This is a genomic window from Sphingomonas hankookensis, from assembly GCF_028551275.1.
Classification (GTDB): domain Bacteria; phylum Pseudomonadota; class Alphaproteobacteria; order Sphingomonadales; family Sphingomonadaceae; genus Sphingomonas; species Sphingomonas hankookensis_A.
Genome location: NZ_CP117025.1, coordinates 2,969,089 through 3,193,786 on the forward strand (window position 1 = coordinate 2,969,089; position 224,698 = coordinate 3,193,786).

Genomic DNA, 224,698 nt, shown 5'->3' on the forward strand with positions numbered 1-224,698 from the left:
TCTGCGGGGTCAACGCCAAGGGAACAGCTCCAGGGGATAGATCAAGCGCGCTCCTTTAGCCGACGCCCAAGGGAAACGAAAGCGATTGGTCGTAGGGGTGGTTACCGGCACGGGACCATGGGGAAGCGCGGCTGTGCGGGGGATGAACAACGTTCCCGTTCCGTCACCCCGGACTTGATCCGGGGTCCCGCTTTCTTGCTACGGTAGAAGAAGAAGCGGGACCCCGGATCAAGTCCGGGGTGACGTGGCGGTTGGGGGTTCGTCTCAATCCTTCGGCGCGTAGAGTTGCGCTGGGCCGGGGAAGGTCCGCGTGCGCACCTCGTCGGCATAAGTCGTGACCGCCTTCGCGATATGGCCGGCCATGTCGTCGAACGTCTTCACGAAGCGCGGGGTGCGTTCGAACAGGCCGAGCATGTCCTCGGCCACCAGCACCTGTCCGTCGCACGCGGCCGACGCGCCGATGCCGATCGTGGGACAGGCGATGCGCCGGGTGATCTCCACCGCGATCGGTTCGACCACGCCCTCGATCACCACGGCGAAGGCGCCGGCTTCGGCGACCGCGACCGCATCGGCGACGATCTTTTCCGCCTCCGCTGCGCTGCGCCCGCGCGCGCCATAGCCGCCAAGCTGGTTCACCGCCTGCGGCGTCAGGCCGACATGGCCCATCACGGGAATGCCCCGCTGCGACAGGAAGGCGACGGTTTCCGCCATCGCCGTGCCGCCCTCCAGCTTCACCGCCGCGGCACCGGTCGCCTTGAGCAGCATCGCCGCGCTTTCGAACGCTTGTTGCGGGCTGGCCTCATAGCTGCCGAACGGCAGGTCGATGACGACCAGCGAATGATAGGAACCGCGCACCACCGCGCTCCCGTGCGCCGCCATCATGTCGAGCGTAACGGGCACAGTCGATGGCAGGCCGTAGATCACCTGCCCCAGGCTGTCGCCGACCAGCAGCATGTCGCACTGCGCGTCCATTAGCTGCGCCATGCGCACGGTATAGGCGGTCAGCATCACCAGCGGGGTCTTGCCCTTGGCGGCGCGGATGGCGGGGATGGTCAGCCGCTTCATCGGCGCCGGGGTGGGCGTCGCGCGGCTGGTGGCGGTGTCGATGGTGAAGGTCGTGGACATCCGCGCGGTCTAGCCCGAAGCGATCAGCGAAGCCACCCGCGCGCCGTGCCGTGCCGGGCCACGGCCAATTGCCATAGCGCGATGGCGAAGATCACCAGCGGGAACGGCACCGTCGCCGCCGCGCCCTCCGCCGCGATCAGGTCGGTCGCCGTAAAGACCCAGCCGAACTGGATCGCGACCGCGAGCAGCGATGCAGCATAAAGCCCCGCGGCCCAGCGCCGGCCGATCAACAACGCGACGCTGCCGAGCAGCCCGCCCCAGGTGGCGATGCCGTAGATCCAGTTGAACCAGCGCGGCAGCGCGGCATAGAAGCGGCGGTCAACCTCGCCCATCGCGGCAAGGGCGGCAGGTCCCATCGTGACCTGGCTGTAGAAGGCGAAGACGCCGGCTGCGCCCCACAGCAGGAACAGGATGGCGACGATGCGGAACCATGGCGGCGGAGTCCGGACGAACGTCGGTGCCATGCTGATCCTCTCCACCCGCGATTCGATACGGCATCGCAATGATGCCTGTGCGTGATGGTTAACGCACTTACCCGGCGATGGCGAATCGCTCCGCATAGCGTTCGGGCTTGAACCCGGTTTCGATCCAGCCGTCGCCGACCAGCACCGGGCGGCGGATCATCGACGGCTGGGCCAGCATTAGATCGATCGCGCGGGGTGCGTCGAGATCGACCTTGTCGGCATCGGGCAGCTTGCGGAACGTCGTGCCGCTGCGATTGAGCAGCGCCTCCCAGCCGAGTGCTTCGACCCATTGTTCCAGCGTCGCGCGGTCGATCCCGGCCTTCTTATAGTCGTGGAAGGTGTAGCCGATTCCGTTCGTGTCGAGCCAGGTGCGCGCCTTCTTCATCGTGTCGCAGGCCGGAATCCCATATATGGTTATCGTCATACGCTCGGTTCCTTTGGTGCAGCATCCGCGCTTGGCAAGTCTCGAAGCCAAAGCGTATCCTTCGCCGATACCTCAAGAATAGCTTCGTTCGAGACAGTCCTCCACGGCTCGGCAGTAGTGTCGAATTCGATCAACCGATAGCGTCGTTCGCAGGTGAGCCAACTCGTGCAAGGGCAGCGATTGGGAAGTTTATTCCAAGGAAGCGAAGCGAGGCGGCGCAGTTGCCCATACGCATCTGCCATATCGACAAATTCGCCGATCCACTCGGCGTGCCACTCATCTTCAATTACAAACATGGCTGCCGCTCACGACTTCTACGTACAACCTGACAGATCCCTCGCAATGGGGATGCCGTAGAGGGTAAGGGTCATCGGGTTGCCATCGGTTGCGCAGGAGGACGGATGGCGCATAGCGGTTCTGTGACGGAAAGACAGGGTGGCGCCGGGTTCGGCAGAAGCGGGACCCGGGTCAAGCCCGGGGTGACGACCCGATCATGCTACGGACCCTCACGCCGCCGCGCGGAAGGGGAGCGTGCGGCGGGCCTCGGCCGATAGCTGGAAGCGGTCGACATGCTGGGCGAGGGCTGCCGCCTGATCGGCGAGGCCACGGGCGGCGGCGGTGCTTTCCTCGACCATCGCCGCGTTCTGCTGCGTCACCGAATCCATCTCGCTGACCGCGATATTGACCTGTTGCAGGCCCGACGACTGTTCGTCCGCGCCCTTGGCGATCGTCGCGACCAGCCCGGCGATCTCGGCGATGCGGCCGACGATCCGCTCCAGCGCCTCGCCGGTTTCGCCGACCAGGTCGACGCCGATCTCGACCTGGTTGCCGCTGGCGAGGATGCGGCTCTTCACGTCGCTGGCGGCATTGGCCGACCGCTGTGCCAGCGCGCGGACTTCGGAGGCGACCACCGCGAAGCCCTTGCCCGCGTCGCCCGCCCGCGCCGCCTCGACCCCGGCGTTGAGCGCGAGGAGGTTGGTCTGGAACGCGATGCCGTCGATGACCGAGATGATGTCGGCGATTTCGTCCGACGCGCGCTTGATCCCGCCCATCGCCTCGACCGCCTGGCGCACGATGCGGACGCCTTCCTCGGCATCGCCGCGGGTGGCCGCCATCGTCACATTGGCCTGCGCCGCGCCGGTCGCGGTGCTGCGCACGGTCGCGGTGATCTCGTCGAGCGCCGCCGCCGTTTCCTCAAGGCTCGCCGCCTGCTGTTCGGTGCGGCGCGACAGGTCGTCCGATGCGCTGCTGATGTCCGACGCGCCGTCGCGGATGCCGCCGGTCGAGGCGACCACCGCGCGCATCGCATCGTTGAGCGCGCCCATCGCCGAATCGAAATCGCTGCCCAGCTTGCGGAACGATCCGGTCAGCGAATCGCCGATCCGTGCGTCCAGATGCCCCTTCGCCAGCGCGGCCAGCCCGCCGCCGACCACTTCGACCACGCGCTGCTGTTCCGCCTCGCGTTCGGCAGCGACGATCGCGGTGTCGCGGAAGGTTTCGAGCGCCTGGGCCATCTCGCCCACCTCGTCATGCCGGTCGCGGCCGGGAATGGCCGAAGCGGTGTCCCCCGCCGCCAGCGACCGCATCCGCCCCGCCACCGCCTCGACCGGCAGCGAGATCGACCGGCCGATGCGATAGGCGCAGAACGCCACCAGCAGCATCACTGCCAGCGCCAGCGCGCTTAGGTAAAGAGCGGCATCGAAGATCGCGCCGTTGATCCGGTCGATGAACACCCCCGACCCGATCACCCAGCCCCATGGCGCGAAGCCCGCGACATAGGAGAGTTTCGGCTGCGCTTCCTTCTGCCCCGGCTTGCTCCAGTGATAGCTGAGGAAGCCCGCGCCCTTGGTCTTCACGATCTGCGCCATCTCGACGAAATGGGTCCGGCCGGTCGCGTCGCGATAATTGTTGAGGTCGGTGCCGTTCATTTCCGGCTTGGTCGGATGCATCAGCATCGTGGGATGCAGGTCGTTGACCCAGAAATATTCGGTGCCGTCATAGCGCATGGTCTTGAGCGTGCCGAGCGCCGCGCGCTGCGCTTCGGCCCGGGTCATGCGCCCGGCGACTTCCTCGTCATGATAATGGACGACGACCGATCGTGCCGCCTCCACCGCCTGTCGCGTGCTGCGTTCGATGTCGCGGTGCATGACCGAGGACAGGTGGAACAGGCTGATGCACAGCAGCGTGATGAGTCCCAGCGCGGCGACCACCCCGATCAGATTGATCCGCCCCCGGACCTTCAACTGCAACATGCATCCCCCTCGACCGACCCATTCCGCCCGGTTTTGCCGCGAAATACTGAACATCGCGTTTAAGATTCACGCATTTTTCGCGAAATCGACCGGCCGCATCGCGCCGGCGTCCGAACCGCAGCGACCCCATTGACGACCCGTCCGATCCGCGATAGCCATTGCGAATGCGTATCAATAGCGAGGCTCTATGTACGATCTGATCGACCGGCCGGTATCGGTCCTGTCCCCCGGCGACCGCTTCCTGATCGATGCGATCCGGTTGTGGGTGGCGGCACGCAGCGCCTGCCAATGTCCCGCCGCGCTGCTGGCGGCGCGCTTCGCCCAATCGGGTGCGCTCGACGCGCTCGGCGATTTCGACGGGTGGATGACCCAGCTGTCGACCCATGCCCGCGTACCGATCCAGATCAATTGTAAATGCGGGCTTGTGACCGACGATGAATCGGTTCTCTTGACCTTGGCGCGCGATCTCGTAACGGGACGCGATGCGAAGGCGCGGACCACGCTTTCGCTGCTGGTCGCCGAAGAGGCGATCGCCCCCACTTTTTGCGCGCTGGCCCGGACGGCGGCAATGCTCGGACAGGTCGGGCTGCCGCCGGGGACCAACGTCAGGACGTAAGGATTATCGATGACCGACCGCACCGCCGTCGTCCACGGCCTCGAACCCACCAACGCGCTGAGCGTCGAGCGCGTGCGTTCGGTGCGCCACTGGAACGAGCATCTCTTCAGCTTCACCATCACCCGCCCGCCCAGCTTCCGCTTCCGGTCGGGCGAGTTCGTGATGATCGGCCTGCCCGGCGACAACGGCAAGCCGTTGCTGCGCGCCTATTCGATCGCCAGCCCGGCCTATGCCGAGGAACTGGAGTTCCTGTCGATCAAGGTGCCGGACGGCCCGCTGACGTCGAAGCTGCAGCAGATCGTGCCGGGCGACGAGATCTTCCTCGGCAAGAAGCCCACGGGCACGTTGGTCACCGACGCGCTGAAGCCGGGTGAGCGGCTGTTCATGCTGTCGACCGGCACCGGCCTTGCCCCGTTCCTGTCGCTGATCCGCGACCCGGACGTGTATGAGATGTATTCGTCGATCGTCGTCGTCCATTCGGTGCGCCGCGTGTCCGACCTCGCGTTCCGCACGACGCTGGAATCGTACCTGTCGGGCGATCCGCTGGTCGAGGATCAGGCGGCGGCGCAGTTCACCTATGTGCCCACGGTCACGCGCGAGGAATTCCACACTACTGGCCGTATCGACGCGCTGGTCGAGAACGGCACGCTGTTCAGCGCACGGATCGGCGGCGCGCAGGCGTTCGACCCGGCGACCGACCGCATCATGCTGTGCGGATCGACCGAAATGATCCGGGATTTCTCGGAATATCTGGAAGGACTGGGGTTCGAGGAAGGGTCGAATGCGAAGCCGGGCGATTATGTGATCGAGCGGGCGTTCGTGGGGTGATCCCTACCTACCCTACCCACCCCGTTCGGTTCGAGTAGCGATCGAGCCTGTCGAGAGCGCGTATCGAGAACGGGGTTCCGCTGGACAGGCGTTCTCGACGGACGCTTCTCGACAAGCTCGAAGCTGCTCGAACCGAACGGGCGTACATAGGGGGGGGCGGCACCACCGCCCCCTTTTCACGTCAATAGCTGACCCGCACCGTGCCCAGCACCGTGCGCGGGGCGATGAAATATCCCTGGTCGAAATTGATCGCGCTCAGCGCCTTGGCATCGTTGACGTTGCGGACATTGACGCCCAGCGACAGGCGCGGCGTCAGTTCGTAGCGCGCCATCAGATCGACCGTGGCATAGCCGTCCTGCGTGATCCGCACCGGCTGTCCCGTGGTCGCGGTGACGCCGGGTTCGAGGTACATGCGGCTCTGGTACTGGCTTGACGCGCCGACCTTGAGCGCAGGCAACACCTGCGGCTGCCACACGATGTTCAGCCGCCCGGTGTTGCGCGGCACGAAGGTGCGCACCGGCTGGTCGTCGTTGCCACGGATGCGCATCGCGGTGAAGCCGCCGGTCGCCTGCAGCCCCGGTGCGATCTGTCCGCTGACCTCCAGCTCGATCCCGCGTGAGGTGGCGTCGACGCCGCGATAAAGGGTCTGACCGATCGTCGGATCGAAACCGGCGGCTTCGGCGGTATTCTTCTGCCGCGCCTGGAACAGCGCGACGCTGGCGTTCAGCCGGCCGCCCAGCCATTCGCCCTTCACCCCGGCCTCGATATTGTCGCCCTCGATCGGATCGATCAGGCGGCGATTGACGTCGGTCTGGGTCTGCGGGTTGAAGATCGTTGCGAAGCTCGCATAGGCGCTGATCGTGCCGGTCAGGTCATAGGTCGCCCCGACGAACGGCAGGAAGCGCGCGCGGTCGTAATTGGTCGGCGCGGTATAGGACACGCCCTCGCTGAACGCGCGGGTGGCGTTGGCCCCGACCATGATCTTGAGCGGATCGGCGGGGTTCAGCCGGATCAGGCCATAGACCGTCTCACGCCGCAGATGCGTGTCGAGGCTGCGGTCGAACGCCGGGAAATTCGGTTCGGGGAACGAGCCGTCGAACCCGCTGAACAACGGCAACGACACGCCGATCGCCGCGAAATCATAGGCCGAATCCTGCGTGTAGCGCTGCGCCGACCGGTTCGCGCCGAACATCACGTCATGCGACCGACCGAATAGCGACACGGTGCCGCTGACATTGCCGTCGATCGTCAGGTTGCGGGCGAACGACCGGAACTTGCCGGGATAGCTGACGATGCCGAGGCCGGTCGCGCGATCCGGCGCACCGTTGATCTCGTTGGGCAGTTGCTCCCCATAGACGTAGAACAGCTTGTCGTCCTCGTCGATCGCGCGGCGCTGGACCGACAGCCTGGCGGTCCAGTTGCCGAAGCGGTGGGTCACGTCACCGAAGATTTGACGGTCGGTCACGTTGAAGCTCGACCAGTCGGGCGAGCTGTTGGTCGAGCGGGCATAATCGATCCGGCTGCCGTCGCTGTAATAGAGCGGCAGGGCGCCCCACATCGCCGCGCGGCTCTTGTGATTCTGATGGCCATAGCCGGCGCTGACGACGGTATCGGGGCCGAGGTCCGCCTCGGCGATGCCATAGCCGGTCCAGCGGGTCAGGCCGTAGCGGTCGAGATAGCTGTCGGTGTCGAGATACGATCCGACCGCGCGGGCGCGGACCGATCCACTGCGGGTCAGCGGCACGCTGAGATCGCCGTCGAGCCGCAGATTGTCGAACGAGCCATATTGCACGCTGGCCGAGGCGGCGAGGTCGCGGGTCGGGCGCTTGCGGATGAAGTTGATCACCGCCGACGGATTGCCGGTCGACGACAACAGCCCCGGCGCGCCGCGCACCACCTCGATCCGGTCGTACATCGCGGTGTCGATCGACCCGTTCTGGATGCCGAACGGGAATGGCAGGCCGACGCCGTCGACCTGGAACGTCTGGATGTCGAAGCCGCGCGCCGAATAATAGAAGCGGTCGGTTTCCTGTGCCTGCACGTTCACGCCCGGAACGGTCGCCAGCAGCGCGTTGATGTCGTTGAGCTGGAAATCCTCGATGTGCGCGCGGGTCACCACGCTGACCGATTGCGGCGTTTCGCGCAGCGACAGCGGCAGGCGGGTCGCGGTGCTCTGCGCCTTGACCGCATAGTCGTCGCTCCCTTCGGTCCGGGTGCCGGTGACGACGATTTCCTCGGCACGCTGCTGCGGATCGTCGGAGGCAGCGGGAGTCGGGGTCAGCGCGGTTGCGGCAAGAAGGACGGCGAAAGGCGACATTGCGAAACATTCCCTGTGATGTTTCGCGTGCCGCTACGCCGGGCTTATCGCTTTTGCAAGTGACTATCAGTAACTTTGCTATTGCAACTATGTCGCATCGCCTAGAAATCGACCGAGCACGACCACCGCCTGCCGCTCGAGCCCCAGCCGCCGGTAAAATGCCAGCGCCCCCGCATTGTCCTCACGCACCATCAACTGGACCTTGGGGACCGATCGGGCGCACAGCCAATGTTCGGCCGCGTGGAACAGCGCGGTGCCGATCCCCTGCCCCTGCAACGCCGGTCGGACCGCCAGATAATAGACCCAGCCGCGATGCCCGTCCTGCCCGACCATCACGCTGCCGACCGGTATCCCGTCGTGCCGGGCGACGAGGATGGTCGAGCTTTCCCCCGCAAGCGCCCGCGCGAAATCGGCGGCAGGATCGTTCCACGGCCGGGTCAGGGCGCAGGCGTGCCACAGCGCGACGACCGCTGCGGCATCGTCCGGCGTCGCGTCGTCGATCACCGGGCGATGCAGGTGCTGCCCGCCCATAGCGCGCTGACATTGTCCTTGGCGTCGTACAGCCCCGACAGGCCGCCGCTGCTGAATTCGCGACCCAGGCTCGTTTCCTCGACCGGCGCGTCGATCACCGATTCGACATCGGCGCGCTTCGAGCCGATGCCGACGCCGCCCATCGTCGTCAGCCCGCGTCCGCGCGCCGACCACCCGACGAAGCGGCCCTCCTGGAAATACACCGCGATGCGCGGATAGGTGGCGATGTCCAGCGGACCTTCGCCGCAATCGGCGTTGCGCGATCCCTCGGGCAGCGTCTGAGTTGCCGCCTCGACCACGCGCAGCACGATGTCGGCGGGCGCGCCGAACGACAGCGCGCGGCTGCTGGCCCCGGCCACCGTCTGCAACCCGTCAGGGGCGAGGCTCAGCGCGATCGCGTTGCGCGCCGCCGCCTCTGCCCCCGCCGGCGCATCGCAGCGGACGAGGCGCGCCGGGCCATCGACCCCGGTCAGTCCCAGATTGCCACCGCTGCCCAGCGCCAGGCGATAGCGCCGCTGTTCGGTGATGCCGCTCCGGTCGCCGATCACGTCGACATCGACCGCGCCGGCCTCGGCCGCCGTGATCGCGCGGGTCGGCAGATCACGGTCGCCGATGCGCAGCGCATTGGCGGCGATGACGGTGCGGTTGGCGCCGGGGGTCGTCGCGGCACAGGCGGTGCCGTCGCTATCCCATGTACCGACGAAGCGGGTCGGGATGGTCACCAGCGCCTCGGGCGTCGGCGTGGGGCTTGGCAGGACCGGTTCGTCCGACTGGGTCAGGTTGACCGACGTCGCCGCGTCGTCACCCTGGCTGCATCCGGCCAGCATCGCCAGCATGACCGTCGTCCAACGCCGCATCCCGTGTCTCCCGCTGCAAACTCGTCGCAAGACTGCCGCAAATGCGCCGCTTCGAAAAGAGGTGACGCGTCGGTCAGTGCGGGACGGTCGCCGCGTCGACCGCCGGCACATTGTCATTGGCGGCGGCCGGTGGCGGCAGGGTAGCGAAATAGGCCTTGGCCGGCATCTCGATCACCGTGACCCGGCCGGCATTGGCCTGTTCGACCGACTGGATGAAGGAGCGCGGCTTCTTCATCAGCTTCTTGTCCTCGACCACGCTCAGCCCCGAGCGCCGCGCGGCTTCGGCGACGAAATGCACGCAGTTGCGGCGGTTGAGATTATAGTGCGAATCGCCCTTCTCGCCCCATTCGTCGATCAGCGAACGGATCGATGCATATTGCGCGTCGGTCAGCACGACCGAGAAATGCGCGTTGCTCTTGGCGATATAGGACGGCTTGGGCCGATCGATCATGCCGCCGACCGACCCCATCAGCAACGCCGGCGTGATCGCCTTTGCGGTAAAGCCATAGCTTTCGTTCACCGCCGACCCACCGGCATCGGGCGCACCCGAAAAGGTGAAGAAGGCATGGGGAAAATTCTGCCCGAATTCCTGCGACCAGAAGGTGATCGTCACCGCCGCCTGTGCCGGGACGACGCTGCCCATCGCCAGCAGCAACAGCGCGAGACCGCGCAGCAGGGTACGGAACAGGCGTTGGGTCGTCATGGCCCCCCTCATACCAATGGCGGCGCATCGGGACCACCCGACACGCCGCCCGAACCGTACCGTTAGCGTGGGCGTCAGTCGTTACCGGCGAGCTTGGCTTCCTGTTCCTCGTCATAGCCCGACGACGGCGCCGGACCGTCGCTGCCCGGCACCGTCGCGGAGATCGGGTCCGATGCATCCATCGATTCGTCCAGCCCGCGATCGAGCCGGGCATCGGCGTCGTCGAGGTCGCCGGTCACGTCGCCGGCATCGCCCTGTGCCGGGGTCTTCGCTTCGCTCTCCCGCCCGTCGGGGGCGACCGACAGCGAATCCAGCGCCTTGTCGTCGATACCGTTGATGTCGTTGGTCATGTCCCTCACTCCTTCCCCGCTCCAACGAAACGACCGCGCCCGGCGTTCCGCGCAAACGAAAAGGCCCGGCAGTCGCCTGCCGGGCCTTCGCGATTGTTGCCGAGAACCTTGGGATCAGTCGCGGTTGCCGAGGAACGACAACAGGAACTGGAACATGTTCACGAAGTCGAGATACAGCGACAGGGCACCCATGATGACAGCCTTGCCCGCGAAATCGGTGCCGGCGACCTGGAAATACATCGCCTTGATCCGCTGCGTGTCAAAGGCGGTCAGACCGGCGAACAGCAGCACGCCGACCGCGCTGATGACCAAGCTGAACATGCCCGACTGGAAGAACAGGTTCAGCAGCGACGCCACGATCAGGCCGACGACGCCCATGATCAGGAACGTGCCGAACCCGGTCAAGTCACGCTTGGTCGTGTAGCCATAGAGGCTGAGCGACAGGAACGCGGTGGCGGTCGCGAAGAAGGTCAGCGCGATCGACGGCCCGGTATAGCGCAGGAAGATCGTCGACATCGACAGACCCATGATCGCCGCGAACGCCCAGAACAGCCCCTGCGCCGCGCCGGTCGACAGGCGGTTGATGCCGAAGCCCAGCACCATCACGAAGATCAGGGGCGAGAAGATGATGAGGTATTTGAGCAGCCCCGGCTGGTAGAACACGGCCGCCGCCGGCGAGGTGTCACCACCCCACGAGAACAACAGCGCGACGATGCCGGTCAACAGCACGCCCGAAGCCATGTAGTTGTACACCGAGAGCATGTAGGACCGCAGCCCCGCATCCCGCGCCATGTCGGTGGTACGGTTACGGGTAATCGGTGCGGCCGTCGTCCGGGGATCGGACCAGTTCGCCATTGTAAACTCCTCTTCCCGGCACACATGCCGGATGGTCGAAATATCGTCTGCATAACGCACGAATTCAAGGCAAACGCCGCCAGCAACACTTTGTTACGGCCCCGAGGAGAATCCGCTTGCACCGGCTGTTCGTAGCACTTCGCCCACCCCCGCCCATGCGCCGGAAATTGCTCGACATCATGGACGGCGTCGACGGCGCGCGGTGGCAGGACGAGGATCAGCTCCACGTCACGCTCCGCTATATCGGCGAGGTCGAGCGGCCGATGGCGGAGGATATCGCCACCGCGTTGCAGGCGGTCCACGCCCCCGCGCTCGACCTGGCGCTGTCCGGAGTCGGGCGGTTCGATACCGGCTCGCGGGGTCGGGCGCTCTGGGCCGGCGTCACCCCGCAGGACGCGGTCGCGGCGCTGCATTGCAAGGTCGACCATGCCCTCGTCCGCCTGGGGCTACCGCTCGAGGGGCGAGCGTTCCTGCCGCACATCACGCTCGCCCGACTCAATCGCGGGTCGGGACCGGTCGATGCGTTCCTTGCCGAACAGGGCGGGCTGCGGTCGCCACCGATGCGCTTCGACCATCTGGTCCTGTACGAAAGCCACCTGGCCCCGGACGGCGCATGGTATGAACCCGTCGTCCGCTATCCGCTGTCGTCACCCCTGCCCCGAACCTGAACGCAAGCCTGTCGTTTCGTTCATGAAACCGTCATGCCGGGGATGCGTGAAAGGGCCAAGTCAGGAATACGGACGAAAGGAAGAATCCCATGCGCAACATCATGATGGCGCTCGCCGCTGCCTCGCTGCTGGCTCCGGTCGGCCCGACCTTCTCGAAGCACGGCATTTCGGTCGGCAAGACCGAAGCGGAGGCACAGCGTCGCTACAAGTATCGCGAATGGCGCGGTCGTGACGGTCGTCGCTATTGCCGCCGTGAGAACGGCACCACCGGTCTGGTCGTCGGCGGCGTCGCCGGCGCGCTGGTCGGTCGCACGATCGACACCCGCGGCGACCGTACGCTCGGCACGCTGCTCGGCGCCGGCGCGGGCGCGCTGGCCGGTCGCGAGATCGAGCGCAGCGGCAGCCGTGGCCGTTGCCGTTGAACCATATACGGTTTGACGAATTCTGAAGGGGCGGGTCCGGCGACGGGCCTGCCCCTTTTTCATTGGCAAAGGTTTCCGCATGATCCGCAGTGCATCCGCCCGCTACGAAGGTCTCGGCAAGGACGGCAAGGGCCACGTATCGACCCAGTCGGGCGTGCTGTCCGACCAGCAATATGGCTTCAACACCCGTTTCGAGGACGGCAAGGGCACCAACCCCGAGGAGCTTATCGCCGCCGCCCATGCCAGCTGCTTCACCATGGCGCTGAGCTTCGCGCTGGCCGGCGCGGGCTTCACCGACGGCACGCTGGAGACGACCGCCAAGGTCACGCTCGACAAGGATGGCGACGGGTTCAAGGTCAGCAAGTCGGCGCTGACGCTGACCGCCAACGTGCCGGGCATCGATCAGGCGAAGTTCGAGGAGATCGCGGCGGGTGCCAAGGCCGGCTGCCCGATTTCGAAGCTGCTCAATGCCGAGATCACGCTGGAGCATACTCTGACGGCATGAAGATCGGGAGGGGGAGATCCGCCCCCTCCCCGTCACTCCGGACTTGATCCGGGGTCCCGCTTCTTCTGCAATGTCGGAAGGCAGGCGGAACCCCGGCGACGACCTCTTGGGGGCCTTATCCGTTCGGGGTCAGCGCGGATCGTCGTTTTCGCGAAGCCTTCACCCTTTTCGCGCTACAGGATGCGGCGATGTTACGCGTCCTGACCCTCGCCACCCTGTTCCCCGATGCGGTACGGCCCAATTTCGGCGTGTTCGTCGAACGGCAGACGCTGGGGCTGGCAGCGCTCGACGATGTGGCGGTCCATGTCGTCGCCCCGCTGGGCCTGCCACCCTTCCCGCTCGCGCTCCACCCGACCTATCGCGCGCTCTCGCGGTTGCCGGAACGGGAGGGTTGGAAAGGATTGCCCGTCGACCGGCCACGCTTCCTCAACCTGCCCGCGACACAGGGGCGGTTTCATGTCGCGGCGCTGGTCCGGCGACTTGGTCCCCATCTGACGCGACTGCGCGATACCTTTCCGTTCGACGTCATCGACGCGGAATTCTTCTTCCCCGACGGCCCCGCCGCCGTCGAACTGGGCCGGCACTTCGGCGTGCCGGTATCGATCAAGGCACGCGGGGCGGATATCCATCACTGGGGCCATGCACCGGCCACCGCCGCGCAGGTCCGCGCCGCGGGACGAGCCGCCGATGGGCTGCTGGCGGTGTCGCAATCGATGGCCGACGACATCGCCGCCGCCGGGATCGACCGGCCGGTGCGCGTCCATCGCACCGGGATCGACCGCAGCCGCTTCGGCACGATCGACCGCGCCACCGCCCGTGAGCGGCTGGGCATCACCGGACCGCTGGTCGTGTCGCTGGGCGCGCTGATCCCGCGCAAGGGGCATCGCATCGTGCTGGAGGCGGTGGCGGCGCTGCCGGGCGTCGGGCTGTGGATCGTCGGCGGCGGGCCGGATCAGGCGGCGCTGGCGGCGCGGATTGCGGAACTGGGCATCGCCGATCGGGTCCGGCTGTGCGGGGCGATGCCGCATGGCGACCTGCCCGACCTGCTGGCGGCGGCCGATGTGATGGCGCTGGCGTCGTCGTCGGAAGGGCTGGCGAATGCCTGGGTCGAGGCGCTGGCCAGCGGCACGCCGATCGTCATTCCCGATGCCGGCGCCGCGCGGGAGGTCGTGACGGCGCCCGCCGCCGGACGAATCGTGGCGCGCGACGCGAGCGCCTTTGCGCAGGGGATCGCGGCGATCCTGTCGCAGCCGGTCGACCGCCAGGCGACGCAGACGGTGGTCGAGGCGTTTAGCTGGGAGCGCAACGCGCTGGAACTGTGCGAGCATTTGCTGGGGTTGGTGGCAGCTCGGCGGTGAATTTAACGGACGCCGTTCGTTCGCCAATCAACAGCACCTGCCCCTTCGTCACCCCGGGCTTGACCCGGGGTCCCGCTTCTTTTGCCGCACGAAGAAGAAGCGGGACCCCGGATCAAGTCCGGGGTGACGGTTGTGGTTGACGGTCGCGCCGATCCATCAGCGTGCGCGCGATCAGGGTGCCGGACTACCGCGTCCCCCTATCGCCCACCCTCAAAGCGGGTAGAACGCCGCCGCGATCTGCCGCCCCTCGTCGCGCAGCACGCCCCAGGCGCGGGCGGCGGCGCGGCTGTCCATCGCCTCGATCCCCAGCCCCATCGCGTCGAGTTGCCGGACCAGCGCGCGCGGCGGCTGGCGCAGCGTCGCGCCGGTGCCGAGCAGCAGGAACTCCGGCTGCATCGCCAGCACCGCAGCCAATGCATCGGCGTCGAGCGCGTCGAACGCCGGCGGCTCCCACAGATCGGCACGCTGCGGCGTCATCAGCAGCGCCGGGTAGATGCCGTCATCCACCCGAAACCCGGCGGCGGTCAGGCCCGATACGACCGGGCCGGCGCCCGTGCGGACCCGGTCGAGCTTCACCGCGTCGTCTTCTGCGGCACGGGTTCCTTGACCGTCCCCTCACCCACCGGCGCGCCGGGCTTGAGACCCAGCGTGATCAGCAGCGACGACGACACGTAGATCGACGAATAGGTGCCGACGATCACGCCCAGGATCATCGCGGCGGTGAAGCCGCGCAGCACATGACCGCCGAACACGATCAGCGCGGTGAGCGCCAGTAGGATGGTCAACGAGGTCATGACGGTGCGCGGCAGCGTTTCGTTGACCGACAGGTCGATCAGCTCGCGCATCTCCATCTTGCGATACTTCCGCATGTTTTCGCGGATACGGTCGTCGATCACCATCTTGTCGTTGATCGAATAGCCGATGATGGTCAGCACCGCGGCGACGATGGTCAGGTCGAACGCAAACTGTTCGCGGAACAGCGCGAAGAAGCCCAGCGTCATCAGCACGTCGTGGACGATGGCGACCGCGGTCGACACGCCGAACTGCCATTCGTAGCGGAACCACGAAAAGATCGCGATGCCGACGATCGCCAGCACGACCGCGAGGATGCCGTTGGTGACCAGCTCGTCCGACACCTTGCCCGACACGGTCGAATAGTTGCTGAAGGTCGCACCGGGGAATTCGGCGGCCAGCGTCGCCTTCACCCGCTCGACCAGGCGGTCGGTCGCGCCCGAATCGCCTTCGGGCACCGGCAGGCGGATCGACACGATCGTCGGATCGCCGAATTGCTGGATCGCGGGTTCGCCGACGCCCAGCCGCTCGATGCTCGCCCGGACCTTGTCGATCGCGGGCGGCGTGGCGAACTTTTCCTCGATGGCGACGCCGCCCATGAAGTCGACGCCGAAGTTGAGGCCGCGAACGAACACCAGCCCGACCGCCAGGATGCTGAGGATCAGTGTCACGGTGAACGCGATCTTGCGCACCGCGACGAAGCGGATGTTGGTATTGTCGGGTACCAGCTTGATGAGACGCATGACGGCTGGGCCTTAAATGGTGATGTCGGTCGGACGGTTGCGGCGCATCCATCCGGCAACCAGCATCCGCGTGAAGGTGACGGCGGTGAACACCGAGCTGGCGATGCCCAGCAGCAGCACGACTGCGAAGCCGCGGATCGGGCCGGAGCCGAGGATCAGCATGATCCCGCCCGCGATCGCGTGGGTCACGTTCGCCTCGAAGATCGTGCGGCTCGCTTCCTTATAGCCCAGCTCGAGCGACTGCAGCACGCTGCGGCCACGGCGCCGTTCCTCGCGGATGCGTTCGTTGATCAGCACGTTGGCGTCGACCGCCGTGCCGATGGTCAGCACGAAACCGGCGATACCGGGCAGCGTCAGCGTGGCGTTCAGGAACGCCATCACCGCGATGATCATCAGGATGTTCAGCACGACGGCGATGGTCGAATAGATGCCGAACCGGCCATAGGTCATCACCATGAACACGATGACGGCGATGGTCGCGATGATCGCGGCGGTGACGCCCGCCTTGATCGAATCGGCACCCAGTTCGGGGCTGACGGTGCTTTCCTGCACGACGGTCAGGTCGACCGGCAGCTTGCCCGAACGCAGCGCGATGGCCAGCTGGTTGGCCGAATCGACGGTGAAGCCGCCGCTGATCGTGGCGCTGCCGCCGAGGATCGGTTCGTTGATGTTCGGCGCGGAAATGACCGAATTGTCGACGATGATCGCGAACGGCTTGCCGGTATTCTCCTGCGTCACCTTCGCGAAGCGGCGACCGCCGTCCGCGTTGAAGTTGATCGTGACGTTGGGCTGGCCGTTCTGGTCATAGGTCTGGCGCGCATCGGCCAGTTGGTCGCCCGAGATGATCGTGGTGCGCTTGACCGCGATCGGTGCGCCCTGCGCCGGATAGGGCAGGATCTGGCTGCCCGCCGGCACCTGCCCGCGCGCCACGGCGGCGGGATCGGCGGTCAGGTCGACCAGCTTGAATTCCAGCCGCGCGGTCTTGCCGAGCAGGTCCTTCAGCGCCTTCGGATCCGAAAGCCCCGGCACCTGCACGACGATGCGGTTGCTGCCCTGCTGGATGATCGTCGGTTCGCGGGTGCCCAGTTCGTCGATGCGGCGACGCACGACCTCGGTCGCGTCCTTCATCGCATTCTCGACCGCCAGGCGCAGACCCGCCTGGGTAGGCGTCAGCACGAAGCGCGTGGTGTCGCGCACCTCGATGTCCCATTCGCGCTGGCCGGTCATCCCCGCCCCGCCGCCGGTGAGGCCCAGCAGCTTTTCGCGCGCGGCGTCGACCTGGGTCGCGTCGCGGACCATGAAGCTGATCTGCCCGCCCCGGGTCGAAATGTCGCCGACCGCGACGCGCGGGTTGCGGCGCATCTCGGTCGCGATCATCTCGCGCATCGCCTCGACCCGCGTCGCCGCGACGTCCTGCGTCTGCGCTTCGAGCAGGATGTAGCTGCCGCCGGCCAGGTCGAGGCCGAAATTGATCGTCGGCGTCGGCACCCAGCCGGGCAGCTTCGCGCGCGTCGCTTCGGGCAGCAGGCTCGGCACCGCGAACAGCGCCAACAGGATCACGGACGCCCAGATGGCGATCCGTTTCCAGCGGGGAAAGTCGAGCATCAGTCGTTCGCGGGCTTGGCGCCGGCGGGCGGCGTGACTTCGGCGATGGTCGCCTTCACCACGCGGACGCGGGTGTTGGCGGCGATCTCGACCTCGACGAACGCGTCCTCGACCTTGGTCACCTTGCCGATGACGCCGCCGGCGGTGACGACCTGATCGCCCCGCTTCACCGCGGCGATGGCGTTCTGCAGCGTCTTCATCCGCTTCGACTGCGGACGGATCAGCAGGAAGTAGAAGGCGACGAAGATCAGCAGCAGCGGCGCGATGCCGATGAGCGTGCCGAGGAAACCACCCGATGCCGCAGGGGCGGCAGCGGTCTGGGCGAAAGCGGAGGGTACGAGCATTGCTGGCCTGAATGTCCGAGATAGCGGACGCCGCGGACACGGCATCCTGATTAACTGCGGGCAGCTATCATCTGCTTGGCCCCCACGCAACATTTGCCCACCCGCACGCTTCGGGCTTGCATGGCGACGAAAGCCGCCCTAAAGGCACGCCCTCTCTGATCGGGGCGTAGCGCAGCCTGGTAGCGCATCACACTGGGGGTGTGGGGGTCGCAGGTTCGAATCCTGTCGCCCCGACCAGAGACATCGACGAGACGTGGCTCGTCTGGCGGGCCCGGTAATGGCCGGGCATCGCCCTCCTCGCACGGGCACTATCCGGTTGCTGGCAGACCCGGCCGCGCAGCGCAGAAGCCTGTACAGGCTTGGCGGATGACGGGAACAGATCCGCCCGGCCGATCCGTGAGGATCGTCGCGTCCATTATGCCGGATCGCAATAGAATTTGCCGCTAAAATGGTATTCCGTATGCGATGCGTAGAACGGTGTGCATGGCATACGTTCAAGCCGTGGCACGGCTACATCGCCACCCCAAATCAGTGATGATGTTCAAGCAAACTTACTAAGCGAACGAGTACTCGAAACCTCCACGGCCCCTACACAATATATCCATATTGTTTCTTATTGTTTCCGACTTCTCGATAGTGATTACGGATGTAACTAAAAAGACACATCCATTACATAACCGACACTGCCCCCCTTCTGCCCGGTTGCGATCTCGATCTTCGATTGATCTAGTGACCCGCAGGACCACGCAAACCAGATCGAACTGGCGGCTCCACGAAGCGCACGCCGCGCATCGTAACGAATTGGGGGATCATCCTACATGGTAGCATTTCGCTCGCGATTGCTGACGACCACCGTCTTTGCCGGGGCTGCGATCGCGCTGACCTCGCCCGCGCTGGCGCAGGTCGCCGAACCGACGACCGGGACCGGGCTTCAGGAAACGACCGAAGCCAGCGGCGCCGGTGACGATACGATCGTGGTCACCGGATCGCGCATCCAGCGGCGCGACCTGACCTCGCCCAGCCCGATCGCGGTCGTGGCGGCGGAAGAATTCCAGCTGACTGGCGCGGTCAACGTCGAACAGGTCATCAACACGCTGCCGCAGGCCGTGCCGGGCACGACCGGGTTCTCGAACAACCCGGGCACCGGCGCGGCGACGCTGAACCTGCGCAACCTGGGCGCGACCCGCACACTGGTGCTGGTCAACGGTCGCCGCTGGATGTCGTACGACACCAACCAGATCGTCGACCTGAACACCATTCCGCAGTTCATGCTGCAGAATGTCGAAGTGCTGACCGGCGGTCAGTCGGCGACCTATGGTTCGGATGCGATTGCAGGCGTCGTCAACTTCAACCTGCGTCAGGACCTGAACGGCGCCATCATCGGCGGGCAGTATGCGCTGACCGAACAGGGCGACGGCGCACGCTATGACGTGAACTTCGCGTTCGGATCGAAGTTCGCCGACGGTCGCGGCTCGGTCACCGTCTATGCCAACTATACCCGTCGCGAACCGATCTTCCAGGACGCGCGCGCCTTCTCGCGCAATGCGGCAGGCGATGGCTGCATCGTGCGCGGTTCGACCAATTCGCAGACCGGCATCGGCACCAACCTCGGCGGCGCGCTGTCGACCTGCGCCACGCGCGGCGGCGAAGTCGGCCTGGTGCCGCAGGGTTCGGCATCGACCCCGATAGCGACGCTGCCCGCCATCACCACCGGCGGCGCGGCGCTTGGCTATGTGTTCAACCCGACCGGCGGCGGCACGCGTGCGTTCAACGATCCGGCCGATCTCTACAACTTCGCGCCCGACAACTATCTGCAGCTGCCGCAGGAACGCTACCTGATGGGTGGCTATGGCAGCTATGAAATCGCCGAGAACATCACCGGCTATACCGAACTGAGCTTCGTCAAGACGTCGGTCCCGCAGGAACTGGCCCCGACACCGATCGGCCAGGCGCTGAACCTGCAGATCGCCAGCCCGTGGTTCAACGACCAGACGCGCGGCCTGCTGCGTCCGCTCGACACCGATGGCGACGGCTATGTCACCACCAACGTAAACTTCCGCTTCAACCAGTCGGGTCCGCGCAACGTCGACGCCAGCCGTTCCGCGTTCCGCCTGCTGGGCGGTATCCGCGGCGACATCACCGAGGACCTGCGCTTCGACGTGTACTATATGTATGCCCGGACCGAGAACCAGCAGTTCCAGCAGGGCAACATCTCGCGCAGCCGCTTCGCCGCGGCGACCGAGACGGAGATCGTCAACGGCACCCTCCAGTGCCGCAACGCCGCTGCGCGTCTTGCCGGCTGCCGTCCGCTCAACGTCTTCGGGCTCGGCCTCGCCGATCCGGCGGCGATCCGCTACGTCACGATCAATTCGACCAACCTCGAACGCTCGGACATCCGCAACTTCGTCGGCTCGGTGAACGGCGACCTGTTCACCATCGGCAACAATGCCGATGCGGTCGCCTTCGCCGCCGGTGTCGAATATCGCGGCATGTCGGCCAGCTATCGTCCCGACACCTTCCTGGCATCGGGCGACGTCGCCGGCTTCAACGCGGGTCAGCCGACCAGCGGCGAATATAGTGCGCGCGAAGTGTTCGGCGAACTGAACGTGCCGCTGCTGAGCGAGAACATCGTCCACAAGCTCGAACTGACCGGCAACGCCCGCTATTCGGACTATTCGCTGAACGCAGTGGGCGGGGTGTGGACCTATGCCGCCGGTGCGCAGCTCTCGCCAGTCCGCGACATCACGCTGCGTGGCCAATATGCCCGTGCGGTGCGTGCGCCGAACGTGCAGGACCTGTTCGGCGGCAACTCGACCGGATTCCCGCAGGCGCAGGACCCGTGTTCGGATCGCGGCGCCCCGGCCAACCGGACGGAGGCCATCCGCCAGCTCTGCATCGCCAACGGCGTGCCGGCGGCTGCGGTGTTCACCCGCGCGGTGCAGCCGAACGCCCAGATCCAGGCCAATTTCGGCGGCGATCCCAACCTGCAGGAAGAAACCTCGGACACCTACACCGCCGGTGTCGTGTTCCGTCCGAGCTTCATTCCACGCCTGAACGTCACGGTCGATTACTTCAACATCAAGGTGCAGGACACGATCGCGACCTTCGGTGGCGGCCTGAACGATGCGCTCTCGCTGTGCTTCACCGTGGCGCAGAACCTCAGCAACCCGATCTGTTCGATCTTCCAGGGCGTTCGCAACACGGCGACCGGGGCGATCGGCGAAACGTCGGGCGGGCGTAACCCGAACGTGCTGTCGGCCAACATCGCGACGCTCCGGACCTCGGGCATCGACGTCGCCGCCGATTATTCGCTGCCGGTCGATTTCTCGATCACCGGCGGGGATCGTTCGAACATCAGCTTCTCGTTCCTCGGCACGTGGCTCGACAAGTTCCGCAGCACGTCGGTCGCCGCGATTCCGGAGCGTGAGACGATCGGCGAGGGTTCGGTTCCGATCGTGCCGACGCTCAACCCGATGCCGAAGTGGAAGCACAATGCCCGCCTCAGCGTATCCGACGGCCCGATGGTCCTGTCGGCGCGCTGGCGCTATTTCGGGGGCGTCGAGGATCGTCGTCTCAACAACACGTTCGTCGGCCTGGTGCGCACGCCGCAGGATCCGGCGCTGTTCCCGAACGCACGGATCGGCGCGGTGAACTATGTCGATCTGGCCGCGGCGTTCGATGCGACCGACAAGCTGCAGATCAACATCGGCGTCAACAACCTGACCAACCAGAAGCCGGAAGTGCTCGGCTCGCTGCAGGAACAGGCGAACACCTTCCCCGGCACCTATGACGTGCTGGGTCGCGATTTCTTCGTGGGTGCACGGCTTCAGTTCTGACGCCGTCGTCCGTCGATGGAAACAAGGGGGGCATCCGCGGCGACGCGGGTGCCCCTTTCGCTTTCAGCGTGAAGCGACGTCGAAGGCGATCGTCATCCGCTTGCCCGACGCGATCGGCCGAGTGCCGTGGAACAGGGTGCTGGGGAACAGGACGCATCGTCCGACGCGCGGCACGACCGTCCGCAGCGGCGGCAGGTCGAGGCGCAGGTTCGCAGGCGGCCGGCCAAGCTCCAGCATGCCCGCCCCGCCACCGGGTACCGCGAAATAGGCCGCCGACGACAACAGCCCTTCGGGATGGACATGCGGCGCGTGGCGCCCCTCCCCGCTCAAGCGGATCGACCAGCTTCCTGCGATCCGCCACGGCCGCTCGCGGGCCCGCAGCAACGGATGTGTCGGATCGGCCGCCGGCAGCGACTCGCGATAGGCGCCGAGCGCCCGCTCCACCGCCTGCGCGACGACCCGGATCGCGGGTTCGTCACGCTGGAACAGCCCGCCGCGCGTCTGGCTGCCCAGCTTGACCGACTGACCGATCGGCATCGCCGCGCGGTCGTGGAGCAGGTCGAGCGTCGCGATCGCGTCCGTCAGCGCCGCGTCGGACAGGTCGAGCGACGCTTCGCGGATCAGCGCAGGGTTGCCATGCAGCCAGTCGTGGCGCGGATCGCCCAGCACCCGCCATGCCAGATCGCGCAGGCTCCACGCCATCACGTCATCATCCCGCACCGCGATCGCCTGTCCCAGCAGCGTATCGGCCTGTTCGGGGCGTCCGGCCCGCAGCGCCTGCCGTGCGGCGGCAATCCACCAGTCGGGGGTTGCGGGCGTCCCGGCGGCAAAGATCGCCTCGGCACCCGCATCGTCCCCGGCCTCGCCACGATAGACCGCTTCGTCGAGCAGCAACGGGTCGCGCGGACCGATCCGCGCACGGCATTGCGCCAGGATGTCGGCGGCGGCGGCATGCGCATCGATCCCGGCCAGCATCGCCGCCCAGGATCGCTCCGCCGCGCCATCGGCATGATGCGGCACGGCCGCGGCATAATGATCGCAGAAATCGTCCCGATCGCCTGCTGCCCAGCGCAGCGTCGCATGGAGTTCGAGCGCGTCGATCCATTGCGGCAGCTGCGTCGCCAATTGCTCCGACAGCTCAAGCGCGGCCGCCCGGTCGCCTGCCGCCTCCAGCGCCTGTGCCAGCCCGTGCAACAGCCACGGGTCGCCCGGCGTCTCGGCCAGCGCGGCATCATACTGGGCGATCGCGCTGCCATCGCCCCGGTCGAGCGCGATGCGCGCCCGGCCATGGAGCGCCCGGCGGTTGCGCGGATCGCGGCGCAGTTGCTCGTCATAGCTGGCGGCTGCCCCGCGCAGGTTTCCCGCAGCATTTTCGGCTGCGGCGCGCGTCGTCCAATAGCGTGGATGCCCGGCAAGCGCGCCCTGACGCGCGGTCAGGTCGTCCACCGCCTCGGCTGCGTGGCCCAGCCGGGTCAGGACGATCGCGCGGTTGATCGCCGCCTCGCCAAGCGCCGGATCGATGCCGAGTGCACGGTCGAACAGCGCCAGTGCTTCCGCCGCCCGCCCCGCCCCGGCATGAAAATTCCCGGCACTGTTCAGCAGCGCGGCATTCCCCGGATAGGTCGCCACCGCCTGCGCGAAGCCCCTGGCCGCTGCGGCGTCGTCGCCCCGCGCAGCCGCCGCCAGCGCCGCCTGTCGAAGCGTGGCGGCGCTCACCGGTCGCGGAACCAGCCGGTGATCGAATAGCGCCCGACCGGCGCGAATGGCGGCACATAGCTGACGGCATGCGGGCGCGGCACCGCGAACAGGCTCAGGGCGTTGAAGCGCGGCCGATATCCCGCGACGATATCGCCATCGTCGTCGAAGAACTGGAGATAGCCGCCCCAATCGGGCCGCCAGTCGACCGCGCAGAGCGACAGGACGTATGCAATGCGCCACCCCTCCCCGACATGGGAGTCGCTATGTTCCGCCAGGAACTGGCCCGGCGCGAACAAGGTCGCCTGCGCATCGGCCTTGCGCAGGTCGGGCATGCCGGTGACGCCGCGCACCAGGTCGAGGAACGGCGCGTCGTTGATATGTTCGAGCACGATGTCGTGCGGCCCGCCCGGCGCCCAGTGCTGGAGATAGGCATCGAGGATCGGGTAGCGCGCATAGGAAAAGCCATAGTCGCGCCCGCGCATCGCCTGCTCGATCGCCTCGCGGATGGCGGTGCGGCGTGCCGGGTCGAGCGCGGCGAACTCGGCGGCGGTCAGCCCGACCGGCTTGTCGGTGCCGACATCATAGGCGATGCCCCATGGCGTCTGTTCGGCGATGACGCGGTGGAGCGCGCGTGCCGAGACATCGGTCAGCACATCGCGGATCTGCACCCGTCCGTCCGCCGCGAATTGCGCGGCAAGTGCCGTCCGGTCGAGCGACGGGTTGAGCGCGAGCAGTTCGATCATGCGGAATACCGGGTGGTCATACGCGAAAGGTTTCGCCCAGCCGGCGCGATGGCGCAAGCCGTCGCCCGACACGGGGGCTTCATTCGCCGCGCGATCGGTGCCATGCCATCCGGCACCGATGTTCACGCTCGACCCGACCCTCGATCTCGCGATGCTCGCCGAACGCTATCGCCGCGACGGGCGCGTGGTGATCGACAATGCCCTGGCCGGCGATGCCGCGCTGCTGCTTTCGGCGCATCTGCGCCAGCGGACCGACTGGCGCAAGCTGGTGCTGAGCGGCGACCAGGTCGTCGAATTCGACCGCGCCGGATGGGGGGCGATCCCGCCGGAACGGGCCGAGGCGCTGAACCTCGCGGTCTATGCCGCCGCGCGCGCCGGCTTTCAGTTCCGCTTCGACAGCATCCGCGTGTCCGACGCCGTGCGGGACCGCGCGGGCGATACGACCCCGCTTGGCGGTTTCGCCCGCTGGATGTCGTCGCCGGCGATGCTGGACGCCTTGCGGGCGATTACCGGGGCGGGTGACGTACGGTTCGCCGATGCGCAGGCGACCGCCTATGCCCCCGGCGATTTCCTGACCGTCCATGACGATGCCGTCGCGGGCAAGCATCGCCGGGCCGCCTATGTCTTTGGCCTCACCCCGGGATGGCGGCCCGAATGGGGCGGGCTGCTGCTGTTCCACGGGCCGGACGGCGAACTGCGCGCGGTCGCGCCGGGGTTCAACCGGATGACCATCTTTGCCGTGCCGCAGGAACACAGCGTCAGCGAAGTGACCCGTGCCGCCCCGGCGCGGCGCTATTCGATCACGGGCTGGCTGCGCGCCGAACCGCAACCCTGATCCCGCCTCACCGGCGCGGCCTCCGAGCCCTCCGTTCACCGCACCTCGAACGCCCCCGCAATTTCGGCATCGTCCCCCGCATTGACCCAGCAGTCGAACGCGCCCGGTTCGATCCGCCACGTCCCGTCGCTCGCCACCAGCGCCAGCGCGTCGCCGGCGATCTCCAGCGCGACCCGCGTCTCGGCGCCCGGTGCCAGCGTCACCCGCGCGAACGCCTTCATCTGGCGCACCGGTCGGCTCCTGCTCGCCACCCGGTCGTGCAGGTCGACGCGGACCAGTGCCGTTCCGGTCCGCGCGCCGATGTTGCGCACCGCCACCGATACCGGCACCGCCGCCCCCGCCGCGACCATGGCCGGCAGGCGCAGCTCGGACAGCGCGAAGCGCGTATACCCCATGCCCGACCCGAACGGGTATAGCGCGCGGTCCGGCGCATCACGCCAATGGCTGCGGCCCGCCGCCATCGGATCGCTGTCGGGGGCCGGCCGCCCGGTGCTGCGCCGGTCATAGGACCAGGGCTGCTGTCCGCTTGCCATCGGAAAGCTGACCGGCAGCCGTCCGGTCGGCTCCACGACGCCGAACAGGATGTCGGCGATCGCCGGACCGGTCTGTTCCCCCAGGAACCACGTCGCGAGCAGCGCGGGCGCATCGCGCACCGCCCCGTCCAGCGCCAGCGCCCGGCCATGGCGCAACAGCACCACCACCGGCCGCCCGGTCGCCGCGACCACCTCCGCCAGCGCCTGCTGCACCGGCGGCACGACGATAGCGGTGCGGCTGTTGCCCTCGCCCGACATGTCGGCGCCCTCGCCGATCGCCAGCAGAACCACGTCCGCCGCGCGCGCCGCCGCCACCGCGCGCTCGATCCCGCCGGGCAGCGGATCGACGATCCCGCACCCCGCCTCGACGCTGAGCGCCTGCGGATCGGCCAGCATCGCGCGCACGCCTTGCGCGATATCGATCCCGTCCGTCGCATCGCCCGCGAACGACCATGGCCCGTTCAAATTCGCCCGGTCCGCACCGAACGGCCCGATCAGCGCGATGCGCCGCCCGGTGCGCGGCAGCGGCAGCAGGTCGCGATCGTTGCGCAACAGCACGATCGATCGCGTCGCCACCTCGCGCGCGGTCCGCCGGATCGCCACGCTCCCCGTCTCGCGCCGCTCGGCCCGCGCATCGATCGATCGGAACGGATCGTCGAACAGGCCCAGCCGCTCCTTCAGCGTCAGCACCCGCCGCACCGCCTGGTCGACCGCCGCCACCGGCACCCGGCCGCTCGTCACCAGCGCCGGCAGGTGCCGCACGAACAACCCGCTCTGCATCGACATGTCGATCCCGGCGAGGATCGCCAGCCGCGCCGCATCGGCCTCGTCCGCCGCGATACCGTGCGCGATCAGCTCGCGGTCGGCATCGTAATCCGACACGCACACCCCGTCGAAGCCCAGTTCGCCGCGCAACAGGTCGGTCAGCAGCGGCCGGTTGGCGCTGACCGGCACCCCGCCAAAATCGGTGAACGACGCCATCGTCGCGCCCGCCCCGGCGGCAAAGGCGGCGGCGAAGGGCGGCACGAACGTCTCGCGCAGCTCGGCCATGCTCATGTCGACCGCGGCATATTCCATGCCGCCGCGCACCGCGCCATAGCCGACGAAATGCTTGGGCGTCGCCAGCAGCGCGTCGGGGCGCGTCAGGTCCGGTCCCTGAAACCCTTCGACCCGCGCCGCCGCCAGCACGCGGTTGAGCAGCACATCCTCCCCCGCCCCTTCCGCCACCCGGCCCCAGCGCTGGTCGCGCGCGACATCGACCATCGGCGCGAAGGTCCAATGGATGCCGCCCGCCGTTGTCTCGCGCGCGACCGCTCGCGCCGCACGCCGCGACAGGTCGGGGTCGAACGCCGCCGCCTCGGCCAGCGGGATCGGAAAGATCGTGCGACAGCCGTGCAGCACGTCGGCGGCAAAGGCCAGCGGGATGCGCAGCCGGCTTTGCAACGCCGCTGCCTGCGCCACCCGCGCACCCGCTACGCCATAGCCGTTGAACAGCATGCCGACCCGCCCGGCGCGGATATCGGCCAGCATCGCGTCGCGCCCGCGGGGATCGACGACCGGATTGAACACCGCGCCGACCGGCCGAACCTCGTCGTTGAAACAGCTGAGTTGTCCCGCCTTCTCGGCCAGGGTCATCCGCGTGATCAGCGCCTCGACCCGCGACGATGCCGCCCGCACCGGTCGCACGACCGCCGCCATGCCCGCGCCCAGCAACGCGGTTCGCAAGACTTTACGGCGACTTGGCCGCACCCGTTCCAGCCAATGTTGCGCAATCGCCACAGAACGACTTTCTGATACGGTTCCCGGTATACCATGATTGCCGGCCTTTCCGCCGGGGTCTAGATGTAACCGGTCCCAGCAATGCCGGGACCAACGGAATATCTGGGTGGAGAGGGAACATGCTGACATTCAATCGCGCAGCCGCGCGTGCAGCATTGCTGGCTGGCGCCGCTATGCTGCCGACGATCGCCTGGGCGCAGACCGCGCCGGCCGATCCGGCCGCGACGCAGGCGACCGACGGCACCACGACCGCCGATGACGAACAGGACGTGATCGTCGTCACCGGCACGACCTCGCGCGATCGTCCGCTCATCACCGCATCGGCCGATATCACGCTCGCCGACCGCGCCGATATCGACCGGCGCGCGCCGCGTTCGACCGCCGACATGCTCGAACTGGTGCCCGGCATCTTCGTCGAAGCGACGGCGGGTCAGGTATCGAACAACTATTCGGTACGCGGCCTGCAGGGCGGCGGCCAGCGCTTCGTCCAGCTGCAGGAGGACGGCATGCCGATCCTCTATGGCGGCGGCGGCGCCGACTTCTTCTTCGACCAGGACCTGACCATCGATCGCCTCGAAGCAGTCAAGGGCGGGTCGTCGGGCGTACTGACCGTCAACGGCGCGGGCGCGACGATCAACTTCATCTCGAAGCGCCCGAACTTCAGGGAAGCCGAAGGAGCCGCACGCGTCACCGCCTATAATTACGGCATGAAGCGCGGCGACTTCTATTATTCGCAGCCGCTGGCCGAAAACCTCGCCTTCAATGTCGGCGGCTATATCCAGTCGAGCCCCGGCGTGCGCGAAAACCCGTTCGACTATGCCGGCTGGCGGTTGAAGGGGATGCTCGAATATCGCTTCGACGATGGCGGCTATGCGCGCCTGTCGGCCAAGGGCGGCGATGTCGAAAACGCCTATTATGCGACGATGCCCTACCGCCTCGACGGGGGCAAGATCCGCGGCATTCCGGGGCTGGATACGCAGGACGGCAATGTCGGCGGCGATGCCTTCGCCAATATCGCGGTGCCGGTGTCGACCTTCGCCCATCCCAGCGGCTTCCGCGAATTCCGCTATCGCGACGGGATCAAGGCGAAGACCGCGCAGGTCCGCTTCGACATCGAAAAGCCGGTGGGCGAGACCATCGACCTGTTCGCCCATGCCCGCTACCTGAAATATTCCTACGACTTCAACGGCCTGTTCCCAGGATCGGGCACCGGCAATGCCGGCCTGACCAGCGCGCAGAACTATCTGACGCCCGGCGCCTCCTCGCCGATCAACGACCTGCTGACGCTCGGCCGCGCGGCCTATCCGGCGGCGACGCGCTTCGGGATCAAGAATTTGCGGACCGGCGTGGTGCTGGGGTCGAACCAGACCGCACAGCTCGCCGCGCTGGCCGGCAACGGCTTCCTCCAGCGGACCACGCTCAACCACGACTATATCGACGGCCGCGATTTCGGCGCGAATGTCGGCGGTCGCTGGGAATATGAAAACGACCGGTTCAAGAACTCGCTGACCGCCGGCGTCATGTATTACAACGTGATCCGCAAGCAGGATCAGTCGGCCACCGCCAGCATGGTCAACGACGTGAAGACCAACAGCGACGTGTACGACATCGTCGCGCTGGACGGTAACAACCAGGTCATCGGCACGCTGTCGGACAACGGCCTCGTCTCCTATGGCGACTGGGGTGCCGGCATCCGCGAGCGGCGGGACTCGGCGGTCTCGCTCTACGTCAACGACGAAGTCGCGTTCGGCGACCTGCGCGTCGACGGCGGCGTGCGCTGGGAAAGCGACGACGCGACCGCGCTCGACGGCAACCAGCTGGCGGTGAACCAGCCGGTGCAGCCCGGCGTCGGCGGCGTCATCCGCAATGTCGGCGCCAGCTTCGACGGCACCTTCACCACACGGCAGCGCACGCAGCGCAAGGCGTCGTGGACGGTCGGCGCCAACTATCTGATCACGCCGAACTTCTCGGTCTATGCCCGCTATGCCAACGGGTTCCAGACCAACAATGTCGATCCGATCACCACGATCGAGCTGTACGAAGCCGGCGTGCGCTACCAATATGGTCGCCTCTTCTCCGGCTCGGCGACGGTGTTCCGCACCAATTTCGACAATCAGAACTACAACTTCGCCAACCCGACCAACCCGTCGCAGCAGCAGAATCTGAACGCCGACCTGCGCACCAAGGGGGTCGAGATCGACCTGGTGGTGCGGCCGACCAACTGGTTCTCGGTCGATTTCCAGGGTGTGTTCCAGGACCCGCAGCTGCTCAACCTGCAGCTGGACGGCGTCGATCAGGGCGCGGCGTTCGAGGGCAATCGCCCCGAACGGACGCCGGCGCAGCTGTTCACGATCCTGCCGACGCTCACGCTGCCCGACGGGCTGGGCGACGTCTATGCCCGCTACAAGTTCGTCGGCAAGATCTTTGCCGACAACGGCAACGGCATCGCCCTGCCCAGCTACGGCGTGACCGGGATCGGCGTGAACCTGAACCTCAGCGAACGGGTGCAGCTGAACCTGAACGCCGACAACGTGTTCGACGTGGTCGGCCTGACCGAGGGCAATCCGCGTCAGGGTCAGACCCAGGCGATTACCGACGGCTATTTCTATGCCCGCGGCATCGTCGGTCCGACCTATGGGGGCACGCTGACCTTCCGGTTCTGACGGGCCCTGTCGTCGCCTTTCCGTACCCCCGCGCAGGCGGGGGTCCAGGGTCACGAATGCAGGCCGTTGTTTTGCTTGGCTCTGGACCCCCGCCGGTGCGGGGGTACGATGACGTCACGAAAGAGCGCGGGGCCTTTTCGGGGTCGCGCGCTTCGCAAAAGAGGTTCGACACATGAAGACCGTGGCGCGATGGATGCTGGCCGGCGTGATGCTGGCGGGAACGGGACTGGCGGTGGCACAGCGACCGGCCAGGGCGCCCGAACTCGCCTATCAGCTGACCGAGGGGCAGAATCTCAACGCCTTTGTCCGCGAAGGGCCGGTCGCCGCGCACCTGCTGCTGCGCAACGGCACCGATCCGCGCATCCTCGTCGCCTTTCCCGCCGGGAACAGCGGGGTCGGGCTGTGGTTCGAACCTGTCGGGCGCGCGGCGACCTGGCGTCTGGAACAGGCGCCGCGCCCGACCACCGCGCCGGGCATCGCCGGTCCGCAACCGGCCGTGCAGACCATCGCCAGCATCGACGCGCCCGAACTGCGGGTGAAACAGGCGGTCCTGTCGTCGATCCGCTTCCTGCGCGACTATCAGTCGGTGGGTCGCTTTCCGGCCGACGTCGCGGTCGATCCGGTCGTGTCGGGCAACACGATCCGCTGGAGCCGCCCGCGCCTCGATGGCAGGCCCGGCTATCTGCTGCAGATAAGGTTGCTCTCCGGCTCGATCCGGGGCGGCGTGCTGGTCGCCGCAGCCGGCCGGCCGCTGCGCATGGAAATCCTGGCGTCGAGCGGGGAGACGCCGTTGCACGGCCTTGCCGCGAACGAATTGCTCAACGCACGTGCCGCCAACGATCCCGGCGCGCGTAACGCGTTGCGTTTCCTCAGCTATCGCGAAAAATTCCTCGCCGGGTCGTGGCGGTTCCAGACCTATTTCGGTCGCGACACGCTGATGTCGCTGCGCCTGTTGATGCCGGTGTTGCAGCCGCAGGCGATCGAGGCGGGGCTGGGTTCGGTGCTCGCCCGGCTCGATGCGCGCGGCGATGTCGCGCATGAAGAGGGCATTGGCGAGTTCGCCGTGGTCGACCGGCGTAAACTTAATCAGCGCAGTGACGCGGCCGTGCTCGATTACGCGATGGTCGACGACGACTATATGCTCGCCCCCGTCGCCGCCGCCTATCTCCTCGACCACGGCAACACCGCCACCGCCCGCGCCTTCCTCGACCGCCCGATCGCCAGCGAAGCCATCCCCGGCACCACCGCCCCCGCCGGAAAGGCGTTAGTGCGTAACCTTCGCCACGTTATCGACAGCGCACGCCCCTTCGCCGACCGCCCCGAACCCTCGCGCCTGATCGCGATTCCCAAGGGCCGCCTGACCGGCCAGTGGCGCGACAGCGAAGAGGGGCTGGGCCGCGGCCGCTATGCCTATGACGTCAACGCGGTGTTCGTGCCCGCCGCGCTCGAATCGGCGGCGCGGCTGCTGCGCGCCGGACTGCTCGACCGCTACCTGACGGCGCAGGACCGCGCTGCGCTGTCGCGGGCCGATGCGATGGCCGCTGTCTGGCGCGACCGCGCCCCGCCCCTCTTCCGCGTCTCGATACCCGCGACCCAGGCCCGGCCGCGCATCGACGACTATGCCCGCACGCTGGGCATCCCGGCCGCGCCCGCGCTCACCGCCCTCGGCACTGCGCCGCTGGTCTTCCATGCGATCGCCCTCGACGACGCCGGCCGGCCGATCCCGATCGTCCATTCCGACGAAGGCTTCACGCTGATGTTCGCGGAACCGTCCCCCGCCGATCTGGAAACCTATGTCACCGCGGCAATGCGACCGTTTCCCGCCGGGCTGATGACCGATATCGGCATGCTCGTCGCCAATCCGGCGCAGACCGACGCGAGCGTACAGGGGCGCTTCACCCCGGCCGCCTATCACGGCGCGGTCGTGTGGTCGTGGCAGCAGGCGTTGTTCGCCGCCGGCCTCGAGCGGCAGCTCGCCCGCCGCGACCTGCCGCCCGCGACCCGCGCGGTCCTGACCCGTGCGCAGGCGACATTGTGGCGCGCGATCGCCGCCACCCGCGCGACGCAGAGCTCCGAACTCTGGTCGTGGGACTATAGCGGCGGGCGATACCGGGTCATGGCGTTCGGCGCCGGCAAGCAGGACGTGGATGAATCGAACGCCGCACAATTGTGGAGCACCGTCTATCTGGCGGTGCAGCCACCGCGCGCGCTCAGCCCAGCGACAGGAAGGCGGTAACCGTCAGCCGCCCTTCACGCGGATCGGCACTCAGCACCGCGCCGGGCGGGATCGATCCGCTGTGCAGCAACGCGCTGCGATAGATCACCGCCCGGTTGCAGCGCGCATCGATCGCCGACACCTGTTCGAACATCGGGGTGGATCCGGCGATAAAGCCGTGCGGCGGCACCCGCCGCACCTCGCGGGTCACCGCGTCGAGATAGGCGGGTGCACGCGTCGCGTCGATCGTCTCGAACCCGGTCGTGCGATGGCGGTAGAATGCGGTGCCGCCGCTATCGCCCGCGCCCAGATAATGGACCAGTGCGATCCGGTCCGGCTCGACCGCGTCGAAATGCGGCAATCGCTGCTCGACGGACAGCCGTTCGGGCGGCACGGTCACGATCGAGAAACTGGCATCGAGCAGCGCGACGCCGCCACGATGACCGAAGACATGTGCCAGCACCTGCGACAGCGCCGGCCGCACCGCCTGGAAATAATCGCCCGGCAATGCCGCGCGGATGCCCGGATATTGCCGTCGCGCCGGTTCGAACCGGGCGGCGGCGGCAATATCCCGCAACGCTGCCGGGTCGGGATGGAAATGGTCGACGATCGCGATCGGTTGCCGCTCCGTCCCGACCCGCCGAGCGACGATATCGGGCGCGGTCATGCCGTGCCGATGATCGCGGCCAGCGCGGCATCGTGCAGCGGCAGCGTCGGCGCGGCCCGCGCGACCACGTCGGCGATCTGGCGGACCTGCGCCTTATTCGTCGCGCTGTCGATCGCATCGGCCAGAGGGTTATAGCCCTGCGCCACGATCCCCTGACCGTTCAGCACCGCCAGCCAGCTCGCGTCGCGGAACAATTCGTCGGCATCGAGGATGATCCGCCCCGATCGCCGATACTGTTCCTCGCGCGCGATCAGTGTCTCGGGCAGCGTCATCGTCCGGCAGTGCTGCCACAGGGGGGCGGGGTTGGTGTTGGCGTGATAGTGCAGGATCAGGAAATCCTTTACCCCGTCCATGTCGCGGGCGAACACGGTGTTGAACCGGTCGGCCAGCGCCGGGTCATGGTCGCGGTTCGGGAACAAGGTCAGCAGCTTGGCGATGCCGCTCTGGATCAGGTGGATGCTGGTCGATTCCAGCGGTTCGAGGAATCCCGACGACAGCCCGATCGCGACCACATTGCCCCGCCACGGCCGCCGCCGCGTGCCGGCGGTGAAGCGCAGGAAGCGCGGTTCGGCCAGCGCCTCGCCATCGAGGTTCGCCATCAGCGTCGCCGCCGCCTCGTCATCCGACACGTAGCGGCTGGCATAGACATAGCCGTTGCCGGTGCGATGCTGGAGCGGGATGCGCCATTGCCACCCTGCCGCGCGTGCGGTCGATCGCGTGAACGGCGTGGTCGCCGCGACCCGGGCGCACGGCACCGCGACCGCGCGGTCGCAGGGCAGCCAGTGCGACCAGTCCTCATAGCCCTCCCCCATCTCCCCCGCGATCAGCAGCGCGCGAAAGCCCGAGCAGTCGATGAACAGGTCGCCCGCGATGCGTTCGCCGCGCTCGGTGACCAGCGCGGTAAGCAGGCCGGTGTCGCTATCGCGCTCGACGTTGCGCAACTGTCCCTCGACCCGGACCACGCCCGCGCCCTCGCTGCGCCGTCGAAGGAAGGCGGCGTAAAGCCCGGCATCGAAATGATAGGCATAGCCGAGCGTCGACAGGATCGACCGCGGATCGCCCACCGGCTTGGCGAACCGTCCTTCTGCCGCCAATTGCGTCGCGAGCGAAAGTGCGGACAGCGGCACGTCCATGCCCTCCGCCTGCGCCTTCAGCCAGCGATGGTGGAAAGCGACGCCGGGCAGCGTCGCCCCGAACTGTCCGAAGGGATGGAAATAGCGATGTCCCGGCGCGGCCCAGTCGACGAACTCGATGCCGAGCTTGAACGTCGCCTTCGTCGCGCGCAAGAATTCTGCCTCGTCGATCCCGATCAGCTCGTTGAACCAGTGGATCGTCGGGATCGTCGCCTCGCCCACGCCGACGGTGCCGATCGCATCGGATTCGAGCAGGGTGATCGCGACCGTATCGCCGAAACTGCGCGACAGCGCGGCCGCCGTCATCCAGCCGGCGGTCCCGCCCCCCAGGATGACGACACGACGAACGCGATCCGGTGCTTGCATGGTCGCCGTGGTATACCGCCGCTTCCGTGGTGAGAAGCGGGCATCGCCGGGCCCGCGATCAATCGACCCCGGTCAGCGCCAGCAAGGCAAAGGTCGCGAGCCAGTGTTCGCCCATATAGTCGCCCGCAATCTCGCCCAGCGCGGCGGACAGATGCGCATCGGCGGCAGCCTCCAGCACGCCGCCCGCAGTACCGCCGATCGCGGGTGCCAGCGCGCGCATCGCCCAGGCGCGGCTGAGGTTCAGGCCGTCGAGATGGGCGATGCGCCCGTCGCTGCGGTCGCTGATCCGCGCCGGGGTGAGCAGCGTCGCCGGCTCACCTGCCCCCAGCGCGGGCAGGAAGTCGGCGAACCACGCGACAAAGGCGTCGGCGGGCAGCACGCGCTGCATCGCCATCGCCTCCATCAGCACCGGCGACAGAAAATCCTCGCCACTCGGCTCCCACGCCTGCGCCGCGCGGTCGGTGCCGAACCAGTGCCGCACCCGCTCCGCCATCAATTCGCGCAGCGCCGTATCGCCCGTCACCCGCGCATAGCGATCGGCCAGCACCACCGCGAAACCGGTATTGGCATGGATGCCAACCCGCACCGGATAGGTCATCAGCGGCAGATGCGCGCGCCAGCGCTCGGCAAAGGCATCGGCCAGCGGACGCAGCGTCGCGGCATGCGGGCTGCCGGCGACGATCAGTTCGCTGTGCAGCATCAGCAACCACGCCCAGCCATAGGGTCGTTCGAACCCGCGCGACATCGGTTGGTCGAGATAGGCGCGCTCCGCCGCCACCTTCTCCGCGGTGAAGGCATCGGCGAACAGCGCGTCGATCGCGGCGGCTTCGGCCAGATCGGGGAACAGGCGGCGGATGCGCGTCAGCAGCCAATAGCCATGGACGCAGCTATGCCAGTCGAAGCTGCCGAAGAAGATCGGATGCACCCGGCGCGGCAGATAGGCGTCGGCATCGCCGGTCATCACATGGTCCGCCTTGTGCGGATATTCGCGCGTCACATGGCCCAGCGCGATGCGGGCGAACGCCGCTGCCTGATCGGGAGTCATCGAACCAGTCCTCCGGGAAAGGCGCACAGCGCCAGCACTGCGATATTGAAGACGAGCAGGACGATCGCCGTCGGCCATTGCACGCGGATGACGCCGAAACGGTCGCGCAATTCGAGGATCGCGGCCGGCACGATGTTGAAATTGGCCGCCATCGGCGTCATCAGCGTGCCGCAAAAGCCCGACAACATGCCCAATGCCGCGACGATCGCGGGATCGCCGCCGAACTGGCGGATGACGATCGGCAGCCCGATGCCGGCGGTCATGATCGGAAAGGCGGCAAAGGCATTGCCCATCACCATCGTGAACAGCGCCATGCCGACGCAATAGGCGATGGTGGCGAGCAGCGGCGTATCGAGCGCGACGACATTCACGACCCCGTCCGCCACAACCTTCCCCACACCGGCCAGCGCGAAGACGCCGCCCAACGCCGCCAGCATTTGCGGCAGGACGATCGCCCAGCCGATCGCATCGACCAGCCGCCGCGCCTCCGCCACCGGCGCGGACCGCGGCAGGCGGGTAAGCCGCATCGCCAGCACCAGCGCGACGACCGCGCCGATGGTCAACGCGACCAAAGTCACCTGTTTCGGATCGATCACTGGGGCGCCTGCAATGCGACCGTCGCCGACCGACAGCGTCCCTGCGAGCGTCACCAGCGGTATCGCAAGCGCCGGCACGAACAGCCAGTTGCCCAGCCGCGCCGCCTGCACGCCCTGCGCCTCCGCCGAACTGGGTGCGGGCGGCACCGGGTGCAGTCCCCAGGTGGCAAGACCGACCATGACGAGGACGAGGCAGCCATTCGCCAGGTCGGGCAGCCACGGCCCCACCCCCAGCAGCAGAGCGAACACGCCCCAGAAGCCCGCATTGCGCCACCGCGTCGGCTCCGCCCGGTCGAGCGCATGATGGATCGCGACCGCCGCCGGCAGGGTCGCCGCCGCGATGCCGAGCGCGTCCAGCCCGATCATGCGCGACGCTTCAGGCGACGGTCGAGCAGCAGCAGCCGCGCGCCATGGACGAGGAATGCGGCGATCGCGGTCGGGATCGCCCACACCGCCACTTCGAGCGGCGCGACGGTCACGCCATCCTGTTCGAGGATCGCACGGATCAGCAGGATCGATCCGACCGCGATGAACACATCCTCGCCGAAGAACACGCCGATATTGTCGACGGCGGCGGCATGGGCGCGGATGTGATCGCGGGTCTGCGGATCAAGCGGCCGGTGTTCGTCGCGCTCCTCCGCACCCTCGGCCATCGGCGCCACGATCGGCCGCACCATCTGCGGATGCCCGCCAAGCGAGATCAGGCCGAGCGCCGCCGTGATCTGGCGCAGCGCGAGATAGCCGATCAGCACCCGGCCCGCCGTCGCGCGGCGCAGCCCCTGCACGATGGCGCGCGCCCGGACCCGCAGCCCGGCGCGCTCCAGCAGGCCGATCGTCGGCAGCACGAGGAACGGGATCGCCAGGAACCGGGCATCGACAAACGCCTTGCCGATCATCGCTACGACCTCGACCGGGCCATGGCCGGCGGCGGCCGCGCTGGCCAGCGCCGCGACGGTGACGACCAGCAATGGGTTCACCCGCAGCGCGAAGCCGATGATGATGATCGCGATCCCCGACAGGACCAGCATGGCGCCCCTCCCCCCTTACAAGGTCGCGGCGGCGCGGGCCGCCTGGTTATACTGCCCCGACAGGCGGCGCAGCAGGTCGGCCGCGTCGGACAGTTGCGCGCTGTCGGGCCCGTCGGCGACGATCGCGCTGGCCAGGACCCGCTCGCGGATTTCGCGATATTGCGCGCAGAAATCGCGGCCGGCATCGGTCGCCGCGACCAGCTTTTCCTTCCCCGCACGGTGCGTCGCGATCAGCCCGGCGCGCTCCAGCTTGCGGATGGCGTAGGTGACGAGGTGCGTGTCCTCGATATCGAGGACAAGGGTGATGTCGGCGATCCGCTTCGCCCGGTCGCGGTGGCGGACGGTATGGAGAATCAGCACCTCCAGCGGCGACAGCGCCAGACCGGCGGCCGCCGCGCAACGCGCGATCCAGCGTTGATAGGATGCCGCCGCCAGCGTCAGGCTGAACTCCAACTCGGACAAAGCGGGCGCGGCGCCATCGGCAAGATGCGCCGACGATACGATAGCCCGCCTGTCCTGTGCCATGCCCCGATCCCCTTTCTCCGGCGGAGGGTTGCGCCGGCGCGCAAATCTGTCAATCCAGCTTGATCATTTGTCGACGATTTATCGACGATTCGTCACGGAGGATGGACATGGCGGGCTGGTCTTTCTGGATCGATCGGGGCGGCACCTTCACCGACATCGTCGCCCGCGCGCCCGATGGATCGTTGCAGACCGCCAAGCTGCTGAGCGAAAACCCGGAACGCTATGCCGATGCGGCGGTCGCCGGCATCCGCACCATCCTGAAGCTGGCGGACGACGCCCCGCTGCCGGCCGAGGCCATCGCCGCGGTCAAGATGGGTACGACCGTCGCGACCAACGCGCTGCTGGAACGCAAGGGCGCACGGACTTTGCTGGTGGTCGATCGCGGCTTTGCCGACCTGCTGGCGATCGGCGACCAGACCCGGCCGCGCCTGTTCGACCTGGCGATCCGCCGCCCCGCGCCGCTGTACGACGATGTGATCGAAATCGGCGGGCGGATCGATCGCGACGGCGTGGAGGTCCTACCGCTCGACGATGCCGGGACGCTCGCCCTGCTGACCGCCCGCCGGGTGGAGGGGTATGACGCCGTCGCGATCGCGCTCACCCATGGCTGGGCGCATGCCGCGACCGAGGCGCGGGTCGCCGCACTCGCCCGGCAGGCCGGGTTCGCGCAGGTCTCGGCCAGCCATGCGGTCAGCCCGCTGATCGGGCTCGTCGCGCGCGGGCGGACGACGGTGGTCGATGCCTATCTGTCGCCAGTGCTGCGCCGCTATGTCGACCGGGTGGCAGGCGCGCTCGGCCCCGTTCCGCTGCACTTCATGCAGTCGAGCGGCGGGCTGGCCGATGCGCGGGCGTTCCAGGGCAAGGACGCGATCCTGTCCGGACCGGCAGGCGGCGTCGTCGCGGCGGCGCGGACAGCGGAAGCCGCCGGGTTCGACCGGGTAATCGGGTTCGACATGGGCGGCACCTCGACCGACGTCGCGCTCTATGCCGGCCGGTTCGAGCGGGTGCTGGACGCCGAGATCGCCGGTGTCGCGATGCGCGTGCCGATGATGTCGATCGAGACGGTGGCGGCGGGCGGCGGTTCGATCCTGCACTATGACGGGTCGCGGTTCCGCGTCGGGCCCGACAGCGCGGGAGCCGATCCGGGGCCGGCCTGCTACCGGCGGGGCGGGCCGCTGACCGTGACCGATGCGAACGTGCTGGTCGGCAAGATTCAGCCGGCCTATTTCCCGGCGGTGTTCGGCCCGAACGGCGACGAACCGCTCGACCTCGCCGCGACGCGGGGCGGCTTTTTCGATCTCGCCGTACGGACGGGCATGGACGATCCGCGTCGGGTTGCCGAAGGTTTCCTCGACGTCGCGGTCGCGCAGATGGCCGCCGCGATCAAGCGCGTCGCACTCGAACAGGGGGAGGATGTCGCGACTTTCGCGCTGCAATGTTTCGGTGGCGCGGGCGGGCAGCATGCCTGCCGCGTGGCGGAGGTGCTGGGGATGCGCACGGTCCTGATCCATCCGTTCGCCGGGGTGCTGTCCGCCTATGGCATGGGGCTGGCCGACAAGGTCGCGATCCGGCAGCGTTCGGTCGAACAGCCGCTGGGCGCGGCGCTGGACGCGCTGGTCGCGACGCTTGGCGACGACGCCGCGCGGGAGGTCGGTGCGGACGCTCGCCGGGTGGTGACGGTCAATCTGCGCTATGCCGGCACCGATACCGCGCTGCCGGTCGACTGGGCCGATGAGGATGCGATGCGCGCGGCGTTCGAACAGGCGCATCGCGCCCGGTTCGGCTTCGTCAGTCCCGAGCGCGCCATCGTCATCGACAGTGTGGTGGTGGAGGCGATTGTCGCCGGCGAACCGGTTGCGCCCGTGCCGCTGCCGCCGCGCGATGGTGGCCTGCCCGCGCCGCTGGACCATGTGACCGTGTGGACCGGCGGCGCGGACCATCGCACGCCGGTCCATGACCGTGCCGGCCTGCGCCCCGGCGACCGGATCGCCGGCCCCGCGCTGATCCGCGAAGCGATCGCGACGACGATGGTCGAACCGGGCTGGACCGTCGAGGTCGGCGCTGGCGGCGAACTGGTCCTGCGCCACGACGGGGCCGCCGCGCGCGGCGCGCTCGATCCGGCGGTCGTCGATCCGATCCAGCTCGAACTGTTCAATACCCGCTTCATGGGCATTGCCGAGCGGATGGGCGTCGTGCTGCGCAACACCGCCAGCAGCGTCAACATGAAGGAACGGCTCGACTTTTCGTGCGCGCTGTTCGATGCGCAGGGGCGGCTGGTCGCCAACGCGCCGCATGTCCCGGTGCATCTGGGGGCGATGGGGGAGAGCGTGCGCACCATCCTCGCCAGCCGGGGGAAGACGCTGAAGCCGGGCGACGTCGTCGCGCTCAACAATCCGTTCAACGGCGGCACCCATCTGCCCGACGTGACGGTGATCGCGCCGGTGTTCGACGATGCGGGGCGCGACATCCGCTTCTTCGTCGCCAATCGCGGCCATCACGCCGATATCGGCGGGCTGACCCCTGGCTCGACGCCCCCCGCTTCGCGCACGCTAGAGGAGGAAGGCGTGGTGATCGACGACTTCCTGCTGGTCGATGGCGGGCAGCTGCGCGAGGACGCGTTCCGTGCGCTGCTGTCCGACGCGCGCTATCCGGCCCGCAGCCCCGATACCAATGTGGCCGACATCAAGGCGCAGCTTGCCGCCAACGCGACCGGCATCGCCGAACTGTCCGCGCTGGTCGCCGCCAGCGGCTGGCACGTCGTCGAAGCCTATATGAGGCATGTCATGGCCCATGCCGAGGAAAGCATCCGCCGCGTGCTGACCCGTCTGGCGGACGGAGCGTTCGACTATGCAATGGACGACGGCACGCCGCTCAAGGTCCGCGTCACCATCGACCATGCGGCGCGTGCGGCGACGATCGACTTCACCGGCACCGGTCCGGCCAGCACCGGCAATATCAACGCACCCCCCGCGGTCACGCGCGCGGTCGTCCTCTACGCCTTTCGCTGCCTGGTCGGTGAAGACCTGCCGCTCAACGAAGGCTGTCTCGCGCCGCTCACCATCGTCATCCCCGACGACACGTTCCTGTCGCCGCCGCCGGGCCGCGCCGTGGTCGCGGGCAATACCGAGGTCAGTCAGGCTGTCTGCAACGCGCTGCTCGGCGCGCTGGGCGCCTGCGCGGCGGCGCAGGGGACGATGAACAACTTCCTGTTCGGCAACGACCGCTATCAATATTACGAAACGATCTGCGGCGGGACCGGCGCGGGGCCGGACTTTGCCGGCACGTCCGCGGTGCACAGCCACATGACCAACACGCGGATCACCGACCCGGAAATCCTCGAGCATCGCTACCCGGTCCGGCTCGACCGGTTCGCGATCCGCCGGGGATCGGGCGGCAAGGGAGCACGGTCGGGCGGCGACGGCGTGGTCCGTGCGATCACCGCGCTGGAGCCGATGACCGCCACCATCGTCGCCTCCCGCCGGACGGTCGCGCCCTTCGGCCTCGCCGGCGGCGGCGACGGCGCGGTCGGCACGCAGCGGGTCGAACGGCACGACGGCAGCATCCGGCCCTTGGGCGGCGTCGATCAGGTCGACCTGCGGCCAGGCGACCGCTTCGTTATCGAAACCCCGGGGGGCGGCGGCTACGGCGCCGCCTGAGCCGCCCTACCCGTTCGCCGGGATCAGCCGACGGCGGCGAGATGCGCGAGCACCATGTCCGGCACCGACCGCGCACGATCGATGTAGCGCGCATTGGCGCGCGCAAGCTGCGCCTCATACGCGGCGGCAAGCGCGGGCGCACGGGCGCGGAACCGCGCGGGAATGTCCACCGCCTCGCCCGCATCGCGCAACGGCTGGGTTTCGCGATAGATCTGGTCGAGCATGCCATGCGCCCGCTCCCGAACCGCTTCGCCGAATTCGGGGTCCGGCACGCGACTGGCGTCCTTCAGCCAGACGGCGATCAGCGTCGGCAGGACCGAGCTGCTGGTCGTCAGCGGCCAGCAGGCGGTGGCACAGGCGGTCAGCGCGACCCGCGCATCGCTCGACGGCGGCTCCTCCTCCGCCGCCCGCTCGATCCGCCGACGCAGTTCCGCCCAGTCGCGTCGCGCCGGCGGCGTCCCGGATGCCTCGGCACGGTATAGCTGGCCGAGTTCGGCACGACAGGATACGGCCAGCCGGTCGGCCGCCATCTCACCCAACAGATGATCGACGATTCGTTCGGGCACCGGGGACAGGTCGGCACCGGGCGGCACGCGCTCCACCCAGGCCAGCGCCGCATCGACCGCCCGATCGGGACCGGCATAAGCGGTCATCGGATCGAGCAATCCCGCCAGGGCCAGCGGATAGCCGAAGCGATCGGCATAGTCGGCGCTGTCGCCGCCCCGGGTCGATACGCCCAGCGGCGTGCCCCCGCGCCCGTCCCATGCCGTCGCCCCGAACCGCAGCGTATCGTCCGCCACATGCGCCCGCAGCCGATCGAGCAGCGCCGCCTTGACCGCCGGATCGCCCCCGAACGCGCCGCTCACAAAAGGCTCTCGATCCACGCGGTCAGCTGCGCCCGCGACCGGAAACCGATGACGCGGTCGACCTCCGCGCCGTCACGATACAGCGAAAGCGTCGGCAGCGAACGGACGGAAAAATGCTCGCCCAGCGTCGTGTCGGCGGCGACATTCGCCTTGCAGATGCGCAGATCGTCCGCAAAGTCCCGCGCCAGATCGTCGAGGATCGGAGACAGCGCGGCGCAGGGCGCGCAAGCGGGCGACCACAGGTCGAACAGGGTCGCCCCCTCCTGCGCGGTGACGTCGACGAAATCCATACCGGTGACATCGGTAACCTTGCGAACCATGGCTGTCGTGATCCTTTGCGGCATGGCCGCGCCGTCCGGGCGCGGCGTCAGCCGTGCCCGGTGGGTTGCTCGATGGCGGCGGCCTGCGCCTGTCCGTCGACGATGGTGAGACTGTGGGTGTGGTGCTTCAGCAGCGTTTCGTCATGGATGACGCTGATGATCGTCGCGCCCGGGATTTCACCGGCCACGCTGTCGTAGAAATTGCGGGTATTGTCGGCGTCGAGCGCGCTGGTCGCTTCGTCGAGCACCAGCACGTCGGGGCGATGCAGCAGGATGCGGGCCAGCGCGATCCGCTGCTGCTCGCCCGGCGACAGCTCCTCCTGCCACAGCCGCACGGCATGGATCTGATCGGTCAGATTGCCCAGCCGCACGCGGCGCAGCAGCGCCTGGACCACGACGTCGTCATGCTCCTCCGGCCGGTCGGGAAAGCAGACCGCGGCCTTCAGCGTCCCGAGCGGCAGGTAGAGCCGCTGCGGCACGAACATCACCCGGCGATCGTTCGCCAGCGCGACGCTGCCATGGCCATCGGGCCACAGGCCGGCAAGGGCACGCACCAGCGTCGACTTGCCCGCGCCCGACGGACCGCGCAGCGCCCAGCGTTCGCCGGTGCGGACCGACCAGTCGCCGATCGTCACCATCGCCTCGCCATGCGGGCGGCGCAGCGCAAGGCCTTGCGTCGCCAGGACGATGCCCGGCACCGTTCCCGCACCGACCGCGATCCCGACCGGACCGGCTTCGTCCAGCGCGTCGTCCAGCCCCTTGATACGGTTGAAATAGCTGACCTGCTGACCGATCAGCTGATAGCTTTTGACGAAATAGCCGAGCTGCATGCCCAGTTGCGCGAAGGCATCGCGCCCGGCCATCAGCTGTCCGAAACTCATGCCGCCGGCGAAATAGGTCGGCACCATGATGAACAGCGGCAGCACCGTGCCCATCCGGTCATAGATGCTGCTGGCGCCGGTCAGTCCGAGCGAACTGTAGATCACCGATCGAAAGTTCAGGCGCACCGCGTCGAACGACCGTTCCATCGCCTGCCGTTCGGTCGCGACCGCGCCGGCCAGCCCGATCTGCGCGGCATTGCGCCGCACATGGATCAGGCCGGAGCGGAAATCGGCTTCGCGGTGCTGCTGGCGCATCATCGCCCGGACAAAGGGTTGCCCGATCTTGGCCGTCAGATACGATCCGATCAGCGCATAGGCGACGGCGTACCACACCGTGCTGCCGGGAATCGAAAAGGCGTTGCCGCCCAGCGAAAGCTCGATCGGCGGCGCGGTTTCGAGCAGGATCATTGCAAAGGTGATGCCGCTGACGATCGATCCGAGCAGGCGCAGCGCGATGTGCAGCACGCCGACCGACATGCCGACCGCCGCGGTGATGTTGTTCAGGTCGTCGGCGATACGCTGGTCGGGATTGTCGATGATCCGCAGCCGTTCGATCTCGGCATAGCGATTGCGGCGCATCCAGCGGTCGAGATAGTCGCGCGTCAGATAGGTCCGCCACCGGATCGACAGCAGCCCGTCGATCAGGTTCTCGGTCAGGATCATCGCGACCTGCATCGCCATGATGGCGAGGAACACGATCATCAGCGGGACCAGCTGCGCCTGGTCGCGCTGTTCGATCGCGTCGAAGAACTGCCGCTGCCACTGGTTCGTGCGCAGCAGGATGAAGGCGGTGCCGAACTGGAAGAACAGCAGCGTGATCAGGGCGAACCACGCGAATTTCCAGTCCGGCGACCGCCAATAGGCGCTGACCAGCCGCCACGCATCGCGCCACCGTGCGGTAGCGTCCTGGGGTGGGGCAAGGCCCGTCTCGCGACGGACCTCCCCGCTCTGCGTGGGTTGCGGCATCATGCGTCAGGGGCCCTGTCGATCAGAAAAAGCGGTAACCGACCGTCAGGCGCCAGGTCCGCGTCTCCCCCAGCGGAAGATAATTGGTGAAGCGCGTCGGCTGGTACGTGCGGCGATCGAACAGGTTTCGCACGCCGATGTTGATGTCAAGATCGCCGACCGACAGGAAGCCGTTGAGATGCGCAAGGACCGCGCCCGGCGTGCGATAGCGGTCGAACATGTCGATCGCCGAACTCGACTGTCCGGCGACCTGCGCGCCGATGCCGGCCTTCGCCCGCTCGCCGATCTTGTGCTCATACGATCCGTACAGGCTGTACACGTCGCGCGGCTGGCCGTTGACGGTGTCGCCCAGCACCGCCGACGGCACGAGGAAGCGGTATTTGGTCCGGGTGAAGGCAGCGGACAGCGACAGCCCCGGGATGGGATTGCCGGTCAGGTTCACGTCGATCCCCTGCCCCAGCTGACCGGGGATCGCGACCTGGAACCGGCGATTGACCGGATCGGGGACCAGCAAATTGGTCTGTCGGATGCTGAACCACGATGCGTTGAGCAGGACGCGTTCGTCGAACAGGTCCCATTTGATGCCGGTTTCCGCGTTGCGCGTCTGGTTGTCGGGCAGGCGGTTGCGGAAACGGTCGGTCAGGAAATTCTGGATATAGCCATAGGCCAGCGTGCCGAAGACCGAGAAATGGTCGGTGATATCGACGACCGCGCCATAGTTCGGAACCGTCTTGCCGCCTTCATAGGGCCGGGCCGGAACCCCGTTGAAGATCGAGCGCGACTTCATCTCGTTGCGGCGCAGCCCGGCTGTCAGGTGGATCGGCCCGATCCCCACCAGATACTGGCCGTAATAGCCGCGCTGCGTCATGATCGACGTAGCGGTCGCGTTGAAGTTCACCGCCAGCGGCGGCAGCGGTTCGGGCATCAGGAAATTGTACGGGAACATGTTGCCGTCGCTGGCATAGATCGAATCGATCGTCGCATCGACCTGGGTCATGCCTCCGACCAGCTTGTGCGACAGCGGCCCGGTATCGAACGTGACCCGCGCGAACGTGTCGAAGGCATCGTTTTTCGACGTCTGGCGCGTACCACCGGTCGAAATCAGCAACACGCCCGAATTGTCGAGAACGACGAACGGCGAATATTGCGCCAGCGTGAAATTGATCTTCTGATGCTGGGCACGGCCGACGATGGTCAGCCAGTCGGTCAGCTTCTGGGTGATTTCCGCATTGAACTGCGTCGTTTCGATCTGGACGCCCTGATCCTTGCCGCCGACCAGCGGGCGGTCGAACGCGACGTCGAATGGCTTTCCGGTGGCGGTGTTCAGCACCGTATAGGGCGGCATGCCGAAGATCTGGTTTCCCAGCGTCGCCGACACGATGATGTCGGTGCTGCCGTTCTTGTATCGCAGGCCGGGCGCGAACAGATAATCCTCGGTCCCGCGATAGCCGCCGAAATTGCGGTCGGCGGTCGCCGCGGTCGCGACGATGCGCGCGCTGAAGCGATTGTCGTCGGAGATCGCGAGATTGGCGTCGAGCGTCCCGCGGATCAGCCCGAACGATCCCACATCGCTCGACACATACAGCCGTTCCTCGGCATTGGGCTTCTTGGTGACGATGTTGATCGTCCCGCCCAGATTGTCGCCACCCAGCAGGATCGCGTCGGGACCTTTCAGCACCTCGATCCGCTCGACATTCGCCAGCGGCAGCGTCGAACCCGCCGCGAACATCGCGCTGGACGACGACGGCAGGCCGTTGACCGCGCCGTTGGAGTCGAACCCGCGCACCGTGAAGCTGACGCCGCCCTGCACGGTCGCGCTGTTCACGACGACGCCGCCGGCATTGCTCAGCGCTTCGGACAGGGTCTGCGCCTGTTGCCGCTCCAGCAGCTTGGCGGAGATGACCTGCGTGTTGCGCGGCTGATCGCGCAGCGACTGGCCGAGGCGCGAGGAGCTGGTTGAGCCGCGCACCAGCACGCTGGTTTCCGCCTCGTTCGGCCGGGCGATGACGACGACGTCGTTCAGGACGGTGATGACGCCCGCGTCATTGACGTCGATCGCTACCGGCAGCCCGCGCGTCGCCTGCGCGACCGCATCGCGCTCCGACTGCGCATTCTGCACCGGGCGTGCGGTCAGCCCGCGGATCGCGTCCGGATCGATGTTCAGCGGTGAGCCCCATTCCGCTGCGATCCGTTGCAAGGCGTCGCCCAGCGGCATCGCCGGCTGCGATTGCGTCCTTGCCTGCGCCCATGCCGTTCCCGGCAGGGCGGCGGTGGCGAGTGCCAGCAGGCTGGCGGCAGCGATATGATGTTTCCCCATGTTCCCCATCCCCCTTTTTGATGAAGGTTTGCCTTGCCCGGCATCGCCGCCCCGCGACCCACCGGGTGATTTCGACGCTATGGCCCCAACGGGACGACGACCGGCGTCCCGAGCTTCAGGCCGGTGAACTGGTCGCGGATGCGCTGCCAGTCGCCGACCAGGACCCAATGGACGTTGTTCGGGTCCGCCAGCAGCGCGGAGGCCGCGCGCAGCTGCTCCAGCGTCAGTGCCCGCAGCCGTGCCGGCTGCCGCACGACATCGTCATGGGGCAGCCCGTCCGACTGCGCATCGGCCATCGCCGCCAACAGGTCGCTGTCCCCCTCCAGCCTGGCGGCGTTCTGGTTCGCGGCGGCCGATGCGATGCGGTCGAGTTCCGCCTGCTCCGGCGGACGGTCGCCGGTCAGGCCGCGCATCTCCTTGATGAGCTCGGCCACCGCATCGCCGCTGTGATCGCGCTCGACCGTGCCGGCCAGGATCCAGTGCCGCTCGCCACGGCTATCGTACAGCCCCGACCCGATCCCATAGGTCCAGCCCTTGTCGACCCGCAGGTTGCTGCCGATCCGGGCAGTCGGATTGCCGCCATAGACCTCGTTCGCGGCCCATGCCGCCGTCGCATCGACCCCGTCCGGCCGCGCCGCACGCGGCAACAGGCGGCCCGCCATGATATAGGTCTGCGACGCTCCGGGCTGGTCGATGACGGTCAGCGACGGCGTCGGAGCGCCTCGTGCGGGTGGCATTTCCGGGGTCGGCGCGGCAGGCCCGATCGCGGTCCAGCCGGCCAGCGCCGTCTCCAGCAGCGGTCGCAGCGTCGCCATGGTCGTGTCTGCCGCGACATACAGCGTCGCCCGATCGGGCCGGACATGCCCGCGAACCCATTCGCGCACCTGCCCCGCATCGATCCCCCCGACCGGTTGACCACCCGCAAGAGGATGCCCCTCGCCATACAACGCCGCATTGAGGGCGCGTTCGGCAAGGGCGTTGCCGTTCGACTGTGCTTCCCGCAATTTCGCCGTTCGCGCCTGCTTGGCGGCAGCGACCGCCAGCGGCGTCAGATCGGGCTTCGTCAGCAGATCGCCGAGCAAGGCGATGCCGCGCGTCCGTTCCGCCGCGCTCCAGTTCATCGTCAGATCGGCATCATCGGGCTCGACCATCGCGCCGAACCGGCCGTTCAGCCGCTCCGCCCGTTCGGCGCGGACGCGCTGGTCCGGGGTTGTCTGCGTCCCGGCCAGCAGGTCGAACGCCAGCGAGGCGACCTGCCGCGACGGCCCCGCGAAACCGGCATCGTCGAAGCGCAGGCGCACGACATCGGTCATCGATCCCGGACGCGGCACCAGCAGGACCTGCAATCCGTTGAACAGCTGCGCCCGCTCCACCGCCGGAAAGACGATCGGCGCCATCGGCCCCATCGGTGGCGCCCCCCGGGTCAGGTCGTAGCCGCCGCTCACCGCCCGCAATTGCGGCTTCGGCCGTGCGATCAGCCGATAGCCAGGGCCGCCATAGACCGGCGCGACAGCCTTGCGCACCCTATCGGGCGTAGCCTCTCGCAGCTGGCGGAAATAGGTTTCGGCATAGTTGGGATCGGCCGTCTGCCCCGCCGCCCGCGCCAGCAGGAATGCCTTGCCCGACGTGCTGCCCTGCAACCCGACCATATATTGGATGCGCGCCGCCTGGGCCGCCGCCAGTTCCGCCGGCGTCGGACCGTTCGCCGCGTACTCCGCGATGACCGCGTCGATCTCCGCCTCCGCCCGCACCATCTGCTCCGCGGGAATGCCGTCGACCACGAACCCCATGCGGCTCGACAATTGCCCTTCCTCGAACGTCGGAAAGACGCCGTTGGCGATGCCCAGCTGCTCGACCAGCCGCCGGTTGAGGCGCGAGCGGGCACCCGCCGCCATGATATGGGCCGTGAGGTCGAACGACGCGATGTCCGGCGATCCTTGCGGCGGGGCGATGTAGGTCGCGTCGATGCGCCCCCTCGGCACGACGCGATGGATTTCGCGCCGCACCGCGCCGGCCAGCGGCACGCTTCGCGTCAGCAGCCGGTCGAGCGGCAGCCGGGGCGCCAAACCGCCGAAATACTTCTCGACCAGCCGCCGCGCGTCGTCGCCGGTCACGTCGCCGGCCAGGATCAGCGTGGCGTTCGAGGGACCGTAGAAGCGGTCGAACCATTGCCGCGCCGCCTCCACGGTGACGGCGTTCAGATCCGCTTCCTCCCCGATCGTGCTGTGACGATAGGGATGGTCGGCGGGATAGAGGTCGGCAAAGCTGATCGCGTCGGTGGTGCCGTCGGGCCGGGCAGCGCGCTGGCGCTTTTCGTTCAGGACTACGCCGACCTCGCGCCGGACGCGATCGGCGGTCAGCGCCCCCCCGATATGGCCCATGCGGTCGGCTTCGAGGAACAGCACCCGTTCCAGCGCCGCGCTCGGAAACGTCTCGTAGAAGCGGGTTTCGTCCTGGTTGGTGACCGCGTTATAGTCGGAGGCGCCCAGATCGCGCAGCGAGTCGAAGGAATGCCGGTTCCAATGCTCGCTGCCGTCGAGCATCAGATGTTCGAACAGATGGGCATAGCCGTGCTGTCCCGGCTTCTCGTCCTTCGACCCGACATTGTAGACCAGCGTCGCGGTGATCAGCGGGACGCGACGATTGGTCTGCACCACGACCGTCAGGCCGTTCGCCAGCGTGAACCGGGTGATCGGATCGGTAATCGCCCGTTGCGGGACAGCAGGCGCCTTTACCGGTGGCCTTGCCACCCCTGCGCGCGGTTGCGGCGCCGGTGCCGCGACCCATCCGCCCATCGAAGCGGCGATCAGCGCAATAAACGGAAAGGAAGCTGCCATCCCCCGACATTACCGATTGCGGGCCGGTTTGCTTCAGGCCAAAGTCGGAAAAGATGACCAGCCTGTCCTACCCGAACGACAAGGACAATTTCGACGCGGCATCCGTACCGGAGACGGGCCAGGTGGAGCGCATCGTCCGCGCCATCGCAGCGAGCATCGGCGACGGCAGGCTAATCCCCGATCAGCGGCTTCCCTCGATCCGCGCGATGGCAGCCGAATATGGGGTCAGTCGCGACACGGTACAACGCGGCTATGACAAGCTGGTTGCCGGCGGACATCTCCATGCCCGCCGGGGCGCGGGATTCTACGTCGCGGCCCCGGCCCCGCGGCCGGTCGGGGACAGCGCGGCGCGGCCGACGGTCGACTTGGAGCCGTTCCAGCTCATTCATTCCAGCCTGCCACCCGATCGCTGCCCCGGCAGCGGCGTGTTGTCGCACGACGACGGGTCGCTCGACGAGCTGCATCGGGTCGTGCGGGGTGTCGCGTCGGGCGGCTATCGCCTGGGCAGCTATGGCGATCCGGCCGGCTATCTGCCGCTGCGCGAGCAGGTGCAGAACAAGCTGCGGATCGACGGGATCGATGCTGCGCTGTCGTCGATCATGACCGTTCCGGGGTGCGTGGCGGGACTGACCCTCGTCATCCGCGCCTTCATCCGGCCGCGTGCGTTCGCGCTGGTCGAGGACCCCGCATCGTTCATCCATACATCGGTCCTGCTGGCCCAGCGTGCCGAGATCATGCGCGTACCGCGCGAGGCGGACGGGCCGGACCTCGACGTGCTGCGCCTGCTGTGCGAGCGCTATCGACCGGCGATGTTCCTGCTGACGTCGGTGCTGCACAATCCGACGGGCAGTTCGATCTCGCTGCACAAGGCGCGCAAGCTGATCGAGATCGCCGCCGAGTTCGACATGATGCTGGTCGACGATGCGAGCTATGCCGACCTGTCGCCCTCATCGGGCGGGCGGCCGGTGGTGCCGTTGGCGGTCCTCGACCAGTTGGACCATGTGATCCATGTCGGTGGGTCGTCGCACGTGCTGGCGCCCGAGGTCGGCGCCGGCTTCATCGTCGCGAACGAGGCGCGGATGAAGCTGTTGCGACTGTTCCGACCGGTCCAGGGGCTTGGCAACATGCTGACCCAGGAGCGCGTCCTGTACCGGTTCCTGAGCGACGGCCTGTATCGCCGGCGCTGCGAGCGCATCCGCACCGCGCTCGCCCAGCGCGCCACCACCCTCCGGCACGCGTTGGCGGCGGCATCCTGCACTGTCGCGCCGGCGGGCGGGGGAATGTTCCTGTGGGCCGAGCTGGGGCCGGAGCGAAGCGGGATCGAGGTCGCGCGGACGATGCTGAAGCACGGTTTCCTGACCGCGCCGGGATCGCATTTCTCGCTGGGGAAGAGCGACAATGCCTATATGCGCTTCAACGTCACGACGACGACGCCCCTTGCGATCGAAACGCTGGCGGCCTGCCTGCAGGCGTAGCCGGTCGCGGTTGCGGGGCGCCCGTGACGGAACCGCCGGCGCGATAGCGGTTTGAGGTCGGGTCCGATCCCTCTGCCGCGAGTTGCCATGTCCCGCCCCACCCTGATCTTCCTGCATGCGCTGGGCATGCGCGCGCGATCGTGGCGATTGGTGCGGGAGCGGCTGGGGGATGTTCCATCGATCGCGCTCGACCTGCCGGGTTTCGGATCGGCGGCGGATCGCGGCGGCGGGGACGTGGCGGGCATGGTCGCGGCGGTGCGGCCGGTGGTGGCCGATGCCGGACGGTGTGTGCTGGTGGGGCACAGCATGGGCGGCAAGATCGCGACGATCGTCGCGGCGCAGGAGGGGCCGGCGGTGGCCGGGGTCGTGCTGGTCGCCGCTTCGCCGCCGGCGCCCGAACCGATCGACGAGGCGCGGCGGGCGCGGATGATCGAGTGGTTCGCGGACGGCAGCATATCGCAGGAGGATGCGGCGGCGTTCGTCGATGCCAACTGCGCCGCGCCGCTACCGCCGGTGCTGCGGGAACAGGCGGTTGCGGACGTGCGGCATGCCCGGGCGGCGGCATGGACCGGGTGGCTGGAGCATGGCAGCCGCGAGGACTGGCGCGAACGGGTCGGTCGCATCGGGGTGCCGGCGCTGATCGTCGCGGGGGCGGAGGACGGCGATCTGGGCGAGGCGGCGCAGCGGCGGCTGAACCTGCCGCATTATCCCGATGGCCGGGTCGAGGTGGTGGCGGACGCCGCGCACCTCATCCCCTACGAACAGCCGGACCGGCTGGCGGCGCTGATCGCGGATCATGTCCGCCGAGCCGATCAGGCATAGGCATAGGCCCCGCCGGCGGCGAGCGCGGCGCGATAGGCCGGGCGAGCATGGATGCGGTCGAGCCAGGCGATGATGTGCGGGCGCGAACCGTCGAGCCCGGCGCGATTGCGGGCGGCCTCCAGCGGGAAGCTCATCATCACGTCGGCGGCGGTCATCGCGTCGCCGGCGAACCAGTCATGGCTGGCGAGGTGCTGTTCGACATAGTCGAGATGGACGTCGATCATCGGCTGCACCTTCTTCTGCGCGGCCTTGCCCAGCAACGGCACGCGGCCGAGCACCAGCTTGACCAGCAGCGGCGGCATCAGCGAGCCTTCGGCATAGTGCAGGAAATGGCGGTAGTGCAGCGCGTTGCGGCGATGCACGGGCATGCCCAGCCGGCCATCGGCCTTTTCGACCAGATATTCGACGATCGCCCCGGTTTCGGCGACGACCAGCGATCCCCCGGCGCTGCCGGCGTCGCTGTCTTCGATCACCGGCGACTTGCCCAGCGGATGGACGCGGCGCAGTTCCGGCGGTGCGAGCATCGTCGCCTTGTTCCGCTCATAGCGCTTCACCGCATAGGGAAGGCCCAGTTCCTCCAGCAGCCAGAGCACCCGCTGCGACCGGGAATTTTCGAGGTGGTGGACGACGATCATCGCTGAATTCCCAAGGCGTTGCGGAACATGAGGCAGGCAATGCGACAGGCCGCGATCGGTTGCAGCGGATCGGACGAACGGCGGCGCGGAAGTTGGCGAAGGTTACGGATTTCGTATGTTTGCGGCGTCCCCGCCCCTGCGCAAATAAAGCTATTTTACAACTACTTAGCCTGCCACAAACAGCCATCGGGCGGCACCTTGGCCGCCCGATGTTGGTTCACATGTCGTCGTCGCCATCCTCGGCATCGGGACCGGTCATCATTTCCTCGGCCACCTTTTCGGTCCGCTGCCGGATCGAGGCCTCCAGCTTGTCGCGCAGTTCCGGATGTTCGGTCAGGAAGGTCTTGGCGTTCTCACGCCCCTGCCCGATCCGCACGCTGTCATAGCTGAACCACGCGCCCGATTTCTCGACGAGGCCGGCCTTCACGCCCAGGTCGAGGATCTCGCCGATCTTCGAGATACCCTGCCCGTACATGATGTCGAATTCGACCTGCTTGAACGGAGGCGCGACCTTGTTCTTCACCACCTTCACGCGGGTCGCGTTGCCGATGATCTCGTCACGGTCCTTGATCTGGCCGGTGCGACGGATGTCGAGCCGGACCGAGGCGTAGAATTTCAGCGCGTTGCCGCCGGTCGTGGTTTCCGGGTTGCCGTACATCACGCCGATCTTCATGCGCAGCTGGTTGATGAAGATCACCATGCAGCGCGAACGGCTGATCGATCCGGTCAGCTTGCGCAAGCTCTGCGACATCAGGCGCGCCTGCAGGCCGACATGGCTGTCGCCCATCTCGCCCTCGATTTCCGCGCGCGGCACGAGCGCTGCGACCGAATCAACCACCAGCACGTCGATCGCGTTCGAACGGACCAGCGTATCGGTGATTTCGAGCGCCTGTTCGCCGGTATCGGGCTGCGACACGATCAGTTCGTCGATGTTGACGCCCAGCTTCTTCGCATAGACCGGGTCGAGCGCGTGTTCGGCGTCGACGAACGCGGCGGTGCCGCCATTCTTCTGCGCCTCGGCGATCACATGCAGCGCGAGCGTCGTCTTGCCCGAGCTTTCCGGCCCGTACACTTCGATCACGCGCCCGCGCGGAAGGCCGCCGACGCCGAGTGCGATGTCGAGGCCGAGCGACCCGGTCGAGATCGCCTCGACCTGCATCGCTTCCTTCTGGCCCAGCTTCATCGCCGAACCCTTGCCGAATGCCCGGTCGATCTGCGCCAGCGCGGCGTCGAGCGCCTTTTGCCGTTCGCCCGCCGCCTTGTCGTTCGCTGCCGCCATCTTGCTATCGACCGCCTTCAGATTTGCCGCCATGTCCAGCCTTTCGCGTAGAGCAACCGCGTCGAGGGTTCAACGCGCCTTTGTTGGATTTGCATGTATTCGTTTTGTTCCCATTCCGCAAGAGTTGTTCGCTTCGGCGATAAACGCGATCGTGGTGCTGGTAGACCGTGCCGCCATCAAGAAAGACGATGGGCCACCAAGGAGGGAGAGCGACATGACGACACGGACATGGCTGGCGCTGGCGACTGGGATCGGCGGACTGCTGTCCACTGCGGCGACCGGGCCATTACCGGCATCGTGAACACCGCTTGACGACAGCGACGCTTCGCTTTGCACGCCAGCGGAAACGCCGCTGGCCGTCTGCACGATCGGCCGCAAGCGCGTGTCGATTTGTTCGCAGGGCAAGACATCGGTCTATCGCTATGGCCAACCCGGGCGGATCGAACTGGTCGCGTCCGACCTGTACTGGGCGAGCACCGGCTATTCGGGCGGGGGCGAGTTGCAGGTTACCGCGCGCAACAAGGGTCATTCCTACACGCTGTTCGATCGGATCGTGCGGACCGGGTTCGGGGCGGACGGGCTGAACCATCCGAAGGCGGACTCGGGCTTGGTCGTACGGCGGGGCGCGAAGATCGTGTCGGCGCGACAATGCAACCTGGTGCAGCCGATCGCGGCAGAAGTGCGCGAGCGGCTGCCAGAGGGCGGGATGGTGGAGCATTGAGCGGCTCTTCTTCCCCCGTGCCGTGGCGCCTATTGCATCGGCGAGCCGACCGGGGCGATCTGGTCTGCTGCCGCTGCCGTGGCTGCTTCCGCGACCCGGCGCTTCTGCGCGGCGCTCATCGCTTCGGTCTCCGTCAGGTCGACGATGTGCGTGGTTGCCGGCCCCGACCGTTGCGCGATGCGCGTACCGGTTACGAAGTTGAAGGTCGATCGGATCGTGAAACGGTCAATCCGGTAAATGCCGGGATGCACCGAGGGTACATCCAACGGAATATACCGCCGTTCGCGGACCTGTTGCAGCACGGCACGTTCCCATCGACCCAGTCCGGACGGGGTCAATATCTCCGCATCCGCGGTTCGTCCGTCCGGCCGAATCCAGTATCCCACATCCGCCAATGCGATATCGCCATTCGCCGCCCCGTTGGAAATCATACCATCGGGGGCGTTGACGTCCTCCACCGGTCGCGAAGACAATAGCATCGGACGGGCGACAGCCGACTGGCGGAGCCGTGCGGCCAGCGCATCGATCGCACCAGCATCCCCCTTGCGCAGGGCGATGCGCGCCAGGAATATCGCGCGCAGATCGGCCATGGCGCGGTTGGCCGGGCCGGCGATCGCAACGGCTTCGTCCATCAGTTGAATCGCGCGCTTCTCGTTGCCCGACCCCATTTCCAGCCACGCCCGGCGGAACGTGGCTCCTGCTGCGAGATCCTTCTTTCCGGTATTCAGCGCCAGGCGCTGAACCTTGGTCAGGATACCGGATGCGGTGGAGACATTTCCGTTTTCCACCAGATCACGGGCGAAGCCCATCTCCTCGACCAATGTCGAAGGGTTGTCCTCGCCCATATATTTGCGAAGAACCTGTACGTTGCTGCGCGACGCGGAAACCCATTCCCGCTGATACCCCTCATGTTCCGCGACAGTAGCGAGCGTTGCATACAGACTGGAAACCGGTCCGGGCAGTTGAGCGGCATGACGGCGGTTACGCGCGATGGACCGCAGCAGCGTATGCCGGGCCTTGGCATATTGTCCGCCGGAGAACATCTCAACCGACGCTTGCAGTGAAGCCTCTACATCCTCGGCCGGCGGGCATTGGCGCGACAGGCAGGCTGCCAGTGCATCCGTCGCGCGGTGACCGACGACGACGATCTCTTCGGTCGGAACGACTGTAGGCGGGACGGTCGTCTGTGCGGCCACCAGCAGGATCGAGGACAGCATGGTATCATGCTCGCTGTCCCACCAGGATGTGTCAATGGGTCGTCGCCAACTCGACGCCCCAGATCACCCCAGGTCGTTCAGCGCCTGCTCGACCGCGTCCATCGTGAACGGCTTCGACAGGACCGGGCGGTCGCGGTGCGCCGGTTCGATCGTGTCGCCCGACCCGCCGGTCGCCAGCACGAACGGGATGCCCGCCGCCGCCAGCTTGTCCGCCACCGGCCAGCTCTTTTCCCCGCCGCGCAGATGCACGTCGAGGATCGCGCCGTCGATGCCACCCTGGTCGATCGCCGACACGGCGGACGCCACGCTGTCGGCGGTCCCGGCGACGGTGCGGCCGAGCATGTCGAGGAAATCCTCGAGCATCATGGCGATCAGGGGTTCGTCCTCAACCAGGAGGATACGCGCAGGCGACGTCATACGCGCCGACCCTTAGCGGTCAAAGCGGGAACGCCGCAACCGATTTCGTCGCGCCGGTCAGGACTTTGCCAACGCATCGCGCGCCGCCGTCGCCAGTTGCTGTACCGAAAAGGGTTTCGGGAGGAAAGAAACCTGATCCAGATCAATCGACCGTCGCAACTGTTCCTCGGCATAGCCCGACATGAACAGGATCGGCAGCGTCGGATAGACCTTGCGGACATGGCGGACCATCGTCGGGCCGTCCATCGTCGGCATGACGACGTCGGAGATCAGCAGGTCGATATGCGGCCGGTCGGCGAGTAGTTCGAGCGCGGCCTCGCCATGTTCGGCGGTCATGACGGTATAGCCCTGCCGCGCCAGCGCGCGTTCGGCGATGGCGCGGACCATGTCCTCGTCCTCGACCAGCAGGATCGTGCCCGATCCCCAGGCCGGCTCGGTCGGCTCGCTCTTGAGCTTGGGATTGGTGCCAAGGCGCGGCGGTTCGGCGGCGGCGGCGTGGACCGGCAGGTGGATGGTGAAGGTCGACCCCTGTCCCGGACGCGATTCGGCAAAGATATAGCCGCCCGACTGCTTGATGATGCCATAGACGGTCGACAGGCCGAGGCCGGTGCCCTTCCCCACTTCCTTGGTCGTGAAGAAGGGTTCGAAGATCTTGGGCAGCACGTCGGCGGGGATACCGGTGCCGGTGTCGGATACCTTCAGCGTCACATAATCGCCGACCGGCAGCACGTCGTCGTCCATCGCGCGGACTTCCTGCGCGCTGGTCGCCAGCGTCTCGATGGTCAGCACGTTGCGGTTGCCGCCCTGCGAGAGCATCGCGTCGCGGGCATTGACCGCGAGGTTGACGACGACCTGTTCGAGCTGGCCCGGATCGGCGCGGACCGAGCCCAGCCCGCGACCATGGTTGACGACCAGCTGGACGGTCTCGCCGAGCAGGCGCTTCAGGAGGTTCGACACCTCCGAAATCACGTCGGGCAGCTGCAGCACCTGCGGGCGCAGCGTCTGCTGGCGCGAGAAGGCGAGCAGCTGGCGGGTCAGGCTGGCGGCGCGGTTCGAATTGGCGCGGATCTGCTGGATGTCGTCATAGTCGCTGTCGCCGGGCGAATGGCGCATAAGCATCAGGTCGCAATGGCCGATGATCGCGGTCAGGATGTTGTTGAAATCATGCGCGACGCCGCCGGCGAGCTGGCCGACCGCCTGCATCTTGGTCGCCTGCGCCACCTGCCGCTTGAGTTTGCCCTCCTCGCCGGTATCGCGCAGCGAGAGGACGACGGCGGCTTCGCCCAGCCCGCGCGCACCGGCGATCGACAGCGCGATCGGCTCCTCCGACCGGTCGTTGAGGCGGACCGCCATGTCGGCACTGTGCTGCGCCCCGCCGGCGAAGCGGCGGACGGCATCGGCGAGCGCGGCCTTGTCCTCGCGCACCACCAGGTCGCCGGGATAGAGCGGCGGCGCGACCGGATTGACGCCGGTCGCGCGGACGAAGGCGTCGTTCATGTGCAGGAAGCGGCCGTCGCGATCGACTAGCGCCATGCCGACCGGCAGCAGCGAGACGAGCGCGCGGACCTGCGCCGCCGATCCCGGCGCGGCGATCGGCATCAGCCCGACGGGCGCCTCTTCCTCGTCCAGCATCGCGACCAGCATCGGGCCGTCGGGATCGTCGACGAACGGCACCTGCACGATGCGAAGCGGGTCGCCGCCCAGCCCTTCGCGTTCGAAACGGACGCGGCCGCGGCTGTCGGTGACGAGGAAACGGGCGAAATCGCGGCCCTCGATCGTGGCGTCCTCGTTGCCGACGGCGCGGGCGCGGAAGACGCGGTTGGCGGCGCGGATACGGCCATCGGCGCTCAGGAGCGCGACCATCACCCCCGCCCCGCCCAGCCGTTCGCCGACATCGCCCGCGATCATCGCGCGCATCGTCACCGCCTCGGCGATCGCCTGTCCGCCTTCGAAACGCCAGACGAGCATCGCTTCCCCGGCGCGGGCGAGCGTCGCGACCAGCGGGGCGTCGCCCTGTCGCACGGTGACCCTGGCATCGCCGTCGCGCCACGCCGACCGGGCGGCGCCGGCCAGCGCGCTGGCATCGACGCCATCGCCCAGCACGCCGGGCGGAGTCGGATAGCCGCCGAACAGCGCGGCATAGCGGTCGTTGGCGCAGACGAGGCGGCCGGCGCGGTCGGTGACGGCGAGCGCGTGCGGGCTGACCGAGGCGAGCGTCTGCGCCAGCGACCAGTCGACCACCGGCTCCGTGGCTTCAGCCGATCCGGTCCAGTGGCGGACGCCCAGCGCAACGCCGGCCAACACGACCGCCGCCGCGACGAAGCCGATCGCCACGGGCAGGCTGCCGATCGTCCACAGGATGATCCCGGCCGCGATGGCCCCGGCGACCAGCGCGATGGCGAGCGGCAGGACCGGCGAAGAGGCGGACGGGGATTTCGACAGCATGTCGAAGCTGTTGCGGCGCTTGGGGGGGCGGCGTCAAGCGGCGGTTCGGGTGATCGGACGTAGGGGCGCGATCGGGTAGGGTTTGGTGGGTCGTGTGGGCGTGCGCTTCGCTATCCGTACCCCCGGGCAGGCGGAACGAGGTTTGAGGAAGACAGGATCGCCGCACTATCTCGTCACCCCGGACTTGATCCGGGGTCCCGCTTTCTTTCGACGGTCGAGAATAAGAAGCGGGACCCCGGGTCAAGCCCGGGGTGACGGAGGGAGGTGAGGTATCGCCCCGCCCCATTCCCGTACTCCGGCGGAGGCCGGGGTTCAGTTGGGTTACGGTCGTGAGGAACAAACGCATGTTCCGTAACTGGCCCCCGGCCTTCGCCGGGGTACGGTCATGGAACGTGCCAGTCCGCTTACCAGATGCGGACGCGCTGTTCGGGGGCGAGGAAGAGATATTCGCCCGCCGCCGGCTTGTAGCCCTGATACCAGGGGTCGAGGTTGCGCACGACCCAGGCGCGCTGTTCGGAGGGGCTGTGCGGGTCGGTCAGCAGCCGCTGGCGCAGATTCGCCTCGCGGTAGCTGCGCCGCCACACCTGCGCCCAGCCGAGGTAGAAACGCTGTTCGGGGCCGAAGCCGTCGATCACCTTCTGATCGTTCGGATAGGCATGGGTATAGGCGTCCCACGCGGCGGTCAGGCCGGCGAGGTCGGCGATGTTTTCGCCGAGCGTCAGTTCGCCCTTCACATGCAGGCCGGGCAGCGGTTCATAGGCGTCATACTGCTTGACCAGTGCCGCCGTGCGTTCCTCGAAGCGCTTCACGTCCTGCGGCGTCCACCAGTCGGTGAGGCTGCCATTGACGTCGTATTTGCGGCCCTGATCGTCGAAATGGTGGCTGATCTCGTGGCCGATCACCGCGCCGATCGCGCCGTAATTGACCGCCGGATCGGCGTTCGGATCGAAGAAGGGCGGCTGCAGGATCGCGGCGGGGAATACGATCTCGTTCATCACCGGGTTCGCGTACGCGTTCACGGTCATGGGGGTCATGAACCATTCCCACTTCTGGATCGGCTTGCCCAGATGCTGCACGTTGTAGCGCTGCTGCCACTGGTTCGCGCGCAACATGTTGCCGAAGGCGTCTCCCGGCGTGATCGTCAGGTCGCTCATGTCGCGCCACCGGTCGGGATAGCCGATCTTGGGCGTGAAGGCGGCGAGCTTCGCCCGCGCCTTCGCCTTGGTCTCCGGCGCCATCCAGTCGAGATTGTCGATCCGGCGCCCCATGGCCTCCGTCACGTTGCGGACCAGTTCGTCGGCCGCCGCCTTGGTCGCGGGCGGGAAGAATTTGGCGACATAGGCCTTGCTGACATCGTCGGCGACCGCTTCCGAAGTGAAGTCGACCGCGCGCTTCCAGCGCTCCTCCTGCTGCGGCGTGCCCGACAGGACGGTGCCGTAGAAGGTGAAGCTTTCCTGGTCGAACGCCTGCGGCAGGACGCCGGCGAACCCGTCGAGCGAGCGGACGAGCAGCTGGTCCTTGAGCACGGCGAGCGGCGCCGCGCCGATCACCTTCGCCATGCCGGTGAAGGCGGTCGGCTGGGCGACGATCACGTCGGGGGTGTTCGCACCGAGCGTGCGGAAATAGGTCGCGAAGTCGAAGCCCGGCGCGCGACGCTGCAGGTCGGCGACGGTCATCTTGTTATAGGTCTTGTTCGCGTCGCGGCTTTCGATCCGCGTCCAGTGCGCGCGGGCGATCTGCGTCTCGAACGCGACGATCGCGGCAGCGCGGGCGGCGGCATTGGGTTCGCCGGCCAGCGTCAGCATCTTGGCGAGATGCGCCTGATACGCCTTGCGCTGTTCGACCAGCTTCGCATCGGTCGACAGGTAATAATCGCGGTCGGGCATGCCGAGCCCGCCCTGCGACGTCTGCAGCGCATAGACGGTCGGGGTCTTGTCGTCCGGGCCGACATAGGCGCTGAAGGGCGCACCGACGCCGGCCTGCGACGCCTTGGCCGCCAGCGCGGCATAGCCGGCCTTCGACGAAAGCCCCTTGATCTCGGTCAGCCACGGCTGGATCGGGGCCAGCCCCTTCGCCTCGATCGCGGCCTGGTCGAGATAGGTGGCATAGGCGACGCCGATCTTCGAATTGGGATCACCCTTCGCCGCGTCGAGCAGTTCGCGGGTGCGCGACTTCGACAGGTCGTCCAATGCGGTGAACATGCCGTAGTTCGACTTGTCGGCCGGGATCGGCGTGATCTTTTCCCAGGTGCCGTTGGCATATTTGTAGAAATTGTCGCCGGGCTTCACGCTGCGGTCCATGCCGGCGACGTCGAAGCCGAAATCGCCGATCTCGGGCTTGGGCGCGGGGGCGGCGGTTTCGGTTACCGCGATCGGATCGGCATTGCCGGTTTGCGGTGGCGGCGTGGTCGCGCAGGCCGACAGGGCCGACGCCGCAAGCAGGGTGGTGAGGACGAAACTACGCCGCATCGAATAAGCCTCTTCGTATCGGGTGATACGTTATGCTGCACCCGGGCTTATCGATCGTCAATATCTAGCTTGGGTTGGGTGCGATCCCTTGCTCCTTCCCAATCCGTTTGCTTCGAGCGCAGGTTCGAGCCTGTCGAGAACCGAAGTCGAGAAGGGGTTGCCGCAAACAAGCAGTTCTCGACGGACGCTTCTCGACAAGCTCGAAGCTGCTCGAACCGAACGGAGGGTTAGATGGCGGATCGCCCATGCCCGCGCCGCTTCCACTTCGCCGCGATCCACCACCGCCAGCCGAGCGCGGCGATCGCGTACCCCAGCACCGCGCCGATGACCGAGCATACGACCATGCCGAGCGCGGTCGCCGGACCGACCTCTGCCACCAGCCATTCGAGCCAGCCGGGCGGTGCGGCGACCGCGTCGCCGATCGGGTCGCCCGGCACCACGCGGTCGATGTGGAGCAGCCAGGCGCCCACCTTGTAGTAGAGGATGAACAGCAGCGGCGTGGTGATGGGGTTGGTGAAGAAGGTGGTCAGCGCCGCCGCCGGAACGTTTGCGCGCAGCGGAAGCGCAAGGACGGCGGATGCGGGAATCTGTCCCAGCGGGATCAGGATGCCGGTGAACATGCCGAGTGCCACGCCACGGGGAACCGAACGGCGGGTGAAGCGCCAGAGTTCGGGGGCGAGGACGCGGTGCGCGACGGGGCGCAGGAAGCGGATCGATTCGATCGATTCGCGGGTCGGCAGGTTCGCACGGACCCAGCGCAGCGCACGGCTGCCCAGCCGCCGGTCGTCGTCGCCGCCTGCATCAGCCACGGTCGCGGAGCAACCTTCCCTGTTCACGCTTCCAGTCCCGCTCCTTGATATGTTCGCGCTTGTCGTGGTTCTTGCGACCCTTGGCCAGTGCCAGTTCGACCTTCGCCCGCCCTTTTCCGTTGAAATACACCGATAGCGCGATCAGCGTCATGCCGTCGCGCGCCACCGCCCCGTGCATCTTGTTTATCTCGCGTTCGTGAAGCAGCAGTTTACGCGGGCGGCGCGGTTCGTGGTTGAAGCGGTTGCCGTGGCTGAATTCGGGAATGTTCGAATTGATCAGCCACACCTGTCCGTCGCGGACATCGGCATAGCTTTCGGTGATCGACCCTTCGCCGAAGCGCAGCGACTTCACCTCGGTCCCGGTCAGCGCGATGCCGGCTTCGTAGACCGTGTCGATTTCGTAATCGAACCGCGCGCGGCGGTTTTCGGCGACGGTCTTCTTCTTGTCGAACAACTGGGGACGCGGACGGCTCATGGGCGGGACATAGGGTGTCGGGGGCGTGGAGGGAAGCGTCCGTCGTGCTCCTCGTCGCTCGCGGGGAGGGACCGCGGCGAAGCGGGGGTGGAGGGGGTTGGCCGCGAACGCTGCCGTTGTGTGTGCGGCGGCCCCCCTCCACCAGCCTGCGGCTGGTCCCCCTCCCCGCATAGCGGGGAGGATCTTGATTACGCGTCGAGGGCTTCGCGTACCTTTCTTGCCAGTTCGTCCACGCCGAACGGCTTGGGGAGCAGCCGCGTGCCGGGGTCGAGCACGCCGTTATGGACGACCGCGTTGCGGGTATAGCCGGTGGTATAGAGCACGCGCAGGTCGGGCCGCATCGCCAGCGCCCGGTCGGCCAGTTCGCGGCCGGTCATGCCCGGCATCACGACGTCGGTGAACAGCAGCCTGACGCGCACCCCCTGTGCCAGCAGTTCGAGCGCCTCCGGTCCGTTGGAGGCATGGAGGACGCCATAGCCCAGGTCGCGCAGCACCTCGACCGAGAAGCTGCGGACGCGCGATTCGTCCTCGACCACCAGCACCGTTTCGTCCGGGCTGCCGCGGCGGATCGGCTGGAGCGCGGCGCGCGGCGTGGGTGTCGGCGTCTCGCCATAAAAGCGCGGCAGGTACAGGCGGACGGTCGTGCCGACATCGGGTTCGGAATAGATGCGGACATGGCCGCGGGACTGGCGGACGAAGCCGAACACCTGACTGAGGCCAAGGCCCGTGCCGCGCCCGACCGGCTTGGTGGTGAAGAACGGCTCGAACGCCTTGGCCAGCACGTCGGGCGCCATGCCGGTGCCGGTATCGGTGACGGCGATCATGACATATTGCCCGGCGGCCATGTCGGCCTCGCGCGCATAATCGTCGCCGACATGGGCATTGGCGGTCTCGATCGTCAGCTTGCCGCCATCGGGCATCGCATCACGGGCATTCACCGCGAGGTTGACGATGGCATTTTCGAGCTGGCCGCGATCGGCCTCCGCCCGCCACAGCCCGGCGCTGAGCACCGTCTCCACCGCGATCCGTTCGCCGAGCGTCCGGGTCAGCAGCTCGGTCAGGTCGGCGATCAGGCGGTTGCCCTCGACCGGTTCGGGCGCCAGCGGCGACTGGCGGGAGAAGGCGAGCAGGCGCTGGGTGAGCGCGGCGGCGCGGGTAGCGCCGTCCTTCGCCGCCTCGACATAACGCTCGACATCGCCGCGCCCGCTGGCGATGCGGCGCTCGATCATGTCCAGCCCGCCGATCACGACCGCGAGCATGTTGTTGAAATCGTGCGCGATGCCGCCGGTCAGCTGGCCGACCGCCTCCATCTTCTGCAACTGGCGCACCTGCGTCTCGGCGGCGGCGCGGGCGCTGGCGGCATTGTGCAGTTCGGTGGCGACGCGTTCGAGCTGTGCATCCTGCCGCCCGACCTTCGCCTGCAACCGAAGCAGCGCGTCGGCGCGCTGGACGGTGACCCAGCTGATCTCCGCCACTTCCTGCAACAGCGCGATTTCGCCCGGCAGCCAGTGACGCGGTGCGCCATGACCGACGATCAGCAGCCCTTCCAGCCGCCCGTCCTGCCGCAGCGGCACGCAGAAGCCAGAGACGGCTGAATAGGATGATGCCTCGCTACCGACGAAATCGGGGTCGATCGCGAATTCGTCCGATACGATCGTCCGCCCGGCGCGCAGCAGCGCGGTATTGCCCTGCCCGAAGCGGTCGAGCGAATGTTCGCCGGTCAGCGGCGGCAGGACCCCGTCGTTCCACCCGCCCATATAGCGCACGCGGTTGGCCGCGACGCGGGCGAAAGCGACCCGGTCGACGCGGAGCCATTCGCCAAGCGCGCGGGCGGTGAAGCGCATGATCGCGTCCGGATCGGTCGCGGCGCGTTGCCGGGCGCTGAGCGACAGGACGAATTCGCGCTCCGCCTTGGCCGCCAGCGCCGCCAGTTCGGCCTGTTTCCGGTCGTCGATGTCGTAGCTGACGCCGGGAAAGCGCAGCGGGCGCCCGCTATCGTCGAAGGTGCAGCGGCCCTGCGCCGACACCCAGCGGCAATTGCCGCCCTGGTCGACGACGCGATATTCCGAAATGAAGGTGCCGTCGCCGGTCGGGTCCATCGCGCGTTCGATCGCGCGCTGGGCCATCGGCAGGTCGTCGGGATGGATTCCTTCGAAGAAGCGGGCGATCGGCGCGCCCTGCTCCGCCATCTTCGGATCGACGCCGTAGAGCAGCGCGAACCGGCTGTCGGCGCGGATCATGTCGGCCTGCACGTCCCAGTCCCACGCACCGATATTGCGCCCGGCGGACAGGGCCAGTTGCAGCCGTTCGTCGGCGGCCGCCCGTTCCCGCTCGGCCACGATGCGCGACGTCGTCTCCCCCGTCACACAGAACAGGCCGGCGACCTGCCCTGCATCGTCAAAGGCCGGGGAATAGGTGAAGGTCCACCAGCTCTCCTCCGGCTCGCCGGTGCGGGCGAGGTCGAGCTTCATGTCGGTGGCGACGATGCTGCCGCCGGCAAGAGTCTGGTCGACCAGCGGGACCAGTTCGTCCCAGATGCTGGCCCAGACGATATCGAAGCGTTCGCCCAGCGCGCCGTCGAGCCGTAACCCCAGGATCGGGCGATAGGCATCGTTGTAGAAGCAGCGCAGCTCCGGCCCCCAGGCGAGGAACATCGGCGTCGGGCAGGACAGCATCATCGCCAGCAGCGAGCGCAGCGACACCGGCCACCCCTCGATCGGGCCCAGCGGGGTCGTCGACCAGTCGCGGGCGGCGATTTCCGCACCGGTCACCGTCTGGGTTGAGAGAGGTCCGTTTGGCATAGGCCCTGCGTGTTACGCCGCAGCCCCCGCTACGGCAATGGATGCATCCCCCCGCTTCGACCTTCCCATCCTCAGCGCACCAGCCCGGCATGGGCGAGCGCGGCATCGACCGCCGCGCGCGAGGCTTCGGACGCGGGCGTCATCGGCAGGCGCAGGTCGGTCGGAAAGCCCGGGCGGACGCGGCCCATCGCATATTTGACCGGACCGGGCGACGCATCGCTGAACAATGCGGCGTGCAGCGGGAACAGCCGGTCCTGAATGGTCAGCGCCCGGGCAAAGTCGCCGGCGGCGCAGGCGTCCTGAAACTCGGCGCACATGGCGGGCGCGACATTGGCGGTGACCGAGATCGCGCCGACCCCGCCCATCGCCATGAAGGCGAGCGTCATGTCGTCATTGCCCGACAGCTGGGCGAAACCGGTGCCGCAGCGCGCACGGTGTTCGGCGACGCGCGCCATCTGTCCGGTCGCGTCCTTGATGCCGACCACTACGTCGGGGAACGCCTTCACGATCCGCTCGACCGTCTCGACCGCGATGTCGGTGATGGTGCGGCCGGGCACGTTGTAGAGCACGATCGGCAGGCCGCCCTGCGACGCCAGCACCTCGAAATGGCGGAACACCCCTTCCTGATTCGGGCGGTTGTAATAGGGCGGGACGAGCAGCGCGGCGGTGGCGCCCGCGGCCTTCGCGGCATGGATGTGGTGCAGCGCGACGGCGGTGTCGTTCGACCCGCAGCCCGCGATCACCGGTACGCGGCCACGTGCCTGATCGACGCAGACGCGCACGACATGGTCATGCTCCTCGATCGTCATCGTCGCCGCTTCGCCGGTGGTGCCGCAGGGAACCAGCGCGCTCGACCCGCTCTCGATCTGCCAGTCGACCAGGGCGCGGAACGATGCTTCGTCGAACCGACCGTCGGCGAACGGGGTGACGAGCGCGGGAATCGAACCGGAAAACATGGAAAACGCGCTCCGCAGACAGGGTTTCGAGCCGAAAAGGTGGCGACAGATAGGGCGGGCTTCCATATCATGTCCAGTATGCTGACCACCGTGTTCAAGAGCGCGTTCCTGCTCACCGGCGTCGCGAGCGCCGCCATGGCCGCCGGGATGTTCCATCCCGCCGCGCAGATCTCCGTCCAACCGCTGCCGCCGTCGATGGTGCAGCCAGCGCCGATCACCGTGCGACCGATGGTCCAGCCGGTGGCATCGGCCCCGGCCTATGACCCGATCCAGCCGGTGCTGGCCGATTGGAAACGGTTGCAGCAATCCGACAATTATCCCTTTACCGACTATGCCCGGTTCCTGCTGGCGCATCCCGGTTTTCCCGGGGAAACCAGCCGGCGCGCGGCGGCGGAGACGGTGCTGGCGGACGGCGCGCAGGACCCGGCGACGGTGCTGCGCTTCTTCGACCGCTATCCGCCGCTGACCGCCGCCGGGCGGCTGCGCATGGCGGAGGCGTTGGCGGCGAGCGGGCGGATGGCCGAGGCGCATGAAGCGGCGCGCACGGCATGGCGCCGGGGGGCGCTGCGCACCAATGACGAGGCGAAGCTGCTCGGCCGGTTCGCCTCGGCGCTGACCCCGCAGGATCATGACGCGCGGATGGACCGGCTGTTGTGGCAGGGCGCGACGACCGCCGCCGGGCGGCAGATCGGCTATGTCTCGGCGGCGATGCGGCCGACCTTCGATGCGCGCATGGCGTTCCGCACCAATGCGGCGGATGCCAGCGTCCGGGGCGAACAGCCGGGCGTCGACCGGACCGATCCGGGCTATATCGGCGACCGCGCCAGCTGGCTGCGCGCTACGGGTCAGTCGGTGGCGGCCCGCTCCTACCTCGCGCAGCCGCGCCGTCTGTCGCGCAGTCCGGGGGATGTCGAGGAATGGCTGGAGGTCCTGCTGACCAATGCCAAGGCGGCGCAGGCGGACAGCCAGTTCGACCTCGCCTATCGCATCGCGTCGCAGATCGACGATGCGTTCCCGGCGGGGACGGTGATCGCCGACGCGGCCTATGGCGAGCGCGACGACTATACCAGCCTCGCGTGGCTGGCGGGGACGGTCGCGCTGCAGAAGCTGAACCGGCCGGCGGATGCGACCGGCATGTTCGCCCGCTATGCCAGCGGATCGCGCACGCCGACCGTCCGGACCAAGGGCTATTACTGGGCGGGGCGCGCGGCGGAGGCAGCGGGCGACCGCGCCACCGCCGACCGCTGGTACGCGCAGGCCGCCGATCTGGGCGACCTATATTACGGACAGCTGGCCAGCGAGCGGATCGGCCGCCCCCTGCGTGCACCGGGCAATACCGCCGATCCCGCAGCGGTCCCGGCGGCCGTGCGCGCGGCGTACATGAACAGCGATGTGGTCAAGGCGACGCGCTATCTGGGCCGCACCGGGCAATATGGCGATCAAGGGCTGTTCGTCCGCAAGATCGCCGAGGACGCACGCAGCGACACCGATCATGCGCTGGCGGTCGAGCTGGCGCAGGCGATCGACCGCCCGGACCTGAGCGTCATGGTCGGGCGCAGCGCGCTGCTGAACGGGCATAGCGACTATACGCTGGCGGGCTATCCGTCGGTGCAGGTCAGCGGGGCGCAGCGCGATCAGTTCACGTTGATCCACGCGATCGCGCGGCAGGAAAGCCAGTTCGACCGCACCGCCGTCAGCCGCACCGGCGCGCGCGGGCTGATGCAGTTGATGCCGGGCACCGCGCGCGAGACGGCAGGGAAGCTGGGGCTTTCCTACAATCCGTCCTCGCTCAATGATCCGGCGTATAACATGGCGCTGGGGTCGAGCTTCATTCAGCGGATGCTCGATTATTATGGCGGCTATTATCCGCTCGCCATTGCCGCCTACAATGCCGGGCCGGGCAATGTGAACAAATGGCTGCGCGCCAATGGCGACCCGCGCACGCCGGGAGTCGACATCGTCGATTGGGTGGAGAAGATTCCGTACACCGAAACGCGCGGCTATGTGCAGCGCGTGCTGGAAAATGCGGTCGTCTATGACCTGATCCATGCCGACAAGGCACGGTCGAAGGGGCCGAACAATCTGAGCTGGTATCTGGGGAAGAACCGACCGGGATGAGCGAACCGCGTCCGAATTACATCACCCCGGCGGGTTATGCCGTGTTGAAGGCCGAATATGACCAGTTGCTGGGCGAGGAGCGGCCGAAGCTGGTCGACGTCATCGCCTGGGCCGCGGGCAATGGCGACCGGTCGGAGAATGGCGACTATATCTATGGCCGCAAACGGCTGCGCGAGATCGACCGGCGGCTAGGCTTTCTCGCCAAGCGCATGAAGGCGGCGCGGGTGGTCGATCCGGCGACGCAGACCGAGCGCGGCCGGGCATGGTTCGGTGCGACGGTGACCATCGCCGACGAGGACGACAACCACCGCACGCTCGAACTGGTCGGCGACGACGAGGCCGATGCCGGCAAGGGGCGGATCGGGTGGAACTCCCCCATGGCGCGGGCCTTGCGCGGCAGCGCGGTCGGCGACGTGCGGACGGTCGCCCTGCCGGCGGGGGCGAAGGAAGTTGAGGTGATGGCGATCGTCTATCCGTGATTCGACGCTTGGCGGGGGAATGATGTGCGGTTGCTCATGGCGACGATCGGGTTGTTGCTGTCGGGTTGCGGAGGCGCCCCATCGGACGCACCCGTCATCCATGTCGAGACCCACAGAACCGACGCGTCGACCGGCAATGTCCCCGCCCTCCCCGCCGATGTCGTCGCCTTTCGCCTGAAACGCGATGAATGCGACCATCTGCGCGGCGAGGAAGCGACCGGCCCGGCGCGTGCGGCGTTCCTGAAATATGGGATGGAGCGGACCTGTACTGGCACCGACGCCGCCCTGCGCTTGCTTCGCCAGCGCCATGCCGACGACCCGGCCGCCATCGCCGCACTGGCAGGATATGCCGACGATATCGAGTGATGACGCGGCGTTACCGACTGCCATCGGGCGGTAAATTTGGTACGTTGACGAACCCAGCCGCCCTGCCGTCCGTTCGCTTGGGAGGAACCCGACCGAGGAGACCCGATGCCCCATTACACGCCGCTGATCGGAACCATCGTCACCGCACTGGTCGCGGCGTTCGCGCTGGGGGCGATGGCGCACAAGCTCAGGGTGTCGCCGATCGCCGGATATCTGCTGGCGGGTGTGCTGATCGGGCCGTTCACGCCCGGCTTCGTCGCGCATTCGGGGATCGCCACCGAACTGGCGGAGATCGGCGTCATCCTGCTGATGTTCGGGGTCGGGCTGCACTTCTCGCTGAAGGATCTGTTGTCGGTGTGGCGCATCGCCGTGCCGGGCGCGGTGGTGCAGATTGCCGTCGCGACGACGATGGGCTGGGGCCTGTCGCAATTCCTCGGCTGGTCGCTGATGGCCGGCATCGTGTTCGGCCTCGCCCTTTCGGTCGCGAGTACCGTCGTGCTGCTGCGCGCGCTGGAGGCCCGCGCGCTGGTCCAGACCGAGCGCGGGCGGATCGCGGTCGGGTGGCTGATCGTCGAGGATCGGGCGATGGTGCTGGCGCTCGTCCTGCTGCCGGTCGTCGCCGTCGCGGTCGACCCGGCCAAGGCCGCCGCGCCCGGTGCGATCGTGACCGCGATCGTGATGACGCTGCTGAAGGTCACCGGCTTCGTCACGCTGATGCTGGTCGTCGGGCGGCGGGTAATCCCCTGGGCGCTGCACTGGGTGGTGCATACCGGATCGCGTGAGCTGTTCCGGCTGGCGGTGCTGGCTATCGCATTGGGTGTGGCGTTCGGGGCGGCGCTGGCGTTCGACGTGTCGTTCGCGCTCGGCGCGTTCTTCGCCGGCATGATCCTGGGCGAAACGCCGCTCAGCCGGCGTGCGGCGCAGGAAACGCTCCCCTTGCGCGATGCGTTCGCGGTGCTGTTCTTCGTGTCGGTCGGCATGTTGTTCAATCCGCAGGTGCTGGTCGAACAGCCCGGCCCCCTGATCGCGACCATCGCCATCATCGTCATCGGCAAGTCGGCGGCGGCGTTCGCCATCGTCCGCCTGTTCGGCCACCCCAACCGCACTGCCGCGACCATCGCCGCCAGCCTTGCGCAGATCGGCGAATTCTCGTTCATCCTCGCCGGCATCGGCACCAGCCTGAACATTTTGCCGAGCGAGGGGCGCGACCTGATCCTGGCGGGCGCGATCCTGTCGATCATGGTCAACCCGTTCCTGTTCGGCGCGGTCGCCGGACGCGGCGAGGAGCCGGGCCCCGCGCAGGAACGCGAGGCGGCGCGCGAGGAAGCGCGCGAGGATCATGTCGTGCTGATCGGCGCGGGGCGGGTCGGGCGGCTGATCGCCGAAGGGCTGCGCGATGCCGGCCGCGCCTTCGTCGTGATCGAGGACCAGGCCGATACCGCGCGCACGGCGCAGGCGCATGGGTGGAGCGTGGTGCTGGGCAATGCGCTCGACCCCAATGTGCTGCGCGACGCGGGGGTAGCGGAGGCGACCAAGCTGCTGATCGCCATCCCCGGCGGGTTCGAGGCGGGCGCCATCGTCCAGCATGCCCGGGGCATGAACGCCGGCCTCTACATCCTGTCGCGGGCGCATTCGGCAGAGGAGGTGCAGTATCTCACCCGCCACGGCGTCGACCAGGTCGTGCTGGGCGAGGAGGAGCTGGCGCGCACCATGTTGCGCCGGGCCGAGGAACAGCGGTTGCAGGAGGCATAGCCGCCGCCGCCGGGACAGGATAGACGAACGCCATGGCCACCCATCACGCCCCCACCGGCAACGTCGCGTTGCTGATCGATGCCGACAATGCCGGCGCCGCCTATCTCGATTCCGTGCTGACGGTGCTGGCCGAGTTCGGCACGGTCAATGTCCGTCGCGCCTATGGCAATTGGGAGAAGCCTGGGCTGAAAAGCTGGAAGGCGCTGCTGATGCGCCACGGGATCGAGCCGTTCCAGCAGTTCGACATCACCAAGGGCAAGAACGCGACCGACATGCGCATGACCATCGACGCGATGGACCTGCTTTTGCGCGGCCGCATTACGGGTTTCGGGATCATGTCGTCGGACAGCGACTTCATGCCGCTGGCCCAGCGCATCCGGCAGGAAGGAGTGCCGGTTTACGGCTTCGGCACCGACCGGACGCCCGAAGGGTTTCGCGAGAGTTGCACCCGCTTCATCGACGTCGCGTCGCTGGATGTCGAGGACGTGGCGAACATGCCGCTGCCGCCGGCGATCGGCGGCGTCGCTGCGCCGGCTGCGGCGCCTACCGCCAGGCCCGCCCCTGCCCCGGCGCGCCGCCAGCAGAAGGTCGATGCGGCGCTCGTGAAGCTGCTGTCCGATGCCTATGACGCGTCGAAGGTCGACAAGAAGGGCTTTGCCAGCCTGTCCGAAGTCGGCCAGCGCGCGGCCAACCGGTCGAGCTTCGACACGCGGAACTACGGGTTCAAGCGGCTGTCGGACCTGATCGAGAAGGTGAAGGAGTTCGAGGTGGAACGGCGCGATACGGGGGTGTTCGTCAAGCGGGTTTGAGGGGGACGCCTGCCTTTTCCTCACGCACTCCGTTTGCTTCGAGCCTGTCGAGAACCGTCCGTCGAGAAGGCGGGGCCACAATCGGGCCGTTCTCGACAGACGCTTCTCGACGAGCTCGAAGCTGCTCGAACCGAACGGGTAACAGGCGGGATTTCGCCCGCATCCGTTCGTGCTGAGTAGGGGCTGAGCGAAGTCGAAAACCCGTATCGAAGCACCGGTGGCGGTCCTTCGATACGCCACTTCGACAGGCTCAGTGGCTATTCAGGACGAACGGTGGGGAACGCGGAAAGGTCTTTTCGACGGTCGGTTCTCGACTTCGCTCGAACCTGCTCGAAGTGAATGGATTGGAGGAGGGGATAGCAAATGCCCTACACCGACTCCGGCAACGGCATCACGAACGTCACCTGCGTCCCCGGCGCCGCATTCTCGAAGCTGAGCGTCCCGCCCAGCTGCCGCGCCAGACTGCCGACCATGCGCATGCCCAGACTCGTCGGTCGCGCCGCGGTCGGATCGAAGCCGGCCGGCAGCCCCTGCCCGCGATCGACGACTTCCAGCCATAGCTGCCCATCGTCGCAGCGCGTCGCGATCCGCACCGCCCCGCCGCCCTCGCCATAGGCATATTTGATCGCGTTGGTGACCAGTTCGGTCAGCAACAGCCCGAGCGGGATCGCGGTGTCGCCGCTGACCACCAATGGCGCGATGTCGCAGTCGATCGCGTGGTCGGGCGCCTGTTCCTTCAGCTGGTCGACGATGCCGCATAGCAGCCGCTCCAGCGCAACGACGCCGACCCGATCGCCCTGCCACAACTGGTCATGCGCCTGGCCGATGGCGACGATCCGCGCCTGCGCATCACCCAGCATCCGCTGCACCCGCGGGTCGTCATCCTCGCGCATCTGCAGGTTGAGCATGGCCGACACCATGGCGAGGCTGTTCTTGACCCGGTGCGACGCCTCGCGCGTCAGCAGTTCCTGATGCTCGATCGCGGCGCGAAGCGAGGCTTCGGCCTCCAGCCGTTCGATCGCGACGCCGATCAGGTTGGCGAAGCCCTGCATGAAGGCGAGGTCGTCTTCTTCGAACCGGCCATCCTTGCGGCTGTCGACCTCCAGCACGCCGAAGCGCTTGCCGTTCGCTTCGACCAGCACGTTGATCGCCCGCTTGACGCCGTGATCGGCCATGAAGTCCGGCGTGCGGAAGCGCTTTTCGTCGCTCAGGTGATTGGAGATCACCGCCTCGCCGGTGCGGAAGGCGAAGCCGGCGGGCGAGGCAAGGTCGTCGCCCATCTCCGCCTGCCCGACCACGCCCTCGTTCCAGCCGATGCCGGCGCGGACAATCAGCGCGCCGCCCTGGTCGTCATGATGCAGGAACTTGGCGAGCCGCGTCCGCATGCCGCGCGCGGCCAGTTCGACCGCCGCCCGCACGATCTCGTCGATGTCGCGGCTGCGCAGCGCGATGCCGCCGAACTCGGCCAGAATACGCTGCTGGTCGAGGCGATAGCGGATCGCATCGCCGGGATCGTCCGACCCCGCCCCATTTTCCTCGACCACCGGCATGACGATCAGCGCGTCAGCTTCTTGTACGCCAGCCGCGTCGGACGATCGGCCGCATCGCCCATGCGGCGGCGCTTGTCTTCCTCATAGGCTTCGAAATTGCCTTCGAACCATTCGACATGGCTGTCGCCTTCGAACGCGAGGATGTGGGTGCACAGGCGATCGAGGAAGAAGCGATCGTGGCTGATGACCACGGCGCAGCCCGCGAACGATTCGAGCGCCTCTTCGAGCGCTCGCAGCGTCTCGACGTCGAGGTCGTTGGTCGGTTCGTCGAGCAGCAGGACGTTGCCGCCCTCCTTCAGCATCTTGGCGATGTGGACGCGGTTGCGTTCACCGCCCGACAGCTGGCCGACCTTCTTCTGCTGGTCCTGCCCCTTGAAGTTGAACGCGCCGACATAGGCGCGCGTGCCCAGTTCCTGCTTGCCGAAGCGGAACACGTCGAGGCCGTCCGAAACCTCTTCCCAGACATTCTTGTTGGGGTCGAGGTCGTCGCGCGACTGGTCGACATAGCCGAGCTTCACCGTCTGCCCGACCTCGATCGAGCCGCCATCGGGCTGCTCCTGGCCGGTGATCAGCTTGAACAGCGTCGACTTGCCCGCGCCGTTCGGCCCGATCACCCCGACGATGCCGCCGGGCGGCAGGTTGAAGTCGAGATTTTCGAACAGCAGCTTGTCGCCATACACCTTGGTCAGGTTCTTCGCCTCGATCACCTTGCCGCCGAGGCGTTCGGGGATCTGGATGAGAATCTGCGCCTTGCCGACCGCGCGGTTTTCCTGCTTTTCGACCAGTTCGTCGAACGCACGGATACGCGCCTTGGATTTGGTCTGGCGCGCCTTGGGCGTCTGCCGCATCCAGTCCAGCTCGTCGCGGATCGCCTTTTGCCGGCCGGCTTCCTCGCGCTCTTCCTGTTCGAGGCGCTTGGCCTTCTTTTCCAGATAGCCCGAATAATTGGCTTCGTAGGTGTAGTAGCGGCCGCGATCCAGCTCGAGCACCCAGTTCACGACGTTGTCGAGGAAGTACCGGTCGTGGGTCACGAGGATGACGTTGCCGGTATATTCCTTGAGGTAGTTTTCCAGCCACGCGACGCTTTCGGCGTCGAGGTGGTTGGTCGGTTCGTCGAGCAGCAGGATCTGCGGCTTTTCGAGCAGCAGCTTACACAGCGCAACGCGGCGCTTTTCACCGCCCGACAGATTTTCGACCGAAGCATCACCCGGCGGGCAGCGCAGCGCTTCCATCGCGATTTCGAGCTGGTTGTCGAGGCTCCAGCCGTCGACCGCGTCGATCTTCGCCTGAAGCTCGCCCATCTCCTCCATCAGCGCGTCGAAATCGGTATCGTCCTGCGGATCGCCCATTTCGGCCGAGATGGCGTTGAAGCGATCGACGAGGTCGGCGACCGGACGCACGCCGTCCTTGACGTTCTCCATCACCGTCTTGGTCGGATCGAGCTTCGGCTCCTGCGGCAGATAGCCGACCTTGATCCCCTCGGCGGCCCAGGCCTCGCCGGTGAATTCGGTGTCGATGCCGGCCATGACCTTCATCAGAGTCGACTTGCCCGCGCCGTTCGGGCCGATGATCGCGATCTTCGCGTCGGGCAGGAACTGCAGGTGGATATTGTTGAGCACCGGCTTGTTGGCGCCGGGGAAGGTCTTGGTCAGACCCTTCATCACATAGCTGTACTGCACGGCCATTGCCGACGGCTCCGTTTCGAATATCGGGTGATATAAAAGGTTCTGGCGCGATGTAGCGATGGGCCGGCGAATTGGCAACGCGGGCGCCATGGACCGGGCGCGCGGGCGGTCGGCCTGATTCGACCGTCGCCGTCGTCCATTCGGCAGCGACTCGATCCGGTGGCGGCGTCGTTCCGGCGGCCCGGGCCGATCGACGGCGGCACCCTTTCGCGATTGCAGCATGACATCGCGTTTTCCGCCATTTTCGGCTCTGTTTCCTGCCAAAATGTCACTTCGTCGTAACGCTGGCACGGTCCACCATTGGTCGCAAAGCCGCAATCTTGCCACAATTGGAGATTGACGGCGGCGTACAAGGCGCTATTGCGGCTATCTCGCGACGGCGGTGACGCCGGGATATTCGCGAAATGGAATTTTCTGGGAGTAACCCGAATGAAGAAGATCATGCTCGTCGCCGCCGCCGCCGGCCTCCTGTCGGTTGCCGCTTGCAAGAACACCCCGACCGACAACGCTGCCGACGCCGCGTCGGACAACCTGGAAATGCTGGCGGACAACCTCGAAGCGCAGGCCGAGAACACCTCGAACGAAGCCGTCGCTGCCGACCTGATGAACGCTTCGGAAAACGCCGAAGACGCGTCGGACGCGATCGAGAACGCCGCCGAGCACAACGGCATGTAATTCCCGTTCCCGCGTCCTCACCGACGCGGGAAGCCGGAATGAAGAAGGGGCGCCCCGGCAACGGTGGCGCCCCTTTTTCGTGGCCGATAACGGTCGTTACGCGGACAGCATCACGGTGGCGCGATTGCGGCACCTTTGCGACCTGTCGGTGAGCGAATATTGCACGCTGCGGCGCGGTAGCGTTCCGGCAGATTGCCGACAGCGCGATTGACGAGAATGTCCGGTCACGCGAACGTGCGGCGGCCACCCCTCCCGTCCGACGCCCCCTGTAAGGCCCCGCCATGATCGTGTCCGCGCCCACCGATTTTCGCGCCATCGCACTGAGCTGCCCCCTTCTGAGTGGTCCATCGACTATGACAGTCTGGATCAAGGAAGGGACGACGCATGCCTGCCAAGAAGCACAAGCCTGAGGAGATCATCGGGAAGCTGCGTGAGGTCGAGATCATGCTGGGCCAGGGCGGGACGACCGCTGAGGCATGCCGGCGGATCGCGGTCAGCGAGCAGACTTACTACCGCTGGCGCAAGGAGTACGGCGGCTTGAAGACGGATCAGGCGCGTCGGATGAAAGATCTGGAGAAGGAGAACCTGCGGCTGCGGCGTGCGATCTCCGACCTGACACTGGACAAGTTGATTCTACAGGAGGCGGCGCGGGGAAACTTCTGAGCCCCGCGCGACGCCGACGCTGCATCGACCAGGTGCGAGAGGTGCTGTACGTATCCGAGCGGCGCGTGTGCCGCGTGCTGGGGCAGCACCGGTCGACACAGCGCAAGGTGCCGTGCGGGGCAGATGACGAAGAGGTGCTGACCGACGACATCGTCGCGCTGGCCAGGCAGTACGGGCGCTACGGCTACCGCCGGGTAACCGCACTGCTGCATGCGGCGGGCTGGTCGGTGAACCATAAACGGGTGGAGCGGATCTGGCGGCGCGAAGGCCTCAAGGTGCCGCAGAAGCAACCTAAACGTGGCCGGCTATGGTTGAACGACGGCTCGTGCATCCGGCTGCGACCGGAGTATCCGGGGCATGTGTGGGCGTATGACTTCGTCGAAGCGCGGACGCATGACGGGCGCAAGTTCCGGATACTGACCATCATCGATGAGGCCAGCAGGGAATGCCTGGCACTGGTCGTCGCGCGCCAGCTTCGACACGAAGACGTGCTGGCAGCGCTTGCCGACCTGTTCATCGCGAGGGGTCCGCCCGCGCATATCAGATCAGATAACGGCAGCGAGTTCATCGCTACCGCGGTTCAGAAATGGCTCGGGCAGGTTGGCGTGAAGACGCTGTACATCGTGCCGGGTTCGCCGTGGGAGAATGGCTACAACGAGAGCTTCAACGGCTCGCTGCGCGATGAGCTGCTCAACGGCGAGATCTTCTACAGCCTCGCTGAAGCAAGGGTACTGATCGAGGCGTGGCGCCGTCACTACAACACCGTCCGGCCGCACAGCAGCCTGGGCTATCGGCCGCCCGCACCACAAGCGGCGACACCGCCATTGCCGGCCTCCGGTTCCGCTTCGCTCCACCTACGACCGGCAATGGCGGCGGAGACGACAATGCACTAACTAATAACCCGGACCACCCGATGGGGGCTGCTCAGCCGTCCCTTCATACGGTGTGTTAGGACCGCAAAGGACAGCTTCGGATAAGAGAGGAATGACGAGTGGCGGGAAAGCGTCAGCACTACGTTCCAAAGTTTCTGCAGCGCGGCTTCCTGTCCGAATCGAACGGCTCAGGCGACGGCGCGGAGCGCACCTGGCTTCATCGGCAGGGTTCGCCCGCCCGCTTGGTCGGGATCGCCGACGTCGGCGTGGAGGACTGGTTCTACTCTCGCAAGGGCATTCCCGGCGAGGTCACGCTGGACGACGCCATCACCGAGTTCGAGAAAAGCTTCAGCCGGGGCGTTAAGGAGCTGCGCCTCTCTGATCCGGGGACTGTGATCGATCCGGAACACGCCGCGCGGACGGTTACCCACCTCGTCATGCGGACGGCCCATCTGCGAAAGACCTTGTCGATCGGCGTAACAAGCCTCTTCCAAGAGATCGAGAGCCTGTTCACGGACCCTGCGCGCCTTGCGGGCATGCTCGGATTCTCTGGGCCGGCGCTGGCGTCGTCGGTCACGGAAGCGATCCAGGATTCCGCGCAGAAGCTGGTGCCGGCCGGCATCCCGGCGGCGTTCAGCGAGCGGCTCCTGACGTTCGTGATGCGCGAGCGTGGCGATGAATTCGCCTCGCAGGTTGCGGCTGTGCTGTCGCCGCTGCTGCCAGGGCTGTCCGGCGGGCTAGGCACGATGGTGCGTGACAGCCACAACACCATGATCGCAAAGCCACTCGATGACCATGGCTGGGTGGGAATACTCGCGGGCTTCTCTTGGACCGTTGAAGCTGGAGCGGACCTCATCCTGCCGGACGCGGTCGCCCTGTCCCGGGCCGGCGATGGCAGGCTGGAAGCGCTTCTGTTCACTGGAGGAGCCGACGCAACGCTGGTCCTGCTCCCGCTATCGACCGACCGAATGCTCGTGGGGCGCCTCAACCCCAGCGAACCGATCGATCTCTCGACATTCGGCGTCGAGGCCGCGGCGGCCTGCCAGGGCTTCTTCATCAGCGCGCGTTCGCGAGATGAGGACGGTGTCGCCGCAACGATCGGGAGTGGCCCAGCGAAGGCGATGGCCGACGGGATCGCCGAGGCGGTGGCGGATGCGGAGAGGGCGCGATCGCTGGCGCCAAGCGAGTTCGCCCCCGCATTGCCGCGCCAGTTCGAGTGGGAGCAATTCTCTTACCGGGTGACGCTGCACGATTTCGGCGACGACGTTCTCGCGAAGGAATACGCCGACGTCCTCCAGGCGGTGGTCGGAACCCTGTCCCGCGACATTCCACTGCAGGATCTGGACGGCGTCACGATCGCCGCCGACTACCCGGACGCTCTCGCCAAGCTCGACCGCGGCGACCCCGATCTCCCGCCGGTCGCAAGCGGTGCCTTGGCATACGGCGCTGGTGTCGCAATGCCGGTCACCGTGCTGCGCGATGGGAAGCACAAGGAGCATCTGGTCGTGGCTGCGGGCGTCGCGGAAGGGTGGACCTCAAGCGACCCGGCCGTGAGGGCGATGTGCCTCCATCTGCTGGTCAAGATGCTTGCTGGGATAGCCAGCAGCTCGCGGTTCGGCGAGGGCACTACCTTTAAGCCGGACGAAATGGGCCGCGAGCTGCATCTATCGGTGGCACGGGCCCCGTCGAAATACTGGAGCGCGAAGCATGCGGCCTACGTGTCACCTGCAGAGGGCATGGTCTACGCCGATCTGGTTATCGACAGCTTTGAGCACGCCAAGGCTGAGATCGCCATTGCTCGGTCGCGGATGAGCGGCCCGAGCGACGTCAATGATACCTTCCTCGTGGGAATCGAGACTGTAGCTGCGGTGCTGGGCCATGCAGCCGACTGGGTCGGCCATCGGGACGGCCTGGCCGAGGGGCAGCCGTTTGACTGTGGATCGGCGTGGAAAAGGGACCCCGGTAGCGGGGTGATCGGCGTCGAAAAGGGACCCCTCATCCCGTTGGTCTAGGCTGTTCGCTTGGCGGTGTGTCAGGCGGCGAGATCGGGATGCTGGTATTGGAGACGGTGTTGAGGATCCGGCGCGAGCACGCGTCGGGGAAGGCCATCAAGGCGATAGCGCGGGACCTGCACCTGTCGCGCAAGGTGGTGCGCAAGGCGATCCGGGCGCCGGAAGCGGACATGGGGTATCGGCGGGAGGTACAGCCGCTGCCGAAGCTGGGGCCATTTCAGGCGCGACTGGATGCGTTGCTGGAGGAAGATGAGGCACGGCCGCGGCGCGAGAAGCTGCGCCTCACGCGCATCCACGACCTGCTGCTGCGCGAGGGGTTCGACGGCTCGTACGACGCGGTGCGGCGTTATGCGGCCCGCTGGCGCCGGGCGCGACGTCGCGATGTGATGAATGCGCCGGCGTTCATCCCGCTGCTGTTCCGGCCGGGCGAGGCTTACCAGTTCGACTGGAGCCACGAGGACGTGGAGATTTCGGGCAAGCCGATGCGGGTAAAGGTCGCGCATGTCCGGCTATGCGCGTCGCGGGCAATGTATGTGCGAGCCTATCCCCGCGAGACACAGGAGATGCTGTTCGACGCGCATGCGCGGGCGTTTGCCTTCTTCGGAGGTGTGCCGACGCGCGGCATCTACGACAACATGAAGACGGCGGTCACGAGCGTGTTCACGGGCAAGGAGCGTGTCTTCAACCGGCGCTTCCTGGTCATGGCCAACCATTACATGGTCGAGCCGACCGCCTGCTCGCCGGCGTCGGGCTGGGAGAAAGGTCAGGTCGAGAACCAGGTGCAAACCGCACGCGGCCGCTTCTTCCAGCCACGCCTGCGATTTACCAGCCTCGAGGAGCTGAACGGTTGGCTGGAGGCCGAGTGTCGGCGCTGGACAGAGTTGCACCAGCATCCCGAGCAGAAGGAACTGACGGTTGCTCAGGCCTGGGCTGCCGAGCGCAGCGTGCTCCAGCCTGTTGTCGCACCCTTCGACGGCTTTCATGAGAGCGAGCATGCGGTAAGCGGCACATGCCTCATCAGCTTCGACCGCAACCGCTACTCCGTTTCTGCCAGGGTGGTGCGACGTGCCGTTCAGGTCCGCGCCTATGCCGACCGCATCGTCGTGCGCTGCGACGGGGAAGTCGTCGCCGACCATCCCCGGTTTTTCGGCCGGGACCGGACCATCTACGACCCGTGGCATTATCTGCCGGTGTTGGCGACCAAGCCGGGCGCCCTGCGGAACGGCGCGCCGTTCCAGGGCTGGGAGCTGCCGCCTGCGCTGGCACGACTGCGGCGCAAGCTTGGCGTCGGTGACGATGCCGACCGGCGGTTCGTGCGGGTGCTGGCCGCGGTGCTCGACGACGGACTCGAGGCGGTGGAAGCGGCCGTGCGCGAAGCATTGCTGGCCGGCGTCGCCAGCGACGACGTCATCGTCAACATCCTGGCCCGCCGGCGCGAACCGCCGCGACCGCTGACTATTGTCACGCCAGAAGATCTGGCGCTGCGCCATCCGCCCCGCGCCGACTGCAACCGCTATGACAGCCTGCGAGGCCTCCATGCAGCGGCATGAGATGATGACGGCCATGACCGAGTTGGGGCTGAAGGGCATGGCTGGCGCTTTCGACGAGGCGGTCACTACCGGTCTCCAGCGCAAGCGCACGACCATGGAGGTCCTGACCGACCTGCTGCGTGCCGAGGCGACGCACCGCCATGCAGCCTCGGTCCGTTACCGGATGTCGGCCGCCAGGTTGCCCGCGGTGAAGGACCTCGACGCCTTCGTCTTCGGCGACACTCCCATCAACGAGGGACTGGTGCGCTCGCTGTACAGCGGCTCGTTTCTTCCGGGCCGACGCAACGTCGTGCTGGTCGGTGGAACGGGTACCGGCAAGACGCATCTCGCCACCGCCATCACCGCCAATGTGGTACGAGCCGGCGCCCGCGGACGCTACTTCAACACAGTGGACCTGGTGAACCGACTCGAGGAGGAAACGCGCCTTGGCAAGGCCGGCACGCTGGCGGCCCAGCTCTCGCGCCTCGACCTCGTGGTGCTCGACGAGCTTGGCTACCTGCCGTTTGCACGCTCGGGCGGTCAAATGCTCTTCCACCTCGTCAGCAAGCTCTACGAGCAGACCTCCGTCATCGTCACCACGAACCTCGCCTTTGGCGAGTGGCCGACCGTCTTTGGCGACCCCAAGATGACCACCGCACTGCTCGACCGTATTACCCACCATTGCGACATCGTCGAAACCGGCAACGACAGCTGGCGCTTCAAACATCGAAGCTGACGCCCAGGACCACCGGCAGAGAACGCTTCGCGCTGGTTGCGCCTCCGGTCGGGCTACGCCCGCCCTACGCCGCAACCAGCGCGAACGGTGCACCCGTCATACCCGTAACGCTGCTCGACGAAGGGGGTCCCTTTTGGACGCCGATAGGGGGTCCTTTTTGGACGCCGATTGACAATCCTGTCCTAGCAGCGAGGCCCAGTGACCCGGCAGTCGGCTGGGTTCGGGCATAGCCGGCCGCTGGATGCGGATGGGCGGAAAGGCAGGGCCGACCGAGTAGGGGCAGTAGCCGACCACGGCATACATAGAACCTTGACCAGGACGGCCTCGGTTCTATGTATCTCATTTGAGATACAGGAGTCGGCGATGGCCTCTACCATGCTTCACGTCCGGCTGGACGAAGATATCAAGACCAAGGGCAATGCAGCGCTCGCTGCGATGGGCCTGTCGGCGGCGGATGCGGTGCGGCTTCTGTATCACCGCATCGTCGCCGATCAGGCGCTCCCGCTCGAACTGAAGGTACCCAACGCCGCCACTCGGCAAGCGATGCTCGAAGCGGATGCCATCATTGCCTCGCGTGCGGACCGGTTCGAGAATGGTGAGGCGATGATCGGCACGCTGGATGGCTAAGGGCGCTCAGACCAAGCGCGCCTCTCATCCCCGTGCCTGCGACTATACGAAGGCGTTCAGCAAGGATTGGGCACGCCTGTCCGGTTCGGGCCGGTATGACATGAACCGGCTGAAGGCCGTCATGCTCCTGCTCATCGCCAACGACGCGCCGCTGGGGCCGGAGTGGAAGGATCACCCGCTCAAGGGCGAATGGTCCTCGCACCGCGAATGCCATGTCGGCGGGGACTTTCTGCTCATCTACAAAACAGACGACGGTGCCGGTAAGGGCGGCACCATCGTCTTCGTCAGGGCTGGAACGCACGCCGACCTGTTCGGCGAGTAACGGCCCTATCGATCGCCACCTGCTCCGGTCCGCGACACTCCGGCATCACTGCGACGCTTGCGCGTGATGCCGGCACCGACCCTCGAACGCTTTTCGAGCGGCAGCAGCCGTATCGAATGCGGCTCGATGTTGCCGGTAATCGTGGGAACGTAGCGTGCGATGAAGTCGCGTCGCTCCGGGAGGACGACATCGAGTCCTTCCGTCGCCATGCGCTTCGAATAGTGCTTGCCATTCGTCCCTTCACGGGCGTGACCCATGACGTCCGCACGCATCAACGCATTGACGCCATCGACCTCGTAGAAGCTCGACCCGAGCGCGCGGATCGAATGGATGTCCGGCCCCTTGCCGGCAGGGTTCATGGGCAATGGCAGACGCTCGGCGATGTAATCGACCATATGCTGCCAAGCACGTTCATAGAAATGCGCGCCGCCGCGCTTCTCCTCGTTGACGTAGAGTTCGGGGAAAAGTGCGACATGGCCTTCGGCCCGGATCGCATCGACATAGTCGAGGAAACCAAGCCGGATGAGTTCTGCATGGATCGGCAGCTTGCGGTTGCGCGCACCGCGCTTTTCGCCAGCCATTTCGCCATCGCGGCCACGGGTCAGATTATCGCGAATGTGGAAGTGCGGGACGGGGTGGTCCGTGACGACGTCGGCGACCTCAAGCCCTGCAGTCTCCTCGCGGCAACTATGGTGGTAGAACCAGAGCAGCGGCAGGAAATAGGCGGCATCGTGCCAGACCTGCCGATCGCGTCCAGCGTCGCGCAGGCGTTTCAGCGCGCCACCGCCGCCGGTGTAGAGCGGAGAGGCGAAGAGATGTTCGAGGTGCGCCGTGGTCCACGGCGGGCGGGTGTCGATATTCGGATCGACCTTGATCGCGATGCGCCCGGCACCGAAGTCCATCACCGTCGTGCCCGGCAGGCGCGGCTTCCACGACGTGGTGGCCAAGTGCCTGGCAACGGTTGCCATCGTCGACAGGTCGCGGTTGATGGTCTTGGGATTGCGCCGATCGGCGGGAGCGACCGGGGGCAGCTCGGCGAGCACGTCCGCGAACGGGCGCGACATGGCACCCTCGGTCAGTGAGCCATAGTAGAAGCGGGCGGGCAGCTTCTGCATGCCCTTCTTGAACGTCGCCGCATCGAGGTGATTGTAGGCACCAAGCGGTTTGTCCCCGGTGATCCAAGCGAATGTTTCCATGATGCGGCGCTGCTGCCGTAGGTCGCCCTTCCAGATACCGTCCGTTTTCAGGTCGGCGAGGATGTCGTCGATCACTGCACTGAACGGACGCGAATCGTAGACCTGAAACTGACTGTCGATCGGCGGCGTGAGCGGGACGACCACCGGCAGGGCGGTTGCTGTCGGCTTCGGCAGAGTGGCCGGGGGGCCGAGGTCTGCCATCAGCGCGGCGATGGGGTCGGCCGCATCCATGATGTCGTCGTCGAAGACGCGCTGGACCCGGGTGCAAGCGCTTGCCGCGGCGCGGATCAGGTGCGTCCGGGCGACGGCAATGGTGTCCGCGTGAACCGGTGCGCCGATCGCTTCGAGCCGCTTCGCGACCACAGCGTCGGTCAGCAGATCGCGAATCTGCTGCGCGTAGTCCTCGATTGCCGGGACGTCGGCGCCAAGTCCGCGCGCCACCAGTTCGGCACGGTCCCGGTCGGTCAGTCCGAGATGACGGTCGGGGCGGCGGATGATCCGATAGGCCTCGGCTTCCTGCGCGGCGACCTCGGGCACGGACGATGACCACGACGCATTTTCATACGCACTGTGGACATAGGAGGTGAGCTCGGCTTCGAGCGCATTGCGGAACAGCGCCTCGATCTCGGGGCCGGTGAGGCGTCTTCCTTCTTCCAGCATTGCATCCACGCTCGACTTAACCCGGACAAAGCGCGCCGACAGGATCGCCGCGCGGGTGCGCGCGACCTTGGGATCGGCGGTGCCCAGCGCGAGCGGTACCGGTTTCGAGATAAGATTTCGGTAATGAACGCGACGCTGGAACACGTAGCGGCCGTTCGTTCGACGGGTATGGGGGATATGGGCCAAGGGCCTTCGCCTTTCGGCGTGTCCTACCATCGTGTAGTCGGTCCGTGTTACAGACCACGATAGCAAGCCACGCAAAATGGCGGAAATCCGTCGCTTTCGCGATAAAGTGGTCGGGGAGACAGGATTCGAACCTGCGACATCCTGCTCCCAAAGCTGATACAATTCCCAGTTTTCTGCGTCTATCGCTGTAAACGTTGGCAAAATAGACACTATAAGAAACAATGGGTTACGAGGGCCGTGTAAAATGCCGGCTTCCGAACCCGCCCAAACTATGTTGCGGCTTTCTACATTTTTTCGGTGAGCGAATGATGATGCATGTGCTCGCCGTGCGCTTCCCAGCCTCCGAGTATAGCTCCCTCGAACATCAGCCTGCTCAGTGCATCACGCCAAGTGACGTAGATCGTGCCCTTCTGATCATCGAGCGCAGTAATCGCACCGCTCCACTGTTGGCGGTAGGCGTTGCTCATGCCCTGCACGGTAGCGTTGGCATGTGCCCACGTCATGGTTAGCCGCTCCATACGCCACGTCTCGTTGGGGGCGATGGGAGGAAGCGGCGGCACGCCTTCAGGCCGAGCTACACCACAACTTTCGTTCGGACCCCAAATTCTTGATACGTAATTGGAAACTGACTGCATCGCTGGTTACCTTTTTATCGAACTGAAACACATTGCGCGAACACGAGATCGGCAAAAGTGCGTTTTCATAGCGTCGGTCGAAATGGCATATGCCTCACGACAACCAAGCGAACGACGATAGCAACCGCATGAACCTCGAACAGCTTATCAATTTACAAGAGGTGGTTCTGTTGGCCGCCGAGGGCATACGCAATGCCGAAGCTGAAGCAGACTACACCGGCTTGCGCAGGCAGCTACTGGCGGACGGCCGCTACAGTGACGCAATTCCCTCGTTCGTTCGAAGGCATCGCGATCTAGCAAGCATGTGGCCAGCTCTGAAAAGCTTTGCGCCGCAATGGGAACCGCGGCGTCAAGAGATTCGTCACCAGTTCGAACCGGCCCTCCAGCTGGCTGAGGATATCGAAGCGGCAGCGGATCCACGGACAACCGATTCGTCCGCTTGGACAGGAGCGATCAGTCCCGCCGAGCGAACCATAGCTGTGAAGACCCTACTCCCCGTCGCGATTGCAGCCGTCGACCAACTGATAGATACCTTGGAAACGCCTGGGCATAATGGCGGCCCGCCGCGAGACGAAACTGTCGAAGCGATCGCGAACCTCCGCGCCCTACATACTGCGCTGGGTGAGCTTCTGACTGCTGCGGACGAAGGTCGTCTGCAGGAGGCGTTCGCAGGGGGCCTTCCTGTCGAAATTGCACGTTTTGCAAAGCGCGCAGCAAAGAACCTCAGGGACGACCCCCTACCCTACGCTATGTCAGCGTTGTTTCTATCGATCTGCTCAGCCTGTGGCATATCAGGTATCGGCGGATACCTCAGCGGCGTTGCGATGGCGATGAAACGGAAGTGACGGACAATCTCGGTGTAAACGAGATGCTCTACCAACTGAGCTAAGCGCCCCCTCTCGGGTAAGTGGCGGAATACCGTGCTTTTCGTGACATGCAACAGGGATTTTCGCGGAAGCTTTGGGAACGCAGCGGAAACGGGGTGACACCAGAGTCCCGAACTATTCCCGAACTGCTTGGCAACCGCCTCTAAGTACGTCAGGGTATGTCACGGAATGACAATGCGGCGCGCTCAACCCAGACACCGTCGACTCAAACAGCGTCGATGTACAATGCGCTTAGCCGCGCACGACAGGCGGCTACGTCGCTCAAGATGTCAGCACGCAGCGGTCCGGCGGAAAGGCGGTGAAGCAACACCGAAACCCCACCGTCCAACACTGACTAGTTGGGAATACTGGGCCGGTGTTGTGTCGGCCTTGGGGGGATTGGCGGCGCTAGTGGCGTGGTTCTGACGTATCGTTCCAAGACCCCGACGCACGCAGCTGCCGGATAATACCATTGAAGGAAGCGGTTAGCGTCTGTGCCCGGCCAATTTCATTATCGCCCCTAGCGCCGTCCCAGTACGATATTAGCGGCCAGCGCTCGCGGCAGTAGGGCATCAGGCACCGTAGCGCCAAGCGCACGCTGGGCGTATCAACGCGACCCTTGGCACAGTCTGACATCCCGGCCCGAAGGATGTCGATCGCTAGGCTGATGATGATCCGTTCATGCCGCCGCATGAAGCGACATGAACGGATAGAGAACAAAATTGCAAGCAAGTTACATGCCCTCGCCATCGGGGAATGCCGCGCACCCGAAGCGTGGCGTTGAGTGCATCAGCCCACCCGCCGCCAAATCGCCAGCTGCCGCACGATGATCGTCGCGCCGCCGGCACCGGTCGAACTCGCACGCACGATGGCCTGCACAAACGGGTAGGCTCCAACCGACGCCGGCAGTGTGACCGTTCGCGTGCGAAGGGTAAAGGTGCAGGCTTCGTTCGGCCCCGCCTCGGCGGCAGTCAGCACGGTCGGAACGTTCATATCGACAGAGGTCGTGTTGGTGCCGCCCGTCCCGTTGAAGGCCACCAGGTCGAGCGTGACGCCCGCCAGCACGGCGGGCGTGCCGACGATTTCGATTTCGGCGGTCGCCTCCAGCACATCGCCAGCCTGCAACGCGGCATGATAGGCACCGCTCGACGCGCCGTTCAGCGCGTTGGCGATGCGGAACAAGCCGACCCCGCTGAAATCGATCGCGGCTTGCAGGCCGTTGCCGATCCCGTTCGGGTTCGCGGCGGTTGACAGGGTCGCGGTCGCATTGGTCAGCCCGGCGGCACATGATCCGGGCACATTCCCGGTAATGCCCGTTACCGTCACGCCGCCGCTGGTCGTCGTGAACAGGTGATTGGTCAGCAGCTGCCGCCGGCCGTTCGCCGGCACATCCATCATGCCCGCCGACAGCACTTGCGCCGGCGGCACCAACGTCGCCAGCAGCCGCGCCAGCGACTTTCCATGAAAGTACGCGCCCCGGCCGTTCTCGTGGATACCGTCATAGGCATGGCTGGCGCGGAACGTCGGCGTTGCCGTCGTCGACTGCATGACCGCCCCGAATGCGTCATGGACGAACACGCCCGGCTCGCGCCGGCCATATTCGAAGATCATCCGCCGCAGGTCGTTCAGCGCCGCGACGCCGGCGGCCTGCGTCAGCGGGTCGGCCCCAACCTCGTTTTCCAGCACGACGATCATCCCGGCCGCGCGCGCCTTCGTCGCGATTTCCGCCAGATTGCGCATCGCCATCGCCGCGACGTTGCCGGCGTTGATGACCTCTCCCGTTACCGCGTGAGTGCGGGTCGCGCCGCCCGCGACCTGCGACAGGTCGTTGACGCCACCTTGCACATAAAGCGTGCCGGCACCGGTCGCGATTGCCGCCGGTAGCCGCGCCAGAAACTCGTCGGTGCGGTCGCCCGACTTGCCGAACGTCTCCCCGATTTCGAAGCGATGGCCCAGCAGCGAGTTCGCCCAGTTCACCGGGCTGCGCACGTTGCGCGCCCGCTGTTGCCCGTCGAGGTAGACCGCCGCCACGCGGCTGTCGCCCAATGCCGTAAGGACGTGCGGCAGGCGTCGGTTGGGAAGAATGGCAAGGCGCGACAGCACGGTACGCGAAGCGCCAGACCGCGTGACTCCCATGGCGGTCATAGCACGGCATCCCGGATTGCAAGCTTCTGCCCGACAACGACGCCAAAGGACCGGCTTTCCCCATCCTGTATCAGCCAGCCATTCCCCTCCCCGGCCTCCGGGTCGGGTCCGCCCGCTTTGCTGAAGGCCAACCAGAGCGGCCCACCGAGCGCCGTGATGTGACAGACCTGATAGGACCACGACGTGCCGAAGGTCGCCACGACCGACGACGACGCCGCGCTCCCAACGGTCATCGCCTGAAGCGGCACCGCATCCGGCACAGGCAGGGTCGCTCCGGTGTCAGCGCGCGCGCTGGTACGCGACACCACGATATGAGCTTTCGCCATTCTCAATTTCCTTTCGAGTTGCTTGGCCACGCCTCGACAGCGAGGCGGCGTTTGTCGTCGCAGGCGGCCAGATCGGCCCGGCCGTCGCGAATGGTGCCGTCGTCGTCGGCGGCGGTGGCGCTACCGTCCGCCTGCCGGCGCTGGGGTGTCGGCAGACAGGCTACGGTGGCCACTGCCGGCGGCGGCGGCAGGCGCGGCAAGGGCGGCATCAAGCATGTCGATCGACCGCACCCGGTCAGCGTCGCGGCAGCGCACGCGGCCAGCATCAGTTTGCGCATATCTCTCCACCGTTTTCGTGCTTTCGAGTATGATCGGCGCGCGATTGGCGAGCCGATCGGCATAGGTCGCGGTGGCGGTCGCGACCCGTTCGGCCCCGTCGCGCTCCGCTTTCAGCTTGGCCTTGTCGGCATCGGCCGCGTCCTGCACGCGCACCGTGCGCTCGTTGGCGAGGGTCAGGCGAACATCGGCCAACTGGCGGTCCGTCCACCACCACCCGGCCGCCAGCCCGACGATAGGGACCAGCCACCAGACGCGACCCAGCAGGGACAGCGCCGCCCTCATAGCGAGGCATATTCGCGCTTGGCGTCGAAGCTGGGGCACGCCTTCGCAACCTTGGGATAATCGCGATGCCCCTGCACGATCGCGGCCGGGTGCGCGGCTTTCAGGACGCGCAGCAGGTCGACCATCGCCGCCTTTTGCGCGGCCGTCCGGGTATCCTTGGGCGTCTTGCCGTCCTTGGCGACGCCGCCGACATAGACGATGCCGATCGACTTCGCGTTGTGACCGGCGACGTGCGCGCCGACCTGGGCCTTCGGGCGACCGATTTCGACAGTGCCGTCAAGCGCGACAAGGAAATGGTAGCCGATGTCGGACCAGTTCTGCGCCTTGTGCCATGCCCGCACGTCGGCGACGTGGAAGGGCTGGCCCTCGCGGGTAGCGGTGCAATGGACCGCGATGGACGTGATCGCGCGCGCGATCGGCGCGGACGCGGCTACGCGCCACGCCGGGGTTGCCGTCGTCATAAGACCTCACATTCTGAAAATGCCGCCTGCCCGGCGGCGGGGGATCAGTCCGCTTTCGCGCCGGTCAGCTGGGCGGCGGTGCTGCGCGCCAGCATCAGGACGAACCGCATCGTCGCAAAGCCCATCCACCCGGCGCTGATGCCAGCGACCAGCACCGACCAGACCGGCCATTGGTAATGAATAGCGGCCGCCCCGGCGATCGAACCGAAGGCGGGCAAGAGGGAACACATCACGAAAAGGTCGCGCCACGTCACCGGCTTTCCGGCTTCTATCTTCTGGCCGATCCGCAGCACCTGTCCGGCGAACACCGCAAAGGCGGCCAGTAGGTAAGCCTTCCATTCGGTCATAGCGTCAGCAGCCCTATTCCAAGGCCGCTGGCGACCAGCGCGCCCGACACGAAGAAACTGGCCGTCCGCCGCCGCGAGGTCGCGGCGTGAACGAACGCCATGCCGGTGATCGACAGCAGGGCAGCGATGCAGTCGGTGACCACGTCGAACGCATCCCACGCCTTCGCATTCTTCGACAGCAGCTGCAGCACGTCGCCTGCGCAGCCGCTGGCAAAGCCGATCCCGATCAGGAACGATCCCGCGAACAGCAGCGTGCCCGACCATGGCGTCGTGATCGCGGCGTTCAGGTCGCGGTGCAGCTGGTCGAGCGTGCCGACGAATTGGCGGCGGCACGCCCGCTTGTCCGGTTCCGTGCAGCGCACCAGCTGCCAGAACGCCCGGAACAGCGGCAGCAGCCAGTGGATAGCGCCCACGGCGAACCGCAGGCCGAACAGCATCATCGACCAGATGGCGACGACGCTCGCGATATGCCCCAGCGGGGTCATGGCATACGCGGCCCGTCGAGGGCGTAGCGATGATCGGCAGGCAGGCCGTAGGGGCGCAGCGTCGACCAGGCGCAATAGCCGACCAGCGCGGCGTGTTCCGCCTCGGTCGGATCGGTCACCACCAGAATTTCGGCAATCCGCCCCGGCTGCGCGCCGTTGTTCGCGTTGGGCAGGCCGCCGATGGTGAAGGTGTCGGGCGTGCTGTCGGTGTCGAGGGCATAGCTGGCCGACGCGGTGGCACCGCCATCGATCGACAGATGTACGACGCCGTCGGTCGTCAGGCCGGTCGACGACACGAACTGGCGACCCGTGCCGACCCCGGTGACGCGCGCATTGTACTGGTGCGGGCCGCCGGAGTGCGCGCCGGCCGTCCACATCGTCAGCGCCGGGTCGAACTCCTCCACCACGCCGCCGATCATGATTTGCGGCCGCTTGTTGCTGGCGAGCAAGGGCGGCTCCAGCGTAATCATCGGCCGCACCGACACCGGCCGCCCTGTCAGCGCCCCGGCGTGCCGTTCGGCCGCCAGATAGACCCAGGTCGATTTCCCGTCGCGCTTGGGGAAGTTCGCGGCGATCAGCATTGATCCGGCCAGCGGCGCGGTCGGTGCCGGGAAGCGGATTGCCGGACCGCGCCCGACGATCGCGCCGCCGGCATCGCGATATTCCCAGCCTTCGGCCTCATAGACCGGCTTGGGACCGTCGAAATACGGGAAATATTCAGCGACATGCCCCCCGACCAGACTGCGCCAGCGGTCGACCGCTCCCGCCCCGTTCCGGTCGATCGACGACGCCACCCGCGACGACCACCATGCGACCAGCTTGCCGCCCAGCTGCGTGTCGGGCTGCCATGGCGGGCGGTAGACTTCGGTGTCGCTGGCGACGATCGGGCCGCCGGCCTGAATCAGGACGAAAGGGACGGGAGCATTGGGCGCGACAGTCATTGGACCCTCCTCAATAGGTCGAATTGCGCCGGTGCAGCGCAAAGGAACGGATGGCGATTTTGGCGGGGCCGGCCTTGGCGGCGCGGATGCGCGCCACGGCCGACGTGTAGGATTTGTTCAGCGGCGGCAGCAGCGTGCAGGGCCGCCCGCGCAGGGTGATGACTGCGGGGCGATGGATGCCCAGCGCGCCGACGATCAGGCCGTCGCCATCGCTCGATCGCGCCACGCGCATCATGTCCTCACCCTCGGCGACGACATTGCTGACGATCGCGGTAATCAGGCCGACCGCGTCGCTGTCCTCGACCAGCTCGGCGACCAGCGCCATCTGCACGATGTCGCCCGCCCGCCAATATTCCGCCGCGACATCCTGATGGAACGTCACGTCCTCCCCGACCGCGCCGAAATTGATGTCCAGCACCACATGGTTGCCCAGCCCATCGGGATCGGCGCGGGTCGACGCGGCGACGGTCGCGGTGCCGCCCGCCCGCAGCGTCCATCCGGCCGGGACCGGACCGTTTGCCGCGCCCGACCGCTGCCCCCCGGTCGCGGTCGCGAACATCGGATTGGTCAGCAGCTGGCGGCGGCGGACGGTCGGCACCTCGATCGGCGAGCGGATCGCGGCCGGGCGTGGGACCGCGATCGTCGCGAACAGCTTCGCCAGCTTCTCCCCATGGGTGAAGCTGCCGCGCGGCCCCTGATGGGTGCCGTCATAGGACATGCCGGCGCGGAATTTCGTGCCGACGCGGCCGGGGTCCATGACCTCGGCCCGCACATCGTTCAGCAGGACATTGTTGGTCAGTTCGGCCCAGTCGACCAGCAGCGCGTTCAGTTCGGCGACCTGCCCCTGTTGCGCCGCCTCCAGCCCGTCCGCGCCGACTTCCAGTTCGACGATCACCAGCATCCCGGCCGCCGCCGCGCGTTCCGCCATGAAGCGGATATTGGCAAAGGCGGTTTCGCCGCTGGCGGTGCCGCTGGGATATTGCTGGGCGATGTCGTTGACGCCGCACAGGATATACAGCGTGCCGGCGCCGGTCGCGATGGCGGCATCGATCCGCTTCATAATCTGGTCGGTCCGCTCGCCCGACACGCCGAAATCGGGCAGCACGGTCAGCCGCCCGCCCAGTAGCGCATTCGCCCAGTTCAGCCCGGAAAAGGCGCTATAAAGACGCTTGCCGCTGTCCATGCCGACCGCCGCGACCCGGCTGTCGCCGATCGACGCGACGATATGCCGGCGGGCCGCCCGATCCAGCAGCGCGTGAACCGTGTCGTCGATCTCCCCTGTGATCCGCTGTTCGGCAAGCCGCAGGTCCGACGATGAAATCAGCCGCAGCGCCTTGCCGTTCGACCCCATCAGGCCGACGCCGGCCTGCCAGTCACCGCCCTGCGTCCGCACCCGTTCCGCCGTTTGGTCAGACGCGACGGCGATATCCTTGGCGACCTTTACCGCCGCCAGCGCCATGTCGCGCGCGGTCGCGATGCGCAGGATGCGGCCGTTCGTGCCAACTAGCGCTGCGCCCGAAATCCAGTCAGCCGGCAGGACGCGGACCTCGGTCTTTCCCCGCTCGCGCGATGCGTCGATTTCCGCCGTCGTGCGGACCCGCGCCGCCGTCAGGTCGGTCGTCGTGGCGATCCGCAGCAGATAGCCGTTGCTGCCCAGCAGGCCGGCACCGGGCGTCCAGTCGTACCGCAGCAGCCGCACCGAATCGCGTACCGGCGTCGTGGCGTCGTACCAGCTGACCAGATCGGCTTGCAGGCGATATTCGAAGCCCACGTCCCGGACATAGACCGGCATCCCCTCTTGCCGGACATTGGCCGGGATATTGGCAAGGTCGGCATAGGTCGCGACGGAAATGCCGAACCCGGCATTGTACGACGCCGCCTCGGCGCGCTCGGCCGCCGCCTCGGCGCGTTCGAGGATGCCGGCCCCGTCGATGCGGATTTCCGTCACGTCGTCGCCCGCGACGATCAGGGTCGCTCCCTCTTCGGGCAATCCAGTCGGGTTCGGCCGCCAGCTGGGCGCGCGGTTGGCAGGCGCACCATCCGATCCATAGGCGTGCGGCAGGACCGTCATCGTGCCGACGACGCGGGTCCGGCCATCGAACCGCAGGGCATAGGACAGGATCAGCGGGTCGCCGATTTCCCCCTGATAGGGCAGACCCTGCCGCGTGCTTTTGTTGAGCCGGATGCGCAGGTCACTGACCGTCACGCCCTTGTCGAGATAGACCCGGGCGACGCGCAGCCCCTCGGCATTGGCGTTGGTGACCTTGGCGAGCGCGATCAGCGGCGCGCCGGGCGCGTCCTCCCGCAGGCGGAACTGGGCGTCGAGGCCGCTGGCCGACAGGTCCATCCCCCGCACGCGCAGGGGATATTCCCACACGTCATCGTTGCGCCAACCCGAAAGGTCTAGGCGCGCAGTCGTTGCCATTGCTGGTCCCTATTCTTGCGAAAGTTGCTGTTCGGCGCGGAAATTATATTCGGCACCGCCGCCGCCCCATCCGGGGGGCGGCGCTGGCGGGGGCGGGTAATTCCCGTCCGCCGATCGGGTCGCCATGGTCCCGATCAGGACGTAGAACCGGTTTGCCAGTTCGGTCAGCGCCGGGGCCGGCACCGCGAAATAGACGCCGTCGAAGATCGGCCAGAACACCTGATAGACCGTCGAGGGTTGCAGGCCGTCCAGACGCCCGGCCGCGAACTGGATCGTCTCGCCCGTGTCCAGCACGCCTTCGAAAGCGCCGATGGTGATGCTGTTCGCATCGCTGCTCAGCGTCACCGCCGACCGCGCGACCAGCGTGCTGACCCCGCGTGCCGGGGCTGGCGGGGCCGGGATCGCGCCGTCATAGTCGGACGCGCCCTGCAATTGCGGCGTCGGCGGCGCGGTGCCGGTGCGGCCCAGGGCAAAGGCGTGCTTTTCCGGCGTCTCACCGCGCAGCACCAGGTGCACCATCATCGTCACCGGATCGAACGTGCGCTTCAGGATCACGCACGTCTGATCGACCAGGCCGTCGTCGGGCAAATGGACGATCAGCAGGTCGCCCGGCCCGTAACGCCGCAGCCGCGGCTTGCACGACAGGACGATTTCGCCCAGTTCGCGCGCGTCCCACAGGTCATAGGCCGCCAGCTGGGCGACCTGATCCTTGTCCTGAACCAGATTCCACTGGCGTTCGTCGCCCTTTTCCTCGCCGTCCTCCGTGACGAACTGGGCGATGGTGACCGGCGTAGACGGCACATATTCCCATTTATGCGCGGCTGACCGGTATTTCGGGGTCAGCGTGTTGATGCGCTGTTCCCAGCCCTGCATCGCGCCGATTTCGACATCGTCGGTGGCAAGGTCGTGTTCGGTGATCGTGTCGAGGGGCACGCGCGGGGCCGACAGCTTCAGGCCTAGCTTACCGCCGATCCAGCACCGCTCCGCGCCGCCGGCCGCAAGAATGTTCTTGAGGTTTTCGTCGCGGTTGCCGGGTTCGAAGATGACGCCGCCGACGTTCCAGCCATTGGCATCGCAGACATTGGCCAGCGCCGCGAAATCGGCGAACCGAATGCCGTCCGGCTGCATCCCGATGCCGAACGTCTTGCGGTACACCGACCCCGGCACGCGCGGGTCACGCTCCCACCGCCCCAGCGCATAGTGCAGGGCATGGAGGCCGGGGCAGCGGGACCATTCCCACGTCGCCCGCGCCGCATCGAACGCGGCCGTGTCGGCAGGATCGGCCCAGCGATGCGGACCGGACCCGCCGGGAAACGTCGAATCCCTGCGCGGGTCATAGCATTTCACCCCGCGCCAGATCGCGCCCAGCGCCGGCACCCCGGCGGCGAACCGCTTGCCGTCCTCGTCGAACCGGAGGTTCCAGCTTATCGCGGCATAGCTCGACAGGCGATAATCCGCCCCCCAGCCCGGCGCGTTGCCCCAGTGCGCCGGCAGCGCCGCCGCTTCGGGCATCTGCCCCAGCTGCCAATAGACGTAGAGGTGATTGGCCGCGTACCCGGTCGCGGCGTTGCCGGCGAGCGGGACCGGCACATAGTCCATGCACGCGCTGACAAAGCCTTCGACCGGCCCCGCGCCGGAATAGGCGTCGACGATCAGCAGATAGGGGTTTTCGACCCCGCCGACCCTGCCACCATATCCCGTCTGATGGCGACGGTTGCCGCCATAATAGGTTTCGCCGATCAGATACGGCTTGGGCTGGTTCGCGCCGATGGTCGTCTTGTTGACGGACCCGGTCTGCGCCGCCGGCTTCTTCGCGGTCAGCGCTGCCCCGACATTGGCAGCGGCGGCAACCCCGGCCGCGACGGCAGCCACCGGAGCCGCGCCTACTACGGTTGCGACGACGGACACGATGCCGGCGACGGTGCCGACGAATTTCGACACACCGCTCATAGCCGCCACGCCGCCTTGAAGGCATGACCTTCGATATTGACGACGCCTTCGTCGAGATGATCGCCATGGTAACCCGCGACCATCCGCGCGCCCCATTCCTGCGACACGACGATCGCGTCGAAGGTGCCGTCACCCTCCATCAGCGCAAGGTCGCCGACCCACATTTCGCCCGGCGCGATCCGGGGCAACAGGCTGTCCAGCAGCGCGGTCAGGTCGGCAAAGCCGGCGTCGCGCAACGCGCGCGCCGCGCCGATCGGGCTGGTAAAGCGGGGAAGCGACGGCGGCCGATGCCCCAGCGCTCGCATCTGGGCGCGGGCGAGGTGGATGCAGGTCGCCGGCCGGTTCCAGCCAAACGGGCGCGCGCGGAACTTGGCGACAACGGCGGCGGTCGCGACGGCGCGATCGTGCGGCGTCATACCGACTGCACCCCGCGCGGCGGCGACGCGACGCCCCACGCCACCTCGACCTCCATGCCGACCGCATTGTCGTGCCCGCGCTCGCCGGGATAGATCCGCTGATGCGCGGCGGTCGACAGCGCGTTGCCGTCGTTGCGGATCATCAGCCGTTGCGACCGGGTGACGCACACCAGGTCGAGCGCGCGCATACCGGTCGAACGCCGAAGGACCGTCTTGTCCGTCTGCCAATCGGCCATCTGGTCGGGCTGGCCGATCGGGCGGCCGGTCGCTTCGTCGATTTCCGCGATCCACAGCCGCAACCGCGCACCCTGATAGCCCGGCCGCGACAGCTGCACGGCGGCGGCGAGGCTGGGCGGCAGGAACGTTACCTTGCCGGCCGGGGCTTCGTCGCCCACGCCTTCGGTCAGCGATTCGAACGCCGCGACCGTGCCGAACACCGGATGCGCAGAGCGATAGGTTTGCCCGTCCCACGGCACGAACCCGCCGTCACACAAAGCGACCGTCTGGCCCGGAAGCTCCATCAAGAGCATCCCGCACAAGGTAACGCGCTTCATGCCGCCTCCTCGATCAGGAAGGCGATCGACAGATTCTGGTCGACCGCCAGTTCCCAGCTGGCATCGTCACCCTCCACCAGTCCTTCGATCATTGGTTTGACCAGGTGGACGGCAGCGCCATCGGCAAAGTCACGCCGCAGCAGCGTATCCGCGACCGACACCGTCGCCCGGCCGTCCGCGCCGACCAGCACTTCGCCGCCGACGTTGTGCAGATAGTGCTGGCCGTCCGCGTCCTCGATCGACATCCAAAAGCCCTCCCGGATGACAGCGGTCGGGGTCAGTCCGCGAAGCGACAGGTACGCGCCGCTTTGTCCGGCCCCGTCGACGACCGCGCCCCACCCGCATTGGCTCTGGTCGACATCCAGCAGCGGATAGGGCAGCCGCAGCCCCTGCCGCTTCGCGCGGATCAGCCGCGACACGAACACGCGGGCGCGTTCCCTGTCGTTCATCGGTGGATAGGTGACGGACAGCCGGTAATGGTTGCCCAGACGGTTGACGCGCAGCGCCGACGCGCCGCGCAGCACGCCGCCGCGATCGACAGCCGTCACCGTGGCGCCGTTCGGCGCGGGCCATTCAGGAAGTGTCAGCATCAGCCGTTCAGGTTCTGCCGCGCCGCCATGGCAGCGCGTTCGTTGGTGGATCGGGCGGTTTTCACCTGCACATCGCCGCTGACCGCCGCGACGCGGGCGTCGAACACCTCGCCGGCACCGACCCGCAGTTCGACGACCGCCGGGCCGTTCGATGGACCGTTGTCGTTGCCGTGGCGGATGTCGACCATTTCGCCGCGCGTGGCACGGAAGGCGACAAGGTTCGCGTCGATACCGGACCGACCCGCGACGCGGAACGAACCGCCGTCGCGGAAACCGGGCAGCTTCGCGGCCGCCGACGATCCGCTGCCACTCTTGCCCGCCAAGCCAAGCGCCGCGCCGATCGCGGAAAAGAACCCTTTACCGGAGCCGCCCCCGCCGATCGCGGAGAATAGCTTTTGCGCCAGCGCGGCGAGACTGTTCAATGCGTCCTCCATGCCCTTCGCTACCCGCTCTTTCCACCAGTTCGAGATGAAGCCTTTCAGGTCGCCCGACATCGCCGCCTGCAACCCGTCCTTGAACACCGCGCGGAACTCGCCCGTCTGCCGCGCGCGATCGGCTTCCGACCATTCGGCGGTCGCCGCGTCGACGCCTTGCCCGGCCGCCAGACCGTCCCGCGCCTCAATCTCGCGGGCGCGCTTCCGAATATCGACGTCACGCTGCAACGCGCGTTGGTCCGCCTCGCTGTCGCCGCGTAGCCGGGCCAGTTCCAAGGCGCGGTCCTGCGCTTCGTCCGCCAGCAGTCGCGCACGAACCCCGGCCCGTGCTTCGTCGACCTCCAGTTGCTGCCGCCCGGCGCGCAACGTCGCCTCGACCAGCGACAGCCCTTTCCGCTGGAATGCACGGATGCGCCCGGCAATTTCGTCCTGCCGCTCCAGCGTCTCGATCAGCGACCGGTTGCCGCTGATTTTCGCGAGGTCCAGCTTATGACCAGCATCGTCGAGCGCCAGTTCGCGCGCCATCCCGTCACGCCGCGCTGCGTCGAGCGCGGCTATGTCGCGGGTCGCCGCCGCCGTGGCGGCCGCAACCGACAAGCCGGTGCGCTTGTACGCCTCGATTTGCTGTTCAAGGTCCAGCTGCCGCCGCAACGCGTCCTCGGCATCGCGGTCGCCACGCAAGCGGGCGGCCTCCAGGGCGTTCTGTGACGCGATCCGGGCACGATCGGCGGCATCCTCTGCCGCATCGCGCTCCTTGGGCTTGGCGGTACGTCCAGCGCCGCCTGCGGCCTTCTTTTTCTTGTCGTCGTCACCGCCGGGCGCGGCCATGCGCGGCGGCGCGGCGGGAGGCGGCGGCGCTTTGGGTTCGACTGGCGCGGCCGGCTTACCGGCTTCCGGCCCGGCATTGGCGGTCGCGGCGTCGAGGCCGATGGCCTTTGCCATCCAGTTGTACCACCCGACGATTTCCTTGACCGCTCCGCGCACCCACGCAACGACGCCCGCGAAATTGTCGACCAGCCAGCCTTTTACGCCGGCATAGACCGACTTGGCCGCAGCAACGACGCCGGGAAAGGCGCTGGCGACATAGCTGACCATCGACGCGACCGCGTTGCCGACCCAACCGGCAATCGACGTGAAGCCGTCCGCCAGCCATTGTTTCGCCAGTGCGTAAACCTGTTGCAGTTCGGACCCCAGTTCCGGGACCAGCGCTGCCACCATGTCGACCACGGCGTCGATGACCGATTCAACGATGCCACGCACCGCTTCCCACGCGCCGGCAAAGTCGCCCTGCAACAACGCGCTGATGACATCGACGACGCCGCTGACCACGTCGACCAGCCCGCCGATCGCCGCGACGATCACCCCTAGCACCCGTTCAATGATTTCCCCGGCGACCAGAATGCCGGCGGTCAGGCCGTTGCCGATAAAGTCCTTCAATGCGCCCAGCATATCCATCAGGCCGCCGATCGCGCTGCCGATCGATCCGCCGGACAGCTTGGCGAAAATGCCCTGCACCTTCTCCATGATCGCGGCGAGCGGCGGCCCCAGCGTCGCCGTCAGTTCCGCCCACACGGCACGCAACCCCGCGACGATGTTATCCTTGAACAGCAGGATAGCGCCGATGGCCCAGCCTACCGGCCCGGTGATCGCCAGCAGGCGCGACGCCAGCATGGTCAGAACACGCGACAGGCCATATTCGCCCAGCAGGCCGATCACGGTCGACACGGGCGAAATCAGCAGCCCCAGCACGCGGCCGATGACGCCGAACTTTGCGGCGGCGAAGTTGGCGACGATCGCCGCGCCGACATGGGCAACGGCCCAGATCAACGGCCCGATCGCCGCGCCCAGTGCCGCAATGGCGATGCCCGCCTGCCGAACGCCGACCGGCAGGTTCGCTATGCTGGTCAGCAGACTGGCGAACCCGTTCTTGATCCGGGCGATGATGTCGATCAGCCCGGTATCGACGCCGAACGCAATCTTCACTTCCTCCCATGCGTTGGCGATGTTCTTGCCCGCTTGTTCGGTGCCCTCCATCGCTTTGGCGATCTTCGCATCGACATCGCCTGTCTCGACGGCTTCCCGGAACTTTTCGTATCCCTCCCGGCCTTGGTTCATCAGCCCGATCGCGGTACGGAATGCGTCCGCGCCGAAAATCTCCTCCATCTTTTCCGCACGATCTTTTTCACTCAAACCTGCGACGGACTGCCGCAGCATCTCCGCTTGCTCCGCCATTGGTTTGATTTTGCCGGTCGCGTCGTAGAATGAGATACCAAGGCTGGTCATCGCCCGCTGCGCTGCCTTGCTGTTTGGCGTCAGCGCCTGAAGGAACGTCTTGTAGCTGGTCCCGGCGTCGGCCCCGCTGGCGAACTGGGTCGACGTGGCGGCGATCGTCGTCGCGAAGTCGAGAAAGTCGATACCCGACGCCGCCGCGATAGCGCCACCTTGACCAACCGCCAGACGGAAGTCGTCGAACTCCATCTTCGTCGCGTCCAGCGCCCCGACAACCTGCGTCATCACGGCTGGCAGATCAGCCGCTGTCTTACCGAACTGCCCCATCACGTCCGTGACCAACCCGGCGGCGTCGGCCGCCTCGGCTTTGCCAGCGGTCGCCAACTTCAAGGTCGCGGCCAGTGCGCCGCCAAGAATGTCGCTGGCGTTAAGGCCCGCCCGCGCCAGCGAATCGACGGCATCCGCCGCTTCCGTCGCCCCCTTGCCGACCGCCGGCCCGAGACGCCGCGCAGCCTTGCCAAGCGCGTCCAGTTCCGCCGTAGTGGCTTTCGGCAACGCTGCCGACACCCGGTTCATTGCCGCTTCGAACTGACCAGCGCCCTTGTCGATCGTCGCAACCATGCCGGCGAACGGCACGGTGATCCCGACCGTGGCGGCCAACCCGACTTGCTTCAACCGCTTCTCGACATCGCGAAACGTCTCGACAAGCCGGCCCAGCACACCCTCGACGCCCTTGGCCTTGGCATCGAACTCCGACGTATCCGCGCCGAAAACGACGCGGGCCGCGCCCACCACAGCTTGCACACCGCGTCTCCATGAAAAAGGGCGCCGCCATCGCGACGCCCTGCTGGTTTCCGTTTCGGCTTTCGCCGCCTCAATCGATCAATCGTAATCCGATGCGATGCATCACGTTCGATCGGATCGCCCCGATGCCGCAATTGGACAACACCCGCCCGAAAGCACTCAACGACACCACATCATTCCGGCTCACACCCTCGCGTTTCGCCCAGTCGAGATAGTCGTGGTACAGCACCATGCTCGGCACGCGATGCCCCGGCGCGGCTTCGGTCCGGTTGTCCAGCCAGTCCGCGACCGACTGATGCAGCTTTCCTATCACCGCGACCGCCCCCGACAGGATCGGCGACGCTTCGGCCAACCCCAGATCGGGCAACCCCGCTATCGCCCACGCCCGCCGCGCTCCGCGCGTCCCGAACGCGATCCGCGCTTCGCGGACCAGCCCCAGTTGCAACCGCAACCGCTCGGTTTCATCCGCCAGCGGCTCCGGCGCGTCCGTGACGATCTCCACGCCGCCATCATACCGCCCCGTCGTACGGATCGCCGGCAGGACTTCGTTCGTCAGCCATTTGCGGAACCGATGGGCGACGCTGCCCGGCTTCATCGCATCGCGGCACCGCAGGACCAATGTGTAGGCACCGCCCTCGCTGATGATCGTCGTATTTTGCTCGCGACCGTGGGGGTCGGTTAAAGCGACCCCCGATTTCTCATCCTCGTCCAGCTTCGCCACCGCATCGTGGTGATTGGCGATGTTGAGCGCCGCGCACACATCCTTGGCGACCAGCCAGATCATGCCACCCCGATCGGTTGCCCGCACCAGTTGCTCACCGAAGCCGAAGCTTTGCAATGCCACCGCACTCATGCCGTTTGCTCCGCACTGGCCATGCTGGAGGTCAGCACGCGCATATCGTCCAACGACTGCCAGATATGGCCCATCGCCATCGTCGCGGTATCGTCAAGGTCATCCGAACCGATCACCAGCGACAGGAACGCTTTTAGGTTTTCAATGCGTCCGTCGATTTCACTCATCCGGCCCGCAGTGTCGAGCGTCAGTTGGCGCGCGATCAGCGGAACGCCGATCGTCAGGTCCAATTTCAGGTTCAGGGTGGAATGTTCACCACGATTTCCCGGTGACGCTTTGGTGTTGCGGGTGCTACCCGCCGTATCAGCCTGTTGCATGGGTCGCTCCGTGCGATTGGTTAGACCGGGTCGGCAGCAGCACACTGCCGACCCGGTTGCCCCACTACGTACGTAACATTGCCGTTGCCGTCAATGTCTGTTACGTACACCCTATGACTGACGTAGAACCCCTATCCGTTCGATTTGAGATGCGCGCTTCGCCGACTTGGGTCCGCGAACTCGACGGGTGGAGGCGCAATCAGACTGATTTGCCCTCACGCGCCGAAGCAATCCGAAGGTTAGTAGAGCTAGGACTTAAAACATCGCCTTCGGAAAACCCGTAAAAGGCTTTACCGTGCATGTTCCCTTAGTTTCCACGAACGTAGGAAAAGGCCGAACTATTATCATGATAGATTCAAATTTGCCATCACGCCGACTAACCCAGCTTTCTATGTGTCGCCGCCGTTGATAGCTGTCATCATCTTCACGTGTGAAGATGATACGATCAGGTAAAACCTCCGCGATTGGGAATGTCACTTCGCAATGATCCCAGCACCAAACCTTATTTTGCAAATCAATGCGGAAACCAAATTTGTGAGGAACAGCCTCACCATCTGACTTCGCTTTTCGCGTTCCGTCGCAAGCTAGGTCGAACTGATCGGCCGCTTGAGCGGAACTAGCCACCGTTAACGCAACAACCGTACCGAGCAAAAAAGCGAATCGCATAATTCCCCCTTATCCAGGGCTACATTCTGTATCGCCGCCACCCCGCGCGGCAATATCAATCCGGCCGATCCCGAACCTCGCCGACGCTGGCAGCCCACATCGTCGCGGTCGCCAGCATCGTCTGCCACGGCGTGCGCCGTCGCTTTGCTGGCCGATCGGACAGCAGGGAGTCGAGTTTCGGCAGTTTCTTGGCCCGCCCGCAGGCGGCATTGGTCCATGCCGCCTGCATCGCGGCATCATGGCGGGCGGCGGCGGCCTTGGCCTCCCCCGCGAACACCCGAGCAATCTCGCGCGGCGTCAGCCGCCAATATTGCTCTATGCAGCGCCCGGTTGAACACCAGTCGACATGGAGTTCCGCCCAGTCCCACGGCCGCCCCTCGGCGGCCGGCGAGGGTTTCCAGCGCCCGCCGGGGCCGCCTCCGGGAACGCCTGTTGCACCGCCAGCATAATCAGCTCCAGCGACGGTTCGAGGCCGCCGACCGCCTCCATGATCGTGCCGGCCTCGCGGTCGGTCATATCAGGATGGCAGTCGGTCAGACCGATGCGGAACAGGGTGCGGATGGTGCGAAGCGACGGCTTGCCGTTCAGCACCGCCTCCAGCCCCGTGATGTCGTCGAGTTGAAACGCCTCTTCGACCTCACATAAGGCGTTGGTCGTGAAGGCGAAGGTGAAGGCGGTTTCGCCGACCGTGAACGCCAGCTGGCCCCGCAATGGGTTACGAGCGGTCACGATCAGGCTGCCGGCGTCATGACAGGCTTGCCGGTGACCTTGAAGGTCGCCGAACCGGTCATCTTGTCATCCATGGGCGTGGCCCGCTCATGGCCGGTGGCGAAGCCGCGAAACTCCAGCTTCGCCCCGTTCGGGAACACGAACCGCCACGTCTCGACGGCGCGCGAATCGAAATGCGCGCCGATTGCCGCATCGTCCAGCAGGCCCGGAACCAGGTTGTAGGTAATCGACACTTCGCCGCCGTCGCCGATCCCCGGCTTGAACTCGCGGAAAAAGTCGGGGCTACCGAAATGGGTGAAGTCGACACTGTCGCGCGAAATCCCCGGCGGGGTCATGTCGGTGATTTCGGCGAAGGCGGTAAAGACGTTCGCGACGACCTTGCCGAAAAGGGTCGCGAAACCGATGTCGGTCGCGGCGTTGGTTGCAGCCATGATTGTCTCCTAGTGCGCTGGGCGCGTCATGCAGTGGGCGAAGGGGCGGCGGTCGCATCGACCTCTTGAGCAACGCCAAGGTCGATCAGTTCGCGTCCGCGATCGGCAGTGACGGTCATCGTCTTGCCGACCGGGACGTTCGCGGCCTCGGGATCGTCGGGGTTTTTGGCCAAGGCCTCCCGATCGACGAAGGCCGTCGTCACAGAAATTCGCATTGTCATGTCTCCTACTGGACGAGGTGCCAGAACTTGATGTCGATCGACTGTCGCGACAGCTCCGGGTCGATCGCCCGTTCTTCGCGCGTCAACAGCCCGCTGGCGCGGATCGCGACGACGAAACCCCGTCGAAAGGCGATCTCGCCGACCACTGCAGCCGGGGTAAGCGCCGCGATCACCGCTTCGCGAAGGGCGCGACCAACGGCGGCATCGTCCGCCCACGCGTCGAATTGTACGATGGTTTCTCGCAGCAAAACCGGTCCGCCGAAGCGCTCTGGGCGGGTATCGGCCACGATACTGGCTTGCAGCGCCGGCAACGCCGGCAACCGCGCGCCCCATGTGAATGCGTCGCCGATCAGTGCCACGATCGGCGTAGCGGCTAGCACCCGCTGCGCGATGGCATCCTCGATCATCATTTCGCCGCTTCCAGAAAGGCTTTCTGGAAATGACGCACCGTCACCTGTCCGGCAACGTCACCCTTGGCGGCAAGGGCTGGCCGCAGGAAGGGGTGCGCGGCGGTTCGTGCAGTGCCATATTCAATATAGCGCGCATAATATACGTCGCCGTCCGGATCGGACCCGACCGACCCGATATAGACGATTCTCTCGCCCGCCCGCGACTTTACATAGGACTGCATGTCCTCACGGCTCGACATGACCTGAATGCTGTCGCGCAACGCGCCGGTAGCGACGGGGGCGAGCCGGCGCGCTTCCTGCGCGATCTCTTCCGCCCCTGCGGTTAAAGCCGCCTGGACGGTATCCGCTGTGAACGCTTTGAAGATGCGCGCCAGCTTGCGCTCTAGCTCGGGGAAGCCCTTTGCGCTGATGCTCAGCCTCATGCCGCCACCACCGGACAGCGCCAGACGCCGCGTCGATCGCGCAGCGGCCGATCGCTGACCTGATAGTCGATACCCGATGCCAAGGTGATGCGGTCACCCTTCGCCGGTGCCGCCACCTCCCAGCTGCGGACCGTCACCACCATCGCCGGACGGGTCACCAGCGTATTGCCGAACCGCTGCTCGGCATCGACCGACGCGGTACGGACCCGGACCGGCTTGTCGATACCCGGCCAGACGGCATCTTCGCCGAACGTCACGAACGCCTGATCGGTCAGGTCCCGATGATATTCGGCGAAGGACATCGGCGTCAGACCAGCGGTAGCAGGCAGACATTGCCGCTGGCAGCGGCGGCCAGCTTCGGGGCTGCGGCGAACCCGATCTTGGTGTTACCGTTCGCGGTCGGCGTGACGCGCTTGTTGGCCGCATCCCAGTACAGCACCGTCACGGTCGTCTCCCACGCCGTACCGGTGGCGCAGGGCAGTTCGAAGACACCTTCGATGGTGCCGGCATACGTCTCGCCTTCCTTGGCGCTGGCACCGGGAACATGCAGCACGGTGCCGCGCAGCTGCGCCTGACCGGACACGACCCCGCCGGCAGGGGCGACGAAGTCCAGCGTCTTACCCGGTTGGATGAAATTGTTCATGATAGTCCTCCGCGTCGGCGGCCCTGCCGCCAACGTTCAAGATGATGGTGATGAGACGCGCTGTTACTTGCCGGCGTCCGTGGCGGCGGTCCGCCAATCGACCGCACCGACGCCGTAATCGAACAGGACGCGCCATTCGGTCCCGGTGGTGCGCCACCCGTCCTGACTCTCGACGCGCGGTTCCTGCACGCCGTTCAGGAACGCGACCATCAGCGTCGGATTGACGCTCGGGTCGGCGAACCCGTACCGGCGCGTATCGCGCAGGCGGTTCGTCGCGACGATCGCGTTGAAGAGGCCGCGGACCCGGTTCGGCAACTGGAACTTGCCGCCGCCGTCGTTGTCATATTCGGCGTTGTTCGCGATCAGCGCCTTGCCGCGATCAGCGCGCGGCACCAGCAGCGTATGCAGGCGAAGGTCGAGCACTTCGTCGCCCGAAACGTCGACTTGATCGCCGAACAGCAGGTCCATCGCCTCGAACTGACCGATCGAGATTGGCCCGCCCGCCGCAACGATGTTCTTGTGATCCGCATGGAACAGCGTCTTGCCATCGGCCATCTTGGGGCCAAGGCCATTGTTCAGCGCCAGCAGCGCATAGACGTCCTTCTCGATCTGGATCTTCGCGCCGCGGCCCAGCTTCACCGCCATGTTGCTGAACACGCCCAGATCGTCGTTGACGATCGCGGCACGCGACAGGCCGAAGATCTTGCCATGCTCACGCGCGCGCAGCCGTTCCTTTTCGCCGTCCGGGATCGTCCCGTTCTTGATCTCCCCGTTCTCGGGGATCACGTCGAGGCCACCGAACGCCCCGACCCGCAGGAATTCGTTGTCGCGGAAGTCGTTGACCGACGTCACCGCGCAGAATTCGCGCCAGGTGTCCTCCTGCGTCGCATAGGCCGCCTGAAGGATGCGGTTCAGCGCCGTGTCCATGATGACCGCGAAGTCGCTGGTCGACTGGAACGGCCCGGTCCGCATACCGATCGCCTGCCGGACATGCAGGTCGGGGTCATGCCCCTGTACGCGTTCGCCCGACCGCTCGATGACGATCCGGGCCAGATCGGCGTTGCGCACGCCGCGATACTGGCCGGGATCGAGATCGATGGTCGCCCCGGCGGCTCGGGCCGCTTCGGAGACCATGCCCGTCATGCCGGCGCGCTGGATGATCGAGTTGACCGCACCGGCCACGAAACGGTCCCGTTCGTCGTTCGTCACGTCGATCGACCGGCCGCCGGTCGCCACGCCACCGGCTGCGGCCCGCTGCGCATCGCGCGCGGCGATCCGCATGGCGTCCCATGCCGCACCCGAACTGATCTCGCCGCGATCGTTCTGGTCAATCAGCTCCTGTGCGCGCGTCGCGATCGTCTCTCCGAACGAACGCGCCACCTCAAGGAACCCCAGCGCGCCTGAAACGGTGAACCGCTCGACCGCCGCCGAACGACCGCCTTCGGTCGTCGTTGCCGGCAGGGTCGCGACCGGCACTGCCAGGGGCGCGGTCGGCGCGGGCGCGGCAGAAAGTTCGGTGGTGGCAGCGGGGGCCGGCGCGACGGGCGCGGGCTGGGCCGGTGCCTGCTGCTGCCCATGTCCGGCCTGCGGCGCGGGGCCGCGCGTACCGATCGATTCGATGAAACTGCGGCTCGCATTCGCCGCCGCCAGCGGCGGGGCGACGATCCCCGACGCGGTTGCGCCGGACGTGCTGGAAAGCGTCATGTGTTGCTCCGTGGTGATTGCGGGGGCCTGATAGGGCTGCGCCGATCGGACCCCCGCCTTGGGATCGGCTGCAATGGAAACGAGCGAGACTTCGGTCAGCGTCCACCTGACGACGCGATAGATCGGGATGTCACCTTCCATCCCCGCCAGCACCATCTGGCGCCGCCGGTATCCGACGCTGACCTTGGGCGGCGTACCTGCCGCGAAGTTGGCCTCAACGGCACGCGCCTCATCCGACTGGCCGAAGGCAGCGACAGTCACGACTTCGCGCGCCTCGATCCGTGCCTGCCGGATCGTGCCCAGACGATCGCGCAGATTCCAGCGGTTGTGCGTGTCGAGCACCGGCACGTTGCCATCGGCGACCTGCGACAGGTCCACGGCAGCGGGCGAGCAATCGAGGATTTCGTAATAGACCTCGCAGTCGCTCAGACCCACGGCCCAGCCTGGCATCAGGACCGGCGTTTCGGTCGCTGTGGTGAGTTCGACGGTACGTGCCGCCGCGTCATATCCTTCCGCGACGGCAAGGCGCTGTCCGGCGGGCAACGTCGCAGGCGGCGTCACGATTGCCGGGGTGCGCGTACCATCGCCGTGGACATGCAGATGTGCCGCCCCGAGCAAGCCCGGGACGGCGGCGTTCGACTTCGTCATTCCTATTTACTCCCGAGGGGCCAGAAAGCCTGCGGCTGTTTGCAGGACGCCGGAATCGGTCACCCGGCGCGGATCAATGTCGAGCGCGAGGCCCAGGCGATCGATCGTGTCGTTCATCGACTTCAAGCGGGCGACGTGTTCTTCGGCGTTGATGCCGCGTTCGGCGAGGCCGGTTTCCAGCAGCTTCAATCCCGCGCGCATCTCCATGATCTCGCCCATCAGATCCTTGACCGGATCGACCATGCGACGGATCGGCAGGGCAAATGTCATGCCGACCTGTTCGAACCGCGGATCGCGTGCCTCCAGCGCCAGGCGCTTCATGCGACGACGCACGGCCGGCTTGACCAGCAACGGAATGACTTCGTTCTGTTGCCAGTCGTCGACCAGCGAATAGCTGCCGTTCATCGCGGCGCGCAGCCCCGAATAATTGGCCTGACTCACGTCGCCGGTCATCAGGTGATACGGCACCATGTTCGCCGACACGGCAGCGACCTGCTGCCGGATGAAATCGACGGTGGATGCCGAGGGCGTGGGATTTACCACTGATGCGGTTTCACCCCGACCCAACCGCGCGATCATGCCGGGGCGCAACGTTTCCTCCAGCGGACGGCCTGCACCCCCCATCGGATCGGCGGCTTGCTGTCCCAGCGGCGACGTGCCACCCATGTCCTCGCCGGGCTGTACGATCAGCGCCAGGCACGATTGCACCTTTTCTTGGAGCCGCTTGGCGTCCTCGATGTCGCCGATGTCGCGCAGGGTCATCGCGACAGCGCCCAGCCACGACACACCCCGCGTCTGCTTGTGCCGCAAGCGCTCGAACAGGTGGTCGATCTGACCCACGTCGATCCGCCGCGACGGCGTTCCCGGACCGACGATGTCGTTCGGATGCTCGTCGAAAATCCAGTAGGCCACACGCTGCAATCCGGCGAACTCGACGCCCTGCACGATCCGTCCGCCGGACCGCAACGGCGCGCTGCGCCCCATGTCGAGGTGCGCGCCTTCCAGTCCGATCACCTGCCCGTCCGGACCACCGTCATCGGGCAGCCAGAACGACAGGCTTTCGCCGCCGACGATCATCTCGCGAACGCTGACCTTGCCATGGCCGTACCAGTCGCCGAAACCATCGACCCGCGATTCCGCCCACCGGTCCCATTCGGACTGCGCGCGGTCCCGTATGCGTTTTACCGGATGGGTGATCTGGACCGCGATACCGTCGCCCCAGATCGTGGCGACCAGCTGGCGGACGGCGGCGGCGGCATATTTGTTGTTGCGGACCAGATCATGGCCCGCCCACATCAACAGCGCCCGGGCGCGCTGGTTCTCGGCATTGGCCGACGACGCCGTCCGGTCCCAGCCTCGCGTCCGCCGGTCGCGCGCGGCAGCATCATACGCGCGAATACCCTCGCCGGCAGCCTGTGCCGCCGCAAAACGCGCGCGCGCCTCTGCCCGACCCGACGCCCAGCGCGGCGCGATTGGCGCAATTGCGCCATCCAACCAGTCACCGAAGCCCATGGCTCAGCGCGGATCGTACACGGCGACGGTGCTGGCCGGCCGCGCAACGCCGCCACCACCCTGCGCCAGCAGCCCCCGATTGTACCGGATGGCCTCCATCAGGTCGGACGTGGATCGATAGGTGATGCGCTCACCATCGCTCTCGATCGTCAGGACGCCGTTGCCCAGCGCGTCCTCCAGCTTGGCGATGCGTTCGGCAGGCGTGCTCACAGATAGTCGCTCCCGGCGTCGATAAAGGTTGACATGCGTTGCAGATTTTCTGGTCCGGCTTTGGGCTGGACAGGGGTGGCAGGCACGGCGATCGGCCCGTCGAACAGGCCGGGCTGTGCCCCATCTTTCGGTGCGTATCGTTCGGCGCGAAGCGCCGCCCAGTCCGCTTCCGTCAGCGTGTCAAGCATCAGCTTTTCATGGGCAGCGGTGTTATAGACCCGGCAATCGAGCCAGTGGTTCTGGCGACCGGCCAGCGGTTTCCATGTCCGCCGCGGCATCCCGTTGACCGTCTCGGTAACAATCGTTTCCGCCGTCACCTGCTCGAAATAGTCATCAGGCAGGTCTACGTTGAAATGCACCCGCCCGCGCGCGTTTGAAATCAGTCCGTCGCACTCATCATCGGCAGCTTTCAGCGTGGTACGGAGGAACCCGTACCACGACAGTTTGATGCCGAACGTGCCGACGATGTACGCCTTGTCCTCGGCCCGCTTGCTGGCCTGCCCGGCCTTCCGTCCCTGCTGCTCGTAGCGAAGGTTTTCGCCGCGCCCCAGAATGGGCAGCGACCAACCTGCACGACCGAATACCGCCAGGCGGTTCGGATGCGACCGGCAGAATGCTTCCGCTGCCTCGGTATTGTACCCGGCATCGCAGCAGACCTGATCGATCGGGTAGCTGCGCCCGCCGGGATAGACCATCTGGCGACGGGCATATTGGTCGAGGTCGACCCAAGCCCCTTCACCCTTCACGTCCGTCGCGCCGGGAATGAACCGGGCGTCCAGCGTCCAGCTTTCCGCGTTCGGCCCCCATCCGACCAGTTCGACGTAAACCCCGTCGCCCTGCACGTCGATGCCGAGCGTCACGACCAACACGCCGACCGGCAGCATCGCTACATGCCGGATGCCCCAACCCTGCTCGCGCAGGTCGCGCAGTTTCTCATAGTCGGGGGTGCCGCCCTTCAACTCGAACTCGAAACCATGAACCAGATTGGTCCATGCCTTCATCTTGTTCAGGTCGCCCAGCGACGCGACGAACTCCACGGCCATATCAGCCCAGGTCTGGAACGACGAAATGATGCCGGTCAGATGGAAGCCTCGCTTCACACTGGCCGGCATCCGCCCACGGGCAGCCTGAAATTCTTCCTCGGTCAATACGCGGGCGACCTTCTCGCCCTCGATCTCATCGGACAGCCAGCCATCGGGCAGCTTCATGCCGCCCTTCTGCCAATGCTCGACATGGTCGAAACCGCAGCATGGCGGGATCAGGTGCGCCTGTTCGGGCGCGCCGTCCGGCCAATGAATGTCGCCCCATTCGGGAACGAAGCGGCTGCCGCACTCCGGGCACTTCAGGTAGAAGCGGCGACGATCGGACGCGGCATAGGCCCGCCCGATCTTGCTCGTACCCTTGATCAGCGGCGTGCTGATCTTCAGCCGCTTCGATAACCCCTGCCGTTTCCAGACCTTCAGGCGCTGGTCGACCATCGTCTCCGGCGACCCTTGGCCCTCGACATCGTCCGGATACTGGTCGAGGTCATCCTCGACGGCGTAGCGGACGGTGCGCTGCCGCAGCGACGCCGCCGACGTCGCGCCAGCCAGTAGCACGAAGCCGTTGGACCGCGCGAAGCGAATCTTGCCCTTGGTCGACCCGTCGCCGTCCGCCGTGCCCTGCGCCCGGATCGTGCCACCGCGCGCCGGGTTAAGCTTCGGCGTGGCCTCGACCATTGGCCAGAACTTTTCCGCCGCCCATGCCAGCGCGGCGGTCAGCGTGCCCTGCACGAACAGCATCGGCCCCGGTGCCAGGTCGGATACGAACCCGATCCAGTTTTCCGCCGATGCCGAACCGCCCGACTGGGCGCACTTGATGATGGACGCTTCCTCGCACGGGTCCTCCGGCGTGAGCGCATCCATGATTTCCACCAGTTCCGGTGCGGTTTCGTGCCGCCACGGACCCGGTATGGGATCGTCATCGGCGAAACGCCGGTTGGCGCTTGCCCATTCCGACACCTTCATGCGGCGGGGCGGTCGCAGCCCTGCGGCCATCGACCGGTCGAGCGCCTTCACGTTCGCCCGCAGCGCGTCGCCAGCGGTGCTGCCGAAGCGCTGATAGTCGAACACGGTCACTCCTCTGCCAGTTGCTCCGCGACTTCCGCCTCGATCGCGGCCTCTTCCGCCGTTGCATCGTCCGCGACCAGCGCGCCGCGCTCCACATCGTCAGCCAGTTGCGCGAACACCCGGTCGATTTCGGTGATGCCCAGTGCCATGATCGCCCGGACATCGCGTTCAGCGGCCAACCGCTCGGAAATGGCGCGCCACATGGCGTGCATCCGCTCCCGCGCGACCCGGCCCATTTCCGCCGCCCGCCGCTCCAGTTCGACCCGCGGCGCAAGCTCTTTCGCATCGCGGGCGTTCTTCATCCGCCGCTCGACCAACTGTTCCTCGGCAAGCTCGGTACGCACCAGTGCAGCACTTCGCACCGGTAGACGCGGATCACCCCCTTCCTCTGCTGGCTCGACGACCGCCGCCGGCGGCGGCAAGCCACCGGTCGGGCGACCGCGCATCGGATCGACCCGCGCATTGATGCGCGCATCGGTCCGCTCGACATCGACCTTGATCGCACCGGTCTCCGGGCATTCGCCCATCACCAGCAGACCCTTTTTCGCCCAGTTCGAAACGGCCGACTTGCCGACACCACGATGCAAGGCGAACTCGCCCTTCGTCATCAGTGTCATACCGGCCCCCGTTCAAGCCCGTGAACCGGTTCAGTTCACGGAGTTCATAATCACAAACTGCCCCTGAACACCCAACCCCCGCGCAACGCAGCACCCCGGAGGTCGGCACCCCCCGGAAGGGACCCGCGACCCCCCGGCCTACAACGCGCAACGCCCCGCCGGACCGAAGCCAGACGGGGCGTTGCGAGGTTCAGCGAGCGGGGCTTGCCGGACCGTACCCGAAGGCCCGTCCCAGCATGACGGTGAATAGCCGATTTGGACGGCCAATGTGGACACCCTATATTTGCGATGCGTTCGATATACCCCCTTGACCAGCCTCCCGCCGCAGAAGTCCTTGGTTCGCGCGCCGACACGCCCGCCCAAGTGCCCGCGTGTACCGCTTGCGCAGCCCTTCGGCCCCATGCGTCAGCCCCATCGGCCGCCGCAGCCGCAGCCATGGCACCTGCTTGTCACCCCGCGCAAGGCACCCGATCGCCAGCGCCACCAACCGCCGGTCGTCATCTTCCACCGCCCGCAGCCAGTCGAACGCCTGTTCCATGTCCGCGACCTCGCCGCGCGTCGCCGCCGCCGTGCGCAGCTTCACGTCCGAACTGGATAGGTCGCCGCCGCGCGCGTCATAGTCGCCTGCCGCCGCCTCGCGCATGATCTCCGGCCAAGCCGACCGCACCCGCTGCCACCCGGCTTCCCGGTCCGGCAGCCGCCACGACACCCGCACCGCCTCGACCAAACGGGCCTCGACCTCGGCAAAGGACAGCAAGCTTCCGGCAGCGGAAGGATCGTTATCGACCCTTCCGGGTCCGTCAGACAGCTTAGTCATTGGAATGACACCATTTTCTAAAAACAATGGAAGGATTGGAAGGATTGGAAGGGTTTATGAGTATATTCGCTTGCGCACATGCGCGCGCACCCGCACCCACATCACAATATCACGCGCACCCTTCCGACCCTTCCGAACCCGCACAAATCCGCGCTTTTTCCCTTCCGGGAACCTTCCGCCACCCTTCCGAACCGGAAGCATCAGGGGGCGAGATAGTCATCGTCGTCATCCGGGGGGCGCAACCGAGCAGTATTCGCATCATGCTCGATCACGCGGCCCTGATCGTCGACGAAGTCAGACACGGCCTTGATCAGTTTCAGGTCTAACCATTGGATGCCATCGGACGCCTTTTTCTTATGACCCTTGTCGGTCATCGCCTTGGAGAAGCCCTTTTGCTTCCATTCGGTTTCCCCGGCCGCCTTCGACCACGCCACGAAGACTTCGTAAAGCACCGATGATTGAATGCGGCTGCCGACGACCGGTTCGGTGCATAGATTCAGGAACCGGGACAGCGGGTCGCTGTCCTCGCGATACTGCTGTGTTGCCACGGCGACGGCCTTCGGTTCGATCAACCCGTTCGCCAGCCAGTCGAGCATCCCGCGCACGATATGGTTCAGCACGCCGGGCGCTTCGGCCCGCAGCTTCGCCGGCAACTGTTCGTCGCGATCCTTGTCCTCGACATGGGCATCCCACATCACCAGCTTGAGCCGCCGCCATATACCTTCGTCGGTGCCGGGCACGTCGGGTCGGTAATTGCCGCCGATGAACAACTTGAACAGCGGCGTGAGGTCGAAGAACCCGCGATGCAGCGCGCGGACGGCCATCGGCTCGCCGCCCGTCGCCGCCTTGATCAGCGCCTCGTTCAGCTTCGCCCCGCGCTCCGGTTCGGACGCGCGCAACATGCGGACGCCGCCCAGTCGCGCCAGATCGGGGGACGCCTGTTCGCCGCGTTTCTTGATGCCTTGGTCGAGGAACGTCTCGATCCCGATCGTGCCCGAATAGTCGCCCAGCACATGCGCCCACAGGTCGATCGTCGTCGACTTCCCGTTCGCACCCAGCCCGTACCAGAACCACAGCTTCTGTTCGCTGGTATCGCCGCTGGCACCATAGCCAGCGCATTGGTGCAGATAGCGCCGCATTTCGGCATCGGGCTGCGCCCAGACTAGGAACCCGTCATAGACCGGGCTGGCAGCGTCCGGGTCATATTCGACCGGCGCCAGCTTGGTATTCAGATCGTCACGACGATGCGGGCACAGTTCGACGCTCGACGATCGCGTCCCGTCCGGCAACCGCTCCCGCGATAGCCGCAGCGTGCCGTTCAGCACGTTGATCGCATACGGGTCGACGTCGAACTGCTCGATCGGCACCGTCAGCCACCGCCGCGACAGATTGGCGATGGCCTGCGGCTTGCCGGCAACCTCGCTTTGCCGCCCGAACACCCGCATCATCGTGGAATGCAATTCCCACGTCTTGCCCTTGACCCGCCAGTGATCGAGGCCATGCGGGTTGTCGGTTTCCAGCGCCAGCGTCTGTTGCTTTTCCGAACCGGTCAATTGGTACTGGACGCCGGTATCGTGGACCAACTGCCCTTCGGTCTGGATCGCCCGGACCGTTTCGAACACCGCCGCGACCACTTCGGCCGGCGCAATATCCTTTTCCTGATCCAGCACCTTCCAGCGCCGTCCGTCCCAGCCCAGCCAGCCCTTTGCGGTCGTGAACCGGTAATCCGCGCCGTACCGGGCGAAGAACCGTTCAGCGATCCCGAAATCGGTCATCGGAAACCCGGCACATTTCAGCGACAGCAGGATCGGCCCCGGATCGAACCCGCGCGCGATGCCGTCGCCCAACGCCTGATCAATATCATCGGGCTGGACATCGGCGATCGTCTCGCACCCTTCCCACAGCGCTTCGGTCGCTTCGAATTCATCGATCAGCCCGGCTCCGACACGCCGTCCGACCGAGAAGGCAAGCCGCGTGGCCGCGTCCTTGGTTCGGTCAATATGTTGGAGACGGCGCCGCATCCACGCGGCAGAGATTGCGCGCAGCCGCGCCCGGTCCGCCTCCCCCAGCGATTGCTGGTCATCGACGCTTCCAACCCGGAAGGGTGCGCTTTTTGCCCGCCCGGCGGCGGAAGGGGCCGGCGCGGCAGCCGGCGCGGGGCGCGACTGGTTCCCGCGTTCCCGGCGGGAACGCGATGATGCCGCGACCTCTTCGAGGTCGCGCGGTTGTTGGAGTCCGGCTGTCCATCCGCTTTCGATCGTCGCCGCCAATTGCCGATCGTCGTCATTGCCCGGATTGTCCCGCGCCGCCGCCTCGACGCACGTCCGCGCGAAACCGTCATCGATCGCGCCGGCAGCGACCAGCGTCGCCACCTTGAACGCGCTGGTATTCAGCTGGGCGTTACGGTTGCCGCTCCCGGCCGTGCGAATGTCGCGGCATTCCGCCTCGACCGCTACCATCGCATACTTCCGGATATCGTCGGACACGTCGACCGCTGCCACCGGCACACCCGGCCGGCCGCGCGCGGCCGGCTTCGCCTTGGCCGTCCCGGCCTTGGCCGCGCGTTCCCGCAGCACCCGTTCCAGCGCCGCCGGCAGCGGCGCGACAGCGGCCGCATCCGCCCAGTCGCCCGTTACCCAGCGATAGGCACCTGGACCCTTTTTTCCGCCTTGCTTCAGATCGCCTTTGCGCTCGGACGGCGGCGCGATGACATAGCCGCCATGACCGCGCACATCGACATGCTGCGGAAGGTTGCCCCGGTTGCCGATCGGCTCGCCCGCCGGCATCCGAAACCAGTGATGTTCACCGCCGCTGGGCGTCGACGACACCAGCGTTGCCGGCAACGGCTCCCCCATTTGCACGGTCAACGCGGCCTTCAGCCGCTCGACCGTCCATTCGACGCGCAGCACTTCACCCGTCTCTTCGTCGACCAGCTCGTCGACGCGCGGATCGAAATCGATATGCAGCAGCCCGCTGGCACCGGCATTCAACCCGATCTGGGCAACCGGCCACTTGCGCCACCACGCCTCGATCTGGGCTTCGTCGCGGGTCGCCTTGTGCAGCCCGCCCGTGTTCGGAATTACCTTATCGTTTTCGTCCCTATCGCCGGTGACCAGCGGACGACCATTCTGGACGTTGCAGGGGAAAACCGCCCAGCCCCGGCGCGCAAAAGCTATCGCTGCCTGCCCCATGGGCGACAGCGTCGACACCGTATTCACAACGATGAATCCCCTGAAAACCTACCGGCGGGCGCTTTCGTAACGCGGCCCACCAACGCGCCACGGGCACCCGCCCGGCGCTTTGCGATCACGGCGGATCAAACAGGCCGCCGCCCCGCGCCGGCTCCAGCACGTCATATTGCGTGCCGAGCGCAGCGCAGGATCGATCCCACACACACCACATCACCTCCATCGTTGGCGCACCGCCGTCGATAAAGTCGGGCCGCCAGTTCAGCGCATAGATCCGCTGCGGGCGCAGCTGGCGGAACAGTGGCGTCCGGGCCGCTGCATGCCAGAAACTGGCCTTCAGCACCGAAGCGCACCACCGGACGTTCAGGTCGACCAACAAATGCCGGATCATCTGTTCGGCGAGCGCAAACGGAAAGTTGGTAACCACCGCTCGACCGAGCGGCCGCCGCGCCAACAGCAGATCGAGTTGTTGCACGCCATTCCCCGGATCGGCGACCAGATCGGTTGCCACGACCGGATATCCCGCCCCTGCCAACAGATTGCTGATAGCCCCGCCGCGCCCGCATGGCTCCCAAACCGCCCCGTCGCCGGTTGCCGCCCGTAGAGAATGCGCCTCGCGTGCAAGCAGTGCGCGTGTCACAGCCTCTGGCGTCGGATAAAAATCATTGCCGCGCCGCTCGGTCACCGACCGGGACGATCGCCCGCCAGCCATCGCCGCGCCCAGCCCAACCGGGGAAGGTGGCGCGATCGACGGTTCAGGAAAAAGATCGGTCATCGCGTCCGGCTCCGCCGATCGCGGCACGGCGCACAGCGCCCGCCGATCAGCCGCGGCGAATCGTCCCCGCAACCCTCACACTCCCCGGCGACGCCGACCGGCACCGACACCCGCGCCGCGCGCAGGCTCCGCTCGAAATGCTGGTCGTTCAACACGGCGGCGTGATCCGCAGCGTCAGCCACAGCTAACCTCCATACCCAAGCCGCGTTCGATCATCGCCAACAGTGTTGCGCCCGGTTGCTTGCCATCGGCACGCGCCCGCATCAGCACCGCCTGCCACACCGCAGGCCACCGAACCGCGACATGCCGCATCAAGTCGCTGGGCGTTTCCAACATCGCCGTTGCCACCAGTTCGGCCGGTGTCGCCTTGATCGCGACCGTTGCCGACGTCGCCGTCGCCCTTACTGGCAACGGCTCGACGACCCGGTCCGGTGCCGTGGGCATTCGGTCCGGCAAACGGTCCGGGTTTGCTTCGATGAAACCACGGATCGCCGCGACCGTCTCCGGTTTGGCCTTGGTCGACCGCAACAGGTGGGACAGCGTTTGCGCCGGCACGCCGCTGGCCCGCGAAAGTGCGGCCTTGGTAATGCCGAGGCGTAGGCAATAGCGATCAACTTCGCCGCTTAGGGTCGCACCGCTTACGCTGCGCATAGCGTCATCCCTGCACCGACGATGTGAATGGTCCGCTGTCCGTCGTCACCCGTCCGCTTGACGTCGACGGTGACCAACCCGGCATCCTGCAATTGCCGAAGCGCCGTACCGACGCGATGCACCGGCACACCGCCAAGAGCAGCGGCCAATTGCGGATTCGTCGGACACTTCATGCGACGGCCGGCGGCCGTTTCCAGCAGATCGAGCAAGTCGACCGCGAACGCCGGCACTTTGTCGATCGGCGTCGCGGTAACGGTGAACGGTTTTGTGGTCCGCGTGGCGATGAAGTCGAACACCGAACCGTCCGTGGCATTGCGTGCCTGATTGATCTGGATCGATCCTGCTATCGAAAGCAACCGCGCCCGCTCGCCCAGCGACCCGCCGACGCGGGTCGCACGGGCATAAATGCACCGCCCGCCCGCCGCCGACGCCATCGCCCATGACGATAGCGCGTTGGGCGAACACGCGAACAGCCCGGCCGCGCCGGCCATAGGTTCCAGCACGTCGATCGGACGATGCGAGGGGAGCGCGAACCCAATCATGCCGCCTCCCGCATCGGTATCGCGACTACTGGGTCGCCCCAACGGCCGAGTGGAGGAAGGTGCCACACCAAGTAACCCGTAGGGCCAGGCAGGTCCAACTTCTCCGCGAGCATTGCCATCTCTCTGCCTTCAGGGGTCAGTTCCCCCCTCAACAGCCTATCGATCCGGCAGCGGTCGACACCGACCATATGCAGGACACGCAAGTCCCTCGGGCGCGGACCCGACAGAAGCCACGCTGCCAAACGCCGCGCGCCTTCGTTCGGCACGCGCGCGGGCAAGTAGAGCTTACCCATCATTCTGCTCCTACGATTAGCGCCAGTTCGGCCCGCATCTGCATCGCCACGCGCACCAACTGGTCGATTTCCTCGATCGCCCTGTGACCCTCGCGACTGTCGATCTTCCCGTCCGCGAGCGCGGAGCAGATCGCTGCCGTCACGTCGCTCGCTTCCTTGGATTGCGATGCCAGCAATTGCAGCAGGTCGACCCTGCCGGCCGGAACCTGCGGGACCATCACCAGCACCGCACCGGCCGCCTTCGCCAGATACTCGGTGACAAACGGGCGCTTGGCCTTGTTCTCCAGACACAGCACCACGTCGAGCGGCATGAAGCATTCGGAATGCTGCACCGTGTCCGAAGCGTAGCGCTGCAATTGCGTGCCACTGACCCGGCAACGTTCAGCAGCCTTGTCCTGCCCGCCCGCATCGGCGATCAGATCGCCCGTTGCCGATTTTAGATCGGAGTTTTGCTCCGCACGCGAGACGATCTTCCTCATTCGCCCGCTCCCGCACTTGTACCATCGGATGGGGGAAAATCCTCGAAATTCCCCGGTGCGTGGCTTGTGTCGGCAACGTAACCATTGCCGTCATGCACGACGCTCAAGCCATCACCGCTTGCCAAATCGACGCCAATCCAGACTGGGCTGTGGCTTGGCTGCGCGCGCCAGTCTCGAACCTTGCGAGCGAACTCCAGCCCGATCACCGGCACGGCCAAGCTCGCCAAGGCAATCAGCAGCGTGCCGTTCATGCCGGCACCTGTTCGGAAACGGCACCGTTCGAAAAATCGACGACCTTCCCAATCACCTCTGCGGCGAGGCGCAGATGATCGGCGTGCGACGGCTTCATTCCGATCCGCCGCCAGCTGTGGACCGTAGACGGGGGAAGCTTGAGCATCCGTCCTACCGCCGTCGTACCGTCGAGGGCGTCGATAATCCGGTCTGCTACTTCAGGGGTGACCATATGCATGCCGGCAAACATGCGATGATCGCAACATTATCGCAAGGGAAATCTTGCGACGGTAGCAATTGCGAGGATCGCAACACCGTCGTCTATGGGCGCATGAAGGCGCTACACCCCGACGATCTGAAGCGACTGCTCAAGGAACACGGTAAAAAGCAGGTCGATCTAGCGAACCTGCTTGGCGTTGATCCTACGGCAGTCTCAAAAATTTTTAGCGGCATCCGCGCAATCCAAGCCAGCGAAGAGGCGAAAATCCGGGCATGGCTCGGCATCGGCGGCCAAGTCGAAGGCTTCGTAACAACGATGATACCGATAATCGGTCAGGTGGCAGCGGGAAGCTGGCGCGAGGCAATCGAGAACCCAATTGCAAGCATGCCAGCCCCCGATCCAGACATTCCGCCACACACTTTCGGGCTGGTCGTGGACGGCGACTCAATGGACAAAGTCGTCGAGAACGGCGGGACTGTCTTGGTCGATCCAAACGATACTGCCTTGTATCCAGGTCGTTTTTACGTTGTGGGTGACGGCGAAGGTCAAACAACCTTTAAGCAGTTCCTGCTTGATCCGGCACGTTTGGAGCCTTGTTCGTCCAACGTGACGCACCAAGCGATTATCATCGGCGACGGCACCAGTTTCCACGTGGTCGGCCGCGTGATCTGGCGCGCCTCTCGAATGTGAGCTTGCGCGCCCGTTCTAGTTCACGCCGCTCCTCAACCCATGGTCGGGCCTCCGCGACCGACATCCATTCGGTTAGCCGCTGTATCTCCCCCGGCACAGTGATGAAGAACCGACCATGCGTATCGACCGAGCCTAGGCCCTCCGCGATCAGGTCATCGATTGCCTGAAAGCATGCCTGCCGCCACGGCCCAATCGCCCTGTCAAAGCACATAGCTCGATACCAAGTTACCGGAATACTCATGCGTCCCCGACTCAACCGTTGAGAACATGATAGGAACAAACATGGGTTAGGATCAAGAGCGTTGCGACTATCGCAACTTTTAGCTTGACGGCCATGTTGCGATGATCGCATGTTTATGCCCTCACTGGAGGGACGCCATGCAAACCCCATTCATCACCGACCTGTATGCGACCGCGCGCCCACTGAAGGGCGTCGGAGTACCCAACGCTGCGCTCGCGCTTCGCTACCTCGACCAGAACGGCAATCAGGCCGGCACGTCGATCGTCAGCGCGAGCGACCTCGCCGAGCACGCCCGCGCCTTGCTCGCCGTCGCCGAAGCCGCGATCCTGTGCGCCGCCGACGCCGATGGCGCACCCCCGGTGATTCACCATCACTTCCCGATCATGCGCGACCTGCGCGTGGCGGACGCCGCATGATGGCCGTCGCTTGCCATGCGCTGTTCGCCAGCGCCGCAGCCATCGCCTTCACGACGATCGTCGTAACGGTCGCCCCCCAGCGCGCTCGCATCGCCCGCCTGCTGTTGGAGGGACCGACATGGTGACCATCAACAGCGAAAGCGGCACGATGACGCTGCTGCCTGCGGCACCGGGAAAGTGTCAGGAGTGCGCCTCGACGCACGATGCCGATCAGCCGCATAACGCGCAGAGCCTGTTCTATCAGGTGCGCTTTCAGATGCTGCACGGCCGAACCCCCGATTGGCGTGATGCGCTGTCGCACTGCACGGAAGATGTCCGCAAAATCTGGACCGATGCCCTCGCGGGACACGGGATCGACGTCGAGGCGGGCCAGATCAATCAGCCGATGAAAGGGCATCGGAGATGATCCGGCGCATAGCACTCGCGATCGCGGTCATCGTGATCCTGATCGCCTACACGGCGGCGCTCGGCGTCGTGACGGGGGAAGCATGATCCGCCGCCCCATCCTACAGCGCCCCAGCCTGTGGCGCATCATCGTCGCGTGCGGGTCGCTGCTGCTGCTCGCCATCACCGCCGCGACCCTCTCGATCCTGCGAGGTGACCAGTGACTGACATTCTCGACGCAATCGAAGCACCGCTGTCACGCACACCCGCCCGGTTCTTCTTCGAAACTGGCTACTTTGCCGCCTATGCCGAAGCCAGCATTCAGGCGGGCAACCGGCCGCCGTTCGACCTGACGGACGCGATCGTCGATCGCGCATGGGACATCGCGCCGAACGCGCACCCCGACCACAACGAGTTCGACCGATACCTATCGGCTGCCGACAGTGCCGACGCCCGCTTGGCAGAGGCAGAGGCGGACTATCGCGCGCACTGGACCGCCGATCGGGAATCGACCGGCACGCGCGAGGAACTGGCGACCTGCGCCCAGAACCTGCGCCGGTTCGGGGCTGAACTGTTCCCCTGCAACCGCAACGGTCAGGCTCACTTCGCGCGCATCATCATGGATACGGTCGCCAACTCGATCGACGCGGTTCTCAACAACGCAAGCGGATCGGAAATCTGATGCCCAACCACGTGACCACCACCTGTGCCGTTCATGGCGCGGCCGATGACGTGCAGGCCTTCGCAGACCGCGTCATTACCATCGCTCCGGCTGATCACTCGGATGCTGGAGACAAGCTGTTCAGCTTCGACGCTATCATACCGATGCCCCCCATATTGCGAGGGGTTGAGGAAAGTTCGCACGCTGAACAGGGCATGGCGCTGATCATCGGACGCGGTAGCCGGGATGCGCCGTTCTCAAACCTGGGCCTGTACCCGCACGAAATCGCCCATATCCGTAGGGAAGCCGGCCTTCCGATTGACGCTCATATCTCGGATGTGGCCGCCGCCTTTCTTGCTAAGAATCCAGATTTCGAAACGAAGGGTAGCTTGCGCCTTCGCGCAATTTGCGAAACGAAGTTCGCGAGTTGGTATCCTTGGGCCTTGGCGAACTGGGGCACGACGTGGGGTGCTTACCAATACGTTCAATTGGCGAATACCCCGTTCAAGTTCCAGTTCGAAACCGCATGGTCTTTCCCAACCCCAATCTTCGAAGCGCTGAGTTCCCAGTTCCCGACGCTGGCGTTCGAATGCGCGACCTTCGACGAAGGTTGGAATTTCGCCGGCACGGGATGGTTCAACGGCGGCCCGGACAGGCCGTCCTTTGCCGAGTGCAAAGCTACCGACGAACTCTACCGTGAAGTCTACGGGCAGGAACCGTCGCGCGACGATGATGAGGAGGATGCCGACTAATGCGCCCCCTCATCATCGACAACTTCGCAGGCGGCGGCGGTGCGTCGACTGGGCTGGAAGCCGCGTTCGGCCGAGCGGTCGACGTAGCCGTAAACCACGACGAAGCGGCGGTATCGGTTCATGCTGCCAACCATCCGCACACCAAGCACCTGTGCCAGTCAATCATGTCGATCGATCCGCTCGACGCTACCGGCGGCGCGCCCGTGCTGCTCGTGTGGTTCTCGCCCGACTGCAAGCACCACAGTAAGGCGAAGGGCGGGAAGCCGCGCGACAAGAACATCCGCGACCTGGCGCACATCGTGCCGCACTGGATCGATCGTCTGAAGCGCGCGACGCCCGGCGGCAGCGGCGCACCGGTGGTCATCATGTTGGAGAACGTAGAAGAGTTCCGTCAATGGGGACCGCTCGACGCCGAAGGCAAACCGATCAAGGAACGGCAAGGCGAGGAGTTTAAGCTCTGGGTCGCCCGCATCCGGCGCCAGGGGTATAAAGTCGAATGGCGCGAACTGGTCGCGGCCGACTATGACGGCGAAGTCCTGCCGGCCGCCCCGACCAGTCGCAAACGCCTGTTCCTGATCGCGCGCCGCGACGGCCGCCCGATCGTCTGGCCGACGCCAACGCGCGGCAAGGCCGGATCGCCGGGCGTGGAAGCGGGCAAGCTGCTGCCGCGTCGCACGGCGGCCGAATGCATCGACTGGTCGATCCAGTGCCCATCGATATTCGATCGGACGCGCGACCTGAAGCCGGCGACGTGCCGCAGGATAGCGGCAGGCGTGATGCGCTACGTCGTGAACAACGCGCGGCCGTTTATCGTGCCGGTGACCCATTCAGGCGGCCTCCGCATCCATCCAGTCGACGAACCGACGCGGACCATCACCGGGGCGCACCGGGGAGAAATGGCGGTCGCGGTGCCGCACGTCATGACGATGCGCAACGCGGGCAAGCCGTACACCGCGATCGACGAACCGACCCACACCATCACCGCTGGCGGTGCGCATCAGAACCTTGTCGCCGCGCACCTGACCCATTTCTACACCAGCAATACGCGGGGCGGCGAAGGTGACCTGACCCGACCGACGAAGACGGTGACTGCGGGCGGGCAGCATCACGGGCTGGTCGCGGGCGCGCTGGCGATGCTGGGCCACGGCGAACGCCGCCCCGGCGAAGCTGCGCGCAGCCCAGCACTGGACGAACCGATCAGCACCGTCATGGCGGGCGGCGGCAAGCACGCCGCAGTCGCCGCCTTCATGGCGCAGCACAACACTGGCATGGTCGGCAACGCTGCCGACAAGCCGCTGTCGACGATCGTCCATCGCGGCACACAACAGCAGTTGGTGCAGACCGTGCTAGTCGACGCCGATGCGCTTCCCGCCGACATGCTTGATCGGGCCGTGCAGACCGCCGCCTTCCTCGTGAAATACTACGGCAACGAGGAAGAGGGGCAGGCCATTGACCGGCCGCTCGGCACGGTCACGACCCGCGACCGCTTCGCCGTGGTGACGGTGACGATCGACACCGCGACCTATGTGCTAGTCGACATCGGTATGCGGATGCTGACCCCGCGCGAACTGGCGACGGCGCAGGGTTTCCCGGCCAGCTACATCCTTGATCCGACGTGCTGGTACGTCACCGACAACGGCAACCGCCGCTACGGCCCGCTCCCGAAGTCGCACCAGATCGCGAAGATTGGCAACTCTGTCTGCCCGAACATGTCCGAGGTGCTGGCCCGCGCCAACCTTCCCGAACACTGCACCGGCTATGTCCCGGCGACGGAGGCCGCATGATGGTCATGCCGGCGCTCGCGTCGGACTGGCCCGCCTTGGCGGTAGCGGCCCGACGCATTCTCGACCAGCGCCGGACCCTCGACCCGCAACAGGTCGAGAAAGGGCGGCTGACAGAAGTCGAGGCCGCCACCCGCCTGCGCGTCGCCACGGCGCTGGTCGCGCAATGGGACAGCATCGTCGCAGGCCAGCCACCCTATGACGCGGAGACGGCGTGGATCGTCAGCGGCGGCACCGAAGGCACATATCCGCACGAACTGCGAACCGATCTGACCGCCGCCGCCGGCCGCGCCCGCGCACTGGCTGATCGACATGGCGAGAATGCCGAGGCCGCGCACTTCGCCGAAGCTGTCGCCGCGCTCGCATGGCACGCACGGCCGCGCGATCACATCAGCAATATCCTTGATGTTGCCCACGCCAACGCCGCCCACCGCCTTTCTAAGTCCAGCGAGCGAGCCGCCGCATGACCGCCCTATCCCGCCTGGAAGCCCTGCCCGACTGGCCGGCGCGCATGACTGCGCCTGTTGCCGCCGCGTACATGGGTATATCGCAAAACACGTTCCTGACCCGCTTCGGCGCGGTCGGGGTGAAAGAAGGCGGCAACGTCTTGTGGGCGCGGGCGCAGCTTGATCGCATCGTCGCCGACCAGTTCGGCCTGTCGCTGCCGGGCGTTGCCGTTGGCAGCGGCGACGCATACGCTGACTGGAAAGCGCAGCAAGGATAATGACCGTGGCCGCTGGCCTGCACATCGTCACAAAGCGCCGCCCCGGCAAGCCGGTCATCCACTACGTCTATGCGTGGCGCGGCGGCCCACTGATCCTGCGCAAGGAAGGCGGGACAAAGCCTGCCATCACTGCCGCGCTAACCGATGCCGCAGCCGCCGCGCGCCCGACCTCGGCAGCGCCGGCCGACACGATCGACGGCCTGATTATTCGCTACACCGAATCGGCCGCCTGGAAGAAGCTGGCCGCTTCGACCCGCGTCAATTACGGCACGTGGCACGCGCGGATCAGCATCAAATTCGGCAAGGCTCCGCTGAAGGTCTTTGCCGATCGTCGCATCCGCGCCGACGTGCTGGACTGGCGCGACCGCTGGGCGGAACAGCCACGCAGCGCCGATGCAGCCATCACGGCCTTCTCTGCGCTGCTCAGCTGGGCGGTCGACCGCGGCTTGCTGCCGTTCAACGTCCTGTTCGACACCGAGCGCCTGTACGATCAGGACCGCTCCGACATCATCTGGGAAGCCGATCACTTCGTCGCTTTCGCGAAGGAAGCATCGGTAGAAGTGCAGGAGGCCGTCGACCTCGCCGCAGCGACCGGCCTGCGCCGTGGCGACCTGGTGCGCTTGCCATGGTCCGCGATCGGTGAACACGCCATTGTCTGGCACACTGGAAAGAGCCGGGGCCGAACGCTGGTCACGGTGCCGATCCTCCCCGAGACGAAGGCCATTTTCGCGCGGATCAAGGCGCGGCACGCCGCCGAAATGGCCGCGAAGCGGAAGGACAAGCGCAAGCCGTTACCCGACACCGTGCTGTCAAACAGCTACTGGCGGCCATGGACGCCCATGGGGCTGGGGTCGCGTTTCCGCGACGCGCGGGACGCTGCCGGCCTTACCGTCCATCTGCACGACCTGCGCGGCACGTTCGCCACGCGGTGCATGATCGCTGGCCTGACCGATCAGGAGATCGCCGATATCCTTGGTTGGACGACGAAAGACGTGTCCAAAATCCGCTCGAAATACGTCAGCCAACACCGGGTAGTGATTGAGATTGGCCGAAGGATTGCTGCAACAAAATAGCTTTAACGAGCAATCGTACTCACGCAGTTATAGAACGCAGGCGTTGCACCTCGTTCACATCAATCGCCACGATCGTTACGCAATTATTTGCGAGGTTGCGAGAAGCGTCTTTTATCTGACCTTTTGTTGATCCATTTGCGAACCGCAATTCGCCGTGATGTTCATTTCCCTCAACCGGCACGTGCGTAGCAGAAAGCCCCTCTTGACGCACCTGTTGCACTCGGTGGGAAACCAACGCGACAGCACGAGGCAAGGATGGATAGCGGGAAGTCAGCTCAAGGGACGCGCGAATAAGCGACTCTTCGAGATCGACGGATATACTTCCATCGCGTCCAGGCTTAAATGCGGCCGACGATATGCGAAGCGTTCCATCCGCCGCAACCGCGACGTGATGCGGCGCTTGGATCGTTCGCAGCGTCCGCAAATCACCTTGCAAAGGTTCGATAATTTCGACCGGCAAGGCTCTACGCCGTGAGGCTGTCAAGCTCGAGGTTCGACGTCCAAGCCGCAAGCATTTGGATAGCGTCGGTCCCTTCAGCTTCCATCTCAACCCCAGTGACGAGGTTTTCACTCCACGCAGCTATCTCGCCATCTTCGTCAAAATAAATCTCGAACCGGTAGCGATCGCCGTACCATTCCGCTTGCACGCCACCATCTGCGATTGGGGCAACGTGCGGCGACGGGACGTGGCGCTTCGCACTTAGAACGAACTCCAGGCACGCAGTCGCATGGGATAGCACAGATGGATTGACGGGAATGGCATCGTGACCATCCCAGCCCTCTTTCAACATTCGCAGGCTAGCAAACTGATTCCGCAAATCGATCAGCGCCGGATGCGGACGCGAGACGTTGCTGTTTTTCGGATGCGCCGTCTGCATCGCTGTCGCATTAGTTACGCAGCTTGTGTCGGTGGGCGCCCAACTCGACAGTCCAAACGCCACTTTGCTCAAGGGGGAAGCCGGCTTCCGGTTTCCTAGCCCTTGAACGCCTCGCCCATGGCAGATCGTGTTCGCTTGCTGCATCATAGATTCTAGATAGCACCTGTATCTTGGTTTACCACCCGGTCGAAAATTTCCAACGCAACCGAATGCCCGTACTCAAGGCAGTCGCCTACAGCGTCCCATTCACCGTTTGCGCTCATACGAACAGTCGTATCAAAGCCCAGAGCCGACGTACCGTCAGCGAGTGCGATCGGCGCGGTAATCTCAACCAGTGCATAACCGTCGCGCCCATCGCGAAGCGGCTCTGTCCAGCGATGCTCCAGCGACGTCATTGGAAATTTAAGCGCTGGATTGATCGTCCTGATTATTTCCGACATCTTCAGTTGCCTGCCGGACGCGGCGGCAATGATGGGAAATGCGTCAACATACGCGACTTCACTAACTGAGGGTTTTGGAAGCGCCAGACCCCGATCCTCAAGCCATCTTTTGAACATTCCCAGCGCGATCGCAAACCGATCTGCCACCGCTGTGAAACCGGGATAATCCGGTGCTTGATCCATCGGCTTAGTGCGAGCCCAAAGCACGGATAGGCGGTCGTTTTGGAACGCTACCTGCCAATCCATGGCGGGGCTAGCGAACATCATGCGAGGCAAACCGCCGACTTCAAGCTTCATCTCGAACGGGTTGGCTGACATCGGACCAGCACGATTAACCTGCTGAAAAATGGGAAACTCGCGCTCATACTGCCTGAACAGGTCCGCGAGATCGATTATCGATAAATTGTCGAGCGCCGGTTCGAAAGAGACAGTCAGCACCAACTGAACGATCGGGGGGTTCGGTGCGCTGGATTCGTTCATGAACTATCTATTCCGAGGAAACGGTAAACAATCAACCTACAAGCCTAGCGTAACCCACCTGAAGGGGCGACAGAGACACGCAATCACGGAGTCAGTGTAAACCGCGTGTAAACCGCTGATTCTAAGCTCACGCTAAATGCCTGATTTCATGGTCGGGGAGACAGGATTCGAACCTGCGACATCCTGCTCCCAAAGCAGGCGCGCTACCAGACTGCGCCACTCCCCGACGCGAAGCGCGGCCCTAGTCGCAAATGCCGCGCGGTACAAGCGTTGGTGGGCCCGGCAGGACTCGAACCCGCAACCTAGCCGTTATGAGCGGCCAGCTCTAACCATTGAGCTACAGGCCCACGCTGTACGTGCGGAGCGATAGCGTCGGGCGCGGGGATTGCGCAAGGGCGATCATGCCCTGCCCGCTTCCCGCGCGATCAGGCGGAGTCGCGTTCGACCAGGATCGGCGACATGACGACCGAGGGCGCATCCTCGCCCGCGATCCGGCGGAACAGCGCGGACACCATTTCATTGGCGCCACGGGCGATATCCTGGCGGACGGTCGTGATGCGCGGCACGGCGCTGGACGACAGCGGCAGGTCGTCATAGCCGACAACCGGCAGGTCACCCGGCACGCGCAGGCCGCGGTCGGCCAGCACCCGCAGCGTGGTCAGCGCGATGACGTCGGACGCGGCGGCGATGCCGTCGATCTCGCCACCGACGCGATCGAGATGCGCGGCGATCTCCTGCTCCATGATGTCGGATGCGAGATGGGTGTCGAGCTGGATCGGCGGCTTGGCGATGCCGGCCATCGCCATCGCCTGCGCCACGCCTTCGCAACGTTGCCGGATTTCAGGTGCGCGCAGTTCGCCCAGAAACGCGATGCGCTTGGCCCCGCGCTCGATCAGCCGTTCGCCCGCCAGCCGGCCGCCGGCGATATTGTCGGTGCCGACCGCGCAATGCACCTGGCCGGGCAGGTTGCTGCTGCCCCACGCCACCAGCGGGCGGTAGCGGCGGGCGACACGCTCGATCGTGTGGAACTGGTCGGACTGGCCGATCAGCAGCACGCCGTCCATCATCCCCGAATCGACGATCCGTTCCAGCCAGTCGGTCGCGTCCGGGATGACGCGCGACAGCATCAGGTCGTAACCGTCCTCGGTAAGCCGGTCGGCGAGGAATCCGAGCATGGTCATGAAGAACGGGTCGGACAGATGCTGGCGCCGCTCATGGCCCAGCGGAACGACCACGCCGATCACGCCGGTGCGCTGCGTCCGCAACCGGCTGGCCATCTGGTTCGGGCGAAAGCTGTGTTCGGCGGCCAGCGCCTGGATGCGGTCACGGGTTTCGGCATTGACCAGCGACTTGCCGGCCAGCGCGCGCGATACCGTACCCGGCGACACCCCGGCCAGCCGCGCCAGATCGGCAATCGTTCGTACGGGGGAACGCGCTGTCGAATATTCGTCCATGGCGTACTTGTAGGAACATATTGGATTGTTCGGCCAGCGGAATGTGACCGCGAGCAGCATGGTTGCAAACGATTGCAGGGCCAAGTAACGGCGATTGTAACGACACGGCTTGTCGCGACCTCGGTCGCTGCGGCATGACCGGGTTCCAGCGGAAGAGGATCGATCGATGGTTGCGGACAGGATGGTGGCCGGTGTCGAACTGGGCGGGACCAAGTCGATCGCGGTGATCGGACGGGGCGACACGATCCTCGACAGCTTCCGCGTGCCGACCACGACACCCGGCGAAACATTGGGAGCGCTGGCCGCGAAGCTCGCCGAATGGCGGCGAATCCATCGTCCCGAAGCGATCGGCATCGCCAGCTTCGGGCCGATCTCGGTTGAGCAAGGGCGGATGCTGCCGACGCCCAAGCCGCATTGGGCGGGCGCGGACATCGTCGGCCCCCTTGCCGCCGGGTTCGACCGGGTGGCGTTCCATACCGACGTGACCGGCGCGGCGCTGGGCGAAGGGCGCCATGGCGCCGGCGTCGGCCTGTCCGATTTCCTCTATGTCACGGTCGGCACCGGGGTTGGCATGGGAATCATCGCCAACGGGCAGCCGGTCACCGGCATGATGCACCCGGAGGCCGGGCATATCCGCGTGCGACGTCGCGCGGGCGACGATTTTGCCGGTGCCTGCCCGTTCCATGGCGATTGTCTTGAAGGGCTGGTCAGTGGGCCGGCGATCGCCGCACGGGCGGGCAAGCCGGCGCATCTGCTGACGGCCGACGATCCGGCGTGGCGCGATGTCGCCGATGCGCTGGGCGAGGCGTTCGCGATGCTGTTCCTCACCCTGTCCCCTGCCCGCCTCATCGTCGGCGGTGGCGTCGGGCTGGGTCAGCCGCAGGTGCTGCCGATGGTGCGCGAACGCACGGTCGCGGCGTTGGCCGGCTATCTGGGCTTCGTCGACGAGCACTCGATCGCCGAGCGGATCGTGCGGGCGGGCTTGGGCGATGAAGCCGGCCCGCTCGGCACCTTGGTCATGGCGCAGGGCGTGCTCCCGGGCGCCTAATCCGCGTCGGACTTGTCGGTCCCGGTTGCGTCGTTGTGGGCGCCGCCCGGACCGCCATGATAGTCCTTTTCGCTCTGCCCGCCATCGAAGCGGCCGGCATCGCTGTCGTCATGCGGGTTGGGATAGGCGCCGCCGGCAGATTCGCCGCCGCTGGGCGAAGTATTGACGCCATCGGGTTTGGCGGCGTCGGAACCGCCACCGACCGCCTGATTGGGTTGCTTTCCGTCGTCGGTCATCGCGCGCTTCTCCTTGCCGTTCAGGGAGTTAACGCACGAAGACCGATGCCGGGTGCGTTACGCCAGCACGAAGCTGCCATTGACGCCGTCCGCCTCGGCCGATGGTGCGACCCAGATGCGGAAGCTGCCCGGTTCGACGGTCGGGCGATTCTGCGTGCCGATGAAGCGCAGATCGTCGGCGCGCAGGGTGAACTCCACGATCTTCGATTCACCGGGCGCTAGTGCCACCCGCTGAAACGCCTTCAGCTCGCGCACCGGACGGGTGATGCTGGCGGCAACGTCGTGGATGTAGAGCTGCACCACCTCGGTCGCGGCGCGGGTGCCGCTGTTGGTGATGCGCGCGCGGACCTTCAGCGCGCCGTCGGTGTTCAGCCGCCCGCCGCCGAGATCGAGGTCGCTATAGGCGATACGACCATAGGTCAGGCCGTGCCCGAACGGGAAGCGGGCGGCATTGGGCCCTTCGCGATAGCGCGCCTTATATTCGGCGAGCGGCCCCGGCGGGTTCGGGCGACCGGTGGTCTTGTGCGCATAATAATAGGGCTGCTGCCCGGTCGAATAGGGGAAGCTGACCGGTAGGCGAGCGGACGGCGACATGTCGCCGAACAGGATGTCGGCGGTCGCCGGGCCGCTCTGCGATCCCAGGAACCAAGTGACGAGGATCGCACGCGCATCCAGCACCGGCTTTTCCAGCACCATCGCCCGGCCGTTGCGCAGCAAGACGACGGTCGGCTTGCCGGTCGCGAGCACCGCCTGCGCCAGATCGAGCTGCGCCTGCGGAATACCGATATCGACCCGCGACTGCGCCTCGCCCGACATGCGCTGCGATTCGCCGATCGCCAGCAGCACCACATCGGCCTGCGAGGCGGCGATTACCGCCGCCTCGATCCCGCCGGGGATCGCATCGGTGATGCCCGATCCGTCGACGGCGGTGACCAGCGAGGGATCGGTAACCGCCGCGCGCACGCCGGTCAGCAGGTCGACCGCCTCGGCATCCGAACCATAGACGTTCCACGTGCCGATCAGTTCGCGCTGCCCCTGCACGAACGGGCCGATCAGCGCGATCTTCTTGCCCGACTTGGCCAGCGGCAGCAGGTCGCCGTCATTCTTCAGCATCACGATCGACCGCGCACCGGCCTCACGGGACAGCTTGAGGTGCGCAGCCGTCCGCACCCGCTGCTTTTCGCGGCGCGGATCGATCCGGCGGAACGGATCGTCGAACAGGCCGAGCTGCGCCTTCAAGGCCAGCACGCGGCGCACCGCCTGATCGAGCCGCGCCATCGGCACCTCGCCCTTCGCCACAAGGTCGGGCAAGTGCTTGATATAGAAACCCGACTGCATCGACATGTCGACGCCCGCCAGGAAGGCGAGCTTCGTCGCCTCGCGCGCATCGGCGGCGAAGCCGTGGGCGATCAGTTCCTCGTCACCGGTATAGTCGGACACGACCAGCCCGCCGAACCCCCACTCCTTGCGCAGGATCGTGTCGAGCAACCACGGATTCGCGGTCGCCGGCACGCCGGACAATTCGTTGAACGACGCCATCGTCGTCGGCGCACCGGCGGCGAAGGCGCTCTGGAACGGCGGGAAATAGGTTTCGCGCAACGTCCGTTCGGAGATATCGACCGTGTTATAGTCCAGTCCGGCCTCCGCCGCGCCATAGGCGGCGAAATGCTTCGCGCAGGCGGCAACGGCGTCGTCGGCGGTCAGCCCGCGACGGCCCTGGAAGCCACGCACCCGGGCATCGGCCATGACCTTGCCCAGCAGCAGGTCCTCGCCCGCCCCTTCGATACCGCGACCCCAGCGCTGGTCGCGGGCGATGTCGACCATCGGTGCGAAGGTCCAGTCGATGCCCGCCGCCGACGCCTCGACCGCCGCCGCGCGCGCGGTACGTTCGGCGAGGTCGGCGTCGAAGCTGCCCGCCTCCGCCAGCGGCATCGGGAACACGGTGCGGAAACCATGGATGATGTCGGCGGCGAACAGCAGCGGCACCTTCAGCCGCTGCTCGCGCATCGCGACCGTCTGCATCCGGCGCGCCATTTCCGCACCATTGCCGTTGAACACGCCGGTCAGCCGCCCGGTGCGAACCTGCGCCAGCTGCTCGTCGAACGTCGCGGTCGCGCTGATCGGGTTGAGCGCATTCGCGGCGCCCCCCGCCCAGGCGGCGGCCATCAACGTCAGCTGGCCGCATTTTTCCTCGACCGTCATCTGGCCGATCAGCGCCTCGACCGATGCCGGCAGGCGGTCGCCCGCCTGTGCCAGTAGCGCCCGAGCCGGTGACGCGCTCCACGCCGCCACGGCACCCGCGCCCATCAACCATGCGCGGCGCGAAATGCGGATGTCTTCCATGCGATCCCCTCTGTGTCGTTTGCGCAACGATCCAGTCGCGCCGGTGTTTCAAATCTGTGTTGTCGAATCTGGTGTTGAAGCGCGTTGTAGATTCATGTAACCGGTTACATCAAGAGCGAACGGCAGGCGGCCGTCGGATTCGTCGCGAATAGGCGCGGCGACGCAGGGAGTGGACCGAAAGAGCATGGCGAATGCCACCATCCGCGATGTGGCTCGCGCGGCGGACGTGTCCGTCGCTTCGGTTTCGCGCGTCCTCAACCGGCACGAAAACGTCCGCCCCGCGCTGCGCGAGAAGGTGGAGGCCGCCGCACAGGCGCTCGGCTATGTCCCGCATGCCGGAGCGCGCTCGCTCAGCCTGGCGTGGTCCAACGCGATCGGCGTGGTGTTGCCGGACCTGCACGGTGAATTCTTTTCCGAACTGCTGCGCGGCATGGACCGCGAGGCGTCGGAGCGCGGGCTGCAACTCCTGCTGTCCAACATGCATGCCGATCCGGCGCGCGGCGTCGAGGCGCTGCACACGATGCGCGGGCGGGTCGACGGGCTGGTGGTGATGGCACCGCATATCGACCCGGACCAGCTGTTCGGCCACCTGCCCCCCGGCGTCCCGGCGGTGCTGGTCAGCTGCGCCCCGCACCATCAGCCACGCCCCGAACTGCGCATCGACAACGCAGCCGGCGCGCGGACGATGGTCGAGCATCTGGTCGCGACCGGACGGCGACGGATCGTGCATCTGGCGGGTCCTGCCGGAAATATCGATGCCGAGGAACGACTTGCGGGATACCGTGCGGCGATGGCCGCCGCCGGCCTCGAATCCGTCGTCGAATATGGAACCTTTCTCGAAGAGTCGGGCGTTTCCGTAGCGGAACGACTGGTTCGGGAGGGGACGGATGTCGATGCGGTTTTCGCCGCGAACGACATGATGGCGATCGGCGCATTGATGGCATTTCGCCGCGCCGGCATCGCCGTTCCCGGGCGGGTGGCAATCGCCGGGTTCGACGACATCCCGCTCGCCCGCCTCATCTCGCCATCGCTCACCACCCTGCGAATCGACATCGCAGGTCTCGGTGAACGCGCGGTCGCGCGCCTGATCGAACAGATCGACGGCCGCGACGACCGCAGCGTCGAACTGCGCGCACCGATGCTGGTCGTGCGCGACACCACTTCACCAAGGGAAGACCCGGAAAACCGGGAACAAAGGGGAATATACGCATGAGGAAAACCATGATCCGCGCGGCGCTCGCCGCCGCGACGACGCTGGCCACGGGGGCGTTTGTCGCCCCGATGGCGGCGCACGCCCAGGTCGGACAGGCCTCGCTGCGCGGGACGATCACGTCGCCCGCGGATAACAAGGCGACCCAGGTCACCGCGGTCGAAGTCGCGACCGGCATCCGCCGTACCGCCACGATCGCGGCCGACGGGACGTACAACTTCGCCTCGCTGCGCGCCGGCACCTATCGGCTGGAAATCCAGCTGACCAACGGCACGCGCAATTCGGACGAATTCACGCTGCGCGTCGGCCAGAATGCGGGCCTCGACCTCGACCTGACGACCGCCGCCGCCGCTCCGGCCGGTGAGACGACCGAAACCGATCCGGGCAGCGTCGCGTCGAACGACGAGGAAATCATCGTCACCGGCAGCCGCATCCGCACCCTGTCGGGCGGTCAGGTCGGCATCAACATCACGCAGCGCCTGATCGAGCAGCTGCCGCAGAACAACCGCAACTTCCTCGCCTTCGCCGATCTGGCGCCGGGCGTCCGCTTCGTCGAGGAAGGCGCCAACGGCCAGGCCCGCCTGCAGGGCGGCGCACAGCGGTCGAACTCGGTCAACGTGTTCATCGATGGCGTCAGCCAGAAGGATTACGTCCTGAAGAACGGCGTCACCGGTCAGGATTCGTCGCCGGGCAACCCGTTCCCGCAGCTCGCCATCGGCGAATATCAGGTGCTGTCGTCGAACTATAAGGCGGAGTTCGACCAGGTCAGCTCCGTCGCGATCGTCGCCGGCACCAAGTCGGGCACGAACGAGTTCCATGGCGAAGGCTTCATCGATTACACGAACCAGGATCTGCGCGACCGCCGTCCGACCGAACTGTTCCCGACCCGCGTCGCCAAGGTCGATACCAAGGACATGCAGTACGGCGTCGCGCTGGGCGGTCCGATCATCAAGGACGTCGCGCACTTCTTCGTCACCTACGAAGGCAAGCGGCAGGAACGCCCGGTCGACGTACTGCCGGGCAACGGCGTCGACATCAACGTGATCCCCGCCGACCTGCGCTCGCGCTTCGGCAACTTCACCAACACGTTCAACGAAGACCTGATCTTCGGCAAGATCGACGTCTCGCCGACCGCGGAAGACCTGTTCGAATTTTCGGGCCGGTACCGCAAGGAAAGCGGTGACGACCTCGGCAGCGGGATCAGCGCGTTTTCGACCCGGACCAACAATTCGGTGAAGGACATTCGCGGCCTTGCCCGGTGGCAGCACACCGCCGACAACTGGATCAACGACTTCCGCGTGTCGTACGAGGATGTGGTCTGGTCGCCGCGCCCGGTCGAACAGTCGATCAACCAGTTCTTCCAGCGTACCGAAATCACCGGCACCAGCACGCGGCGCATCGACCTGTTGCGCATCGGTGGCGGCACCAACTTCCAGGAAAAGGGCCAGAAGGGCTGGACCGTCCAGAACGACTTCACCTTTACCGGCCTTGAAGGACACACCTTCAAAACGGGCGTGAAGGCGAAGTGGGTCAACCTGAACACGCTCGAACAGAACAACATCAACGGTTCCTATACCTATGATGTCAACCTGTTCAGTCAGAACGGCTTCCAGACCGATGTTCCCTACCGTCTCGTATTCGGCGCTCCCAGCGGCTTCGGTAGGTCGAACATCGAATCGAAGAACTTCCAGTTCGGCATCTACGCGCAGGACGATTGGGACGTTACCGATCGCCTGACGCTGAACCTGGGTGTGCGCTGGGATTACGAACGTACTCCGGCGTTCCTCGACTTCGTGACGCCGCAGTCGAACCTGACGGCGATCTCGGCCGCGCAATATCCGAACCTGCAGAACGCCGATTACAACATCAACGACTATATCTCGACCGGCAACAACCGGAAGGCGTTCATGGGCGCCATCCAGCCGCGCGTCGGCTTCACCTATCGCGTCGACCAAGATGGCCGTTTCACGGTCTTCGGCGGCTTCGGCCGGTCGTACGACCGCAACCAGTTCGACTTCCTCCAGCAGGAATTGTCGGTCGGTGCGTTCCAGCAACGCACTTTCCTGTTCCAGGGCGCGGACCAGCTGAACCCGTGCACGCCGTCCTCGACCTGTATCGCGTGGAACCCGATCTATCTGACCGCGGAAGGCCGCGCGCAGTTGGCATCGAGCAGCACGGGCGGCGGGCGCGAACTGCGCTTCATCAAGAACGATCTGAAGATGCCGTATTCGGACCAGTTCTCGCTGGGCTTCCGGTCGCGCTTCAACCCGATCGAACTCGAAGTCGGCTATCAGCATATCTCGAGCCGCGACGGCTTCGTGTATCTGCTGGGTAACCGTCGTCCCGACGGGTCGTTCTTCGCGCCGGCTCCGACTGCCCAGAACCCGACGCCGCAGTCGCCGTTCGGCTTCACGCCGCCGGGCTTCGGTTCGATCATCATCGGCGACAACGGTCTCAAGACCGACGCGGACTCGGCCTATGTCAAGCTGACCAAGCCGTATTCGCCGACGTCGCCGTGGAGCCTCGACGCGACCTACACCTTCACCGAAGCGTCGGAAAACCGGCAGTTCGGCGAAACCTTCAGCCTCGATTTCCCGTCGATCGACGACTACCCGACGCTGCGGTCGGCCGGCGTGCCGCGCCATCGTTTCGTCATGGCGGGTAGCGTCGACACGCCGATCGGCCTAACGCTGTCGAGCAAGTTCTCGATCGAGTCGCCGATGTTCATGGTGACGTCGTTCGACAGCTCGAACCCGTACCAGCGCAACTTCGTCGGGCGGTTCCGCGACAGCCTCGGCGATCAGTGGGGCCGTCGTCAGCTCGACGTCGCCGCGACGAAGTACATCCCGATCCGGTTCGTCAACGATACCGCACGGATCCGCTTCCGCGTCGATATCATCAACCTGATGAACGATCGCAACTATATCGACTTCAACAACAGCCCGCTCGACAACAGCCGCACGGACGGCACGCAGTCAGTCTATGGCGAGCGGTCGTCGTTCAGCATCGGCGGCAACCAGCCGCGCACGATCAAGCTGTCGGCGGGTTTCAACTTCTAACCCCTTCCCTCCCCCTGCCGGGACAGGCTCCCCGCCTGTCCCGGCTTTTTTGTGACTGCTCAACTCAAGGGGCCTGCAACGTGATCGATCGCCGCTTCTTCCTTGCCGCCAGCACCGCCGCGCTTGTCGGGGCCTGCACGCCACGGACCGGGATCGCACCCGCCCCTGCCAGCAATCCCGATCTTCTGTCCGATATTCAGGAGCGGGCGTTCCGCTTCTTCTGGGACACGACCGATGCCGCGACCGGCCTTGCGCCCGATCGCTGGCCGACGCCCAGCTTCGCCTCGATCGCCGCGATCGGCTTTGCGCTGACCGCCTATGGCGTCGGCGAGAAACATGGCTGGATCACCCGCCAGCAACATGCCGAACGCACGCTCACCACGCTCGAATTTCTCGCCCGGGCGCCGCAGGGCGACGGCGAGACCGGGTTCAGCGGCTATAAGGGGTTCTTCTACCACTTCCTCGGCGTGACTCAGGGGCTGCGTTTCGCCCGGTGCGAGCTGTCGACGATCGACACCGCGCTGCTGCTCGGCGGCGTGCTGTTCGCACAAAGCTGGTTCGACCGTGCTGACCCGACCGAGACACGCATCCGCGACCTTGCCGAGCAGCTCTATCGCGCGGTCGAATGGGACTGGATCGTGCCCCGCCCGCCGTTCGTGTCGATGGGCTGGCACCCGGAGAGCGGCTTCATCCGCTCCGACTGGAACATCTATAACGAGGGCATGATCCTGTACGTGTTGGCGCTGGCCAGCCCGACGCATCCGCTGCCGGCCGAAACCTGGGCGCAGCTGACGCAGCAGTTCGACAAGAGCTGGGGCAATCGCTGGGGTGAGCCGCACCTGCAATTCGCGCCGATGTTCGGCCATCAGTACAGCCATGTCTGGATCGATTTCCGCGGCATCCGCGATCCCTATATCGCGTCGAAGGGCATCGATTATTTCGAGAACAGCCGCCGCGCGACCTATGCCCAGCGCGCCTATGCCAATGAGAATCCGGGGCAGAAGGTCGGCTATGGCGACGACTGCTGGGGCCTGACCGCCTGCGACGGACCGGGCGATTTCAAGGTGACGATCGACGGGCGGGTGCGCGAATTCTACAGCTATTCCGCGCGCGGGCCGGGCGAGCGTGACGACGGGACGGTCGCGCCCACCGCGGCACTGGGATCGATCGCGTTTGCGCCCGAGATCGTCGAGCCGATGATCGGAAAGATGCACGCGCGCTATGGCGCCGGTATCTATGACAGATACGGCTTCCTCGACAGCTTCAACCCGACGCTGACCCGCACCGACGAACCGCTCAAGCATGGCAAGCTGGTGGCGGGCGTGGGCTGGGTCGATGGCGATTATCTGGGCATCGACCAGGGGCCGATCGTGCTGATGATCGAGAACCGCCGGTCGGGGATGATCTGGGAGGTGATGCGGCGCAATCCGCATATCCGCCGCGGGCTGGAGCGCGCCGGGTTCAAGGGGGGCTGGCTGGCGTGATCCCGGTCGTCCTGCTCGCTGCGGCGGCACAGGCGCAGCCGCTCGACCGCTTCGACGATGTGGCGGCATGGCGCGCGGCATCGTCGGACGGGGTCAGCGCGACGGCGACTGCGGTGCCCGGCGTGACGGATAAGGCGCTGCAACTGCGCTACGATTTCGCCAAGGTGTCGGGCTATGCGTTCGTGCGGCGGACGCTGCCGATCACCTTCCCGCCCAACTGGGAAATGCGGCTGAAGGTTCGCGGCACCGGCGGCGTCAACGACCTGCAGATCAAGTTCACCGACGCCGATGGCACCAATGTCTGGTGGGTGACCAAGCCCAATTTCCGTCCCTCCGCCGAATGGCAGGAACTGCGCATCCGCCCGCGCGACGTGCAGTTCGCCTGGGGACCGACCACCGACAAGACGCTGAAAGCCACGCAGGCGGTCGAGATCGTCGTGGTGCGCGGGCGAGACGGCGGGGCAGGCACGATCGAGGTCGACGACTGGACCTTCGAAGCCCTGCCCCCGCCCCGCCCGCTGCCCGCCCCGGTGGCGAGCGATCCGCGCGCGATCGATGGCGACCGGACGACCGCCGCCAAAGGACCCGTGACGATCGACTTCGGTGGCCAGCGCGAACTGGGTGGGCTGGTGCTGCACTGGGCGGGTGCTGCGACCGCCTACGCCATCGAGGCAAGCGACGACCGCCGCCGCTGGCGCACGCTGCGCAGCGTGCGCCACGGCGATGGCGGCGGCGATCCTATCGCGCTGCCCGATACCGAAACGCGCTATCTGCGGATCGGCGGGGCAAAGGGGCTGGCCGAGGTCGAGGTCAAGGATCGCTCCTGGGCGGAAACGCCCAACGCTTTCGTCGCCGATCTTGCCCGCAACGCCCCGCGCGGACGCTTCCCACGCGGCTTCACCGAACAAAGCTATTGGACGCTCGTCGCCAGTGATGGCGGTGCGGTCAGCGGGCTGATCGGCGAAGATGGCGCGATCGAGATCGCGAAGGGCGGTTTCTCGGTCGAACCTTTTGTGGTGGAAAATGGCCGGACGATCGCGTGGAGCGACGTCGCGACCGGTCATTCCCTTGAAAACGGCTATCTGCCGATACCCCATGCGCTGTGGACCGCCGCCGGGTGGACGCTCGACACCAGCCTGTTCGCCGATGCCGACAGCAAGCGGCTAATGGCGCGCTGGACGCTCAAGAACACCGGCGACGTCGCGCGCACGCTGCGACTGGTGCTGGCGGTGCGGCCGTTCCAGGTGAACCCGCCTGCGCAGTTCCTGAGCCAGCGCGGCGGGGTCAGTCCGATTGCGACGCTGGCATGGGACGGCAGCGCGATGGCGGTGACGACGCCCGGCGCGATTGCCGGCGATGCGGCGGTAACGCGGCGGCTGTTCCCGCTGACCGCCCCGGCGCAGGCTTGGGCCAAGCCGTTCGATCAGGGCGCGCTTGCCGACCCTGCCGAACCGGGCAAGGCCATGCGGGTCGAGGATCCGACGCAACTCGCCTCGGGCGGGTTGGCCTATGACATCACGCTGGCGCCCGGCGAAAGCTGGAGCACGGCGATGGCACTGGGCGGCGACGCGTCGGTCACGCAGGCCGCGCTGGACAGCGCGCATGCCGCGACACGCGCCAGCTGGCAACGGACGCTGGGCGCAGTGACGATGAACGTGCCGACGATGAAGCAGCCGCTGGCCGATACGGTCAAGTCGGCGCTGGCGCAGGTGCTGATGAGCCGCGACGGACCCGCGCTGAAGCCCGGCACGCGTTCCTATGATCGCAGCTGGATCCGTGACGGCGCGATGATGACCGAGACGATGCTGCGCATGGGCGTCGTTGCGCCGGGTCGCGCGTTCGCCGACTGGTACGGCCCGAACCTGTTCGCCAACGGCAAGGTGCCGTGCTGTGTCGATGCGCGCGGGCCGGACCCGGTGCCGGAAAATGACAGTCACGGGCAGTATATTCACCTCGTCACCGACCTGTACCGCTATACCGGGGACAAGGCGGCACTGGAGCGCGACTGGCCGAAGCTGGACGCGGCGCGGCGCTATATGGAAAGCCTCGCCCAGTCCGAACGGACCGCTGCCAACCAGACGCCCGAGCGGCGGATGCTGTACGGGCTGATGCCGCCGTCGATCAGCCATGAAGGCTATTCGGCCAAGGCGCAGTACAGCCTGTGGGACGATTTCTGGGCGCTGACCGGGTATAAGGACGCCGCCTTTGCCGCGCGGGTGCTGAACAAGCCCGAGGCGGCGGAGATCGAAGCGCAGCGCGACCGGTTCCAGCGTGACCTACACGCCGCGATCGCGGCGGCAGTCCGGTTCTGGAAGATCGACTATATCCCCGGTGCGACCAGCCTGGGCGATTTCGACGCGACCTCGACCACCATGGGGCTCGATCCGGCGGGCGAACAGGCGCGGCTCGACCCGAAACTGCTGGCTAATACCTTCGACAGGCAATGGCGGCGGGTGATGACGCGGCCGGTCAGCAGCGACTGGAGCGATTACACGCCCTATGAACTGCGCAACGTGTCGGCGATGGTCCGGCTGGGCCGGCGTGAGCGGGCGAACCGGATGCTCGATTTCTACATGGGCGACCGGCGGCCGGGCGGGTGGAATGGCTGGGCAGAGGTGGTCGGGCGCGATCAGCGTGAAATCCGCTTCCTGGGGGATGTGCCGCATGCCTGGGTCGCATCGGACTATATTCGCGCCGCGCTCGACCTGTTCGCCTATGTCGATCAGGACGCCCAAGCGATCGTACTGGCGGGTGGGCTGGACGACGACTGGCTTGCCGAGAAGGGATCGGACGTGCGCGGCCTGCGCACCCCCTATGGCACCGTCGATCTCGCCATCCGTGCCGACGGCGACGCGGTCGTCGCGACCATCGGCGGCGGAGCGATGCCGCCCGGCGGCTTCGTCCTGCCCTGGCCACTGAGCGGCGAAGCCGGCCGGGCGACGATCGACGGCAAGGCGGTGAAAATCGCCAGCGACGGCCTGCACATTCCGGCGCGAAACGGACCAATTTCCGTCAGGATGGAACGGCGACGCTGACATGTCGTTTCGTATCCGTGTCGTATAATGCGACGCGGGGCGAAGGGGGATTATGCGCGGCGTCAGGGCCAGTGTAGGTGCAGCCGCGTTGCTGCTGCTGGGGGCGTGCAACCGTCACCAGTCGGCGCTCGACGTATTCGGCGACGAAGCCGCGACCGTCCGTCACCTGACCATCATCATGCTGATCGGCGCGATCGTCATCGCCGCCGGTGTCGCGGGATTGATGATCGCCGCCGTCCGCGCGCCGGAGGGCAAGCTGACGCTGAAGGGCGGCATGCGCCTGATCGGATGGCTGGGCGGCGTGCTGCCGGTCGTCGTGCTGCTCGGCCTGCTGCTCTACAGCCTGCCCGCCATGCGGCCGCTGCCCGTGGCACGGGACGACCTGCGCATCGCGGTGGAGGGCGAACAATTCTGGTGGCGCGTCCGCTACCAGCCGCCGGGCAGCCCGCCGGTCGTCACCGCCAATGAAATCCGCATTCCCGTCGGCCGCACCGTGCAGTTCGACCTGACCGCCGGCGATGTGATCCACAGCTTCTGGATCCCCGGTCTTGCCGGCAAGATGGATATGATCCCCGGCCGCACCAACCGGCTGATCGTCCGCGCGACCAGGGCCGGCACCTTCCGCGGCGTCTGCACCGAATTTTGCGGGCTCAGCCATGCGCTGATGGCGTTCGACGTGGTCGCGATGGAGCCGGCGGCGTTCGATGCGAGGCTGGCGAACGAGCGTCGCCCCGCCACCCCGGCCGCGGACACGGCAGGCGGTGCGCGCGCCTTTGCCGCCAATGGCTGCACCGGCTGCCATGCCATCGCCGGAACCGGGGCGGCCGGGCTGATCGGTCCCGACCTGACCCATATCGGCAGCCGCGCGTCGCTGGGCGCCGGAACGACGCCGATGACCCGCGATGCCCTGGTCCGCTTCATCAAGGACGCCCCGGCGGTGAAGCCCGGTGCCCGCATGCCCGCCTATCCGCAGCTGCCCGTGCAGGACGCGCAGGCGATCGCCGCCTATCTGGAAAGCCTGAAATGAGCCTGCACGCGCAAGACGATCCCGCGCTCCGCGCCGCGCAGGAGGACCGCCTGCGCGAAGTGTGGAAGGCGCCGCAGGGCATTTTCCTGCGCTGGACCGACTGCAACAACAACCGGGTCGGCGTATGGTACACGCTGACCGCGTTCGGCTTCATGCTGTTCGCGGGCGTGCTGGCGCTGATCATGCGCACGCAGCTGGCGGTGCCGGAAAACGATCTGGTTTCGGCGAACACCTTCAACCAGCTGTTCACGCTGCACGGCTCGATGATGATGTTCCTGTTCGCCGTCCCGATGTTCGAGGCGGTGTCGATCATCCTCTTGCCGCAGTTGCTGGGCGCGCGCGACCTGCCCTTCCCGCGCCTGTCCGCCTTTGGATACTGGTCGTTCCTGCTGGGCGGGGTGTTCGTCGGCGGGTCGATCTTCTTCAACGCCGCGCCCGATGGCGGGTGGTTCATGTACCCGCCGCTCACCACGCGCACGGACCTGTCGGGGCTGGGTGCCGATATCTGGATGCTGGGGCTGAGCTTCATCGAGGTGTCGTCGGTGGCGGCGGCGGTCGAGCTGATCGTCGGCGTGCTCAAATGCCGGCCGCCGGGCATGCGGCTGAACCTGATGCCGCTCTACGCCTGGTACATTTTGGTCGTCGCGGTGATGATCCTGTTCGCCTTCCCGCCGCTGATCGCGGGTGACGTGCTGTTCGAAATGGAGCGGTTGCTCAACTGGCCGTTCTTCGACGCGACACGCGGCGGCGATCCGTTGTTGTGGCAGCACCTGTTCTGGATCTTCGGCCACCCCGAAGTCTATATCGTCTTCCTGCCGTCGATCGCGCTGTTCGCGATGATGATCCCGACTTTCGCGCAGCGCCATCTGCTGGGCTATCCGTGGATCGTGCTGGCAGCGGTCGGCACCGCGTTCCTGTCGTTCGGGCTTTGGGTCCACCACATGTTCGCGACCGGCTTGCCCAAGATCAGCCTCGCCTTCTTCTCGGCTGCGTCCGAAGCCGTCGCGATCCCGACCGGTATCCAGATTTTCGCGTTCATCGCGACGCTCTGGGCCGGCAAGGTCAAATGGTCGACGCCGCTGCTCTACGCCAGCGGATCGCTCGCCATCTTCGTGATCGGCGGTCTGACCGGCGTGATGGTCGCGATCGCGCCGTTCGACTGGCAGGCGCACGATACCTATTTCGTCGTCGCCCACCTGCATTACGTGCTGATCGGCGGCACGCTGCTGCCGCTGTTCGGCGGTCTCTATTATTACTGGCCATTGATCACCGGTAAGAAGCTGTCGGACAAGCTCGGTCGCACCGCCTTCTGGATGTTGTTCGTCGGCGCGAACCTGACCTTCTTCCCGATGCATTTCAGCGGCCTGTACGGCATGCCGCGCCGGGTGTTCACCTATCCCGGCGAACTGGGCATCGATTATCTCAACCTCGCCTCGACCATGGGCGCCTATCTGTTCGCGCTGGGGACGTTGGTCGTGTGCATCGACCTGGCGCGCTCGCCGTGGCGGGAGAAGGCAGCGCGCAATCCGTGGAATGCCGGGACGCTCGAATGGCTCGCGCATCCGGATGACGAGGATTGGGGCATCCGCTCGGTTCCGCTGATCGAAAGCCGCTACCCGATCTGGGACCAGAAGGATTTCGTCAAGAAGGTCGACGAAGGCCGCTACTTCCTGCCCGATGCGGAGGAAGGCCGGCGCGAGACGATCGTGACGACGGTGCTCGACGCGCGACCGCTCTATGTCGTGCGCCTCGGCACGCCCAGTTGGGTCCCGATGCTGACCGCGATCGCGCTGGGCAGCGTGTTCATCCTGACGACCTATCACCTCTATTGGTGGTCGCTGGCCGGCGCGATCGCGACGCTGGGCTTCGTCCTCTACTGGCTGTGGACCGGCACCGCCGAAATCCCCGAAAAGCCGTCCAAGCCGATCGGCCATGGCATCGAACTGCCGCTCTATGTCTCCGGTTCGGCGGCACCCGGATGGTGGGCGATGTTCATCACGATGATGGCGGATGCCACCGCCTTTTCGGGGCTGGTGTTCGGCTATTATTTCTTCTGGACGGTGCATCCCGACTTCCCGCCATCGGGTCCGGGCATGGACGGGCCGGGCACCTTCTGGCCGATGGCGGCGCTGGGGGTCGCAGCGCTGAGCTGGGCTGCCACCGTCGCGGCGCGGGAAAGCAACAGGCGCGGTGGGGTCGGCGCCGCGCGCGGACTGCTGGCGATCGGCATCGTGGCCAGCCTTGTCGGTATCTGGACCGGGTTGCAGGGGCCGCTGACCACCGGGCTCGACCCCGAACTGCACAGCTATCCCGCGATCGTGTGGGTCCTGGTGATCTGGACCACCGTGCATGCCGGGGTCGGTGCGATCATGCAGGCCTATACGCTGGCGCGCAGCATCGCCGGACGGATGACGCCGACCCATGATGCCGACCTGCGCAACATCACCGTGTACCAGCATTTCATGGCGCTCACCGCCATCGTCACCTATGCGACGATCGGCCTGTTCCCGGGGGTCGCATGAAGCGCGGGTTCCACGGTATGGTGGCCAAGCTGAAGGTCACGCTCTGGTCGCTGATCGTCCCGCCGACGGTGTGGGCAGTGCATTTCCTCTTCTCCTATCTCTGGGCGGCGATCCACTGCGCCAAGGTCGGGGGGTTCCCGCGCCTGCCGATCCTGTACGCGGTCGGCACCGTGGTCGCGCTGGCCCTGATCCTCGCGGCAGGGATCGTCGCGCATCTCCAGTCGCGCGTGCCGGGCGACCCGGCCCCGCATGAGGAAGGCACCGACAGCGACCGCATCCGCTTCTTGGCCTTTTCGACCGTATTGCTGGCCGCATTGAGCTTCGTCGGCGTGATCTTCACCGCCGCGCCGGTGCTGTTCCTCACGGATTGCCGATGAAGCGGATCAGCCTGTTCGCCGGGCTGGTGCTGCTGCCGCTCGGATGGCTGGCGGCAGCGCAGGCGGGGATGGTCGGGCACATGGCCGGGCACATGATCGCCGTCGCCATCGCCGCGCCGCTACTGGCGTTCGGCCTCGCCGACAGCCGGTTCGACCCGGCACGGCGCTGGCCGACCATCGTGACGCCGCTCGCCATGTCGCTGGTGGAGCTTGCGACCGTTTGGGGCTGGCATCTGCCCGCGCTCAGGATGCTGGCGGACACGCATGTGGCGGCGATGGTCGTCGAACAGGCGATGTTCCTCTTGGCCGGGTGGCTGCTCTGGGCCGCCGTGCTCGGCACCGGGCCGGATCGCCGTGCGGCGGGGGTCGGTGCGCTTCTGCTCACTTCGATGCACATGACCCTGCTCGGCGCGCTGATCGGCCTCGCGCCGCGCCCGCTCTATCCGGCGATGGCGCATGGACATCACGACGCGCTGGCCGATCAGCAGCTGGGCGGCGTCGTCATGCTGATGATCGGCGCGGCCAGCTATTTCCTCGGCGGCCTTGCCTTGCTCGCCACCCTATTGCGCCATCCGGAGCCGACGCCATGACCATCCGCCTCACCTGGAAGCGCGTGATCCTGACCCTGCTCGGCCTCTTTGCGCTCGGCATGGCATACGCCTGGTCGGGGCTGTTCAACGTCGCCGCATCGTCGGGGCATTGGGCGATCAGCGACTGGTTCCTGCATTGGGTGATGCGCAATTCGGTGCAGACCCGCGCCGCCTTTTCGACGCCCCGCGACGCGAAGGACGATAGCGGCCTCGTCAGCGCGGCGGGCTATTATGCCTCGTCCTGCGCGTCGTGCCACGGCGCACCGGGCGTCCGTCCGCTGCCGCTGATGCAGGCGGCGACGCCCCCCGCCCCCGACCTGTCGAAGAATGCGAAGGAATGGACCGACCGCCAGCTCTTCTGGATCCTGGAACATGGCGTGAAGTTCAGCGGCATGCCCGCCTGGGCTGCAAAGGACCGGCCGGACGAGGTAAAGCGCATGGTCGCCTTCGTCCGCCTGCTGCCGACGATGACTCCCCAGCAATATCGCGTGCTGGCGGGGAGCAATGCGCAAGGGTTCGGGGCGGCAAACGGCCGGTTCGACAGCTGCGCCGGTTGCCACGGGACGGACGGTCTCGGCCGCGGGCAGCCCGACATTCCGGTCCTCGCCGGGCAGAACCCCGCCTATCTCGCCGCCGCGCTCGAAGCCTATGCCACCGGCCGCCGCCAGAGCGCGGTGATGGGCAACGCCGCCGCGCAGCTGACGCCCGAAGAGCGCGTCGCCCTGGCGCAGCGCTTCGCCGCCATGCCCGGCATCACGCCGGGGCGGGGCGGCAATGGCGATGCGGCAGCGCGCCGGATCGTCGAACGCGGCCTGCCGGAAAAGCAACTGCCCGCCTGCCGCAGCTGTCACGATGCCGCCGGGGCCAAGCGTTTCCCGGTCATCGACGGCCAGCGCGCGGTCTATATCGCCGAACGGCTGCGCCACTGGCGCGGCGAGAAGGAGGTGGTCGACGCGCGCAAGGATCAGGCGACGATGCCGGTCATCGCACGGCGTATTCCGGAGGACATGATCGAACCCGTCGCGCGCTATCTGGCGGGGGAGTGAGCGGCGATTGCCAGCGCGGATCGGTTTCACCTTCACAACGTCACCCCGGACTTGATCCGGGGTCCCGCTTCTTTCCGACGGTAGCAGAAGAAGCGGGACCCCGGGTCAAGCCCGGGGTGACGAACCAGGGTATCGGCGGCAGCACCCTGATCAGGCCACAGAACGTTGGCGCGCCAACGCAATGACAACGGTTCAGTCCGAACGGAAACCGCTCTAGGATGCGCCCGATGGCCCCCGATTTCGACCTCGACCCGCAAACGGTCCTGCGCGCCTATGCCAGCGGCATCTTTCCGATGGCCGACGACCGCGATGCGCCCAGCATCTACTGGGTCGAACCGAAGCTGCGCGGCGTGCTGCCGCTCGACGGGTTCCACCTGTCGCGGTCGCTGCGAAAGCTGATTGCGTCGGACCGGTATCGCGTCACCGCCGACGTGGCGTTCGAGGATATCATCGAACTCTGCGCGCAAAGCGCGTCGGACCGGCCGGAGACATGGATCAACGGCACGATCGAGCGCGCCTTCCTCCGGCTGCACGAAATGGGGTTCGCCCATTCGGTTGAAGTGTGGGACGGCGACCGACTGGCCGGCGGCCTCTACGGCCTCGCGCTGGGACAGGCGTTCTTCGGCGAATCGATGGTCAGCCGCGCGCCCAGCGCGTCGAAGGTCGCGCTGGCATGGCTGGTCGCGCGGCTTAAGGTCGGCGGCTTCCGGCTGCTCGACTGCCAGTTCCAGACCGATCATCTGGCGACGATGGGCGCGGTCGAAATCCCGCGCGAGGCTTATTCGGCGCTGTTGTCCGACGCGCTCGGGATCGATTCGGCGGGCACCGGACTGGTGTCGGGCGCGTTCGACGCGCTCGACCGGCGTGGCGCGCTGGCCGCCGGTGCCGCCCCCGCCCCGGCCGATACCGTGTCGGGACCGGTGTCGGGGAAGGACATCGTGCAGCTCTTGGGCCACACGTCATAGATCGGGTGGAGCACGACGTTCAGCGCCGGACGCTCCTTGAACAGCCAGCCCGAAAAGGCACGCCGCCACTTCGCGTCCGCCCCGCGCACGTCCATCTGCACGAACGCGCCGGTATATTGCTCCTGCTCCCAGGGCGCGGTGCGTTCGCATGCGCGCAGGCGGATGATCACGTCGCCGACGCGCGTCGCCTGTCCGGGCTTCAACGTGAGGTCGCGGGTTTCGCCGTTGCGCTTGTTGAGCAGGCCGACCACCGCGACGCGCTCGGCCATCGGCGTGGCACCGGCGAGCAGGCGGCTGTCGAGGCCGGCATCGACGCTGACGACTTCCGGCGCACCGGGGCGGGGACGGACCGATTCGGGAACCGAGATCTCCGCGTGCGGACCGGTCGACGGCGCCTGTCGCGACTGCCAGCTACGCCAGCCGAACCAGCCGCCGACCGCCAGCAGGACCGCGATCGCCAGCCCGGCCAGCCAGCGGCGGAAATTCACGCGTCGGGGCTCCACGCCTCATAATCGCCGGTGGCGCGCACGCGGGCGCCGCCCTTGTCGAGCACGCCGGGCGGACGATAGGCGAGCGCGGTGCCGGTCTGGTTGGGGACCGGCGGCTTCTGCCACTGGCGCACCGGCGGCAGCGACTGATCGGGCGTGCCCTCGATCTGGTGGTGCAGCCAGCTGAACCATTCGGGCGGCACGCGGCTCGAATCGTTCGATCCTGCATAGATCACCCAGCGGCGCGGATTGCCCGCGGTGTCGCGACCGCCCTCATAATAGGCGTTGCCGAGGTCGTCGGTGCCGACCTGCGTCTTGCCGCGCAGCCCGAGCCAGGTGCCGAAGGTGGCACCGTTCCACCAGGTGAAGACGTTCGCGAGGATTCCCATGCGCGACCGCTTAGCGTGTGGCTGCGCACACGACAATGGGGTGGATCATTTCCATGACACCTTGTCGCCCGCCGCGATACCCAGTTCGGCGGCACGCCCGCCGCCCAGTTCCAGCACCGCCGACACGGGTTCGCCCGAAGGGACCGGCGCTTCGGAAAACGGCACGGTATTCTCGGCGATGGTCGCGATGGTGCGGTCGGGGCGGATGAACAGGATGTCGAGCGGGCTGGGGGTGTTGCGCATCCAGAAATTGGCCACGCGCGGCGGTCCGCCATCGGGCGGATAAGGCGCGAACAACATGCCGGCATCGGGGGCCAGCGGTGGGCGGTACATCAGTCCCTGCTGCTGCTGCGCCTCGGTCGCGGCGACCTCCACGACAAAGCGGTGGGCGGTGCCATCGGCGGTGGTGACGGTCAGCTCAGTCCTGGACAGCGCAGTCTTTTCGTCGCCGGCCTCCTGCTTGCACCCGCCCAGCACCGCCAACAGCGCCGCCGCCGTCAGCCCGGAAAATCGCAATGCTCTCAACGCTGTTACTCGCCAGTTTCAACCATCACGGCCAACGGCCCCTTCTGCCCCTCGACGATCCGGGCGACAAGCCGCTGTTCGGGGTCGACCTCCTCGATCCCGCCGCGCCGCAACGTTTCCATATGGACGAAGACGTCGCCGGGCTTGCTCTCGCGCACCAGGAAACCATAGCCTTTCAAGCGGTTGAACCATTTGACCGATACCGGTTCGAACGGCCCCGCCTGATCAGCCAGCGCGACCCGGTCGGGCCGCTCGACGACGCGGCGCACCGGTTCGACCGCGCTCGACAGGTCGATGTCGAGGATTTCCGCCGCCTGCATCCCGCGTGCCCGGCGCACGGCGTTGCAGGTGATGACTGCCCCTTCGGGCAGGGTACGACGCCCATGGGGTTCGAGGACCGAAAAATGGATCAGGACGTCGCCGATCGCCGGATCGTCGGCGACCGCGAATCCGAAGCCGCGGGTCACGTCGAACCATTTGATCGCGCCCCGCACCGCCGGGACGATCTCTTCGCGCGCAGCCGCCATCGCGGCCGGCTCCGCCTGTCCCATCACGCAATCATCGGCAATCGTTCGCGCTTCCAGACGCATCGTCGCGTGCTCCCCCTGGGGCACACTCTATCACGATGTTTCACGAACGCGACGATTTCTTTACGATGCTACCCGTCCCAGTCCGCATCGTCGTCGGACGCCGGCAGTCCGACGATGCGCCGGGCCAGCGCCGGGGCGTGCCCCGCCCGCACCATCGCCGCGATCTGTTTCTCACGGCGGTCGCGCTCCACCGGCACGGTCGCGAACGGCCCGATGCGCTTGCGTCGGGCAAAGGCGAGCGCCGCGCCCTCCGCCCCCTCCTCCAGCGTGTCGTGGAATTCGCTCGTCTTCTCCTCGCCGACGCCTGCCTGGCGCAGCGCATCGCGCACCCGCCGCGCGCCCAGCCCGCGCCGGGTCATCGACGCCACCCGCGCCTCGGCAAAGGCGCGGTCGTCGACATAGCGCAGCTCGGCCATGCGGTCGGCCAGCGCATCCACATCGATCTCCCCCTCCCGCCCACGCTCGCGCAGCTTGCGGTGGAGATAGGCGACCAGCTTCGCCCGCGTGGTCGCATAGCGTTCAACATAGCGTAAGGCGGCGCGTTCCAGGGCGGGCTGGTCGAGCGGTGGCAGCGGGCGGCGCGGGTCTCGGGACATGCGCCATGTTTGTGCCACACTGGGCGGCGATTTTGAAATCAACTGTGCCGCGCGGCCCTTTGCCGCTATGGCGACACGCTTCGAACGCCGCGTATCGCGCGAACGGGCCTGAGAGTTGGACAAGAATGACGACGAATCTTGAAGGAAGTGTTGCAGTTTCGCTGGAAGCGACCCCGACCGTGGACGCGTTGCCACGCCGGTTCGCCGACTTCGCGACGCTGGGCGACGCGATGGATTATGCGGCGCAGGGCTCGCGCGGGCTGAACTTCCACGACGCGCGCGGTACGCTGAAGCGCCCCTATCCCTTCCGCGAGATGCGCGAGGATGCGCTGCAACAGGCTTATCGCCTGATCGCCAAGGGCGTGCGTCCCAACGATCGCATCGCGCTGATCGCCGAGACGGGTGCGGAGTTTGCGGCGCTGTTCTTCGGCGTGGTCTATGCTGGCGCATGGCCGGTGCCGCTGCCGCTGCCCACCTCGTTCGGCGGGCGCGAGGCCTATGTCGAACAGCTGCGGGTGCAGCTGGCCAGCTGCGATCCCAAGACGCTGTTCTACCCGGCCGAACTGGAAGCGATGGCGGGCGAAGCGGCGCGGATCGCCGGGGTCGAAGGCATTGATTGGGAAAGTTTTTCGACCGCCGAAGCGGTCGCGGTCGAGCTGCCCAAGGCGTCGAGCGACGATATCTGCTACCTGCAGTATAGCAGCGGATCGACCCGCTTCCCGCATGGGACCGAGATCACCCATGCCGCGCTGCTGAACAACCTGTCGGCGCACAGCCATGGCATGCAGCTGGTCGATCAGGATCGCTGCATTTCGTGGCTGCCCTGGTATCACGATATGGGGCTGGTCGGCTGCTTCCTGTCGGTCGTCGCCAACCAAGTTTCGACCGACTATCTGAAAACAGAGGATTTTGCCCGCCGTCCGCTGGCATGGCTGGACCTCATCACCCGCAATACGGGCAATTCGATTTCCTACTCGCCGACCTTCGGCTACGACATCTGCGCGCGGCGCATGTCGAGCCAGACCAAGGCAGCGGACCGGTTCGACCTGTCGCGCTGGCGGCTGGCGGGCAATGGCGCGGACATGATCCGGCCCGATGTGATGCAGTCGTTCGTCGACGCCTTCGCCGATGCCGGGTTCAAGGCGTCGGCGTTCCTGCCGTCCTATGGCCTTGCCGAGGCGACGCTGGCGGTGGCGATCATGCCGCCGGGCGAGGGCATCATCGTCGAACTGGTTGAAGAGACGGAACTTTCCGGCGGCACCGGCCGCGCCGACCGGCCGCAGCGGTATCGCGCGATCGTGAATTGCGGGAAGCCGGTGAAGGACATGACGGTCGAGATCCGCGAAGAGGACGGCACCCCCCTGCCCGAACGCGCGATCGGCAAGGTCTGGTGCAAGGGGCCGTCGCTGATGAGCGGATATTTCCGCGATCCGGAGGCGACCGCGGCGTGCATGGTCGACGGGTGGCTGGACACCGGCGACATGGGCTATCTGTCTGACGGATATGTCTATATCGTCGGCCGGGCCAAGGACATGATCATCGTCAACGGCAAGAATCACTGGCCGCAGGACATCGAATGGGCGGTGGAGCAGCTGCCCGGGTTCAAGGCCGGCGACATCGCCGCGTTCGCGATCACGACGCCGGGCGGCGAGGAAACGCCAGCGGTGCTGGTGCAGTGCCGGGCGTCGGACGAGGGTGAGCGGCTGCGGCTGCGCGAGGAAATTCGCGAGCGAGTCCGGTCGGTTACCGGCATGAACTGCGTGATCGAACTGGTCCCGCCGCGCACCTTGCCGCGGACGTCGTCGGGGAAGCTCAGCCGGGCGAAGGCGCGGAAATTGTATCTGGAGGGTGAGATCAAGCCTTACGCCATCGCGGCGTGAGCGCTTGGGGATAGCCCCCTCCACCACCGCTTCGCGGCGGTCCCCCTCCCCACCTTGTGGGGAGGATTTAATGCTTTCCTACAAGGCTTCGGACAGCTAGGTCAGAAATCGGCCTTGCCCTTCCGGTTCGACCGGGATAGAGGCCGCGTCCGCACACGAGTGTAGCTCAGCTGGTAGAGCATCGGTCTCCAAAACCGAGGGCCGGGGGTTCGAATCCCTCCACTCGTGCCAGCGCGCCGCCGCGCCGATCCCCGAAACTGATGGACTGGATTCGACGACGATGTTCCGCGCGCTGTACGACTGGACGCTCCGCCTTGCCAATCATCGCCATGCGGTGCGCAGCCTGGCGGTCGTGTCGTTCTGCGAAAGTTCGTTCTTTCCGATCCCGCCCGATGTCGTGCTGGTGCCGGTCATCCTGCAGCACCGCACCCGCGCCTATCAGATCGCGGCGATCTGCACGATCGCGTCGGTGCTGGGCGGGATGGTCGGCTATGCCATCGGCTATTTCCTGTGGGACACGGTCGGCGCGTGGGTCATCAACCTGTACGGGTTGCAGGACAAGGCGGCGAAGTTCCAGGCGGGCTTCGCCGAATATGGCGCGGCGATCATCCTGCTCAAAGGACTGACGCCGATCCCGTTCAAGCTGGTGACGATCGCGTCGGGCCTCGCCAAGTTCAACTTCGCGCTGTTCGTCCTCACCGCGACGATCACTCGCGCCTTCCGCTTCTTCCTGATCGCGTTCCTGCTCAAGAAATATGGCGCGCCGGTGCAGGAGTTCATCGAGAAGCGCCTGACGATGATCGGCATCCTGCTGGTCGTCGCGCTGGTCGGCGGGTTCGCGGCGGTCAGCCTGTTGTAACCGTTTCGGATACGATTGCCGGAATCGTCGCGAAACGATCCTTCTGCCAAGAGCCGCCCCAGCGCGATGGTCGCGCGTGGGGGGACAGAAATGAAATGGACGATGGTCGCCGCAATGACGGCGGTGCTGGGGGCGGCGCCGGCATGGGCGCAGGACAGGCCGTTCGACCCGTATGGCGATGGTGGCGAGGTCACCTATCGCGACCCGATGACCGGGTTCCGGGTCGAGGTGGCGGGCGGCTATGACCGGCTGGAAATCAATTACGTCGACGACGACACCAAATATTATGATGGCGCCGACGGTATCCGCTATGGCGGCGAGATCGGATATGATGTCGCGATCGGCGGCACGGTGCTGCTGGGGGCCTATGGCGGCTATGCCGGGGCGTCGACCAAAAGATGCGACGATATCGGGTTATCGATCGAGCTGTGCCAGAAGGCGAAGGGCGAATGGTCGGGCGGGGTCCGGCTGGGGCTGCGGGTGGCCGAGCGGGCGCAGGTCTATGGCAAGGTCGGCTATGCGTCGATGCCGCTGGAGTTCCGCTATAATACGGATCGCACGACCGAGACCTATGCCGGGATGCACTTCGGGCTGGGTGGCGAGATCGGGCTGGGCAGCGGCGCCTTTGCGAAGGCGGAACTGGTCGCGACCAATTTCCGGACGAAGGACCGGATCTACGAAGGGCTGAATTTCGACCGGCGGCATGCGGTGGCCGGGTTGGGCTATCGGTTCTGAGGGGTTCGGCGCGTCGGGGTCCCGCGTTTCGCGCCAGAAGAAGAAGCGGGACCCCGGGTCAAGCCCGGGGTGACGATGGGGGAGCGGCGAGGTGGAAGCGCGGTCGGCCGGCCCCGTAGCAGGGGGGCCGGCAGGCCCCTGCCCCGCACGCTTGCTTCCCGCTTCCGAGATCGCTAGATACCATGCCCAATCCGACAGCGTGGATGGGCCGCGCCGGTTCCCAGAAGGGACCGGACGGGGCCTTGTGTCCGGCGGTCGGTCGAACCGATAATGAAGGTCATGCACGTGGCGAAAGTTACCCCCGTCGAATTCATGCGGCAGGTCCGGGCCGAAACCGCCAAGGTGACGTGGCCGACGCGCAAGGAAACGGTGATGACCGCGGTGATGGTCGTCATCATGACGACGCTGCTGGCGGTCTTCTTCCTCGGCGTGGATTCGGCGTTCGACGCGATCGTCAAGGGCCTGCTGCGGCTCGCGCAGTAACCGCGCTCGCACCCCCTATAGCTTTAAGGACACCCATGTCGCGCTGGTACATCATTCACGCCTATTCCGGGTTCGAGGGCAAGGTCCGCGATTCGATCCTGTCCGAAGCGACGCGCCTCGGCCTTGACCATGCGGTCGAAGCGATCGAGGTCCCGACCGAGAATGTGACCGAAGTCCGTCGCGGCAAGAAGGTGCAGTCCGAGCGCAAGTTCATGCCCGGCTACGTGCTGGCGAAGCTGGACCTGAGCGACCAGGTCTATCACCTCGTCAAGAACACGCCGAAGGTGACGGGATTCCTGGGATCGTCGGGCAAGCCGCAGGCGATCAGCGAGGCGGAAGCCACGCGGATGCTGAACAGCAAGGAAGAGGCCGCCGCCTCCCCTGCCAAGACCAAGATCAAGGTCGATTTCGAGATCGGCGATTCGGTCAAGGTGCTGGACGGCCCGTTCGCAAGCTTCAACGGCGTGGTCGAGGAACTGGACTTCGACAAGTCGAAGGTGAAGGTCAGCGTGTCGATCTTCGGGCGTGCGACGCCAGTGGAACTGGATTTCGAGCAGGTGGAACGAAGCAAGTAAGGCGAAAGCCGAAACTTGCTGTCCGCACACGAATAGCGAACGCTATTCGTGAGACGGCGGACACCGGCCGGCGGGTGCAACCCGACCGACGTTAGCGGCGTAGGGCGAAGGCCCTGCGCCGTTTTTGCATTGGCTAACTCCGCAGCTACCAATCAGGAAATACGATATTCGACACTTCCACTCTGTACCTCGTTGATTGCTGCGCTAAGATGAGAATTAGAAGCGCATGCTGATGCGAGAATATGGCTAGGAAAAGCTGATGGATGTACAGCAATCTGACATTGATAATCTGGAAGAACGGGTCAAGAAGCTCTCCTACCAAACGTATTTGCCTGTACTGCGCATGTCGAACGTTCGGAGCTTCAATCGCCAGACAATCAATTTCGACTTTCCTGTAACCGCAATCATTGGAACAAATGGCGGCGGAAAATCTACAGTTCTAGGCGCAGCTGCGCTTGCTTACAAAAGCATAAAGCCTGGGGACTTTTTTCCCAAGTCTAATATTGGTGACAATAGCATGGCGAACTGGAGGATTGATTATGAGATCATCGATCGCTCCGTGAATAAAGCAGCCCCCTTCACAAGAAACGCTCGTTTCGTATCTGCAAAATGGCGCCGTGATAACATTCCAGATCGAGAGGTAATTTTTATCCCGATCCAGCGCACGGTGCCAGCAAACGAGCAAGCAAAATTTAAACATTTCATTGGCTTGGTTCAAAAGAATAAAGACAATATTGTCATTGAATCTATTGAGCAAGACATTCTAGCTAATGTGGGCCGTATATTGGGGAAAGATGCATCGGGATACCAGCGCATATCTTTAAAAACTGATCCGAGCAAATCGATCCTGGTCGGCTTGAAAAAAACTAACGACTATTCTCAATTTCATTTTGGGGCAGGCGAAGCCTCAATCATCGATATGGTTATCAAACTGGAGGCTGCTAGTGATAACGCGCTGATACTTATCGAAGAGATTGAGAATGGCCTACATCCGCTCGCAACAAGAAAGATGGTCGAGTACTTATTCGACGTAACCAAACGCAAAAAGTGTCAGATAATTTTTACGACACATTCTGAGTACGCTTTAGACGTACTTCCTCCTAAGGCAATATGGGGGTGCATTGACGGCGTTGCATATCAAGGCAAGTTGACTATCGAAAGCCTGCGAGCGCTCACCGGCGCTGTAGCAAAAGACAGAGCAATTTTCGTTGAAGACGAATTTGCAGCGGACCTGTGTAACGAAGTAGTTCGACAATACGCCCCCGAACTGTTAAGCCAGACAGAAATTCATAAAGCCGGCGGATTCCCGTATGTTGTGGAAGTTCTAAAGCATCACAACTCCAATCCTACTATTAAGAACAAGGCAGTTGCCGTTATAGACGGCGACAATCCCTCACTATCAGAACCCAATGACTACGTTTTGGAGTTACCTGATGGCGCCCCCGAAGCTGTCGTTTTTGGTTATATTCTTAATAATGCGGAAAAAGTTGCAGCATTGGTTCAGCAACGATGCCAATGCCCCTCTATTTCACAAGATAATATTGTCAAAGCAATTAAGAAAGTTTCTGTAGACACCACCGATCATCATCTTTATTTTGTAAAACTAGGCGACGAACTTGGATATATATCCGAGATAATTGTTCGGCGAGGACTTTGCTCAATTTATGTTCAAAATTCTAGCGCCGAACTAAAGCCACTCGTTGAAGGGTTGCGGGAGAAACTTGGATCATAGCAACTCCAAAAGGGGCAGCACATTCCTGAAACGGCACTGCTGGGTAATCCAAGCCTGTGGAGGTGAGGGATATGGCCCTCACCCCTTCCGCAACGCCATCTCCAACGCCACCTCCCACCCGCCCGGCTCCCACTGCGTCCGGCGCCCACCCCGCCGCCACTCCAGCTGCGCATATTCGACCATCCGCATCTCCTCCTCGGCCAGCAGCAACCCGGCACGATAGTCCTTCGCCTTCCGCTCGATAAACGCCGCATTGCTCTCGCCGCGCTTCGGGGCGAGGTCGGGGTTGGCGAGGCCTTTGGCCCGCTTGTCGTTCCACGCGATCATCTGCATCGCCTGGTGCACGGTCATCGCCGGGATCGGCGGGGGATCGTTGTGCTGCCAATGGTCGTGGACGTTCGCCTCCGGCAGCGAGCTTTCGAGCAGCGCCAGTTCGAGGCGTTCGGACCCGACCGCCAGCGCGACGCGCATTTCGCGGGCGAAGCCGGGATGCGAGCGTGCGCGGGCGTAGAAGCTGCTATGGGCGAAGCCGGCGGCGGCTGCGGAGAGGCGGACATTGGCGGTGGCGCTCAAGGCGGCGAGGAAGCGTTGTTCGGCGTCGCGGTCTATCGTGCGGGTCTTGGAGACGCGCAGTTGCAGGCGGCCTTTCGAACGGACGACGCGCGCCGGCCCCTCCGTCTGCTCGGGCTTGGCGAGGCGGGCGGCGGCGAGGGTCAGGGCGGCCTCCCAGCGCTGGGCGAAGTCGGGGTCGGCGTTGCGGCGCTTGGTGAGCATCGAGCGGTTGAGGCCGGTCGTGCGGGCGGCGTCGCGGGCGTTGCCGGTGCGTTCGAGTTCGGCGAGGAAGGCGGCGTTTTGCAGCGCCTGCTTGCGGCTGTACGGGCGGGGTTTGCGGTCGGACATGGCGCCAGAGGATCAGGCGGAATCCTACATTGCAAGGGGGGCGCTTTTGCGCTAAGCGCGCCGCTTCCCAAACGACAGTTTTGGAAACCATGGCGGGAGGCCGGCCCATTGGGCCGCGCCGCACGAACCGCTAAACTTGAAAGAGAGTGATACCCATGGCCAAGAAGATTACTGGCTACATCAAGCTGCAGGTGCCGGCGGGCGAAGCCAAGCCGTCGCCGCCGATCGGCCCGGCGCTGGGTCAGCGCGGCGTGAACATCATGGAATTCTGCAAGGCGTTCAACGCCCAGACCGGTGACACGGCGAAGGGCACCCCGCTGCCGACGATCATCACCGTTTATGCCGACCGTTCGTTCAGCTTCGAGACGAAGACGCCGCCGGCGACGTACCTCATCAAGCAGGCGATCAACCTGAAGTCGGGTTCGAAGGAACCGGGCAAGGTGAAGGCCGGCAGCATCAAGCGGTCGCAGCTGAGCGAAATCGCCACGATGAAGATGAAGGATCTGAACGCCAACGACATCGACGCGGCGACGAAGATCATCGAAGGTTCGGCCCGCGCGATGGGCCTCGAAGTGGTGGAGGGTTAAGACTGTGGCCAAGCTGACCAAGAAGGCGAAGACCCTCGCCGCTGCCGTCGATGCGCAGAAGCTGTACGGCGTCGATGAAGCGATCGCGCTCGCCAAGACCCATGCGACCGCCAAGTTCGACGAAACGATCGAAGTCGCGCTGAACCTGGGCGTCGATCCGCGTCACGCCGACCAGATGGTCCGCGGCGTCGTGACCCTGCCCAAGGGCACCGGCAAGACCGTGCGCGTCGGCGTGTTCGCCCGCGGCGCGAAGGCCGAGGAAGCCACCGCAGCGGGTGCCGATGTCGTCGGTGCCGAAGATCTGATGGACGCGATCCAGGGCGGCAAGATCGACTTCGATCGCTGCATCGCGACCCCGGACATGATGGGCCTGGTCGGTCGTCTCGGCAAGATCCTGGGTCCGAAGGGCCTGATGCCGAACCCGAAGCTCGGCACGGTCACGATGAACGTCGCGGCTGCGGTCGAAGCGGCCAAGGGCGGCCAGGTGGAATACCGCGTCGAAAAGGCCGGCATCATCCATTCGGGCATCGGCAAGGCGTCGTTCTCGGCCGCCGACCTGCGCGAAAACTTCGACGCACTGGTCGACGCCGTGGTGAAGGCCAAGCCGGCGGGCGCAAAGGGCAAGTATGTCCGCAAGGTTGCGGTCAGCTCGTCGATGGGCCCGGGGATCAAGGTCGATACGGCTGAGGTTGCAGGCGCGTAAGCGCCGACGCCGTGCCGCAGGGCACGGCCCGAGGCCGGCCAGCGGGGGCGCAAGCTCCCGACCGACGATGCGGGATTTACTCCCGCGTCGGCCGACAAACAGAACAGGGGTCGGAGGCTTTCGTGCTTCCGGCCCCTTTTGTCGTGTCGTTGCTGGAGCCGGGAGCTTCCGACACAATGGATCCCGGCCTTCGCCGGGATGACGGGGGTGGTTGGGTGTCCGTCCATGTCCGGATTTGATCCGCGGTAGCGGCTCAACGGGCGCGGAAGAAGAATCGGGACCCTGGGTCAAGCCCGGGGTGACGGTTGGGGGGAGCGTTGCCTTCCTCTTACAGGTTCCCCTGTTCCTCCTCCGGCACGTCGTCATCCGGGCCGTAATAGAGCGCCGCGCATTCCTCGCGCAGGCAGCCGCCTTCGATCACGATATCGTCGCGATAGGCGTCGGCGATGAAGCTGAGGGTGTCGATGTGGCGATCCTCGAAATACATTTCGTGGACGTCGTCGCGGCCGGCGCCATAGACGACGCGGGCGACCTTCGACCAGATCGAGGCCATGGTGCACATGCCGCAGGGTTGCAGCGTGGAGTAGAGCGTCGCACCGCGCAGTTCCATGTCGCCGACCCCCTCGCATGCGCGGCGGATCGCCATCATCTCGGCATGGGCGGTGGCGTCCGGCAGCTCCTGCGTCTGGTTGGGTTCGGCGGAGAGCACCTTGCCGTCGCGGACGATGATCGATCCTAGCGGGGAGCAGGACGGGTCGTCGCCCTTGGTCCGGGCGATGGCGATCGCCTGTCGCATCCAGTGTTCGTCTTGGGGCGTCAGCATCGGCAATTCCCTTCGCCGCGCTGAACGCGCCGGGGCGCCGAAGGATCAGTCGGCGGCGGCGAGGATGTCGTCGCTCGACGCGGCATGCACGTCCAATCGCGCGAGCAGCGCCAGCACCGCATCCCACCAGCGCCAGAAAGCGACGAGGTCGGCGGCGTCGCGGACATAGGGGGTGTGGCCGGGGACGAGGCTGGGCGAGTGATAGGCGAAGTTGAGGACGCGCGTCCCCTCCCCCACCGCGACGCGGATCGCTTCCAGCACGTCCGCGAGCGGCATGTCCTCGGGCGTGAGCGCGACGCGGTGGAGCAGGCCGAGGCGGGCGAGGACGCCGCGCCCGCGCGGGATCCGGCCGGCGGCGCGGTAGAGATGCGCGCCGCCGCGGCGCAACCGGCCGGTGAAGACGGTGGTCAGCGGCAGTTCGACGATGCCGCCATCGGGACCGGTGCGGAAGGCGTGGTTGGCGATGGCGCGATAGTCGGGACCGCCCTGCGCGCCATAATCGTAGCGGGCGCGCATCGAGCTATCGAGGCGATAGCCGCGGGCCGCCAGCAGCTTGAGGGTGTTGGGACCGAGGCCGTAGCGGCCGGCGCGATAGACGGTCGGCGCGGTGCCGATGATCGCGGTCAGCGCATCGGTCAGGCGGTCGAGCTTGGCCCCCTCCAGTGCCTTGGGCAGGTTGCCGGCGAAGCTGCTGTGATTGGACAGCGCCTCGTCGAAGGGCGGGTTGACCCAGGGGTGGAGCTGCGCACCGATGGTCGCATCCCCCTGCGCCATCACCGCGCGCAGGGCGTCGATCGCAGCGGGATCGGTCGCGACCGGATAGTCGACAAGGTAGCCGCTGCGCGCGCCCATCCCCGCCAGACGCGCATGGGCGTCGGGCAAGGCGGCGGTGGTCGCCACGCCCCAGCCATCGTGGCGGAAGGGCGCGCGCCAGTCGAATTCCTCCTCGGTATCGACAAGCAAGGTGAAGCGGGTGCCGAAGCCGGCGCGCCACACGACCGGCCGGCCATCGGCGGGCCGGAAGGGCGGGCTCACCGCTGCTGCGCCTGCCCGACCTCCACCGCGTCCGCCGCCGGCAGGCGCAGCGTCAGCGTGGCGGTGCCGAAGACCAGCGTGCCGCCCAGTTCGCTGGCGAGGTTGCGGGCGAGGCGGAGGGCAAAGCCGGTGCCGAGCAGCGACTGGTCGCCTTCATCATCGTCGACGTCGAACACGCTGTCGCCGGGCCATGCGTCCAAGGCCTGCGGCCGGTCGAGCACGATCGCGACATGGCCGTCGCCCTCCAGCCCCATGCGGACATAGATGGATTCCTCCGCCTCGCCCGCCGAGACGAGCGTCGCGAGCAGGCGGGCGAGCAGGCGTTCGACCGCGCGGCGGTCGCCCGATACCGACAGGTCGGTCGGCTCGATCTCCAGCAGCGTGCCGCGCAATTCGCACAGCGAGGCGAGGTCGGCGGCGATGACGTCGAACACCGGGCGCAACGCCACGCTGTCGGCGCGCAGATCGAGCGCGTCGCCATCGATCCGCGCGGCGAGGTCGAGATCGTCGATAACGGCCACGAGGTCGCGCGAATGGTTGAGGATCGCCCCGGCCCGGTCGCGATAGACCGGCGGCACGGGGCCGAGCAGCTGCGCCTCGATCATCTCGGCAAAGCCGGCGATGGCACCGGCGGGGGTGCGCAGTTCGTGGACCAGCTGGCGCAGTTGCGCCACGCCGGCGTCGCGGTTGGCGACCGGTTCGGCGCGTTCGTCGCTGCGCGGACGGCGGGCGGTGCCGCGATAGCCGGTAAAGCGACCGGTCGCATGGTCGAAGGCGGGAACGCCGGCCACGCTCCATTCGCCAGCCGCATCGCTGTCGCCGCCGATCACCAGCCGGGCGTCGCGGAACGGGCTGCGATGGCGCAACGCTCCGGCCGCTACCCCGTCGAAGCGCGCGGTGCCGGGCGCGGCGCCGAAATCGAGCGACAGGCCGATCAGCGGCGCGCGGCTGACACCGTCGACCCAGCGGATCAGGCCGGCGGCGTCGGTTTCGAAGCGGAAGCTGTCATGGGTGCTCGCGGGCGGCGGCGGGGGCGGAGCGTCCTGGTTGCGCTCGAACGCCTCGATCCGGGCCATGACGTCGACGATGCGGAACGGGCCGGCGGGGTCGGCTTCGGGGGCAGCGTCGTCGCCTGTTTCCGCGTCGACCGCCCCGGACGTCACCCCAGCGGACGCTGGGGTCTCTGTGGGGTGAGCGTCGTCCGACTGCGGCGGGAGATCCCAGCCTTCGCTGGGATGACGTTCCTGGGTAGAGGGTGCGGACGCGGCGATGGCCGATACATCTTCGGCGTCGGCCGCCGGCGTTGAGCGCTCCGCATCGAACGCAGCCGTCGTCCCGGCCGAGGCCGAGGTTTCTGCGGGGCGGGCGTCGTCCGGCTGCGGCGAGAGACCCCAGCCTTCGCTGGGGTGACCGCTTGTGGCGGATGCGGCGACGTCTTCCGCCGCCCGCTCGTCGCCCAGCACGAGGTCGGTGCTGCCGAAGCTGTCGAGCGCGCGGGTGACGGCAGGGTCGAGGTCGCGGCGGTTGCGGACCACGCCGCGCGCCGCCGAGCCGAGGCGCGGCAACAGCGCCAGCCATTCGCCGACCGACAGCGTGGCGCTGCGCAGCACCGGCACCGCCGCCTCGATCACGTCGGTCGCCAGCAGGTCGACCAGTTCGGCAGGCGGGCGGGCATATTCGAGGTCGCGGGCGCTGGCGACGCGGACGGTGCGCGGCACGCCGTCGCGCAATTCGCGTAGTAGCGCGATGGCGCGGGGATCGGGGCTGGCGCGACCGCGCCCGATCAGGTCGACCAGCTGCCGCCAGGCGGACGCGCGCGCACCCTCGCCCGTCAGATCGGAGGCCAAAACCGTTTCGAGGCTGTCGTCGAAGCGCACCGCGTTCCCGTTACTCGCACCCGCGCAAAGCCGGGGTGCCTACGACCCTTAACGCCGACGTCGTTAATACGGAACTGCCCATTTTCGGCACGTCGCAATGTGGGACAATTGCGCTTCCGCGTAATTTTATAATGCTGTAGGCAGGGCAATCATTCGGACCCTAACACGGAACACTATCATGGCTTTCGATCGTATCGACCGGCAAATCCTTGCCCTGTTGCAGGAGGACGGGCGGATGACGAACGTCGAACTGGCCGAGCGCGTCGGGCTGACCGCCCCGCCCTGCCTGCGCCGCGTCCGCGCGCTGGAAGAGGCCGGCGCGATCCGCGGCTATCATGCCGCGCTCGATCCCCGGCTGCTGGGGTTCACGATCACGGTCTTCGCGCTGGTCAGCCTGAAGAGCCAGGCGGGCAGCGACCTTGCCGCGTTCGAGGAGCATATCGCGACGATCCCCGAGGTGCGCGAATGCCATATGCTGAACGGCGAGATCGACTTCATCCTCAAGATCGTCGCGGCGGACCTCGAATCCTTCCAGTCGATGCTGACGACGCAGCTGATTACCGCGCCCAATGTGGCGAGCGTGAAGACGTCGCCGACGGTCAGGACGTCGAAGGCGCTGCCGGGGATTCCGGTTTCCGCCGGGGAGTGATTACCCTCTCCCGGCGATAAGCCACCCCGTTCGGTTCGAGCAGCTTCGAGCTTGTCGAGAAGCGTCTGTCGAGAACACCCGCCCAGCGGAACCCCGTTCTCGATACGCGCTCTCGACTTCGCTCGATCGCTACTCGAACCAAACGGGGTGGTTGGGATGGAAACGGAGTGATCGGGACTGCCGCCCCCTCCCCCAAACGAAAACGGCCCGGACCATCGCTGGTCCGGGCCGTTTCGCGTTCGGGTCACCCGATCAGTTGTTGCCGACCGCCGGGGTCGACGCGACGATGCGGGGATTGTCGACGTAGAAGGTCCAGAAGCTGGCGATTTCGGCGCGCGGGCCGGTGGTCGTCACCTTGCCGAACGCCGCCTTCGCTTCCGCCGCCTGGCCGGCACGGGCATGGGCGATGCCGATGCGGGTGTTGGCTTCGTCGGCGTCGATCCCGCCCTTTTGCAGCGCGAGATTGTACATCTCGACCGCCTTGGCGTTGTTGCCGGTCGCCAGATAGACGTTGCCCGCCGCCATCGCCGGACGGCCGTTCGGGCCGGACTTGGCGCGGGTTTCCAGCGCGGCGGCCGACCCGTCGGCCTTGATCTGGGTCTGCGCGGTGGTGCGGACGGTGTTGAAGATCGCGGCCGAGGCCGGAATCTTGCCCGAGGCGCGCCCTTCGTCGATCACCGCGACGGTTTCATAGGGCAGGCCGATGTCCTGCGTGGTCTGCACATAGTCGCGATAGTCGTTCTGGTCGGCCAGCGACTTGGTGTCGCGCATCAGGCGCAGAATGTCGACGCGAGCCTGGTTGCCGAGCGTCGCGCCCTTGTTGTCCGCGCGGTCGCGGAACAGCGCCAGCACGGTGCGCCAGTTCGCCTGCGTGGGATATTCCGCCAGCTTGCGGCGCGCCCACTGACCCGCCTCGACCGGACGGTTCGAGCGATAGAGCTGCGAGATGGCGAGGTCGTACCAGCCTGCCGGCACGGGCTGACCGGCGGCCTTGCGCGCGGCCATGACCTTTTCGAGGCTGGCGAGGCCCTGATCGACCTGCCCCTTCTGGATCGCGATGCTGGCGAGGCGCAGTTCGAGGTCGGGTTCGTTATAGCCGGCCTGCTTGGCGCGTTCGAAATTCTGCACCGCGACATCGGTCTGCTTGGTGTCGAGCGCGAGGACGCCGCGGTTGTAATAGAGGCCGCCGCGCTCTTCGGGCTTCAGCTTCGGGCTGGCGAGCAGTTCGTCGATCGCCGCCGCGAGCGCCGGGCGGTCGTTCTTCGCCTGCGCATTCTGCACCTTCAGCTGGGCGAGGAAATAGGCCTCGTCCTGGTTGCCGGCGGTCATCGCGGCCTGCATCGCGGCGATCTGCTGATCGGCGGCGGCGAAATTCTTGGCCTTGATCGCGGCGTCGGCGGCGAGCGCGGCGGTGCGGAAGGCTTCGCCGACCTGAATCTGCGGCGCGGCGGCTGCCTCTTCCTTCTTCTTGCGCTGGGCATCGGCGGTCGGGGCGACGACCAGGGTCGCACCCATGCCGAGCAGGGCGGCCAGGGCGGCCTTGGAAACGAACGTCATGCCGTGATCTCTCCCGAAAACTGGTGCCAGGCACGCGCCCGGCAGGCGCGGCCCATCTAGGTCGAACCATGCGTCCGCACAAGCACACGCACGTAACGATGCGTTGCCGGACCTGCGCTGAACGCGCGTTGAACGGTTCGGGTCCGTTGTGCGATCCGGCGTTGCCGGATCGACGCGGTACCGGTTCCGCGCGAGCGGACCAAACGCCCCATCCCCTTTGACGTGTCGGTTTGCGGCCGATAGGCGGCTCGCGATGATCGCGATCCTGTCCCCCGCCAAGACGCTCGATTATACGAGCACGCTGCCCGACCTGACGTGGAGCGCGCCGCGCTTTCCCGAGGAGAGCGGGCAGATCGCGCGCGGCGCGGCGCGGCTGGGCGCGAAGAAGCTGGGCGAGCTGATGCGGATTTCGCCCAAGCTGGCCGAGCTGAATGCCGGTCGGTATCGCGCGTTCGACGGTGCGGAGGAGCGGCCGGCGCTGCTGGCGTTCGCGGGCGACGTCTATGCCGGGTTCGACGCCAAGTCGCTGGAGACGGCGCAGTTCGATTTCGCGCAGGACCATGTGCGGATCCTGTCGGGGCTGTACGGACTGCTGCGGCCGCTGGACGCGATCAAGCCGTACCGGCTGGAGATGGGCACGCGCTGGGCGCCGGGGCGGGCGAAGGATTTGTACGCGTTCTGGGACGACCGGATCGCGGAACTGCTGGCGGAGGATGTCCGGGCGAGCGGATCGGACGTGGTGCTGAACCTCGCCAGCCAGGAATATTGGCATGCGGTGGCGGGCAAGCTGCCGGGCGATGTGCGGGTGATCGAGGTCGATTTCCGCGAGGACGGGCCGGATGGGCCGCGCTTCGTCAGCTTCCATGCGAAGCGGGCGCGGGGGATGATGGCGCGGTGGATGTGCGAGCATCGCGTGATCGAGGTCGAGGCGATGCAGGGGTTCGATAGCGATGGGTATCGGTTTGCGGGGGCTGAGGGGGATCGGTGGATGTTCGTTCGGGGGTGAATGGGCTTGGTCTTCCCCCTTGCCCCCTCCCCGTTTGCTTCGAGCGCAGGTTCGAGCCTGTCGAGAACCGTAGTCGAGAAGGAGCTGTCCCAAACGGCGCGTTCTCGACGGACGCTTCTCGACAGGCTCGAAGCTGCTCGAACCAAGCGGAGTTTGGAATGGCGGGTTACGAAAACACCGCGATCAGCCCCGCGATCACCGACGACCCGGCCAGCGGCCCGACGAACATGACCAGCAGGAACAGCCCGATGCTGCCGATCATCACCCGTTCCTGCGGGCGGGTCAGCCGCGCCGGGGGCCTGGGCGGTTCATAGCCGTCGGGGGGCGGTGGCCAGGCGTTGGAGTCATAGAACATCGCGCTTCTCCCGATCCCGCGCCGGTATCCGCGCGGCGACGACGATCGCCGCGCTGGACAACAGGATCGAGGATACCAGCGCGCCGATCGACAGCAAACCGGCCGGGGTGACATGGACCCCTGCCCTTAGGCGCAGCTTGCGCCCGGCGCGCAGCGTCAGGTCGGCGGATTGCGGTTCGTGGAGAGCGTGGGGCATGGCGCATCAACGCGGCAAGCCGCCGGGCTATCCCGCTGCGACGGGCAATGTCTTGCCGGTCGTCGCGTCCAGCCCGCGCGCCGTCGCGATGTCGAGCAACGTCGCGCCGATGACGAAGGCGATCGATCCCCAGATCGCGCGATTGCCGGGCGATTTGCGGGCGGCGAGCGCCAGCGCGCTCAGGTCCATCGCGTCGCCCGCCACCCGGTTCCAGACATTGGTCGCATGTGCCGGCGCGGCGAGCAGATTGGCCCCGGCGAGCAGTTCGCGCGCGCCGAAGCCCTTCACCAGCCCCTCATGGCCATCGGCATCCAGCGCGCGGGTGATCCGCTTCGATCCGAGCAGTTCGGCGGCGCCAAGCGCGATCGAGAATATGCCGAGCCCGAAGGCCAGCTTGCGGTAATCCATGGTGAAACCTCCGGTGACGGTCGCCGAACGAACGATAGCCCGACCCGGCAAGTTCCGGAATATTTCATTAACTTACAATAGCTTGATCAAGATCGGAAAAGGCGCCCCCGCTTACGTGGCGGGGGCGCTCCCTCTCCTGACTTCAGGCCGGTTCGGCGACGCGCGGGGCGGCGTCGCGCACCCCGGCGTCGACCGCATCGGCGAACTGCGCGAAGTTGGCGGTGAACAGGTCGACCAGCTTGGCGGCGGTGCGGTCATAGGCGGCGCCATCGGCCCAGGTCGACCGCGGGTCGAGGATCGCGGCGTCGACGCCCGGCACCGACACCGGCACCTGGAACCCGAAATAGGGATCAGTGCGGAATTCGGCGTCGTTCAGCGATCCGTCGAGCGCGGCGTTGAGCAGCGCGCGCGTCGCCTTGATCGGCATCCGCCGCCCCTCGCCATATTGGCCGCCGGTCCAGCCGGTATTGACCAGCCAGCACGCGACATTGCCCCTGGCGATGCGCTCCTTCAGCAGATTGCCATAGACCGAGGGGTGGCGCGGCATGAACGGCGCGCCGAAACAGGTCGAGAAGACCGGCTCCGGCTCGGTCACGCCGATCTCGGTCCCCGCCACCTTCGACGTATAGCCCGACAGGAAATGGTACATCGCCTGGTCCGGGGTCAGCTTCGCGATCGGGGGCAGGATCCCGAAGGCGTCGGCGGTCAGCATCACGACGTTGCTCGGCACCGGCCCCATATTGTCGGCCGAGGCATTGGGGATGAAGTCGATCGGATAGGCCGCGCGCGAATTTTCGGCGAGGCTGGGATCGTCGAGGTCGAGCACCCGCGTGTCCGGGTCCATCACGACATTTTCGAGGACGGTGCCGAAGCGCCGGGTCGTGGCGAAGATTTCCGGCTCGGCCTCGGCCGACAGGCGGATCATCTTGGCATAGCAGCCGCCTTCGAAATTGAAGACCGCCGTGTCCGACCAGCCATGTTCGTCGTCGCCGATCAGCGTGCGGCTGGCATCGGCCGACAGCGTCGTCTTGCCGGTGCCCGACAGGCCGAAGAACACCGCCGTATCGCCCTTGGGACCGATATTGGCGGAACAGTGCATCGGCATGGTGCCGGTTTCGGGCAGCAGGAAGTTCAAGAGGCCGAACACCGACTTCTTCATCTCACCCGCGTACTGCGTGCCGCCGATCAGGATCAGCTTTTCGGTCATGCTGACCGCGATCACCGTCTCGCTGCGGCAACCGTGACGCGCGGGATCGGCGCGGAAATTGGGCAGGTCGATGATGGTGAAGTCGGGGACGAAGCCCGCGAGATCGGCGTTTTCGGGGCGGACCAGCATCGTACGGATGAACAGGTTGTGCCATGCCAGCGTATTGATGACGCGGACCTTCACCCGGTGTTCGGGCTGCGACCCGCCGAACAGGTCCTGCACGAACAGGTTCGGTTCGTTGACCAGCTCGGCAAGGAAATCGGCCTTCAGCGTGGCGAAATGCGCCGGGTCCATCGCGCGGTTGGTCTTGCCCCACCACACGGTGTCCTCGGTCACCGCGTCGCGGACCATGAACTTGTCCTGCGGGCTGCGGCCGGTGTGGCGACCGGTGGTGACGACCAGCGGGCCGTCCTTGGCCAGCCGCCCTTCACCGCGCGCGACCGCCAACTCGACCAGCTGCGGCGTGCGCAGGTTCCAGTGCACTTCGGCGCCGGTTTCGATTCCCATTGCGGCCAGGTCGTGTTCGGGCGTGACGATCGCCATGCTTGTTCTCCCTCGGGTATCGACTCGCGGACGGTGGACCCGCCCCGCGATTTGCGGTTGGTTTAGGCGCGGGGATGGTAGCCGTCAAACACGTTAAACAACATTATCGTCGTGATGTTTTGTGGTCGCGACCAATGGGTTAGATGTGGATTTATATGATATATGGCCGCCCTTTCTTCGTCACCCCGGACTTGATCCGGGGTCCCGCTTCTTTTTTCCGGCGTGGGTAAGAAGCGGGACCCCGGGTCAAGCCCGGGGTGACGGTTGGGGGGATATCTCTCGCCAAAGAACGAATGTCCCTCGCTGCCGGCTCGGGGATTGAGCGTTCGCCCCCTTTCCCCTAACCGTCGAGCGTGATGCAGATGGACCTTGTGGCATGACCGCGACGATCGCGCTGGTCGATGACGACCGTAACATCCTGACGTCGGTGTCGATCGCGTTGCAGACCGAAGGGTTCGTCACGCGGGTCTATTCGGACGGCGAGGTTGCGCTGAAGGCCTTTGCCGAGAATCCGCCCGACCTGGCGGTACTCGACATCAAGATGCCGCGGATGGACGGCCTCGAGCTGCTGCGGCGGTTGCGGGAAAAGAGCCGGTTGCCGGTGATCTTCCTGACCAGCAAGGACGACGAGCTGGACGAGGCGCTCGGCCTTGCCATGGGTGCCGACGACTATATCGCCAAGCCGTTTTCGCAGCGCCTGCTGATCGCGCGCATCCGCGCCATTCTGCGCCGCGCCGAACCGGCGCAGGCCGGCGAGCCGGGCAGTCCCGAGGGGAGCCCGCAGGCGGTACTGGAGCGCGGGCGGCTGGCGATGGACCCGGCGCGGCACAAGGTGACGTGGAACGGAGAGAACGTCACGCTGACCGTGACCGAGTTCCTGATCCTCGAAACGCTCGCCAGCCGCCCCGGCATCGTCAAGACGCGCAACCAGTTGATGGACGCCGCCTATCAGGACGACATCTATGTCGACGACCGCACGATCGACAGCCATATCAAGCGGTTGCGCCGCAAGTTCCGGCAGGTCGACAAGGAATTCGATGCGATCGAGACGCTGTATGGCGCGGGGTATCGGTTTTCGGACGAATAGGGTGGGGTTGGTCGGCGGCGATCGCTCGCCTGCTTTCCGCCATGTAGCCGTACCCCCGCGCAGGCGGGGGTCCAGGGCCCCGTACGCACCCGGCGGTATTGCTTGGCTCTGGACCCCCGCCTGCGCGGGGGTACGTCGGCGCGTGAGGGCACGCCACCATGCCCCCCGCTGATCCGCCCGAGGACCTGCCGGTCGACGAAGGCGCGCTGTCGCTGCGCTGGTCGGGCCGGGTGTCGCTCACCCCGCGCATCCTGTTCGTGAACATCTTCGCGCTCGCGCTGCTGGCGGGCGGGTTCTTCTATCTCGACAGCTATCGCGCGCGGATCGTCGACGGACGGGTGGCGCAGGCCGAGCGCGAGGTGCGGTTGATCGCCGAGGCGCTGGCGCTGCTGCCGCCCGACGACCGCACCGACGAGATGGTCAATTTCGCGCGCAAGTCGGGGCTGCGGCTGCGCATCTATGACCGGCGCGGGCGGCTGGTGGCGGACAGCCGCGCGCTGGGCGTGCGCAATTTCCAGCTGGTCGACCCGGACAAGGACGGCTGGCAACAGGATGCCGCCCGCGCGCTCGACGCCGGGATCGATACGGTGGTCGGCAACGACCGCGACCCGCTGTACCGCGAACGTGCCCCCGGGCGCGGCCTGCGCTGGCCCGATGTGGTGACGGTGCGCACCACCGGCGGCACGGCGGCGAGCGTGTGGCGCGCGCCCGACCGGACGCCGGTGGTCACCGCCGCCGCGCCGCTGCCCGAGGATCGGGTGCTGATGGCGACGGTCAACGCGCGCGACATCACCTCGACCGTCAGGACCGAGCGGGCGCGGTTGAGCCTGGTGCTGGCGGTCGCGTTTCTGCTGTCGGTGCTGCTGTCGCTGTTCCTTGCGCGCACCATCGTCCGGCCGATGCGGATGCTGGCCCGCGCCGCGATCCGGGTGCGGCTCGGTCGCGCGCGCGAGGTCGTCGTGCCGCGCCTGCCCAGCCGCCGCGACGAGATCGGGATGCTCGCCCGCGCACTGTCCGACATGACCAGCGCGCTGCGCAGCCGGATCGACGCGACCGAAGCCTTCGCCGCCGATGTGACGCACGAATTGAAGAACCCGCTGGCCTCGCTGCGGTCGGCGGTCGACGGGTTGGGTGCGGTCAAGGACCCCGAGCTGCGCGCGCAGCTGCTGGCGATCGTGCAGGACGATGTGCACCGGCTCGACCGGCTGATTACCGATATCTCCGACGCGTCGCGGCTGGATGCGCAGCTGGCACGGGCGAAGTTCGAGGCGGTCGATCTGGGCGCGCTGATCGGCGCGCTGGTCGCCTATCGCACCGAACGCGGGATCGCGCGCGGCGTGACGCTGCATTTCGACCCGGACGAGCCGCTGGTGGTGCATGGCGAGGGTGCGCGGCTGGAGCGGGTGTTCGCCAATCTGATCGACAATGCCATCTCCTTCTCGCCCCCCGGCGGCACGGTGAGGATCGCGGGCACCAACGACGGCGACCTGATCGAGATCGAGGTGGTCGACGAAGGCCCGGGCGTCCCCCCCGAACAGCGCGAGGCGGTGTTTCGCCGCTTCCATTCGGTGCGACCGGGCGACGAGGCTTTCGGACGACATTCCGGCCTTGGCCTTGCCATCGCGCGGACCATCGTCGAAGGGCATGGCGGTATGATCGCCGCAGAATCACGCAGGGACCACCGCGACGGCGCGCGCTTCGTCGTGCAGCTGCCGGTGGCCGGCGCATGAGCGACGAGCCTCCGCAAACCGTGCATGCCTCGTGCGTCGCGATCGACGGGCGGGGCGTGCTGATCGCCGGGCCGTCGGGGGCGGGCAAGTCCGACCTGACGCTGCGGCTGATCGATGCCGGCGCGATGCTGGTCAGCGACGACTATACGTTGCTGACGGCGCGGGACGGTGTGCTGCGCGCCGCGCCGCCCGCGACCATCGCCGGGCGGATCGAGGTGCGCGGGATCGGTATCGTCGAACGCCCCTATGTCCGCGATGTGCCGGTTGCGCTGTGGATCGCATCCGGCACGCCCGAGCGGATGCCCGAGGCTATGACCCATGTCGTCGCGGGCATAGCGCTGCCCGCCTATACCATGGCATTGCTGGAGGCATCGGCCCCGGCCCGACTCCACCTCATGCTCGACAGGATCGCCCGATGATGCGTCACGCCTCCATCCTGCTCGTCACCGGCATGTCCGGCGCGGGAAAATCGACGGTGCTCAAGACGCTGGAGGACAGCGGCTGGGACATTGTCGACAACCTGCCGCTGCGCCTGCTCGGCAACCTGATCGCCGCCAGCCCGGCCGATGCCGACCGGCCGCTCGCGATCGGCATCGGCACCCGCACGCGCGGCTTCGATGCCGAACAGATCGTCGCCGCGATCCGCGCCCGGCCCGATTTCGGGGTCAGCGTGCTGTTCCTCGACAGCAGCCAGGCCGAGCTGGAGCGCCGTTACAACGAGACGCGGCGACGGCATCCGCTGGCCAGCGACCGCACCGCCGCCGATGGGATCGAGAGCGAGCGCGAGGTGCTCGAACCCTTACGCGCCTTCGCCAACCGGTTGCTCGACACCACCAATTTCTCTCGTGCCGATCTGGCGCAATGGACGCGCGAGACCTTTGCCGAGCCGGACAGCAGCGATCCGGTACTGTCGGTGCTGTCGTTCGGCTTTTCGCGCGGGGTGCCGCGCAACGCCGATATCGTGCTCGACATGCGGTTCCTGCGCAATCCGCACTGGGACCCGGTGCTGCGGCCGGGTACGGGGCTGGACCCCGATGTCGCGGCCTATGTGCAGGCCGATCCGGCGTATGACGCGGCGATCGCTTCGTTCGAGACGATGCTGCTGACCCTCCTTCCCCGCTACCGCGCGGAGGGGAAATCCTATGTCACCATCGCGTTCGGCTGTACCGGCGGTAGGCACCGGTCGGTCCATGTCGCCGAACGGATGGGCGCATGGTTGCGCGCACAAGGATTTTCGCCCACGATACACCATCGCGACCTGGGCACCGCGCCGCAGGATTCGCTGGAAGGCGCGAAGCAGGCGCCATGACGGATGTAGGAACGACGACGAACATGATCGGCCTGGTTTTGGTGACGCACGGACGTCTTGCCGAGGAGTTCGTCGTGGCGATGGAACATGTCGTGGGTCCGCAGGAGCGGATCGGCACGGTCTGTATCGGTCCCGAGGACGATATGGAGGAGCGCCGCGCCGACATCGCCAAGGCGATTGCCGATGTCGATGCCGGTCAGGGCGTGATCGTGCTGACCGACCTGTTCGGCGGGACCCCCAGCAACCTCGCCATCTCGCTGATGGAAACCGGCCGGATCGAGGTGATCGCCGGCATCAACCTGCCGATGCTGATCCGGTTGGGCGGCGCACGCAAGGCGATGAAGGTCGCCGAAGCCGTCGCCGCCGCGCGCGAGGCGGGGCGCAAGTACATCTCTGTCGCCAGCGAAGTGCTGGGCGAGGCGGCGGCGTGAGCGTCACCCGCACCGTCCAGATCACCAACCGCCGCGGGCTGCACGCGCGCGCGAGCGCCAAGTTCGTGACGATGGCCGCCGCCGCCCCGATCGAGGTGAGCGTCGAAAAGGACGGATCGCGGGTGACCGGCACGTCGATCATGGGCCTGATGATGCTGGGTGCCGCCAAGGGCGACCATATCACGATCAGCGCGTCGGGCGACGGTGCCGAGGCGGTGGTGGGGCAGTTGTGCCAGCTGGTCGAGGATCGCTTCGGCGAGGATTGAGCGGGCGGGCGAACTGCTTCCCACCGTTACCCCGCCCCGCACGTCATCCCAGCGAAGGCTGGGATCTCCTAGTGATAGGGCGCTACAGGAGCCGCTCGATGCCCCAGCCTGCGCTGGGGCGAGGCTTATGGGAGGGCGGGGCGAAGAACGGCTAACCGCCTTTCCCAAATTTTTAGGGGTGGCCCCTCCCCCGCCCCGGCCATAGGCCGAACGCCATGACCATGCCGGCCAGACAGGGCATCGACGCCCTGACCGAAAAGGAAAAGCAGACGCTGCGCCTGATCGTGCGTGGGCATGATGCGAAGTCGGTCGCGGTGACGCTGGGGCTGTCGGTCCATACCATCAACGAACGGCTGCGGGACGCGCGGCGCAAGCTGATGGTGTCGAGCAGCCGTGAGGCGGCCCGGCTGTTGCTGGATGCCGAGACCCCCGAAAATCTGGGGGACGAAAGAACCGGGGAGGACGCGAGGAGCGCGGCGAACGATGTCGGACAGGCGCCGGACGACGGCGCGGCACCGGCGCGGCGCCGGCTGCCGGTTCTGATCGGAGTGATGCTGATGACCTTCGCCCTCGGCCTGCTGGCCCTGACCCTGATGCCCGGTGCGACCCAGGCCCCGCCGGCCGCCACGACCGCCCCCGCCACCGCGGCCCCCGATGCCGCGCGCCAGTTCCTCGAGTTGGTCGATGCCGGGCGGTGGAGCGAGAGTTACGCCCGTTTCGGTGCGGCGTTTCGCAAGCTGAACAGCGAACAGGTGTGGAGCGAGGTGTCGCAGCGCGTCCGCCCGCCGCTGGGCGCGGTGGTGTCGCGGACCTTGCAGGAGCAGGAAACCATTCCCGTGCCGCCCGCCGGCGTCGAAATGCTCAAGTTCCGCACCCGCTTCGCGACCGGTGGCGAGAAGATCGAGACGGTGACGGTGAATCAGGAGGGCGGCGAGTGGAAGGTCGTCGGGGTCACGATCGAATAGTCGGGCGGCGCCGGCGTCCAGCAGGATGGCCAATCGTTGAAGTCCGCTGCCGCTGCGACCCGATCCCCCGCCATCGCGAAGAACACGAAGCGCGGCGGATCGGGCCAGCCGAACCAGTCGCGATCGCGGACGATGCAGCGCAAGCCGTCGATCTCCGCGATGCCGATCGTATCGTCGCCGAACCGCCCGAGCAGTGGGTCGGCGATGATCGCGGCTTCTTCGTCGGGGGTTGGCGCGCGCCAAGTCATGGTGAGCTGCCGATAACGACGCACGCGCCAGATCCAGCGCAGGTCGTCGAGCAGGCTTTGGCCGAAGCCGTCAGGTTTGATCGACGTTGCATATCGCCGGGAAATCCATGCGAACAAGGCCATGGCGCATCGTTGCCGATTGAGTTCCATGCGACAAGCCTCGCCGTCGCCCCGGACATGATCCGGGGTGGCGCTTCGCAATCATTGTTGCTGGAGAAGCGGGACCCCGGGTCAAGCCCGGGGTGACGAGAGAAGCAGGCGACAGCCTATCCCCGCAAACGGCGCTCTTCCTCCAGCATGTAATCGCGGGTCAGCGGCAGCGACAGGCGGTTGCGGGTGAGCTGGACCTGGTAGTTGACCATGCCGCCATGGCGGAAGGCGGCCGCCGCGCCGGCGAGGTAGAAGGTCCACATGCGGTAGAATTTCTCGTCGTACAGCGCGACGATCTGGTCCTTCGCCGCCACCGTGCGATCGTACCAATGGTCGATGGTCAGCGCATAATGGACGCGCAGCACCTCGATATCGGTCGCGATCAGCTTGGTCCCTTCATAACCGCGCACGATTTCCGACAGCGCCGGGTTGTAGCCGCCGGGGAAGATGTATTTCGTGGTGAAGGTGTCGGTGACGCCCGGCACGCCCATCCGCCCGATGGTGTGCAGCAGCATGACGCCGTCGTCGGTCAGCAGTTCGCGGCACTTGCGGAAGAAGGTGCCGTATTGCGGCGGGCCGACATGTTCGAACATGCCGACCGACACGATCCGGTCGAACCGGCCGGTGACGGCGCGATAGTCGATCAGTTCGAACTTCACCTTGTCGGCGACGCCGGCTTCCTCCGCGCGGCGGCGGGCGACCTTGATCTGCTCTTCGGACAGGGTGACGCCCAGCACTTCCGCGCCGGTCTTTTCATGCAGGTACAGCGCCATCCCGCCCCAGCCGCAGCCGATGTCGAGCACGCGCATGCCGGGCTTCAGCGCCAGTTTCGCGGCGATATGCGCCTTCTTGTCCGCCTGCGCCTGTTCGAGGCTGTTGGCGGGATCGGTGAAATAGGCGCAGCTATACTGGAGGTCGGTGTCGAGGAAGAGCGCGTAGAGCCGGTCGGACAGGTCGTAATGATGCGCGACGTTGCGTTTCGACCGGCGGGCCATATTGACCCGGTCGACCCGGTGACGGACCGCGTCGAACAGGCGGATCGGCAGCGACGGAGCAAGGCCGCTGCCCCGGCCCCAGGGGGTGTTGGACGTCAGCAGCTCGACCAGATCGCGAATGTCGCCGCGGTCGATGACCAGTTCGCCGTCCATATACGCCTCCGCCGCGCCCAGCGCGGGATGGCGGACGATGCGCCCCGCCACGCCGGGCTGGGTGAAGCGGATCGCGACGTCGGGAAAGGCCGGATCGGCGGTGCCGAAGGTAACGGTGCGGCCATCGGCATGGGTGAGCGAGAGCGTACCGCGGCGGACGGTACGGGCGAGGAACGTGTCGATCAGTGCCATGGCTCGGTCCAATACGGACGGAATGTGGCAAGTGATGGGCGAACCGTTGCGATCCTCCCCGGCAGGGAGCTTTGAGACCCTCCCCGGCACGGGGAGGGGGACCATGCGGAGCATGGTGGAGGGGGTGTCCGCATACGGAACCGCCGCGTTGCGCCGCCCGCACGCTCCACCATCGCCTTCGACGACGGTCCCCCTCCCCGTTCCGGGGAGGATTTGCAGGTCCGCCCGCTTCCGCTACACCGCCGCCCCATGCTCTCCCGCCTGCGCGATCGCCCATGGACCACCGCCCTGCTGATCGCATGCGTGGCGCAGTTGCTGTTCCTGTGGGGCCTCGGGCGACCGGGCAAATTGTCGTTCGACGAGGTGCATTACGTGCCCGCCGCAAGGACGTTGCTGGCGCTGGCCTATCCGGCGAATACCGAACATCCGCTGGTGGCGAAGGCGTTCATCGCCGCGGGCATCGCGCTGTTCGGCGATACTCCGTGGGGGTGGCGGATCTTCGGCACGCTGGCGGGGACCGCGACGGTGCTGGGGGTGTTCGCCTGCCTGCAACTGCTGTTCCGGCGGACGCCGGTGTCGGCGTTCGGGGCGGGGCTGGCGATGCTGAACCAGACGCTGCTGATCGAGGCGCGCACCGCGATGCTGGAGGTGTATCTGGGCGCGTTCACCACGCTCGCCATCGCCGCGTTGCTATGGTCGATGCGCGGGCGGCCGGCGTTGCGCCTTACCCTGTCGGCGGTGCTGTTCGGGCTGGCGGTCGGGGTCAAATGGGCAGCGATTCCCTATGTTGCGGGCGCCGGGCTGCTGCTGATTTGGGGCAAGAGCGATCAGCGCGATTACTGGCCGGGGCTGTCGCTGTTCCCCGCGCTGGCGCTGTTCGGGCTGGTGAGTGTCGGCACCTATCTGGCGACCTTCGCGCCCGCCTTCTTCTATGCGCAGGACCCGCTGACGCTGTCGCGGCTGATCCCGTTCCAGGTCGAGATGTACCAGCGACAGACGCAGATACTGGCGCCGCATCCCTATCAGTCGAGCTGGTGGAGCTGGCCGCTGCTGATCCGGCCGATCTGGTATTTCTACGAACCCGATAACGGTGTGCAGCGCGGCGTGCTGCTGCTCGGCAATCCGGCGATCATGTGGGGCGGGCTGGTCGCGGTGGCGGCGTGCCTGTGGGCCGGATGGCGGCGGCGATCGCGGGCGTTGCTGGGGGTTGGGCTGCTGTGGGTCGGATCGCTGGCGGTGTGGGCGGTGATCCCCAAGTCGCTCGGCTTCTATTATTATTACCATCTGTCGAGCATCTGGTTGTGCCTCGCGTTGGCGGCGGCGTTCCATGCTTATGCGAAGGGACGTTTCGCACGGGCGAACGAGTGGTTCGCGCTGCCGGTGCTGATGCTGTTCGTGTATTTCTACCCGATCATCTCCGCCGCGCCGCTGTCGGGGCCGCAGGCGTTCAACCGGTGGATGTGGTTGGATAGCTGGCGTTAGAATTGGGTTCACGCGGAGGCGCGGAGGCGCGGAGAAAAGTAGGAGTTTGTTCGCGCAGAGGCGCAGAGGACGCAGAGGGGTTGCAGCTGCCGCGACTGCGGCGCTTAACCGTAATGGACAGGGAGGCGCCGTCTCCCGATCGCAACCTCTCTGCGTACTCTGCGCCTCTGCGCGAAAATCCTGCTCTTCCGCCCGCTTCGGTGCGAAAACTAGGCCGAGCGCTTCCGCCCGTACCGCCCCCACGTAAACCGCGACGACAGCGCGAAATTCCACACCGCGCCGACCGCGATTCCCGCCAGCGCCGGCAGCGCCCACGCCCCGCCGCGCACATCGTACAGGAACGCCGCGACCCCGACATTGGCGACCGCGCCGACCGAACATACCGCGCAGAACGATACCCAGCCGTCGAGCAGCGCCCTTGGCCCCCGCAGCCGCCGGTCGCGATAGGTCAGGTGGTTGTTCAGGAAGAAATTGAACGTCATCGCCGCCACCGTCGCGACGATCGTCGCCGCGATGAAGCCTGCGCCCAGTTCGAGCAGCAGCCCCAGCGCCGCGAGATGGACGATCGCCCCCGCCGCGCCGATCGCGGAGAACATGACGAAGCGCACCGGCACCACCCGCCCGAACATCCGGTCGTAGAGCGCGATCAGATATTCGAGCGCGACGACATGGTCGAGCTTGCTCTCCCCCAACAGGCGGGTGCGGAACACATAGGGCAGCTCGACGAATTTGAGCGGCTGGGGCGCGGCGGTCAGGATGTCGAGCAGGATCTTGAAGCCGATCCCCGACAGCCGCGGCACGACGCGGCGCACGACCTCGCCCCGGATCATGAAGAAGCCGCTCATCGGGTCGGACAGATCGGCCTTCAGCACGCGGCGCGACAGGCGGGTGGCGAGCGCCGATTTGGCGACGCGGTCGGCGTCCCATGCCCCGGTCCCGCCGCCGGCGACGAAGCGCGAGCCGATCACCAGGTCGAGCGCGGGGTCGGCGGTCAGCGCCGCCGCCATGCGCGGCAACAGCGTCTCGTCATGCTGCAGATCGCCGTCGATCACCGCGACCAGCGGCGCAGCGGTGGCGCACATCCCCTCGATACAGGCGCTCGACAGGCCGCGCCGGCCGATCCGTTGGATCACACGGATGCGCGGGTCATGGCGGGCGATGGCGCGTGCGACATCGGCGGTGCCGTCGGGGCTGTCGTCGTCGACGAAGATCGCTTCCCACGCGATGCTGGCCAACGCCGCGTCGAGCGCGGCGACGAGCAGCGGCACGTTGCCGCGTTCGTTGAATACGGGCACGACGATGGCGAGGTCGAGGGGGGTCATATCCCCGCTATCGTACCCCCGCGCAGGCGGGGGTCCAGTGCCACGGATGACGTCCTTCGTGGCCCTGGATCCCCGCCTGCGCGGGGATACGGCGCCGCAACGGGATCACAACGCCGCCAGCACCGCGTTCGTCATGTCCTGCGTCGTCGCGGTCCCGCCCAGGTCGGGGGTGCGGTGTCCAGCGACCAGCGCGGCGGTCACCGCTGCCTCGATGCGGTCGGCCGCATCCGCTTCCCCCAGCGAATGGCGCAGCATCATCGCCGCCGACAGGATCGTCGCCAGCGGGTTCGCCTTGCCTTGGCCCGCGATATCGGGGGCCGAGCCGTGGATCGGTTCGTACAGGCCCTTCCTGTCCTGATTGATCGCGGCGGAGGGCAGCATGCCGATCGACCCGGCGCACATGCTCGCCTGATCGGACAATATGTCGCCGAACAAATTGCCGGTGACGATCACGTCGAACTGGCCCGGATTGCGCACCAGCTGCATCGCGGCATTGTCGACATACATGTGGGTCAGCGCGACATCGGGATAGTCGGCCGAGACTTCGATCACCACATCGCGCCATAGCTGCGAGGTTTCGAGGACGTTGGCCTTGTCGACCGAACAGAGCCGGTGGTTGCGGGTGCGCGCCGTCTCGAACGCGACGCGGGCGATGCGGGCGACCTCCGCCTCGTCATAGCGCATCAGGTCATGGCCCTCGCGCAGGCCGTCCGCCGTCGTGCCCCGGCCCTTCTCACCGAAATAGACGTCGCCGGTCAGCTCGCGCACGATCACCATGTCGATCGCGGCGGCGACTTCGGGGCGGAGCGCGGAGGCGTCCTCCAGCCCCGCAAACAGCTTGGCCGGGCGCAGATTGGCGAACAGGCCCAGTTCCTTGCGCAGGCCGAGGATCGCCTGTTCCGGACGATGTTCGCGCGCGACATTGTCGAATTCGGGATCGCCGACCGCGCCGAACAGGACGGCATCGGCACGCTTGGCCAGATCGAGCGTCGCGGGCGGCAGCGGATGGCCATGGGCGCGATAGGCCGCGCCGCCGACCGGTGCTTCCTCGAACGTCAGCCCGAGATCGAGCGCATCCAGCACTTGGCGCGCCGCTGCCACCACTTCCGGTCCGATCCCGTCGCCGGGCAGTATCGCGATCAAAGCCATCATATCATCCGTCGTTCGCGCACGAAGATTACGCGCGGACGCCTCTGCCCCAACCGGCCATGCTCACGCAACCGTCCTTTTCAGCCGCTCGACCAGCCGGGTGCGCGCCGCCAGCACGTCCTGCCCCTTCAGCCCCAGCAAATCGCGCGACAGGAAATGGCCCGACAGCGTCAGCCCGTCGAACGCCGCCGCCCAGTCGGCCCGGCCCCCTTCGATCAGGAAGGCGGGTAGCGGCAGCAGGCGGTGTTCGAGGCCGACCGCCGCCGCCCGCGATACCGCGCCGCCGCTCTTGGGGCTGACATGGGTCAGGTCGTCGGTCACCCCGGTCGCGACGCATTCGTCGAGCGACAGGCCGAAGCCCAGTTCGGACAGGATCAGCAACTCGGTCCGCACCAGCGCCCCGACCCAGTCGCGCGCACCCGGCGCCGCGGCGATGGCCGCGAACAACCCGTCGAGCGCGGCATGGATGCGCGGATAGGGCTGCGCCTCAGGCAGCGCATAAGCGGTCAGCGCACACATCCAGTCGATCGCGGCGGCGGCCAACGGCTCGGCGAACAGCGGCGCGCGGCTTTCGACCAGTTCGACGGTCAGCGCCGCCAGCTGCGTATCGGTCCGCGCGCGCCAGTCGCCGCGGATCAGGTTGCCCGGTTGCAGCACCGGCCGGATCGCCCGGCTGCGCCCGCCGCGGACGTAACCGGGCTGGACGCCAGCATGTTCGGTCAGCACCCGCACGACCGCACCATGTTCGCCGTGCGGGCGCACGGAGAGGAGGATGGCGGTGGTGTTGAGGTGCATGGGGTGGGTCTAGCAGGGGTTTGCCAGCGATCCCACGTCTTGAATTCGATCCGCGACCAGCTCAACAAAAATCGTCGCCGAATGATGCAGCGCAAAATATCGCCATCAAATCCTGATGGAAATCAGAAAATCGGCTACAAAGTCTTGTTGACTAACCTGCTCTTATTTCCAATATTCGTGAAATGGATGCTTGCCGAGCATATCAGCGTTTTCTCAATCACGCCGGCCAACTCGCCGCACGCGGGTAGCCCGAACTCGGAACGGTTCGCCGTCCGAGTTCGGGGTTTATTCGATCTTTGTTTGGGATCGGTGCGTCGCGCCGTTTCCCGCATCGAATAGATGGAATCCGCACCATGTCAGATCCCGTTTCCAAGCCCGTGTCGGGCACCACCAGCGAGCGCGCGGCCGATGCACCGCAGCCGCCGGTCTATCTCAACAGCGAACCCGATCATTTCTTTTCGAACCGGTTTCGTACCCGGGTCGTCGAGAGCGACCCGACGAACCGACGCGACGGCGATCACGGCCTGATATTGATGATCGCGACGATCGGCGTGCCGATCCTCGCTTACTGTATCTTCAGCGCGATGTAGCGGTTCAGCCCCGACGCAGCCGGTGCATCGCCTTGCCGAGCACCGGCCAATCCCGCGCCCGCTTCGCCCGCTCGACACCGCCATCGAACGCCCGCAACGCTTTCACCGTCGCCCGATTGCCGAGCGACCCGCGCAGCAGCAGCAGGTCGGCACACGCCGTACCACCGGTCGCGAACTGGCGCTTGTGCTGTCCCTCGCCTTCCGTAAAATCGAACCGCTGCGCCGCGGGTTCGTCGAACAGGGTGCGGAACGCCTCCATGTGCAGCACGCTGCCCGGCGACCATTCGCTCCAGGCGGGATCGTGGCCGACATAGTCGTAGCGCACGTCGCCGCCGGTCATCGGGCAGTAGAGATAGGCGATGGGCGAACCCCCGACGAACAGCAGCCAGCCGAACGCCTCGCCGCGCGTGCCCCTGCCCTGCATCGCGGCACGGAAGGCGATGTCGTTGGGCAAGCCGGCGCCGAGCAACTTTTCCTGATAGGTCCGCTCGGCCACCTGGCGGGCGATGCCGTGGAACTCGGCCAGTTCCTGCGCCGTGCGATAGGTGCGGACGTCGAGGCTGCCTTCGTTCGCCTCGGCCAGCTTCTTCGCCTTGCGTTTCAGGCCGGAGCGGGCATTGCCCGACAGGCCGGCGAACCACGCGTCGAAACCGATCGTCAGGTCGGTGTGATAGCGGGTGTAACGCTGCCGAACGAAGGCGATCGGGCTGGTCGACAGCATCGCATCGACCAGCGGTTCGGGCAGCGACGTCACCGACCAGCCGTCCGCCCCCGGCGGCAGCGGCGGCAAGGCGGGCGCGTCGCCCGACAGCACGTCGCGCAGTTCCAGCGGCACGCGCACCAGCCGGCGGCGGATCGAAAAGAGCGTGCGCGCGCCGATCTGGAATTTGAGCGGCCAAGACTGGGCGCTCGTCACGCCGCGCGCTCCTCGACCCAGTTCGACCAGAGCTGTTCGACCTGCCGCCACCGCGTGCGCAGGGCATTGGCGGGCAGCGGCCGGTCGTCCTGCCCCAGGCGGAGCGCCGGGCGGTCGCGGAAATGGGTGGTGGGCAGCGCGTCGGCGCGTTCGGCCAACGTGCGGCACAGCGCCTCGAACCGGCGGACATGGACGCCGTTGGCACGTGTCCCCTGCCGGTTGGCAAGTTCGAAGCCGTGGCTAACGATCGTCACCGCCGCATGGTCGTGGCGGGCGGCGTAGGTCAGCGCGGCTCGCATCTCGGCGGCCGACAGCGCGCAAATCTGGAAATGCCGCCGCCCGCCGCCGGGCATCGCGATGGTCGTGACCGGCAGCTCGACCAGCCCACGATGCGCGACCGGTGCGATCAGGTCGGGCGACAGGGTGATCGCACTGGGCCAGGGATGATGCGCGCCGTTATGGCTGCTGTCATAGGCGAAGCCCAATGCGGCCAGCGCGTCGATGGTCGTGTCGTTGGCGCTGTAGCTGCCCGCGCGGAAGGCGACCGGTTCGGGCGCACCGCAGGCTTGCAGCAGGTCGCGCGCCTCGCCCAGCAGATCCTGCTGCTCCTGCCGCGACAGGTCGACCAGTTCGAACCGGCCATGCGCCTGCCCCCGATCACCGACCGCCGCACCGACCCAATTGGGGTGGAGATGCAGCTGGACCTCCTGCCCCCCGGCCAGGATCGCCTCCACGGTCGGCGCGATCGCCGCCATGCCATAGAGCTTCGCGGGCAGCGGATCGACGAAGAAGCACGCCTTCAATCCATGGGCGCGCAGCCGCTCCAGCTGCCACGTCACGCCGACCCCGGCGGGTTCGAGCGAGCGGGCAATGACGGTCGACGCCGACAGGTCGGCGGCATGGTGCCGCCACATCAATTCGGTGTCGATCGTCAGGAATACCGGCGTTGCCATAAAAGAGGTCCTGCACCGATGGGCGTAAACATCCCATAAAGCCCGCACCGGGCGCACGAATAAATTGTACGCCACGTACCAATGGCTCGTTAACCACGGTGTTGCAGACTTTACGCACTTTGTTACCGCGCCGTACCGAAACCATGCGGAAACCCGGCGACATTCCGGGCTGGACCGGCGGGAACAGGACCTGTCAGGACGTCGTTAGCCGCGTAACTTTCTGACCGGAGGAATGGATGATCGACGATATCGACCGCACCGACGCCATTTTTCTCGTGGCGCGTCACGGCCGGGCGGCCCAGGATGTCGCCGGATCGCGCAGCGTCCGCGCGGGCAAGCGGGGTGACGCGGGCGAAGCGGTTCGCTGGCAGGCGATCCGCAGTTTCATCCAGCGGGGGATCGGGTGACGTCGCCACCGCGCTTTGCGACGGCGAAGGAAGAGTAGAAGCGGGACCCCGGCTCAAGGCCGGGGTGACGGGGGATATTCGGGCGACCCGGCCCAATCGTTCCATTCGGCGATCGCGGTCGCCGTTTCCGCGCGCAGCCGGGCGTGCGTCGCCTCCTCGATCGCGCGGAGCAACGCCGCGTGGCAGGTCGCGGCGACGTCGACGCCAGCGGCCCGTGCCCGTTCGAACAGCGCGGGATCGATTGCGACCTTACCGGGCGTGGAAGAAGTCATAGACCCCCTGTGCCATTGCCTTGCTCACCCCTGGCGCCTTTTGCAGGTCCTCCAGACTGGCGTTGCGCACCGCGCGGGCGGTGCCGAAGTGCATCAGCAACGCCTTCTTCCGCGCCGGGCCGATGCCGGGCACGTCGTCGAGCGGACTGGCCCCCATCGCCTTGGCCCGCTTGTCGCGGTGTGCGCCGATGACGAAGCGGTGAACCTCGTCGCGCAGCCGCTGGAGGTAGAACAGCACCGGTGAATTGACCGGCAGCGTCAGTTCGCGCCCGTCCATCAGGTGAAACACCTCGCGCCCCTCGCGGCCATGATGCGGCCCCTTCGCCACGCCGACCATGCAGACATCCTCGATGCCGAGGTCCTCCAGCACCGCCTTGGCCGCGCTCAACTGGCCCTTGCCGCCGTCAATCAGGACGAGGTCGGGCCAGCCATTGCCGTCGCGGTCGGTCTCGCGATCCGGATTTTCCTCCTGCGCACGGGCGAAGCGGCGGGTCAGCACCTCCTTCATCATCGCGAAGTCGTCGTTGGTCTGCGCCTGCTTGATGTTGAACTTGCGATACTGCCCCTTGCGGAACCCCTCCGGCCCGGCGACGACCATCGCGCCCAGCGCATTGGTGCCCTGGATATGGCTGTTGTCGTACACCTCGATCCGGTCGGGCGGCCCTTCCAACTCGAACAGGTCGGCGACCTCGCGCAGCAGCTTCGCCTGCGTCGTCGATTCCGCGTTTCGGCGCTCCAGCGCCTCCTCCGCATTGCGCTTGGCCTGGTCGAGCAGCCGGCGGCGGACACCGCGCTGCGGCACCGATAGCGCGACCTTGAACCCGGCGCGTTCGGCCATCGCCTCGGCCAGCACCGGCGCTTCGGCCAGGTCGCGGTCGACGAACACGTTGCGCGGCGGCGGCACCTCTTCGTAGAATTGCATCAGGAAGGCGGCCATGACCTCGTCCTCGGGCACGTCGTTGGTGTGCGCGGGGAAGAAGCTGCGATGGCCCCAATTCTGGCCGCCGCGGATGAAGAAGGCCTGGATGCCGATCGTCCCCTCACGACAGGCCATGGCGAAGATATCGGCATCGCCGACGCCGTCCGCGTTGATCGCCTGCGAACCCTGGATGAAGGTCAGCGCCTTCAACCGGTCGCGCAGCACGGCGGCCAGTTCGAAGTCCATCGCCTCCGCCGCCGCCTGCATCTGCGTGCCCAGCTTCGCCTGCACCTTGGTCGACTTGCCGGCGAGGAAGTCCTTCGCGTCCGCAATCAGCTCGGCATAGGCGGCCTGATCGATCCGCCCAACGCACGGCGCCGAGCAGCGCTTGATCTGGTACAGCAGGCACGGCCGGTCGCGGGTCTTGAAGAAGCCGTCGGTGCAGGAGCGCAGCAGGAACAGCTTCTGCAACGCGTTCAGCGTCTGCGTCACCGATCCGGCGGACGCGAATGGGCCATAGTAGTTACCCTTCGCCCGCCGCGCGCCGCGATGCTTCTGAATGCGCGGAAATTCATGATCGGCGCGCAGCAGGATGAACGGGAACGACTTATCGTCGCGCAGCAGCACGTTGTACGGCGGGCGATAGCGCTTGATGAGCTGCGCTTCGAGCAGCAGCGCCTCCGCCTCGTTATTGGTCGTGACGATCGTCATCGACCGGGTCTGCGCGACCATGCGCTGCAACCGCTTCGTCAGGCGCGACACCTGCGTATAGTTGGCGACACGGTTCTTGAGCGCGCGCGCCTTGCCGACATACAGCACCTCGCCGCGCGCATCCTGCATCCGGTACACGCCGGGCCGCGCGGGCAGCGTCGCCAGCACGTTGCGGATCGCGGCGACGCCGGCGTCGATATCCGGCGCGTCCGACCCGCGCACGGTGAAGCTGGCCTTGTCCTCGTGGAAGCGGTTGGGAGCGTTGGGCGTTTCCGACATCGCGCCCGATTTAGGGAGTGCGCCCGCCAAGCGCCAGCGTCATGCCGCGGCGGGCGTGCGGCCCAAATCCTTGGCGCGGTACATCAGCAGGTCGGCGCGCTGGATCACGTCGTCGATCGATCGGTCGCCGGCCTCGATCCGCGCCGCGCCGATGCTGAGCGTCCAGGCCGGCAGCCCCGGCTCGCCGCGACCGGCGCGCAGGCGGATCTGTTCGGCGGCGATCAGCGGATCGGCGGCGCTGGTGACGACCAGAAACTCGTCCCCGCCCAGCCGCGCGACGAAATCGCCGCCGACGCTGCGTTGCAGGCCGGTCGCGATCGCGACCAGCACCCGGTCGCCGACGCCGTGGCCATGGCGGTCGTTGATCGCCTTGAACCGGTCGACATCGATCAGCAGCGCGACCCGCCCCGGCACCAGCAGCTCGGCCGCGCCCGCCGCCAGCGCGGCGCGGTTCCACACGCCGGTCAGCGGATCACGCAGCGCCATGTCGCGCAGCTGCTGCTGCGAATGCGATGCCGGAATCCACAACAGCGTCAGATTGGCTGCACCGAACAGCAGCTGATCGGCGAGGAACGGCACCATCGCCAGATGCGCGCCGATCGCCTGCGGCACCAGCGCGCCGATCGCGCCGGTCAGGTAGATCGGAACATAGATGAGCAGCATCGCCCCGGCGATCCGCCGCGGCCGCGCCGTCCCATCGGTCGCGCGATTGCGGACGAGCGGCATGGCAAAGGCAAACGCGCATCCGGCACCGACCAGCGACCACATCGCCGATGCGACGGGCGCCGTCCCGAACACCAGGGTCACGATGGTCGGGATGATCGCGGTCGCCGCGATCACGCCCCACATCCACAGCGCGATGCCGCGCTGTCCGTCGAAGCGCCGCACGCCGCCCAGCACCAGCGCCATCGACAGGGCGAGGACACCGTCGAACAACGGCTGGATCATCAGCGGGACGGGTTCCCCGACCAGCGCGGCCAGCACCAGCGCCGCGCAATAGCTGCCCGATCCCCAGCCCCAATACAGATACCATGCGCGGCGCCCGGCCATGGAAAAGAACACCACGGTATAGGCGGCACTGCACAGGATGCTGCATTGGCGCAGCGTCGCCAGGTCGGGAAGATCGAACATCGCCCAACCGGATTAGACGATGTTCGTTAACAGCCGATCACTACAGGATTTTCTACCCCGCCCGCGCCGCTTCGATGATGCGCAGGCCGCGCACGGCGTCGGCCGGATCGACCGGCACGTCGCCCTCCCCCCGGATCGCGTCGCGCATCGCGCGGTAGAACCCGCGCCAGTCGCCCGCTTCCGACCGGACCGACCGCGCAGTCCCTTGGGCGTCGGTCAGCACGCCCCATTGGCTGTCGGGTTCGATGCCATAGCCGCTATCGGTCGGCATGCCGCCGGCACGCAGCACCGCCTCTTGCGGGTCGATGCCGAATTTCACGAAGCTGCCCCGCGTCCCGTGCAGCGCAAAGCGCGGGCGCGGTGCGGCGACCAGCGACGCCGAACCGATCGTCACACGGCGCGCACCGTAGCGCAGCACGATCTCGAAATAATCGTCGACGCCGGCACCGTCGCGCTGCGTCGTGACGTCCCCCGCCACCGCATCGGGCATGCCGAACAGGCGGATCGCCTGATCGATCATGTGCGGCCCCAGGTCGTTCAGCAGCCCACTGCCCGGACCGCCCTCCTCGCGCCAGCCCGGCTTGATCGCCGGGCGGAACCGGTCCCAGCGCAATTCGGCCAGCTGCACCTCGCCCAGCGCATCGTCGCGCAACAGCCGTTCGACGGTCAGGAAATCGCTGTCCCAGCGGCGATTGTGGAATACGCTGAGCAACCGCCCCGTGCCGCGCGCCAGCTGGACCAGCGCGACGGCATCGGCATCGTCGGTCGCCAGCGGCTTGTCGACGACGACGTGCCGCCCGGCGGCCAGTGCCGCCTGCGCCAGCGGGGCATGGCTGTCATTGGGGGTAGCGATGACGATCAGGTCGAGGCTGTCGTCGTCGATCAGCGCCATCGGATCGGCGTGACGCACCGCGCCGGCAAAGCGCTCGGTCGGCCGCGAGGTCGCGATCGCCGCCAGCTCCATCCCCTCCACGCACGCGATCAGCGGCGCGTGGAACGACGCGCCGGCCAGGCCGAACCCGATCAGGCCGACGCGCACCATGTCAGTTCAGCTTCGCCAGTTCGGCGGCGACCTTCGCCACCTGTTCGTCGGTGATCCGGCCCTGGGCGTAGGGCTGGACCTGCTTCAGGCTCATCCCCTTGAACATCGGATAGGATTCATGCGCGAGCATCCCCGGGAACTGCGCGTCGAGGATCGCCTTGCCCTTCGGATTGGCGGCGATGGTTTCGATGCTGCTGTCGATGGTCAGCTTGGCTGCGGCCGGCGCAGGCGCCGGGGCGGTCTGCGCCGATGCGGCCAGCGGCATCGCCAGCAACGCGGCGGCGGTGAACAGGAACTTCATGACAATCCCTCCTTGGGCTTGGTCGCCCGCACAAGGACTTAGCGTTCCGGCGGGTCGTCGCCAAGCGGGTGGGTGATCGGTTCGCCCCCCGTCACCCCGGACTTGATCCGGGGTCCCGCTTCTTCTGCTGCGGGAAAGGCAGCGGGACCCCGGGTCAAGCCCGGGGTGACGGGAAAGGTTGCGGCGCCCGCCCTTACCCCGCGCGCTTCAGCCAGCCATGCATGTCCATCCACCGCGCAAAGGCGTCGAACCAACCTGTGCTGGTCGTCGGCTTCTGGTACATGCCGAACCCGTGGCCGCCCTGTTCATACAGGTGGAACTCGACCGGGCGCTTGGCCGCCTTCCACGATTCGATCAGGCCGAAGCCGCTGTTGGCAAAGAACGGATCGTCGGCGGCGATGGCGACGAACAACGGCGGGGCGTCGGCGGGCACCGGCCCCATCGCGGCCAGCGGGCCATAGACGTCGCCGATGAACGCCGGCCTGGCCGGACCGTTCGACAGGGTCGTCGCCATGGTTAGCATCGCGCCGGCGGAAAAGCCGATCATGCCGATGCGGTTCGGATCGACCTTCCATTCCCCGGCGCGCGACCGGATCAGCGCGAAGGCGGCATTGGCGTCGGCGATCTGCGGTGCCAGCGCATTGGCGGCGGCACCCGGCGCGGGCCGTGGACGCGGCGCGGTGCCCGAGAACATCTCGCGCATCGACCGTTCGAACCCGGCCATGTCCGCCGGCGTCTGGTTCAGGCGATATTTCAGGACGAACGCCGCGACGCCGCGATCGGCCAGCGCCCTGGCCACATCCCACCCCTCGTTCGACATCGACAGCGTGCGAAAGCCGCCGCCGGGCGCCACGATCACCGCCGTGCCATTGGCCTTGGCCGGATCGGGCAGGAACGGGGTCAGCGTCGCATCGGTCACATTGCGGGTAAAGGTGCTGCCATATTGCGAATGCCACGATTCCTTCGCGGTCGCACCGGGCAGCGTGCCTGTATTGAGCGGGATCGCATTCGGCTGCGCCGGTGCCGCGATCGGCTCCATCTTGTCGCTTTGCGCGCATGCCGGGGCGGCGGTGGCGGCGAGTGCCGCGCCGATTGCCCAGCCAAACGCACGGCGTCCGTAAATTGCTCGCATGTCCCTCTCCCTTTGTTATCGGGGGAGTATTGTTGCGCGGCCGGCCATTGTCCAACGATTCCTGTTAGCGGTAACGCGACGCTGATCCGGACCGGTCGACCGCGCGGTGGACTCAACCGGCGGAGCGTTCGCCCCGCCGCCACGGCCAGCGCCAGCCCCGCCGCCGGGCCACCCGACGCAGGCCGAACAGCATCAGCCCGGCAACGACGATCCAGGGCAGGGCGGCCACGACGAACGTCACCAGCGCGGCGACGCTCGTCGACAGCGTCGCCCCGGCCGCCTCGATGCTGGCCATGACCGGCGAATTGCCGCCGGGCGTGTCGTTGAACGCATAGGCGATCGTCAGCTTCGACATCGCGACCCGCTGGGCCAGTTCGGCGCGTTGCGCCTTCGCCGCCTCCAATTCCTCGTTGGTGGTGGCATAGGCGCGTTCGGCCTCGACCAGGTCGCCGACCTTGCCATTGCCCGACCGGATAATGGCGAGCAGCCGTTCGGCCAGCGCCTGCTTCGCCCGGACACGCGCCTCGGTGTCGATCACCTGCCGGGTGACGTCCTCCGCCTCGACCTGCCGGCTGGCCCGGCGTGCGTCACCTGCCTCGGCGATCGCATCGAACCGGCGGGTCAGCGCCTCGGCCTGCCGCGCATCGACCATCAGCACCGCTTCGTCATGGACGACATGATCGTCCGGACCCGGCGTGTTGAGCGACGACCGGACGATCAGGCAGCGGGCAGGCCCCAGCCGGCGGCACAGGTCGAGTTGTTGCCCCTGCACCTGCGCAACGGTCCTGCGATCAAAGGCATAGGTGACCGAATAGCTATAGGCGATCTTCGGACCGGTCGCGGCCGGCGACGGCATCTCTGCCGGCGGCTCCTCGACGTCGAACGTCTCGGTAGTGGGCGACTGCATCGAATGGGTTTCGGGCGACGGCCCGCTGCAGCCCGCCACCAGAATGGCGATCGCCCCTATCAGTCGTTGTCCGGTCATCGTCCGCTCCCCTATCGGGGCCGAGCATGACCGGCGAGGTCGCCCGCCGTCAACGCCCGACTCCGATGCGGAGCGCGGGTCAGCCCTGCGCGAACAGCTTCGTGCCGACCACGCCGATCACGATCAGCACCATGAAACCCGCCTGGACCGGCGCGATCCGTTCGCCGAACAGCACCGCGCCGCCGATGATGACGCCGACCGCGCCAAGCCCGGTCCACACCGCATAGGCGGTGCCTGCCGGAATGCCGCGCATCGCCAGCGCCAGCAGCCCCATGTTCACGAACGACAAAGTGATCGGCACGGCGGAGGCGAGCAACGTCCCCTGCCCCGCCGCCCATTTCAGGCTCAATGCCCACACGATCTCACACACGACCGCAACCGCGAGAATGGCCCATGCCATATCGCCTACTCCTTTTGCGGGCTCGAATAGGAAAGGGCACGGCCGGAAACCCGAAAGAGGCCGTGCGGAAAATCAGGCCAGCGGCGGTCCGAACCGATTGGGGCCGGGATCGCTTGGCCGGCTAAGCTGGACGATCAACACGCCCAGGCTCGCCAGATACAGGATGTTGTTGCCGAACATCAGCGCGAACGGTGCCATATCGGGTGGTTCGTTCCCGGTCCCGATCCGGCTGAACAACTGCCCGAACACGATCATGCCGGTCACCAGGAAGGGCAGCGGCAACAGCCCCCAATAGCCCCGCCGTCCCGAATCATGCAGTCGCCGCACGACCGCCGCGGCGAGAAACAGGACCGACACTATCGCGACGATTGCGACCAGCGGCACGAACCAGCGCATCGGTTGCAACATCAGGTCCGGCGGGACCGGCCCATCGATCTGCACCGAATAATGCCCCGGTCCCGACGTCACGGTCGCACGTTCCGGATGTGCCTCTGCAAAGGCAGCCATGTTGCGGGCGATGCCGACGAACATCGGTATGCCGACCGCCATTGCGGCGATCATGTTGGTCACCATGACGCAGGCGACCCACGGCCAGAACAGCCGTCGCGGCTCGCGATCGGACCACCGGGTCAGCCGCTGGAGCTGAAACCGCGGGGTCCGGTGCGACGGCATCAGTTCAGGCGGCTGCCACCCAGACCGGCAATGGTCCGGTCGACCAGCGCGCGATCGGCATCGCCCGACAGGTGCGTCGCGATCAGCGTGCTGGCGGCCTTGGCAGCGGCATCGGCGGCGGTCGCGCGGACCTCGGCAATGGCGGCGCGTTCGGCGGCGGCAATCTTGTCGGTCGCCATCTTGGCACGACGCTGGGTCAGCTCGGCGGCGTCGGCCTCCGCCTTCACCAGCAGCGCCTGCGCTTCTGCCTCGGCGTGGGCGACCATTTCAGCGGCCTGTGCCTCGATCCCAGCGATCTTCGACGTATATTCGTCGCGCAGCGCCTCGGCTTCGGCACGCAGGGTGCGCGCTTCGTCCAGACGGGTGCGGATCGCCGCGATCTGCCCGTCGAGCAGGCGACCGATCAGCGCGGGCACACCCTTCACGACCAGCACCAGCAGGAACAGCAGCATCGCGGCGCTGACCCATGCGGTCGCATTCAGCCCGAGGGCGGTCGGATCGACATGCGCCGTACCGGTGGCGCTGCCATGCGAACCCTCGACAGCGTCGGCTCCGGTCTTGGGCAGGCCCTCTTCATGGATCGCTTCGTTCAGCGTCGGGCTGGTATGGGCGACGTTGGGATTAGCCATGGAGCACCGCCTTCACCGCGCCCTGCGCGTCCTGTTCGCTGACCCGCACGCCCGAGACGCGCTCGACGATCGCCTGTGCCGCTTCGGCTGCGACCTGCTCGACCTGCGCCATCGCCGCACCGCGCTGGGTAGCGATATCGGCTTCGGCCTGTGCGACCCGCGCCTGCATGTCGGCATTGGCCGCGGCCAGCCGTTCGGCCGCTGCCGCCGCGCCCTTGGCACGGGCTTCGGCCAGCAGCTTCTGCGCAGCCTCGCGGCTAGCATTTTCGCGGGCACGCCATGCCGCCTCGGTCGCATCCGCCTGCCCACGCGCCGCTTCGGCGGCGGCGAGGTCGGCGGCGATGCCCTGGTCGCGCTGGTCGACCGTGCCCTGCACCTTGGGCACCATGCCGAGGCCCACGACCAGGAACACGATGCCGAAGGTCAGCACCAGCCAGAAGACCTGCGACCCCCAGGTCGCGGCGAGCTGCTCGATTTGCGGCATGAAACGTCCCGTATTGGTCTGGTCGACCGGGCGCCATCGCCCGGCCGAAACCGGTCCGTCATCCGGACCGGGAGTCCGGCGCGAGGCACCCCCCGCGCCGGGCGTCACGCATGTTACGCGACGAAGATCAGCAGCACTGCGACGACGAACGCCAGCAGGCCCAGAAGTTCGGCGGCGGCGAAGCCGATGAACATGTTGCCCTGCTGACCGGCAGCGGCCGACGGGTTGCGCAGCGCGCCCTGCAGGAAGGCGGCGAAGACGTTGCCCACGCCGAGTGCGGCAAGGCCGGCACCGATGGCTGCGAGACCGGCGCCGAGGAACTTGATGGCGTCTGCTTCCATGTCGAAAACTCCCTTGGAAAAATCTGAATGTTGGTTGGGATCAGTGATGGTCGTGCAGGTGCACGGCATCGTTGATGTAGAGCGAGGTCAGCAGCGCGAAGACATATGCCTGCACGCCGGCGACCAGCATTTCGAGGGCCGACACGCCGACCATCAGCGCGAAGCTCGGCACGCTGACCAGCACGCCGATGCCCGCGCCGGTGGCGGTCGAATTGATGATGAAGCCCGCCAGCACCTTCAGCAGGATGTGTCCCGCGGTCATCGCCACGAACAGTCGCAGCGCGAGGCTGAACGGGCGGACCATGAACGACACGAACTCGATCGGCGCGACCAGCAGCAGCACCGGGATCGGCGTACCCTTCGGCGCGAACAGGCTGAAGAAACGGAGACCATGCTTGAACAGACCGACGACCAGCACGATCGAGAAACTGGCAATGGCAAGGACGCCGGTCACGGTGAAGTGGCTGGTGACGGTGAAGGGGTGCAGCCCGACCAGACCGAACGGCAGCAGGCCGACGACGTTCGCGAACAGGATAAACATGAACAGCGAGAAGACGTACGGAAGGTACTTGCGTCCTTCATGCCCGATATTCGCGGCGAGCAGCTTGTCGATGAAGCCGGTAAAGCCCTCGACCGCCATCTGCCAGCGACCGGGCACCTGCTGCTGCTTCATGCCGCCGATCATGAACACGAACAGCGCGACCGCCGCGACGATCATCCACAGCGCCGAATTGGTGAACGGCAGGACGTGATCGCCCAGGGGAATGTTGAAGATCGTCTGCACCTCGAACTGGTGCATCGGATCGATCTTGCCTGCCTGCGCCACGTCGCTTCGCCCCGATATGCCAAGGCGCCCGAGGACTGTCAGTCCGGACGCCGGTTCGAAATCCTGATGATATTCCTGAACGCACTGACGATCCCGAGGGAGAGCAGCACGAGCAGGAGCCATGGCGAGGTGCCGAGCAGATAGTCGAGGGTCCCCCCGATCACCGCCCCCCCGACCATTCCGCCCACCAGTTCGGCCAGCACGCGGTTGCCGAGGCGGTAGTTTTTGTCCCCCGCTTCGTCGCGCGCCTGGCCGGTCCGGATCGCCTCGTCCTTTTTCGCCTGGTTCAGCCGCGCGTCGAGCGAGGTGATCCGGGGATCTTCGGGCAAGGGGTCTAGTCCGGGCTCGTTCTCCGCCATCATCCCCTCCCATGACCTTTCGGTCGGGCCGGATATGCGCCGGATGGCGAGCCCGCCAAGGCAGGCGCGCTTTAGGAAGGTGACGGTTTCGAGTCAACCATAGCGTTCGCGCGGAAACCTTTCGGGACGATGAACGAAGCGGCGCCAAGGGGGCAGAGAGCATCGCTACCCGTTCATTTGCTTGGCTGCCCCGGGAATATGACTACACCAGCCTTGCGGTCGACACATCGGCCGCAAAGGAGGTGATTGAGCTGAACAACGATACCGCAACCGTCATCATCGGCGTAATTATGCTGATGGTGGCTTTCGCGACCCTGGTGCTGAAAATCATCGAGGTCGCCCGCTCGAAGTAGCGGCGGGACGGGGTCGGCCTGGCAGCCGGCCCCGTAACGTAGAAGACCCCGGCCGCTGGCACGACCGGGGTCTGGAGGTGTATCACTGAAGTCAGATACCGCATGATCGAAATAGCGCATGATGCGCCTTTTTTCAATCCCTCACACGCAGCGCGGGTCGCGTTCGGGCGGACCGTTACCACGCGTTTCCCAGCTACCGCCCGGCGTCTTGTACTTCTCGCCCGGCTTGGTCTGCGCGATCAGGTTGCAGCCCGACACGAACGCGAACTGTTCGACGGTCGCGCCCGACTGTGCACCGCGGGTATAAGCCGCCTTGCGCTGGATGTTGATGTTGGCAACCAGCGCGCGCAGCTCGGCCGTGCCGCCGCCGACGACGCCCAGATAGCCGTCAGGCTGCTCGCCGACCTGCCCTGCCGCACGCGCGGCCTGGTAGGCGGGGTCGCGCTGCGCCCATGCGGTGCCGGCAAGTCCCGCGACCGCGACGAAGGCGGCTGCGGCGAGGCCGTATTTGACGTAAGCATGCATGGTTCAGAAAATCCCCGGATTGTCCTGGATGAGGGTCTTCGCCTCGCCGTCGAGACGATACACCACTTCCTGCGTGATGTTGATGTTCAAGTTGATGACGATCGGCTTGTCCGGCGCGGACACGTTGACGCACCCGCCCGCGGCACATGCGGGCACGCCGATCACCAAGGCTCGCAACAGCATCACGGTTCGCGTCATGGCACAGTCTCGCTTTCGGAGGGCTGAATGGTGGTGTCGAGCGGCGCCGGTGGCAAGCCCTGTTCGCGGCGGCGCTGTTCGGCCTGGAGCGCGGGCAGGTTGCGTTCGATCAGCCGTTTCGGGTCGTAGTAATTCTGCACCGAATCGATCAGCTGGCGGAAGGGCGCCCTGATCCGCACGTTGAAGACGAGCGGTAGTTTGGCGAGGCGACGGATCAGGAAATTACTGTACGTCCCCTCCCCCTGGCTGACCCCCGCGAAACGGATCGCGGTCAGCATCTCGCCTGCCAGCGGCCCGTCCAGCTCGATCGTCAGGCGGCGATAGTTCATCGATTTCAGCGCCTGGAAGGCGAGATTGCCCCAGAAGCCGACATCCTCCTTCGTGACCTCACCCACATAGGACAGGTTGCCGCCGCCGCGCGACTGCAGCCTACCCCCTTCGATCCGGCCGCCCCGCGCGTCGAAGATCATCGGCAGCACGCCGTCGAACACGCCCGATGCATTGAGATTGTCGAATTCGAACTGCTGCAGGAACAGCCCGCCATCGACGCCAGTCACGCGGAAGGTCATCCGGCGTTCCTGATCCTCGGCAAAGTCGAGGATGGTCGGCTCCAGCACCATCTCGCCACCGCCCAGCGGCCAGCGGCCCCCTTCGATCTGAACGCGCATCCCTTCGATCAGGCGATAGCGGACCACACCGTCGGTCACCGCGATGCCCGGATTGACCTCGGCGATCGTCGCCACCTGCCCCGGCGCGGTGACGAGGCCCAGCAGGTCGGTGAAGCGGATCTCGCCGGCAAGGCCCGTTACCGGACCGAAGGCGGCGGCAAGATCGGTATCGTCGGTGCGGAAGGTGCCCGTCGAGGTAACGCCGTCGGGGCTCCACGCAATGTCGCCGCGGCCAGACACCGTCCCCTTCACATCGGCGACGACCCCGAAGGTCAGCCGGGTCAGTTCGTTCGGCTGGAACGAATCGCCAAAGGTGATGCCCGGCACCGCCAGCACGGCATTGCCGCGCCCGGTGGCGAGGTCGTGGACGATGGCGACGTCGGTGACCTTCACCCCCTTGGCCGGGTGCTTCAGCGTGCCCCCGGCGCGAATGTCGTTTCCGCTGAGCGTCAGTTTGAAATCGTCGCTGCGCAGCGGTTCGAATCGCGGCTGCGGATCGGCGTCGCGCACGGCGACATCGCCATCGAGCGAAAGGACGCCGCCCGCCAGCCTCCAGTCGCCCGCCGCCTCGCGAATCAGCAGCGGGACATTGCCGATCTGCCCCTCGCCGCGTTCGAATGTGCCCGCGACGACCCCGTTGGCGACGCGGCCGGTGAGCGAGCCGAGGTCGAGGACGCTGACGCGCTCCGGGCTGCCCAGCCGGGTCTTCACATCGCTCAGCGCAAAGCCGAGATCGCCAAGGCCGAACCGCCCGCCCGCCGCCGCCAGCGTGATCGGAGTCCCGCCCAGCGTGCCGGTCAGCCGCGTCGCGCCGGTCGCGACACCCCCACCGACCCGCCCGTTCGCCAGCCGGACCATGCCGCCATCACTCGCGCAGAGCTGTAGCCGTGCGGGGTCGAGCGTCAGCGCGGACACCCGCAACCGGTCGAACGCGACCGGCACGCAGCCGGTATTCACCACCAGCCGCCCGCCCCCGTCCCACCGCGCATCGATCGGCAGCGCGAGGCGATCGATCCGCCCGCCGCTGAACGGTCCCGACAGTTCGGCACGGGTTTCGATACGGGTCGCGCCGTCGCCATCGGCACGGAAGCGCACCGGCGACAGCGCCAGCCGCGCATCGCCTGCCGCATAGGGGGCGATGGTCGCGGTGCCGTTCACCGGCGATCCCGGTCCGGCATGGGTCAGGCGGATGCTGGCGGCCGGCAGCCCGCCACCGCCCATCGCCAGCGTGCCGTTGAGCGTCACGCCCTTGCCCGACACCCAGTGGACCGGTCCGTCGCGCAGCGTGGCGCGCGCACCGCTGGCCGCAACGAAGGCCAGCCGGTCGATTCGCGCAGCCAGCGGGCGCGCGGCAACCTCCGCCGACAGGTCGAAACGCTGTGCGGCGCGGGCCGCCGCGCGCATCGCGGCGGTCGCCAGTGGAGCAACCGGTGTACCCGCGGCGGCATCCGCGCTACCGGCGATCCGCGCGACCATCGCGGGGGAAAGCCGTGCGCCTCGCGCGCCGATCCGCCCCTCGAACGCAGGCACGCCGCCCACTGCATAACGCCCGGCGATCGACAACGCCTGCCCCGCAAGGTCCGGCAGGACGAAATCACCCGAGGTGAGGTCGAGCGTGCCCGTCGTTCCCTGCGCCCGACCGTCGAAGCCGATCGTGCCCGACAGCGCGGCGACCCGCGTTTGCGGCGCAGCGATCCGCTCGGCGGCGACCTCGGCCCGCCCGCGCCACCGATCGAACCCGGGCGAGAGTTGCGCCTCCGCCTGCACGACCGGTCCGACCAGCCGTACGTCGCCGCAGGCGGCGGCCTGGGCCCGGATCGGACCGGACAGGGATGGGCCGCCAGTCGCCGTCCGCAGCGACAGGTTCGCGGCGAGCCGATCGATCCCGCAGCCATTGAGCGACAGCCGCTCCGCCACCGCCGCCAGCCTCCCGGTAAAGTCGTTCGCAAGATTGCCGCGCCCGGCCAGCTTCGCACCGATCACGCCATAGGGCGTGGCGAGCCGGATGCGGCCATCGTCGACCGCGACGGTAAAATCGGGCAGCGCGAACGGCTTGCCCGACGGCGGCGGGAGCAACCGGTCGATCTGTCCGAACGACACCGTGCCGTCAGGACGAAGCGTCGCGCGCAACCGCGCCTGCCCGACGCGTGCGCCGACGACCTTGGCGCCGTTCAGCCCGACCTCGGTATCGACCTCGATCCAGTCGGCGATCAGGTCGGGCGCCCTGGGATCGCCCAGTACGACATCGACCAGCCGTTGCCGCCCCAGCCCGATCTGCGCCACGCGGTAGCGCGCGGCGACCCCGCGCTTTTCCAGTTCGCGGCGGACCAGATTGTCGGCGATCGGCCGGCGCTGCGTCCATACCAGCGCCGCGAGCAGCAGCACGATGCCGCACACGACGAGCAGCACCTGCGCGAAGCGGCGCCGTTTGCGGCCATGGCGACGCGGCGACGCTACGGTCTCCACCGCCTCCTCGTCGTCACCGCCCAGACCCGTCACTCCGCTGTTCGCCTCGTTCGTCGCGCATGGGCGCCATCCGGGTCAAGCGCGAGAGGCGGCAAACGGTTCCGGCAGCGCAACGGAAGTTGCGCGCGGCTCAGCGCGTCGCCATCGCCGCCTTGCGCCGTTCCTGCCACGCCTTCACCTCCCGTCCCATCGGAGGCCGCATGCACGCCTCCATTTCCGGCCCGGTCCGCACCGTCGGTACGCAGGCGAGATATGCCTGGCAGATGCCCGTATCGAGCAGTGGGTCGCCGCTGGGCGGCTTCAGCGTGCAACGGGTGATGCCCGCACGACGGTCGCGTTTCGTGACGATCCGAAAATTGCGCGGGCGTTCGCCGGTGACGACGATCTCATCATCGGACGGAGACGCAGGCGGTGCGGCCTGTGCCGACAGCAGGGCGGCGGCGAGGACGGCGAGCATCACCGCCCCAGCCGCCGCACGACGCGGATACCGACATGGTCGATGCCAGGATTGGTATCGGAAAATATCTGGCGATGGCTGTGATGTTCCCAGGCCAGTTCGACCGCCCAGCGCCGGTCGACCCGCACCCCGATCGACGCGTTGGGATTGAACAGGATTTTCGACCCGAACGAGGTCCGGCGGCGATAGATGTCGTAGCGCCGCCAAGCCTCTTCGTTCGAGATGCCGGGCTGGAACGGATCAGGGGTAAAGCTGTAGCCGTCGATGACCGTCGCGCCGATCCCCGCCTGCCCATAGACCCGGCCGCGCAGGATATGCTGGCGCCACTCCGCCCCGACGCTGAAGAAGCTGGTGCGCCCGGCGGTGTTGATCTGCACCTTCGCCGTCAGGCAGGGTTTCAGGAGGATGCGCAGCGGCGCGGTGCGATAGGCGATCTGCACGTCGACCGTGCCGTTCTCCTCCTCGCCCTCGTAAATCTGGCCGGCCGGCAATGCGGGCAGGTCGAAGATCAGCTTGCTGCCGAGCGGGTGGAAGTTGGCGCCGTGCCGCAGGACGCCGACCGCGATCTCGGCCTGCTCGCGGGGCGGCATTGGTTCCGGCCCCTCCTGCGCCATCGCCGTCGTCGAGGCGAGCGCCAACACTGCGCCCAGGACGCCCTTTTCCAACCGAATCATATGAACCCCTTCCCGCAAACGGCAGTCGCTTAGCCGTTGCCGATGCTGTATCATCGACAATAATTGCTGTAAAACAGAAAGTATCTTGTGTTAGACGGATATTCGTTACCGCGGAAGAAAGCGCGGGTCTGCCGTGGGATCGGCATGCTGTTTCTCGTGATTGGTGCCTTGCTCGGGGTAATGACGCTGGTCGCAGCGGCGGCACCGGGACCGTATTGGAATTGCGATTCCCAACAAGGCTGCCGCGCCGGCGCTGATGCGGCGAACCTGCTGCCCGACGAAACGCTGGCCAAATTGGACCGCGATCCGGCGGCCCGCCATCGTTTCGACACATGGGCGGCAATGCCCGGCATCCGCATCGGACTGGCCGCTGTCACGCTGCTGCAACACGGACCGATGGCGGTTCTGTTGTTTGCGGTTGGTATGGCGCTGCGACGCCTTGGGCAGAAGCGGCGCAATGCCCTAGTCGACGCGCTGCCATGGTTACGGCGGGCATCGCGCGCCGCGATCGTGCTGGCCTGTACGCGCGTCATCGCGCCCATCGCTCAAAGCCTGTTGCTAGCCAATGGTTTTGGCCAGCCGGAGACAATCGCCTCGCCTATAATGGTGGAGACAACCTTGCTGCTCCTGATGCTGGCGTTTGCCGCCTATGCCACGATCTGGGCATTGGAGGCGGGCTTTCGGGCCGAGCGCGAACTGGCCGATTTCGTCTGATGCCGGTCGTCGTCAATCTCGACGTGATGCTTGCCCGGCGGAAAGTACGGTCGAAGGAACTGGCCGAGGCGATCGGGATCACCGAATCGAATCTGTCGCTGCTGAAATCGGGCAAGGTGAAGGGAGTGCGCTTCGCGACGCTGGCCGCGATCTGCCGTTATCTCGACTGCACGCCGGGCGATATTCTCGACTACACCCCGTCCGACGACGACCTGCGCGCCGGGGGCGAGGAGTGATCCGCCCCCTCGCCCCCTGCCCCACGATCCGCTAGGCAAACGCCCATGACCACGCCAGAGACCGACGGCACCGGCCACCGTGCGCGCCTGCGCGGGCGGTTGCTGGAGCATGGCGGCGCGGCGCTGCTCGACCATGAACTGATCGAATATCTGCTGACGCTGGCGATCCCCCGGCGCGATACCAAGCCGCTGGCGAAGACGTTGCTGCATGAATTCGGCGGGATCGGCGGACTGCTGGCCGCCGATCCGCTGGCGCTGGGCAAGGTGTCGGGCATGGGCGACAGCGCGGTGGCGGCGATCCGCATCGCGCAGGCCGCGGCGACGCGGATGTTGCAGGCGCAGGTGGCGGAACGCCCGGTGCTGTCGAACTGGCAAGCGCTGCTCGACTATCTTCACGCCGACATGGCGCATCTGGCGGTCGAGCGTATCCGCGTGCTGCACCTCAACAGCCGCAACCTGCTGATTCGCGACGAACTGGTGGCGGAAGGGACGATCGACGAGGCGCCGATCTATACCCGCGAGGTGATCCGCCGGGCGCTGGACCTGGGGTCGGCGGCGCTGATCCTCGTCCACAACCATCCGAGCGGCGACCATAGCCCCAGCCGCGCGGACATCGACCTGACCCGCACCATCGCCGCGGCGGGCAAGCCGCTCGGCATCACCGTCCACGACCACCTCATCATCGGTGCCAAGGGGCATACGAGCCTGCGCGCCAAGGGAATGTTCTGATGCGTACCGAAAAGGAAAAGATGATCGCCGGCGAGCTGTATCATGCCGGCGACGCCGAACTAGTCGCCGACGTGGCGCGCGCGGCGGCGTGGATGGACCGCTACAACGCGTCGATCGCGATGGCGGCCGATGCCCGCGCGGCGCTGCTGCGCGAAGGGTTGGCGTGCGTCGGGACCGGCGTGACCATCCGCCCGCCCTTCCACATCGATTATGGCTACAACATCACCGTCGGCGAAGATGTGTTCCTGAACTATGGCTGCGTCATCCTCGACGTGTGCGCGGTCACCATCGGCGACAAGACTCAGATCGGGCCGGGCGTGCAGATCCTCGCGGCCGATCATCCGCGCGACCCGGCGGTGCGGGCGCAGATGCTGGAATTCGGGCGGCCGGTGACGATCGGGCGCAATGTGTGGATCGGCGGCGGCGCGATTCTCCTGCCGGGTGTCACGGTCGGCGACGATGCTCTGATCGGCGCGGGATCGGTGGTGACGCGCGATGTGCCGGCGGGGGCGACGGTCGTGGGGAATCCGGCGCGCGTGCGATAAGAAGCGACCGCCGGGTCGCTCCCGGCGGTCGCATCGATATCAGCTCTGGATGGCGATCAGGCGCTCTGGGTCAGGAAGCTGGTCAGCTCCGCCTTGCTCACCGCCTTGGACTTGTCCTTGTCCGCCTGGGCGAAGGCCTGCTTGACCCAGCTCTTCACCTCGGGCTTGTCGGCAGTCACGCCGGGTTCGCTGGCCGATCGCAGGGCGACCATCCATTCGCCGAACTGCTTTTCGGTCAGCTGGCCCTTCCCGTCCTTGTCGTATTTCGGGAATTCGGCCTCGACGATCTGGGCGATCTGGGTGCCGCTGGCGGGCTGGCCGGCCTCCGCCGTCGTCTGCGCGGTCTGCGTCGCGGGGTCGGGCTGGGTAGCCGGAGCCGCCTGCGTAGCGGCAACCGACGGATCAGCCGGAGTTGTCGCCGGCGCGGCGGGCGCCGCCTGCGTTACTGGAGCAGTCGTTTGCGCCGGCGCGGCGTCCTGGGCAAATGCGGGGGTCGACATCAGAACGGCACTGGCGAGAAGAATACGCTTCATCATCGAATTACTCCTTTCGGATTGGTTCGGAACTTCATGCTATCGCCACAAAGACTTGATGACGACTATGCGATGATCCAACCAACTTAGGTCGTTTCGGTTTCGATTGAAGCCCCTTCGCTACTCTTCTATCGCATGACAGGCTCGATTCGTCCGCGACTTGTTGCTAGGGCGCGGCCAACCGTTCGCCCGTTTGGAAAGGCCCGCCATGATTCCCCGCTACTCCCGCCCCGAAATGACCGCCCTGTGGCAGCCCCAGGCCCGATTCCGCATCTGGTTCGAGATCGAGGCGCACGCGACCGACGCGCTGGCCGAACTGGGCGTGGTGCCGAAGGAAGCCGCCGAGAAGATCTGGGCGATGAACGACGCCGATTTCGACGTCGAACGGATCGACACGATCGAGGCGGAGACCAAGCATGACGTCATCGCCTTCCTGACGCACGTATCGGAGCGGACCGGGCCGGAGGCGCGCTTCCTGCATCAGGGCATGACCAGTTCGGACGTGCTCGACACCTGCCTTGCGGTGCAGCTGGCGCGCGCGTCCGACATCCTGCTCGCCGATCTCGACAAGCTGCTCGAGGTGATCGAACGCCGCGCGCGCGAGCACAAGCTGACCCCGACCATCGGCCGCAGCCATGGCATCCATGCCGAGCCGGTCACCTTCGGCCTGAAGCTGGCGCAAGCCTATGCCGAGTTCGACCGCTGCCGCACCCGCCTGCGCAATGCCCGCGCCGAAGTCGCGACCTGCGCGATTTCGGGCGCGGTCGGCACCTTCGCCAACATCGACCCGCGCGTCGAGGAACATGTCGCGCAGAAGATGGGCCTCACCGTCGAACCGGTGTCGACCCAGGTCATCCCGCGCGACCGCCATGCGATGTACTTCGCCACGCTGGGCGTGATCGCCGGGTCGATCGAGCGGCTGGCGACCGAAATCCGTCATCTGCAGCGCACCGAAGTGCTGGAAGCCGAGGAATATTTCTCGCCGGGCCAGAAGGGGTCGTCGGCGATGCCGCACAAGCGCAACCCGGTGCTGACCGAGAACCTGACCGGCCTCGCCCGCATGGTTCGCGGCTATGTGACGCCCGCGTTGGAAAACGTCGCGCTGTGGCATGAGCGCGACATCAGCCACTCGTCGGTCGAGCGCTATATCGGCCCCGACGCGACGATCACGCTCGACTTCGCGCTCGCCCGCCTGACCGGCGTGATCGACAAGCTGGTCGTCTATCCGGCGCGGATGGAAAAGAACCTCAACAAGATGGGCGGCCTCGTCCATTCGCAGCGCGTGCTGCTGGCACTGACCCAGGCCGGGGTGAGCCGCGAAGATTCGTATCGCTATGTCCAGCGCAACGCGATGAAGGTGTGGGAATCGGACGGCGCGCTGTCGCTGCTCGAACTGTTGAAGGCCGATCCGGACGTTGCCGCTGCATTGTCGGCGGAAGAGATCGAGAGCCGGTTCGACCTCGATTACCACTACAAGCATGTCGACACGATCTTCGCCCGGGTGTTCGGACAGGCGTGATCGTCCGGTCCCGCCGGGCCCCGACCCGGCGGGACAATGGTATAATATTAACGCCGCGCCGGTAGAAGCGCGCGCATGATCTTCCGTCGCTCCACAACCGATCTCGAAACCCGCACCGCGATGGCGATGTACCGCCATTCGCCCGACGCCGTCCTGCTGCTGAAAGGCGGCGCGTTCGTCGAATGCAATCCGGCGGCGGAACAGGTGTACGGGCTGCCGCGCCGCGACATCATCGGCCAGAACCCGGTCGTATTCTCGCGCGCGACGCAGGGCGACGGACGGCCGAGCATCGAACATGTCGGCGAACGCGTGCAAAAGGCGATCCGCGACGGCCATGCCCGGTTCGAATGGTACAATATGCGCGGCGCCGAAGAAGTGCGCATGCTCGTCACGCTGATCCCGATCGCCGACAAGGCCGCCGATGCGGTGCTGGTCCAGATTCAGGACCTGACCAATACCGGGCGCGTCGTCGATGCGCTGACCCAGGGGCTGTCGTCGCTCGCGGCGGGGGACCTGAACGTCCGGCTCGACACGCCGTTCAGCGCCGAGTTCGAACCGCTGCGGGCGAGCTTCAACACCGCCGCCGACACGATGGCACAGTCGATGGCCGAAGTGACCTCGGTTGCGGCGGCGCTGCACAACGGGTGCAGCGATATCCGCCAGGCATCGGACGATCTGTCGGGCCGCACCGAACGCCAGGCAGCAAGCCTCGAGGAATCGGCGGCGGCGATCCAGGAAATCACCCAGAATGTGCGCGAAGCCGCCACGCTGGTCGAAACGACCGAATCGATCGTCGCCGACACCCATCGCGATGCGCAAAGCTCCGTCGGCGTCGTCGAGGACACGACGCAGGCAATGGGCGGCATCGAGCGCGCGTCGAAGGAGATCGGCGACATCATTGCCGTCATCGACGGCATCGCGTTTCAGACCAACCTGCTGGCACTGAACGCCGGGGTCGAGGCGGCGCGCGCCGGGGATGCCGGCAAGGGCTTCGCGGTCGTCGCCTCCGAAGTCCGCGCGCTGGCGCAGCGATCGGCCGAGGCGGCGAAGGACGTCAAGGCGCGGGTCAGCGCCTCCACCGCACAGGTCGACCGGGGCGTGGAACTGGTGGCGAACACCGGTGTCGCGTTGAAGCGCATTACCGAACAGATGGACCGTATCCGCTCCCTGATCGGCAATATCGCCACCTCGGCCCGCCAGCAGGCCGATACGCTGGGCCAGATCAATATCGCGGTCGGCGAAATGGACAGCATCACTCAGCATAATGCGGCGATGGTCGAGGAAACGACCGCCGCCGCGCGCAGCCTGGCCGACGAAGCGGCGCGGCTGAACGATGCCGTCGCGGTATTCCGGGTAGGCCGGGCCGACCCGCGGGGCACGTACAGCGCGCCGCTCCGGATGGTGGCGGGCGGCCGACGCTGACGGCCGGGGAAGCCGGTCAGCCGACCGGTCGCTCCATGTACACCGCGCCCGCACCGAAACCGGCCGCGCCGCCCGGTGCCGCGATGAACCCCTGGCGTGCCCAATAGGCATCGGCCCCGCCGACCGCGATCAGCGCGAGGACGGGGATCGCTTGCTGCGCGGCAATGGCGTCGAGGATCGGCAGCAGGCGCTCGACCGCCTTCGTACCGCGTGCGGCGGGTGCGACGACGACGTCGTGGAGGTACCAGCAATCGGCGCTGGGCGGCAGGTTGCCGAGCAATGCGTGCATCGTCGGCGGCGCGAGCCGGTGCCAGGGATGGCTGATGCAATGGCCGATCAGCGCATCGCCGTCCGCCAGCACCCAACAGCCTTCGGGACTGAGCGCGATGCGTTCGGCGTACAGGTCCGCCGCCTCGCCATAGGCGCCCAGTTCGGCACGCGCGAGCGTGGCGATATCGGGCGCGTCGGCGGCGGTGGCGAGGCGCCACTGGACAGTCATGGTCGCTTGATCCTTGGTTGGGTCGCAGTGTCGTATCACATTCCATCGTCATCCCGGCGAAGGCCGGGATCCATGGACGGCGGAACGTCGCGTATCGTTCGCGAACACCCGACACAATGGATCCCGGCCTTCGCCGGGATGACGATGGAAGCGGACGGCCTGTCCCTTACCCGCCGAGCGCGGTCTTCAACCGGCTGAAGAAGCCCATCGATTCCGGACATTCCTCGCCGGTCTCGGTCTCGCGGAACGCTTCGAGCAGTTCCTTCTGCCGCGCCGACAGGCGGGTCGGGGTCTCGACCTCGATATGGATGACCATGTCGCCATGGCCCCGCCCCTGCAGCACCGGCATGCCCGCGCCGCGCTGCCGTAGTTCCTTGCCCGACTGGATGCCGGCCGGCACGCGGATGCTGTGCTTCTGTCCGTCGAGGCCGGGGATTTCGATCGTCCCGCCCAGCGCCGCGGTGGTGAAGCTGATCGGCGCGCGGGCGTGCAGCGCGGTGCCCTCGCGTTCGAACAGCGCGTGACGCTTCACGTGCAGGAAGATGTAGAGGTCGCCCGCCGGCGCACCGCGTGCGCCCGCTTCGCCCTCACCGGTCAGGCGGATGCGCGTGCCTTCATCGACGCCGGGCGGGATGTTGACCTGCAGCGTCTTGGTCTGGTCGACCCGGCCCTCGCCATTGCACACCGGGCATGGGTCGCTGATGACCTGTCCCGCGCCGTGGCAGGTCGGGCAGGCGCGCTCGACGACGAAAAAGCCCTGCTGCGCCCGGACCTTGCCCTGCCCGTTACAGGTGTGACAGGTCCGCGCCTTGGTCCCCGGCGACGCGCCGCTGCCGCCGCACGGGGCGCAGGACGTCGATACGTCGACCGTGATCTCGGTCTGGTGGCCGTGATAGGCCTCCTCCAGCGAAATCTCCATGTCGTAGCGCAGGTCCGCGCCGCGACGGGGGCCCGCGCGCCCTTGCCGGCCGCCGCCCATGAATTCGCCGAAGACGCTTTCGAAAATGTCGGAAAAGCCGCCGAAATCCTGCGCGCCGCCGCCCGGCCCGCCCGCGCCCTGACGAAAGGCGGCATGGCCATAGCGGTCGTACGCCGCGCGCTTCTGCGGGTCCTTCAGGCAGTCATAGGCTTCGTTGATCGCCTTGAACTTCGCTTCGGAATCCTTGCACCCGGCATTCTTGTCGGGGTGATATTTGATCGCGAGCTTGCGATAGGCCGACTTGATCGTCCCCGCATCCGCGGTGCGCTCGCATTCGAGCAGTTCGTAGAAATCGACTTCGGTGGTCATTCGAAAACCCCAAAAGCCCTCTCCCCGCTGGCGGGGAGAGGGTTGGGAGAGGGGCAGTCACCTGCGACGCCCCCTCTCCCCGGCCCTCTCCCCCGAGGGGGAGAGGGAGCAGTCATCACGCCTTGTGGCTGTCGTCGACTTCCGAGAATTCGGCATCGACCACGTCGTCGGCCTTGTTCTCCGGCTGGGCATCGGCCGCCGGGGCGGCTTCGGCCTGCTGCTGCTTTTCGTAGATCGCCTGGCCGAGCTTCATCGCGACCTGCGCCAGCGCCTGGCTCTTTTCGGTCATGCGATCGGCATCGCCGCTCTCGACCGCCGCCTTGGTCTCGGCGACCGCAGCTTCGATCTCCGACTTCAGCGACGCATCGACCTTGTCGCCATTGTCGGCCAGCTGACGCTCGGTCGTGTGGATCAGCGATTCGGCGTTGTTCTTCGCCTCGGCGCCGGCACGACGTTTCTTGTCCTCTTCGGCGAACTGTTCGGCGTCACGGACCATCTGGTCGATGTCGCTGTCCGACAGGCCGCCCGACGCCTGGATGCGAATCTGCTGTTCCTTGCCAGTGCCCTTGTCCTTGGCGCTGACGTTGACGATGCCGTTGGCGTCGATGTCGAACGTCACCTCGATCTGCGGCACGCCGCGCGGCGCGGGCGGGATGCCGACCAGGTCGAACTGGCCCAGCATCTTGTTGTCGGCGGCCATTTCGCGCTCGCCCTGGAACACGCGGATCGTCACCGCACCCTGATTGTCGTCGGCGGTCGAATAGACCTGCGACTTCTTGGTCGGGATGGTGGTGTTGCGGTCAATCATGCGGGTCATGATGCCGCCCAGCGTCTCGATGCCCAGCGACAGCGGGGTCACGTCGAGCAGCAGCACGTCCTTCACGTCGCCCTGCAGCACGCCGGCCTGGATCGCGGCACCGATCGCCACGACTTCGTCGGGGTTCACGCCGGTGTGCGGCTCCTTGCCGAAGAACTGCTTCACGACCTCGCGGACGCGCGGCATGCGGGTCATGCCGCCGACCAGCACGACCTCGTCGATCGCGCTCGCCTGCACACCGGCATCGGCTAGCGCCTTCTTGCACGGCTCGAGCGTGCGCTTGACGAGGTCTTCGACCAGCCGTTCGAGGTCCGCACGGGTGATCGACTTGACGAGGTGCTTCGGGCCCGTAGCGTCCGCCGTGATAAACGGCAGGTTGACTTCGGTGGTCTGCGCCGAGGACAGTTCGATCTTCGCCTTCTCGGCGGCTTCCTTCAGCCGCTGGAGCGCCAGCTTGTCCTTGGTGAGGTCGATGCCTTCGACCTTCTTGAACTCGTCCGCCAGGAACTGCACGATCTTCGCGTCGAAGTCTTCGCCGCCCAGGAAGGTGTCGCCGTTGGTCGCCTTCACCTCGAACACGCCGTCGCCGATCTCGAGGACCGAGATGTCGAACGTGCCGCCGCCAAGGTCATAGACCGCAATGGTCTTGTTGTTGTCCTTGTCGAGGCCATAGGCGAGCGCCGCCGCCGTCGGTTCGTTGATGATGCGCAGGACTTCGAGACCAGCGATCTTGCCGGCGTCCTTGGTCGCCTGACGCTGGGCATCGTTGAAGTAGGCGGGGACGGTGATGACCGCCTGGGTTACCGTCTCGCCGAGATACGATTCGGCGGTTTCCTTCATCTTCTGGAGGATGAACGCGCTGATCTGCGACGGCGAATATTCCTCGCCGCCCGCCTTTACCCACGCATCGCCGTTCGGGCCGCGCGCAATGGTGTAGGGAACCAGTTCGGTATCCTTCTTGGTGACCGGATCGTCGAAGCGGCGTCCGATCAGGCGCTTCACCGCGAAGATCGTGTTGTCGCCGTTGGTGACGGCCTGACGCTTGGCCGGCTGGCCGATCAGGCGCTCGCCATCCTTGGCGAACGCCACGATCGACGGCGTGGTCCGCGCGCCTTCCGCATTTTCGATGACCTTGGGGCTGCCGCCCTCCATCACCGCGACGCAGCTGTTGGTCGTGCCCAGATCGATACCGATAACTTTAGCCATGGTCCCTCATTGGCCCCCGGGTTGAATGTAAAACCTGGACCCGGTGGCACGGGGTAGTGCCGTCCGGGTCGTTCCGAGGGCGGATATAGGCAGGGTTCGGCTTGCCGCAAGATTATGCGCGGCATAGGGAACCGTATCGGGACAGGAGCGTGCGCATGAAGACACGGTGGATCGCGCTGGCAGCAGCGGCAGGCGCGCTGACGGGATGCCAGAACCCGCCGCGGGTCGAGGATGCGTGGGTCCGCCTGCCCGCCGTGCCCGGACGCCCCGCCGCCGCCTATGCGATCGTGTCGCGCGGATCGACGGCCGACCGTGTGACGGGCGTCACGACTCCGGCGGCGGGTCGCAGCGAGCTGCACGAGAGCATGACGGGCCATGGCGGCATGGCATCGATGCGGCCGTTGCAAAGCCTGTCGTTCGGCGGCGACCACCGCATCCTGCTGCGACCGGGCGGAACGCATGTCATGCTGTTCGACCTGAAGGGCGACCTGCGCCCCGGCGGCACGATACCCCTGACCTTCCGCTTCGAACGGTGGGAGGACGTCACCGTCGACGCAAAGCTGGTCGGCGCGGGCGATCCGGCACCCTGACGCCGGGTGCGGCGGCGGCTCAGCAGGCCCCGCGCAGCCTCGCGACAAGCTCACCCTGCCGATGGGTGCCGGTCTTGTTCAGCAGCGCCATGACCTGCGTGCGGACGGTGGCGACACTGCATCCGCGCAACCGGGCGATGGCGGCACTGTCATGCCCCACCGCCAGCAGGACCGCGACCTGCGCCTCGGCCGGAGTCAGGCCGAACAGGTCGGCGAACAACTCCGCCGAGGGCGCCGCGGCGGTCTTCGCGGACAGCATCACTCGGGCGCGGGCAAGCGGTCCCGAGGGGCGTCGCGGTGCCGCACGGACCGTCAGGATCAACCGCTCGCCCTCGTCATGGCCGTCGCTGCCCGGCATGCGCAGCACGACCCGCCGTCCGGGGCGGAGCGCCTGTAGCGGATCGAGCGCCTGCGCGATGGCGAGCGACAGCGCCCGATCGGTCGCCGCATCGCGGGCATGGATCCGGCCGCCGCGCATGGTCAACGGCCCGGCCGGCGCCAGCCACGCCTCGCACCCCGGCGACATCTGCACCATGCGTCGGTCGCCATCGAGGAGGAGCACGCGCTGCTCCAGCAGCTCGGCGGTTTCGCGAACCGTGCGGTCGAGCCCGGCCCCCAGCGCCACCGCCTGGGCCATGATGTCGGACAGGGCCGGCGCGGCCGCATCGATGATGTGCGCCTCGCGGTCCGCCGAATCGAGGAACGATCGTGGCCGCAGCAAGGACAGGATCGCATCGCACCCCGGCACGCGCAGGCGGGTCAGCGCGGCAAAGCCCGCATCGGCGCGGTCGAACAGGTTGCGATAGATCGGCAGGGCGTCGCGTTCGTGCCGGCTCAACAGCGCATCGTCGAACACCGTCCTCAGCATCGGACCATCGATCGCCACCCCGGTGCGCGGATTGGTGTGGCGGCTCAACCCGCCTTCGCGCACGAAGGTGTCGACCATGTCGGGCGTCACCCCCCGGATCAGGTCGAACGCGACGGCCCCCGATCGATCCATGCCGATCAGGTGGACCACGCGCGCGTCGGTCGCCCCGGCAAAACCGGCCAGCGCGTCCTGCCAGTCCTCCAGGCCGAACGCCGCCCTGCGGAACCGTTCGACGATGTCGGCGACGTCCACCGATCCCCCTTCGCCCCTGCAGCACGACGCCGTCCGTCCCACCGGACGGGGCCGACCGAACGGATAAATTCTCGAGAGGCGCATGGCCATACCGCATTTGAATGATGTCCGTGCGGTGCGGCATCGACATAGGTGCAGCGCGGCAAGGGTGTGCGACGCACCGGGGGCCGCACCATCCGTTCTGAGGGGGACATCATGCGTATTTCACGGGCCGGCGCGCTTGCCGGCACTCTTTTCCTTGCGCTGCCCGCAGCCGCGCAGACCGCCGCCGGTCCGGTTTCCGAACCGCCCGCGTCGGCCGCGACCGACGGCGATCCGCAATCGACCTATGCGGTGGCGGTAGCGGCCGGGACGCTCGGCATCGGGCCGGAAATCGGCTGGCGCATTTCGGACCATGTCGGCATCCGCGGCGGCGCGAGCTTCCTGACCGTCAACGCCTCGTTCGAACCGGAGGACGTCAGCTTCGATGGCAAGGTCAAGCTGAACTCGTTCGGGGCGACGGTGGACGCCTATCCGTTCGGCGGCAATTTTCGCGTGTCGGGCGGGGCGCGTATCAACAACAACGAAATCGGCCTGATCGCCACGCCCAATGTCGCGGTAGAGATCAACGGCAACGAATATCAGCCGCGCGACATCGGCACGCTGAGCGCCCGCGCCGCCCCGCGCAAATTCTCGCCGATGCTGACCCTGGGCTGGGCGGGCAGCAACCGCCGCGGGTTCATGTTCGGCTTCGATGCCGGCGTGCTGTTCCAGGGCGCGTTCAAGATCGATCCGCTGACCGCCACCGGCCAAAAGCGCAACGACCCGACCCTGCGCGCGGACCTGGAAGCCGAGCGCCGCTCGCTGCAGGACGATGTCGACAAGGTGAAGGTCTATCCGGTCCTGCAAGTCGCGATCGGCTATCGTTTCTGAAGCCTCAACGGCCCGCGCCTTTAACCGCGCGGGCCGCACCACCATGTCGGCCGCATGCGCCGTCCGCTGACCCCCGCCGAGACCGAGCTAGCCCGCACGATGTTCGGCGACACGATCGATTATCAGCAGGCGCGAGTGGCGAATGCGAAATGGGCGTTCTTTCAGCCCAGACAGGTCGCGATGGCGCCGACCGGCTGCATCCATTTCCACCCACGGGGCACGTTGTACCGCGACGACTTCGCCGCTGCCGGGCGCGATCTGGCCGCGCTGTTCCTGCACGAGATGATGCACATCCACCAGACGCAACATCGCGGGCGCTACTGGCTGCCTCTCATGCGACATCCCTTCTGCACCTATCGCTACACCGTCGTGCCGGGAAAACCGTTCGAAGCGTATGGCATCGAACAGCAGGCGGAAATCGTCCGCCACGCCTTTCTGTTGCGACAGGGCGTGGCAATGAAGGACAAGCCGCCACTGGAAGTGTACGAAGCGCTGCTACCGTTCGGGCGGGGGTAAGGCGTCAGGACTTGAAACGGATGACGCGCGACGACAGCGTTTCGACCGGATGCCCGTTCGCGTCGCGTGCCGGCGTGTAGCGCGCGCGTCGCGCCAGCGCTTCGCACGGGATCGCATCGAACGTTGCATTGCCGGACGAGCGGACGACACGACAATTGCGAATGCCCCCCTCCTTCGTGATGATCCAGGCGACGGTAACGTTCGCGTTCGCGCCCAGCAGCTGACGCGGAAAATCGCTGTTTGACAGCCACATCGACGGATCGCGCTGGGCCCGTGCCGGCAGCACCGGCGCAGTATCGACCGCGCCGACGTCGAAACCCCAACTCTGCATCAGATCGGTTTCGCACTTGCGTAGCGCGGTCAATGCGGCACGCGACAGCGAAAGGTTCACGCGAAACGGCTTCCCACCTGATAAGGCGAAGCCCACCGGCTCCGTTCCTGCAAAGTCGGTGACGGTATCGCGCGGCAGATCGAAGGTGATCCCCATGTTTCGCCCCTTCGGCAAGGACGTACGCTGTCCGTCACCATCGAACACGCCCTTCCCCGCGCGACCATCGATCTGAACCTTGACCCGCGGCGAATATCCCAACTGTTTTCGATCACCGACCAGCACCGTCTGTACACGGTCGTTGAACGGCGTAGGCCGGAACAACACGCTGACGCGGTTGCCCGCATCGCCATAATCGCGACTGAGGACACACATATCCTCGGCATAGTTGACGCTCCATGCCGATGCCGGCTTGAGCGGCGGCACATCCGCCGCACCGCCCTGCCCCGCCAGTATCGCCGCCAGCATGATCGCCTTCATCGCATTGCCCCGCATTGCCCCGCATTGCCCCTGCCTGCACGGTGCCATGGGCATTGCCCGCTCGCAACTATCGGAACCCTCTGGCCGGCAAGCTGTTGGCATCGCGCAACGATTTTGAAAGCCTGCCCCCATGTCGACGCGCAAAGGCGCCACCCTGCTCGCCCGCCTCGGATTCGCGGCGCGCGGTATCGTCTATTGCATCGTCGGCTGGTTCGCGATCGACGCCGCGCTGCGCGGCGGCAAGGCCGGCGACAATCAGGGTGCCATCGCCAGCCTGGCCGACGAACCGTTTGGCGAATGGCTGCTGGCGGCGATGGCGGCGGGGCTGGCCGGCTATGCGCTGTGGCGGCTGACCGAGGCGCTGTTCGATCCCGAAGCGCAGGACAATGACGCCAAGGGCGCATTCCGTCGCGCCGGCCATGCGGTCAGCGGGATCGCCCATGTCGTGCTGGCATGGACCGCCGCGCGCCTCTCCCTGCACAGCGCGCGGGCGACCGGCCGTGTCGGCGGCGAGGAGAGCGCCCATGACTGGACGGCATGGATGCTCGATCAGCCGGGCGGACGGTTGCTGGTGGCACTGGTCGCCATCGGCCTGCTGGCGGCGGCGGTCCAGCAGGCGAAAAAGGCATGGACCGGCGAGTTCGCCCGCACCCTGTCGGGTGGAACGCCGGTGCCCGACTATGTCTGTACCATGGGTCGCATCGGCTATGGCGCGCGGGCAGCGGTGTTCGCGGCGATCGCGTTCCTGTTCGTCGCCGCGGCATGGGCGGCGGATGCCGACGAAGCCGGCGGCATGGCGAGCGGCATGGCACTCATGCAGCGGCAGGCGGGCGGACAGTTGTTGCTCAGCGCGATCGGCATCGGCTTCATCGCGTTCGGGGCGTTCAGCTTCGTCGAGGCGCGCTGGCGCCGGTTGCAGGTGCGGTTGCCGGCATGACCGGGCGTGAGGTGCTGGAGGCGCGCTGGCTCGACCTGACCCGGCGCGAGCTGCCGGCGGTGGCGCGGGAGCGCGGATGGCCGGTGGTGGCCGACCATTGTTTCCAGCGCATCCTGCTCGACAATGCATTCGGCGGGCAATGGTATGATCATGTCGCCGGACGTCCGGCTTATGCCCATGCCGATCCGGCCGCCCTCGCGCAGGCGGTGGCGTTGGGAGAACAGGCGCTGACGGGCGATGCCGATCTGCCCGACCTCAACCGACGCTCGCTGGAATGGCGCGGCAAGGCCCCCTCGAAACCGGGACGAGGCACCCCCATCTCTCGCCCTAGCCAATCCAAAAGAACGAAGATAGAACGGACCGCATGAGCCTGACCCATATCTCCGTCCGCGGTGCGCGGGAGCATAACCTCAAGGGCGTCGATATCGACATCCCGCGCGATACGCTGACGGTCATCACCGGCCTGTCGGGTTCGGGCAAGTCGTCCCTCGCCTTCGACACCATCTATGCCGAAGGGCAGCGGCGCTATGTCGAATCGCTGTCGGCCTATGCGCGGCAGTTCCTCGAACTGATGCAGAAGCCCAATGTCGAGCATATCGAAGGGCTGTCGCCGGCGATCTCGATCGAGCAGAAGACGACCAGCCGCAACCCGCGATCGACGGTCGCGACGGTCACCGAAATCTACGACTATATGCGCCTGCTGTGGGCGCGGGTCGGCGTGCCCTATTCCCCCGCCACCGGCCTGCCGATCAGCGCGCAGACCGTCAGCCAGATGGTCGACCGGGTGCTGGCGCTGCCCGAAGGTACGCGGCTGCTGCTGCTCGCGCCGGTCGTGCGCGGGCGCAAGGGCGAGTATCGCAAGGAACTGGCCGAATGGCAGAAGGCCGGGTTCCAGCGCGTGCGGGTGAACGGCGAAGTCCATCTGATCGAGGACGCGCCGGCGCTCGACAAGAAGTTCAAGCACGACATCGAGATCGTCGTCGACCGGCTGGTGGTGAACGCCGATGCCGCGACGCGTCTGGCCGAGAGTTTCGAGACCGCGCTGAAGCTCGCCGATGGCCTCGCCTATGTCGACCTGGTCGATACGACGGTGGCGCAGGCGCAGTCGGGCAATCCGCCGCTGGACAGCGAACAGGGCGACCGCGCGACCGAGGCAGCGCCGCAGACCGGCAAGCTGAAGGGCGCCGGCATCCCCGACAACCGCATCGTGTTCTCCGAAAAATTCGCCTGCCCGGTCAGCGGATTTACGATCAGCGAGATCGAACCGCGCCTCTTCAGCTTCAACGCGCCGCAGGGTGCTTGCCCGGCGTGCGATGGTCTTGGCGAACGGCTGGAGTTCGACGAGGACCTGATCGTCCCCAACCACGAACTGTCGATCAAGAAAGGCGCGGTGGTGCCGTGGGCGAAGTCCAACCCGCCCTCCCCCTATTACATGCAGGTGCTCGGATCGCTGGCGAAGGCCTATGGCTTCTCGCTCGACGCGGCATGGAAGGACCTGCCCGAGGAAGCGCAGCGCGTGATCCTGCACGGCACCGCCGGCAAGCCGGTGACGCTGACCTTCATCGACGGCAAGAAGTCGTATGACGTCAAGAAGCCGTTCGAGGGCGTGCTGGGCAATCTCAACCGGCGGATGCTGTCGACCGAAAGCGCGTGGATGCGCGAGGAGCTGGCGAAGTACCAGGCGTCGCAGCCCTGCGAGACCTGTCATGGCGCGCGGTTGAAGCCCGAGGCGCTGGCGGTCAAGGTCGCGATGCAGGACATCGCGCACGCGACGCGGCTGTCGGTGGTCGATGCCCTCGCCTTCTTCCAGTCGCTGCCCGAGCATTTCAACGACCAGCAAAAGGCGATCGCCCAGTCGATCCTGAAGGAGATCGTCGAGCGGCTCGGCTTCCTCAACAATGTGGGGTTGGATTATCTGAACCTCGACCGGACCAGTGGCACGCTGTCGGGTGGTGAGAGCCAGCGCATCCGCCTTGCTTCGCAGATTGGCAGCGGGCTGTCGGGGGTGCTGTACGTCCTCGACGAACCGTCGATCGGGCTGCACCAGCGCGACAACGACATGCTGCTGGCGACCCTCAGGCGTCTGCGCGATCTCGGCAACACGGTGCTGGTGGTCGAGCATGACGAGGATGCGATCCGCACCGCCGATTACGTCATCGACATGGGGCCGGGCGCCGGCGTCCATGGCGGCGAGATCGTCGCCAAGGGAACGCTGAAGCAGATCCTGAAGTCGAAGGGATCGATCACCGCCGACTATCTGAACGGCACGCGATCGGTGCCGCTGCCGGACAAGCGGCGCAAGGGCAATGGCAAGAAGCTGACGGTGCACAATGCCACCGCCAACAACCTGACCGGGGTCACCGCGTCGCTGCCGCTCGGCACCTTCACCTGCATCACCGGCGTGTCGGGCTCGGGCAAGTCGAGCTTCACGATTGACACACTTTACGCCGCCGCCGCCCGCACCCTGAACGGCGCCCGGATCGTGCAGGGCAAGCATGACAAGATCACCGGGCTGCAGCATCTCGACAAGGTGATCGACATCGACCAGTCGCCTATCGGCCGTACGCCGCGATCGAACCCGGCGACGTATACGGGCGCGTTCACCCAGATTCGCGACTGGTTCGCCGGTCTGCCCGAAGCGCAGGCGCGCGGCTACAAGCCCGGGCGGTTCAGCTTCAACGTGAAGGGCGGCCGGTGCGAGGCATGCCAGGGCGATGGCGTGCTGAAGATCGAGATGCACTTCCTGCCCGACGTCTATGTGACGTGCGACGTGTGCCACGGCGCGCGCTATAATCGCGAGACGCTGGAGGTGAAGTTCAAGGGGATGAGCATCGCCGATGTGCTTGACATGACGGTCGAGGACGCGGTCGAGTTCTTCAAGGCGGTGCCGCCGATCCGCGACAAGATGGCGATGCTTGCCGAAGTTGGTCTCGGTTACGTCAAGGTCGGGCAGCAGGCGACCACCCTGTCGGGAGGCGAGGCGCAGCGGGTGAAGCTGGCCAAGGAACTGGCGCGGCGCGCGACCGGCAACACGCTGTATATCCTCGACGAACCGACCACCGGCCTGCATTTCGAGGACGTGCGCAAGTTGCTGGAGGTGCTCCACCAACTGGTCGAACAGGGCAATACCGTGGTGGTGATCGAACACAATCTCGACGTCATCAAAACCGCCGACTGGATCCTCGACATGGGCCCGGAAGGCGGCGTCAAGGGCGGCCGCGTAGTGGCGGAAGGCACGCCGGAGACCGTCGCAGCGGTTGAGGGAAGCTTCACCGGGCGATATCTCAAGCCGCTGCTGACACCCAGGGCACAGGCGGCCGAGTGAGTCTCTGGCGGGCGCCGTTCGAAGCTGCGTTGCGGATGTTCGCGACGGTCAGCGAGGCGTTGCGCGCGGCCGGTCAGCCCCGCCCGATCCTAGTCGGCGGGGCGGCTGTCGAATATTGGTCGGGCAGCGCCGTTTCCACCGGCGACTTCGATCTGTGCTCGCCTGTGCAGGAGGAGGTGGAAGCGGTTTTGCGGGAGCATGGCTTCATTCGTCCAAGCGGGCCCGGCAACGCGACGCGGGGTTGGATCCATCCCGAACTGGCGCTCGGGTTCGAGGTCGTGGGCCGCGTCCCACTTGACGGGCTGGTTCCGCGCGAACGGATCATGCTGATCGACGATTTCGCGCCCGGTTCCGCCTTTGCCATTCTCGGCGTGGAAGACCTGATCGCGGACCGGATGGGGCAATATGCTTCCGGCACCGCACCGGATCGGATCGAACAGGCTCGGTTATTGTACCGGCTTCATTCTTCTCTCGATCGCGCCTATCTTGAACAGCGGATACGGCAGGAAAGTGCAGGTGATCATGGCGTCGACGATCTCGACTGAAGCGGAGGACTGGCCGGGCCCCCGGCTGCGCCATGTCGACATCGCGCAGCGGCTGGCCGAGCGCCGCGCGGCACTTGGCAACCCGGAGCTGCCGCGCAACGCCGGCAGCAATCGGACCGACAGCAAACGCGCGCTGCTCGCCGCGATCGAGGCGGCCGGCGGCCGCTGGTAGCACCGGCGGCGAAACCGCCGTTTCCCGTATAATTTCGGAACCTCCGTCGCGCCCCGGCATTCGGGCTTGATCGATATCAAGCGAAGGATCCGTCGACACGCGTGCGCTCACCCTCGGCCTCGTCGCCGCCGCTACCCTGGTTACCGGATGCACCGATTACGGCATGGGCGGTCCGCGCTATGCCGATGCCGGCTATGGCCGCTACGACTGGGATCGCCCCGACCCCTCGTACAATGGCTATGACGCCGCACGCTATTACCGCGACGACCGCCGCTATCGCGAACGCCGCCTGTCGCGGAACGACCGGGTCTATGTCGGGCAGGACGGCCGCTATTATTGCCGCCGCAACGACGGCACGACCGGTCTGATCGTCGGCGGCATCGCCGGTGGCGTGCTTGGCACCGCGCTGCGGCCGGGCGGTTCGGGCCTGCTGGGTGCGCTGCTGGGCGGTGCCGCCGGCGCAGCCGGTGGCCAAGCGATCGACCGCAACAACGTCCGCTGCCGCTGACCCGACCGGCGACGTTTCGAACGACATCGGCCCGCCCCTTGCACGGGAGCGGGCCGATACCCATATCCGCTTCGCTACAGTCGCAAATCGATGGTGTCCTGCTTTGCGGCAAGTTCCTTCTTTCCCTGCTGCCTAAGGCACGGGGGTCGGGTGTTTCCGGCGCCCGCAACCTCCGGAAGGAACCTTCATGGCCAATCTCGGCACCGTAAAATTCTTCAACATCGACAAGGGCTATGGCTTCATCGCCCCCGACAATGGCGGCACCGACGCCTTCGTCCATATTTCGGCGGTCGAGCGCGCCGGCATGGTCACGCTGAACCAGAACCAGCGCGTGGGCTATGAGCTGGAAGAAGACCGGCGCGGCCGGGTGAGCGCGGTCAACCTGACCGCCGCAGACTGATTTTCGTGGGGCGGGCGGAGCGATCTCCGCCCGCCCCTTTTGCTTGGAGGATATTCTTGGCCGACACCGCCGAAGCCTATCGTGCCCGCGCCGCCGTGGAGCGCGCCAATGCTGAAGCCGCGACGCTGGACAATGTCCGCGAACGCTGCCGCCGTGCCGAACAGGCATGGACCGAAATGGCCGACCGCGCCGAGCGCACGACCGAACAGCGGCTGATCCGCGAAGCGGCGACCGTCCGCCGGAGCGAAACCATCGGTTGAACCTGTCGCTGTGCCGGTCGTTGGACCGGTGAACAGCGAAGGGATCGACCATGGCCAACCATAAGAAACACAAGCCGAAATCGCGCACCGCAGGCGTTTCGACGCTGCGTACTGTCGCGTTGGCCGCCACCGGCATTGCCGTCGGCCTGTTCGGCGTGCTGCTGGCTCGGCGCAAACCGACCGAAGGCCATGCCGCGCCCGATCTGGCGCTGGACAAGGATCGTCCCGGCCCGACCGACCGCGCGCCTGAAGCCTTCCGTCCCGATCCGACCGCACCGGTTTCCGCTGCCGATCGCGAGGCACTGCGCCCGGCGACCGGCCCGGTGCCGACGATGGTCGAGCCGCGCGGCAGCATGGCGTCGCAGACCGGCGCCTGACCCAGCCGGGCGGCGGATCGATCCGCGATCAGCCGCCCAGCCGTACCCCCAGCCATAAGGTACGGGGCGCGGCCCGTTCGACGACACCGTCCCCACCGATCGCAGTCTCGATCCGCGTGTCGGTCACATTCTCCGCCCGTGCCTCGAACGCCAGCCAGCGAGTCGCCGGCAGCGTGGCGAAAAGATCGAGCGTCGTTGCAGCCGACAGGCGACGCAGATTCGCGTCATCCTCATATTGCCCGGCGACATGGCGCAGCGTTGCGGACGCCTGCCACCGGTCGCGGCGCCAGCCGAGCGTCGCCGATCCGCTATGCGCCGGCGTCTGGGCCGGGCGCAGGCCATCCAGCGCACCCATGTCGCAGACCCGTGCATCGGTATAGGCGTAGGACAGCCGCCCTTCGATCGGTCCGACCCGCCCCGATGCATCCAGTTCAATCCCTTTCACCCGCACATGATCGAGATTCGCGCGGCGCCGGAACACGCCGGCCGCCGACACGAAGCCGACGCCGGGGAAGGTGCCGGGGCCGTTCGCGACCGTCACATTGGCGATGGCATCGCGCAGATCGTTGGCGAAGGCGGTCGCGGCGAAGCGGACGCCGGCTGCCGGCCGCAATTCCACGCCGGCCTCCGCGCCCCATAGCGTTTCGGGGGCAAGCGCGGCATTGGCAGCGGTCGCATCCGCGCCGACCCGAAACGGGCGATAGAGTTCGTTGAGCGTCGGCAACCGCCAGCCGCGATAGCCGGCCAGTCGCAGCGTCAGCGGATCGGCCGGCGTCCAGGCGACGCCCGCGCGTCCGGTCGGCTCCCATCCCTGCCGATCGACGAAGCGCTGATCGGTCAGCGTCGCACCGGTCAGGGCGGCTTCCTGCAACCGGCCATCGCCGATCGCCCAGCGGTCGATCCGGCCACCGGCGCTGAACACGAGATCGCCGCTAGTGACGCTGGCATCGGCGAACAGGCCGGCCGTGGTGTTGCGCCCGCCGGCGACCCGCCGCCGGGTCGGGTTGCCTGCGACATAGGTGTAACGTTCCTGCGTCTCGCCGGTCACCACGCGCAGGTCGCCACCCAGGCGGAGCGACACCCCGCCCCATTCGGGCGCGATCTCCGCTCGGCCGCCGATGCCAGTCGCAGGGACATTATACTGGTCGAGTGTCAGCGCGGTCGACGCCCGCCCCGCCCCGACGCTGGCGAAACGGCTGGCGAAGGCGCGGGTCTGGAGATAACCGAGCAGCGACCAGCCGAGCGGCCCGCGCCCGACTAAGCGGAGGCTGGCATCCGCCCCTTCGCTGCGATTGTCGGTGAAGTCGAGACCCCGGTCGCGGCTGTCGGTGAAGGCCGACACATTGGCCTGCAATTCGGTCATGGGTGCGATCTGCACCACGGCGCGGGCGGCGGCGCTGGCCTGTTCGAACGGTGCGGCACGGTCGGCCGTACCGCGATCCTCGCGCACGATGGGCACGAAGCCGTCGCCACGCGCATAGGCGCCGGACAGGGTGGCGAACCCGCCGCTGCGCACCAATGCCGCCGATCCGCGCGCATCGATCGACGCACGGCTGCCCCCGGCGATCGATGCCGCAAACGGGCTCAGATCACCTGGCCCTGCGCTGTCGAGTTCGATCGTACCCGCCAGCGCTCCCGGACCGGCAACGCCGCTACCCCCGCCACGCGTGACGCGTACCCGGCCCAGCCGATCGGTCGCATAGGCGGGAAAGGCGACCCAGCCGCCGAACGGGTCGGCCTGCGGCACGCCGTCGAGCAGCAGCAGCGCGCGGCTGGAGGCATTGCCGCCGAGGCCGCGGAAGGTGATCCCCTGCGACGTCGGATTGGCGCTGCGGGAATCGGAACGGCGGAATTGCTGGAGCCCGGCGACGTCGCGCAGCACATCCTCTACCCGGCCGCTCGCGGACGACAGGATGCGATCGCGCTCCAGCGTGACGATGTCATAGACCCGGTCGCCCGGCGCATCGGCAAGGCCGCGCCCGGTAACGACGATCTCCGGCGCGTCCTGCGCCGCCGCCACGCCCGGCCACGCGGCCAACACCAACCAGAAACGCTTCACGCCTGTCCCCCAACAGGGACGATCAGACCGTGAAGCTCTCCCCGCACCCGCACGCGCCCTTGGCATTCGGATTGGCGAAGACGAAGCCCGCGGTAAAATCGTCCTCGACCCAGTCCATCGTCGAACCGATGAGGTAGAGGATCGATCCGCCATCGACGAAGAAGGTGCCGCCCGGCGTCTCGATCCGTTCGTCCATCGCATTGGCGGTGGTGACGTAATCGACCGAATAGGCGAGCCCCGAACAGCCTCGGCGCGGGGTCGACAGCTTGACGCCGATTGCTTCCGGGGGCGCCTTCGCCATCAGGTCGGCGACCCGGCGTTCGGCATTGGGCGTCAGGATGATCGCGGCGGGGCGGACGCGCGTGGCCATTACAGCATTCCCAGTTCGAGCTTGGCATCGTCCGACATCTTCTGCGGGTCCCATGGCGGGTCCCAGACGAGATTGACGTCGGCGGTCGACACGCCCGGCACCGCCGACACGCGCAGTTCGACCTCGGCCGGCATTGATTCCGCGACCGGACAATGCGGCGTGGTCAGCGTCATCGTCACCGCGACATGGCCGTTGTCCGCCACGTCGACGCCGTAGATCAGCCCTAGGTCGTAGATATTGACCGGAATTTCGGGATCGAAGATTTCCTTGAGCGCGGCGATGACGGCTTCATACACGTCGCCGCCCGGTTCGCCGGTCGATACCGGCTCGGGCTTCTTCGCCAGGAAATCGCCCAGATAGTCGCGGCGGCGTGGTTGGTCCGCGTCGGTCACGCGCGCGCGCGGCGGCGACGTCACGGCGTCGACCTCCTCGACCTGAAAGCTGCGTTCGTCGTTCATCCGAAAATCCTGCTTACCCGTTCCAGTCCGCGCACCAGCGCATCGACATCGGACCGTCCGTTATACACGCCGAAGCTCGCCCGCGCGGTGGCGGGGACGCCCAGCACGTCCATCAGCGGCTGTGCGCAATGATGGCCGGCACGGATCGCGACCCGTTCCTCGTCCAAGATGGTGCCGACATCGTGCGGATGCACCCCCTCCACCACGAAACTGACGATTCCGGCGGCATCGTCCGGCCCGAGCAACCGGACCGAGTTGATCCGGCCGAGTGCGTCGCGGGCAGCGGTGACCAGTGCGGTTTCATGCGCATGGATCGCGTCCAGCCCGATACTGTCGACATAGTCGATCGCGGCGTGGAGCCCGAGCGCACCGATGATATGCGGCGTCCCCGCCTCGAACCGAGCGGGCGGTGGCGCATAGGTGGTGCGCTCGAACGTCACACGATCGATCATCGCGCCGCCGCCCTGCACCGGATGCATCGCTTCGAGCAGTTCGGGGCGGCCCCACAGCACGCCGATACCGGTCGGGCCGTAGAGCTTGTGCCCGGAAAAGACGTAGAAATCGCAGTCGAGCGCGGCGACGTCGACCGCCACGCGCGGCACCGCCTGGCAGCCATCGAGCAGCAGCTTCGCGCCGACCGAATGCGCGATATCCGCAGCCCGCCGCGCGTCGAGGACCGAGCCTAGCACGTTCGACACATGCGCCAGCGATACCAGCTTGTGCTCCGGCTGGATCATCGCCGCCATCGCGTCGAGATCGATCCGCCCGTCCTGCGTCAGCGGCACGACGTCGATCGCCACGCCGATGCGTTCGGCGATCAGCTGCCATGGCACGATGTTCGAATGATGTTCGAGCATCGACAGCAGGATGCGGTCGCCGGCCTTCAAATGCCGTTCGGCCCAGCCTTGAGCGATCAGGTTGATCCCCTCGGTCGCGCCGCGCACGAACACGCATTCCTCCGGCCCGCCGGCGCCGATGAACGATGCCACGCGACGCCGCGCGGCTTCATAGGCGAGCGTCATGTCGGCCGAGCGCTGATACACGCCGCGATGCACGGTGGCGTAGGTCGTATCATAGGCCCGCGTGATCGCGTCGATCACCGCCTGCGGTTTCTGCGAGGTCGCGGCGGTGTCGAGATACGACCAGCCGGCGGGAATCGCCGGAAAGTCGCTCACGCGGTCGAGGGGGGAGGTGCCGCTCAAAGCGCCGCTTCCAGCCATGCATCGGCATCGGCGGCAAAGGCTTCGCGCACCGTCTCGTCGCCGATCCGGTCAAGCGCGTCCGCCACGAAGGCGGTGGTCAGCAATGCCTTGGCCCGCGCTTCGCTCACGCCGCGGCTGCGCAGGTAGAACAGCGCCTTGGCATCGAGTTCGCCGACTGTCGCGCCGTGCGCGCACTTCACGTCGTCGGCAAAGATTTCGAGTTCGGGCTTCAGGTTCACCGTCGCCGTGCGTTGCAGCAGCAGGCCACGCAGCGACTGTTCGCCATCGGTCTTCTGCGCGCCGCGGGCAACCTCGACGCGGGCGGCGAGGCTCGCCTGGCTGCGATCGGCGGCGACCGCGCGCCAGGTCTGGCGGCTGGAGCCGTTCAGGGCAGCGTGGCGGACGGCGACGGCACATTCCTGCCGCTGGTCGTCGCGCGTCAGCAGCGCGCCGCCATAATCGACGAACGCACCGTCCCCATCCAGCGTCAACAGCGCGTCGATGCGGCTGCCCATGCCGCCGGCGCCGAGGAACTGCGATACGAGGCTTGCCGCCTCGCCCACCACCGCTTCGTCGCGGATCGATACGAAGCCGTCCGTTTGTAGCAAGCGGACGCTGCGCATCAGCCGCGCGCCGCGTTCGAGGTCGATCTGCGTCAGGCGATTGGTCCAGCCGTTGCCGACATAGGTCTCGACGACCGACGCGACCGCATCCTCGTCGAGCGTCAGGCGCGCGGGCAGATGGTTCTCCGCCCCGGTCGCGACATGGACGATCTGCACCGTATCAACGATCTCCGCCGCCGACAGGTCGATCGACCAGCCCGCCGCACCGGATGCCTGCACGCCCAGCGGGTGCGCGGTGTCGAGCGTCAACGGGGACAGCGCGACATGACCCGGCGTGCTCCGGTCGGCCGCATAGACGCCGTCGACGAACAGGATGCGCGGGCCGGCGAGGTCGAGCCAATAGCCCTCCGCACTCGCCACCGCGCCCCGCGCCGAAGTAGCAGCTGCGGTCAGCGCGGCAAGATCGGTCCAGCGGAACGCCTCGTCACGGTTTGTGGGAAGAGTGGCCATCAGATCCTCCCCGGCACGGGGAAGGCGACCATGCGCAGCATGGTGGAGGGGGACCTCCACGAACGCAGCATCTGGGGCAATCCCCCTCCACCAGCCTGCGGCT

At 66.7% G+C, this 224,698-nt stretch carries 224 protein-coding genes, 4 tRNA genes and 1 pseudogene (1 of these 229 cut by a window edge); 89 read left to right on the forward strand and 140 right to left on the reverse strand.

Features of this window, described 5'->3' with window-relative positions:
* From PPZ50_RS14085 to PPZ50_RS14105, 5 genes are all read right to left on the reverse strand, one after another.
* Window positions 1-19 carry the start of a tetratricopeptide repeat protein gene (locus PPZ50_RS14085; protein ID WP_066689498.1) on the reverse strand. Its footprint begins 683 nt before the window's first position, so only the first 19 of its 702 coding nucleotides appear in the window; it begins with the start codon at window positions 17-19; the stop codon falls past the left edge of the window.
* Between the two features lie 245 nt (window positions 20-264).
* Window positions 265-1,125 (reverse strand): 3-methyl-2-oxobutanoate hydroxymethyltransferase, encoded by an 861-nt coding sequence (panB, locus tag PPZ50_RS14090; RefSeq protein WP_126013191.1) that lies wholly within the window; start codon window positions 1,123-1,125, stop codon window positions 265-267.
* 23 nt (window positions 1,126-1,148) lie between these two features.
* Entirely contained in the window at window positions 1,149-1,589 is a 441-nt protein-coding gene (locus PPZ50_RS14095; RefSeq protein ID WP_272815339.1) for a hypothetical protein, read from the reverse strand.
* A gap of 67 nt (window positions 1,590-1,656) precedes the next feature.
* Entirely contained in the window at window positions 1,657-2,013 is a 357-nt protein-coding gene (locus PPZ50_RS14100) for an arsenate reductase (RefSeq protein WP_066689501.1), read from the reverse strand.
* 506 nt (window positions 2,014-2,519) lie between these two features.
* On the reverse strand, window positions 2,520-4,265 hold the full coding sequence (locus PPZ50_RS14105) for a methyl-accepting chemotaxis protein (protein WP_272815340.1): 1,746 nt from the start codon (window positions 4,263-4,265) through the stop codon (window positions 2,520-2,522).
* Window positions 4,266-4,452: 187 nt separating this feature from the next.
* Between PPZ50_RS14105 and PPZ50_RS14110 the strand changes: the two genes are divergently transcribed.
* Window positions 4,453-4,881, forward strand: coding sequence for a hypothetical protein (locus tag PPZ50_RS14110; RefSeq protein ID WP_272815341.1), 429 nt, complete (start codon window positions 4,453-4,455; stop codon window positions 4,879-4,881).
* Between the two features lie 9 nt (window positions 4,882-4,890).
* Window positions 4,891-5,709, forward strand: a complete 819-nt coding sequence (locus tag PPZ50_RS14115) for a ferredoxin--NADP reductase (protein WP_066692886.1) — start codon at window positions 4,891-4,893, stop codon at window positions 5,707-5,709.
* 181 nt (window positions 5,710-5,890) lie between these two features.
* Here PPZ50_RS14115 and PPZ50_RS14120 read toward each other — a convergent pair whose 3' ends face one another.
* The 6 genes from PPZ50_RS14120 to PPZ50_RS14145 form a co-directional block, all read right to left on the reverse strand.
* A complete protein-coding gene (locus PPZ50_RS14120) occupies window positions 5,891-8,026 on the reverse strand; it encodes a TonB-dependent siderophore receptor (RefSeq protein WP_066692885.1) in 2,136 nt (711 codons plus the stop codon).
* An 87-nt stretch (window positions 8,027-8,113) separates the two neighbouring features.
* Entirely contained in the window at window positions 8,114-8,557 is a 444-nt protein-coding gene (locus PPZ50_RS14125) for a GNAT family acetyltransferase (RefSeq protein ID WP_066692881.1), read from the reverse strand.
* The gene (locus PPZ50_RS14130) at window positions 8,527-9,414 is read right to left on the reverse strand and encodes a hypothetical protein (protein WP_126013967.1); all 888 of its coding nucleotides are present in this window, start codon (window positions 9,412-9,414) and stop codon (window positions 8,527-8,529) included. Before PPZ50_RS14130 ends, PPZ50_RS14125 begins: the two co-directional genes overlap by 31 nt.
* A gap of 73 nt (window positions 9,415-9,487) precedes the next feature.
* Window positions 9,488-10,117, reverse strand: coding sequence for a hypothetical protein (locus PPZ50_RS14135; protein ID WP_272815342.1), 630 nt, complete (start codon window positions 10,115-10,117; stop codon window positions 9,488-9,490).
* Window positions 10,118-10,191: 74 nt separating this feature from the next.
* Window positions 10,192-10,467 (reverse strand): hypothetical protein, encoded by a 276-nt coding sequence (locus tag PPZ50_RS14140; protein ID WP_066692876.1) that lies wholly within the window; start codon window positions 10,465-10,467, stop codon window positions 10,192-10,194.
* 114 nt (window positions 10,468-10,581) lie between these two features.
* Complete coding sequence (locus PPZ50_RS14145) at window positions 10,582-11,322, reverse strand: Bax inhibitor-1/YccA family protein (RefSeq protein WP_272815343.1); 741 nt, start codon at window positions 11,320-11,322, stop codon at window positions 10,582-10,584.
* 155 nt (window positions 11,323-11,477) lie between these two features.
* On the opposite strand from PPZ50_RS14145, the gene thpR reads away from it, so the two are divergent.
* The 4 genes from thpR (at window position 11,478) to PPZ50_RS14165 (ending at window position 14,275) form a co-directional block, all read left to right on the forward strand.
* The gene (thpR, locus tag PPZ50_RS14150; protein ID WP_272815344.1) at window positions 11,478-11,990 is read left to right on the forward strand and encodes an RNA 2',3'-cyclic phosphodiesterase; all 513 of its coding nucleotides are present in this window, start codon (window positions 11,478-11,480) and stop codon (window positions 11,988-11,990) included.
* Window positions 11,991-12,079: 89 nt separating this feature from the next.
* Window positions 12,080-12,412, forward strand: a complete 333-nt coding sequence (locus tag PPZ50_RS14155; protein ID WP_272815345.1) for a glycine zipper 2TM domain-containing protein — start codon at window positions 12,080-12,082, stop codon at window positions 12,410-12,412.
* 79 nt (window positions 12,413-12,491) lie between these two features.
* Complete coding sequence (locus PPZ50_RS14160; RefSeq protein WP_066692869.1) at window positions 12,492-12,917, forward strand: OsmC family protein; 426 nt, start codon at window positions 12,492-12,494, stop codon at window positions 12,915-12,917.
* Window positions 12,918-13,105: 188 nt separating this feature from the next.
* The gene (locus PPZ50_RS14165) at window positions 13,106-14,275 is read left to right on the forward strand and encodes a glycosyltransferase (protein WP_126013963.1); all 1,170 of its coding nucleotides are present in this window, start codon (window positions 13,106-13,108) and stop codon (window positions 14,273-14,275) included.
* A gap of 210 nt (window positions 14,276-14,485) precedes the next feature.
* On the opposite strand, the gene PPZ50_RS14170 is transcribed toward PPZ50_RS14165, so the two are convergent.
* The 4 genes from PPZ50_RS14170 to yajC are packed head-to-tail and all read right to left on the reverse strand — an operon-like array spanning window position 14,486 to window position 17,759.
* On the reverse strand, window positions 14,486-14,851 hold the full coding sequence (locus tag PPZ50_RS14170; RefSeq protein ID WP_066692866.1) for an MTH938/NDUFAF3 family protein: 366 nt from the start codon (window positions 14,849-14,851) through the stop codon (window positions 14,486-14,488).
* On the reverse strand, window positions 14,848-15,810 hold the full coding sequence (secF, locus tag PPZ50_RS14175; protein ID WP_066692864.1) for a protein translocase subunit SecF: 963 nt from the start codon (window positions 15,808-15,810) through the stop codon (window positions 14,848-14,850). Before secF ends, PPZ50_RS14170 begins: the two co-directional genes overlap by 4 nt.
* Before the next feature lie 12 nt (window positions 15,811-15,822).
* A complete protein-coding gene (gene secD, locus PPZ50_RS14180; protein ID WP_066692861.1) occupies window positions 15,823-17,415 on the reverse strand; it encodes a protein translocase subunit SecD in 1,593 nt (530 codons plus the stop codon).
* Complete coding sequence (yajC, locus tag PPZ50_RS14185; RefSeq protein ID WP_066692858.1) at window positions 17,415-17,759, reverse strand: preprotein translocase subunit YajC; 345 nt, start codon at window positions 17,757-17,759, stop codon at window positions 17,415-17,417. Before yajC ends, secD begins: the two co-directional genes overlap by 1 nt.
* Before the next feature lie 160 nt (window positions 17,760-17,919).
* Between yajC and PPZ50_RS14190 the strand changes: the two genes are divergently transcribed.
* Both PPZ50_RS14190 and PPZ50_RS14195 read left to right on the forward strand, forming a co-directional pair.
* A tRNA-Pro gene (locus PPZ50_RS14190) sits at window positions 17,920-17,996 on the forward strand.
* Between the two features lie 581 nt (window positions 17,997-18,577).
* On the forward strand, window positions 18,578-21,595 hold the full coding sequence (locus PPZ50_RS14195) for a TonB-dependent receptor plug domain-containing protein (RefSeq protein ID WP_272815346.1): 3,018 nt from the start codon (window positions 18,578-18,580) through the stop codon (window positions 21,593-21,595).
* Window positions 21,596-21,658: 63 nt separating this feature from the next.
* Here the strand turns inward: PPZ50_RS14195 and PPZ50_RS14200 are convergent, their stop codons facing one another.
* Window positions 21,659-23,311 carry a putative 2OG-Fe(II) oxygenase gene (locus tag PPZ50_RS14200; RefSeq protein ID WP_272815347.1) on the reverse strand — a complete coding sequence of 551 codons (1,653 nt, stop codon included), beginning with the start codon at window positions 23,309-23,311 and terminating at the stop codon, window positions 21,659-21,661.
* Window positions 23,308-24,162 (reverse strand): 2OG-Fe(II) oxygenase, encoded by an 855-nt coding sequence (locus PPZ50_RS14205; protein WP_232307917.1) that lies wholly within the window; start codon window positions 24,160-24,162, stop codon window positions 23,308-23,310. Before PPZ50_RS14205 ends, PPZ50_RS14200 begins: the two co-directional genes overlap by 4 nt.
* Between PPZ50_RS14205 and PPZ50_RS14210 the strand changes: the two genes are divergently transcribed.
* On the forward strand, window positions 24,155-24,871 hold the full coding sequence (locus tag PPZ50_RS14210) for a 2OG-Fe(II) oxygenase (RefSeq protein ID WP_066689589.1): 717 nt from the start codon (window positions 24,155-24,157) through the stop codon (window positions 24,869-24,871). The two genes, PPZ50_RS14205 and PPZ50_RS14210, sit on opposite strands and share 8 nt — an antisense overlap.
* 35 nt (window positions 24,872-24,906) lie before the next feature.
* On the opposite strand, the gene PPZ50_RS14215 is transcribed toward PPZ50_RS14210, so the two are convergent.
* The gene (locus tag PPZ50_RS14215; protein ID WP_084401448.1) at window positions 24,907-27,102 is read right to left on the reverse strand and encodes a glycoside hydrolase family 3 N-terminal domain-containing protein; all 2,196 of its coding nucleotides are present in this window, start codon (window positions 27,100-27,102) and stop codon (window positions 24,907-24,909) included.
* A 200-nt stretch (window positions 27,103-27,302) separates the two neighbouring features.
* Between PPZ50_RS14215 and PPZ50_RS14220 the strand changes: the two genes are divergently transcribed.
* A complete protein-coding gene (locus PPZ50_RS14220) occupies window positions 27,303-29,846 on the forward strand; it encodes a TonB-dependent receptor domain-containing protein (RefSeq protein WP_126013959.1) in 2,544 nt (847 codons plus the stop codon).
* 172 nt (window positions 29,847-30,018) lie between these two features.
* Window positions 30,019-32,082: a hypothetical protein gene (locus PPZ50_RS14225; protein WP_066689587.1), complete on the forward strand. Its 2,064-nt coding sequence runs from the start codon at window positions 30,019-30,021 to the stop codon at window positions 32,080-32,082.
* On the opposite strand, the gene PPZ50_RS14230 is transcribed toward PPZ50_RS14225, so the two are convergent.
* From PPZ50_RS14230 to PPZ50_RS14255, 6 genes are read right to left on the reverse strand one after another with little or no spacing between them, the layout of a single operon-like run.
* Window positions 32,057-32,728, reverse strand: coding sequence for a DUF6445 family protein (locus PPZ50_RS14230; RefSeq protein ID WP_066689586.1), 672 nt, complete (start codon window positions 32,726-32,728; stop codon window positions 32,057-32,059). The two genes, PPZ50_RS14225 and PPZ50_RS14230, sit on opposite strands and share 26 nt — an antisense overlap.
* Window positions 32,725-34,227 (reverse strand): tryptophan halogenase family protein, encoded by a 1,503-nt coding sequence (locus PPZ50_RS14235; protein ID WP_066689585.1) that lies wholly within the window; start codon window positions 34,225-34,227, stop codon window positions 32,725-32,727. Before PPZ50_RS14235 ends, PPZ50_RS14230 begins: the two co-directional genes overlap by 4 nt.
* 58 nt (window positions 34,228-34,285) lie before the next feature.
* Window positions 34,286-35,272 carry a DUF2891 domain-containing protein gene (locus PPZ50_RS14240; RefSeq protein WP_272815348.1) on the reverse strand — a complete coding sequence of 329 codons (987 nt, stop codon included), beginning with the start codon at window positions 35,270-35,272 and terminating at the stop codon, window positions 34,286-34,288.
* Window positions 35,269-36,234: a DUF979 domain-containing protein gene (locus tag PPZ50_RS14245; protein WP_066689583.1), complete on the reverse strand. Its 966-nt coding sequence runs from the start codon at window positions 36,232-36,234 to the stop codon at window positions 35,269-35,271. Before PPZ50_RS14245 ends, PPZ50_RS14240 begins: the two co-directional genes overlap by 4 nt.
* Entirely contained in the window at window positions 36,231-36,896 is a 666-nt protein-coding gene (locus tag PPZ50_RS14250) for a DUF969 domain-containing protein (protein WP_066689582.1), read from the reverse strand. Before PPZ50_RS14250 ends, PPZ50_RS14245 begins: the two co-directional genes overlap by 4 nt.
* Before the next feature lie 15 nt (window positions 36,897-36,911).
* Complete coding sequence (locus PPZ50_RS14255) at window positions 36,912-37,421, reverse strand: winged helix DNA-binding protein (RefSeq protein ID WP_066689581.1); 510 nt, start codon at window positions 37,419-37,421, stop codon at window positions 36,912-36,914.
* 107 nt (window positions 37,422-37,528) lie between these two features.
* On the opposite strand from PPZ50_RS14255, the gene PPZ50_RS14260 reads away from it, so the two are divergent.
* Window positions 37,529-41,077 (forward strand): hydantoinase B/oxoprolinase family protein, encoded by a 3,549-nt coding sequence (locus PPZ50_RS14260; protein ID WP_272815349.1) that lies wholly within the window; start codon window positions 37,529-37,531, stop codon window positions 41,075-41,077.
* A 23-nt stretch (window positions 41,078-41,100) separates the two neighbouring features.
* Here PPZ50_RS14260 and PPZ50_RS14265 read toward each other — a convergent pair whose 3' ends face one another.
* The 5 genes from PPZ50_RS14265 to PPZ50_RS14285 all read right to left on the reverse strand — a co-directional run bounded on the left by PPZ50_RS14265 (window position 41,101) and on the right by PPZ50_RS14285 (window position 49,264).
* Window positions 41,101-41,943 (reverse strand): hypothetical protein, encoded by an 843-nt coding sequence (locus tag PPZ50_RS14265; RefSeq protein WP_272815350.1) that lies wholly within the window; start codon window positions 41,941-41,943, stop codon window positions 41,101-41,103.
* Window positions 41,940-42,263, reverse strand: a complete 324-nt coding sequence (locus tag PPZ50_RS14270) for a thioredoxin family protein (RefSeq protein ID WP_066689578.1) — start codon at window positions 42,261-42,263, stop codon at window positions 41,940-41,942. The genes PPZ50_RS14265 and PPZ50_RS14270 overlap by 4 nt, the downstream gene beginning before the upstream one ends.
* A gap of 47 nt (window positions 42,264-42,310) precedes the next feature.
* Window positions 42,311-44,113, reverse strand: coding sequence for an ABC transporter ATP-binding protein/permease (locus PPZ50_RS14275; RefSeq protein WP_272815351.1), 1,803 nt, complete (start codon window positions 44,111-44,113; stop codon window positions 42,311-42,313).
* Between the two features lie 19 nt (window positions 44,114-44,132).
* Window positions 44,133-46,427 carry a TonB-dependent siderophore receptor gene (locus PPZ50_RS14280; RefSeq protein WP_272815352.1) on the reverse strand — a complete coding sequence of 765 codons (2,295 nt, stop codon included), beginning with the start codon at window positions 46,425-46,427 and terminating at the stop codon, window positions 44,133-44,135.
* A 77-nt stretch (window positions 46,428-46,504) separates the two neighbouring features.
* Entirely contained in the window at window positions 46,505-49,264 is a 2,760-nt protein-coding gene (locus tag PPZ50_RS14285; protein ID WP_272815353.1) for a M16 family metallopeptidase, read from the reverse strand.
* 53 nt (window positions 49,265-49,317) lie between these two features.
* Here PPZ50_RS14285 and PPZ50_RS14290 point away from each other — a divergent pair, with 53 nt between their 5' ends.
* Both PPZ50_RS14290 and PPZ50_RS14295 read left to right on the forward strand, forming a co-directional pair.
* Window positions 49,318-50,739 (forward strand): aminotransferase-like domain-containing protein, encoded by a 1,422-nt coding sequence (locus PPZ50_RS14290; RefSeq protein WP_272815354.1) that lies wholly within the window; start codon window positions 49,318-49,320, stop codon window positions 50,737-50,739.
* An 87-nt stretch (window positions 50,740-50,826) separates the two neighbouring features.
* Window positions 50,827-51,561 (forward strand): alpha/beta fold hydrolase, encoded by a 735-nt coding sequence (locus PPZ50_RS14295; protein ID WP_066689572.1) that lies wholly within the window; start codon window positions 50,827-50,829, stop codon window positions 51,559-51,561.
* Here the strand turns inward: PPZ50_RS14295 and PPZ50_RS14300 are convergent.
* A complete protein-coding gene (locus tag PPZ50_RS14300) occupies window positions 51,552-52,196 on the reverse strand; it encodes a glutathione S-transferase family protein (RefSeq protein WP_066689571.1) in 645 nt (214 codons plus the stop codon). The two genes, PPZ50_RS14295 and PPZ50_RS14300, sit on opposite strands and share 10 nt — an antisense overlap.
* A gap of 217 nt (window positions 52,197-52,413) precedes the next feature.
* Window positions 52,414-53,508 carry a recombinase RecA gene (gene recA, locus PPZ50_RS14305; protein ID WP_198158514.1) on the reverse strand — a complete coding sequence of 365 codons (1,095 nt, stop codon included), beginning with the start codon at window positions 53,506-53,508 and terminating at the stop codon, window positions 52,414-52,416.
* A gap of 349 nt (window positions 53,509-53,857) precedes the next feature.
* On the opposite strand from recA, the gene PPZ50_RS14310 reads away from it, so the two are divergent.
* On the forward strand, window positions 53,858-54,196 hold the full coding sequence (locus PPZ50_RS14310) for a hypothetical protein (RefSeq protein WP_066689570.1): 339 nt from the start codon (window positions 53,858-53,860) through the stop codon (window positions 54,194-54,196).
* Window positions 54,197-54,225: 29 nt separating this feature from the next.
* Here PPZ50_RS14310 and PPZ50_RS14315 read toward each other — a convergent pair whose 3' ends face one another.
* From PPZ50_RS14315 to dapA, 8 genes are all read right to left on the reverse strand, one after another.
* Window positions 54,226-55,413, reverse strand: coding sequence for a hypothetical protein (locus PPZ50_RS14315; protein ID WP_272815355.1), 1,188 nt, complete (start codon window positions 55,411-55,413; stop codon window positions 54,226-54,228).
* Between the two features lie 63 nt (window positions 55,414-55,476).
* A complete protein-coding gene (locus PPZ50_RS14320; RefSeq protein WP_066689568.1) occupies window positions 55,477-55,830 on the reverse strand; it encodes a response regulator in 354 nt (117 codons plus the stop codon).
* A 57-nt stretch (window positions 55,831-55,887) separates the two neighbouring features.
* Window positions 55,888-58,275: an ATP-binding protein gene (locus PPZ50_RS14325; protein WP_066689567.1), complete on the reverse strand. Its 2,388-nt coding sequence runs from the start codon at window positions 58,273-58,275 to the stop codon at window positions 55,888-55,890.
* A gap of 404 nt (window positions 58,276-58,679) precedes the next feature.
* The gene (locus PPZ50_RS14330; protein WP_066689566.1) at window positions 58,680-60,743 is read right to left on the reverse strand and encodes a M13 family metallopeptidase; all 2,064 of its coding nucleotides are present in this window, start codon (window positions 60,741-60,743) and stop codon (window positions 58,680-58,682) included.
* A 227-nt stretch (window positions 60,744-60,970) separates the two neighbouring features.
* The gene (locus tag PPZ50_RS14335; RefSeq protein WP_232307914.1) at window positions 60,971-61,552 is read right to left on the reverse strand and encodes a DUF2062 domain-containing protein; all 582 of its coding nucleotides are present in this window, start codon (window positions 61,550-61,552) and stop codon (window positions 60,971-60,973) included.
* Entirely contained in the window at window positions 61,545-62,027 is a 483-nt protein-coding gene (gene smpB / locus PPZ50_RS14340; protein ID WP_066689565.1) for an SsrA-binding protein SmpB, read from the reverse strand. Before smpB ends, PPZ50_RS14335 begins: the two co-directional genes overlap by 8 nt.
* Window positions 62,028-62,215: 188 nt before the next feature.
* On the reverse strand, window positions 62,216-64,828 hold the full coding sequence (locus tag PPZ50_RS14345) for an ATP-binding protein (RefSeq protein ID WP_126013955.1): 2,613 nt from the start codon (window positions 64,826-64,828) through the stop codon (window positions 62,216-62,218).
* 71 nt (window positions 64,829-64,899) lie between these two features.
* On the reverse strand, window positions 64,900-65,784 hold the full coding sequence (gene dapA, locus PPZ50_RS14350; protein ID WP_066689563.1) for a 4-hydroxy-tetrahydrodipicolinate synthase: 885 nt from the start codon (window positions 65,782-65,784) through the stop codon (window positions 64,900-64,902).
* Window positions 65,785-65,862: 78 nt separating this feature from the next.
* Between dapA and PPZ50_RS14355 the strand changes: the two genes are divergently transcribed.
* From PPZ50_RS14355 to PPZ50_RS14375, 5 genes are all read left to right on the forward strand, one after another.
* A complete protein-coding gene (locus tag PPZ50_RS14355) occupies window positions 65,863-67,902 on the forward strand; it encodes a lytic transglycosylase domain-containing protein (protein ID WP_066689562.1) in 2,040 nt (679 codons plus the stop codon).
* Entirely contained in the window at window positions 67,899-68,381 is a 483-nt protein-coding gene (gene greB / locus PPZ50_RS14360) for a transcription elongation factor GreB (RefSeq protein WP_066689561.1), read from the forward strand. Before PPZ50_RS14355 ends, greB begins: the two co-directional genes overlap by 4 nt.
* 24 nt (window positions 68,382-68,405) lie before the next feature.
* Complete coding sequence (locus PPZ50_RS14365; RefSeq protein ID WP_272815356.1) at window positions 68,406-68,747, forward strand: hypothetical protein; 342 nt, start codon at window positions 68,406-68,408, stop codon at window positions 68,745-68,747.
* A 105-nt stretch (window positions 68,748-68,852) separates the two neighbouring features.
* Complete coding sequence (gene ybaL / locus PPZ50_RS14370) at window positions 68,853-70,499, forward strand: YbaL family putative K(+) efflux transporter (RefSeq protein ID WP_272815357.1); 1,647 nt, start codon at window positions 68,853-68,855, stop codon at window positions 70,497-70,499.
* A gap of 32 nt (window positions 70,500-70,531) precedes the next feature.
* Window positions 70,532-71,308: an NYN domain-containing protein gene (locus PPZ50_RS14375; protein ID WP_272815358.1), complete on the forward strand. Its 777-nt coding sequence runs from the start codon at window positions 70,532-70,534 to the stop codon at window positions 71,306-71,308.
* A 368-nt stretch (window positions 71,309-71,676) separates the two neighbouring features.
* Here the strand turns inward: PPZ50_RS14375 and PPZ50_RS14380 are convergent, their stop codons facing one another.
* Both PPZ50_RS14380 and ettA read right to left on the reverse strand, forming a co-directional pair.
* Window positions 71,677-72,858: a sensor histidine kinase gene (locus PPZ50_RS14380; protein ID WP_272815359.1), complete on the reverse strand. Its 1,182-nt coding sequence runs from the start codon at window positions 72,856-72,858 to the stop codon at window positions 71,677-71,679.
* 5 nt (window positions 72,859-72,863) lie between these two features.
* Complete coding sequence (gene ettA, locus PPZ50_RS14385) at window positions 72,864-74,543, reverse strand: energy-dependent translational throttle protein EttA (RefSeq protein ID WP_272815360.1); 1,680 nt, start codon at window positions 74,541-74,543, stop codon at window positions 72,864-72,866.
* A 441-nt stretch (window positions 74,544-74,984) separates the two neighbouring features.
* Between ettA and PPZ50_RS14390 the strand changes: the two genes are divergently transcribed.
* The 7 genes from PPZ50_RS14390 to PPZ50_RS14420 all read left to right on the forward strand — a co-directional run bounded on the left by PPZ50_RS14390 (window position 74,985) and on the right by PPZ50_RS14420 (window position 81,979).
* Complete coding sequence (locus tag PPZ50_RS14390) at window positions 74,985-75,218, forward strand: hypothetical protein (protein ID WP_241215467.1); 234 nt, start codon at window positions 74,985-74,987, stop codon at window positions 75,216-75,218.
* 384 nt (window positions 75,219-75,602) lie between these two features.
* Window positions 75,603-76,774 (forward strand): IS3-like element ISGbe1 family transposase gene (locus PPZ50_RS14395; RefSeq protein ID WP_272815361.1). Its coding sequence is split into 2 segments (ribosomal slippage): window positions 75,603-75,867 and window positions 75,867-76,774, totalling 1,173 coding nucleotides; the frame shifts between segments, so codons are not numbered across the junction.
* A 98-nt stretch (window positions 76,775-76,872) separates the two neighbouring features.
* A complete protein-coding gene (locus PPZ50_RS14400) occupies window positions 76,873-78,765 on the forward strand; it encodes a hypothetical protein (RefSeq protein WP_272815362.1) in 1,893 nt (630 codons plus the stop codon).
* A 38-nt stretch (window positions 78,766-78,803) separates the two neighbouring features.
* The gene (gene istA, locus PPZ50_RS14405) at window positions 78,804-80,315 is read left to right on the forward strand and encodes an IS21 family transposase (protein ID WP_272815363.1); all 1,512 of its coding nucleotides are present in this window, start codon (window positions 78,804-78,806) and stop codon (window positions 80,313-80,315) included.
* Window positions 80,302-81,030: an IS21-like element helper ATPase IstB gene (istB, locus tag PPZ50_RS14410; RefSeq protein ID WP_066691143.1), complete on the forward strand. Its 729-nt coding sequence runs from the start codon at window positions 80,302-80,304 to the stop codon at window positions 81,028-81,030. Before istA ends, istB begins: the two co-directional genes overlap by 14 nt.
* A gap of 363 nt (window positions 81,031-81,393) precedes the next feature.
* A complete protein-coding gene (locus PPZ50_RS14415; RefSeq protein ID WP_272815364.1) occupies window positions 81,394-81,657 on the forward strand; it encodes a type II toxin-antitoxin system RelB/DinJ family antitoxin in 264 nt (87 codons plus the stop codon).
* Window positions 81,650-81,979, forward strand: a complete 330-nt coding sequence (locus PPZ50_RS14420) for a type II toxin-antitoxin system YafQ family toxin (protein WP_272815365.1) — start codon at window positions 81,650-81,652, stop codon at window positions 81,977-81,979. Before PPZ50_RS14415 ends, PPZ50_RS14420 begins: the two co-directional genes overlap by 8 nt.
* Window positions 81,980-81,984: 5 nt before the next feature.
* Here PPZ50_RS14420 and PPZ50_RS14425 read toward each other — a convergent pair whose 3' ends face one another.
* Window positions 81,985-84,021, reverse strand: coding sequence for a hypothetical protein (locus PPZ50_RS14425; RefSeq protein WP_272815366.1), 2,037 nt, complete (start codon window positions 84,019-84,021; stop codon window positions 81,985-81,987).
* Between the two features lie 284 nt (window positions 84,022-84,305).
* Entirely contained in the window at window positions 84,306-84,524 is a 219-nt protein-coding gene (locus PPZ50_RS14430) for a hypothetical protein (protein ID WP_272815367.1), read from the reverse strand.
* Window positions 84,525-84,784: 260 nt separating this feature from the next.
* Here PPZ50_RS14430 and PPZ50_RS14435 point away from each other — a divergent pair, with 260 nt between their 5' ends.
* Window positions 84,785-85,501, forward strand: coding sequence for a hypothetical protein (locus tag PPZ50_RS14435; protein WP_272815368.1), 717 nt, complete (start codon window positions 84,785-84,787; stop codon window positions 85,499-85,501).
* An 810-nt stretch (window positions 85,502-86,311) separates the two neighbouring features.
* Here the strand turns inward: PPZ50_RS14435 and PPZ50_RS14440 are convergent.
* The 38 genes from PPZ50_RS14440 to PPZ50_RS14625 form a co-directional block, all read right to left on the reverse strand.
* On the reverse strand, window positions 86,312-87,667 hold the full coding sequence (locus PPZ50_RS14440; RefSeq protein WP_272815369.1) for an SGNH/GDSL hydrolase family protein: 1,356 nt from the start codon (window positions 87,665-87,667) through the stop codon (window positions 86,312-86,314).
* Window positions 87,664-87,993 carry a hypothetical protein gene (locus PPZ50_RS14445; RefSeq protein WP_272815370.1) on the reverse strand — a complete coding sequence of 110 codons (330 nt, stop codon included), beginning with the start codon at window positions 87,991-87,993 and terminating at the stop codon, window positions 87,664-87,666. The genes PPZ50_RS14440 and PPZ50_RS14445 overlap by 4 nt, the downstream gene beginning before the upstream one ends.
* A 120-nt stretch (window positions 87,994-88,113) precedes the next feature.
* On the reverse strand, window positions 88,114-88,554 hold the full coding sequence (locus PPZ50_RS14450; protein ID WP_272815371.1) for a hypothetical protein: 441 nt from the start codon (window positions 88,552-88,554) through the stop codon (window positions 88,114-88,116).
* Window positions 88,551-89,015, reverse strand: coding sequence for an N-acetylmuramoyl-L-alanine amidase (locus PPZ50_RS14455; RefSeq protein ID WP_272815372.1), 465 nt, complete (start codon window positions 89,013-89,015; stop codon window positions 88,551-88,553). The genes PPZ50_RS14450 and PPZ50_RS14455 overlap by 4 nt, the downstream gene beginning before the upstream one ends.
* A gap of 44 nt (window positions 89,016-89,059) precedes the next feature.
* Complete coding sequence (locus PPZ50_RS14460) at window positions 89,060-89,362, reverse strand: hypothetical protein (RefSeq protein WP_272815373.1); 303 nt, start codon at window positions 89,360-89,362, stop codon at window positions 89,060-89,062.
* Window positions 89,359-89,847 (reverse strand): hypothetical protein, encoded by a 489-nt coding sequence (locus PPZ50_RS14465; protein ID WP_272815374.1) that lies wholly within the window; start codon window positions 89,845-89,847, stop codon window positions 89,359-89,361. The genes PPZ50_RS14460 and PPZ50_RS14465 overlap by 4 nt, the downstream gene beginning before the upstream one ends.
* The gene (locus PPZ50_RS14470; RefSeq protein ID WP_272815375.1) at window positions 89,844-90,788 is read right to left on the reverse strand and encodes a hypothetical protein; all 945 of its coding nucleotides are present in this window, start codon (window positions 90,786-90,788) and stop codon (window positions 89,844-89,846) included. The genes PPZ50_RS14465 and PPZ50_RS14470 overlap by 4 nt, the downstream gene beginning before the upstream one ends.
* Before the next feature lie 10 nt (window positions 90,789-90,798).
* Window positions 90,799-93,213, reverse strand: a complete 2,415-nt coding sequence (locus PPZ50_RS14475) for an SGNH/GDSL hydrolase family protein (protein ID WP_272815376.1) — start codon at window positions 93,211-93,213, stop codon at window positions 90,799-90,801.
* Window positions 93,214-93,222: 9 nt separating this feature from the next.
* Window positions 93,223-95,163, reverse strand: a complete 1,941-nt coding sequence (locus tag PPZ50_RS14480; protein WP_420794415.1) for a hypothetical protein — start codon at window positions 95,161-95,163, stop codon at window positions 93,223-93,225.
* The gene (locus tag PPZ50_RS14485; protein ID WP_272815378.1) at window positions 95,160-95,579 is read right to left on the reverse strand and encodes a DUF6950 family protein; all 420 of its coding nucleotides are present in this window, start codon (window positions 95,577-95,579) and stop codon (window positions 95,160-95,162) included. The genes PPZ50_RS14480 and PPZ50_RS14485 overlap by 4 nt, the downstream gene beginning before the upstream one ends.
* Entirely contained in the window at window positions 95,576-96,133 is a 558-nt protein-coding gene (locus tag PPZ50_RS14490; RefSeq protein ID WP_272815379.1) for a hypothetical protein, read from the reverse strand. The genes PPZ50_RS14485 and PPZ50_RS14490 overlap by 4 nt, the downstream gene beginning before the upstream one ends.
* Window positions 96,130-96,723, reverse strand: coding sequence for a hypothetical protein (locus PPZ50_RS14495; RefSeq protein WP_272815380.1), 594 nt, complete (start codon window positions 96,721-96,723; stop codon window positions 96,130-96,132). Before PPZ50_RS14495 ends, PPZ50_RS14490 begins: the two co-directional genes overlap by 4 nt.
* Window positions 96,723-100,190, reverse strand: coding sequence for a phage tail tape measure protein (locus PPZ50_RS14500; protein WP_272815381.1), 3,468 nt, complete (start codon window positions 100,188-100,190; stop codon window positions 96,723-96,725). Before PPZ50_RS14500 ends, PPZ50_RS14495 begins: the two co-directional genes overlap by 1 nt.
* A gap of 70 nt (window positions 100,191-100,260) precedes the next feature.
* Window positions 100,261-101,043, reverse strand: coding sequence for a BRO family protein (locus PPZ50_RS14505; RefSeq protein ID WP_272815382.1), 783 nt, complete (start codon window positions 101,041-101,043; stop codon window positions 100,261-100,263).
* A complete protein-coding gene (locus PPZ50_RS14510; RefSeq protein WP_272815383.1) occupies window positions 101,040-101,360 on the reverse strand; it encodes a hypothetical protein in 321 nt (106 codons plus the stop codon). The genes PPZ50_RS14505 and PPZ50_RS14510 overlap by 4 nt, the downstream gene beginning before the upstream one ends.
* Window positions 101,361-101,615: 255 nt before the next feature.
* A complete protein-coding gene (locus tag PPZ50_RS14515; protein WP_272815384.1) occupies window positions 101,616-102,026 on the reverse strand; it encodes a hypothetical protein in 411 nt (136 codons plus the stop codon).
* 55 nt (window positions 102,027-102,081) lie between these two features.
* Window positions 102,082-102,303, reverse strand: coding sequence for a hypothetical protein (locus PPZ50_RS14520; protein WP_272815385.1), 222 nt, complete (start codon window positions 102,301-102,303; stop codon window positions 102,082-102,084).
* Window positions 102,304-102,341: 38 nt separating this feature from the next.
* Window positions 102,342-102,755: a hypothetical protein gene (locus PPZ50_RS14525; protein WP_272815386.1), complete on the reverse strand. Its 414-nt coding sequence runs from the start codon at window positions 102,753-102,755 to the stop codon at window positions 102,342-102,344.
* A 2-nt stretch (window positions 102,756-102,757) separates the two neighbouring features.
* Window positions 102,758-103,186, reverse strand: a complete 429-nt coding sequence (locus PPZ50_RS14530) for a phage tail tube protein (RefSeq protein WP_272815387.1) — start codon at window positions 103,184-103,186, stop codon at window positions 102,758-102,760.
* Window positions 103,187-103,212: 26 nt separating this feature from the next.
* Window positions 103,213-103,389 carry a hypothetical protein gene (locus PPZ50_RS14535; protein WP_272815388.1) on the reverse strand — a complete coding sequence of 59 codons (177 nt, stop codon included), beginning with the start codon at window positions 103,387-103,389 and terminating at the stop codon, window positions 103,213-103,215.
* 23 nt (window positions 103,390-103,412) lie between these two features.
* Complete coding sequence (locus PPZ50_RS14540) at window positions 103,413-103,817, reverse strand: hypothetical protein (protein WP_272815389.1); 405 nt, start codon at window positions 103,815-103,817, stop codon at window positions 103,413-103,415.
* Entirely contained in the window at window positions 103,814-104,239 is a 426-nt protein-coding gene (locus PPZ50_RS14545; RefSeq protein WP_272815390.1) for an HK97-gp10 family putative phage morphogenesis protein, read from the reverse strand. The genes PPZ50_RS14540 and PPZ50_RS14545 overlap by 4 nt, the downstream gene beginning before the upstream one ends.
* The gene (locus PPZ50_RS14550; protein ID WP_272815391.1) at window positions 104,236-104,541 is read right to left on the reverse strand and encodes a head-tail joining protein; all 306 of its coding nucleotides are present in this window, start codon (window positions 104,539-104,541) and stop codon (window positions 104,236-104,238) included. The genes PPZ50_RS14545 and PPZ50_RS14550 overlap by 4 nt, the downstream gene beginning before the upstream one ends.
* 5 nt (window positions 104,542-104,546) lie before the next feature.
* Window positions 104,547-104,882, reverse strand: coding sequence for a DUF2190 family protein (locus PPZ50_RS14555; RefSeq protein WP_272815392.1), 336 nt, complete (start codon window positions 104,880-104,882; stop codon window positions 104,547-104,549).
* Between the two features lie 63 nt (window positions 104,883-104,945).
* On the reverse strand, window positions 104,946-107,234 hold the full coding sequence (locus PPZ50_RS14560) for a phage major capsid protein (RefSeq protein ID WP_272815393.1): 2,289 nt from the start codon (window positions 107,232-107,234) through the stop codon (window positions 104,946-104,948).
* Window positions 107,235-107,240: 6 nt separating this feature from the next.
* Window positions 107,241-108,728 carry a phage portal protein gene (locus tag PPZ50_RS14565; protein ID WP_272815394.1) on the reverse strand — a complete coding sequence of 496 codons (1,488 nt, stop codon included), beginning with the start codon at window positions 108,726-108,728 and terminating at the stop codon, window positions 107,241-107,243.
* Window positions 108,729-108,749: 21 nt separating this feature from the next.
* Window positions 108,750-108,956: a phage head-tail joining protein gene (locus PPZ50_RS14570; protein WP_272815395.1), complete on the reverse strand. Its 207-nt coding sequence runs from the start codon at window positions 108,954-108,956 to the stop codon at window positions 108,750-108,752.
* A complete protein-coding gene (locus tag PPZ50_RS14575; protein ID WP_272815396.1) occupies window positions 108,953-111,067 on the reverse strand; it encodes a phage terminase large subunit family protein in 2,115 nt (704 codons plus the stop codon). The genes PPZ50_RS14570 and PPZ50_RS14575 overlap by 4 nt, the downstream gene beginning before the upstream one ends.
* Window positions 111,068-111,069: 2 nt before the next feature.
* Entirely contained in the window at window positions 111,070-111,681 is a 612-nt protein-coding gene (locus PPZ50_RS14580) for a hypothetical protein (RefSeq protein WP_272815397.1), read from the reverse strand.
* 277 nt (window positions 111,682-111,958) lie between these two features.
* Window positions 111,959-112,498, reverse strand: a complete 540-nt coding sequence (locus tag PPZ50_RS14585) for a DUF6362 family protein (RefSeq protein ID WP_272815398.1) — start codon at window positions 112,496-112,498, stop codon at window positions 111,959-111,961.
* Window positions 112,499-112,698: 200 nt separating this feature from the next.
* Window positions 112,699-115,716, reverse strand: coding sequence for a phage/plasmid primase, P4 family (locus PPZ50_RS14590; protein WP_272815399.1), 3,018 nt, complete (start codon window positions 115,714-115,716; stop codon window positions 112,699-112,701).
* A gap of 88 nt (window positions 115,717-115,804) precedes the next feature.
* The gene (locus PPZ50_RS14595; protein WP_272815400.1) at window positions 115,805-116,461 is read right to left on the reverse strand and encodes a hypothetical protein; all 657 of its coding nucleotides are present in this window, start codon (window positions 116,459-116,461) and stop codon (window positions 115,805-115,807) included.
* Window positions 116,458-116,643 carry a conjugal transfer protein TraR gene (locus PPZ50_RS14600; protein WP_272815401.1) on the reverse strand — a complete coding sequence of 62 codons (186 nt, stop codon included), beginning with the start codon at window positions 116,641-116,643 and terminating at the stop codon, window positions 116,458-116,460. Before PPZ50_RS14600 ends, PPZ50_RS14595 begins: the two co-directional genes overlap by 4 nt.
* Window positions 116,636-117,112: a hypothetical protein gene (locus PPZ50_RS14605; RefSeq protein ID WP_272815402.1), complete on the reverse strand. Its 477-nt coding sequence runs from the start codon at window positions 117,110-117,112 to the stop codon at window positions 116,636-116,638. Before PPZ50_RS14605 ends, PPZ50_RS14600 begins: the two co-directional genes overlap by 8 nt.
* Window positions 117,100-117,654 (reverse strand): hypothetical protein, encoded by a 555-nt coding sequence (locus PPZ50_RS14610; RefSeq protein WP_272815403.1) that lies wholly within the window; start codon window positions 117,652-117,654, stop codon window positions 117,100-117,102. The genes PPZ50_RS14605 and PPZ50_RS14610 overlap by 13 nt, the downstream gene beginning before the upstream one ends.
* Window positions 117,655-117,946: 292 nt before the next feature.
* The gene (locus PPZ50_RS14615; RefSeq protein WP_272815404.1) at window positions 117,947-118,426 is read right to left on the reverse strand and encodes a phage regulatory CII family protein; all 480 of its coding nucleotides are present in this window, start codon (window positions 118,424-118,426) and stop codon (window positions 117,947-117,949) included.
* Complete coding sequence (locus PPZ50_RS14620) at window positions 118,423-118,677, reverse strand: hypothetical protein (protein WP_272815405.1); 255 nt, start codon at window positions 118,675-118,677, stop codon at window positions 118,423-118,425. The genes PPZ50_RS14615 and PPZ50_RS14620 overlap by 4 nt, the downstream gene beginning before the upstream one ends.
* Window positions 118,674-118,907 carry a hypothetical protein gene (locus tag PPZ50_RS14625; protein ID WP_272815406.1) on the reverse strand — a complete coding sequence of 78 codons (234 nt, stop codon included), beginning with the start codon at window positions 118,905-118,907 and terminating at the stop codon, window positions 118,674-118,676. Before PPZ50_RS14625 ends, PPZ50_RS14620 begins: the two co-directional genes overlap by 4 nt.
* Between PPZ50_RS14625 and PPZ50_RS14630 the strand changes: the two genes are divergently transcribed.
* From PPZ50_RS14630 to PPZ50_RS14675, 10 genes are all read left to right on the forward strand, one after another.
* Window positions 118,890-119,567 carry a LexA family protein gene (locus tag PPZ50_RS14630; RefSeq protein WP_272815407.1) on the forward strand — a complete coding sequence of 226 codons (678 nt, stop codon included), beginning with the start codon at window positions 118,890-118,892 and terminating at the stop codon, window positions 119,565-119,567. The genes PPZ50_RS14625 and PPZ50_RS14630 overlap by 18 nt on opposite strands.
* A gap of 378 nt (window positions 119,568-119,945) precedes the next feature.
* Entirely contained in the window at window positions 119,946-120,224 is a 279-nt protein-coding gene (locus tag PPZ50_RS14635) for a hypothetical protein (RefSeq protein WP_272815408.1), read from the forward strand.
* On the forward strand, window positions 120,221-120,349 hold the full coding sequence (locus tag PPZ50_RS14640; protein ID WP_272815409.1) for a hypothetical protein: 129 nt from the start codon (window positions 120,221-120,223) through the stop codon (window positions 120,347-120,349). Before PPZ50_RS14635 ends, PPZ50_RS14640 begins: the two co-directional genes overlap by 4 nt.
* The gene (locus tag PPZ50_RS14645) at window positions 120,343-120,630 is read left to right on the forward strand and encodes a hypothetical protein (RefSeq protein WP_272815410.1); all 288 of its coding nucleotides are present in this window, start codon (window positions 120,343-120,345) and stop codon (window positions 120,628-120,630) included. The genes PPZ50_RS14640 and PPZ50_RS14645 overlap by 7 nt, the downstream gene beginning before the upstream one ends.
* A gap of 198 nt (window positions 120,631-120,828) precedes the next feature.
* Window positions 120,829-121,290, forward strand: a complete 462-nt coding sequence (locus tag PPZ50_RS14650; protein WP_272815411.1) for a hypothetical protein — start codon at window positions 120,829-120,831, stop codon at window positions 121,288-121,290.
* Complete coding sequence (locus tag PPZ50_RS14655) at window positions 121,290-122,021, forward strand: hypothetical protein (protein WP_272815412.1); 732 nt, start codon at window positions 121,290-121,292, stop codon at window positions 122,019-122,021. The genes PPZ50_RS14650 and PPZ50_RS14655 overlap by 1 nt, the downstream gene beginning before the upstream one ends.
* Window positions 122,021-123,805, forward strand: a complete 1,785-nt coding sequence (locus PPZ50_RS14660; protein WP_272815413.1) for a DNA cytosine methyltransferase — start codon at window positions 122,021-122,023, stop codon at window positions 123,803-123,805. Before PPZ50_RS14655 ends, PPZ50_RS14660 begins: the two co-directional genes overlap by 1 nt.
* Window positions 123,802-124,269: a hypothetical protein gene (locus tag PPZ50_RS14665; protein WP_272815414.1), complete on the forward strand. Its 468-nt coding sequence runs from the start codon at window positions 123,802-123,804 to the stop codon at window positions 124,267-124,269. Before PPZ50_RS14660 ends, PPZ50_RS14665 begins: the two co-directional genes overlap by 4 nt.
* On the forward strand, window positions 124,266-124,526 hold the full coding sequence (locus tag PPZ50_RS14670) for a hypothetical protein (protein ID WP_272815415.1): 261 nt from the start codon (window positions 124,266-124,268) through the stop codon (window positions 124,524-124,526). The genes PPZ50_RS14665 and PPZ50_RS14670 overlap by 4 nt, the downstream gene beginning before the upstream one ends.
* Window positions 124,526-125,599: a site-specific integrase gene (locus PPZ50_RS14675; RefSeq protein ID WP_272815416.1), complete on the forward strand. Its 1,074-nt coding sequence runs from the start codon at window positions 124,526-124,528 to the stop codon at window positions 125,597-125,599. Before PPZ50_RS14670 ends, PPZ50_RS14675 begins: the two co-directional genes overlap by 1 nt.
* Window positions 125,600-125,618: 19 nt before the next feature.
* On the opposite strand, the gene PPZ50_RS14680 is transcribed toward PPZ50_RS14675, so the two are convergent.
* The 6 genes from PPZ50_RS14680 to PPZ50_RS14705 all read right to left on the reverse strand — a co-directional run bounded on the left by PPZ50_RS14680 (window position 125,619) and on the right by PPZ50_RS14705 (window position 128,851).
* Window positions 125,619-126,059, reverse strand: a complete 441-nt coding sequence (locus PPZ50_RS14680; RefSeq protein ID WP_272815417.1) for a hypothetical protein — start codon at window positions 126,057-126,059, stop codon at window positions 125,619-125,621.
* 4 nt (window positions 126,060-126,063) lie between these two features.
* A complete protein-coding gene (locus PPZ50_RS14685; protein WP_272815418.1) occupies window positions 126,064-126,477 on the reverse strand; it encodes a hypothetical protein in 414 nt (137 codons plus the stop codon).
* Window positions 126,478-126,629: 152 nt separating this feature from the next.
* Entirely contained in the window at window positions 126,630-127,397 is a 768-nt protein-coding gene (locus tag PPZ50_RS14690) for a TIGR04255 family protein (RefSeq protein WP_272815419.1), read from the reverse strand.
* Between the two features lie 149 nt (window positions 127,398-127,546).
* Window positions 127,547-127,623: transfer RNA gene (locus PPZ50_RS14695), tRNA-Pro, on the reverse strand.
* Window positions 127,624-127,668: 45 nt separating this feature from the next.
* Window positions 127,669-127,744, reverse strand: a tRNA-Ile gene (locus PPZ50_RS14700).
* A gap of 78 nt (window positions 127,745-127,822) precedes the next feature.
* Window positions 127,823-128,851, reverse strand: a complete 1,029-nt coding sequence (locus tag PPZ50_RS14705; RefSeq protein WP_066693121.1) for a LacI family DNA-binding transcriptional regulator — start codon at window positions 128,849-128,851, stop codon at window positions 127,823-127,825.
* Between the two features lie 166 nt (window positions 128,852-129,017).
* Here PPZ50_RS14705 and PPZ50_RS14710 point away from each other — a divergent pair, with 166 nt between their 5' ends.
* Window positions 129,018-129,899 carry an ROK family protein gene (locus tag PPZ50_RS14710; protein WP_232308036.1) on the forward strand — a complete coding sequence of 294 codons (882 nt, stop codon included), beginning with the start codon at window positions 129,018-129,020 and terminating at the stop codon, window positions 129,897-129,899.
* Here the strand turns inward: PPZ50_RS14710 and PPZ50_RS14715 are convergent.
* Both PPZ50_RS14715 and PPZ50_RS14720 read right to left on the reverse strand, forming a co-directional pair.
* Window positions 129,896-130,135: a hypothetical protein gene (locus PPZ50_RS14715; RefSeq protein WP_066693127.1), complete on the reverse strand. Its 240-nt coding sequence runs from the start codon at window positions 130,133-130,135 to the stop codon at window positions 129,896-129,898. The genes PPZ50_RS14710 and PPZ50_RS14715 overlap by 4 nt on opposite strands.
* A gap of 57 nt (window positions 130,136-130,192) precedes the next feature.
* Window positions 130,193-132,478 carry a glycoside hydrolase family 3 N-terminal domain-containing protein gene (locus tag PPZ50_RS14720; RefSeq protein ID WP_126013895.1) on the reverse strand — a complete coding sequence of 762 codons (2,286 nt, stop codon included), beginning with the start codon at window positions 132,476-132,478 and terminating at the stop codon, window positions 130,193-130,195.
* 184 nt (window positions 132,479-132,662) lie between these two features.
* Here PPZ50_RS14720 and PPZ50_RS14725 point away from each other — a divergent pair, with 184 nt between their 5' ends.
* The 10 genes from PPZ50_RS14725 to aat all read left to right on the forward strand — a co-directional run bounded on the left by PPZ50_RS14725 (window position 132,663) and on the right by aat (window position 147,793).
* Complete coding sequence (locus tag PPZ50_RS14725) at window positions 132,663-133,691, forward strand: LacI family DNA-binding transcriptional regulator (protein WP_066693135.1); 1,029 nt, start codon at window positions 132,663-132,665, stop codon at window positions 133,689-133,691.
* Complete coding sequence (locus tag PPZ50_RS14730) at window positions 133,688-136,747, forward strand: TonB-dependent receptor (RefSeq protein WP_241215463.1); 3,060 nt, start codon at window positions 133,688-133,690, stop codon at window positions 136,745-136,747. Before PPZ50_RS14725 ends, PPZ50_RS14730 begins: the two co-directional genes overlap by 4 nt.
* 80 nt (window positions 136,748-136,827) lie before the next feature.
* Window positions 136,828-138,231, forward strand: a complete 1,404-nt coding sequence (locus PPZ50_RS14735; protein WP_066693140.1) for a glucoamylase family protein — start codon at window positions 136,828-136,830, stop codon at window positions 138,229-138,231.
* Window positions 138,228-141,266 (forward strand): discoidin domain-containing protein, encoded by a 3,039-nt coding sequence (locus PPZ50_RS14740; RefSeq protein WP_272815420.1) that lies wholly within the window; start codon window positions 138,228-138,230, stop codon window positions 141,264-141,266. The genes PPZ50_RS14735 and PPZ50_RS14740 overlap by 4 nt, the downstream gene beginning before the upstream one ends.
* Before the next feature lie 52 nt (window positions 141,267-141,318).
* Entirely contained in the window at window positions 141,319-142,293 is a 975-nt protein-coding gene (locus PPZ50_RS14745) for a cytochrome c oxidase subunit II (RefSeq protein ID WP_272815421.1), read from the forward strand.
* A complete protein-coding gene (ctaD, locus tag PPZ50_RS14750) occupies window positions 142,290-144,815 on the forward strand; it encodes a cytochrome c oxidase subunit I (RefSeq protein ID WP_066693146.1) in 2,526 nt (841 codons plus the stop codon). The genes PPZ50_RS14745 and ctaD overlap by 4 nt, the downstream gene beginning before the upstream one ends.
* A complete protein-coding gene (locus PPZ50_RS14755) occupies window positions 144,812-145,192 on the forward strand; it encodes a hypothetical protein (RefSeq protein ID WP_066693147.1) in 381 nt (126 codons plus the stop codon). The genes ctaD and PPZ50_RS14755 overlap by 4 nt, the downstream gene beginning before the upstream one ends.
* Window positions 145,189-145,782, forward strand: a complete 594-nt coding sequence (locus PPZ50_RS14760; protein WP_066693150.1) for a cytochrome c oxidase assembly protein — start codon at window positions 145,189-145,191, stop codon at window positions 145,780-145,782. Before PPZ50_RS14755 ends, PPZ50_RS14760 begins: the two co-directional genes overlap by 4 nt.
* On the forward strand, window positions 145,779-146,828 hold the full coding sequence (locus PPZ50_RS14765) for a c-type cytochrome (protein ID WP_066693152.1): 1,050 nt from the start codon (window positions 145,779-145,781) through the stop codon (window positions 146,826-146,828). Before PPZ50_RS14760 ends, PPZ50_RS14765 begins: the two co-directional genes overlap by 4 nt.
* Window positions 146,829-147,046: 218 nt before the next feature.
* A complete protein-coding gene (gene aat / locus PPZ50_RS14770) occupies window positions 147,047-147,793 on the forward strand; it encodes a leucyl/phenylalanyl-tRNA--protein transferase (protein ID WP_066693154.1) in 747 nt (248 codons plus the stop codon).
* A gap of 35 nt (window positions 147,794-147,828) precedes the next feature.
* On the opposite strand, the pseudogene PPZ50_RS14775 reads toward aat, so the two are convergent.
* The 5 genes and pseudogenes from PPZ50_RS14775 to PPZ50_RS14795 form a co-directional block, all read right to left on the reverse strand.
* Window positions 147,829-148,062: pseudogene (locus PPZ50_RS14775) on the reverse strand (DUF2155 domain-containing protein); the annotation flags it as partial.
* A 215-nt stretch (window positions 148,063-148,277) separates the two neighbouring features.
* The gene (locus PPZ50_RS14780; RefSeq protein ID WP_066693160.1) at window positions 148,278-148,670 is read right to left on the reverse strand and encodes an NADH:ubiquinone oxidoreductase subunit NDUFA12; all 393 of its coding nucleotides are present in this window, start codon (window positions 148,668-148,670) and stop codon (window positions 148,278-148,280) included.
* Window positions 148,671-148,715: 45 nt separating this feature from the next.
* Window positions 148,716-149,102 carry a DUF192 domain-containing protein gene (locus tag PPZ50_RS14785; protein ID WP_420038516.1) on the reverse strand — a complete coding sequence of 129 codons (387 nt, stop codon included), beginning with the start codon at window positions 149,100-149,102 and terminating at the stop codon, window positions 148,716-148,718.
* A gap of 98 nt (window positions 149,103-149,200) precedes the next feature.
* Window positions 149,201-149,722: a cold-shock protein gene (locus tag PPZ50_RS14790; protein WP_232308044.1), complete on the reverse strand. Its 522-nt coding sequence runs from the start codon at window positions 149,720-149,722 to the stop codon at window positions 149,201-149,203.
* A gap of 131 nt (window positions 149,723-149,853) precedes the next feature.
* On the reverse strand, window positions 149,854-150,381 hold the full coding sequence (locus PPZ50_RS14795) for a regulatory protein RecX (protein ID WP_272815422.1): 528 nt from the start codon (window positions 150,379-150,381) through the stop codon (window positions 149,854-149,856).
* Between the two features lie 125 nt (window positions 150,382-150,506).
* Between PPZ50_RS14795 and PPZ50_RS14800 the strand changes: the two genes are divergently transcribed.
* From PPZ50_RS14800 to PPZ50_RS14830, 7 genes are all read left to right on the forward strand, one after another.
* Complete coding sequence (locus PPZ50_RS14800; protein WP_066693173.1) at window positions 150,507-152,261, forward strand: fatty acyl-AMP ligase; 1,755 nt, start codon at window positions 150,507-150,509, stop codon at window positions 152,259-152,261.
* 155 nt (window positions 152,262-152,416) lie between these two features.
* Window positions 152,417-152,492: transfer RNA gene (locus tag PPZ50_RS14805), tRNA-Trp, on the forward strand.
* Window positions 152,493-152,541: 49 nt separating this feature from the next.
* Complete coding sequence (locus PPZ50_RS14810) at window positions 152,542-153,120, forward strand: YqaA family protein (protein ID WP_066693176.1); 579 nt, start codon at window positions 152,542-152,544, stop codon at window positions 153,118-153,120.
* Between the two features lie 90 nt (window positions 153,121-153,210).
* The gene (locus PPZ50_RS14815; RefSeq protein WP_066693178.1) at window positions 153,211-153,855 is read left to right on the forward strand and encodes an outer membrane beta-barrel protein; all 645 of its coding nucleotides are present in this window, start codon (window positions 153,211-153,213) and stop codon (window positions 153,853-153,855) included.
* A gap of 285 nt (window positions 153,856-154,140) precedes the next feature.
* On the forward strand, window positions 154,141-154,338 hold the full coding sequence (secE, locus tag PPZ50_RS14820; protein ID WP_084401776.1) for a preprotein translocase subunit SecE: 198 nt from the start codon (window positions 154,141-154,143) through the stop codon (window positions 154,336-154,338).
* A gap of 35 nt (window positions 154,339-154,373) precedes the next feature.
* Complete coding sequence (gene nusG / locus PPZ50_RS14825) at window positions 154,374-154,913, forward strand: transcription termination/antitermination protein NusG (RefSeq protein WP_066693182.1); 540 nt, start codon at window positions 154,374-154,376, stop codon at window positions 154,911-154,913.
* Window positions 154,914-155,172: 259 nt separating this feature from the next.
* On the forward strand, window positions 155,173-156,645 hold the full coding sequence (locus PPZ50_RS14830) for an AAA family ATPase (protein ID WP_272815423.1): 1,473 nt from the start codon (window positions 155,173-155,175) through the stop codon (window positions 156,643-156,645).
* Between the two features lie 78 nt (window positions 156,646-156,723).
* Here the strand turns inward: PPZ50_RS14830 and PPZ50_RS14835 are convergent, their stop codons facing one another.
* The gene (locus tag PPZ50_RS14835) at window positions 156,724-157,545 is read right to left on the reverse strand and encodes a hypothetical protein (protein ID WP_066693185.1); all 822 of its coding nucleotides are present in this window, start codon (window positions 157,543-157,545) and stop codon (window positions 156,724-156,726) included.
* A 155-nt stretch (window positions 157,546-157,700) separates the two neighbouring features.
* Here PPZ50_RS14835 and rplK point away from each other — a divergent pair, with 155 nt between their 5' ends.
* A complete protein-coding gene (gene rplK / locus PPZ50_RS14840) occupies window positions 157,701-158,132 on the forward strand; it encodes a 50S ribosomal protein L11 (protein ID WP_066693188.1) in 432 nt (143 codons plus the stop codon).
* Window positions 158,133-158,136: 4 nt separating this feature from the next.
* Complete coding sequence (gene rplA, locus PPZ50_RS14845; RefSeq protein ID WP_066693191.1) at window positions 158,137-158,835, forward strand: 50S ribosomal protein L1; 699 nt, start codon at window positions 158,137-158,139, stop codon at window positions 158,833-158,835.
* 328 nt (window positions 158,836-159,163) lie between these two features.
* Here rplA and PPZ50_RS14850 read toward each other — a convergent pair whose 3' ends face one another.
* From PPZ50_RS14850 to PPZ50_RS14860, 3 genes are read right to left on the reverse strand one after another with little or no spacing between them, the layout of a single operon-like run.
* Window positions 159,164-159,658 (reverse strand): nucleoside deaminase, encoded by a 495-nt coding sequence (locus PPZ50_RS14850; protein WP_066693193.1) that lies wholly within the window; start codon window positions 159,656-159,658, stop codon window positions 159,164-159,166.
* Between the two features lie 45 nt (window positions 159,659-159,703).
* Window positions 159,704-160,693, reverse strand: a complete 990-nt coding sequence (locus PPZ50_RS14855; RefSeq protein ID WP_066693194.1) for a polysaccharide deacetylase family protein — start codon at window positions 160,691-160,693, stop codon at window positions 159,704-159,706.
* A complete protein-coding gene (locus tag PPZ50_RS14860) occupies window positions 160,690-162,570 on the reverse strand; it encodes a histidine kinase dimerization/phospho-acceptor domain-containing protein (RefSeq protein WP_066693195.1) in 1,881 nt (626 codons plus the stop codon). Before PPZ50_RS14860 ends, PPZ50_RS14855 begins: the two co-directional genes overlap by 4 nt.
* Window positions 162,571-162,748: 178 nt before the next feature.
* On the opposite strand from PPZ50_RS14860, the gene PPZ50_RS14865 reads away from it, so the two are divergent.
* Window positions 162,749-163,219: an Lrp/AsnC family transcriptional regulator gene (locus tag PPZ50_RS14865; RefSeq protein ID WP_066693198.1), complete on the forward strand. Its 471-nt coding sequence runs from the start codon at window positions 162,749-162,751 to the stop codon at window positions 163,217-163,219.
* Between the two features lie 252 nt (window positions 163,220-163,471).
* Here the strand turns inward: PPZ50_RS14865 and PPZ50_RS14870 are convergent, their stop codons facing one another.
* The gene (locus tag PPZ50_RS14870) at window positions 163,472-164,776 is read right to left on the reverse strand and encodes a hypothetical protein (RefSeq protein WP_272815424.1); all 1,305 of its coding nucleotides are present in this window, start codon (window positions 164,774-164,776) and stop codon (window positions 163,472-163,474) included.
* A 253-nt stretch (window positions 164,777-165,029) separates the two neighbouring features.
* On the opposite strand from PPZ50_RS14870, the gene yaaA reads away from it, so the two are divergent.
* Window positions 165,030-165,782, forward strand: a complete 753-nt coding sequence (yaaA, locus tag PPZ50_RS14875; RefSeq protein ID WP_272815425.1) for a peroxide stress protein YaaA — start codon at window positions 165,030-165,032, stop codon at window positions 165,780-165,782.
* A 166-nt stretch (window positions 165,783-165,948) separates the two neighbouring features.
* Here yaaA and PPZ50_RS14880 read toward each other — a convergent pair whose 3' ends face one another.
* The 4 genes from PPZ50_RS14880 to PPZ50_RS14895 all read right to left on the reverse strand — a co-directional run bounded on the left by PPZ50_RS14880 (window position 165,949) and on the right by PPZ50_RS14895 (window position 168,491).
* Window positions 165,949-166,137, reverse strand: a complete 189-nt coding sequence (locus PPZ50_RS14880) for a hypothetical protein (protein WP_272815426.1) — start codon at window positions 166,135-166,137, stop codon at window positions 165,949-165,951.
* Complete coding sequence (locus PPZ50_RS14885) at window positions 166,127-166,333, reverse strand: hypothetical protein (protein WP_066693208.1); 207 nt, start codon at window positions 166,331-166,333, stop codon at window positions 166,127-166,129. Before PPZ50_RS14885 ends, PPZ50_RS14880 begins: the two co-directional genes overlap by 11 nt.
* A 27-nt stretch (window positions 166,334-166,360) precedes the next feature.
* Window positions 166,361-166,741, reverse strand: a complete 381-nt coding sequence (locus PPZ50_RS14890) for a hypothetical protein (protein WP_066693210.1) — start codon at window positions 166,739-166,741, stop codon at window positions 166,361-166,363.
* A 142-nt stretch (window positions 166,742-166,883) separates the two neighbouring features.
* Window positions 166,884-168,491: a phosphoenolpyruvate carboxykinase gene (locus PPZ50_RS14895; RefSeq protein ID WP_272815427.1), complete on the reverse strand. Its 1,608-nt coding sequence runs from the start codon at window positions 168,489-168,491 to the stop codon at window positions 166,884-166,886.
* Window positions 168,492-168,867: 376 nt separating this feature from the next.
* Here PPZ50_RS14895 and PPZ50_RS14900 point away from each other — a divergent pair, with 376 nt between their 5' ends.
* From PPZ50_RS14900 to PPZ50_RS14930, 7 genes are all read left to right on the forward strand, one after another.
* Window positions 168,868-169,578 carry a response regulator transcription factor gene (locus tag PPZ50_RS14900; RefSeq protein WP_066693213.1) on the forward strand — a complete coding sequence of 237 codons (711 nt, stop codon included), beginning with the start codon at window positions 168,868-168,870 and terminating at the stop codon, window positions 169,576-169,578.
* A 158-nt stretch (window positions 169,579-169,736) separates the two neighbouring features.
* Window positions 169,737-171,308: a sensor histidine kinase gene (locus PPZ50_RS14905; RefSeq protein ID WP_066693216.1), complete on the forward strand. Its 1,572-nt coding sequence runs from the start codon at window positions 169,737-169,739 to the stop codon at window positions 171,306-171,308.
* Window positions 171,305-171,727, forward strand: coding sequence for an HPr kinase/phosphorylase (locus tag PPZ50_RS14910; protein WP_066693218.1), 423 nt, complete (start codon window positions 171,305-171,307; stop codon window positions 171,725-171,727). Before PPZ50_RS14905 ends, PPZ50_RS14910 begins: the two co-directional genes overlap by 4 nt.
* Entirely contained in the window at window positions 171,724-172,617 is an 894-nt protein-coding gene (gene rapZ, locus PPZ50_RS14915) for an RNase adapter RapZ (RefSeq protein ID WP_066693220.1), read from the forward strand. Before PPZ50_RS14910 ends, rapZ begins: the two co-directional genes overlap by 4 nt.
* 23 nt (window positions 172,618-172,640) lie before the next feature.
* Entirely contained in the window at window positions 172,641-173,048 is a 408-nt protein-coding gene (locus PPZ50_RS14920; protein WP_055761511.1) for a PTS sugar transporter subunit IIA, read from the forward strand.
* Complete coding sequence (locus tag PPZ50_RS14925) at window positions 173,045-173,314, forward strand: HPr family phosphocarrier protein (RefSeq protein ID WP_066693222.1); 270 nt, start codon at window positions 173,045-173,047, stop codon at window positions 173,312-173,314. Before PPZ50_RS14920 ends, PPZ50_RS14925 begins: the two co-directional genes overlap by 4 nt.
* A gap of 215 nt (window positions 173,315-173,529) precedes the next feature.
* Complete coding sequence (locus PPZ50_RS14930) at window positions 173,530-174,279, forward strand: helix-turn-helix domain-containing protein (protein WP_066693224.1); 750 nt, start codon at window positions 173,530-173,532, stop codon at window positions 174,277-174,279.
* Here PPZ50_RS14930 and PPZ50_RS14935 read toward each other — a convergent pair.
* Window positions 174,234-174,650: a hypothetical protein gene (locus tag PPZ50_RS14935; RefSeq protein WP_272815428.1), complete on the reverse strand. Its 417-nt coding sequence runs from the start codon at window positions 174,648-174,650 to the stop codon at window positions 174,234-174,236. The two genes, PPZ50_RS14930 and PPZ50_RS14935, sit on opposite strands and share 46 nt — an antisense overlap.
* Window positions 174,651-174,793: 143 nt before the next feature.
* Entirely contained in the window at window positions 174,794-176,017 is a 1,224-nt protein-coding gene (locus tag PPZ50_RS14940) for an SAM-dependent methyltransferase (protein WP_066693230.1), read from the reverse strand.
* 249 nt (window positions 176,018-176,266) lie between these two features.
* Here PPZ50_RS14940 and PPZ50_RS14945 point away from each other — a divergent pair, with 249 nt between their 5' ends.
* Window positions 176,267-177,499, forward strand: coding sequence for a glycosyltransferase family 39 protein (locus PPZ50_RS14945; protein WP_066693233.1), 1,233 nt, complete (start codon window positions 176,267-176,269; stop codon window positions 177,497-177,499).
* Between the two features lie 209 nt (window positions 177,500-177,708).
* Here the strand turns inward: PPZ50_RS14945 and PPZ50_RS14950 are convergent, their stop codons facing one another.
* The 3 genes from PPZ50_RS14950 to recO form a co-directional block, all read right to left on the reverse strand.
* Window positions 177,709-178,821 (reverse strand): glycosyltransferase family 2 protein, encoded by a 1,113-nt coding sequence (locus PPZ50_RS14950; RefSeq protein WP_272815429.1) that lies wholly within the window; start codon window positions 178,819-178,821, stop codon window positions 177,709-177,711.
* A gap of 105 nt (window positions 178,822-178,926) precedes the next feature.
* Window positions 178,927-179,970, reverse strand: coding sequence for a 3-isopropylmalate dehydrogenase (leuB, locus tag PPZ50_RS14955; RefSeq protein WP_066693401.1), 1,044 nt, complete (start codon window positions 179,968-179,970; stop codon window positions 178,927-178,929).
* Window positions 179,971-180,033: 63 nt separating this feature from the next.
* The gene (recO, locus tag PPZ50_RS14960) at window positions 180,034-180,765 is read right to left on the reverse strand and encodes a DNA repair protein RecO (RefSeq protein WP_066693238.1); all 732 of its coding nucleotides are present in this window, start codon (window positions 180,763-180,765) and stop codon (window positions 180,034-180,036) included.
* A 39-nt stretch (window positions 180,766-180,804) separates the two neighbouring features.
* Between recO and PPZ50_RS14965 the strand changes: the two genes are divergently transcribed.
* Entirely contained in the window at window positions 180,805-181,104 is a 300-nt protein-coding gene (locus PPZ50_RS14965; protein ID WP_126013403.1) for a hypothetical protein, read from the forward strand.
* A gap of 14 nt (window positions 181,105-181,118) precedes the next feature.
* Entirely contained in the window at window positions 181,119-181,355 is a 237-nt protein-coding gene (locus tag PPZ50_RS14970) for a hypothetical protein (RefSeq protein ID WP_126013406.1), read from the forward strand.
* 4 nt (window positions 181,356-181,359) lie between these two features.
* Here PPZ50_RS14970 and PPZ50_RS14975 read toward each other — a convergent pair whose 3' ends face one another.
* The gene (locus tag PPZ50_RS14975; protein WP_084401767.1) at window positions 181,360-182,271 is read right to left on the reverse strand and encodes a GNAT family N-acetyltransferase; all 912 of its coding nucleotides are present in this window, start codon (window positions 182,269-182,271) and stop codon (window positions 181,360-181,362) included.
* Window positions 182,268-183,224, reverse strand: a complete 957-nt coding sequence (locus tag PPZ50_RS14980; RefSeq protein WP_066693245.1) for a polysaccharide deacetylase family protein — start codon at window positions 183,222-183,224, stop codon at window positions 182,268-182,270. The genes PPZ50_RS14975 and PPZ50_RS14980 overlap by 4 nt, the downstream gene beginning before the upstream one ends.
* 236 nt (window positions 183,225-183,460) lie before the next feature.
* Here PPZ50_RS14980 and PPZ50_RS14985 point away from each other — a divergent pair, with 236 nt between their 5' ends.
* Complete coding sequence (locus PPZ50_RS14985) at window positions 183,461-183,631, forward strand: hypothetical protein (RefSeq protein ID WP_157092782.1); 171 nt, start codon at window positions 183,461-183,463, stop codon at window positions 183,629-183,631.
* 53 nt (window positions 183,632-183,684) lie between these two features.
* On the opposite strand, the gene PPZ50_RS14990 is transcribed toward PPZ50_RS14985, so the two are convergent.
* The 19 genes from PPZ50_RS14990 to PPZ50_RS15080 form a co-directional block, all read right to left on the reverse strand.
* On the reverse strand, window positions 183,685-183,903 hold the full coding sequence (locus PPZ50_RS14990) for a type II toxin-antitoxin system CcdA family antitoxin (protein WP_066693251.1): 219 nt from the start codon (window positions 183,901-183,903) through the stop codon (window positions 183,685-183,687).
* Window positions 183,881-185,812 carry an excinuclease ABC subunit UvrC gene (gene uvrC / locus PPZ50_RS14995; protein WP_066693258.1) on the reverse strand — a complete coding sequence of 644 codons (1,932 nt, stop codon included), beginning with the start codon at window positions 185,810-185,812 and terminating at the stop codon, window positions 183,881-183,883. Before uvrC ends, PPZ50_RS14990 begins: the two co-directional genes overlap by 23 nt.
* Before the next feature lie 39 nt (window positions 185,813-185,851).
* The gene (locus PPZ50_RS15000) at window positions 185,852-186,943 is read right to left on the reverse strand and encodes a GGDEF domain-containing protein (RefSeq protein ID WP_066693260.1); all 1,092 of its coding nucleotides are present in this window, start codon (window positions 186,941-186,943) and stop codon (window positions 185,852-185,854) included.
* 52 nt (window positions 186,944-186,995) lie between these two features.
* A complete protein-coding gene (locus PPZ50_RS15005) occupies window positions 186,996-187,985 on the reverse strand; it encodes an oxidoreductase (RefSeq protein WP_066693263.1) in 990 nt (329 codons plus the stop codon).
* Between the two features lies 1 nt (window position 187,986).
* Window positions 187,987-188,286 carry a hypothetical protein gene (locus PPZ50_RS15010; protein WP_066693266.1) on the reverse strand — a complete coding sequence of 100 codons (300 nt, stop codon included), beginning with the start codon at window positions 188,284-188,286 and terminating at the stop codon, window positions 187,987-187,989.
* 193 nt (window positions 188,287-188,479) lie between these two features.
* Entirely contained in the window at window positions 188,480-189,418 is a 939-nt protein-coding gene (locus PPZ50_RS15015) for an alpha/beta hydrolase (RefSeq protein WP_066693269.1), read from the reverse strand.
* 112 nt (window positions 189,419-189,530) lie between these two features.
* The gene (locus tag PPZ50_RS15020; RefSeq protein WP_066693272.1) at window positions 189,531-190,403 is read right to left on the reverse strand and encodes a DUF4349 domain-containing protein; all 873 of its coding nucleotides are present in this window, start codon (window positions 190,401-190,403) and stop codon (window positions 189,531-189,533) included.
* A 79-nt stretch (window positions 190,404-190,482) separates the two neighbouring features.
* The gene (locus PPZ50_RS15025) at window positions 190,483-190,803 is read right to left on the reverse strand and encodes a DMT family transporter (RefSeq protein ID WP_066693274.1); all 321 of its coding nucleotides are present in this window, start codon (window positions 190,801-190,803) and stop codon (window positions 190,483-190,485) included.
* A 72-nt stretch (window positions 190,804-190,875) separates the two neighbouring features.
* Window positions 190,876-191,475 carry a DUF805 domain-containing protein gene (locus PPZ50_RS15030; protein ID WP_126013412.1) on the reverse strand — a complete coding sequence of 200 codons (600 nt, stop codon included), beginning with the start codon at window positions 191,473-191,475 and terminating at the stop codon, window positions 190,876-190,878.
* The gene (locus tag PPZ50_RS15035) at window positions 191,475-192,104 is read right to left on the reverse strand and encodes a F0F1 ATP synthase subunit B family protein (RefSeq protein WP_066693280.1); all 630 of its coding nucleotides are present in this window, start codon (window positions 192,102-192,104) and stop codon (window positions 191,475-191,477) included. The genes PPZ50_RS15030 and PPZ50_RS15035 overlap by 1 nt, the downstream gene beginning before the upstream one ends.
* On the reverse strand, window positions 192,097-192,588 hold the full coding sequence (locus PPZ50_RS15040) for a F0F1 ATP synthase subunit B family protein (RefSeq protein WP_066693283.1): 492 nt from the start codon (window positions 192,586-192,588) through the stop codon (window positions 192,097-192,099). Before PPZ50_RS15040 ends, PPZ50_RS15035 begins: the two co-directional genes overlap by 8 nt.
* 113 nt (window positions 192,589-192,701) lie before the next feature.
* On the reverse strand, window positions 192,702-192,929 hold the full coding sequence (locus tag PPZ50_RS15045) for a F0F1 ATP synthase subunit C (protein WP_055759731.1): 228 nt from the start codon (window positions 192,927-192,929) through the stop codon (window positions 192,702-192,704).
* A gap of 40 nt (window positions 192,930-192,969) precedes the next feature.
* On the reverse strand, window positions 192,970-193,755 hold the full coding sequence (locus tag PPZ50_RS15050) for a F0F1 ATP synthase subunit A (protein ID WP_055759728.1): 786 nt from the start codon (window positions 193,753-193,755) through the stop codon (window positions 192,970-192,972).
* Between the two features lie 38 nt (window positions 193,756-193,793).
* Window positions 193,794-194,114: an AtpZ/AtpI family protein gene (locus PPZ50_RS15055; RefSeq protein ID WP_066693404.1), complete on the reverse strand. Its 321-nt coding sequence runs from the start codon at window positions 194,112-194,114 to the stop codon at window positions 193,794-193,796.
* 494 nt (window positions 194,115-194,608) lie between these two features.
* Complete coding sequence (locus PPZ50_RS15060) at window positions 194,609-194,992, reverse strand: YdbL family protein (protein WP_066693285.1); 384 nt, start codon at window positions 194,990-194,992, stop codon at window positions 194,609-194,611.
* 3 nt (window positions 194,993-194,995) lie between these two features.
* Complete coding sequence (locus PPZ50_RS15065; protein WP_066693288.1) at window positions 194,996-195,190, reverse strand: YnbE family lipoprotein; 195 nt, start codon at window positions 195,188-195,190, stop codon at window positions 194,996-194,998.
* Entirely contained in the window at window positions 195,187-198,357 is a 3,171-nt protein-coding gene (locus PPZ50_RS15070; RefSeq protein ID WP_232308039.1) for an intermembrane phospholipid transport protein YdbH family protein, read from the reverse strand. The genes PPZ50_RS15065 and PPZ50_RS15070 overlap by 4 nt, the downstream gene beginning before the upstream one ends.
* 97 nt (window positions 198,358-198,454) lie before the next feature.
* A complete protein-coding gene (locus tag PPZ50_RS15075; protein WP_420794416.1) occupies window positions 198,455-198,784 on the reverse strand; it encodes a hypothetical protein in 330 nt (109 codons plus the stop codon).
* Window positions 198,781-199,455, reverse strand: a complete 675-nt coding sequence (locus PPZ50_RS15080; RefSeq protein WP_272815430.1) for an acyloxyacyl hydrolase — start codon at window positions 199,453-199,455, stop codon at window positions 198,781-198,783. The genes PPZ50_RS15075 and PPZ50_RS15080 overlap by 4 nt, the downstream gene beginning before the upstream one ends.
* Before the next feature lie 144 nt (window positions 199,456-199,599).
* On the opposite strand from PPZ50_RS15080, the gene PPZ50_RS15085 reads away from it, so the two are divergent.
* The 4 genes from PPZ50_RS15085 to PPZ50_RS15100 are packed head-to-tail and all read left to right on the forward strand — an operon-like array spanning window position 199,600 to window position 201,679.
* Window positions 199,600-200,169 carry a hypothetical protein gene (locus PPZ50_RS15085; protein WP_272815431.1) on the forward strand — a complete coding sequence of 190 codons (570 nt, stop codon included), beginning with the start codon at window positions 199,600-199,602 and terminating at the stop codon, window positions 200,167-200,169.
* Window positions 200,169-200,405: a helix-turn-helix domain-containing protein gene (locus PPZ50_RS15090; RefSeq protein ID WP_055789866.1), complete on the forward strand. Its 237-nt coding sequence runs from the start codon at window positions 200,169-200,171 to the stop codon at window positions 200,403-200,405. Before PPZ50_RS15085 ends, PPZ50_RS15090 begins: the two co-directional genes overlap by 1 nt.
* Window positions 200,406-200,450: 45 nt before the next feature.
* A complete protein-coding gene (gene radC / locus PPZ50_RS15095; RefSeq protein WP_066693297.1) occupies window positions 200,451-201,134 on the forward strand; it encodes a RadC family protein in 684 nt (227 codons plus the stop codon).
* Window positions 201,134-201,679, forward strand: coding sequence for a sugar O-acetyltransferase (locus PPZ50_RS15100; protein WP_066693301.1), 546 nt, complete (start codon window positions 201,134-201,136; stop codon window positions 201,677-201,679). Before radC ends, PPZ50_RS15100 begins: the two co-directional genes overlap by 1 nt.
* A 56-nt stretch (window positions 201,680-201,735) precedes the next feature.
* Here the strand turns inward: PPZ50_RS15100 and PPZ50_RS15105 are convergent, their stop codons facing one another.
* A complete protein-coding gene (locus PPZ50_RS15105; protein ID WP_066693304.1) occupies window positions 201,736-202,215 on the reverse strand; it encodes an EF-hand domain-containing protein in 480 nt (159 codons plus the stop codon).
* 205 nt (window positions 202,216-202,420) lie between these two features.
* On the opposite strand from PPZ50_RS15105, the gene purB reads away from it, so the two are divergent.
* Together purB and PPZ50_RS15115 are read left to right on the forward strand one after the other, a co-directional pair.
* Window positions 202,421-203,731, forward strand: a complete 1,311-nt coding sequence (gene purB / locus PPZ50_RS15110) for an adenylosuccinate lyase (RefSeq protein ID WP_272815432.1) — start codon at window positions 202,421-202,423, stop codon at window positions 203,729-203,731.
* Window positions 203,732-203,806: 75 nt separating this feature from the next.
* Window positions 203,807-205,153: a methyl-accepting chemotaxis protein gene (locus PPZ50_RS15115; protein WP_272815433.1), complete on the forward strand. Its 1,347-nt coding sequence runs from the start codon at window positions 203,807-203,809 to the stop codon at window positions 205,151-205,153.
* A 16-nt stretch (window positions 205,154-205,169) separates the two neighbouring features.
* Here the strand turns inward: PPZ50_RS15115 and PPZ50_RS15120 are convergent, their stop codons facing one another.
* The 3 genes from PPZ50_RS15120 to dnaK form a co-directional block, all read right to left on the reverse strand.
* Complete coding sequence (locus PPZ50_RS15120; RefSeq protein ID WP_272815434.1) at window positions 205,170-205,652, reverse strand: GNAT family N-acetyltransferase; 483 nt, start codon at window positions 205,650-205,652, stop codon at window positions 205,170-205,172.
* 166 nt (window positions 205,653-205,818) lie between these two features.
* Window positions 205,819-206,940, reverse strand: a complete 1,122-nt coding sequence (dnaJ, locus tag PPZ50_RS15125) for a molecular chaperone DnaJ (protein WP_066693314.1) — start codon at window positions 206,938-206,940, stop codon at window positions 205,819-205,821.
* Between the two features lie 115 nt (window positions 206,941-207,055).
* Window positions 207,056-208,963: a molecular chaperone DnaK gene (gene dnaK, locus PPZ50_RS15130; protein WP_272815435.1), complete on the reverse strand. Its 1,908-nt coding sequence runs from the start codon at window positions 208,961-208,963 to the stop codon at window positions 207,056-207,058.
* Between the two features lie 155 nt (window positions 208,964-209,118).
* On the opposite strand from dnaK, the gene PPZ50_RS15135 reads away from it, so the two are divergent.
* The gene (locus tag PPZ50_RS15135; protein ID WP_066693323.1) at window positions 209,119-209,553 is read left to right on the forward strand and encodes a copper chaperone PCu(A)C; all 435 of its coding nucleotides are present in this window, start codon (window positions 209,119-209,121) and stop codon (window positions 209,551-209,553) included.
* A gap of 19 nt (window positions 209,554-209,572) precedes the next feature.
* Here the strand turns inward: PPZ50_RS15135 and PPZ50_RS15140 are convergent, their stop codons facing one another.
* The gene (locus PPZ50_RS15140) at window positions 209,573-210,673 is read right to left on the reverse strand and encodes a helix-turn-helix transcriptional regulator (RefSeq protein WP_164523842.1); all 1,101 of its coding nucleotides are present in this window, start codon (window positions 210,671-210,673) and stop codon (window positions 209,573-209,575) included.
* Between the two features lie 195 nt (window positions 210,674-210,868).
* Between PPZ50_RS15140 and PPZ50_RS15145 the strand changes: the two genes are divergently transcribed.
* Window positions 210,869-211,585 carry a hypothetical protein gene (locus PPZ50_RS15145; protein ID WP_272815436.1) on the forward strand — a complete coding sequence of 239 codons (717 nt, stop codon included), beginning with the start codon at window positions 210,869-210,871 and terminating at the stop codon, window positions 211,583-211,585.
* Between the two features lie 54 nt (window positions 211,586-211,639).
* Entirely contained in the window at window positions 211,640-212,101 is a 462-nt protein-coding gene (locus PPZ50_RS15150; protein WP_066693330.1) for a vgr related protein, read from the forward strand.
* A 4-nt stretch (window positions 212,102-212,105) separates the two neighbouring features.
* Here PPZ50_RS15150 and PPZ50_RS15155 read toward each other — a convergent pair whose 3' ends face one another.
* On the reverse strand, window positions 212,106-212,957 hold the full coding sequence (locus PPZ50_RS15155; protein ID WP_164523843.1) for an energy transducer TonB: 852 nt from the start codon (window positions 212,955-212,957) through the stop codon (window positions 212,106-212,108).
* Window positions 212,958-213,039: 82 nt separating this feature from the next.
* Between PPZ50_RS15155 and PPZ50_RS15160 the strand changes: the two genes are divergently transcribed.
* The 9 genes from PPZ50_RS15160 to PPZ50_RS15200 all read left to right on the forward strand — a co-directional run bounded on the left by PPZ50_RS15160 (window position 213,040) and on the right by PPZ50_RS15200 (window position 219,433).
* On the forward strand, window positions 213,040-213,846 hold the full coding sequence (locus tag PPZ50_RS15160; protein ID WP_066693334.1) for a DUF1206 domain-containing protein: 807 nt from the start codon (window positions 213,040-213,042) through the stop codon (window positions 213,844-213,846).
* Window positions 213,843-214,214: a GCN5-related N-acetyltransferase gene (locus PPZ50_RS15165; protein WP_198158603.1), complete on the forward strand. Its 372-nt coding sequence runs from the start codon at window positions 213,843-213,845 to the stop codon at window positions 214,212-214,214. Before PPZ50_RS15160 ends, PPZ50_RS15165 begins: the two co-directional genes overlap by 4 nt.
* Window positions 214,211-217,171, forward strand: coding sequence for an excinuclease ABC subunit UvrA (uvrA, locus tag PPZ50_RS15170; protein ID WP_272815437.1), 2,961 nt, complete (start codon window positions 214,211-214,213; stop codon window positions 217,169-217,171). Before PPZ50_RS15165 ends, uvrA begins: the two co-directional genes overlap by 4 nt.
* Window positions 217,172-217,206: 35 nt before the next feature.
* Complete coding sequence (locus tag PPZ50_RS15175; protein ID WP_272815834.1) at window positions 217,207-217,716, forward strand: hypothetical protein; 510 nt, start codon at window positions 217,207-217,209, stop codon at window positions 217,714-217,716.
* On the forward strand, window positions 217,694-217,888 hold the full coding sequence (locus PPZ50_RS15180; protein WP_272815438.1) for a hypothetical protein: 195 nt from the start codon (window positions 217,694-217,696) through the stop codon (window positions 217,886-217,888). The genes PPZ50_RS15175 and PPZ50_RS15180 overlap by 23 nt, the downstream gene beginning before the upstream one ends.
* A gap of 163 nt (window positions 217,889-218,051) precedes the next feature.
* Window positions 218,052-218,396, forward strand: a complete 345-nt coding sequence (locus PPZ50_RS15185) for a hypothetical protein (protein WP_272815439.1) — start codon at window positions 218,052-218,054, stop codon at window positions 218,394-218,396.
* 187 nt (window positions 218,397-218,583) lie between these two features.
* Complete coding sequence (locus tag PPZ50_RS15190) at window positions 218,584-218,796, forward strand: cold-shock protein (RefSeq protein WP_066693346.1); 213 nt, start codon at window positions 218,584-218,586, stop codon at window positions 218,794-218,796.
* A 56-nt stretch (window positions 218,797-218,852) separates the two neighbouring features.
* Window positions 218,853-219,056: a hypothetical protein gene (locus PPZ50_RS15195; RefSeq protein ID WP_066693348.1), complete on the forward strand. Its 204-nt coding sequence runs from the start codon at window positions 218,853-218,855 to the stop codon at window positions 219,054-219,056.
* Window positions 219,057-219,106: 50 nt separating this feature from the next.
* Window positions 219,107-219,433 (forward strand): hypothetical protein, encoded by a 327-nt coding sequence (locus PPZ50_RS15200; RefSeq protein ID WP_066693349.1) that lies wholly within the window; start codon window positions 219,107-219,109, stop codon window positions 219,431-219,433.
* Window positions 219,434-219,461: 28 nt separating this feature from the next.
* Here PPZ50_RS15200 and PPZ50_RS15205 read toward each other — a convergent pair whose 3' ends face one another.
* From PPZ50_RS15205 to PPZ50_RS15225, 5 genes are read right to left on the reverse strand one after another with little or no spacing between them, the layout of a single operon-like run.
* Complete coding sequence (locus PPZ50_RS15205; protein WP_241215445.1) at window positions 219,462-221,492, reverse strand: TonB-dependent receptor; 2,031 nt, start codon at window positions 221,490-221,492, stop codon at window positions 219,462-219,464.
* A 22-nt stretch (window positions 221,493-221,514) separates the two neighbouring features.
* Window positions 221,515-221,862, reverse strand: a complete 348-nt coding sequence (locus tag PPZ50_RS15210) for a HesB/IscA family protein (protein WP_066693354.1) — start codon at window positions 221,860-221,862, stop codon at window positions 221,515-221,517.
* The gene (locus tag PPZ50_RS15215) at window positions 221,862-222,320 is read right to left on the reverse strand and encodes an SUF system Fe-S cluster assembly protein (protein ID WP_066693357.1); all 459 of its coding nucleotides are present in this window, start codon (window positions 222,318-222,320) and stop codon (window positions 221,862-221,864) included. The genes PPZ50_RS15210 and PPZ50_RS15215 overlap by 1 nt, the downstream gene beginning before the upstream one ends.
* Entirely contained in the window at window positions 222,317-223,540 is a 1,224-nt protein-coding gene (locus PPZ50_RS15220) for a cysteine desulfurase (protein WP_272815440.1), read from the reverse strand. The genes PPZ50_RS15215 and PPZ50_RS15220 overlap by 4 nt, the downstream gene beginning before the upstream one ends.
* Window positions 223,519-224,595, reverse strand: coding sequence for a SufD family Fe-S cluster assembly protein (locus PPZ50_RS15225; protein ID WP_066693363.1), 1,077 nt, complete (start codon window positions 224,593-224,595; stop codon window positions 223,519-223,521). The genes PPZ50_RS15220 and PPZ50_RS15225 overlap by 22 nt, the downstream gene beginning before the upstream one ends.
* Window positions 224,596-224,698: the final 103 nt, after the last annotated feature.

Bases quoted from the DNA above. Each gene is read 5' to 3' on its own strand.
- panB (WP_126013191.1), bottom strand. From the start codon at position 1,125: ATGTCCACGACCTTCACCATCGACACCGCCACCAGCCGCGCGACGCCC.
- PPZ50_RS14095 (WP_272815339.1), bottom strand. From the start codon at position 1,589: ATGGCACCGACGTTCGTCCGGACTCCGCCGCCATGGTTCCGCATCGTC.
- PPZ50_RS14100 (WP_066689501.1), bottom strand. From the start codon at position 2,013: ATGACGATAACCATATATGGGATTCCGGCCTGCGACACGATGAAGAAG.
- PPZ50_RS14105 (WP_272815340.1), bottom strand. From the start codon at position 4,265: ATGTTGCAGTTGAAGGTCCGGGGGCGGATCAATCTGATCGGGGTGGTC.
- PPZ50_RS14110 (WP_272815341.1), top strand. From the start codon at position 4,453: ATGTACGATCTGATCGACCGGCCGGTATCGGTCCTGTCCCCCGGCGAC.
- PPZ50_RS14115 (WP_066692886.1), top strand. From the start codon at position 4,891: ATGACCGACCGCACCGCCGTCGTCCACGGCCTCGAACCCACCAACGCG.
- PPZ50_RS14120 (WP_066692885.1), bottom strand. From the start codon at position 8,026: ATGTCGCCTTTCGCCGTCCTTCTTGCCGCAACCGCGCTGACCCCGACT.
- PPZ50_RS14125 (WP_066692881.1), bottom strand. From the start codon at position 8,557: ATGGGCGGGCAGCACCTGCATCGCCCGGTGATCGACGACGCGACGCCG.
- PPZ50_RS14130 (WP_126013967.1), bottom strand. From the start codon at position 9,414: ATGCGGCGTTGGACGACGGTCATGCTGGCGATGCTGGCCGGATGCAGC.
- PPZ50_RS14135 (WP_272815342.1), bottom strand. From the start codon at position 10,117: ATGACGACCCAACGCCTGTTCCGTACCCTGCTGCGCGGTCTCGCGCTG.
- PPZ50_RS14140 (WP_066692876.1), bottom strand. From the start codon at position 10,467: ATGACCAACGACATCAACGGTATCGACGACAAGGCGCTGGATTCGCTG.
- PPZ50_RS14145 (WP_272815343.1), bottom strand. From the start codon at position 11,322: ATGGCGAACTGGTCCGATCCCCGGACGACGGCCGCACCGATTACCCGT.
- thpR (WP_272815344.1), top strand. From the start codon at position 11,478: ATGCGCCGGAAATTGCTCGACATCATGGACGGCGTCGACGGCGCGCGG.
- PPZ50_RS14155 (WP_272815345.1), top strand. From the start codon at position 12,080: ATGCGCAACATCATGATGGCGCTCGCCGCTGCCTCGCTGCTGGCTCCG.
- PPZ50_RS14160 (WP_066692869.1), top strand. From the start codon at position 12,492: ATGATCCGCAGTGCATCCGCCCGCTACGAAGGTCTCGGCAAGGACGGC.
- PPZ50_RS14165 (WP_126013963.1), top strand. From the start codon at position 13,106: ATGTTACGCGTCCTGACCCTCGCCACCCTGTTCCCCGATGCGGTACGG.
- secF (WP_066692864.1), bottom strand. From the start codon at position 15,810: ATGCGTCTCATCAAGCTGGTACCCGACAATACCAACATCCGCTTCGTC.
- secD (WP_066692861.1), bottom strand. From the start codon at position 17,415: ATGCTCGACTTTCCCCGCTGGAAACGGATCGCCATCTGGGCGTCCGTG.
- yajC (WP_066692858.1), bottom strand. From the start codon at position 17,759: ATGCTCGTACCCTCCGCTTTCGCCCAGACCGCTGCCGCCCCTGCGGCA.
- PPZ50_RS14195 (WP_272815346.1), top strand. From the start codon at position 18,578: ATGGTAGCATTTCGCTCGCGATTGCTGACGACCACCGTCTTTGCCGGG.
- PPZ50_RS14210 (WP_066689589.1), top strand. From the start codon at position 24,155: ATGTTCACGCTCGACCCGACCCTCGATCTCGCGATGCTCGCCGAACGC.
- PPZ50_RS14215 (WP_084401448.1), bottom strand. From the start codon at position 27,102: ATGGCGGCGGTCGTGCGACCGGTGCGGGCGGCATCGTCGCGGGTCGAG.
- PPZ50_RS14220 (WP_126013959.1), top strand. From the start codon at position 27,303: ATGCTGACATTCAATCGCGCAGCCGCGCGTGCAGCATTGCTGGCTGGC.
- PPZ50_RS14225 (WP_066689587.1), top strand. From the start codon at position 30,019: ATGAAGACCGTGGCGCGATGGATGCTGGCCGGCGTGATGCTGGCGGGA.
- PPZ50_RS14230 (WP_066689586.1), bottom strand. From the start codon at position 32,728: ATGACCGCGCCCGATATCGTCGCTCGGCGGGTCGGGACGGAGCGGCAA.
- PPZ50_RS14235 (WP_066689585.1), bottom strand. From the start codon at position 34,227: ATGCAAGCACCGGATCGCGTTCGTCGTGTCGTCATCCTGGGGGGCGGG.
- PPZ50_RS14240 (WP_272815348.1), bottom strand. From the start codon at position 35,272: ATGACTCCCGATCAGGCAGCGGCGTTCGCCCGCATCGCGCTGGGCCAT.
- PPZ50_RS14245 (WP_066689583.1), bottom strand. From the start codon at position 36,234: ATGATCGGGCTGGACGCGCTCGGCATCGCGGCGGCGACCCTGCCGGCG.
- PPZ50_RS14250 (WP_066689582.1), bottom strand. From the start codon at position 36,896: ATGCTGGTCCTGTCGGGGATCGCGATCATCATCATCGGCTTCGCGCTG.
- PPZ50_RS14255 (WP_066689581.1), bottom strand. From the start codon at position 37,421: ATGGCACAGGACAGGCGGGCTATCGTATCGTCGGCGCATCTTGCCGAT.
- PPZ50_RS14260 (WP_272815349.1), top strand. From the start codon at position 37,529: ATGGCGGGCTGGTCTTTCTGGATCGATCGGGGCGGCACCTTCACCGAC.
- PPZ50_RS14270 (WP_066689578.1), bottom strand. From the start codon at position 42,263: ATGGTTCGCAAGGTTACCGATGTCACCGGTATGGATTTCGTCGACGTC.
- PPZ50_RS14275 (WP_272815351.1), bottom strand. From the start codon at position 44,113: ATGATGCCGCAACCCACGCAGAGCGGGGAGGTCCGTCGCGAGACGGGC.
- PPZ50_RS14280 (WP_272815352.1), bottom strand. From the start codon at position 46,427: ATGGGGAAACATCATATCGCTGCCGCCAGCCTGCTGGCACTCGCCACC.
- PPZ50_RS14285 (WP_272815353.1), bottom strand. From the start codon at position 49,264: ATGGCAGCTTCCTTTCCGTTTATTGCGCTGATCGCCGCTTCGATGGGC.
- PPZ50_RS14290 (WP_272815354.1), top strand. From the start codon at position 49,318: ATGACCAGCCTGTCCTACCCGAACGACAAGGACAATTTCGACGCGGCA.
- PPZ50_RS14295 (WP_066689572.1), top strand. From the start codon at position 50,827: ATGTCCCGCCCCACCCTGATCTTCCTGCATGCGCTGGGCATGCGCGCG.
- PPZ50_RS14300 (WP_066689571.1), bottom strand. From the start codon at position 52,196: ATGATCGTCGTCCACCACCTCGAAAATTCCCGGTCGCAGCGGGTGCTC.
- recA (WP_198158514.1), bottom strand. From the start codon at position 53,508: ATGGCGGCAAATCTGAAGGCGGTCGATAGCAAGATGGCGGCAGCGAAC.
- PPZ50_RS14315 (WP_272815355.1), bottom strand. From the start codon at position 55,413: ATGCTGTCCTCGATCCTGCTGGTGGCCGCACAGACGACCGTCCCGCCT.
- PPZ50_RS14320 (WP_066689568.1), bottom strand. From the start codon at position 55,830: ATGACGTCGCCTGCGCGTATCCTCCTGGTTGAGGACGAACCCCTGATC.
- PPZ50_RS14325 (WP_066689567.1), bottom strand. From the start codon at position 58,275: ATGCTGTCGAAATCCCCGTCCGCCTCTTCGCCGGTCCTGCCGCTCGCC.
- PPZ50_RS14330 (WP_066689566.1), bottom strand. From the start codon at position 60,743: ATGCGGCGTAGTTTCGTCCTCACCACCCTGCTTGCGGCGTCGGCCCTG.
- smpB (WP_066689565.1), bottom strand. From the start codon at position 62,027: ATGAGCCGTCCGCGTCCCCAGTTGTTCGACAAGAAGAAGACCGTCGCC.
- PPZ50_RS14345 (WP_126013955.1), bottom strand. From the start codon at position 64,828: ATGCCAAACGGACCTCTCTCAACCCAGACGGTGACCGGTGCGGAAATC.
- dapA (WP_066689563.1), bottom strand. From the start codon at position 65,784: ATGTTTTCCGGTTCGATTCCCGCGCTCGTCACCCCGTTCGCCGACGGT.
- PPZ50_RS14355 (WP_066689562.1), top strand. From the start codon at position 65,863: ATGCTGACCACCGTGTTCAAGAGCGCGTTCCTGCTCACCGGCGTCGCG.
- greB (WP_066689561.1), top strand. From the start codon at position 67,899: ATGAGCGAACCGCGTCCGAATTACATCACCCCGGCGGGTTATGCCGTG.
- ybaL (WP_272815357.1), top strand. From the start codon at position 68,853: ATGCCCCATTACACGCCGCTGATCGGAACCATCGTCACCGCACTGGTC.
- PPZ50_RS14375 (WP_272815358.1), top strand. From the start codon at position 70,532: ATGGCCACCCATCACGCCCCCACCGGCAACGTCGCGTTGCTGATCGAT.
- PPZ50_RS14380 (WP_272815359.1), bottom strand. From the start codon at position 72,858: ATGCCGGTGGTCGAGGAAAATGGGGCGGGGTCGGACGATCCCGGCGAT.
- ettA (WP_272815360.1), bottom strand. From the start codon at position 74,543: ATGGCCGTGCAGTACAGCTATGTGATGAAGGGTCTGACCAAGACCTTC.
- PPZ50_RS14390 (WP_241215467.1), top strand. From the start codon at position 74,985: ATGCTCGTCGCCGCCGCCGCCGGCCTCCTGTCGGTTGCCGCTTGCAAG.
- istA (WP_272815363.1), top strand. From the start codon at position 78,804: ATGCTGGTATTGGAGACGGTGTTGAGGATCCGGCGCGAGCACGCGTCG.
- istB (WP_066691143.1), top strand. From the start codon at position 80,302: ATGCAGCGGCATGAGATGATGACGGCCATGACCGAGTTGGGGCTGAAG.
- PPZ50_RS14415 (WP_272815364.1), top strand. From the start codon at position 81,394: ATGGCCTCTACCATGCTTCACGTCCGGCTGGACGAAGATATCAAGACC.
- PPZ50_RS14420 (WP_272815365.1), top strand. From the start codon at position 81,650: ATGGCTAAGGGCGCTCAGACCAAGCGCGCCTCTCATCCCCGTGCCTGC.
- PPZ50_RS14430 (WP_272815367.1), bottom strand. From the start codon at position 84,524: ATGACGTGGGCACATGCCAACGCTACCGTGCAGGGCATGAGCAACGCC.
- PPZ50_RS14435 (WP_272815368.1), top strand. From the start codon at position 84,785: ATGAACCTCGAACAGCTTATCAATTTACAAGAGGTGGTTCTGTTGGCC.
- PPZ50_RS14440 (WP_272815369.1), bottom strand. From the start codon at position 87,667: ATGACCGCCATGGGAGTCACGCGGTCTGGCGCTTCGCGTACCGTGCTG.
- PPZ50_RS14445 (WP_272815370.1), bottom strand. From the start codon at position 87,993: ATGGCGAAAGCTCATATCGTGGTGTCGCGTACCAGCGCGCGCGCTGAC.
- PPZ50_RS14450 (WP_272815371.1), bottom strand. From the start codon at position 88,554: ATGAGGGCGGCGCTGTCCCTGCTGGGTCGCGTCTGGTGGCTGGTCCCT.
- PPZ50_RS14455 (WP_272815372.1), bottom strand. From the start codon at position 89,015: ATGACGACGGCAACCCCGGCGTGGCGCGTAGCCGCGTCCGCGCCGATC.
- PPZ50_RS14460 (WP_272815373.1), bottom strand. From the start codon at position 89,362: ATGACCGAATGGAAGGCTTACCTACTGGCCGCCTTTGCGGTGTTCGCC.
- PPZ50_RS14465 (WP_272815374.1), bottom strand. From the start codon at position 89,847: ATGACCCCGCTGGGGCATATCGCGAGCGTCGTCGCCATCTGGTCGATG.
- PPZ50_RS14470 (WP_272815375.1), bottom strand. From the start codon at position 90,788: ATGACTGTCGCGCCCAATGCTCCCGTCCCTTTCGTCCTGATTCAGGCC.
- PPZ50_RS14475 (WP_272815376.1), bottom strand. From the start codon at position 93,213: ATGGCAACGACTGCGCGCCTAGACCTTTCGGGTTGGCGCAACGATGAC.
- PPZ50_RS14480 (WP_420794415.1), bottom strand. From the start codon at position 95,163: ATGAGCGGTGTGTCGAAATTCGTCGGCACCGTCGCCGGCATCGTGTCC.
- PPZ50_RS14485 (WP_272815378.1), bottom strand. From the start codon at position 95,579: ATGACGCCGCACGATCGCGCCGTCGCGACCGCCGCCGTTGTCGCCAAG.
- PPZ50_RS14490 (WP_272815379.1), bottom strand. From the start codon at position 96,133: ATGAAGCGCGTTACCTTGTGCGGGATGCTCTTGATGGAGCTTCCGGGC.
- PPZ50_RS14495 (WP_272815380.1), bottom strand. From the start codon at position 96,723: ATGCTGACACTTCCTGAATGGCCCGCGCCGAACGGCGCCACGGTGACG.
- PPZ50_RS14505 (WP_272815382.1), bottom strand. From the start codon at position 101,043: ATGAGTGCGGTGGCATTGCAAAGCTTCGGCTTCGGTGAGCAACTGGTG.
- PPZ50_RS14510 (WP_272815383.1), bottom strand. From the start codon at position 101,360: ATGCAACAGGCTGATACGGCGGGTAGCACCCGCAACACCAAAGCGTCA.
- PPZ50_RS14515 (WP_272815384.1), bottom strand. From the start codon at position 102,026: ATGCGATTCGCTTTTTTGCTCGGTACGGTTGTTGCGTTAACGGTGGCT.
- PPZ50_RS14530 (WP_272815387.1), bottom strand. From the start codon at position 103,186: ATGGCTGCAACCAACGCCGCGACCGACATCGGTTTCGCGACCCTTTTC.
- PPZ50_RS14540 (WP_272815389.1), bottom strand. From the start codon at position 103,817: ATGATGATCGAGGATGCCATCGCGCAGCGGGTGCTAGCCGCTACGCCG.
- PPZ50_RS14545 (WP_272815390.1), bottom strand. From the start codon at position 104,239: ATGAGGCTGAGCATCAGCGCAAAGGGCTTCCCCGAGCTAGAGCGCAAG.
- PPZ50_RS14550 (WP_272815391.1), bottom strand. From the start codon at position 104,541: ATGTCCTTCGCCGAATATCATCGGGACCTGACCGATCAGGCGTTCGTG.
- PPZ50_RS14555 (WP_272815392.1), bottom strand. From the start codon at position 104,882: ATGAACAATTTCATCCAACCGGGTAAGACGCTGGACTTCGTCGCCCCT.
- PPZ50_RS14560 (WP_272815393.1), bottom strand. From the start codon at position 107,234: ATGACGAAGTCGAACGCCGCCGTCCCGGGCTTGCTCGGGGCGGCACAT.
- PPZ50_RS14580 (WP_272815397.1), bottom strand. From the start codon at position 111,681: ATGACACTGATGACGAAGGGCGAGTTCGCCTTGCATCGTGGTGTCGGC.
- PPZ50_RS14585 (WP_272815398.1), bottom strand. From the start codon at position 112,498: ATGACTAAGCTGTCTGACGGACCCGGAAGGGTCGATAACGATCCTTCC.
- PPZ50_RS14595 (WP_272815400.1), bottom strand. From the start codon at position 116,461: ATGACCGATCTTTTTCCTGAACCGTCGATCGCGCCACCTTCCCCGGTT.
- PPZ50_RS14605 (WP_272815402.1), bottom strand. From the start codon at position 117,112: ATGCGCAGCGTAAGCGGTGCGACCCTAAGCGGCGAAGTTGATCGCTAT.
- PPZ50_RS14610 (WP_272815403.1), bottom strand. From the start codon at position 117,654: ATGATTGGGTTCGCGCTCCCCTCGCATCGTCCGATCGACGTGCTGGAA.
- PPZ50_RS14615 (WP_272815404.1), bottom strand. From the start codon at position 118,426: ATGAGGAAGATCGTCTCGCGTGCGGAGCAAAACTCCGATCTAAAATCG.
- PPZ50_RS14620 (WP_272815405.1), bottom strand. From the start codon at position 118,677: ATGAACGGCACGCTGCTGATTGCCTTGGCGAGCTTGGCCGTGCCGGTG.
- PPZ50_RS14630 (WP_272815407.1), top strand. From the start codon at position 118,890: ATGCATGCCGGCAAACATGCGATGATCGCAACATTATCGCAAGGGAAA.
- PPZ50_RS14625 (WP_272815406.1), bottom strand. From the start codon at position 118,907: ATGTTTGCCGGCATGCATATGGTCACCCCTGAAGTAGCAGACCGGATT.
- PPZ50_RS14635 (WP_272815408.1), top strand. From the start codon at position 119,946: ATGCAAACCCCATTCATCACCGACCTGTATGCGACCGCGCGCCCACTG.
- PPZ50_RS14640 (WP_272815409.1), top strand. From the start codon at position 120,221: ATGATGGCCGTCGCTTGCCATGCGCTGTTCGCCAGCGCCGCAGCCATC.
- PPZ50_RS14645 (WP_272815410.1), top strand. From the start codon at position 120,343: ATGGTGACCATCAACAGCGAAAGCGGCACGATGACGCTGCTGCCTGCG.
- PPZ50_RS14655 (WP_272815412.1), top strand. From the start codon at position 121,290: ATGCCCAACCACGTGACCACCACCTGTGCCGTTCATGGCGCGGCCGAT.
- PPZ50_RS14660 (WP_272815413.1), top strand. From the start codon at position 122,021: ATGCGCCCCCTCATCATCGACAACTTCGCAGGCGGCGGCGGTGCGTCG.
- PPZ50_RS14665 (WP_272815414.1), top strand. From the start codon at position 123,802: ATGATGGTCATGCCGGCGCTCGCGTCGGACTGGCCCGCCTTGGCGGTA.
- PPZ50_RS14670 (WP_272815415.1), top strand. From the start codon at position 124,266: ATGACCGCCCTATCCCGCCTGGAAGCCCTGCCCGACTGGCCGGCGCGC.
- PPZ50_RS14675 (WP_272815416.1), top strand. From the start codon at position 124,526: ATGACCGTGGCCGCTGGCCTGCACATCGTCACAAAGCGCCGCCCCGGC.
- PPZ50_RS14685 (WP_272815418.1), bottom strand. From the start codon at position 126,477: ATGCAGACGGCGCATCCGAAAAACAGCAACGTCTCGCGTCCGCATCCG.
- PPZ50_RS14690 (WP_272815419.1), bottom strand. From the start codon at position 127,397: ATGAACGAATCCAGCGCACCGAACCCCCCGATCGTTCAGTTGGTGCTG.
- PPZ50_RS14705 (WP_066693121.1), bottom strand. From the start codon at position 128,851: ATGGACGAATATTCGACAGCGCGTTCCCCCGTACGAACGATTGCCGAT.
- PPZ50_RS14710 (WP_232308036.1), top strand. From the start codon at position 129,018: ATGGTTGCGGACAGGATGGTGGCCGGTGTCGAACTGGGCGGGACCAAG.
- PPZ50_RS14715 (WP_066693127.1), bottom strand. From the start codon at position 130,135: ATGACCGACGACGGAAAGCAACCCAATCAGGCGGTCGGTGGCGGTTCC.
- PPZ50_RS14720 (WP_126013895.1), bottom strand. From the start codon at position 132,478: ATGGAAGACATCCGCATTTCGCGCCGCGCATGGTTGATGGGCGCGGGT.
- PPZ50_RS14725 (WP_066693135.1), top strand. From the start codon at position 132,663: ATGGCGAATGCCACCATCCGCGATGTGGCTCGCGCGGCGGACGTGTCC.
- PPZ50_RS14730 (WP_241215463.1), top strand. From the start codon at position 133,688: ATGAGGAAAACCATGATCCGCGCGGCGCTCGCCGCCGCGACGACGCTG.
- PPZ50_RS14745 (WP_272815421.1), top strand. From the start codon at position 141,319: ATGCGCGGCGTCAGGGCCAGTGTAGGTGCAGCCGCGTTGCTGCTGCTG.
- ctaD (WP_066693146.1), top strand. From the start codon at position 142,290: ATGAGCCTGCACGCGCAAGACGATCCCGCGCTCCGCGCCGCGCAGGAG.
- PPZ50_RS14755 (WP_066693147.1), top strand. From the start codon at position 144,812: ATGAAGCGCGGGTTCCACGGTATGGTGGCCAAGCTGAAGGTCACGCTC.
- PPZ50_RS14760 (WP_066693150.1), top strand. From the start codon at position 145,189: ATGAAGCGGATCAGCCTGTTCGCCGGGCTGGTGCTGCTGCCGCTCGGA.
- PPZ50_RS14765 (WP_066693152.1), top strand. From the start codon at position 145,779: ATGACCATCCGCCTCACCTGGAAGCGCGTGATCCTGACCCTGCTCGGC.
- aat (WP_066693154.1), top strand. From the start codon at position 147,047: ATGCGCCCGATGGCCCCCGATTTCGACCTCGACCCGCAAACGGTCCTG.
- PPZ50_RS14780 (WP_066693160.1), bottom strand. From the start codon at position 148,670: ATGGGAATCCTCGCGAACGTCTTCACCTGGTGGAACGGTGCCACCTTC.
- PPZ50_RS14790 (WP_232308044.1), bottom strand. From the start codon at position 149,722: ATGGCGGCTGCGCGCGAAGAGATCGTCCCGGCGGTGCGGGGCGCGATC.
- PPZ50_RS14795 (WP_272815422.1), bottom strand. From the start codon at position 150,381: ATGTCCCGAGACCCGCGCCGCCCGCTGCCACCGCTCGACCAGCCCGCC.
- PPZ50_RS14800 (WP_066693173.1), top strand. From the start codon at position 150,507: ATGACGACGAATCTTGAAGGAAGTGTTGCAGTTTCGCTGGAAGCGACC.
- PPZ50_RS14810 (WP_066693176.1), top strand. From the start codon at position 152,542: ATGTTCCGCGCGCTGTACGACTGGACGCTCCGCCTTGCCAATCATCGC.
- PPZ50_RS14815 (WP_066693178.1), top strand. From the start codon at position 153,211: ATGAAATGGACGATGGTCGCCGCAATGACGGCGGTGCTGGGGGCGGCG.
- nusG (WP_066693182.1), top strand. From the start codon at position 154,374: ATGTCGCGCTGGTACATCATTCACGCCTATTCCGGGTTCGAGGGCAAG.
- PPZ50_RS14830 (WP_272815423.1), top strand. From the start codon at position 155,173: ATGGATGTACAGCAATCTGACATTGATAATCTGGAAGAACGGGTCAAG.
- PPZ50_RS14835 (WP_066693185.1), bottom strand. From the start codon at position 157,545: ATGTCCGACCGCAAACCCCGCCCGTACAGCCGCAAGCAGGCGCTGCAA.
- rplK (WP_066693188.1), top strand. From the start codon at position 157,701: ATGGCCAAGAAGATTACTGGCTACATCAAGCTGCAGGTGCCGGCGGGC.
- PPZ50_RS14850 (WP_066693193.1), bottom strand. From the start codon at position 159,658: ATGCTGACGCCCCAAGACGAACACTGGATGCGACAGGCGATCGCCATC.
- PPZ50_RS14865 (WP_066693198.1), top strand. From the start codon at position 162,749: ATGGCTTTCGATCGTATCGACCGGCAAATCCTTGCCCTGTTGCAGGAG.
- PPZ50_RS14870 (WP_272815424.1), bottom strand. From the start codon at position 164,776: ATGACGTTCGTTTCCAAGGCCGCCCTGGCCGCCCTGCTCGGCATGGGT.
- yaaA (WP_272815425.1), top strand. From the start codon at position 165,030: ATGATCGCGATCCTGTCCCCCGCCAAGACGCTCGATTATACGAGCACG.
- PPZ50_RS14880 (WP_272815426.1), bottom strand. From the start codon at position 166,137: ATGTTCTATGACTCCAACGCCTGGCCACCGCCCCCCGACGGCTATGAA.
- PPZ50_RS14885 (WP_066693208.1), bottom strand. From the start codon at position 166,333: ATGCCCCACGCTCTCCACGAACCGCAATCCGCCGACCTGACGCTGCGC.
- PPZ50_RS14890 (WP_066693210.1), bottom strand. From the start codon at position 166,741: ATGGATTACCGCAAGCTGGCCTTCGGGCTCGGCATATTCTCGATCGCG.
- PPZ50_RS14895 (WP_272815427.1), bottom strand. From the start codon at position 168,491: ATGGCGATCGTCACGCCCGAACACGACCTGGCCGCAATGGGAATCGAA.
- PPZ50_RS14900 (WP_066693213.1), top strand. From the start codon at position 168,868: ATGACCGCGACGATCGCGCTGGTCGATGACGACCGTAACATCCTGACG.
- PPZ50_RS14905 (WP_066693216.1), top strand. From the start codon at position 169,737: ATGCCCCCCGCTGATCCGCCCGAGGACCTGCCGGTCGACGAAGGCGCG.
- PPZ50_RS14910 (WP_066693218.1), top strand. From the start codon at position 171,305: ATGAGCGACGAGCCTCCGCAAACCGTGCATGCCTCGTGCGTCGCGATC.
- rapZ (WP_066693220.1), top strand. From the start codon at position 171,724: ATGATGCGTCACGCCTCCATCCTGCTCGTCACCGGCATGTCCGGCGCG.
- PPZ50_RS14920 (WP_055761511.1), top strand. From the start codon at position 172,641: ATGATCGGCCTGGTTTTGGTGACGCACGGACGTCTTGCCGAGGAGTTC.
- PPZ50_RS14930 (WP_066693224.1), top strand. From the start codon at position 173,530: ATGACCATGCCGGCCAGACAGGGCATCGACGCCCTGACCGAAAAGGAA.
- PPZ50_RS14935 (WP_272815428.1), bottom strand. From the start codon at position 174,650: ATGGCCTTGTTCGCATGGATTTCCCGGCGATATGCAACGTCGATCAAA.
- PPZ50_RS14940 (WP_066693230.1), bottom strand. From the start codon at position 176,017: ATGGCACTGATCGACACGTTCCTCGCCCGTACCGTCCGCCGCGGTACG.
- PPZ50_RS14945 (WP_066693233.1), top strand. From the start codon at position 176,267: ATGCTCTCCCGCCTGCGCGATCGCCCATGGACCACCGCCCTGCTGATC.
- PPZ50_RS14950 (WP_272815429.1), bottom strand. From the start codon at position 178,821: ATGACCCCCCTCGACCTCGCCATCGTCGTGCCCGTATTCAACGAACGC.
- leuB (WP_066693401.1), bottom strand. From the start codon at position 179,970: ATGGCTTTGATCGCGATACTGCCCGGCGACGGGATCGGACCGGAAGTG.
- recO (WP_066693238.1), bottom strand. From the start codon at position 180,765: ATGCACCTCAACACCACCGCCATCCTCCTCTCCGTGCGCCCGCACGGC.
- PPZ50_RS14970 (WP_126013406.1), top strand. From the start codon at position 181,119: ATGTCAGATCCCGTTTCCAAGCCCGTGTCGGGCACCACCAGCGAGCGC.
- PPZ50_RS14980 (WP_066693245.1), bottom strand. From the start codon at position 183,224: ATGGCAACGCCGGTATTCCTGACGATCGACACCGAATTGATGTGGCGG.
- PPZ50_RS14985 (WP_157092782.1), top strand. From the start codon at position 183,461: ATGATCGACGATATCGACCGCACCGACGCCATTTTTCTCGTGGCGCGT.
- PPZ50_RS14990 (WP_066693251.1), bottom strand. From the start codon at position 183,903: ATGACTTCTTCCACGCCCGGTAAGGTCGCAATCGATCCCGCGCTGTTC.
- uvrC (WP_066693258.1), bottom strand. From the start codon at position 185,812: ATGTCGGAAACGCCCAACGCTCCCAACCGCTTCCACGAGGACAAGGCC.
- PPZ50_RS15000 (WP_066693260.1), bottom strand. From the start codon at position 186,943: ATGTTCGATCTTCCCGACCTGGCGACGCTGCGCCAATGCAGCATCCTG.
- PPZ50_RS15005 (WP_066693263.1), bottom strand. From the start codon at position 187,985: ATGGTGCGCGTCGGCCTGATCGGGTTCGGCCTGGCCGGCGCGTCGTTC.
- PPZ50_RS15010 (WP_066693266.1), bottom strand. From the start codon at position 188,286: ATGAAGTTCCTGTTCACCGCCGCCGCGTTGCTGGCGATGCCGCTGGCC.
- PPZ50_RS15015 (WP_066693269.1), bottom strand. From the start codon at position 189,418: ATGCGAGCAATTTACGGACGCCGTGCGTTTGGCTGGGCAATCGGCGCG.
- PPZ50_RS15020 (WP_066693272.1), bottom strand. From the start codon at position 190,403: ATGACCGGACAACGACTGATAGGGGCGATCGCCATTCTGGTGGCGGGC.
- PPZ50_RS15025 (WP_066693274.1), bottom strand. From the start codon at position 190,803: ATGGCATGGGCCATTCTCGCGGTTGCGGTCGTGTGTGAGATCGTGTGG.
- PPZ50_RS15030 (WP_126013412.1), bottom strand. From the start codon at position 191,475: ATGCCGTCGCACCGGACCCCGCGGTTTCAGCTCCAGCGGCTGACCCGG.
- PPZ50_RS15035 (WP_066693280.1), bottom strand. From the start codon at position 192,104: ATGGCTAATCCCAACGTCGCCCATACCAGCCCGACGCTGAACGAAGCG.
- PPZ50_RS15040 (WP_066693283.1), bottom strand. From the start codon at position 192,588: ATGCCGCAAATCGAGCAGCTCGCCGCGACCTGGGGGTCGCAGGTCTTC.
- PPZ50_RS15045 (WP_055759731.1), bottom strand. From the start codon at position 192,929: ATGGAAGCAGACGCCATCAAGTTCCTCGGCGCCGGTCTCGCAGCCATC.
- PPZ50_RS15055 (WP_066693404.1), bottom strand. From the start codon at position 194,114: ATGGCGGAGAACGAGCCCGGACTAGACCCCTTGCCCGAAGATCCCCGG.
- PPZ50_RS15060 (WP_066693285.1), bottom strand. From the start codon at position 194,992: ATGCATGCTTACGTCAAATACGGCCTCGCCGCAGCCGCCTTCGTCGCG.
- PPZ50_RS15065 (WP_066693288.1), bottom strand. From the start codon at position 195,190: ATGACGCGAACCGTGATGCTGTTGCGAGCCTTGGTGATCGGCGTGCCC.
- PPZ50_RS15080 (WP_272815430.1), bottom strand. From the start codon at position 199,455: ATGATTCGGTTGGAAAAGGGCGTCCTGGGCGCAGTGTTGGCGCTCGCC.
- PPZ50_RS15085 (WP_272815431.1), top strand. From the start codon at position 199,600: ATGCTGTTTCTCGTGATTGGTGCCTTGCTCGGGGTAATGACGCTGGTC.
- PPZ50_RS15090 (WP_055789866.1), top strand. From the start codon at position 200,169: ATGCCGGTCGTCGTCAATCTCGACGTGATGCTTGCCCGGCGGAAAGTA.
- radC (WP_066693297.1), top strand. From the start codon at position 200,451: ATGACCACGCCAGAGACCGACGGCACCGGCCACCGTGCGCGCCTGCGC.
- PPZ50_RS15100 (WP_066693301.1), top strand. From the start codon at position 201,134: ATGCGTACCGAAAAGGAAAAGATGATCGCCGGCGAGCTGTATCATGCC.
- PPZ50_RS15105 (WP_066693304.1), bottom strand. From the start codon at position 202,215: ATGATGAAGCGTATTCTTCTCGCCAGTGCCGTTCTGATGTCGACCCCC.
- purB (WP_272815432.1), top strand. From the start codon at position 202,421: ATGATTCCCCGCTACTCCCGCCCCGAAATGACCGCCCTGTGGCAGCCC.
- PPZ50_RS15115 (WP_272815433.1), top strand. From the start codon at position 203,807: ATGATCTTCCGTCGCTCCACAACCGATCTCGAAACCCGCACCGCGATG.
- PPZ50_RS15120 (WP_272815434.1), bottom strand. From the start codon at position 205,652: ATGACTGTCCAGTGGCGCCTCGCCACCGCCGCCGACGCGCCCGATATC.
- dnaJ (WP_066693314.1), bottom strand. From the start codon at position 206,940: ATGACCACCGAAGTCGATTTCTACGAACTGCTCGAATGCGAGCGCACC.
- dnaK (WP_272815435.1), bottom strand. From the start codon at position 208,963: ATGGCTAAAGTTATCGGTATCGATCTGGGCACGACCAACAGCTGCGTC.
- PPZ50_RS15135 (WP_066693323.1), top strand. From the start codon at position 209,119: ATGAAGACACGGTGGATCGCGCTGGCAGCAGCGGCAGGCGCGCTGACG.
- PPZ50_RS15145 (WP_272815436.1), top strand. From the start codon at position 210,869: ATGCGTATTTCACGGGCCGGCGCGCTTGCCGGCACTCTTTTCCTTGCG.
- PPZ50_RS15150 (WP_066693330.1), top strand. From the start codon at position 211,640: ATGCGCCGTCCGCTGACCCCCGCCGAGACCGAGCTAGCCCGCACGATG.
- PPZ50_RS15155 (WP_164523843.1), bottom strand. From the start codon at position 212,957: ATGGCACCGTGCAGGCAGGGGCAATGCGGGGCAATGCGGGGCAATGCG.
- PPZ50_RS15160 (WP_066693334.1), top strand. From the start codon at position 213,040: ATGTCGACGCGCAAAGGCGCCACCCTGCTCGCCCGCCTCGGATTCGCG.
- PPZ50_RS15165 (WP_198158603.1), top strand. From the start codon at position 213,843: ATGACCGGGCGTGAGGTGCTGGAGGCGCGCTGGCTCGACCTGACCCGG.
- uvrA (WP_272815437.1), top strand. From the start codon at position 214,211: ATGAGCCTGACCCATATCTCCGTCCGCGGTGCGCGGGAGCATAACCTC.
- PPZ50_RS15175 (WP_272815834.1), top strand. From the start codon at position 217,207: ATGTTCGCGACGGTCAGCGAGGCGTTGCGCGCGGCCGGTCAGCCCCGC.
- PPZ50_RS15180 (WP_272815438.1), top strand. From the start codon at position 217,694: ATGGCGTCGACGATCTCGACTGAAGCGGAGGACTGGCCGGGCCCCCGG.
- PPZ50_RS15185 (WP_272815439.1), top strand. From the start codon at position 218,052: ATGGGCGGTCCGCGCTATGCCGATGCCGGCTATGGCCGCTACGACTGG.
- PPZ50_RS15190 (WP_066693346.1), top strand. From the start codon at position 218,584: ATGGCCAATCTCGGCACCGTAAAATTCTTCAACATCGACAAGGGCTAT.
- PPZ50_RS15200 (WP_066693349.1), top strand. From the start codon at position 219,107: ATGGCCAACCATAAGAAACACAAGCCGAAATCGCGCACCGCAGGCGTT.
- PPZ50_RS15210 (WP_066693354.1), bottom strand. From the start codon at position 221,862: ATGGCCACGCGCGTCCGCCCCGCCGCGATCATCCTGACGCCCAATGCC.
- PPZ50_RS15215 (WP_066693357.1), bottom strand. From the start codon at position 222,320: ATGAACGACGAACGCAGCTTTCAGGTCGAGGAGGTCGACGCCGTGACG.
- PPZ50_RS15220 (WP_272815440.1), bottom strand. From the start codon at position 223,540: ATGGCTGGAAGCGGCGCTTTGAGCGGCACCTCCCCCCTCGACCGCGTG.
- PPZ50_RS15225 (WP_066693363.1), bottom strand. From the start codon at position 224,595: ATGGCCACTCTTCCCACAAACCGTGACGAGGCGTTCCGCTGGACCGAT.